Source organism: Mycobacterium sp. DL, assembly GCF_039729195.1.
Lineage (GTDB): Bacteria > Actinomycetota > Actinomycetes > Mycobacteriales > Mycobacteriaceae > Mycobacterium > Mycobacterium hippocampi_A.
This window is the reverse complement of record NZ_CP155796.1, coordinates 972553-1202578: the sequence shown is the minus strand read 5'-3', so window position 1 is coordinate 1202578 and position 230026 is coordinate 972553. Positions and strand designations below refer to the sequence as shown.

Sequence of the window (230026 nt, the reverse complement as noted above, 5' to 3'; positions counted from 1 at the left end):
GAAGACCATGCCGCCGCGGCTGTCGAGGATGTTCTTGCCCTCACCGGGGATGGCCGAGGCGATGCTCGCGAAGATCAGCAGCGACATGCCGTTGCCGACGCCACGCTCGGTGGCCAGCTCGCCCATCCACATCACCAGCGCCGCGCCCGCGGTCATCACGATGACCATGACGGCCAGCGTCGTGAAGTTCAGTCCGTCGCTCTGGCCCTGGATGATGTCGAGCGAGCAGCCCTGCAGCAGCCCGCCGTTGGCGGCGAGCGCCACGATGCTGGTGGCCTGGAGGATGGCCAGCGCGATCGCCAGGTACCGGGTGTACTGCGTGAGTTTCGACTGGCCGGCCTGGCCCTCTTTACGCAGCTGCTCGAATCGCGGGATCACCACACCCAGCAACTGCACGATGATGCTGGCGGTGATGTAGGGCATGATGCCCACCGCGAACACCGAGAGCTGGAGCAGCGCGCCGCCGGAGAACAGGTTGATGAGCGAGTAGATCTGCCCCGACTCACCACCGCTGACCTGTGCGATGCACTGCTGCACGTTGGGGTAGTTCACGCCGGGGGACGGCACCGAGGCGCCGACCCGGTAGAGGACGACGATGCCGAGCGTGAAAAGGATCTTTCGTCTCAGGTCCGGGGTTCTGAACGACGAGATGAAGGCCGAGAGCACTCTTTCCTCCTGCACGGCCGAGTTGACGATCGCGGCGTGCTCTTTGGCTGGCGTGACCAGCGTCGTGGTTGGGTCGTGCGCGCGCAGTCACGAGCAGGCATACGACCTGCGCAAGTCACGCGTCCGAACAGTCTACGAGACTAACAGTTGCATCTTCGCCCGCCCGAATCCTGTCCGGGGAGGCGTACAGTCGGGGTAAGTCATTACCTCACCTAACTAAACGCCTCCAGTGCAAGGGATTCAGCTGTGGCACGCACCGACAACGACACATGGGATCTGGCCTCCAGCGTAGGCGCGACGGCGACGATGGTCGCCGCGGCCCGCGCGGTGGCCTCACGCTCCGACGACGCGGTGATCGACGATCCGTTCGCCGAACCACTGGTTCGCGCGGTCGGCGTCGACTTCTTCACCCGCCTCGCCTCCGGTGAGCTCACACCCGCCGACCTCGAGCGGGACACCGAGGACGGCCGATCACCGGTGGGCATGGGCCGGTTCGCCGACGGGATGGCCGACCGCACCCGGTTCTTCGACGAATTCTTCGCCGATGCTGCCGCCGCCGGTGTCCGGCAGGCCGTGATCCTGGCTTCCGGACTGGACGCCCGCGGGTACCGCCTGTCGTGGCCCGAGGACATGGCGCTCTTCGAGATCGACCAGCCCGAGGTGATCGCGTTCAAGACGACGACGTTGGCCGGGCTCGGCGCACATCCGACCACCGATCTGCGGACGGTCGCCGTTGATCTGCGCCATGACTGGCCCGCAGCGCTGGCAGCCGCGGGCTTCGACACCACCAGGCCGACGGCCTGGATTGCCGAAGGGCTGTTCGGCTACCTGCCACCGGAGGCGCAGGACCGCCTGCTCGACCAGATCGGCGAACTCAGCGCGGCCGGCAGCCGGTTGGCCGCCGAGGGCGTACCCGCCCATCACGACGCCGACCACGACGCGATGCGCCAACAGATGAAGGACGCATCCGACCAATGGCGCAGCCACGGGTTCGACCTCGACTTCTCCGAGCTGGTGTTCCTCGGTGACCGCGCCGACCTCACCGAGTATCTCCGTGAAGGCGGGTGGCGCGTCGAGGCGTTGCCGACCAATGATCTGCTGATCAAGTACGGACTCGCCCCACTCGACGACGGCGAAGGCTTCGCCGACGTCGTTTATGTGACCGCGCTCAAGTAGGAGACCGACGATGGCTCGCTCCGAGGGCGACACCTGGGATCTGGCGTCCAGCGTCGGCGCCACCGCCACGTCGGTGGCCGCATCCCGGGCATTCGCCAGCCGTGGTCCCGACCCCCTGATCGACGACCCGTATGCCGCCACCCTGGTCGAGGCCGTCGGGTTGCCCCACTTCATCGAGGTCGCCCGCGGCGGGACCGACTTCGGGGACGATCCGCTCTTCGGCGCCACGCAGATGCGCGAGCACATCGCGGTGCGCACCCGATACTTCGACGACTTCTTCCTCGAGGCGGCGGCCGCCGGCGTCCGGCAGGCGGTGATCCTGGCCTCCGGTCTCGACACCCGCGCCTACCGGTTGTCCTGGCCGGACGGTGCCGTGGTCTTCGAGATCGATCAACCCAGCGTCATCGAGTTCAAGACCCGGGTCCTGGCCGACGCCGGCGCCGCTGCGGCCGTCGAGCGCCGGACCGTCGGCATCGATCTTCGCGACGACTGGTCGAAAGCGTTGCGGGAGTCCGGTTTCGACCCGAGTGTGCCGACCGCGTGGATCGCCGAGGGACTGCTGATCTACCTGCCCCCGGAAGCCCAGGACCGGTTGCTCGACGACATCACGGCGCTGAGCGCACCGGGCAGCAGGCTGGCCACCGAGCACATGGACCCCAAGGCGCTCACCGGGGACTGGGCCAAGGCGATGACCGCCCGCGCCCGCAGACACGGCAGCGACATCGATCTCGAGGAACTGTTCTACACCGGCCCGCGCACCCCCGCCGGGGATCACCTGCGTTCTCGCGGGTGGCAGGTCACCGTGCTGCCGAACTCCCAGGCGTACGCCGTCAACGGCTTCGAGCCGCCGGCCGATCATCTGATGGCGATGGTCGGCGACTCCGGTTATCTCTCAGCACGACTCGACTAGGAGTGCATGTGGCACGCACCGGTGACGACTCATGGGATCTCGCGTCGAGCGTGGGCGCCACGGCGACGATGGTCGCCGCGGGCCGCGCGTTCGCGTCGCTCGATCCGAAGGGTCTGATCGACGATCCGTTCGCCGCTCCCCTGGTCCGCGCGGTGGGCCTGGACTTCTTCACCACCATGCTCGACGGGGACCTCGACGTGTCACAACTCCCGGGTGGCTCCGCCGACCGGGTGCAGTCGATGATCGACGCGATGGCCGTGCGTACCAGGTTCTTCGACGACCATCTGATGGCCGCCACCGCCGGCGGCGTGCGCCAGGTGGTCATCCTGGCGTCCGGACTTGACTCGCGCGCCTACCGGTTGCCCTGGCCCGACGGCACGGTGGTCTACGAGATCGATCAGCCCGACGTCATCACCCTCAAGACGCAGACACTCAACAACCTCGGCGTCGAACCCACCGCGACACGGCGGACGGTGTCGATCGATCTGCGCGAGGATTGGCCGGCGGCCTTGCGCGACGCCGGATTCGACGCATCCCAACCGACGGCGTGGCTCGCCGAGGGGCTGCTGATCTATCTGCCGCCGGACGCGCAGGACCACCTGTTCGACCTGATCACCCGCCATTCCGCCGCGGGCAGCACGCTGGGCACCGAGTACGCGCCGGGCATCGTCGACTTCGACGCCGAGAAGGCACGCGAGTTGTCCGCGCCGCTGCGGGAGTACGGCCTGAACATCGACATGGGGTCGCTGGTGTACGCGGGTCGCCGCAACGAGGTGACCGACTACCTGCGCCGCAGCGGTTGGCAGGTCACGGGGTCACCCCGCGACGAACTCTTCAGCAAGTTCGGGGTGCCGCTCCCGGCACCGGAAGACGATGACGTGCTCGGCGAGATCGTCTACGTCAGTGCCCACATTCAGCCCACGTGAGCTAGAACCGCCACTCGCCGAGCCACAGCGCGTTCGCGCCGGTGAGCGACCGCTGGGTCTGGTCGAGAACCCCGGACACCGTCGCGACCACCAGGGCCCCCATCGCATCGGGCAGGGATGCGGCGGCCGGCTGCGAAGAAGGCTTGGGCCGCAACATATCCCGGAGTGAAGAGCCGGGCAGATTCTTGACGGTGACTTTCTCGTCGGGATCGATCCCGGCGAGCACCTTGGCCCGGCGGATCGCGGTGCGCAGGCCGCCGAGTTCGTCGACCAGACCGCGCTCGGCGGCGTCGGCGCCGGTCCACACCCGTCCCCGCGCGACCCCGTCGACCTCCTCGACACTCAACTCGCGGCCGTCGGCCACCCGCTTGACGAAGTCGGTGTAGAACAGGTCCGCCTCGGCGACGACATGCGCGTGCTGCTCCTCGGTGAAAGGCGCGTTGACCGACCAGGCGTCGGCGTTGGCGTTGGTACGCACGCCGTCAGACCCGACGCCCAGACGTCCCTTGAGTTCTCGCGCCACCAGCTTGCCGGTGACCACGCCGATCGAGCCGGTGATGGTGCCGGGATTGGCGACGATCTCGTCAGCGGCCATCGACACGTAGTACCCACCGGATGCCGCGACGGCGCCCATCGAGGCGACGACCGGCTTGCCGGCCGCCCTGGCCCGAACGACCTCCCGCCACACGGTCTCCGATCCGGTCACCGATCCGCCGGGACTGTCGACCCGCAGCACGATCGCCGAGACATCCTCGTCGGCGACCGCCTCACGCAGCGCCGCGGCGATGGTGTCACCACCGGCGCTCGGTGAGCCCAGCGGCGACATCTGACGCCCGCGCCCGCTGACGATCGGTCCGGCGAGGGTTACCACGGCGACGGTCTTCCTGCCCTTGATCCCCGGCATCGACACCGACGGTCCCTTGGCCCTGGCGTAGCGGGTCAGGAACAACCGCGGTGGCGCGTCGTCGCCGTCCGCTTCATCAGGGGCCTCCTGCGATGTCGGGACGCTCATCTGCGCGATCCGCGCATAGGCCTCGTCGCGGAACCCGATGCGGTCGACGAGACCTCCGGTGACCGCGTCATCACGCAGCAACGGCGCTTTGTCGGCCAGCGCGTCGAGCGCGGCCGCATCAACACCGCGCGAGGCCGATACCGCTTCCCACACCTGCGCGTGCAGGCTTTCGACCATCCGGGTGTCAGCCTCACGATGGGAGTCGGTGTAGCTGTCCTGGGTGAAAACGTTTGCCGCCGACTTGTATTCACCACGGGCCACGAACTCCGCTTCGAGGCCGGCCTTGGCGAGCGCGTCGCGCAGGAACAGCGCGCTGGTGGCGAATCCGACCAACCCGACGGTGCCCGAGGGCTGCATCCACACCTCGCCGAAGGCCGAGGCGAGGTAATAGGACAGCGTGCCCGGGTAGGTCTCCGCCCACGCCACGGAAGGCTTCTGGGCGGAGAACGCCACGATGGCCTCGCGCAGTTCCTGGACCGGACCGGGCGAGGCGGCCGGGATCTGGATGCGTGCGATCAGGCCCGCGACCCGCGGATCGTCGGTGGCGCGATGGATCGCCTCGATCGCCTCCCGTAGCAGCAGTGGTTTGCCCGCACCGTTGATCAGAACCAGAGGGTCGAACCCGCTGGACTCCTGCGGCATCGCCTGGAGATCGAGTTCGAGGATGCAGCCGTCCGGTACGCCGTGATGGCGGGCGGTGTCGACCTTGCGGGCGAGCGCCCGGACGTCATCGACACCGGGAACGCTGGGAAGGAAGGAGAGCATGCGTTTCAGCGTACCGACGATCTGTACCGTCGAATCCGTGGACATTCTCGTCTCAGCCCCACAGCACCTCTCGATCCCCGACGGCGACGGGCCCTGGCCCGGCGTGGTCGTCATCCACGACGTCGGCGGGCTGTCCCACGACATCCGCCGTGCCTGCGACCGGCTCGCCGCGGCGGGCTTTCTCGCGTTGGCGCCCAACCTGATCGAACCGGGTCGGCAGCTCCGCTGTGTGATGGCGATGGTGCGCGCACTACGCAGCGGGGCTGGTCCGGCAGTCGACGAGATAGTCGGCGCGCGCGATCAGTTGGCGGGTCGCCCGGACTGCACCGGCACCGTGGGTTCGGTCGGATTCTGCATCGGGGGCGGCTTCTGCCTGCTGCTGGCACCCCGGGGCGTATTCGACGCCACCGCACCCAATTACGGCAACTGGCCGCGGTCCGCCGACGATGCCGATGCTCTGCGCCGAAGCTGTCCGGTGGTCGCCAGCTATGGCGCCCGCGACCCGTCTCTGAAAGGCCACAGTGCGCGCCTGGAGTCGATACTGACCGAGGGCGCAGTGCCGCACGATGTCAAGGAATACCCCGACGTCGGGCACTCCTTCATGAACGACTGGCGCGACGCACCCTGGCGCCTGCGGGTGTTCGAGCACATCCCCGGTTTCAGGTTCTCCGAACCGGAGTCAGAGGACGCGTGGTCGCGGATCGTCGAGTTCTTCGACGCTCACCTCAGCGTCCGATGAACCGGGCCTGCTGGGGGCAGTAGACGCCCACCGAGGCGCGCATCAGACCCACTGCCTGTTCGCGGCTGATGCCGCTGTTCTGCAGCGTGGTCACCACACCGCGCACCGCGGGCACCGGGTTGACGCTGGTCACCACCTGGGTCGCGAACATCTCGCAGACCTGCTGGCCCACCGCGGGGAGGTCGGTGCCGGGTTCCACCTCGATGCCCATGGCGTCCACCGCCTGGGTGAATTGTTCGTCGGGGGTCTCGGCAACCGCGGGGGCCGCGGCGGCGAACAGGGAGAATCCTGCGGCGACCATCACTGCGGCGACGGCGCGTAGGTCACGGGTCATTGGGGTTTCTCCTCGATGGGTGTACGCAGAGTCTAATCGCGCCGGGCGCGGTAGGCGTTACCGGCGACAACGCAGGAAACCCCCGCCGAAGCGGGGGTTTCCTGTCCAGACGTGTGCTCAGAGTTCGGTTGCGGTGCCACCTGCGGCGGTGATCTTGTCCCGCGCGCTGCCACTGAACTTGTTGGCGGTGACGTCGACCTTGACGGTCAGTTTGCCGTCGCCGAGGACCTTCACCAGGGTGTTCTTGCGCGCCGCACCGGCGGCCACCAGCTCGTCGACACCGATGGTGCCGCCGTTGGGGAACAGCCTGTTGATGTCGCCGACGTTGACGACGTCGTACTCGGTGCGAAAGCGGTTCTTGAACCCCTTGAGCTTCGGCAGACGCATGTGGATCGGCATCTGGCCGCCCTCGAACGTCGCGGGGACGTTCTTGCGCGCCTTGGTGCCCTTGGTGCCGCGGCCGGCGGTCTTACCCTTGGAACCCTCACCGCGACCCACGCGGGTCTTCGCCGTCTTCGAGCCCGGAGCGGGCCGCAGATCGTGCAACTTGATTGTCATCGTGTTTAGACCTCCTCAACCGTCACGAGGTGGTGGACGGTCTTGATCAGCCCGCGGGTCTGGGAGTTGTCCTCCCGAACCACGGACTGGCGGATCTTGCGCAGACCGAGAGTCCGCAAGGACTCCCGCTGCTTCCAGCGCGCACCGATGGTGCTGCGCACCTGGGTGATCTTGAGTTCTGCCATGGTGGTTAAGCCGTTCCCTCACGCGCTGCGCTGGCGGCCACGGCTTCCGCCTCACGGCGGGCCCGGAGCATGCCTGCGGGCGCTACATCTTCGATCGGCAGGCCGCGGCGGGCCGCGACCTCTTCGGGGCGCTGCAGCTGCTTGAGCGCCGCAACGGTCGCGTGCACGACGTTGATCGCGTTGTCGCTGCCCAGCGACTTGGCCAGGATGTCGTGCACACCCGCGCATTCCAGCACCGCACGGGCGGCGCCGCCGGCGATCACACCGGTACCCGGGCTGGCCGGACGCAGCATCACGACACCCGCTGCGGCCTCACCCTGCACCGGATGCACGATCGTGCCGCCGATGAGCGGGACGCGGAAGAAGCCCTTGCGCGCCTCTTCGACACCCTTGGCGATGGCGGCCGGAACTTCCTTGGCCTTGCCGTATCCGACACCGACCATGCCGGCGCCGTCGCCCACGATCACCAATGCGGTGAAGCTGAACCGACGGCCACCCTTGACCACCTTGGACACGCGGTTGATCGCGACCACGCGCTCGATGAAGTTGCTCTTGTCACCACCGTCGCGGCCTCCACGGCCACCACGGTCGTCACGGCGGCCACGGCCACCACGGTCATCGGAGCGTCCGCCCCTACCTTCGGAGCTCGACGGCCCGCCGGCTCCAACAGCCTGCTCGGCCATCATGCAATCCTTCCGGTCTCTTGGAAAAAGGTCATCAGAACTTCAGCCCGCCCTCGCGCGCCGCGTCGGCCAGCGCCGCGATCCGGCCGCCGTAGGTGTAACCACCGCGGTCGAAGACGACCTCGCTGATACCCGCGGACTTCGCACGCTCGGCGATGAGCTGTCCGACCTTGGTGCTGTGTGCCTTCTTGTCTCCGTCGAGGGCACGCACGTCCGCCTCGATCGAGGACGCCGCGGCCAGCGTGACGCCTTCCAGATCGTCGACCAACTGCACGTGGATGTGGCGTGCCGAGCGGTTGACCATCAGGCGGGGCCGCTCCGCGGTGCCGGACACCTTCTTGCGCAGCCGGGCGTGCCGACGCAGTCGCGACGTCCGCCGTGCCTCGGAGATGTTCTGCCCCACCGGCTTGCGTACGGTGTCTTTGGTCCCCGCTTGGCCATTTGTCTTGGTAGCCATTTACTTACCCGTCTTTCCGACCTTGCGACGGATCTGCTCACCCTCGTAGCGAACGCCCTTGCCCTTGTACGGGTCCGGGCGGCGCAGCCGACGGATGTTCGCCGAGATCTGTCCGACCTTCTGCTTGTCGATACCCGAGATCGAGAACTTGGTGGGCGTCTCCACCGCGAAGGTGATGCCCTCCGGAGCCTCGATGATCACCGGGTGGCTGTAACCCAGCGCGAACTCCAGCGTGTTGCCCTTGGCGACCACGCGGTAGCCGACGCCGAAGATCTCCATCTTGGTGGTGTACCCCTCGGTCACACCCGTGACCAGGTTGGCCACCAGTGTCCGGGAGAGCCCGTGCAGCGAGCGGTTGCGCCGCTCGTCGTCGGGCCGGGCGATCACCACGGCGCCGTCGTCGTCACGGGACACCGAGATGGGCTCGGCGATCGCGAGTTCCAGCGTGCCTTTGGGGCCCTTGACGGACACTTTCTGGCCGTCGATGTTCACGTCCACTCCGGCGGGAATGACAACCGGTTGCTTTCCAATGCGCGACATAGTTTCTCCTCCCCCGCTACCAGACGTACGCGAGGACTTCGCCGCCCACGCCTTGTCGAGAGGCCTGGCGGTCGGTCAGTAGGCCGGAGGACGTGGAGATGATCGCCACGCCGAGGCCACCGAGAACCCGCGGCAGGTTGGTGGACTTCGCGTACACCCGCAGTCCGGGCTTGGACACCCGGCGGAGCCCGGCGATGCTGCGCTCCCGGCTGGGGCCGTACTTGAGTTGGACGACCAACGATTTGCCCACTCGGGCGTCCTCGGTGTGGAAGTCGGTGATGTAGCCCTCCGCCTTGAGGATCTCGGCGATGTTGGCCTTGATCTTGCTGTGCGGCAGGGTCACTTCGTCGTGGTACGCCGAATTGGCGTTGCGCAGACGTGTGAGGAAGTCTGCGATCGGGTCCGTCATGGTCATGACAGCCGGTTCACCTTTCTCGCGGCGGTTCCTCCGAGGTGATTTCGGGAGGCCTACCGCAACCTGTTATTGGAGTTGAAGTTTGGGGGTGAGCTGTCTTACCAGCTGGACTTCTGCACGCCGGGCAGTTCGCCGGCGTGTGCCATCTCGCGAAGGCAGATGCGGCAGAGACCGAACTTGCGGTACACCGCATGCGGGCGGCCGCACCTGTTGCAGCGCGTGTAGCCACGCACCTTGAACTTGGGCTTCTTGTTGGCCTTGTTGACCAGAGCCTTCTTTGCCATCTGCTCAGTTCTCCTTGAACGGGAAGCCCAGGGCCCGCAACAGCGCCCGTCCTTCGTCGTCGTTTGTCGCCGAGGTGACGACGGTGATGTCCATGCCGCGGGGCCGGTCGATGTCGTCGATGTTGATCTCGTGGAACATCGACTGCTCGTTGAGCCCGAAGGTGTAGTTGCCGGTGCCGTCGAACTGCTTGGGGCTCAGGCCCCGGAAGTCGCGGATACGCGGCAGCGCGATCGAGGTCAACCGGTCCAGGAACTCCCACATCCGGTCGCCGCGCAGGGTGACCCGGGCGCCGATCGGCATGCCCTCGCGCAGCTTGAACTGGGCGATGGACTTGCGGGCCTTGCGGATCTCGGGCTTCTGGCCGGTGATCAGGGCGAGGTCGTTGACCGCGCCGTTGATCAGCTTCGCGTCGCGGGCGGCGTCACCGACGCCCATGTTGACGACGACCTTGACGACGCCGGGGATCTGCATGACGTTCGCGTAGCCGAACTCCTTCTGCAGCGACTCGCGGATCTCTTCGCGGTAGCGCTGCTTGAGGCGCGGCAGGGTCTTCTCAGTGGTGGTCATTTCACAGATCCTTGCCATTGCTCTTGGCGATCCGGACGTTCTTGCCGGTCTCGTCGTCCTTGCGGTAGCCAACGCGGGTGGGCGTGCCGTCGGAGTCGATCACCATGACGTTGCTCACGGAGATGGCCGCTTCCTGGGTGACGATGCCGCCCGAGGATGCACCACGCTCGGTGCGCGATTCGGGGGTGTGCTTCTTGATCCGGTTGACGCCCTCGACGAGGACCTTGTTCCGGGTCGGGTAGGCGACCAGCACCTTGCCCTTGGCACCTTTGTCCTTGCCGGAGATCACGAGCACCGTGTCGCCTTTGCGGACCTTCATCTACAACACCTCCGGGGCGAGCGAGACGATCTTCATGAAGCGCTTCTCGCGCAGTTCGCGACCGACCGGTCCGAAGATGCGGGTGCCGCGCGGATCGTTGTCGGGCTTGATGATGACGGCGGCGTTCTCGTCGAACTTGATGTAGCTGCCGTCGGCGCGGCGGCGCTCCTTGACGGTGCGCACGATGACGGCCTTCACGACGTCGCCGCGCTTGACGTTGCCGCCCGGGATTGCGTCCTTGACGGTCGCCACGATGACATCACCGATGCCGGCGTAGCGCCGTCCCGAGCCGCCGAGTACACGGATGCACAAGATCTCCTTGGCGCCCGTGTTGTCGGCGACCTTGAGACGCGATTCCTGCTGAATCACTCGATCTCCTGACCTGGGTTTTCTGTATGCACGCAGGATTACCGACCCTGACGTACGCGGTCTTTGTCACCCAAGAGCACGCAGGGTCATCCGTGAAAGACAACCGAGGTCTGCCCAAGGCAACCCCCATATACTAGGTGAGCTCAGGGAATGCTCCAAATCGCTGCTCAAACCACACAGCGGAACCCGATATGGGTGGTCGCGCTGTCCTGGCTCTGCGGTGACCGGGCCGTCGGCCGGTACCGGTGGCAGTACTCCGGCGCACACAGGTGAGAGCCGCCCTTGAGCGCCTGGTTGACCGACGGGTCCGGGTCCGCCGGAGGGCAGCACGCCGACGCCACACCACCCACCTCGTGGTGGCCGGCAAAACGGGTTGTCGTCCACTCCCACACGTTGCCGATCATGTCGAGCAGGCCGTAGGTGTTCGGCGCGAACGTGCCGACGGGCGAGGTTCCCGACCAGCCCAGCGCACCGTCGTTGCGGTACGGGAAGCTGCCCTGCCAGGTGTTGGCCATCAGCTGCCCGCCGGGAACGGGTTCGTCACCCCAGGGGTAGACGGCCGTCGACCCGCCGCGGGCGGCGAACTCCCACTCCGCTTCCGTCGGCAGCCGCCGACCCGCCCATCGGGCGTATGCGGCCGCGTCGGCGAAACAGACCTGCACCACCGGATGACCGGACTTGTCCGCGATGGAACTGCCGGGGCCGAACGGATGTCGCCAGCTCGCACCGGGGACCCACCGCCACCACTGGCGCCAGTCCCGCAGGTCCACGGGGCCGCCCGTCGACTGGAACACCAGCGCACCCGGAACCAGATCCTCCGGCGCGGCACCGGGAAACAGCGCGGGGTCGGGGGCGACCTCGGCGACCGTCCGGTAGCCGGTGTCGGCGACGAACGCCTCGAACTGGGCGTTGGTCACCGGGTGCCGCTCCACGGCGAACGGCGCGACGGTGACCGTGTGCACCGGCGCCTCTTCGGGATAGAACTGCGTCGACCCCATCCGGAACGCTCCGCCGTCCAACTCGACGAGGTCGGTGAGCATGACGGTCAGGGTAGCCCGATCTCGAAATCGTCGGTCACCAGCGACGCGGCATCCTCGAAACCGGGTGTGCCCGACGGCGCCTCGACGTGGATGGCGATCAGATAGTCCTGCGCGGGCGCGGGGACGTGCACCAGTCGGTCCTCGTACTGCACGGTGTCGGTGCCGTCGGACAGGATCCCCATCAGCTGCTGACCGCTGTAGCCGCACATCTCGCCGGGCAGCAGGCTGACCGTGCTCATGACGGAGTCTTCGGTGAGGTCGTCGGAGTACCGGCGGAACGCGGCCGCGGGTGCCAGTGAGGTCGCGGCGATCGTGACGGTGGCCCGCATGCCGCTCGGCCCCTCGAGTCGAGCGCCCACCGGATCGCCGCCGCCTGAGGACATCGACCAGCCGTCCGGCACGCCCACGGTGGCTGTGGGTGCCGCCGGGTCCGATATCTGGGCCACAGTCCGCACCGGGGGCAGTTCCGCCGGCGCACAGACCGTTCCCGCCGCGCCGGGGGCCATGGTGGGCACGACACCCGGCTCGTCGTCTTGGGGGTCCGGCGGATCTGTTTCGGAGGTAGGCCTCTCGTAGGTCGCGGTGGACGCGCGGCGTTCGCCGTCCGACGTGGGCACTCCCTCGTCGGTGCGGGTGCACGCGGACGTCAGCAGCGTGGCGCACAGCACCAGTGCGAGTACCCCGCGTCGCATCGTGTCAGTCCCTGGCGAAGGCCAGCGCGAGGTTGCGCTCCACGTCCAGGTACGGCGCGCCGGATACGTCGACTCTCACCTGCGCTATGGCGCCGCCGGTGAACGGGAACGGCGCCCGGTACTCCTGCGAAACCGCTTGTCCGAGATTGCGTCCCACGCTCACTCCGCCCCCGGCCAGCCCGAAGATGAACGGGTGCGCCCTCACCTCCGGCAGAGTGGCGACCGCGGAACCGTCGACGTAGAGGGTGGCCTCGCCGAGTGGGGTGTGGCTGCCCTCGACCGTGCCGGTGCGCGCGTAGCCGACACCCAGGATGTGGTTGCCCGGCGACAGGGGGTCGGACGCAACCACCCGCTGTTCCTCTTCGCCGAAGAAGTTGTAGACGAACTGCAGTCGGCCGTCGGCGATGAACAACACGTAGCCGCCGTGCCCGGCACCCTGCTTGAACAACACCCCCTCGACATCCGGACTGTCCACGGTCACCTCGGCGAGCACCGAGAAGGATCGTCCCTGGATCTCCACACACGCCCCCACCGGTACCGGCGCGGTGTTCGGGTAATACAGGTAGCTGGACCGACCGCCGGCCAACGACGGTCGCCAGCGTCCGATCATCTCGAACACCCCGAGATCCGACAACGGCAGACCGTTGTACTTCTCGGCTTCGGCGAACCAGAGCGCCTGTAGTTCGGCGAGTTTCTCCGGGTGCTCGCCGGCCAGGTCGTGGCACTGGCTGCGATCGGCCTCGACGTGGAACAGCTCCCACCGGTCGTCGTCGAAATGGGACCAACCAGAAGGAGCGGCGGGGTGCACGGTGTTGGCGAACCAACCCCGATGCCAGATCCCCCGGGTGCCGAGCATCGTGTAGAACTGCGTCTCCTTGCCGGTCGGCGCAGCCGGATTCTCCAGTGTCACTTTGAAACTCACCCCGTCGAGCGGTTTCTGTGCGACACCCTTGACCAGAGCCGGCGGGGTGATGTCCAGCAGGTCGTACACCGTCGGCGTGATGTCGCAGACGTTGACGTAGTTGTCCCGGACCTCGCCGTGCGCGGCGATTCCGTTGGGCCAGGAGATGATTGCGGCGTCGGCGATCCCGCCCTCGTGGGAGGCGTATCGCTTGTAGAGCTTGTAGGGGGTGTTGAAGGCCATCGCCCAGCCGATCGGGTAATGGCCGTAGGTGGTGGGACCGCCCAACTCGTCGAAGAACCGCATGCTCTCCTCGACGGTGTCGATGTAGCCGTTGAAGAACTTGCCTTCGTTGACAGACCCGTTCGGCCCGCCCTCGCCGCTGGCGCCGTTGTCGGAGATGACGACGATGACGGTGTTGTCCAACTGACCGGATTCGTCGAGATAGTCCAGGATCCGCCCGATCTGGGCATCGGTGTACGACAGGAACCCCGCGAACACCTCGGCCATGCGGGCGAACAGTCGCTTCTCTTCGTCGCCCAGGGAATCCCAGGGCCGCACGGTGTCCTGGTCCGGCCACGGTTCGCCGTTGGGTCCGGTGACGTCCGAATAGGGGTTGACCGCCGACAGTTCGGTGTCGGCGGGCACGATGCCCAGTCGTTTCTGGTTCTCCAGCACGATCTCCCGGTAGCGCTCGTACCCCATGTCGAACGTGCCGGTGTAGCCGTCTGCCCACTCCTTGGACACATGGTGCGGAGCGTGGCCGGCACCGGGACAGACATACGAGAACCACGGCTTGTCAGGGGCGATCATCGTCGAGTCGCGGATGAATTCGATTGTCTTGTCGGCGATGTCCTTGGAGAGGTGGTAACCCTCCTCGGGGGTGGCGGGCGCTTCCACCGGGTGGCCGTCGTGGATCAACTCGGGATACCACTGGTCGGTCTCGCCGCCCATGAACCCGTAGAACCGCTCGAAGCCGCGCGACAACGGCCAGTGCCGTCTGGTCGCTGCGAGGTTGGATTCCTCGATCGGGGTCAGGTGCCACTTGCCCACGCAGTAGGTGTTGTAGCCGTTTTCGGCAAGCACCTCGGAGATCAGCGCGGTGTCATCGGGGATGCGGCCGTTGATGCCGGGAAAGCCCTCGGTGAACTCTTCGACCATCGCCATTCCCACCGTCGTGGCGTTGCGGCCGGTCAGCAGCGACGCCCTGGTCGGTGAGCACAGCGCGGTGGTGTGGAACTGCGAAAGCCGCACGCCACGTTCGGCGATCCGGTTCATGGTCGGCATCTCGACGAGCCCGCCGAAGCAATCCCACGTCGCGATGCCGATGTCATCCCACACGAGGTAGAGGACATTGGGCGCATCGGGCTGCGCCGTCGGGGCGGCGAACGGACCCCAGTCGGGCTCGGAATCGCGGATGTCGAGCTCGATCTTGCCGTTGAAATCCCTGGCCATGGCTCCGGACGCTACACCGATCGTGGTGTAACGGGCGGACCATACAAAAATCCCCGCCGCCGATGTGGCATGCGGGGATTCCTGTGATGTGGCGAAGGGCCTTGGCCTACTTCGCCTTCTCGAGGATCTCGACGAGGCGCCAGCGCTTGGTCGCGGACAACGGCCGCGTCTCCATCAGCGAAACACGGTCGCCGACACCGGCGTCACCGTTCTCGTCGTGCGCCTTGACCTTCGAGGTGGTCCGGATGATCTTGCCGTAGAGCGGGTGGCTCTTACGATCTTCCAGCTCGACCACGATCGTCTTCTGCATCTTGTCGCTCACCACGTAGCCGATCGCCGTCTTGCGGCGGTTGCGTGGCTTCTCGGTCCGCGGCGTCGTGGCCGGGCCCTTTTCTGTTGCTTCAGCCATCAGGAATCCTCACCTCCGGGTCCGGCGGCCAGACCCAATTCACGTTCGCGCAGCACGGTGTAGAGCCGTGCGATCTCCTGCCGCACGACACGCAGCCGGCGGTTGTTGGTGAGCTGGCCCGTCGCCATCTGGAAGCGCAGGTTGAACAGCTCTTCCTTCGACTCGCGCAGCTTGTCGGTCAGTTCGTTGTCGGTGAGCTCGCGCAGTTCGCCCGTCGTTGTTCCGACTGCCATCAGAACTGCTCCTCTCTGGTGACGATGCGTGCCTTGATCGGCAGCTTGTGGATCGCGCGGGTCAGCGCTTCCCTGGCGATCTTCTCGTCCGGGTAGCTCAGCTCGAACAGCACACGGCCGGGCTTGACGTTGGCGACCCACCACTCCGGTGAGCCCTTGCCCGAACCCATGCGGGTCTCGGCGGGCTTCTTGGTCAGCGGGCGGTCCGGGAAGATGTTGATCCACACCTTGCCGCCGCGCTTGATGTGCCGGTTGATGGCGATACGAGCGGACTCGATCTGCCGGTTGGTGATGTAGGCATGGCCCAGGGCCTGGATGCCGTAGTCACCGAAGCTCACCGAGGTCCCGCCGCTGGCGATGCCACGCTGCCGCGGGTGGTGCTGCTTACGGTGCTTGACCTTGCGGGGAATCAACATGACTAACTCTCCGTGCTCTCAACTGCTGCGGGTGCCTCGACGACGGCGGTCTCGGCGACCGGTGCTGCAGCCTCTTCCGAGGTCGCGGCCCGTCCTGCGTCGGTGCTCGTCGCGGTGGTGCCCGACGCGCCGCTGCGGCGCGGCCGGGTGCCCGACGGACGCTCACGACGCGGACGGTCGGCGCCTGCGGGCGCGGCGGCGACGGCCTCACGCTTGCCGCCGACGATATCGCCCTTGTAGATCCACACCTTCACACCGATGCGGCCGAAGGTGGTCTTGGCCTCGTAGAGGCCGTAGTCGATGTCCGCGCGCAGCGTGTGCAGCGGGACGCGACCTTCGCGGTAGAACTCCGAGCGGCTCATCTCGGCGCCGCCGAGGCGACCCGAGCACTGCACCCGGATGCCCTTGACCGACGGCTGACGCATCGCCGACTGGATCGCCTTGCGCATCGCGCGGCGGAACGCCACGCGGTTGCTCAGCTGTTCGGCGACACCCTGGGCCACCAACTGCGCGACCGACTCGGGGTTCTTCACCTCGAGGATGTTGAGCTGGACCTGCTTCTTGGTCAGCTTCTCCAGGTCGGTGCGGATGCGGTCGGCCTCGGTGCCGCGGCGGCCGATCACGATGCCGGGCCGCGCGGTGTGGATGTCGACCCGAACCCGGTCACGGGTCCTTTCGATCTCCACATCGGCGATGCCGGCGCGCTCCAGGCCGGTGGCCAGCAGCTTGCGGATGGCCACATCTTCCTTGATGTAGTCGGCGTACTGCTTGTCGGCGTACCAACGGGACTTCCAGTCGGTGGTGATGCCCAGCCGGAAGCCGTGGGGGTTGATCTTCTGGCCCACTACTCTGAGCCCTCCTTCGCTTCTGCCGAAGCCTTGGTGGTCGATGTGGTCTCGGTGGCCTTCTTCGGCGTGGCCTTGGCAGCGGCGGCCTTGCTGCCCTGCGCGCGCCGCGAGCGGGAGTTGGCCGCCGAGGCGGACGTCCTGGCGCCCTTTTCGCGAGGCGGCCTGCTCTCGACGATCACGGTGATGTGGCAGGAGCGCTTGCGGATCCGGAAGGCGCGACCCTGCGCGCGCGGCCGGATGCGCTTGGCGGTGGGGCCCCCGTCGGCGTACACGGTGGCGACAACGAGCGTGGCCGGATCGAGGCCCTCGTTGTTCTGCGCGTTGGCCGCAGCGCTGGCGATCACCTTGGCGACCGGATCACTGGCGGACTGCGGCGCCCACCGCAGGATGTCGAGGGCTGCCTCGACGCTCTTGCCGCGGACCAGGTCGATCACCCGGCGTGCCTTGGTCGGCGAGATGGGCACAAAACGCGCCACAGCCGTCGCGGACGGATATTCGATCGTGGTACTCATCGCCTCTTGCTCTTCCGGTCATCCTTGATGTGACCCTTGAAGGTGCGGGTGGGAGCGAACTCGCCCAGCTTGTGCCCGACCATCGCCTCGGTGACGAACACCGGGACATGCTTGCGACCGTCGTGGACGGCGAAGGTGTGCCCGATGAAGTCGGGGATGATGGTCGACCGACGGGACCAGGTCTTGATGACCTGCTTGGTGTTCTTCTCGTTCTGGACGTCGACCTTCTTGAGGAGATGGTCGTCGACGAACGGGCCCTTCTTCAGGCTGCGTGGCATCGCTGGGTTCTCCTAGCGCTTGTTCTTGCCGGTGCGCCGGCGTCGGACGATGAGCTTGTCGCTCTGCTTGTTCGGCTTGCGGGTACGGCCTTCCGGCTTGCCCCACGGGCTGACCGGGTGACGACCACCGGAGGTCTTGCCCTCGCCACCGCCGTGCGGGTGGTCGACCGGGTTCATCACGACACCGCGGACGGTGGGACGCTTGCCCTTCCAGCGCATCCGGCCGGCCTTGCCCCAGTTGATGTTCGCCTGCTCGGCGTTGCCGACCTCGCCGACGGTGCCGCGGCAGCGGACGTCGACGCGGCGGATCTCACCGGACGGCATGCGCAACGACGCGTAGGTGCCCTCCTTGCCGAGCAGCTGAATGCTGGCTCCCGCGGAGCGCGCCATCTTGGCGCCACCGCCGGGCCGCAGCTCCACGGCGTGGATGACGGTGCCGGCGGGGATGTTGCGCAGCGGCAGGTTGTTGCCCGGCTTGATGTCGGCGTTGGCGCCCGACTCCACGATGTCGCCCTGCTTGAGACCGTGCGGCGCGATGATGTACCGCTTCTCGCCGTCCAGGAAGTGCAGCAGCGCGATGTTCGCCGTGCGGTTCGGGTCGTACTCGATGTGCGCGACCTTGGCGTTGACGCCGTCCTTGTCGTGGCGACGGAAGTCGATCACCCGGTAAGCGCGCTTGTGCCCGCCGCCCTTGTGCCGCGTCGTGATCCGGCCGTGCGCGTTACGTCCACCCTTGCCGTGCAGCGGCCGCACCAACGACTTCTCCGGATGATCACGAGTGATCTCGGCGAAGTCGGAGACGCTGGAGCCACGGCGGCCCGGGGTCGTCGGCTTGTACTTGCGAATTGCCATGTCTGTTGAGTCCTCTTACGTCCTGCCGGGCGCTAGGCCGGCGCTCCGAACAGGTCGATCGGCTTGCTGCCCGCAGCCAGGGTGACGATCGCGCGCTTGGTGCTCTTGCGCGTGCCGTACCCGGCCCGAGTGCGCTTGCGCTTGCCCTGGCGGTTCATGGTGTTCACCGAGTCGACCTTCACCTTGAAGATCTTCTCGATCGCGATCTTGATCTGGGTCTTGTTCGAGTCGGGGTGAACGACGAACGTGTAGACGTTGTCCTCGATCAGTCCGTACGACTTCTCGGAGATGACCGGGGCCAAGATGATGTCGCGGGGGTCGGTCACGGTAGCCATCAGGCCGAAACCTCCTGATCCTGCTTGGTATTGGCTGAGTTGGCCTCGATGTAGGCGTTCAGTGCCTCCACGCTGAAGATCACGTCGTCGGCGTCGAGCACGTCGTAGGTGTTCAGCTGATCCGGCGAGATCACATGCACGCCAGGCAGATTGCGAACGCTCTTGGCGCCCACCTCATCAGCGCGCCCGATCACGACGAGCACCTTCTTGCTCTCGGTCAGTGTCGCCAGGAACGACTTCGCGCTCTTGGTCGACGGCGTTTGACCGGCCACCAGCTCGGTGATCGCGTGGATGCGTTCGTTACGCGCCCGGTCGGACAACGCGCCACGCAGTGCTGCGGCGATCATCTTCTTCGGGGTGCGCTGGCTGTAGTCACGCGGCTGCGGGCCGTGCACCACGCCACCACCGGCGAACTGCGGCGCGCGGGTCGAACCCTGACGGGCGCGGCCGGTGCCCTTCTGCCGGTACGGCTTCTTGCCACCGCCGGAGACCTCACCACGGGTCTTGGTCGAGTGCGTGCCCTGACGCTTGGCGGCCAACTGCGCGACGACCACCTGGTGCATCAGCGCGATGTTGGGCTCCACGTCGAACAGCTCGGCGGGCAACTCGACGCTGCCGTCCTTCTTGCCTGCCGGCGTCCTCACATCAATCTTCACAGTCATTACTTCTCGCCTCGCTTGATTGCGCTGCGGACAACTACCAGTCCACCGTTGCGACCGGGGATGGCGCCCTTGATCAACAGCACGCCGTTCTCGGCGTCGACCTTGTGCACCTTCAGGTTCTGCGTCGTGATCCGATCGCTACCCATCCGGCCGGACATGCGGGTGCCCTTGAAGACGCGACCCGGGGTGGCGCAGCCACCGATCGAGCCGGGCCGACGGTGCACTGCCTGCGCACCGTGGCTGGCGCCCTGGCCCTTGAAGCCGTGACGCTTCATGGTTCCCGCGAAACCCTTGCCCTTGGAGGTGCCGGTCACGTCGACGTAGTTCCCGTCGGCGAAGATCTCAGCGGTCAGCTCCTGGCCGACCTCGTACTCCGCGGCCGATGCCTCGTCTTCGAGCCGGAACTCGGCGAGATGACGGCGCGGGTTGACCCCGGCGGCCGCGTACTGACCGGTGACCGGCTTGTTCACCTTGCGCGGGCTGATCTCGCCGTAGGCGAGTTGCACGGCGCTGTAGCCGTCGCGCTCGGGGGTGCGGATACGGGTCACCACGTTGGGACCGGCCTTGACGACCGTTACTGGGACGACCTTGTTGTTCTCGTCGAACACCTGCGTCATTCCCAGCTTGGTGCCCAGAATGCCTTTGCGTGCCATGTTCTGGAATCTCCTACTGGATGTTGACGTCGACGCTGGCCGGCAGATCGATGCGCATCAGAGCGTCAACGGTCTTCGGGGTCGGGTCGAGAATGTCGATCAGCCGCTTGTGCGTACGCATCTCGAAGTGCTCCCGCGAGTCCTTGTACTTGTGCGGGGACCGAATGACGCAGTACACGTTCTTCTCGGTCGGCAGCGGTACAGGGCCGACCACGCTGGCGCCCGTCCGGGTGACCGTCTCGACGATCTTGCGCGCCGAGGCGTCAATGGCCTCATGGTCGTAGGCCTTGAGCCTGATGCGGATCTTTTGTCCCGCCACGCTTCTCCTACCTCACTACTAACGGGCCCGAACTCGGGCCTGGCTGTGCCGCCGCTGTTTACCTGTCTGTGGTCCACCGGCCCCCGCGGTCGGGTGTGTCGCCCTCGCGCAGACTCGAAAGAGGCGGAAATCCGTCACGATCGAGGTTGGGACCGGATGCGCCCGTGAAGGCGCTGGTCGCATGCCCGGCCAGGCGAACCCGGCTCAAGGCAACCCGAACAGTATGCCTGACGGACCGAGCCTCCTCCAAATCTTCGGAGGTGACCGGTCGAGGTCCTATCTTACCGACAAGTAAGGTAGGCCGGATGACCGCCTCGACCACCACGTACCGCATGTGGCAGCGATTGGAGAGACTACCAACGGGCAGCCGGCTGTTCTCGGTCGCCGCGATGGCGCGGGTTCCTTACTTCGCCTCGGTGCTGCCCCACGTCAAGCGGATGGAACCCGGTCTGGCGGAGGTCGACGTGCCGAAGTGGTTCTTCGTGCACAACCACCTTTCGACCGTGCACGCGATCGCGTCGTGCAACGCCGCCGAGATGGCGATGGGGATGCTGATGGAGGCGACGGTGCCGACGACGCACCGCTGGATCCCCAAGGCGATGAACGTGCAGTACCTGCAGAAGGCGACGACGTCGCTGCGCGCCACCGCGCGCATCGATGTGCCCGTTTTCGACGCGCTCACCGAGGGCGTCGAACTCGTCGTCCCGGTGAGCGTCACCGACCGCAGCGGCGTCGAGGTCGTGCACGCCGACATCACGACGTGGGTCACTCCTACCTGAGGTTCTCCCAGAACGCGCACTGGTGCACCTGCTCGAAGTCGTCGACCACCCTGGTGGCGTCGGGTTCGAGCGACAACCGCTGCCCGGCCGCCGGATCGTCTCCGACCTCGGGCCAGTCGGGCAGGCCGTCGCCGTTCGGTGTGCCGGTGCTGACGAACGCGCTCCAGTAATCGATCATCTGGTCGGACAGCGCCTGCTGGGCGGGGTCCAGGTCCGGCGCACCACCGATGTCGAACAGATACCGCAGTTCCAACGAGTGACTTGCGCCGACGGGGAAGGGCAGGGTGCGAAACGGCTCCGGGGCGGGCGCCCGCCGGTCGTTGAACTCGTAGGCGTACACCGGCGAGTGCCGTGCGAGGTCGTCACCGATGCGCTCGTCCACACACGCGAAGTCGGCGTCGGTGACAGCGGCCGAGTAGGCCAGCGGCGCGCTGTCGTCGTATCGGTTCAGCGGGTAGCGGTCGGCGACCGCAGCCGCATCGGCACCGAACGCGTCTGCCAGCGCCCGCGGATAGTCCTCGGGCAGCAGTTCGATCCCCCGTAGGTACTCGAGTGCCATGAACAGCGTGAACTCGTCTCGGTTGCTGCCGATCGCGACCGGCACCCGGGCCGCGCCGCCGTCGGCGAAAGCCACCATCGGATCCTGCGGCAGGATCGTCGTGCCGGTGACCGGACCGCTGAGCGCGTCGTCTCCGATCCTGTAGTACCGCACCGGTTCTCGTAGCTCGTTGACGGGCAGCGACCGCAGACACTCGGCGGCGACCGCCGGATCGCCGCACCCGGCGTTGCGCGCGTAGTCGATGCTGATGCGTTCTGCGGCCGGCAGCGCCAGCTGAGCCTGGCACGGACCGCTCTGGATGAGGGCCGCGCCGAACAACCCCTGCGAGTCCGGGGCGACGAGGTGGTCGCACACCGACATGCCGCCCGCGGACTCCCCAGCGACGGTGACCCTGCCGGGGTCGCCGCCGAATGCTTCGATGTTGTCGCGCACCCACCGCAGCGCGGCCTGCTGATCGGCCAGACCGTAGTTGCCCACCTCGCCCGCGGGCCCGAGGGCGGGGTGCGCCAGAAACCCCAGCGCGCCCAATCGGTAGTTGATCGTCACGACGACGATGTCGCCGCGGGCGACCAGACGGCGCGCGTCGTAGGCCGCGGCGGTTCCGGTGACGAACGCGCCGCCGTGGATCCACACCATCACCGGACGCAGCGCCGCCGAGCCGGAATCCGAGGCCGGGGTCCAGACGTGCAGATTGAGGCAGTCCTCGTCGGTCTGGCGGCCCAACTCGATGTCACCCTCGAGAGGCTGCGGGCACCGTGGACCGAACCTGGTCGCATCACGCACCCCATCCCATGCCGGCGCCGGCTCCGGCGGCTGCCAACGCAACGGCCCGACAGGCGGTGCCGCATAAGGGATTCCGGCGAACAGCCGGTGGTCTTCGGCGACCACGCCGCGCACCGTCCCCGCCACGGTCTGCACCAGTGCCGGATCGGAGTGCACGGCCGGCGGATCCTGCACCCCCTGTGTACACCCGGCGATCATCGCCACGGCTACCAACAGGCACCCGATGCGACCGAGTACCGAAGTGGGCGCCACAGGGTCCGAGCCTAATGGTGATCTCACCCGGCCTCCCTTCCGTCACGTGGCGCCCGTCACATAGACTGTCGAGTTGACACCCGTCAAGTCGCTGACAGCCCCGACGAGGAGACCGCATGAGCACACCCACGACGGACGATGCCGCGAAGGTTCTGGCCGATCCGGAGGCCTATGCCGACGACGACCGACTGCACGCGGCGCTGGCCCATCTGCGGGCCAACGAACCCGTCGCGTGGGTGGACAATCCGCCGTACCGGCCGTTCTGGGCGATCACCAGACACGCCGACATCATGGCGATCGAGCGTGACAACGAACTCTTCGTCAGCGGCCCGCGCCCGCTGCTCGCCCCGGCCGACGCCGATGACGTGATGAAGCAGCAGCAGGATGCCGGCATCGGTCTGCGGACGCTCATCCACATGGACGACCCGCACCACCGCGACGTGCGCAAGATCGGCGCCGACTGGTTCCGGCCCAAGGCGATGCGCGACCTCAAGGTGCGCGTCGACGAACTGGCCAAGCGGTACGTCGACCGGATGCGCGACATCGGTCCCGAATGTGACTTCGTCACCGACATCGCGGTCAATTACCCGCTCTACGTGATTCTTTCGCTCCTCGGACTCCCCGAGGACGACTTCCCCCGGATGCTCAAGCTCACCCAGGAGATGTTCGGCGGCGACGACACCGAGCACAAGCGCGGCGAGGGCACCACCGAAGACCTGTTGGCCGTGCTGATGGATTTCTTCGCCTACTTCTCGGCACTGACCGCCTCCCGCCGTGAGCACCCCACCGACGATCTGGCCTCGGCGATCGCCAACGGCACCATCAACGGCGAGCTGATGTCGGACATGGACACCGTCTCCTACTACGTGATCGTCGCCAGCGCGGGCCACGACACCACCAAGGACGCGATCTCGGGTGGACTGCGCGCCCTCATCGACAATCCGGATCAGCTCGCCCGCCTGCAGGACGATCCGAGCCTGATGGGCACCGCGGTCGAGGAGATGATCCGGTGGACGACGCCGGTGAAGGAGTTCATGCGTACCGCGACCGCCGACACCGAGATCCGCGGGGTGCCCATCGCCGAGGGCGAGTCGGTGTACCTGGCGTACGTCTCGGCCAACCGGGACGAAGACGTCTTCGCCGACCCGTTCCGCTTCGATGTGGGCCGCGACCCGAACAAGCATCTGTCGTTCGGGTACGGCGTGCACTTCTGCCTCGGCGCGGCGCTGGCGAGGATGGAGATGAACAGCCTGTTCACCGAGTTGCTGCCCCGACTGGACTCGATCGAGCTGGCGGGCGAGCCCGAGCTGGCGGCCACCACGTTCGTCGGCGGCCTCAAGCATCTCCCTATTCGCTACTCGCTGAGGTGATTTCGGCATCGGGCGGTGCGGCGAAGTTGGCCAGGAAGCCGTCGACCGCGGCGATCGCCACCGCCCGGTAGTCGAAATCGGCCAGGGTGCTGATCCGGCCGAAGGCCAGTGGGCCGATCAGCAGCGCAAACGCCATCGGCCTGTCGACAGGGCGCAACTCGGCAGCGGCCTGCGGCCCGTCGAAGATCGCGTCGAACGGTGCCGAGTACTGTTCGGCGATTCTCTCGCGCAGCGAGAGCACCTCCTGACTGCCCGCGACAGGATGTCCGGCGTTGGGCACCTGCGCGATGTCCGGCCCGAGCGACAGCCACGCCATCGCGGTCAGGGTGGTCGGCACCTCCGCGATCGCCTCGGCCCACTCGACGACGATCGAGATGAGCCGGTCCCGTAGACCGCCGTCGTCCGGCGGCATCGGCGGTGGCGGAATGAGGCTCATGAATGCCGCTGCGACAAGATCATTCGCACTGGGGAAGTGCCGATACAGCGTGGCCCGCGCCACGTTGGCGCTGCGGGTGACGGCGTCGACGGTCACCGCGCCGGGCCCGCCTGTGCGCAGCAGCGCCGTCGCCGCGTCGAGCAGTCGCGCCCGGGATCTGGCCGGCCGCGGGTCGCCTCCCGCCGTACTCATCGTTTCCGCCACCTTCCGCACGGGTACGAGACTGTTAGTCTCAAAAGTATCCCCTGCCGAGAGAGAGACGACATGGTCGACACCCTCGACGGGTCCAGCCAGGATATCGACGCCGACGCCGCCACCCTGTCCCCGCGCAGACGGACGTGGCTGCTCACCATCGCGTGCGCCGACGTCCTCCTGGTCATCGCGTCCATGGTCGCGCTCAACGCCGCACTGCCCGACCTCGCGGTCGAGACGTCGGCGACCCAGACGCAACTGACGTGGGTGATCGACGGCTACACGCTCGCGCTGGCCTGTCTGCTGCTGCTCGCCGGGGCCCTCGGCGACCGTTACGGCCGCCGCGGCGCGCTCCTCGCCGGGCTCGCGATCTTCGGCGTGGCTTCCCTGGCCCCCGTGGTGTGGGACAGTCCGACGCAGATCATCGCTGCACGCGCGGTGGCGGGTTTCGGCGCAGCGTTCATCATGCCTGCGACGCTGTCACTGCTCACCGCGGCGTTTCCGAAGTCCGAACGCAACAAGGCCGTCGGGATCTGGGCGGGCGTTGCGGGTTCCGCGGCGATCGTCGGATTCCTGGGCACCGGGACACTGCTGCACTTCTTCCCGTGGCAGTCCATCTTCTACGCGTTCGGCGCAGCCGCAGTAGTACTGTTCGGGCTCACCTGCACCATCGGGTCGTCGCGTGACGAGAGCGCCGCGCCGGTCGACTGGCTCGGCGGCGGACTCATCGGAGCGGCGATCGCGGTGTTCGCGCTCGGGGTGATCGAGGCCCCCCACCGCGGGTGGACCGACCCCGCCGTGCTGTTCTGCATGGCGGCCGGCGTGGCCATCGCCGCGGTCTTCACGCGGGTCCAGTTGCGGCGAGAGCACCCGCTCCTCGACGTGCGACTCTTCGGCAGACCCGATTTCGCCACCGGCGCCGTCGGCATCACCTTCCTGTTCTTCGCGAACTTCGGATTCTTCTTCGTGGCAATGCAGTTCATGCAGTTGGTGCTCGGGTACAGCCCCATCACGACCGCATTCGCGTTGACACCGCTGGTCTTCCCCGTGCTCATCCTCAGCGCCACCGTGCACCTCTATCTCCCCAGATTCGGCCTGCGGGCGGTGGTGACCGTCGGTTTGTTGATGTTGGCAACCGGGCTGTTCTGCATGCGCACCCTCGAAGCCGAGTCGTCGTACCTGGATCTGGCGTGGCCGCTGCTGATCATGGCCTCGGGTATCGGACTGTGCACGGCGCCGACGACTTCGGCGATCATGGGCGCGGTACCGGACGAGAAGCAAGGTGTGGCCTCCGCGGTCAACGACGCCACCCGTGAGATCGGTGCGGCGCTCGGCATCGCCGTCGCCGGATCGGTTCTCGCTGCGGGCTATCAGCACGCGTTGGCACCGAACGTGGGCGCCTTCCCGGACCAGAGCCGCGAAGCCGCGACCGAATCGCTCGCCTACGCACTGTCCGTCGCCGAACAGATGGGCCCGATGGGCGCACAACTGGCCGCCCTCGCCGAGTCGGCATTCCTGCACGCGATGGACCAGGCGCTGCTGGTGCTCTCCGCGGCGATCCTCGTCGCGGCGGCCTTCGTCGCGGTCTGGTCACCCGGTCGCGACGGTCGGCAGTCCCGCGCGGTCCGCAAGCTCACCGAGCGGCGATGAACTCCGTCGCGCGGTGGCCGGCCATCACGATCGTCGCGTGCGGTCCGCGACTGGTGATGGCGGGCAGGATCGACCCATCGACGACCCACAGTCCGTCGACGCCCAATACCCGACACTGAGCGTCGACCACCGCAGTCGGGTCACCGTCACCGCCCATCCGGGCACTACCGCACAGGTGCTGCGATGTCGACCACGAGGGTTCGGATTCTACTGTGGTACCGGCTAATTCATGCGCGAGCTCGGACCCTCTCCGGAGCAGCTCGACATCTGCGGCCTCGCTGTCGTAGTGATGTTCGATCACCGGGGCGCGGTCGGGATCCGCGGACACGAGCGTGATCCGGCCTCGCGACCGGGGACGCATCAACGTCACCCCGAGGTGCGGCCGGTCGGTCGGGTCATCGCGGCGACCGCTGGTCATCGCTCCGAAACCCGCTGTGTAAGGCCTGATCTCAAGGCCCTCACCAGTCGTCAGCACCGCCTCCAACGGGGGCACGCCATGCGTCGGCGGCCAGCTCACCGGTAGCACCCATTCCGGGTGATCGACGGTACCGACGCCGACGGGCAGATCCACCCCCACGGACACGCCCGCGTGCCTCAGGTCGTCCCCGGGTCCGATTCCCGACAGCATCAGCAGGTGGGCGGAACCGATGGCGCCGGCGGACAGCACGATCCGGTCGGCGGTCAGCACCACGTCTCCGCCGGGCCCGCGGCACTCCAGCGCGGTGGCCCGCCCGGCGTCCACCCGAATCCGGCGCACCTGGGTATCGGCGAGCAGGGTCAGGTTGGGACGCTGCAACGCCGGTTGCAGAAAGGCACCCCCGGGGCCGACGCGGGTGCCGCCCTCGATGTTGAGCGGCACCGCACCGACTCCCGGCCCCAGCGGGACCTCCGGTGTCGACCCGTTGAGATCGTCGATCCAGCCGAACCCCGCCGACTGTGCCGATTCCACGAATGCTGCTGTGCAGCCGTTGAATTCATTGACCCGACGCACGGTGATCGGCCCGGCCGAGCCATGCAGTGGACTGTCGAAGTCCAGGTCGTTCTCGATCGCGATGAAGTGTGGGAGGACCTCGGACCAGGACCAGCCCGGCAGCGCCCATCCGTCGACGTCGGACGGCAGGGCGCGACAGAAGTACCCCCCGTTGATCGCACCCGATCCGCCGACGACGGCGCCGCGCATGATCTGCGCGGACCGTTCGGGTGCGTCGGTCAGCGTCGTCTGATACCGCCGGACCACCGAACTCGCCTCCCCGATCGGAAGGCGCAGACCATCGGTGATCTGGCTGTAGATCCGCGGGTCACCCGGCCCGGGACCCGCTTCCACCACGGTCACCCGGCAACGGTCGTCGGCGGAAAGCCGTTCTGCAAGCACGGATCCCGCACTCCCGGCGCCGACGATCAGGATGTCACTGCGGACGCGAGGAGCAAAACGGTCGCTGTGCAAAGGCGCGTCAGGTCCGGATCTGCGGCTTGAGCGCGCCGGCATGCCGCTCGCGCACCACGCCGCTCCACAGCCCCAAACCGTAGGCGATGTCGTCGAGACGTTTGAGCAGCACATAGGTGAGCACGCCGACCCGCTGGGTCTCGTCGTCGGCGTTGCCGTTTCGGGTGATCCAGTCGAACACGCCGTCGAGCACCGCGGCCACCAACACCACCTGGCGACAGCGTCGTGAAAACACCGCGGCGACCAGCGCGATCGGCCAGTAGTGGCGGCAGATCGCCGACGCCAACTGCAGGGCCGCCGACCACAGCCCGTGCACCGCGACGAGCGCGACCTCGATCGGTTCTGTCTGCACGCTGGACAACGACTTGGCGATGCGGCGCCCGGTGATACCCGCGACGGCGGCGGATCCCAGGTACCCGAGGCTCGAGCCGATTGCCGCCAGCAGCCAGACCACCAACGTCCACCCCGAGATCACCAGTGGCGCCGTCTTGCCGGGATGACGGATCGCCAGCGGTGCCGCCGAGCCGCCGTAGAACGACTTGCGGACGAACCACTTTCGCAGCTCGGTGCGGTGATCGTGGGCCACCGTGGCGATCGGTTCGTACCGAAGCCGCGCGCCCACCTCGTTCAGCCGCCAGCACAGGTCGACGTCCTCACCGGACACCAGTGACTCGTCGAAGCCGCCGACCTCGATCAAGGTTCGACGGCGGCAGATGATAGCGGCGCTCGGAACATAGGACACCGTGCCGAGCGGAACCACCGGGGCCTCGCGCAACCCGAGGTCGAGCGACGACCGCACCGCCTCGTAACGCGCCACCGCGCTGTCGGACGGATGCAACGCGACGATCCGCGGTGCTGCCAGTGCCACCGCAGGATCACAGAAGTGCCCGAGCAGTGCCTCGAGCCAACCGCGGCGGGGCACCACATCGGAGTCGAGGAAGGCGACGAAGTCGGTGTCACACGCCCGCAGTCCGGTGTTACGTGCGGCGGCCGGCCCCTTGTTGCGCGAGTGCCGCAGGATCGTCAGGTCGCAGTGCACGCCGGTGAAGTCGGATTCCAGCACCGGGGTCACGGAACCGTCGTCGACGATCACAACGCGCAGACCACGCAGCGAATAGACCAACCTGTCGAGCCCGGAAGGATTGTCCCGCACCGGAATCACGACGGTGACGTCCCGGTGTGACGGTCCACTGAGCGGTCGCGGATGGGCAACAGTTGCGTCCAGCAGGGTGCGCGCCAATTGAGCGCTGACCGCGTCGTGCACCTCGAGCCTGCCGCCGGCCAGCATGGTCTGCGCGGCCGGGGCCAGCCGGAGCAGGCGGGTGGGCGAACCGCCCAGAAGCGCAGCCCCCTCCCCGAGGACTCGCACCCGTCGATCCACCTGAACCGCGAACCCGTCGGGCAGGCGCGGCCCGGTCACCTCAACATTCCCTGCTGATCGGGCGCCCACCGGATGACCCTCCCCAGACATGCGTCAACCATTTCGGCAAAGATCCTTCTCCCCTCCTCCGCCGTCGCCGTGGTCGGGTCGCCGAGTACCCCCAGCGAACTGACTGCGGCGACTCCCCCACGAAGCATCTCAGGCATCAGTTCGGACAAGGGAGCCCGGTTGCCCGGTACTCGCTGATCCTCCCTCACGACACCCGGTGAAATATGTAGCAATACAGATGTTTCGGTGTGCCCGGCATGCGCGTCGGCGTTGCTGGAGCTGCACGAGCACCACCCCGCGTCCCGCCCTTCGTACCGGAGCGTCCCCACCGCCCGGCGCAGCGCATCGACGTTTCCGCCGTGGCCGTTGACGAACACCAGGCGCGAGGTCCAGCGAGAGGCCGAACGGGCGAACTCCACAAGCAGTTCCGCCAGTACCGGTGTGCCAATCGAGATCGTGCCGGGGAAGCCTTCGTGCTCGCCGCTGGCGCCGTAGCCAACGGCAGGGGCGACCAGCCAGTGGTCGGCACTCCCACCCAGGCGCTCCACGAGCGCAGCGGCGACCGCGGTTGCGATGCGAGTATCGGTGTCCAGAGGCAGATGGGGTCCATGCTGCTCGGTGGAACCTACTGGGACGACCAGCGCGGGCGACGTGTTCTGCAGCTGCCTCGACGTTGAGTCCCCGAGCTTGCTGGGGAATGCCACGCGACGATCGTAGGCCGAATTCATCTGGCGTGCGCCAATTGTTGACGCATGCGTGGCAATTGATTTCCGATCATGGGATGTGGTCCACGATCGGGGAACCACGCCAGCCCCCCGCGCCACGTCTGCACCACAGTCCCGCGCAGCGAGACCACCCGCCGCGCGGCCCGTTCACACTCCGAGCGTGCGGGTGAATCCGTCGGGAATCAGAATGTCCTCGCGCGTCAATTCGTGGATCGAAGATTTGCCGAGACCCATCAGGGCCGAGTCGATACCGCCGTGCATGATGTCCAGAACATTCTCGACACCCGCCTGGCCGTTGGCGGCCAGACCCCACAGATATGCCCTGCCGAGCATGACCGCCCTCGCGCCGAGAGCGACGGCCTTGACCACATCGCTGCCCCGCCGGACTCCGCCATCCAGCAAAACCTCGATCTGATCGCCGACCGCATCGGCAATGGCGGGCAGGCACCGGATCGCCGCCGGGGTGCCATCGAGATTGTTGCCGCCGTGGTTGGACACGGTGATCGCCGAAACGCCCGCATCAACAGCACGTTTGGCGTCGTCGACCCGCACCGTTCCCTTCAGCATGAACTGTCCGCCCCACTGCTGACGCAACCAGGCGACGTCCTCCCAGGTCGGCGGCGGGGTGCCCATCCACTGCCCGTACGCCTCGAAGAACGCCGGGCCGGCCTCACCGCGTCGGCCCTGGTTGGGCACCCGCAGGGCCGGTGGCCGCAGCCCCTTGCCGAAGCTCCACAGCCAGCGCGGCTTGGTGACCACCTCGGGGAACATCCGCACCATGGTGGCGAGGTTCATCGCCTCGGGGATCTTGGGGCTGCCCCAGTCGCGACCGTGCGAGAAACTCCAGTCGGTGGTCAGGATCAGACCCTTGGCGCCCGCGGCCCGGGCCCGCTCCATCCGCTGCAGTATCTCGTCGCGGCTGCCCAGCCAGTAGATCTGGAAGAAGATCTTGTCGTTGACCGCGGTGACCTCTTCCATCGGCTTGCTGGCGAAGGACGACAGGCCCATCGCGGTACCGCGCGCGGCGGCGGCCCGCGCCACGGCCACCTCACCGTCGGGGTCGATGGCCTGCACACCGGTCGGAGAGATGATGACGGGCATCGAAATGTCCTGCCCCATCACCGTTGTCGACATATCCCGCTTCTCGGTGGCGCCGATGACGTGCGGTGCGAAGCCGAGCTCCGCGAACGACTCGACGTTGTCGGAGACCGTCACGCCCTTCTCGCTGGCGGACACCAGCGACAGGTAGGCGGACTTGGGAAGGCGCTTCTTCGCCCGCTGCTGAGCGATGGCGACCGTTTCGAACCAGGTATCGCGTGCCATGGGTTACACAGGACTTTCGTTGCAGAACTTTTTGGGGGGAGCGCTCAGCAGTGTGAGCGGGATGGGACCTGACGGCGTCTTGCGGTTCCCGGTACGGGAGTGGTCGACGCTGGACTTGGGCTTGTCACGCTCGCGAGCCAATGCCGGCTCGCCGTAGCCCTCGACGCACTCCGGGTCCGGGCCGTCGAGCGGAAGACCGGTGAAGAACTTGGCGGCCATGCAGCCTCCGCGGCAGCTGTCGTAATGGCCGCAGCTTCCGCACGCGCCGGCCGACTGCGGCTCACGCAGCTCCCGGAACAGCTCCGAGTTCTGCCAGACGTTCTGGAACCCGTTGTCCGACAACACATTACCGGCAAGGAACGTGTCGTGGATGGCGAACGGGCAGGCGTAGACGTCACCCAGGGGATCGATCAGGCAAACCACCCGGCCCGCTCCGCACAGATTCAACCCGGCCAGCGCACCCGGTTCACCCAGGCCCGACAGGTGGAAGAACGAGTCACCGGTGAGGACCCGCTCGCCGTTGGCCACCAGCCAGTCGTAGAGCTGAACCTGCTGTGCGGGGGTCGGGTGGAGTTCGTCCCACACGTCGGCGCCCCGGCCCGACGGCCGCAGTCGGGTGATGCGCAGCGTCGCGTCGTAGCTGTCGGCCAGGGCCTTGAAATCGTCGAGCTGGCCCACGTTGTGGCGGGTCACCACCACCGAGATCTTGGCGTCGGTGAAGCCGGCCTCCCTGAGGTTCTCCAACGCGCGCGTCGCCATCGCGAAGGATCCCGGACCGCGCACCGCATCGTTGACCTCGGCGGTCGCGCCGTCCAGCGAGATCTGCACGTCGACGTAGTCGCTGGCAGCCAGCTTCGCTGCCACCTCGCGATTGATGCGAACTCCGTTGGTGGAGAACTTGACGCCGACGTGGTGGGCGGTCGCGTAGTCGACGAGCTCCCAGAAGTCCGATCGCACAGTGGGTTCGCCGCCGCCGATGTTCACGTAGAACACCTGCATCCGTTCCAGCTCGTCGATGATGTCCTTGCACTGTTGCGTGGACAGCTCGCGCGGATCGCGCTTGCCCGACGACGACAGGCAGTGCACACACGACAGGTTGCAGGCGTACGTCAGCTCCCACGTCAGGCAGATCGGCGCGTCCAGACCGCGCTCGAACTGATCGACGAGCCGGGGCACGGGTTGCATAGTGGTCATGACATCTCCTCGCGAACCAGCATCTGGGACTGGACCAGTACACCCAGAGCGTGTAGGTAGGGGGCCTGCGCGTCGTCGTCGATTCCCGCGGCGCGGCAGGCGGATCGAGCGTCGGGGTGATCAGCCAGGAGGTTGATCACCTCGACGATCGTCCGGTTCTTCAAGAACGAGAGCTTGCGGGTGCCGAAGTGATACAGCAGCGCGCCGAACGGTTCGGGCCGCACCGCCACCTGAGGGTGCAGCCGCCAGGACAGGTCCGGATCGAAGACACGGTCGGTTTCCACCGTCGACGCAGTCACGGTCAGTAGACCCCGCACATCCCGTCGATCGAGACTTCCTCGACCAAGCTCTCGGTGACCAGCTCTTCGGTCTCCACGTGCTGATTCGGTTCCATTGATCTCGCCTTTCTCCCGATGCGGTCCCCGGTAGGGTCTCGACATTTGTGATGCAGGTCGCAACAATATGGCATCGGGTGCCTAAATGGAAGGGCGGATTCCGGTGGACGCTGGGAAGGGTCGCGTGGGCCGTCGCCGGTCGACGAGCTGGGAGCACATCAGCGACGTCGCGATCGACTTGTTCATGACGCGCGGATTCGACGACGTCAGCGTCGATGACGTGGCGACGGCCGCGGGGATCGCCCGGCGGACCCTGTTCCGCTACTACCCCTCCAAGAACGCACTGCCGTGGGGTGACTTCGACGCACACCTCGGAAACATGCAGGCCCTGTTGGCCGGCCTCGACCCCGGCGTCCCGGTCCGCGACGCGCTCCGCACCGCCCTGTTGGCTTTCAACGAGTTCGACGACCCCGATCGTCACCGCCAGCGGATGCGGTTGATTCTGGAAACCGAGGCCCTGCAGGCATATTCGATGACGATGTACGGCGGCTGGCGAGCCGTGGTGGCCGCTTTCGTGGCCCGCCGCCTGGATGTGTCAGCAGCCGATCTGGTGCCACAGACAGTGGCGTGGACGATGCTCGGGGTGGCGCTGGCCGCCTACGGGCAGTGGCTCGAGGACGAGACGGTGGCACTGCCGGCCGCCCTGAGCGACGCATTCGACCTGCTCGCGCCAGGCTTGACCGGACTCTGAACTCGGGGTGTCGGAGTTCGGGCCTCAAGGGCGACGATAAGGATGTGAGCGCCCAACCGACTGGTCACAACGCGCCGCGGGCACTGCTGGAGCTGTACGACGAAGCCCTGCCGGCGGTGTACGGATATTTCGTCAGGCGCTGCGGTGACCGCGCGACGGCCGAGGACCTCACGTCGGAGACCTTTCTGGCGGCGATGGACACGGCCAGAAGGAAAACACCTCCCCCGTTGACGGTGCCGTGGTTGATCGGAGTGGCACGCCACAAACTGGCCGACCACTACCGCAGGCGCCACGACCGCTTCTTGATACCCGTCGCCGAATTGCCCGAGCCGGTCGACGCCGCCGACGACTGGGACGCCGAACTCGACCGCATCGTCGCCGAACAGGTGCTCTCCCGGCTGCCCGAGCACCACCGCACGGTGCTGGCGTTGCGCTACTTGGACGACTGCTCGGTGCCCGAATGTGCCGAGTTGATAGGTCGCACGGTGCACGCCACCGAGGCGCTGCTGGTGCGGGCGCGACGAGCGTTCCGCGCGCAATACCCAACGCTGGAAGGAGGGACGTCGTGAACAACCACCACGATCCGCTGGACGCGCTGCGCGGCACCGACCTTCCGTCGGAGCCGGACCCTGCCTTCGCCGCGCGACTGCGGGCACGCCTCGAGTCGGCCGCGAGATTGTTTGAACAGCAACCAGATCAAACCCAAGGAGTGATCATGAGCGGAACCGACATCGCCGAGCTCGCCGATATGTCGGCACCCGACTGGCTCGCCGCCGAGCGCACCCTGACCACGCCAGCTCCGCAGCCCTCTGCGCGGCCCGCTGTTACATCCTCTCCGCGGCCCGCCGCGATCCCCTACCTGGCCGTCGCAGACGCCCGCGCCGCGATCACCTGGTACACCGACAACTTCGGTGCCGCCGTGGTCGGGGATCCGATCGAGATGGGCGACGGCCGGATCGGACACGCGGAGTTGGCGATCTCGGGCGGGGTGCTCTACCTCGCCGACGAGTTCCCGGAGATCGGATTGAAAGCACCGTCGCCGCAGGCGGTCTCGGTGAGCCTGATGCTGCCGGTGGCCGATACGGACGTCACGCTCGAGCGGGCCAGGGCGAACGGCGCAGACGTGCAGCGCGAACCGTACGAGAACTACGGCAGCAGGACCGCCGCGATCGTGGACCCGTTCGGGCACCGCTGGATGATCACCGGCCCGATGACCGGTTCGCCCGTCCCCATCCAGCACGGCGACGTCGGATATGTCTCGGTGTGGACGCCCGACGCCCGACGCGCGGCAGCCTTCTACGGGCATGTTCTCGGCTGGACCTACGATGCGGCCACCCAGCAGGTCACCAACACCGGCCAGCGCATCGGTATCTACTCCATCCCGGGAAAGAACACGCTGTTCTGCTGCTACGCGGTGACAGACCTCGCGGGGGCACGGGAGAGCATCCTCAGCGCCGGCGGCACTGTCGATGAGATCGAGCACTTCGACTTCGGAACCGTGCTCGGCGCCACCGATCCGCAGGGGCTCGAATTCGCTGTCTATCAACCGACTCCCGGACAACCCCGCCCGACACTCAACGGCGACGGCCCCGGGGAGTTGTCCTACATCACCTACCAGGTCCCAGACTCGGCCACGTTCAGGGCGTTCTACAGCGGGCTGCTGTTCTGGACGTTCGAGCCGGGACGAGTTGACGACGGGTGGGGGGTGTCCCCGACTCATCCCATGGCCGGTGTTGCGGGCGGCACCGACGCCCCGGTCACCGTGCCGATGTGGACCGTCGAGGACATCAACGACGCCGTGGCGCGGGTCCGCGAGGCGGGCGGGTCGGTGATCGAGGAGCCGTCACAGCAGGCCTACGGCAAGTCGGCGCTGTGTACCGACGACCAGGGCACGCGGTTTTACCTCGGTGAGTTCTGAGGGGCCGAACTGTTCAGTGCGCGTTCGGCTTTGATGCTTGCGGCGTTGTCGGCGGCGCGGGTACGTCGTCGGCGGGGCATCATCGCGGTGCGGCCGGGATGGATTGGTGGGCCGCACGCTGGAGGTGGCAGGTCGGCGGTGGCCAGGGTGTAGGACGGGAAGAACAGTCGGCTGCCGGGTTTTGTGGTGTAAGTCCGCCCGTCGGGGGCAGTCCAGATGACTGTGGCATCGGGGAGTTGCCGGTCCCGCCAGCCGTCGGGCCCGCCCCAGAACGTTTTCATCAAATGATGACTTCTGCACTTGCAGTTCAGGTTCGACGGATGGGTGGGCCCCAGCGGCCACGGCTCGACGTGGTCGATGTCGCAGCGGTCAGCGGGCACGTCGCAGCCCGGGAACCGGCAGAACATGTCACGCACGCGGATGAACTCCGCCAGCCGTGCCGAGGGCCGGTAGTGCGGTTCGGGATCGGGGCCGGGCAGCCACAGCGGGGCGACTTTCGCTCCGCCGCGGAGCGCTTCGGCCAGCACCGCGGTGGGGATCACCCCACGCCCGGGCAACACCGCCAGCCCCGCATCGGTCAATCGCGACGGCATCGAATCGACATCGTCCGCAGGCTCGGACTCGGGCTCGGGTTCAGCGACCGGCATCGCCTCAGGCTCGATATCTTCGTCGGGCTCAGCGTTCTCGGCGTCGTCCGCGAGTGTCGGCTCAGGCTCGGCGTTCTCGGCGTTCTCAGCGGGCTCAGGGTTCTGGGCGGCTGTTGATTGGGCGTGTTCGGCGTTCTGGGCGGCGATCAGTTTGCGGGCAGCGTCCACGGCGGCCTGATCGGCGATCACCCGGATCACCACCGACGAGGACGGCGCTGGTGTGGCTGGGCAGTGTTCGCCGCCGCACCGGCACGTCAACACCGTGTTCCCGTGCCCCAACGCGCCCACCGCATCAGCCCAACGCTCACCGGCGGTGCGCGGATCATCCGGACACACCCCGGCCACCATCGCGGTGATCCGCGCCCGCAACGCCGCCGCATCCGTGGGTGACAACCGCCCCCACACCACGGTGAACTCATTGGTGTCCTCACACGCCCCGATATGGAAATCCCGGGTCCGGATCACCTCCCGGGCACGGCGCACCGCCTCGGGGTCATACCGCTCGATCACCGCGTCGATCGCCCGACCCAACACCACCACCGACAACGGCCCCCACCGCACCGCTTTGTCCGCCAGTTCGGCATCGATGAGGGTGATCAACGCGTGGTCCTCGACCAACTGGGTGCGCCACGTCAACTCCGAAATCACCCGCGCACTGAGCGCCCCGGCACTGAACAGTGCCGCCACCTTCGGCAACCGGTACCGCAACGCCACCGCGATCCGCATCTGCCCCGACGCGCGGCGATGGCCTACCGTCAACGCCGCCGCCACCCGCGCCGCGGTGTGATCCCACGGATCAACAGCCCACCGGCCGCGCTCGTCATCTTCGTCGACACAGCGGTCCACCAACTCCGCGATCGCCGCCAACTTCCGCGCGCCGGCCGCCGCTTCCTCCCGCGCGGCAGCCTCGATCACACCCACCAACGCATCCTCAGCCACGCCGGCGAACATCGAGTCGAACATGTGTTCGATTCTACCCGGCTCCACTGACTCGAACTTTCTGGCAGGGTCGCCGCTTGTGGATAACCGCGGCCCTCTGGTGAGAGGTTGTGGATAAGGATCAATCACGACGGGGTGCCCACGAGGACGACGATGATCTGGAACTCAAGTTGGCTTTGGCCCGGGCCAAAGCACACGCGGCCCAGAATTCCGACGAGAAGCGCTACCCCAGGACGTCGGAGATCGGCGCACCCGCGGCGATCTTCGAGCGGGCCTTCATGACCTTGCCCGGCATCCCGCCACCGACGACGCCGACCACCACACCATCGCGCTCGTAGTAGGCCAGGAACTTGCGGCCGTCATCCTCGACGACATGCACGGTGTCGGTGGCCTCGGGCTCACCCAGGCACTGGATCTTGACGTCGTACTGGTCGCTCCAGAAGTACGGGACCGATACCGCGGCAGGCGCATCGTTACCGAGCAGGGACGGCACCAAGACCCTCGCCTGGTCGGCGACATTGCTCCAATGCTCAACGCGCACTTGACCTTTGACAACGTCCCGCCAGGAAGCGACATCGCCGATTGCCCACACGTGGGGCACGCTCGCGCGGCCGGCGTCGTCGCACACCACACCGTTGTCGATCTCGAGGCCGCTACCGTCGAGCCAGCCGGTGGCCGGGTGGGAACCGATACCGACGATCACGAGGTCGGCTTCCAGTTCCGTGCCGTCGCCCAGCGTGACGCTCTGCACCCGACCGTCGCCGCCGACCTCCGCAACGCCGACGCCGCAGCGGACGTCGACACCCTCGGCCCGGTGCAGTCGTGTCACCAGATCACCGATCGTCTGACCCAGGACCGACGCCAACGGCGACGGCTGGGGCTCCACCAGCACCACGTCGACGCCCAGCTTGCGCAGGCTCGCGGCCACCTCACACCCGATGAAACCCGCACCCACCACGACGGCGCGCCGCGCGGATTCCGCCTCCCGGCGCAACGCGAGGCTCTCGTCGACGTTGCGCAGCACATGGATGCCCGCAAGATCGGGGAAGGACGAAATGCGCCGAGGCACAAGACCCGTCGCAATGATCAGCTCGTCGTAGCTCAGCTCTGTGCCGTCCGCCAGGGTCACCGTCTGGACGGCAGTGTCGACCGAACTCGCGCCGTTGCCCAGCAGCATCGTGATGTTGTTCTCGGCGTAGAACTCAGCCGGTTTGAGCGTGACGTCGTCGGTCTCGGAGCGCAGCACTTCCTTCGACAGCGGCGGCCGGTCGTAGGGCAGGTGGGCTTCGTCGCTGACGATCGTGATGGTGCCGGCGAACTCGGAACGACGCAGTTGTTCGGCGGTTCGGGCGGCGGCCAGCCCGCCGCCGACGATCACGACGCCTCCTGAAGTGGTCACTTGGGTGTTCTACACGATCCGGTCGGGCCGATGTACGCCACCCCGTCAGCCCGGTGATCGCTCGATGAGATTCGACAGCACCACGATGCTCTCGCTGCGCTCGATGTCGGCGCTGGCACGGATCCGCTCCAGCGCCTCCTCGAGGTGCCGCATGTCGCGGGCCAGGACGTGCAGCAGCGCGTCTGACGTGCCGGTGACCGTGGCCGCACTCACCACCTCGGGGATGTCCTGCCAGGCCGCACGCAGCTCGTCAGGGGCGATGGTGCCGTGGCAGTAGACCTGGACGTAGGCCTCGGTGGTCCAGCCGAGCGCGTTGCGGTCGATCACGGTGGTGAATCCCCGGATGACCCCGGTATCGAGCATCCTGTCGACGCGACGCTTCACCGCCGGTGCCGACAGGTTCACCCGCTGCCCGATCTCGGCGAAAGTGGCCCGGGCATGCTCGGCCAGCTCGACCAGAATGCGCTCGTCGGTCTCATCGAGCCGATCCATGACGTCTCCCGCGCAATAGAAGTTCACAAGCAACGCATTGACGCAATGAATCATGCCTTATTACGCAACAGCTGGCGATTGATTGCGCCAGATGCAGTCCATATCGTTGCTTTCATGATGTTCTCCGATGTCGCCGGCGCCCTCGCGACCCCCGCCACCGATGTCACCCGCACCCGAACGGCCCGGCCCCGCCGGTACGTCATGGCGGCCCCGAACTTCTTCGCCGTCGAATACGTCATCAACCCGTGGATGGACACCTCCACCCCTGTCGACGCCTGCCGCGCCGTGGCCCAGTGGGAGGCGTTGCGCCAGACCTACACAGATCTCGGCCACACCGTCGAACTGGTCGAGTCGGTGGCAGGTCTGCCGGACATGGTCTACGCGGCCAACGGCGGACTGGTCGTCAACGGCAGGGCCGTCGTCGCCCGCTTCGCCCATGCCGAACGTGCCGGTGAGTCCATCGCGCACGCCGAATGGATGTCCCGCAACGGGTATCTGCCCTTCGAGACCCGCCACGTCAACGAGGGCCAGGGCGACCTGTTGGTGGTCGGCTCGACGATCCTGGCCGGTCACGGTTTCCGCACGGACCGTCGTGCGCACGACGAGATCGCCGAACACCTCGGAATGCCGGTCGTCGGCCTGGAGCTCGTCGACCCCCGCTTCTATCACCTCGACACCGCGCTCGCGGTCCTCGACGACACCACGATCGCCTATTACCCAACGGCGTTCGCCGAGCGATCCCGCGCGGCGCTGATCGAGCTGTTCCCCGATGCGATCGAGGTGGCCAGCGCCGACGCCTACGTCCTCGGCCTCAACGTCGTCTCCGACGGCCTCAATGTCGTCCTGCCGGCAGCCGCCACCGGTTTCGCCGAGCAACTCCGCCAGCGGGGCTTCCGACCTGTCGGGGTGGACCTCTCGGAGCTCCTCAAGGGTGGCGGATCGGTCAAATGCTGCACCCTGGAGGTACATCCGTGACCATGCTGGAGAACATGACGACCGAGACCGACATGGTGATCGAACTCGATCGCCGCCATGTCGCGCACAACTATTCGCCGCTGCCGGTCGTCGCGGCCGGCGCCGAAGGTGCCTGGATCACCGATGTCGAGGGCCGCCGCTATCTCGATTGCCTCGCGGCGTACTCCGCGGTCAACTTCGGCCACCGCAATCCAGAGGTGACGGCTGCCGCGCACGCCCAGCTGGACACCGTGACGCTGGTGAGCCGCGCCTTCCACTCCGACCGGCTCGCACCGTTCTGCGCCGCCCTCGCCGCACTGTGCGGCAAAGACATGGTGCTGCCGATGAACAGCGGCGCCGAAGCCGTGGAGAGCGGCATCAAGGTCGCACGCAAATGGGGCCACGACGTCAAAGGGGTTCCCGCCGATCAGGGCAACATCGTGGTCGCACGCAACAATTTCCACGGCCGGACCACGACGATCATCAGCTTCTCCGACGACGACACGGCGCGCCGCGGTTTCGGACCGTACACACCGGGATTCCGTTCGGTGCCCTTCGGTCCCGACGACCCGCATGCCGAGGCGATCGCCGACGCCATCGACGACAACACCGTCGCGGTGCTGATCGAGCCGATCCAGGGTGAGGCGGGGATCATCGTGCCGCCCGACGACTACCTGCCGCGGGTGCGGGCGCTGTGCACCGCGCGCAACGTGCTGCTGATCGCCGACGAGATCCAGTCCGGCTTGGCCCGCACCGGAAGGACCTTCGCGTGTGACCACTGGGGCGTCGTGCCCGACGTCTACCTGCTGGGCAAGGCCCTCGGCGGTGGCGTCGTGCCGCTGTCGGCGGTGGTCGCCGATCGCGCAGTTCTGGAGGTGCTGCATCCGGGCGAGCACGGTTCCACCTTCGGTGGGAACCCGTTGGCGGCTGCGATCGGGAGCACCGTTGTCGAGATGCTGGCTCGCGGCGAATTCCAATCCCGCTCAGCTGAACTCGGCACTCACCTGCACGATCGGTTGCGGGGGCTCATCGGCCGCGGGGTGATCGCAGTCCGCGGAAGAGGTCTGTGGGCCGGCGTCGACATCGACCCGGTGCACGGCACCGGCAAGCAGATCAGCCTGAAGCTGGCCGAGCGCGGTGTGCTGGTCAAGGACACCCACGGGTCGACGCTGCGTTTCGCGCCGCCGCTGGTGATAACCGCCGACGAGATCGATTGGGCCGTTGACCGGTTAGCCGACGTTCTGGCCGAAACGGGTTCACACTAGTTCGACACCCGTCCTGCCGACGATCCAGGAGGCGCCATGACTGCCCCACCGTTAGGCCTCACCCAACAGATGCTCCGGCGCCGTCCCGTGATCGACGCACCGGTCGCCCACGGCGCCTCCCAGGGCCTCAAACGCAGCATCGGTACCTTCCAACTGACGATGTTCGGTGTCGGCGCCACCGTCGGCACCGGCATCTTCTTCGTGCTGTCCGAGGCGGTGCCCGAAGCCGGACCGGCGGTGATCGTCTCGTTCATCATCGCCGGCATAGCCGCCGGTCTGTCGGCGATCTGCTACGCGGAGATGGCTTCTGCCGTACCGGTGTCCGGGTCGAGCTACTCCTACGCCTACACCACACTCGGCGAGTTCGTCGCGATGGCCATCGGCGCCTGTCTGCTGCTCGAATACGGCGTGTCGATCTCCGCGGTGGCTGTCGGTTGGAGCGGCTATGTGAACAAGCTGCTGGACAACCTGTTCGGTGTGCAGATCCCCCAGGCGCTGTCGGCCGCCCCGTGGGACGACGCGGCCGGGTTCGTCAACCTGCCCGCCGTCGTTCTGATCGTCATGTGCGCGCTGCTGCTGATCCGTGGCGCCAGCGAGTCGGCTCTGGTCAACACCGTGATGGTGGTGATCAAGCTCGGCGTGCTGCTGCTGTTCGTCGTCATCGCATTCACCGCATACAGTTCCGACCGGTTCGCCGGCTTCTGGGATGCCGGCTTCAACGGGATCACCCTGGCGGCGAGCGGAATCTTCTTCTCCTACATCGGTCTGGACGCCATCTCCACCGCCGGTGACGAGGTCAAGAATCCGCAGAAGACCATGCCCCGTGCCATCCTGGCCGCGCTGGTGATCGTCACCAGCTTCTATGTCCTGGTGGCGTTCGCCGCACTCGGATCGCAGCCCACCGAGGATTTCGGTTCCGAGGAGCAGGCCACCGCAGGCCTGGCGGTGATTCTGGACAACATCACCGGAAGCCTCTGGGCGAGCACCATTCTGGCGGCCGGTGCGGTCATCTCCATCTTCTCGGTCGCGCTGGTCGTGATGTACGGACAGACCCGCATCCTGTTCGCGATGGGTCGCGACGGGCTGCTGCCGTCGATGTTCGCCAAGGTCAATCCCCGTACCATGACGCCGGTCAACAACACCGTAATCGTGGCCACGGTGTGTGCGCTGCTCGCCGGCTTCGTCCCGCTGGGATATCTGCTCGACATGGTGTCCATCGGCACGCTGGTCGCGTTCATCGTCGTCTCCGTCGGCGTCATCGTGCTGCGCGTTCGCGAACCCGATCTGCCGCGCGGCTTCAAGGTGCCGCTGTACCCGGTCACCCCGATCCTGTCGGTGGCCGCGTGCCTGGTGGTGCTGTGGGGCCTGAACTGGTACACGTGGGTGGCGTTCGGCGCCTGGGTCGGTGTCGCCCTGATCTTCTGGATGTTCTGGAGTCGGCACCGCAGCGCTCTCAACACCGTGGCGGTCGGGGAACCGAAGTGACCGTCTTGGCGGGGTATCTCGCCGGGAAGTGCGGACACGCCCCACTCAACCTCGCCGTCGAGGCGGCCCGAACTCTCAACACCTCCCTCACCGTCGTCGCTGTTGTGCCCAGACCCTGGATGACACCGTCCCCCGCCCGCGTTGATGCCGAATTCGCCGCCTACGCCCAGCAATTGGGTTCGGACTCGGAGCGTGAGGCGCGGGAGTACCTGGACACCGTGGCGGCGGGCATCTCGGTCGATTTCCTCCAGATTGCCAGCCGCACCGCGGGTGACGGCCTGCTGGACGCTGTCGAGCGCGTCGACGCCGACGTCCTGGTCGTCGGCTCGTCGTCGAGCGGTGCACTCGGGCAGGTGGTGCTGGGATCGACCACCGACTGGCTGCTGCATGCGTCTCCGGTACCGGTCGCCCTGAGCCCGCGCGGTTATCGCGGATCCCGTACCGGCACGTTGCAACGGATCACCTGCGCCTACTCGGGCACCCCGGAATCGGTGCGGGTGGTCGAGCGCGTCAGCGAACTCGCCACCACTCTGGGGGTGCCGCTGCGCATCGTCAGCTACGCCATCCGGGGACGGACCATGTTCCCACCGCAGGTGGGATTGCACGCCGAGGACTCCCTGCTCGAGACCTGGGCGGCCCAACTTCGGGAGATCACGTCGAAGTTGAAATCGGACGGAATCGTCGGCGAAGACGTTGAGCTACAGGTCATCACGGGCAACGGGTGGGATCAGGCGCTGGACGCCACCGAATGGGAGGACGGCGACGTGCTCGCTCTGGGTACGACATCGCGGCGACGCATCACCGGGGTGTTCCTGGGAGCGCACGGCGCCAAGATCATCCGGCACAGCCCGGTGCCGGTGCTCGTGCTACCCGCCTGAGGTCAGTACTTGGCGGTCCCACGGTCGACGGCGATCTGGGAACCGGAGATCGTCGCCGATCCATCGCTTGCCAGCCAGGCCACCACGTCCGAAACCTCTTCGGGCGTCATGAATTCCTTCAGCCCCTTCTTGCCCTGGTGATTGACAGGGTGGTACGGCATCGGCGAGAAGCTGTGCAGGAAGGCCGGGTACTTTCCGAAGATCTCCATCATGGCGTCGGGTTCGACCATCGGTGTGTCGATGGAGTACGGGTGGATCGAGTTGACCCGGATCCCGAACTCCCCCGCTTCGATCGCCAAGGCGTTGGTGATCGCCACCAGGCCGTGCTTGGAGGCCGCGTAGTGGGCGTTGCCCGGGGTGGCCTTCGTGCCCGCCGACGAGCTGACGATGATGATCGAGCCGCCGTTGCCTGCCTCGATCATCGCGGGCACAGCGGCGCGGATGGTGCGCCACGTGCCGTTGAGGTTGACGTCGATGACGCTGTCCCACTGCTCCTCGGACATCTCGAACATCCGGCCCCAGCTGAGGATGCCCGCGTTCGCGACGACGATGTCGAGTCGGCCGAACTGTTCGATGCCGTCGGCCACCACCTGCTGCTGAGCGGCGAGATCACGGATGTCGACCTCGCGGGCAAGCACTTTGCGCCCGGTGGCTTCGACCAACCGCACCGTTTCCGCCAGATCCTCGGCGGTGGGCATCGGATAGGTGACGGTCGGCGAGACCGGTCCGCAGACGTCGATGGCAATGATGTCGGCGCCGTCGTTGGCCAGTCGGACAGCGTGCGCGCGCCCCTGTCCGCGCGCCGCTCCGGTGATGAACGCGACGCGGCCCTCCAAGCCTGCACCTGTTGTCATGACCGCTCCCTTCGTTGCTGCGAGCCGAGGTCAGGCTAACAGCAGAACTAGAACACGTTCTAGAGACTCACCAATCCAGTGGATCGCGGATGATCGGGCACGTCATGCAGTGCCCACCGCCGCGGCCGCGGCCGAGTTCGGCACCGACGATGGTGATCACCTCGATACCGGCCTTGCTCAGCAGGGAGTTGGTGTGGGTGTTGCGGTCGTAGGCGAACACCACCCCCGGCTCGACGGCGACGAGGTTGTTGCCGCTGTCCCACTGCTGACGTTCCGAGTCGTAGGCGTTGCCGCCTGTTTCGACCACCCTCAGCGCGGGCAGGTTCAGCGACGCGGCGACGACTTCGAGGAACGGCTTGGTCTCCTCGATGACCTCGACGCCGACCTCGTTGTCACCGGGGACGAGTGTGAAAGGCACGATGCCGTTGACGATTTCAGGGTAGATGGTGACGACGTCGCGGTCGGCGAAGGTGAACACGGTGTCCAGGTGCATGGCGGCGCGCAGCTTGGGCATGCCGGCCACGATCACTTTGTCGGCAGCACCCCTGACGAACAGTTCCGCGGCAACCTGGGTGATCGCCTGTCGCGACGTGCGCTCGCTCATCCCGATCAGCACCACGCCGTTGCCGGGGATGAGCACGTCGCCCCCCTCAATGGTGGCCAGCCCCCACGATTCCTCGGGATCACCCCACCACACCGTGGACCCGACGAAGTCGGGATGGAACTCATAGATCGCCTTCATCAAAAGGGTTTCGTCGTGGCGCGCGGGCCAGAACAACGGGTTGAGGGTCAGGCCGCCATAGATCCAGCAGGTGGTGTCCCGGGTGTAGAGCGTGTTCGGCAGCGGGGGCATCAGGTACTCGGTGACACCGTTGTCCTCCCGCGCCAGCGACCGGTATCCCGCACCCAACTCCGCCGGCAGATCCAGGATCGACATCCCGCCGATCAACAACTCGGTCAGTCGGCGCGGCGGTAGCGATTCCAGAAAGCCCCGGGTGTCCTCGACCAGGCCGGGTCCCACCTCGTTCGCCACGATCTTGCGATCCAACAGCCACGCCTTCGCCTCGGCGTTCTCCATTGTCTCGGTGAGCACGTTGTGGAGTTCGACGACCTCGACGTCGCGGTCACGCATCTTGTCCATGAAGTCGAAATGGTCGCGCCGCGCGTTCTGCACCCAGAGCACATCGTCGAAGAGCAGGTCGTCGCAGTTGGTCGGGGTGAGGCGCTCGTGGGCCAGACCTGGCGAGCACACCAGCACCTTCTGCAGCTTGCCCACCTCGGAGTGCACACCGTAGGAGGCGGATGGCGCTGGGGACGCTGCGGCTGTGGTCATGGATCGATCCTCTCGTTAGATCGTGATGGCGCCGGTGACCAGCGACACGATGCCGGCCACCGCCCCGACGACGATGACGCCGAACAACACCGCTTCAGCTCTGGTGAAGACCCGCAGTCCACGTTCCCGGCGGGCGATGACGTACAGCGCAGCACCCGCTGCGTACAGAATGCAGGACAGGAGCAGCTTGTCCAGTCCTGCCGCGTAGATCAGGAACAGGGTGTAGAAGGTCGCGATGCCCGAGACCACGGCGTCGCTCCTCCAGGCCCCGCCGTTCTCGTAGGTTTCCCTGGTCATCGTCAGCTTCACCGCGTAGGCGGCCGCCAGCAGATACGGGATCAGCGACAGGGCCGCGGTCAGGTCGAGCATGAAATCGAGTGCCTCTGCGGTGAACAACAGCAGCACGAGGAGCAGCTGGATCAGGATGCCCGCCAGCACCAGTGCGGCGACCGGCGCACCATTGCTGTTGGTGCGTCCCAGGAACCGCGGCATGTCGTCGGCTTTGGCCGGGATGTAGAGGATTTCGGCGGCCATCAACGTCCAGGCGAGGTACGCGCCCAGCACCGACAACACCACGCCGACCCGGATGAAGATCGATCCCCAATGTCCGACAACAGATTCCAGCACCGAAGCCATCGACGGCTGGTCGACGGCCGCCAGTTCCTGCTGCGGCAGCACCCCGTAGGACAGCAACGTCACCAGGGCGAAAACGCTCAGCACCGAGAGAAACCCGATGACGGTGGCGCGGCCGACGTCTTCGCGTTTCCTGGCGAACCGCGAGTAGACACTGGCGCCCTCGATCCCGAGGAACACGAACACGGTGATCAGCATGGTGCCCTTGGCCTGCTCGAAAACCGAGTTCCAGGAGTAGCTCCCGTCGCCGCCCCACAGGTTGTCGGTGAAGACCTCGGCCTCGAACGCAATGGCCGCGATCACGATGAACACGAAGATCGGCACCACCTTGGCGACGGTGGCGATGCGGTTGATCACCGCCGCCTCTTTGACACCGCGCAGGATCAGATAGCAGAACAACCACACCCCGACCGACGACGCCAACACCGCCACCACGGTGTCGCCGGCGCCGAGTGCGGGGAACAGTGCACTCGTGGTGGTCATGATCACCACCCAGTAGGACGTGTTTCCCGCACACGCCGAGGCCCAGAAGCCGAAGGCGGAGTTGAAGCCGACGTAGTCGCCGAATCCAGCCTTGGCGTAGGCGTAGATACCGGCGTCCAAGTCGGGTTTGCGGTTGGCGAGGCGCTGGAAGACGAACGCCAGCATCAGCATTCCGCTGCCGGCAATGGTCCAGGCGATGATCGCCCCGACGACACCGGTCTCGACTCCGAATCGGCGGGGTAGCAGGAAGACCCCGGAGCCGATCATCGAACCGACCACCATCGCGGTCAGGGTGGGCAGACTGACCTTCGAATCTTTGGTGGTCGCATCGGTGGCAGTCACATCCGACCTCCCGTCGCCGGAGCAGGCGCGCCCCGACCTGGGTGAAAGCTACCAATCGGGAGGCATCGCTGCTCGGTTATCAGATCTCGGCGATGATTTCCTGTCGCTTGGCGGTGTACTCGGCCTCGGAGATCGAACCGGTGGCCCGTAGCGTGTCGAGTCGCTGCAGACGTTCGGAGGTCGTCGGTTCGGCGGGCGGCACGTACGGCGCTGCTGCGGGCACCGGCGGGGGCATGGCCTGCTGTGCGGCCGCGTGCCGCACGATGGTCTGCACCTGTTGGCGGGCAGCAGGATTCGATCGAAGGTCCACCATGTCGTCCATGGCGATGTGGTTCGCCTTGAGCACCTGGAGGATCTCCATAAGCGGCTCGGCCTGGCCGGTGAGGTCGTAGGTCCGGCCGTCCTCGGCCACGCTGAAGGTGGCGGGCATCAGCCCGCTCACCAAAGCGCTTCGCTGCCAATCGATCTGATAGTCGTGGGTCACCGGGTCGACCAGTGCGACGAGCTTGCGGCTGGTGATCATCGGCAGCCGCGACACCGACGCGATCACCTGGTCCTGGGTCGAGAACGGCGTGATGCCGGGGCCGGAGACCTGGAGGTCGAGCTTGACCAACGGCTGATCGTTGATCCGGGAGTTGGTCTCGTGGATACCGACGACCTGCGCCAGAGCCAGCACACCGGAGGTCTCCAGCGCCTGCGTCTTCGCGGCCTTCTTCGAGCGGAAGCCCGTGATCGCCAGCGCAATCAGGACGTCGACCGCGGTGATCAGCAGACCCGTCCAGAACATCCAGCTCAGCAGCGGGTCCGCGCCCGCGGCGAAGTAGATGACCAGGAAGATCGGGCCGACGATGCCGCACAGCAGGACAAAGAGCTGGACACGCACGTATTGCCAGAACGTGGACATGGTCAGATTATGACCACCGCGGCCCGATCAGGCTCAGGATCCGGCGTTGACCTCGATCTGGTTTGCGACCGGGTCCTGGATCTCGACAGGCTCGACGAGCTGGTAGAGGGGCAGCGTCCAGGAGTCGAGCGCGCCGGCGCTGCGCGCATAGCTGGTGTGCACTGCCACCGCCGCCGGGTTCATCGTGTCCTCGGCGTCGGGGTCGTAGTCGCACACCGCGTCACCGAGATCGCACACGCTGATCGTCCTGCTGCCCATGGTCACGGGAAGCGGCGCGGGTGCGTGGGCGAGGATCGGCCAATCCTGGGCGACGCCCTTGCCCGCGCCCAGGACCGATGTGGCCGATCCCAGGTTGATCGTCGGGTCCTGCGGCAGCCGGTCGCCGTCGGCGATCAGCAGCGCCGCAGCCAGTTGCGGGTTCGCGTCCAGGGCATGCAGATTGCGGTGCACCACCATGGCGCCCTGCGAGTAACCGGCCAGCACCACCTGGGATGTCGGGCACTGAGTGACGAACGTGTGGTACTGCGCAGCCAGCGCTGCGGCGCCGGTGTCGACACTGCCCATGAAATCGGCCCAGTCGAGGATGCCGCCGTCCTCGGGGACCTCGACCGCGGGGTACTCGACCGCTTCGGCGGTGATGGTGCGACCGTCCTGCTGCACCAGCTGCGCGAAGTCGCGGTAGGACTTGTGGACAACCCGGCCCATGCCGCCGTCGCCGGCCAGTGCCCCGGCGCGCTCACCGGAACCGGCGGCGCCGATCCAGTGGACGTCAGGGCAGGCGGGCTGCGCGGACGCGGGTCCGGCCAGCCCGACCAGGGCGGCGCCGCCCAGGACGGCGGCGCTTGCGAGTGCGGTGATGGAATTGCTTCGCTTCAACATGTCCTCTTACTTGATCCCCCGGCCAACCCCTCGACAGCCGTCGAGAGATACATCGGCCTGTTCAGCGCACGCGTTACAGCACGCGCGCAGAAACGACAGTGGCGCCCACCCTTTCGGGTGAGCGCCACTGACGTTGGCTGGAACCTAGATCACTTGTTGATCTTGGTGACCCGGCCGGCGCCGACGGTACGGCCGCCCTCGCGAATCGCGAAGCGCAGACCCTCGTCCATGGCGACGGGCTGAATCAGCTTGACGGAGATGTCGGTGTTGTCACCGGGCATCACCATCTCGGTGCCCTCGGGGAGGGTCACGACGCCGGTCACGTCCGTGGTGCGGAAGTAGAACTGCGGACGGTAGTTGTTGAAGAACGGCGTGTGACGGCCGCCTTCGTCCTTGGACAGGATGTAGACGCTGCCGTCGAACTCGGTGTGCGGGGTGGTGGTGCCCGGCTTGATGACGACCTGGCCGCGCTCCACGTCCTCGCGCTTGATGCCGCGCAGCAGCAGACCGACATTGTCGCCGGCCTGACCCTGGTCGAGCAGCTTGCGGAACATCTCCACACCGGTGACCGTGGTCTTGGTGCTGGTCGGCTTGATGCCGACGATCTCGACTTCCTCGTTCACGTTGACCACGCCGCGCTCGACACGACCGGTGACCACGGTGCCGCGGCCGGTGATCGTGAAGACGTCCTCGACGGGCATCAGGAACGGCTTGTCGGTGTCACGCACCGGATCCGGGATCGACTCGTCGACCGCGTCCATCAGATCCTCGACGGACTTGACCCACTCCGGATCGCCCTCGAGCGCCTTGAGCGCCGAGACCTTGACCACGGGGGCTTCCTCGTCGAAGTCCTGGGCGGCCAGCAGTTCGCGGACCTCCAGTTCGACGAGCTCGATGAGCTCCTCGTCGTCGACCATGTCGGCCTTGTTCAGCGCGACCAGGATGTAGGGCACGCCGACCTGACGCGCCAGCAGCACGTGCTCGCGGGTCTGGGGCATGGGGCCGTCAGTGGCGGCGACCACCAGGATTGCGCCGTCCATCTGGGCGGCACCGGTGATCATGTTCTTGATGTAGTCAGCGTGACCGGGGGCGTCGACGTGCGCGTAGTGACGCTTCTCGGTCTGGTACTCCACGTGGGAGATGTTGATCGTGATACCGCGCTGACGCTCCTCAGGCGCATTGTCGATCTGGTCGAATGCGCGCGATTCGTTCAACGCGGGGTACTTGTCGTGCAGAACCTTGGTGATTGCTGCAGTCAGCGTGGTCTTGCCGTGGTCAACGTGACCGATGGTCCCGATGTTGACGTGCGGCTTCGTCCGCTCGAACTTCGCCTTCGCCACTGTGGTGTCCTCCTGGACTGTGTTGGTGCTTCTTCTAAAGCAGTGTTGATGTTTTCAGTTGTGTGGTCCCGCCGGACGACGGGGTCCGGTTTACTGACCCGTCGCCTTCGCGATGATCTCCTTCGACACGGCCGCCGGAACTTCGGCGTACGAATCGAAAACCATGGAGTAGTTCGCCCGGCCCTGGGTCTTCGACCGCAGGTCTCCGACGTAGCCGAACATCTCCGACAGCGGCACATGCGCCTTGACGACGCGAGCGCCGCTGCGCTCCTCCATGGCCTGGATCTGACCACGGCGGGAGTTCAGGTCACCGATCACTTCACCCATGTAATCCTCGGGCGTCGTGACCTCGACGGCCATCACTGGCTCCAGGATGACCGGCTGTGCCTGTGCGGCAGCCTTTTTCATGACCTGGGAGCCGGCGACCTTGAAGGCCATTTCCGAAGAGTCCACCTCGTGGTAGGCGCCGTCGAGCAGCGTCAGCTTGACGTTGACCAACGGGTAACCGGCCAGCACGCCGTACTGCATGGCGTCCTGCGCACCGGCATCCACCGACGGGATGTACTCGCGCGGGATGCGGCCACCGGTGACCTTGTTCTCGAACTCGTAGGTCGCACCATCTTCGCCGGAGAACGGCTCGATGCTGACCAGCACCTTCGCGAACTGGCCGGAGCCACCCGTCTGCTTCTTGTGGGTGAACTCGACCTTCTCGACCGTGCGCTTGATGGTCTCCTTGTAGGCCACCTGCGGCTTGCCGACGTTGGCCTCGACCTTGAACTCGCGGCGCATCCGGTCCACCAGGATGTCCAGGTGCAGCTCGCCCATGCCGCCGATGACGGTCTGGCCGGTCTCCTGGTCCAGGTGCACCTTGAAGGTCGGATCCTCTTCGGCCAACTTCTGGATCGAGAGGCTCAGCTTCTCCTGGTCGCTCTTGGTCTTGGGCTCGATGGCCACCTCGATCACCGGATCGGGGAACGTCATCGACTCCAGCACGACCTGGTCGCTGGAATCCGACAGCGTGTCACCTGTCGTGGTGTCCTTCAGACCGATCACCGCGTAGATGTGGCCGGCCGATGCGGTCTCCACCGGGTTCTCTTTGTTGGAGTGCATCTGGAACAGCTTGCCCAGGCGCTCCTTCTTGCCCTTGGTCGCGTTGACGACCTGCGAGCCGGAGTCGACCTTGCCCGAGTACACCCGGACGTAGGTGAGCTTGCCGAAGAACGGGTGCGTCGCAACCTTGAACGCCAGTGCCGAGAACGGCTCGTCGGTCGACGGCCTGCGCGTGACCAGCTCGTCTTCCTTGCCCGGGACGTGGCCCGTGACGGATTCGACGTCCAGCGGCGAGGGCAGGTAGTCGATCACCGCGTCGAGCATGGGCTGCACGCCCTTGTTCTTGAACGCGCTGCCGCACAGCACCAGGTACGCCTCGGAGTTGATGGTGAGCTTGCGCAGCGCACCCTTGATCTCCTCGATGGACAGCTGCTCGCCGCCGAAGTACTTCTCCAGCAGCGACTCGTCGGTCTCGGCGACCGCTTCGAGCAGCTTGGTGCGGTACTCGTCGGCCTTGTCCTGCAGTTCGGCCGGGATGTCGATGGTCTCGTAGGTCTCACCGAGCTTGGTCTCGCCGCGCCAGACCTTGGCCTTCATCTCGACCAGGTCGACGATGCCCTCGAAGTCGCCTTCGGAGCCGATCGGGAGCTGGATCGGGATGACGTTGGCGCCCAGGCGTTCTTCCATGGTGCGCACCGAGAAGTAGAAGTCCGCGCCGATCTTGTCCATCTTGTTGACGAAACAGATACGGGGAACGTCGTACTTGTCGGCTTGGCGCCACACCTGCTCGGACTGCGGCTCGACACCCTCCTTGCCGTCGAAGACGGCAACGGCACCATCGAGAACCCGCAGCGAACGCTCCACCTCGACGGTGAAGTCGACGTGCCCGGGGGTGTCGATGATGTTGATCTGGTTGTCGTTCCAGAAGCAGGTGGTCGCAGCGGAGGTGATGGTGATGCCCCGCTCCTGCTCCTGCTCCATCCAGTCCATCGTGGCGGCGCCGTCGTGCACCTCACCGATCTTGTAGCTGATACCGGTGTAGTAGAGGATGCGCTCGGTCGTCGTCGTCTTACCGGCATCGATGTGCGCCATGATGCCGATGTTGCGGACCTTGGTCAGGTCAGTCAGCACGTCCTGTGCCACGGCTAGATTCCCACTCTTTCGCTTGCTCGGTTGCTGTCTTCAAAACGCCTGCGGTCACACCGCAGCAGGCGTGAAATCACCAGCGGTAGTGTGCGAAGGCCCGGTTCGCCTCGGCCATCTTGTGGGTGTCCTCACGTCGCTTGACGGCGGCACCCAGGCCATTGCTCGCGTCGAGGATCTCGTTGGCGAGCCGCTCGACCATGGTCTTCTCGCGACGTGCCTTCGAGAAGCTGACCAGCCAGCGCAGCGCCAGCGTGGTCGAACGCTCCGGACGCACCTCGACGGGCACCTGGTAGGTGGCGCCACCGACACGGCGGCTGCGAACCTCGAGGGCCGGCTTGACGTTGTCCAGAGCGCGCTTGAGGGTGACGACCGGATCGGTGCCGGTCTTGTCGCGAGCCTGTTCGAGCGCACCATAAACAATGCGCTCGGCCAGCGATTTCTTCCCGTCCAGCAGAACCTTGTTCACCAGCTGGGTGACCAGTTGCGACCCGTAGACCGGGTCGTTGACCAACGGCCGCTTCGGCGCGGGCCCCTTGCGCGGCATTAGCTCTTCTCCTTCTTGGCGCCGTAACGGCTGCGTGCTTGCTTGCGGTTCTTGACGCCCTGGGTGTCGAGCGAACCGCGGATGATCTTGTAGCGCACACCGGGGAGGTCCTTCACGCGACCGCCGCGCACCAGCACCATCGAGTGCTCCTGCAGGTTGTGGCCCTCGCCCGGGATGTAGGCGGTGACCTCGACCTGGCTGGTCAGCTTCACGCGCGCGACCTTACGAAGCGCGGAGTTCGGCTTCTTCGGGGTCGTGGTGTACACGCGAGTGCACACGCCGCGGCGCTGCGGGCTCCCCTTGAGGGCCGCCGTCTTCACCTTGGCGATCTTGTCGCGGCGACCCTTGCGGACCAGCTGGTTGATGGTTGGCATGTACCGGCTTCCTGTGTAGCTCGTCGTTACTTCTGAAGTTCTCGTGTCCTGCAGTTTTGCCCCGCCGGGTCACCCCGGGGCCGGGCGTGTCGCATGCGGCCGCCGAGGAAAATACCGAGGCTATGCCTGCATTTCCAAACCATGGCGGACATGCGAAGTTGCCCGGCGTGCAGGCATGCTCGTGACTCGCAAGAACCACAAGCGCCTTATCTGCCAGGCACGATCGTCCACGATACCAGTCCGGACCGCGCCGCTCCAAACCCGCCAATCTGGGGATCGTTGCAGGTCAGCGCCACCGTCCGGATGTTCACCGACTTCGCATGCCGGCCGCCAGCCTCATCACCATGTCGGTGAAGACCCTGTCGGTGTCGATTCCGGCCATCACCCCGGTCATCTCCAGGAGGACGAACCCGTGCATCGCCGACCAGAACTCCAGCGCGGCGAAAAACGCCGCCTCGGCGTCCAGGTCGTAGGCGGCCAGCACCGAGATCACAGGTTCTGCCGCGGACCTGGTGGCCTCGGTGAACTCGGGGTCGTCGCCGCCGAGAGGCATCCGGGTGAAGGCGGAGTATCGGCCCGGGTGATGGTGCGCATAGCTGCGGTAGGCGCCGGCCATCACCATGACCGCGTCGTCGGGCGGCCGGCCCTGGCCCACGGTGTTGAGCATGTCGATGATGTCGCCGACCACCCGCATCCGCACCGTCCGGCGCAGGTCATCGAGGCTGTGCACGTGGTTGTACAGCGACGGTCCCTTGGTGCCCAGCTGATTGGCCAGCGCATTGATCGTCAGTGCATCCCAACCTTCACGGTCGAGGAACGTCAGCGCGGCGTTGACGATGGCGTCACGACTCAGCCTCGCCGAACGCGGCGGCCGAGTTGCCATCTCGCCAGTCTCCTTCAGGTCAGTCATATGCCCCTGTCGAAGATCAGCGGGTCAGCGAAACTCTAGCCTCTCGCGATCGCTGCGACCGTTCACTGTCAGTTCACCCGCTGCTGACTCAACGCGGCGAGCTGCTCGATGACCGAGCAGAGATCGGGCAGCGTGGCGGAGTTCAAGGTCTGGATCGACCACGTGATCACATCGCCGCCCTTGGCGACATAGATGCTGCAGGCGGTTTCGTCCCACGCCTTGAAACCCTTGTTGCCGTCCATCGTCAGTTCGGTGAGCGTGCGGCCGGCCAGCTCTTCGAGCTCGCGCTCGGTATCCATGTCGCTGCCGCGGTACCACCACGTCGAGATCCCCATGCCGGCACCGAGTCCGTCGATCCCGGTGTTCTCCTGCCAGAAGCACCCTGAGTCGCTGACCACGGCCGGAACGAAGGACTGCGACCCGGCCGCCTTGTCGACGTCGGCGTCGGTGATCCCGTTGCAGTCCACGCTCTGGAAACCGTCGCCGGAAACCCGAGGTGCCGATTCGCCGCCCGCGGAACCGGGCGGCGCGGACTCTCCGCACCCGGCCAGTGCCACCACCGAAAGGGCGACGAAGGCCCGGGCCACCGATGCCACGACGGCCACGTCACATGTCCGAACGCAGCGTCGCCGACAGGAGCTTCTCGGCGTCCGCGCACGGGTCACCCGTGGGCTGACCACGGAATTGCACCCACCAGCTCAACACGCCCGTCCCCGCCGCGGCGGTGGCCGAGCAGGCAGCGCCGGTGGTGTCCCGACGCGCCGAGAACGCGTCGTGGCGTTCGATGACGATCTCGTTGAGCTCCGCCCCGCGCGCAGTGAGCAACTCACGCTCGCGGTCGAGGTCGCCGGTGTCGAACCAGGAGAACGTGACGTCGATCGTCTCCGCGCCGGATCTGCGGGTCAGGATGTACTGGCACACCGCGCCGCTGTAGGGCCGCGTCACGTCGTCGGCGCCGAGGGTGGCCTGCACCGTGGAGTCGTCGAGCAGCCCGCAGCGGTCGTCGACGTAGCCGTAGCTTCGTTCGGGATCGGGGACCCCGGAATCCGCTCGCTGCGCTGTGCCGCCGACGGTCTGCGAACACGCTGTGGCCATCGTCGCCGTGACGGCCACGATGAGCACCTGTCCGACCCGTCGACGCATCACCGCTCACGCTACCGAGCGCACCCCGCCAAGGCGACTCATACCGAGCGCCGATGCCCATCGGGCGAACACCGCCGAACCGGGCATCACGACGTCGTAGGCTTCGAGTTGTTCGTGGCGACGTGAAGGGATCACCGTGACTTCAATTGGGCGGGTGCTGGGCGCGAGTGTGATGGCTGCGTCAGCGGTGCTGGCGACCGTGGCGCCGGTGGCACAGGCCGAGAACGGCGACACCCACATCACCGGTCAGGGTGTCGTCCGGACCGTCGACTGCCGGAACGCGACGCTGATCGTGGTGGGCACCGGCAATCAGATCAACGCGCTGGGAAGCTGCTGGGCGGTCTCGGTGCAGGGCTCGTCGAACGTGATCATCGCCGACAACGTGGTCAACGACATCACGGTCTACGGCTGGGACCAGACGGTGTTCTACAAGAACGGCGCGCCCATCGTCTGGGATCGCGGCCGTGAGCTGGGAATGACCAATCGGGTCAACAGGGTGGCTGCGTGAGGGCCGCGGACCGGATCGTCGGCTGGGTGGGCGTCGCTGCGGCCTCGGCGACTCTTGGGTTGACCGCGTGCGGATCGAACAGCCAGGACACCTCAGATCCCTCGGCGACGGCGGGGTCTGACGGCGCCCAGGTGGAGATCGGCAACACCATCAACTACGGATCCTTCGGCACCACCGCGGACATCGACTGCGCGGACGGCAAGTCGCTCAACGTCGGCGGATCCAACAACACGCTGACGGTCACCGGCACCTGCGCCAACGTCAACATCGGCGGAGCCGACAACCGGATCACCTTCGAACGGGTCGACAGCGAGCTGTCGGTGGTCGGCTTGAACAACACCGTCACCTATCGCGACGGCGATCCGACCGTCAACGACACCGGCAGCAACAACAGCGTCACCAAGGGCTGAGCTCAGCGCGGGGCGCCGTGGCGGCCCGCGCCCTCGGCGAAACGTGCTGCGCCCTCGAGCGATTCCGCCGCCACCCGCGACATGCTGCCGAACTCGAAGTCCATCGCGTCGGCCTCCGACTGACCCCACTGCGTCATCGCCGAGCGGCGATCCGCACGCAGACACTGCTGGGGCAGCGCGGCCAGTTCAGCCGCCAGCTCCTCGGCTCGCTGCCGCGATTCACCCTGGGGCACAACGCGGTTGGCCAGTCCGATGGCCAGGGCCTCGGCGGCGTCGACGGCGCGGCCGGTCAGTATCAGATCCATCGCGCGGCTGTGCCCGATCAGTCGGGGTAGCCGCACCGTGCCGCCGTCGATCAGGGGGACGCCCCAGCGGCGACAGAACACCCCCATGACGGCGTCCTGTTCGACCACCCGCAGGTCGCACCACAGCGCGAGTTCCAGTCCGCCGGCGACGGCGTGGCCGGCGACCGCGGCGATCACGGGTTTGGACAGCGTCAGCCGACTCGGCCCCATCGGCCCCATTCCGGTGCGGTGTACCGGGTTGCCGTCCGGGGTGCCGATCGCCTTGAGATCAGCTCCGGCACAGAAGGTTCCGTTGTCACCCCACAGGACAGCCACCGAGGCGGTGTCGTCTCGGTCGAACTCCTCGAACGCGGCGCACAGTTCCCGCGCGGCGGCACCGTTGACGGCGTTGCGCGCCGACGGTCGATTCATGATCACCGTCGTCACCGCGCCGGCGCGCTCGGTACGCACGCCACCTGATCCACTCATCGAACCTCCGCGAGTTCCACACCATCACGCCGCGCGACCAGTTCGGCGGCAAAAACTTCGTACGCGTCCCGCAGGGCGGCACCCGGCCAGCCCTTGGGCAACAACTCATCGGGCAGCACCGGGTCGGTCAGCAGGTGCCGCACCATCGAGGCGGCGACGACGAACCGTGCCGGCACGTCACCCGCCCCGGCCATCGCCGCCAGCAGCTCGCGGCCGGCGTCCGCCCACCCCGTCAGATCCCAGAGTCGGGTGGCGAGCTCGACGGGCGCGTCATCGTGCGACCGCAGTAGCCGGACCTGCTCGGTGATCTCGTCGCCGAGATGGACCTCGACGTTGTGGGGACGCATCCACACACCCTCGCGGAGCTCGGCGAAGCGCTTGTCCTGCAGCGTGTTCCGTAGCGCGGCGCGGGTCCGCGGCTCAGTGCCGACGCTGGTGATCACCGCCGTCGTCCAGGTGCCGTCCCACGGCTGCCGGCGTGGGTTGATCGCATCGTCCTGGCGCCGCTGACGTGCCAGCAGGCGGTCCGAGAGCCGGTACCCGTCCGCAGAGCGCACCAGATCCCCCGCCCCGACCATCCGCGTCAGCGCCACCCGCACCGTCGATTCCCTGATCCCGAAATCACTGGTGAGCAGCAGCAGTTCGGCAGCGCTCGCCGAAGCCGGATGTGCGCCGAGAAGCACGCTCAACACCACCGAGCGGGCCGTCATCCGCGACACCCCTAGACCCCAGAGGTGGTGCGACCGTGGTCGCCGAACGGTTCGTCGCGACGGCGAACCGCATCTCGGAAGCCGTGCTCGCGGGCGTCGGCGACGAAGGCGTGACCCTCGGGCGTGTGGCGGGCGACGCCGTCGAACACCGTCGAGACCATGGCGCTGTTGGTCACCCCCTGGTTGTACAGCGCGCTGTTCAACGCCAGCTTGACCATCATCAGCTGGTTGACCGGGACCGCGGCGATCCGCTCGACCAGTCGTTCCGTGCGCTCATCGAGGTCGGCGGGGTCGGGGGCCTCCACCGCGAGACCCCACTCGGCGGCCTGGGCTCCGCTGATGCAATCACCGGTCAGCAGAAGGCGTTTGGCACGCTGGTCGCCGAGTCGGTGCGCCCACAGTCCGGCGGCGGGCACCCCCCACACCCTCGTCGGTGGGTAGCCGATCTTGGCGTCGGAAGCGGCGATGACCTGATCGGCGTGCAGCGCGATGTCGGTGCCGCCGGCCACGCAGTAGCCGTGGATCTTGACCACCGTCGGCTTGTCGGCGTGCATCAGGCTGGCGAACCCGCGCACGAACCGGCTCATCATCTGGTAGTCGATCATCGGGTCCCAGGGCTGGTCAGGCAGGTGGTTGACCGCCTGGGTGCGACCGGACAGCACGGTGTCCCGATACGGGTTGCCGCCGCCCGCCGACGACGAGCCCTCGGCGTAGGCCGACAGGTCGAAGCCCGCGCAGAATCCGGCGCCGCGGCCGGACACCAGGATCACGTGAACGGCTGGGTCGAGGTCGGCACGTTCCACCAACGCCGAGAGCTCCAGCGGGGTGTCGGCGATGATCGCGTTGCCCTTCTCGGGACGGTTGAACGTGATTCGGGCAACCCGGCCGGTGACCTCGTAGGTCATCGTCTTCAGGTTGTCGAAGTCGACGGGTCTGATCGCGTGCGTCATGACTTGATCTCCGCCCGCTCGAGGATCGGCGCCAGATCCAGACCCGTGGGCAGCGTTCCGAACGCCCCGCCCCACGCTTCGCCGAGCCTGCTGGCCAGGAACGCCTCGGCCACGGCGGGATGCCCGTGGCGCACCAGCAACGAACCCTGCAATGCCAGCGAGATGTCCTCGGCGATCTTGCGGGCGCGGTACTGAAGGCTCGCGAGGTCTTCTCCCAGCGTCTCGCGCACCGCGCTGACATGGGCGTCCAGCCGCCGATCCTGGCCGGCTGTGACGTCGAGTTCGTCGAACAGCACTTCGATGCATTCGGGCCGGGTTGCGATGGCGCGCAACGTGTCCAGCGCACTGACGTTGCCCGAGCCCTCCCAGATGCCCATCAGCGGGGCCTCTCGGTAGAGCCTCGGCATTCCCGACTCCTCGACGTAGCCGTTGCCGCCGAGACACTCCATCGCTTCGGCGGCGTGGGGCGTTGCGCGCTTGCACACCCAGTACTTGGCCGCCGCCAGCCCGATCCGCCGGAGCAGCGTCTCGCGGTCGTCGCCGCGCACCGCCCGGTCGGTGGCACCGGCCATTCTCATTGCCAGCATGGTCGCCGCCTCCGCCTCGACGGCCAGATCGGCGAGCACGTTGCGCATCAGCGGCTGGTCGATCAGATACGCGCCGAACGCCTTTCGGTGTTGGGCATGGTGGATCGCCCGCATCAACCCGGTACGCATGCTGGTGGCGCTGCCGAGTGTGCAATCCAGCCTCGTCAGGTTGACCATCTCGATGATGGTCGGAACGCCGCGGCCCTCCTCCCCCACCAACCATGCTGTGGCACCGTCGTATTCGACCTCGCTGGAGGCGTTGGCGTGGTTGCCCAGCTTGTCCTTGAGTCGCTGCAGGAACATCCGGTTGCGGGTGCCGTCGGGCAACACCCGCGGCAGGAAGAGGCAACTCAGACCGCCGGGCGCCTGGGCGAGCACCAGGAAGATGTCGCACATCGGTGCCGACGTGAACCATTTGTGACCGGTCAGCCGGTACGTGCCGTCCCCGTTGGGAGTCGCCTGGGTGGTGCCCGCGCGGACATCCGAGCCGCCCTGCTTCTCGGTCATCGACATCCCCGCAGTGATGCCCGCCTTGGTCGAGGGCACCGCGAGTTTGGGGTCGTACGTGCGACTGGTCAGCAGCGGCTCGTAGAGCGCCGCGAGGTCCGGATTGTGCCGCAGCGCAGGCACCACGGCGTACGTCATCGAGATCGGGCAGACGTGACCGGGCTCCGGCGTCCACACCGACGTCTTCGCCGCGCGGACGACGTGCGCTCCCACTCGGTCGTCGGCCCACGGCGCGGCGTGCAGGCCGTGGCCCACCGCGACGGTCATCAACTCGTGGTAGGCCGGGTCGTATTCGACCTCGTCGATCCGGTGACCATATCGGTCGTGGGTGCGCAGGATCGGCTGGTGGCGATCGGCCAACTCGCCCCATCGCTGGGCGCGCGGACTGCCCGCGAGCGCGCCCAACTGCGCTACGTCGTCGACTCCCCACTCTCCGCCCTCGCGGATCAGCGCCTCGGCCAACACCGGCGATGTGGCCGGGTTGTAGTTCTCCAGCGGGGGGACCTGATTGGTGACGACGTGGGTGCCCGCGGACTCTGCTGCCATGCGACCCACTGTTACATTTATTCGACGGTCACACAAGAACTTGTAACACCGGGGGTGTCGGTCAGCCGGCGTCGCCGCCGGTCGTACCAACCGAGAAGGGTGATCACCACCGCGGCCAGTAACCATCCGAGAAGCAGATCGATCACATAGTGCTCGGCGGTGTAGACCAGCGTGAACGCCATGATCAGCGGATACGCCACCAGAAGCGGGCGCCAGGCGCGGTGCACGCGGTGCCACAGGAAGGCCGCCAGCGCGGCCGACATCCCGGCGTGCAGTGACGGGATCGCGGCGACCAGGTTGACGCTGGCCTGCCCCTGATCAAGAAGCGCAGTGGCCGAGTGCAGGTTCAGGTTGCCCCAACCGCGACCGACGATGCGCTCGATCCAGCCGTTGGCGCCGTCCTGCGTGGTCTGCATGGCACCCAGGACGCCACCGTCGGACGCTTCGCGGGCGGACCTGAACATGCAGCGTGGGCCGGACGGTCCACCCTCGACATCGGCGGCCGTGCATCGCGCAGCAGCCCAGGGTGGCGCCGCCGGCAGCAGCACGTAGATCACCAGTGCGACCAAGTTCATGCCGACGAAAAGCCGGACGAACGCTTTCCACTCATCACGGTCACGTAGCCACAAGATGCCGGCGATCACGTAGGGCAGGATGAAAAACGACATGTAGACGCTGCTGATCACCACCTCCCACCAGGGAGGCTCCGGCTGTTTCAGGTGCTCCTGCAGCCATACGGTCGGCATGGTCCCGAAGAACATCAGGCGATCCATGTCGGCCGGCCAGTGCCACAGCGTGGGCCGCCCGACGAGGTCGGCCGCGCCCCTGCTCAGGTCGTAGGCGATCAACAGGAGCGCGAACGGCAGCCAGTCCCGCACCACGTAGAGAACCCGGCGGCCCTGTCCGATGCTGGCCGCGGCCAGGCCGGTGCAGATGTAGAGCAGCAGAAGTTCGCGGTTGAAGGCGAAACCGTCGGTGACGGTGCGCCAGACCACCACGGTCGCCCAGACCGCGATGGCCGCCCACCGCACGATGCGCAACCACCTGGTGCGCCGATTCGGCGGCGGGAGGTCGGTGTCCTCGACGTGCGTCAACACAATCGACGACTGGTCAATTGTGGACACATCGGCCTTTCGACGCGGGAAGGAGGGGAATTCCCGGGGTCAGCCTAATTAACCCAACGGCCACCCGCCGTTCAAGCCCGGTTCGGCTACCGAAGTGTGATCAACGCTCGAGCGCTAGCCGATGTGCTCCCGCAGGAACGCGATGTCGTCCTTACGGCCCTCGTCGGCGGTCTCGCAGATCACCGGGGCGTCGGCGGCCTTGACGACGGCGGCCAGCAGTTGCGGATCGATCTGGCCGGCGCCGAAGTTGGCGTGGCGGTCCGCGCCCGAACCCGCGGCGTCGCGCGAGTCGTTGCAGTGCACCAGGTCGATCCGGCCGGTGATCGCTTTGATCCGTTCGACGGCGTCGACCAGCGCCTCACCCGCCGCCCACGCGTGGCACGTGTCGAGGCAGAACCCGATACCCATGTCGCCGATGTGATCCCACAGTCGAGCGATCGTGTCGAAGTGCCGGGCCATCGCGTGGTCGCCGCCGGCGGTGTTCTCGAGATAGACGGGTACGTCGGTCTTCAGGCTCGCCAGCGCCTTGACCCAGCGCTCGAACCCGGCGTCCATGTCGTTGTCGTCGGCGTGCCCGCCGTGCACGATGACGGCAGTCGCGTTGATCGCCGACGCCGCGTCGCAGGTGTCCTGGAGGATCTTGCGGGACGGGATCCGCACCCGGTTGTTGGCCGACGCGACGTTGATCAGATACGGCGCGTGCACGTAGATCGGCATCGGCGAGGCCTTCAGCACCTCGGCGTCCTCCCTCGGCGGGGGCTTCTTCCAACTCTGCGGGTTGCCGAGGAAGAACTGCACGACGTCGGCGCCGTCAGCCTGCGCGGCGGCCAGGGGATCGTCACCGTGGACGTGGGAACCTATGAGCACGGCGTCGAGTCTAGTGACGGGGCCGGACACCCCGAGCGCGTAGCCGGGCACAATGCCGGTCATGGATCTCGGGTTCATCGGACTAGGCAACATGGGTCGGCCCATGGCCGCTCGACTCGTCGCCGCCGGGCACCGGGTCGTGGTCTACGACGCCCGGCCCGAGGCGGTGGCGGCTGCGGTCGCCCTCGGCGCGCTCGGCGCGCAGTCGGTCAAGGAGGTCGGCGACCGCGCGGACACCGTGCTGGCCAGCCTCCCCACTCCCGCGGTGTCCGAGCAGGTCGCGACCGGACCTGACGGGGTCATCGGCGGGAGCCGGATCACGCATTACATCGACCTGTCCACGGTGGGAAGCAATGTCGCCGAACACAATCACGGACTGTTCGCCGCACGCAGCATCGCGGCATTCGACGCCCCGGTCAGCGGCGGCGTCGCCGGGGCGGAGAAGGGCACGCTGGCGGTGATGGTCTCCGGCCCACGCAGCGAGTTCGACACGGTCGCCCCCGCGCTCGAGGCAATCGGCCGGCCGATCTTCGTCGGCGAGAAACCGGGCGCCGCTCAGACCATGAAGCTGATGAACAACCTGGTGGCCGCGACGACGTTGGCGGTGACCGCCGAGGTCATGGTGATGGGGGTGAAGGCCGGGCTCGAACCGCAGGCCATCCTCGACGTCCTCAACGCCGGATCCGGGGGCACCCACGCCAGCCGCGACAAGTTCCCCCGCGCAGTGCTGCCCCGTACCTTCGACTACGGCTTCGCGACCGGTCTCATGGTCAAGGACGTCCGGCTCTATCTGCGGGAGGCGGCAATGCTCGAGACCCCGACACCGATCGCCGACGCGGTGGGCGCACTCTGGGAGCAGACCATGGCCGCCCAGGGGGCCGACTCGGACTTCACGTCGGTGGTCAAACCGTACGAGGACGCCGCAGGGGTCATCGTGGAGGGCACCGGCGGCTAGAAGGGGCCGACCGTTCCGGTGCGGTAGCCGACGACTGCATCGTGATTCGGGTGCATGGTCAACCCACCGGGTTCGCCGCCTCGAGCACCCCGTCGGATCCGTCGGATACCTCGCAGATCACGCCGGTATCGGGCCGCGGGCGAGGCGCTTCGGCGCAGGATGGCGACGGCCACCGCGGCGATCACGACGATCACGACGATCACGACGATCACCGCTACGACAACCACCGCGGTCATGCGCGGATTTTACGCCGCGCCGAGGGTGCAGCCAATCGCACGAAAAAGCCCCCGCCTCCCGAACGGGGGGCAGGGGCTCTTTCGGTTTCGACTAGCGGTAGTCGGAGTAGCCGTAATCGTCCAGCGGCACCGCAGCACCGGTCGCCTGGCCGAAATCCGGGCTGTAGTACTGATCCTCGTAGGACGGGATCGTGTACGCCGCAGCCCTGGCCTCTTCGGTCGGCTGAACCTGGATGTTGCGGTAGCGGCTGATGCCGGTACCGGCCGGGATCAGCTTGCCGATGATCACGTTCTCCTTCAGACCGTTGAGCCTGTCGCTGCGGCAGTTGATCGCCGCATCGGTCAGGACACGAGTGGTCTCCTGGAACGACGCCGCAGACAGCCACGAATCGGTGGCCAGCGACGCCTTGGTGATGCCCATCAGCACCGGGCGACCTGCCGCGGGCTCGTTGCCCTCGGCCACCACCCGACGGTTCTCCGACTCGAACTCGCCGCGCTCGGTCAGCGAGCCGGGCAGGAACTCCGTCGCGCCCGAATCGATGATCGTGACGCGCCGCAGCATCTGCCGGACGATGACCTCGATGTGCTTGTCGTGGATCGACACACCCTGAGCGCGGTAGACCTCCTGGACCTCCCGGACGAGGTGGATCTGCACCTCGCGGGGACCCTGGACACGCAGCACCTCGTGCGGGTCGGCCGAGCCTTCCATCAGCTGCTGGCCCACCTCGACGTGGTCACCGTCGGTCAGCAGACGCTCGGAACCGTCGTCGTGCTTGAAGACCTTCAGCCGCTGGCGACGAGTGAGCTTGTCGTACACGACCTCTTCGCCCCCGTCATCGGGAACGATCGTGATCTTGTAGAACTTCTCGCTCTCCTCCAGGCGGATCCGCCCGGAGACGTCGGCGATCGGGGCGCGGTTACGCGGAACGCGGGCCTCGAACAGCTCCTGCACGCGGGGCAGACCACCGACGATGTCCTGCCCGCCGGTCACACCACCCTGGTGGAAGGTACGCATCGTCAGCTGCGTGCCGGGCTCACCGATGGACTGCGCGGCGACGATGCCGACCGCCTCACCGATGTCGACCAGCTTGCCGGTGGCCATCGATCGGCCGTAGCACATCGCACACACACCGGTACCGGTCGCACACGTCAGCACGGAGCGGACCTTCACCTCGGTGATGCCCGCCGCCAACAATGCGTCGATCGCCGGGTCACCGAGGTCGTGGCCACGCTCGACCACGACGTTGCCGTCGGCGTCGACCGCGTCGGTGGCCAGCGTCCGCGCATAGGCGGAGGTCTCGATGTGCTGATCACGAACCAGCGGACCCTCGGACTGCAGTTCGGCCAGCGTGACGTTGATGCCGCGCTCGGTCTCACAGTCGGTCTCGCGCACGATGACGTCCTGGCTCACGTCGACCAGGCGTCGGGTCAGGTAACCCGAGTCGGCGGTACGAAGCGCCGTGTCCGCCAGGCCCTTACGGGCGCCGTGGGTGTTGATGAAGTACTCCAACACCGTCAGACCCTCGCGGAACGAGGACTTGATCGGACGCGGGATGAACTCACCCTTCGGGTTGGTCACCAGGCCCTTCATGCCGGCCAGCGTGCGGGTCTGGGTGAGGTTGCCCGTAGCGCCGGACTTCACGATCGTGATGATCGGGTTGTCCTCGGGGTAGTAATCCTCCAGAGCCTTACCGACCTCTTCGGTGGCGTCCTGCCAGATCTTGACCAACGCTTCGTTGCGCTCCGTGTGGTTCAGAGCGCCACGCTGGTACTTCTTCTCGATCGCGTCCGCTTCCTTCTCGTAGCGGTCGAGGATCTCCTGCTTCTGCGGCGGCACCAGCACGTCGGCCATCGACACCGTGACACCCGAACGGGTGGCCCAGAAGAAGCCGGCGTCCTTGAGCTTGTCGACGGTCTGCGCGACCACGATCATCGGGTAGCGCTCGGCCAGATCGTTGATGATCCGGGCCTGGACCTTCTTGTGCTGCTGCTCGTTGACGAACGGATAGCCCCTCGGCAACAGCTCGTTGAACAGCACCCGGCCCAGCGTCGTGTCGGCAATCCAGGCGTCGCCCGGCTTCCAGCCGTCGGGGAACCGCTCGGCCTCGATCTCGGCGGGCGGACGCAACTGCGTCAACCGCACCCGGATCTTGGCCCGCACCGACAGCACACCGCGGTCCATCGCCATGATGGCTTCGGCCGGCGAGCTGAACACACCGGACTCCGGCTGATCCTTGGCAGCTGCGACGAACTCGCCCAACTCGCTGTCGATCTCGGTGGTCAGGAAGTACAGCCCGGTCACCATGTCCAGACGCGGCATGGCCAACGGACGACCCGACGCGGGCGACAGGATGTTGTTCGAGGACAGCATCAGGATGCGGGCCTCGGCCTGCGCCTCCGCGGACAGCGGAAGGTGCACGGCCATCTGGTCGCCGTCGAAGTCGGCGTTGAACGCCTCACAGACCAGCGGGTGCAGCTGGATGGCCTTACCCTCCACCAGCTGCGGCTCGAAGGCCTGGATACCGAGGCGGTGCAGCGTGGGCGCGCGGTTCAGCAATACCGGGTGCTCGGCGATGACCTCTTCGAGGACATCCCACACCTGGGGACGCTGACGCTCGACCATGCGCTTGGCACTCTTGATGTTCTGCGCGTGGTTCAGGTCGACCAGACGCTTCATCACGAACGGCTTGAACAGCTCGAGTGCCATCAGCTTGGGCAGACCGCACTGGTGCAGCTTGAGCTGCGGGCCGACCACGATGACCGAACGGCCCGAGTAGTCGACGCGCTTGCCGAGCAGGTTCTGACGGAACCGGCCCTGCTTGCCCTTGAGCAGATCGGACAGCGACTTGAGCGGACGGTTACCCGGTCCGGTGACCGGCCGGCCACGACGACCGTTGTCGAACAGCGCGTCAACGGACTCTTGAAGCATGCGCTTCTCGTTGTTGACGATGATCTCGGGCGCGCCCAGATCGATCAGTCGCTTCAATCGGTTGTTGCGGTTGATGACGCGGCGGTACAGGTCGTTGAGGTCGGAGGTCGCGAAGCGGCCACCGTCGAGCTGGACCATCGGACGCAGTTCCGGCGGGATCACCGGCACGGCGTCGAGCACCATGCCCATCGGCGAGTTCCGGTTCGTCTGGAACGCCGCAACCACCTTCAGTCGCTTGAGGGCACGGAGCTTCTTCTGGCCCTTGCCGTTCTTGATGGTGTCGCGCAGGCTCTCGGCCTCGGCGTCGATGTCGAAGTTCTCGATGAGCTTCTTGATCGACTCGGCGCCCATGGCGCCTTCGAAGTACTCGCCGTAGCGGTCCTGCAGCTCGCGGTAGAGCAGCTCGTCGACGATCAGCTGCTTGGGAGCCAGCTTGGTGAACGTCGTCCAGATCTCGTCGAGCCGGTCCAGCTCACGCTGGGTCCGGTCGCGGAGCTGACGCATCTCACGCTCGCCGCCGTCGCGCACCTTGCGCTTGACGTCGGACTTCGCGCCTTCTTCCTCGAGCTCCTTCATGTCGGCCTCGAGCTTCTGCGCCCGGGCCTCCAGGTCGGAGTCGCGCTGATCCTCGACGGCCTTCTTCTCGACGACCATCTCGGCTTCCAGCGTGGAAAGCTCGTTGTGCCGCATCTCGGTGTCGACCGCGGTGATCACGTAGGCGGCGAAGTAGATGATCTTCTCGAGATCCTTCGGCGCCAGATCCAGCAGGTAACCCAAGCGCGACGGAACGCCCTTGAAGTACCAGATGTGCGTGACCGGGGCGGCCAGCTCGATGTGCCCCATCCGCTCACGACGCACCTTGGCGCGAGTGACCTCGACGCCGCAGCGCTCACAGATGATGCCCTTGAAGCGAACACGCTTGTACTTGCCGCAGTAGCACTCCCAGTCGCGAGTAGGTCCGAAGATCTTCTCGCAGAACAGGCCGTCCTTCTCAGGCTTCAGCGTGCGGTAGTTGATGGTCTCCGGCTTCTTGACCTCGCCGAAGGACCAATTACGGATGTCGTCCGCGGTGGCCAGACCGATGCGGAGTTCATCGAAGAAGTTGACGTCTAGCACGTAACTCCCTTTCCCCTTGCGGGATTTGTAGCCAATAACACTTAGGCGAGATCTTCGACGGACGCGGATTCGTTGCGCGACAGGTTGATTCCGAGGTTGGCAGCAGCGCGCTCCAGGTCCTCGTCGTCGCCGTCACGCATCTCGATCGCGGCACCGTCAGAAGACAACACCTCGACGTTGAGGCACAGCGACTGCAGTTCCTTGAGAAGCACCTTGAACGACTCCGGAATGCCCGGCTCGGGGATGTTCTCGCCCTTGACGATCGCCTCGTAGACCTTGACCCGGCCGACGGTGTCGTCGGACTTGATGGTCAAGAGCTCCTGCAGCGTGTACGCCGCGCCGTAGGCCTGCATGGCCCAGCACTCCATCTCACCGAATCGCTGACCACCGAACTGCGCCTTACCACCCAGCGGCTGCTGCGTGATCATCGAGTACGGGCCGGTCGAGCGGGCGTGGATCTTGTCGTCCACCAAGTGGTGCAGCTTCAGGATGTACATGTAGCCGACCGTCACCGGGTACGGGAACGGTTCGCCACTGCGTCCATCGAACAACTGCGACTTGCCCTCGGCGTTGACCATGACGTCGCCGTCGCGGTTGGGAAGCGTCGAGCCCAGCAGGCCCTCCAACTCACCCTCACGCGCGCCGTCGAAGACCGGGGTGGCCACGATGCTGTCGGCCGGTGCCGAGAGCAGGGACTCGGGCAGGTTGCCCGCCCACTCCGGCGTTCCACCGGCCACATCGATGTTCCAGCCGGCTTTCGCCACCCAGCCCAGATGCGTCTCGAGGATCTGGCCGATGTTCATCCGTCGCGGAACACCGTGGGTGTTCAGGATGATGTCCACCGGGGTTCCGTCCGGCATGAACGGCATGTCCTCGACTGCCAGGATCTTGCCGATGACGCCCTTGTTGCCGTGGCGTCCGGCGAGCTTGTCACCGTCGGAGATCTTGCGCTTCTGGGCCACGTAGACGCGGACCAGTTCGTTGACGCCGGCGGGCAGCTCGTCGTCGTCCTCGCGAGAGAACACGCGGATGCCGATGACCTTGCCGGACTCGCCGTGCGGCACCTTCAGGGAGGTGTCGCGGACCTCGCGGGCCTTCTCACCGAAGATGGCACGCAGCAGACGCTCTTCCGGGGTCAGCTCCGTCTCGCCCTTGGGCGTGACCTTGCCGACCAGGATGTCGCCGTCGCGGACCTCGGCGCCGATGCGGACGATGCCGCGCTCGTCGAGATCGGCCAGCACCTCATCGGAGACGTTCGGGATGTCCCGGGTGATCTCCTCGGCGCCCAGCTTGGTGTCGCGGGCGTCGATCTCGTGCTCCTCGATGTGAATCGAGGTGAGCACGTCCTCTTCGACCAGGCGGTTGGAGAGGATGATCGCGTCTTCGTAGTTGTGGCCCTCCCACGGCATGATCGCCACGAGCAGGTTCTTGCCCAGTGCCATCTCACCGTTTTCGGTGCACGGCCCGTCGGCGATGACCTGACCGGCCTCGACACGCTGCCCGGAGTCCACGATCGGACGCTGGTTGGCGCAGGTGCCGTGGTTTGAGCGGGCGAACTTGCGCATCCGGTAGGTGTGCCGGGTGCCGTCGTCGGCCATCACGGTGACGTAGTCGGCCGAAACCTCCTCGATGACGCCGGCCTTGTCGGCCACGACGACATCGCCCGCGTCGATCGCGGCACGCAATTCCATGCCGGTGCCGACCAGCGGGGCCTCACTACGCACCAGCGGAACCGCCTGGCGCTGCATGTTGGCGCCCATCAGGGCACGGTTGGCGTCGTCGTGCTCGAGGAACGGAATCATCGCCGTCGCGACCGACACCATCTGGCGCGGTGAGACGTCCATGTAGTCGACCTCGGAGCTGGACACGTTCTCGACCTCGCCGCCCTTACGGCGAACCAGGATGCGGTCCTCGACGAATCGACCCTGCTCGTCGATCGGCGAGTTGGCCTGCGCCACGACGTGGCGGTCCTCCTCGTCGGCCGTCAGGTACTCGACGTCGTCGGTGACGACCCCGTCCACGACCTTGCGGTACGGCGTCTCGATGAAACCGAACGGGTTGACCCGTGCGTACACCGACAGCGAACCGATCAGACCGATGTTCGGACCTTCGGGGGTCTCGATCGGACACATCCGGCCGTAGTGGCTGGAGTGCACGTCGCGGACCTCGAGGCCGGCGCGCTCACGGGACAGACCGCCGGGGCCCAGCGCCGACAGGCGGCGCTTGTGGGTCAGACCCGACAGCGGGTTGTTCTGATCCATGAACTGCGACAGCTGCGAGGTTCCGAAGAACTCCTTGATCGCCGCCACAACGGGACGGATGTTGATCAGGGTCTGCGGCGTGATCGCCTCGACGTCCTGGGTGGTCATCCGCTCACGAACGACACGCTCCATGCGGGACAGGCCGACGCGGATCTGATTCTGGATCAGCTCACCGACCGTGCGCAGACGGCGGTTGCCGAAGTGGTCGATGTCGTCGGTCTCCACCGGGACCTCGACCCCGCCGGGCACCGTCATCATCTTGTCGCCCTGCTGCAACCGCACCAGGTACTCGATGGTGGCGACGACGTCCTCTTCGGTCAGCGTCGAGCTGGTGATCGGTTCCCCGACGTTCAGCCCGAGCTTCTTGTTGACCTTGTAGCGGCCCACGCGGGCCAGGTCGTAACGCTTCTCCTTGAAGAACAGGTTCTCCAGCAGGGTCTGCGCGGACTCCTTGGTCGGCGGCTCGCCCGGTCGCAGCTTCCGGTAGATGTCCAGAAGCGCCTCGTCGGTGCCTGCGGTGTTGTCCTTCTCCAGCGTGCCCATCATGATCTCGGAGAAGCCGAAGCGCTCCACGATCTGCTCGTTGGACCAGCCGAGTGCCTTCAGCAGTACGGTGACCGGCTGACGCCGCTTGCGGTCGATGCGGACGCCGACGGTGTCGCGCTTGTCGACGTCGAACTCCAGCCAGGCGCCGCGGCCTGGGATCACCTTGACGCTGTGCAGCGTCTTCTCGGTGGACTTGTCGATCGACTCGTCGAAGTACACACCGGGCGAACGGACCAGCTGGCTCACCACGACACGCTCGGTGCCGTTGATGATGAAAGTGCCCTTCTCGGTCATCATCGGGAAGTCGCCCATGAAGACCGTCTGGCTCTTGATCTCGCCGGTGTTGTTGTTGATGAACTCGGCCGTGACGAACAGCGGAGCCGCGTACGTCATGTCCTTGTCTTTGCACTCGTCGACCGGGGCCTTGACCTCGTCGAAGCGTGGATCAGAGAAAGAAAGCGACATCGAGCCCGAGAAGTCCTCGATCGGCGACAGCTCGGTGAGGACCTCTTCGAGGCCACCCACCGGACTGGCGAGACCGCGACCACTGGCGTTGGCACGCCAACGCTCGGAACCGATCAACCACTCGAACGAATCGGTCTGCACGTCGAGTAGCCCCGGAACCTCGAGGGGCTCGCGAAGCTTCGCGAAAGAAATTCGATTTGGTGCTCCGGGAACGGAACTATTGGTGGTAGCTACTTCTGACTCGATCTGGCGGGACCCTGCCAAGATGCATCCTTCCAGCACCTCATGCGACTATCAGGAGCCGGATGGGACCGGACCATTTGTCGCGATATCTGCGTCGGTTCGGCTGGCCGCTCAGGCCCGGAACTCTGACGCACGGCACGCGACTAGATCACTGAGCAGGGCTCAGGCTTGTTCACGATGTCGTAGGCGGGTGAGGTGGGCAGGATGCAGCCAGCGCAACGTCCAACAGTACCGCAGGACGGCATATTCCTCAACATCCGCAAGCAGGGACGGTCAGGCGCTGGCTGGCGGCCCTGATCGCTCTCATCCCTGCATACATTGCTGGCCAATAGATTGGCCCGGTTTCGTCCTTCCGTCAAGAGATAACACGGTGTTTGATGTGGACAATTCGTCCGAGGGCGCAACACAGGTCGCGAAGTTGATGCCGAAGGCGATGTTCGCGAAGAACTGGAACACCTTGTCGATGAACGTCAGCCGCTCGGGCGGCCCCGGCATCACGTAGGCCGTCGCGGTGCCCCTGGGAGTGTCGATCGTGAGCGTGTCGCCCGCGACTCCGTAGTAGGGCGACCCGGGCGTGGGTGCTCCGGCGAACATGTCGTTGACCCAGGCGGCACTGAGGATTTCGGCCGCCTTGACGTTCTCGATCTTCGACCATCCGGTGACCAGGTTGAGCCCGGCCTGGACCAGCGGGTTACCGCCGAGCATCGTGTCGGAGTGCAAGCCACCGATGAGGCGCACGCTGTGGAACTGGCCGGACCGGGCCTGCTCGAGCGCGATGCCAGAGGACCCGTTCATGTTCCAGTAGTAGGCCTTGCCGGCGAGGTTGTAGATGGGCACTTCGTCGGGCAGTTTCTCCAATGCCTCGGGCAGGACCTGACCGAAGCCCACGCCGTCGAGCATCACCACCCCTGCCAGCCGGTCGACCGCGCCGTTGTGGGCCATGTAGCCCGCGGCCCCTGCCGCCAGCCCGCCGCCCGCGGAGTGCCCCATCAGCACCACCCGGTCGACGCCGGCCAGCAGCGAAGGGCTGTACCCCGCCGCTGCCGCGCTGTCGGCCAGAGCGGTGTTGCCGTCGACGAACAGGCCCGCCACCGCCTCGTGCATCTGCGTGCCGCCGACCCAGCAGCCGTCACACGCCAGGAAGTTCGACGTCAGCGACGTGGTGACGACGATGCTGTGGGTGGCTTCCGCCAACCGGGACGCCGTGTAGCTGTAGAACGGTCCGGCAGCCAGGAAGCCGTGCTGCAGGTAGATCAGTCGTGTCGGCGTCGGCCCCTCCGGGACATACCAGTCCGCGGGCACCACATATCCGTCGCCGCAGTCGATCTCCACCTTCGAGCTGCGGACCGTGACCGTGCTGCCCCACGGCAGCAGCGGTGGACCGCCGAACACCCTGATCGCAAACGAATACAGGTTGAAGACGATGGTCCCGACGATGCTGAGCAGCGTCTGCTTGGGCGCTGACACCTCGGCGGTGGTCTCGGCCGCCGCCGACACCACCGTCAGCCGCGCGACGGCCGGGGTCGGCTCGATCACCTCCGCCGCCTCGGCATCGGTATCGGTATCGAGGGCGGTGTCCGCGGCGCCGGCCGACCCGGTCGTCGGTTCGGTGGGATCGGCGAGAACGAGCGCATCCGGCGTCATGTCGAGCGTTTCGGTCACCGGCGTCACCGGCGTCACCGGGGTCACGGGCAAGGTCGTCTCGACCTCGGTCTCGACATCCGTGTCGACATCCGTGTCGACATCCGTGTCGACATCCGTCTCGTCGTTCCGGCCGGTCGAATCGGTTTCCTCGGCTGCGGTCTCCTCGGCTTCGGGTTCCTCGGCGTCGATCTCGTCGGCGTCGATCTCGTCGCCGTCGGTCTCCTCGGCTTCGGCGTCGGTCTGGTCAGCGTCGGCCTCGGCGCCGTCGGTCTCGTCAGCGTCGGTTTCGTCGGTGTCGGGGTCGGTTTCTTCGGCGTCGGTTTTGGTGTCGGATTCGGCCTTGTCGCGTTCGGCGCGGGGGTTGCCGGCTTCCGACGCGTCGGACGTGGATGTCTCACCGCCGGCGCCCGGTTCCGTGGATGCGATCGCCACTCCGGCTCCGCCGAGCATGGCGGCGGCCACACCGGCCGTGACCACGCCTGCGCCCATCCACATCGACACTCGGTCGAACATCGTTGACCCCTATCCAAATCCGGCAAACCGTATCGCGGTCGCTCGACTCAAATGCCGATTTCCGGAATCTGTGCAGTCGCCCCGGGCGACAGATCAGGCGGCGACGGTGTCCGAGCGGTGCGGAATCATCGGCTCGAACCAGCGGGCCGTCTGGAACCACGGGAAGTAGCTGCAGTACATGGTCGTCGGATTGAGCAGGCACGCATACACCTGCTCGTACAGCTTCAGGTCGACCCACTCGGTGGGCAGGATGTGGGCCACCCGTGTCCACCAGCCGTCCACGATGTCGAGGGTGGTGCCCGCGGGACCGTAGAGCTTCGCCGTGTGCGTCCCGGCGAACATGTCGTTGATCCAGCCGGCCGCGAGGATCTCGTTGGCATTGATGTTCATCTGCGTCGAGAAACCGGTCGCAAGGTAGGACATGAACTGCACGATCGGGCTGGCGCTCTGCATGGAATCGGAGTGCGATCCGCCTTCGACCATGACGCCGGTGAACATACCCGGCCGCGCCTCTACGAGCCGGATGTTGGCGTCACCGTAGGTGTTCCAACTATCGGGCTCAGCGGCGAGGTTGTACACCGGGATGGAGTGCGGGATCTTCGCCAGATCCGCGCTCATGTGGTCCAGGAACCCCACGCCGTCGAACATCACCACACCGGCCAGGTCGTCGGCGACACCGGATTCGACCAGGTACCGAGCCGTGCCTGCGACCAGACCGCCGCCGGCCGAATGACCGGCAAGCACGACCCGGGTGGGCAACGTCCCGGCGAATCCCGCCGCTCGGGCGCTCGCATTGAGCACCGAGCGGTCGCCCACGAACAGGTCGGCGACGGCACGGTGGGTGTGCGGCAGCATCAGCGGATAGTCATCGGTGTCGAAGACGTTCCATGTCAGCGTCGGCGCCACGACGATGCTGTTCGTCTTCTCCGCCAGGTATGCCGCAGTTGCGCTGTAGAACGACGCGGTCGCGAGGAAGCCGTGCTGGAAGTAGATCAGCCCGGTCGGGGCCTCGTCGTTGTCGGGGAAATACCAGTCCGCGGGAACGACGACGCCGCTTCCGAGCGTCAGTGTCGACCTCTCGACCCGGACGCTGCTGCCGAACGGGGCGCGCGCCGGCCCGGCAAGGAACTGCATCGTGCTGGTGTACAGGTTGTAGACGAAGGTGCCCATGTCGTTGAAGAAGTCGAGCAGCGCGGGCGGGGCGTCCGCTGCCCACGGGACGGTCTCCGCGGCGGTCCGCATCACCACGGCTCCGGCCTCGCTGGTGAGGTCTGTCTCGATGCTCGCGACGAATGTGCTGGGCTCCTCGGCGTCGGGTCTCCCGACGGCGGCGTCAGCAACTGGCGCGACACTCGGCGCCTCAGGCTCGACCGGCGTCGCCGGTGTCTCGACAACCACCTCCGTCGAACCCTCGGCCGGCGTCGATTCCTCGGACTCGGGTGCACGGTGCTTCCCTCCCGGCGACTCGGTCTCCGCGGAGTCCGAGTCGGGGGCGGCGACTTCGTCTTCAGGGTCTTCGGGGACTTCCGCGTCGTCCGCAGCGTCCTCATCGTCGTCGTCCGGAGCGGCCTCGTCGTCCGGAGCGGCCTCGTCGTCCAGGTCGACCCCGGATTCGGTTTCCCCGTCCACGCCGCTGTCGCTGTCGTCGGCGTCTGCGTCGGCCGCTGCCCTGCTGGGCTTGTCGGCCTCGGATTTGGATCGTGGTCCAGCCTTGGCACTCTCGGAGTCCCCGGACCCCGAGTACCCCTGCGCGCCTGCACTCGACGACGTGCCGTCGTCCGCAAGGGCAACGCCGGCACCGGCCAGCATCGCTGCCGATACACCCCCCGCTAGAACGCCTGCCCCCAACCAGACCCGGTAGCGGTCGACCATACGTCTCCTGTCCCAATATCGCGGAGCGTCGCCGTGCGATCGGCCCGGAAAAGGTTTTACAACGCTGATTTGCGATTCTGGCAAACTGTATAGGCGGGCAGATCAACTTCGCAAGACCAACGAACAAAAAATTGACGGCTGTAGACGAAAATACTGATCGGACTGCTAGTGGCCGGTTTTCAACGATGGCCACGGGACCGATGACACAGGGGTCGACACCAGAGGTTTATTTCTCGGCGAACTCGTCGTGAATTAGCAACGGCAGTCACACCGGCCACACGAATCGGCATTGCTTGCGAAATCACGAATCGATCAGTTGCTGAAATTGCACTGATTCGTCAGGCCGACATCCGGCCCGCATATGGTGCGGCACGCCGTTGACCAGGGAATTGCCGGTCAGCCGCGGAGAACTCGTCCGCGCTGGACCGGCTGTACGGCTGCGCAGCACGAGTCGACGGCGGCGCTCTGTGCGCCGCCGTCGTGCAGGTGTGGTCTAGCGCTCGCCGGCGACCGGAATGCGACCGGTGGGTGCGTCGTCCTCGACGCGACGATGATGCGTGGAGGGCTCGCCGCCGAATTCGTGCGAACTGTACTTGTGCGTGCCTTCGAGGTCGTCGCGGATGGCTTCCTGCGCCGCCGGCGGCAGGGTGCTCATGATCTCGCGGACCCGGGCCTGACGGCGACCCACGGCCTGGCGCTCCGGCATACCCGGGGTGGCCTGGATCTGTGGCGGCACACCTTCGATCTCCTCGACGCCACCGTCGTGGTGTCCGGCGTCGGCCATGGCCTGCTCTTCGGCCATCGTGCCTTCGTCCTTCTCCTCCGACATACCGATCGGGCCGAGGCGCCGACCGTTGAGGAACTGCTTGACGACAGGCTCGTCGCTGGTCAGCAGCACCTCGCGGGGCCCGAACATCACCAGCTTCTTGCGGAAGAGCATGCCCATGTTGTCGGGCACGGTGCGGGCGATGTTGATGTTGTGCGTCACGATCAGGATCGTGCAGTCGATCTGAGCGTTGATGTCGATCAGCAGCTGAGACAGGTAGGCAGTACGCACCGGGTCCAGACCCGAGTCCGGCTCGTCGCAGAGGATGATCTGCGGATCCAGGACCAGGGAGCGGGCCAGGCCGGCACGCTTGCGCATACCGCCGGAGATCTCGCCGGGGAACTTCGTCTCGTCGCCGCCGAGGCCCACCAGATCCAGCTTCTCCATCACGATCTGACGGATTTCGCTTTCCTTCTTCTTGGTGTGCTCACGCAAGGGGAAGGCGGTGTTGTCGTACAGGCTCATCGAGCCGAACAGCGCACCGTCCTGGAACATCACTCCGAACAGCGTGCGGATCTCGTAGAGCTCCTTGGCGGAGCACTCGATGATGTTGGTGCCGTCGACGATGATCTTGCCGCGTTCAGGACGCAGCAGACCGATCAGCGACTTCAGGAACACCGACTTACCGGTACCCGACGGGCCCAGCAGAACGCTGACCTCACCGGCGGGGAGGTCGAAGGTGACGTCCTCCCAGATTCGCTGGGACCCGAAGGACTTCGTGAGTCCCTCGACCTGAATACCAATGCCCACGCGAATTCCTCTCGCCAGTGCTCGACGCCACGCCACATGCTCCCCGCCTGTGGCTTGAGTCACTGTAACCTACCCGCCCACACCACAACACTCGGTCGGTGAACAACCGACGAGACTGGCGAACGGGACCATGTCGTGGCTGGTCAGTTTGCCAGAGCGACGCCGTCACGCCCTTACGGGTTCCTGCAGACAGCACTGTGGGGCCGACCCCAACGGGTCGGCCCCACAGTGATGCAGTTCGGTCTTACTTGACGGTGACCGATGCGCCGGCAGCCTCGAGCTTGCCCTTGGCTTCCTCGGCGGCTTCCTTGGTGACCTTCTCGAGCAGCGGCTTGGGGGCGCTGTCGACCAGATCCTTGGCTTCCTTGAGACCCAGACCCGAAACGATCTCGCGAACGACCTTGATGACGCCGATCTTCTTCTCGCCGGCACCCTCGAGGATGACGTCGAACTCGCTCTGCTCCTCGGCGGCCTCGGCCGGGGCACCGCCGGCGGGGCCGGCAGCCGCGACGGCGACCGGCGCGGCGGCGGTGACGTCGAAGGTCTCCTCGAACTTCTTCACGAACTCCGAGAGCTCCAGCAGCGTCAGTTCCTTGAACGCGTCGAGCAGGTCATCGGTGGAAATCTTGGCCATGATGTGGTCCTTCCTGATTTTTCTTCTTGGCTGGTGGGTGGTGCTGGTCGTAACGCCGCTACGCGGCTTCTTCGGTGCTCTTCTTCTCCTGCAGCGCGGCTGCCAACCGTGCGACCTGCGACGCCGGAGCGTTGAACAGGCCAGCGGCCTTGGAGAGGTTTGCCTTCATCGCGCCGGCCAGCTTGGCCAGCAGCACCTCGCGGGACTCCAGATCGGCGATCTGCTCGACCTCTGCGACGGTCAACGCGCGACCGTCCATGTAGCCGCCCTTGATGACGAGCGCCTTGTTGTCCTTGGCGAACGTCTTGATCGCCTTGGCGGCGTCGACGGCCTCGCCCTGGACAAACGCGATCGCGGTGGGACCGACGAACAGATCGTCGAGCCCCTCGACACCGGCCTCCGCCGCGGCACGCTTGACCAGCGTGTTCTTGGCGACGGTGTACGTGGCGGTGTCGCCGAGCGAACGGCGCAGGTCTTTGAGGTTGGCGACGGACAGTCCGCGGTATTCGGTGACGAGCGTCGCCGTCGCCCCCTTGAACTGCTCGGCGATGTCGGCAACCGCGGTGGCCTTTTCAGCCTTGGCCATGCATGCCTCCTCGTTGATGTGTCATTCCGCCGGGCCGGACCGGAAATGACAAACGCCCCGACACAGACAGGTCGGGGCGCGGAAGCTAGCCTCGTCCTCCTGCGTGGGCCGTCCGGATAATCCGGACCTTCAACCGATTACTCGAGTACTTGCTCTTCGCGCAAGCGCTCATCGGTGACCGACGGTCTTCGGTGGAACCGAGCCAGAATAGCGCGCCGGGCGCCGAACAGCCAAAACGCGGGCGTCGCTCACCGCGCCGAATCCACCAATGATGCCGCGCCGATCAGCCCGGCGTCGCCGCCGAGTTCGGCGGGTACGACCTTGAGGTCACGGATGAAGTCCAAACCCGCATAGCCGGTCAGCGCCTCGCTCAGCGGGTCGAACAACACCGGGCCCGCCTTCGCGACGCCGCCGCCGATGACGACGAGGTCCAAGTCGCAGACTGCGGCCACCGAAGCGATCATCGCCGCCAGCGCATCGGCACCGCGCCGGAACGCCAGCACCGCGACGGGGTCACCGGTGGCGGCGGCTTCGGCGAGCGCTTTCGCGTCGGCGTCCGCGGGTGCCTGCCAGCCGTTCGCGTGCGCCCACTGCGCCAGGTGCGGACCCGAGGCCACCATTTCCACACAGCCACGGCCACCGCATGGGCAGGGGGCGCCACCGGGTTCGACGACGACGTGCCCGACGTGGCCCGCGTTGCCGGTACGACCGTGATAGGGCGCGCCGTCGAGCACCAACCCACCGCCGATGCCGGTCGACACCACCATTCCGAGCATGAACTGTGCGCCGCGCCCGGCGCCGTGCCTCGACTCCGCCATCGCCATGCACAGCCCGTCGCCGCCCAGACGCACCGGCAGGCCGGTGCTTTCCGCGACGCGCGCCACGATCGGGAAGTGCCGCCACGCGGCGATGTTGACCGGGCTGACGGTGCCGCCGGGAAGGTCCACCGGACCCGCCGAGCCGATTCCCACCGCCGTCACTGCCCCGCCGGCATCGGCTCGCATGTCGGTCAGCAGCGACTCGGCCACGCTCCACACGGTCTCGGCATCACCGTCCGGAGTGGGGCGTTGCGCGCGACGGACGAGCGTGCCGTCGGCGTCGACGAGACCGGCGGCGATCTTCGTCCCGCCGATGTCGAGTGCGAGTATTCGATCGGCCATCAGTGCCTGTGGGTGTTGTCGGGTTGCCGGGGATCGCCGGGGTGTTCGTATCCGTCGGCGAGCACCACGACCTCGGCGCACCGTGCATCGAGCCAACGGCGGTACTCGCGGCGCCGGGCCGCTGCCAGCAGATGCCCGGCGATCGCGGACCGCACCTCCTCGAGATCGGCACCGGCGGGGGCGCCACTCCAGCCATCAGTGGTCACCGTGCGGGTGCCAAATCGGAAAGGATTGCGGCAGTGGTAGTCCCGCACCTGAGCATCGCTGACCGTCACGGCCGCGGTGACGCGCGCGAACACGGCGCGGCCCGCGGGTCCGGCCAGCGTGCCCGCCGCCACACTGCCGATCTCCAACCGGGCGACGTCATCGGGCAACGGGTTTGTCTCGGGCGGGATGTCGTGGCCGACGTCGAGCGCTCCCGCCTCAGCGGCCACCACCCGCTCCGCCACCAGCACCTGGGTGATCCAGCGCCGAAACTGTCGAGCCTCACTGGTCCCCACACGCGGCAGCGCATTCGCCCGATCGCCGGCGCGCAGCGCTCGTTCCCGGGCGTCCACGTCGGCGACGGTCACCACGTCGTCGCCCACGGTGGCCGCCAACCGGCCACTCATCGGTACACCCGAACCGGGACTGCCGGCGAGTACACCAACTCCCCCGCGCACGCGACGCGGATCAACGCCCACCACTGCCCCGGTTCCACCCAGACCGGCGGCGCGACGTCGAACACCAGCTCGACGGTGCCCCGCGCCGGGACGACATCACCGATGATGTTGGGCCCCAGCCACTCCCAGGTCCCCCATGGGGAGATCGCGTGCGCTTCCACCGCGAGGTCGGCATGGGCGTCGGTGCCGACGGTGACGCGCAGCTGCGCCACGTCGCCCGCTTTGACGTCGACCCCGACCGGCTCGGTCACCATGCGCAGCAGTGCGTCGTCGTGGCGGCCGAGCGACATCACGCAGACATCCTCGACCGTCTGGTGCCACGAGGCGGGGATCGCGCCGCCGGTGCAAGCCAACTCGGCACGCACCGGATACAGACCGGGCGCTGCGGTCTCAGGGACCGCCACCTCGACGGTGGACTCGAGGTACTCGCCCGGCGGAAGCACGAACGGCAGTTCGGCCATTCCGATCTCCCAGTCAGGCGGTGCCACCAGTCGCACCCTGCCGTGCAGCGCAGTGTCGGTGGCGTCGCTGGCCGCCGTCAGACGCAGCGGAACCACTGCACCGGCCTGGACCTCCATCCGGTGCGGATGCAGGTGAGCCACGGCGGGCAGCCCGCCGAGCGGGGCGGGTCCGCGATTGTGCAGCCAGTACCTGGCGTAGAGCGGCTGGGCGGGCTCGGCGTCGGGGGCCAGGTTCACCTGGTCGGCGTCGAGCACCCGGGGAAGATTCAGTTGTGTTCGCAGCGTGGCGATTTCGTATCCGTGCATCGAGACGGTGTCGGATTCGCCGACAAGCGGTTGCTCGATCAGGTCGAGCCTTTTCGGTGACGAGATGTTGCGCAGCCCGGATTGCACCGTCACCTCGGCGTCGCGGCCCATCGTCTCGACGAGTCGGACGGCGATCCCGTCACCCGCGTCGACGTGGCGAGCGCTGCCACCGGCCGTCGGGTTGCCCACCGGCTTGAGCGCTCCGATGCTGACGACACGTTCCGGTTCGACCGACAGCAGCGACCCCCAGGTCGGCAGTCCGCCGAACGTCGGATCGTGGCGGGCGATGACAGATTGAAGCGTGTGGTTGAATTCCGCGCTGCGGGAGGGCATGTCGATGTCGCGCCAGTCCCCCTCCCCCGCGACTACCGCGTAGTCGAAGGTGTGGGTCCAGTGCTGCAACTGGAAGTTCGAACCGTCGGGGGCGGTGCGCCGGGGCGGGTCGATCCAGATACCCGACGGCCAGCCTGTGCAGGACCGCAGCAGCGACGCGTGCAGGGTCCCGTCGGTGTCGACGGCGAATCCGGGCACACCGCGGTTGATCACCGCGACAGTGCGCGATTCGAATTCCGCCACGCTGCCCATCGCGTCCTGGTCGACCGAGATCTCGGCGTCGGCCAGATCGTCGATCAGCGCCTCGAGCGCGGATGCCACGTCGCCGTCGGCCCCGACCGCCAGCACCGGCAGTGCGGCCGGGTCACGTAGGTCCGCACCTGGCAGCCAGACGTCCCGCAGCGGTCCGGCAGCCGCGATCCACATTCGGGATGCACGGTCTCGCTCTCCGAGTACCGTTGCGGTGAAGGAATTGTCATCCGGAGTACCCACGGTGATCCGCATGTCGGGCAGATTCGAGTCGACCGCGAGGTCGCCGTAGCGTGGCGACTCGGCGGTGCTGAGGGTGGCGGTGACCCCTGCTCGGGCGAGCGCCACCATCAGGTCGCGGATCAGTGCGTCGGTTGCCGGGTCGGCGTGGGCGGGGGCCACCACCTCGGCCACCGAGACGGCCCGTACCTCGCCGCCGCGGAAGCGGACCCGCACCGCGGATGACACACCAAACCAGCCGTAGGCAGGGTTGTCCAGCGTGTACGGGAAGACCGCGGTGTCGACGGCGTCGGCCGAACCCGGTTCGTGCAACAAACCGAACCCACGCCCGATCACGGCGTTGCCGACCTCGCTGACCGGCATGGCCCCCGGCACCGGGCAGGGCCACCGCAGCCGCAGCAGACGGTCCGCGCCGGTGAAGTCGTCGACGGTGGTCCGGCAGTCCACCCGGTCGACATCCCGCCACAGCGTCAGGGTCTGGGTGTAGCGCAGCAGACCGGGGATCTCGCCGGTGACGATCAACCGCTCACCCAACCCGCAGCGGTAGCCGCGCACCGACGTCGCCGGTGTCTGCGCCGACGTGGTGACCGCACCTCTGGGCAGCAGATGCCAGGGCCCCTCCCCTGCGGTGGGGTGGGCGGGGTACTCGTCGTACACGGCGAGCTCATTGCCCACCCGGCCGGCGGCGATGAGTTCGCGCCCCGCCGTGACCATCGAACTCACTCCGCCGCCGCGCGATTCGTCGACCCGAAGTAGGTAGTGCTCGTTGGTGATCTCGTTGCCCGTCAACGGCTCCCATGAGTCGGATCCGCCGCCGGGCGCCATCCGGTAGGAGCGCCAGCCCAGCGACGGCACGTCGCGGGCCAGCCAGGTGATCGAGTGTCCGCCGTGTTCGGACAGCAGTGGGACCTCGTTGCCGTCGGCGTCGAGCAGCCGACCCGGGAACGGCTCATCAAGGTGGAGGGTGACGACATCGGAGCGGCTGTGCCCCAACGGGTTCCACACCACCACCGACGCGTCGACCGCTCGCGAGATCAACGCGAGCGCATGGTCTCTCGCGTCGCTTCCCAGCTGCCAGGCGTCTCGCCAACCGGTGAGCAGGTCCAGGTAGACCTGGTCGGATTCCGATCCGGTGATGGCGTCGTGGTGGGCACCGTAGGCGAGTTGCACCCATGCTTTCGCCAGAGCGGCCTCGGGATAGGTGGCACCGCTCAACAACCCGGCGAACGCTGCGAACCGCTCGGCCTGCAGAACGGCGTCCTCGGCGGCCCGGTTGGCCTGCTTGGTGTCGATGTAGGACACGTCCTTGCCGGTGTAGATCGGGTTCATGTCCCGGGTCTGCGGCGACGGTGTGGTCCCGCGCGTCTGAAGTTCATCGCGCACCGCGGTGAAGAACTCGCTGGGCACCGCGCAGACGAATCGCGGCCAGGTGTAGCGGGAGTTCCAGTCGCGGTGGATATCGGTGACCCATTTGTTCGGCGGGGTGTAGTCGGTGCCGACGGGCAGCAGCACGTTGCGGGTCAGCGCAACCTTCTTCATCTTCGCGAACAACTCGTAGGTGGCGGCCTCGGCCTCCTGTAGCGACGCCGATGAGTCCATCCACCAGCCCGCCGCATAGTGGGCGGGCATGTAGTGGGTCAGAAGACCACGCCCGGACGGCGCCATCCATTCGAATTCGCTGGCGAACTGCATGCGCTCGGCGTCGCCCTCGTGCCCGTTTTCCGAGGCCATCGGGCCCCACTGGTGGTGCGGCCCCCGTGCCCAGGAACTCGACGTCAGGCCCGCATCGGCGGCCATGCCCGGGAACTGCGGATCGTGCCCGAAGACGTCGAGTTGCCACGCGGTCGCCGGGTCGGCACCCATCACGTCACGCTGAAACCCGATGCCGTGCACGAAGTTCCGGATCGCCGTCTCGGGACCGGTGAGGTTGGTGTTGGGCTCGTTGTAGGTGCCGCCCATGATCTCGACACGGCCCTCGGCGATCAGCCTGCGCAGGTCTGCGCGGTCCTGCGGGTGGGTGTCCCAGAACGGTTTGAGGTAGTCGACCTCGGCGAGGACGAACTTGTACTCCGCCTCGCGCCTGGCCATTTCGAGGTGTGCGCTGACCAGTTCGAAACCGTTGGTCTGCCGCGCCTTGCCGGGCGGGTCCTCGGTCCAGACGCTGGTGTAGGCCGCCTGGGTGTTCCACCAGACCGGGTCGTAGTGGAAGTGACTGACCATGAACATGGTCCAACCCGGCTCGGCAACGGTGAAGTCGAAGTCGACAGAGCTCCCGCCTGCGACCGCCCGCGCCGGCCGCCGCTGTCCGACCTCCGGGTCGAGGACGCGGACGGCGACCTCCACCGGCGCCCCACCGGGTTCCGCGACGACCTCGTCGATGCTCTGCAATCCGGGCCCCTCGACGTGCACCGGCGTGGGGGCCGCACCGCCCCGGTGGAACACCCGGACGAGCTGAAGCGGTTCGTGGGCGGGCCCGGTGAACAGTTCCGTCGACTCGGCCGCGAGCACCTCGATGGGCATTCCCCAATCTTCCGCACCGCGCGCACGCGGCCTTGCACTCGACACGCCGGGCGCTACCGGACGGCACGCGCGATCCGTTCGGCGACCACGCGGACCGCGTCGACGACCTCCGGCGGCTCCAGCACCTCGAAGTCGCAACCCGGCAGCGCCAGCCACGGCACCATCCGTTCGGGGTCGTCGGCTCCGGTGGTGACGATACAGGCGTTGGGTCCGTCGGCCTCGATTTCCACCGATGCGGCCGAAAATGTCTGGGCGACAACGTCTTGTGCAGCGAAATAGCGCACCTTCGCAATGTAGGGATAGGGCGCCGACGCGATCGCGCGGCGCACATAGGTGGCCGCGTCCGGGGCGTCGCGCGCAACGAAGGTGCTTCCCTGCGCCCGGACGTCGGACATCCGGTCCAGTCGCAGGCTCCGCCAGTCCTGGCGGTCGCGATCGAAACACAGCAGATACCAGCGGCGCCCGGTCGTCACGAGCTGGTAGGGCTCCAACCGCCGTTGGGTGGCGGTGCCGCGGATGTCGACATACCCGGCAGCCACGTGTTCGTGGTCCCGACTCGCACGGGCGAGCGTCATCAGCACATCCGGATCGACCGGTGTGTCGGTTGCGGCACCCAGCGTCACCGTGGCGTCGTGTACGGCGGACACCTGCGATCGCATCCTCGCGGGCATCACCTGGTCGAGCTTGCTCAGCGCGCGCAGCGCCGACTCACCGATGCCGGCGACACTGCCACCTGCGGCCACGCGCAGGCATACCGCCATCGCGACGGCCTCGTCGGGATCGAGGAGCAGCGGCGGCAGCGCCGCCCCGGCGCCGAGCTGGTAGCCGCCGCCGTGCCCGGTGCTGGCATGCACGGGGTAGCCGAGCTCCCGCAGCCGATCGACGTCGCGGCGGACGCTTCGGGTGGTCACCCGGAGCCTCTCGGCAAGCTCCTGGCCGCTCCACACGCGGCGGGACTGCAACAGGCCCAGCAGTTGCAGCACCCGACCTGTTGTTTCGGACATACCGTCGAGTCTGCCGCACTTTGCGGACAGAAACTGTCCTCAATGGATGCAAGAGTGTGTTCATGAGCAACGCACTCGCTCCCCACCTGGCAGAACAGCTCGACTTCCACTGGCGCACGCAACTGCGACCCCGCCTCGTGGGGCTGACCGACGACGAATACTTCTGGGCACCGGTGCCCGGTTGCTGGACCGTGCATCCCGACGGCCGGATCGACTTCGACTATCCGCCGCCGCAACCCGAGCCGGTCACCACCATCGCCTGGCGGCTGGCGCACGTGATCGTCGGCGTGCTGGCGATGCGGAACCACTCCCACTTCGGCGGCCCACCCGCCGACTACGACTCGTGGGACTACGCCACCGACGCCGGCACCGCCCTCGACCAACTCGACGACGCGTACCGACTGTGGCGAGACGGGGTGCTGGGTCTCGACGACGCAGCCCTCGCCAGACCGTGCGGACCGGCGGAGGGTCCGTACGCCGAGGAGCCGATGACAACTCTCGTGCTGCACATCAACCGCGAAATGATCCACCACGGAGCCGAGATCGCCTTGCTCCGTGACCTCTACACCCACACCCACAAGGAGAACTGACCGATGCCCGCCATGCCCCCTCCCATCGCCGACGAGCGTGCCGGACTCAAGGAGTACGTCGCCGCGCAGCAGTACGCCTTCCACGCGATCGCCTTCGGACTCACCGACGAGCAGGCCCGCTCCGCGCCGTCGGTCAGTGCGTTGTCCATCGGCGGGTTGATCAAGCACGTCACGAACTGTCAGCGGGGATGGATGGAGCGAGTCGCCGCCGCACCCGAGCTCACCGAGAGCGACAAGCGGCCGATGACCGATCAGGCCGCGGATTACCAGGACGAGTTCGTCATGGGCGAGGACGAGACACTCGCCGGCATTCTCGCCGAGTTCGACAAGCAGAACGCCGAGACGCTGCGGCTGATCGAGGCGGCGGACCTCGGCGCGGCGGTACCGATCCCCCAGCACGTGCCGTGGTTTCCGAAGGACGTGGCGGCCTGGTCGGTGCGCTGGGTGATCTTCCACATGATCGAGGAGTTGGCCCGGCATGCCGGCCAGGGTGACATCGTTCGCGAAACCATCGACGGCGCAACTCTTTACGAGCTGCTCGCCGGCCTCGAGGGCTGGCCCGAGACGGACTGGCTCAAGCCCTGGAAGCCGGCAGAAGCCTCCTAGGCCACCCCCAACCCCCGCCGAAACGGTATTCCACGCGCCAAAAACCCACGAAAGACCGCACAGAGCGCAATCTCGGCGAACAGGCGAACAAGGAAAGGGCGAGTCAGCGGAGCACGAACTGCAGCGCGTACTCCACCACGGCATCGAGGTCGTCACCGAGATGCCCGGCCAGCCACTGCTGGGCCAACTCGGCCATCGCGCCGGTGTACATCGCCGCTCCCACCATCGCGGCGATCGGGTCGGTACCCGGATTCAGCCGCCAGCCCTCGGTCAGCACGCCTTCGCGAAGCAGATCCTGCGTCGCCGCCCGCCGTACCGCGAGCGCCGGGTTGGCGCGCGCATCGGTGAACAGCACCCGGCCGCGCCGTGGATCGGCGGAGCTGAAGTCGAGCACCGCGGCGATGCCGGCCCGGGTACGTCCCCGCAGCGAGTCATCCGCCTGGGCCATGGCGTTCCCGACGGCCTCTCCGAGTTCGGCGCTGACCCGGTCGTAGACGGCGCCCAGCAGGTCGTCGGTATCTCCGAAACTCTCGTAGAAGTACCGGGTGTTCAGCCCGCACTCGCGAGATACCGAGCGCACCGACAGCGCGGCCTCACCACCGTCGCCGAAGAGCCTGAATGCAGCGTCGACCAGCTGCGCGCGCCGCTCCGCGCGACGATCGGTCAACGGCACCCCGGCCCACCGCGTCGGTGTTGCCGTCGAGTCGCCTCCAGCGCTGGACATCGACCCAGCCTAAGCCGCGTCGGATCACTTCTGGTCACAACCGTGCCCAAACTGTATTCTGGGTACACCCGTGACCACTCCTGGAGGCCTTGATGTTCCTGCCACATCAGATCGTCGGACAACTGCTGAACAAGCGGTTCGATCAGGACGTGCGGCGACACTTATTCCGCGGCATGGAGTTCGCCGAACCGGTGGGTGACCCCGGCTGGTTCGGGCCGGACAGCGCGGTGTGGCACGTGCACTCCCATATGCACTCCCTGGTGTTCGGCTTGCAGTGCGCCGCCTACATCGAACGCCTCGACCCGTCGATCTACTGGATGGGGGTGCACCATTCGCGGCTCGTCACGCAGGAATCGCGGGAAGCCGCGATGCCGCAGATCGATCCGAAGGGGGCCGCGGTGCGCCTCGGCCACTCGGTTGCGTTCTTCATCGGCACCGCCTACGGCTCGACGGCAACCGCCGAGCGCCTCGCATTGGCGGTCCGGTCGATGCACCACACCATCAAAGGCACCCGACCGGACGGCGCCCGCTACGACGCCGACGATCCCGAATGGTTGCGGTGGAACTATGCGACGGTGGTGTGGGGCATCGCCACCGCGCACCAGCTTTATCATCCACAACCGTTGCGCGGCAAGGATATCGACCGCTACTACGGGGAGTTCGTGCGTGTCGGCCATGCCCTCGGAGGAACAGACCTGCCGACCACCAAGCAGGAGACGCTGGACTGCCTGGAGTCCTACCTGCCCAAACTGGCCCTCACCTACGGCGCCGCGATGGCGACCGGACCCAACCTTCCGTTGGCGCAGAGCGCGCTCAACTGGGCCGTCCGCGACACCATGCCTCGGTGGGCCAAAGGGCTCATCCAGCACCGTGACCCCAACATCATCGAGCGCACCGCGCGTCGCGCGACGGTGTGGTCGATCATCAACGGGATCCACATCGCGTCCGGCCCGGTGCCGGAATTCGAACAGGCGAAAGCCCGCGTCGCCGACGGCGTCGATCCGGCGCTGGCGCCCCACACCGTGCCGACCCACAAGCCGGGCAGTGACCCGGTGCGCACCCGTTCCGAGCTCGAGGACGCCTTCGCCTGATCGCAGCGACTGTGACCGGGGGCACACCTTTTTTCGCGGTCCCCCAGATTTTGAGACACTGCAGCTATGAGCCCTACCCGAAAGACACAGCACCGCGAGGTTGCCAAGCTCGACCGGGTGCCGCTGCCTGTCGAGGCAGCCCGCGTCGGAGCCACCGGATGGCAGGTGACGCGCACCGGCGCGCGCGTGGTCTCCAAGCTCGCCGGCCGGGGGTCACTGCAGCAGAAAATCGTCAAGCAGATCCCGCAGACCTTCGCCGACCTCGGCCCCACCTACGTGAAGTTCGGTCAGATCATCGCATCCAGCCCGGGGGCGTTCGGCGAACCGCTCAGCCGCGAGTTCCGCAGCCTGCTCGACCGGGTGCCGCCCGCCGACTCCGATGCCGTGCACAAGTTGTTCCACGAAGATCTCGGCGACGACCCGAAGAACCTGTTCAAGTCGTTCGACGAGAAGCCGTTCGCCTCGGCGTCGATCGCGCAGGTGCACTACGCCACGCTGCATTCCGGCGAAGAGGTCGTGGTCAAGATCCAGCGACCCGGTATCCGTCGCCGAGTGGCCGCCGATCTGCAGATCCTCAAGCGCGGCGCGCGGCTCGTCGAGTTCGCGAAGCTCGGTCAGCGGCTGTCCGCCCAGGACGTCGTCGCGGACTTCGCCGACAACCTCGCCGAAGAACTCGACTTCCGGCTCGAGGCACAGTCGATGGACGCGTGGCTGGCGCACATGCACGCTTCCCCGCTGGGCAAGAACATCCGGGTGCCACAGGTGTACTGGGATCTGACCAGCGAGCGGGTGCTGACGATGGAACGCATCACCGGTGTACGCATCGACGACGTCGCCGCGATCCGCAAGAAGGGGTTCGACGGCACCGAGCTGGTCAAGGCGCTGCTGTTCAGCCTGTTCGAAGGCGGGCTGCGCCACGGCCTGTTCCACGGCGATCTGCACGCGGGCAACCTCTACGTCGACGACGACGGCAAGATCGTGTTCTTCGACTTCGGGATCATGGGCCGCATCGATCCGCGCACGCGGTGGCTGCTCCGCGAGTTGGTGCACGCGCTGCTGGTGAAGAAGGACCACGCCACGGCGGGCAAGATCGTCGTGATGATGGGCGCCGTCGGCACCGTCAAACCCGAGGCGCAGGCCGCCCAGGACCTGGAGAAGTTCGCCACCCCGCTGACGATGACGTCCCTGGGAGACCTGAGCTACGCCGAGATCGGCAAGCAACTGTCGACGCTGGCCGAGGCGTACGACGTCAAGCTGCCCCGTGAGCTGGTCCTCATCGGCAAGCAGTTCCTCTACGTCGAGCGCTACATGAAGCTGCTGGCTCCGCGCTGGCAGATGATGAGCGATCCGCAGCTCACCGGGTACTTCGCCAACTTCATGGTGGAGATCAGCCGCGAGCACAAGAACTCCGCGCTGGAGGTCTGAGCCAACCGTGGAGGTAAGGGAAGGCAAGGCGGGATTAGGCGGGGATCTCAAGATCCACTACGAGGACATGGGCAACCCCGCCGACCCGGCGGTACTACTGGTCATGGGACTCGGGGCGCAGCTGGTGCTCTGGCGCGAGGAGTTCTGCCGCAAGCTGGTAGACCAGGGTCTGCGGGTGATCCGCTTCGACAACCGTGATGCCGGATTGTCCAGCCATTTCGACGGCCAGCGCACAAAGGGCTCGCAGGTCGGCAACATGCTCCGATCGTTGGTGGGCCTCAAGAGCCCGTCGGTCTACACGCTCGAGGACATGGCCGACGACGCCGCAGGCCTGCTCGACCATCTGGGCATCGACAGGGCGCACGTCGTCGGCGCCTCGATGGGCGGCATGATCGCGCAGGTCTTCGCGGCGCGCCATGCCGCGCGTACCCGGGCCTTGGGGGTGATTTTCTCGTCGAACAACCAGGCGCTACTGCCCCCTCCGGGACCCCAGCAGCTGCTCGCCGTCGTCACCGGCCCGTCGCCCAACTCACCTCGTGAGGTCATCGTCGAGAACTCGATCCGGGTCAGCAGGATCATCGGCAGTCCCGGTTATCCGTCCTCGGACGAGACACTGCGCGCGGACGCAATTGCGCTCTACGACAGGGCTTTCAATCCCCAGGGCATCGCCCGGCAGTTCAATGCGATCACCGGTAGCGGCAGCCTGCTGCACTACGACAAGCAGATCACCGCACCCACGGTCGTCATCCACGGCAGAGCCGACAAGCTGATGCGGCCGTCCGGTGGACGGGCGATTGCGCGCGCGATCACCGGGGCCCGGCTGGTGCTTTTCGAAGGCATGGGTCACGAGCTTCCCGAACCGCTGTGGGACGACATCGTCGACGAGCTGACGACCACCTTCGCCGAGGTGGCCTGACTCACACGTCAAATCGGGCTTCCCGAAATGCACGTAGCATGCCAGACGGGCACATGACCGCCGTTTCAGAAGATCCTCTTCGGGCAGTGCCCTCAAGGAACGTCTGACACCATGGCTTCGACAAAACGCAATCTCAAACCGCATTTCGAAGACGTCCAGGCGCACTACGACTTGTCCGACGAGTTCTTCAGGTTGTTCCTGGATCCGTCGCAGACGTACAGCTGCGCCTACTTCGAGCGCGACGACATGACCCTGGAAGAAGCCCAGCTCGCCAAGGTGGATCTGGCGCTGGGCAAACTCGGCCTGCAGCCGGGGATGACGTTGCTCGACATCGGCTGCGGCTGGGGCTCCACGATGATGCGGGCGGTCGAGAAGTACGACGTCAATGTCATCGGCCTGACACTGAGCGAAAACCAGAAGGCCCATGTGGAGACGGTGTTCGCCGCCTCCGACAGTCCTCGCGACAAGAAGGTCCTTCTGCAGGGCTGGGAGCAGTTCGACCAACCAGTCGACCGCATCGTGTCGATCGGCGCATTCGAGCACTTCGGCCGGGACCGCTGGGACGATTTCTTCGCGATGGCCTACAAGGTGCTCCCGGACGACGGCGTGATGCTGCTGCACACCATCACCGCGCTGACGCTGCCGGACATGGCCGAACGCGGGATGCCGCTCACCATCTCGGTCGCCAAGTTCGTGAAATTCATCCTGACGGAGATCTTCCCGGGCGGATACCTGCCGACCATCGAACTGGTGGGTGAGCATGCAGCAAAGCCAGGGTTCGACCTGACCCGCACGCAGTCGCTGCAGCCGCACTACGCGCGCACGCTGGACCTCTGGGCAGCCGCGCTGGAGGCCAAAAAAGACGAGGCCATCGCCGTGCAGTCCGAAGAGGTCTACGACCGGTACATGCACTACCTGACCGGATGCGCGGACGGATTCCGGATCGGGTACATCGACGTCAATCAGTTCACGCTCGCCAAGTAAGGGGCAGCGCGTCCGGGATTGGGTCGGCGGCCTACCAAAACGCTAGGGTTGACGCTTCAGAGCGCGTGTTTGCAGAAAGTCGAGGCGCGCTTTCGGTACGGTCTCTCCACATCGTCGGCACAGCGGAGCAAGGAAAACATGTCTGATCAATCCACCGGCACCAAGGATATGACGCCTCATTTCGAGGACATCCAGGCTCATTACGACCTGTCCGACGATTTTTTCGGCGTCTTCCAGGATCCGACCCGTAAGTACAGCTGCGCGTTCTTCACCGGACCCAACGTCACGCTGTCCGAGGCACAGATCGCCAACGTCGACCAGCACCTGGACCGCTTGGACCTCAAGCCCGGCATGACGCTGCTCGAGGTCGGCTGCGGCTGGGGCCTGACCCTGCAGCGCGCGATGGAGAAGTACGACGTCAACGTCATCGGCCTGACCCTGAGCAAGAACCAGCAGGCCTACTGCAACCAGCTGCTGAGCAAGGTGAATTCTGATCGCACCTTCGACGTGCGGCTGGAGGGCTGGGAGCAGTTCCACAGCCCCGTCGATCGGATCGTGTCGATCGAGGCGTTCGAGCACTTCGGCAAGGACCGCTGGGACGACTTCTTCAAGACCTGCTACGACATCCTTCCCGAGGACGGCCGGATGACGATCCAGAGCAGCGTCGGTTACCACCCGTACGACCTCGCCGAGCGCGGCAAGAAGCTGACCTTCGAGCTGGCGCGGTTCGTGAAGTTCATGATCACCGAGATCTTCCCGGGTGGCCGGGTGCCCACCACCCAGATGATGGTCGAGCACGGCGAAAAGGCCGGCTTCGTGGTGCCCGAGACGATGTCGCTGCGCAATCACTACATCAAGACGCTGGGCATCTGGTCGAGCCGCCTGGAGGCCGCCAAGGACGAGGCGATCGCCGCCACCGACGAGGAGAACTACAACCGGTACATGAAGTACCTGACCGGCTGCCAGTACTACTTCATCGACGAGGCCATCGACGTCAGCCTGGTCACCTACCTGAAGCAGGGTGCCGCCGCCTGACGCACCGGCGCTCGAAAGCTGTGAAGAATCCCCCGCGAGCCTGATAGCGGGGGATTCTTCACGTCGGCTCAGGCCGCGGCCGCAGTGTCGCTCTCACCGGCGTCGGAGTCCGACGTGGCCTCGTCTTCCGTGGCCTCGTCTTCCGTGGCCTCGTCTTCCGTGGCCTCGTCTTCCGTGACGTCGTCGTCCGTGACGTCCTCCTCGGTGACGTCCTCCTCGGTGACGTCGTCCTCGGCGGCCTTGTCTTCGTCGTCGTCAAGCCTCTTGTCCTCGTCCCCGGGGACCTGATCGTCGGTCACGACGTCGTGCGTGGCGACATCGTCGAGCTCGGCCGCACCACCTGCGGACTCGGTCTCGTCCACCGTCACCGCATCGGCCTCGACACCGTCGCCGCGTTCGTCATCGGCAGTCCGTGCCACGACTCGGTCGGCGTCCTCGCGCGTCGACGGATCTGGCGCCGGACCGAGGTCGTCCTGCTCGGAGATCCGCTGTTGTGTCGCCGCCGCGCCGGTGCCGAAGTTGCCGAGGAACGCCTCGACGCCCTCGGCGGCGGCCACCACGAGGTCGACACCCACCTTGATCCAGTTCTGGAAGATCTTGAACGGCAGGATCGTCGAACCGCGGGACACCCCGGGATCACCGGACCAGTCGAAACCGAGGTCGACCATCACCTTCAGCACCGGCTCGACCAGATCGATGAACGGCTTCGCGAGCGGACCGAGACCTATCGAGTCCGTCAGCGAGCGAACCAGATCCGTCAACGGCAGCGTCGTCGCCGGAATCATGATGTAGGAGTTGCCGTAGCTGTCGGTGCGACAGTTCGCCGGGCTCAGGTCACAGTTCAGCTGCGGCGCCAGCGTGCCGGGGGTGTAGCCGTACGGCAGGACCGCGGACTCGTCCTCGCCGTTGGGCGACAGGTAATACCCGTGCACGGTGTCGAAGGCGGCGACCATGTTGAGGACTGCGAGCAGGTTCCCCCAGTAACGGGGTGCGTAGACCACCGGATCGTACTCGAAACCGATTGTGGTGCTGACGATTCCGGTATCCACCGGCATGCCCGGCTCGAATGACAGGTCGAGGATCGGGATCGGCTCGCCGAGCAGATAGCGCAGCCACGCCAACCGCTGCCACAGGCCGCCGTCGGGATTCTCGATGCCGCCGATCGTGACGACCTTCAACCGGTCCTTCACGTCGTCGGACAGGTTCAGACCCGCGAGGTACTCCATGGTCTGGGCGACGACATCGCCTCCCTGGGAGTAGCCGAAGATGAAGACGTTCTCGGTGGAGGTGTCATCGAGGAACGGGGCCAGCGCGGCGATCAGATTGTCCGTTCCCTCGCCCACGGAGACGTCCCACTTCTCGCAGCGGCCGGCGACGCACCAGTCGGGCAGGAACGACATCGGCCAGAACGACGCCGGGTAGTCGATGCCGACGAGGTCCGGATCGGCGCAGTCGACGGCGTCGGTGCACGCGACGCCGTCGATGTACCAGTTCCATACGTTCTCGCGGTAGTCGCTGACGACATTGGCGTTGGGCGTCCCGGTGCCGGGCACGATCAGCGCGGTGGCGCCGAGTGCCACCGCCCCCATGAAGGCCGACACGATGCCCAGGCACATCGCGGTCAGCAGGGACGTGACGACGAGCACCAGCGCACGGGCCTGATTACGCATGCGCCCACGATCACATATCCCGCCATCTGCAGACCGGCAAACCAGCAAACTCGTCGTGGCAGAAAATCGCCGGCGGCGGCTCAGCAGAAGTGTTTGCCATCAAAAGCAATGAGTTTGCGCAGCCGCGCGGCAGATCGGGGGCGAGCACATCGGACTGGGGTCAGAAATCCGGCGGAAACCGGTCCGCACAACGCTTTCGCCCAGAATTTTCTCCGATGAGACCGCCAACAGACCCGGCGGGTGTTATGTTGCTGCCGGAGTGCTTCTCGGCCACCACATCGAAGTCAGATGGGGGACGCGGCGTCGAACTTCCGGGTTGAGGCAGAACCACCGTTCGTGGGGGGCGGTGGCATCGGCCGAACCGGACGTATGCGGTGACCGAGGAGCGCTCCAAAAACTTTTCAGGACACAAAAATCCCCGCACCGATGGGTGCGGGGATTCTTGTCTGTATCTGGCGGCCTACTCCTCGCCGAAGTTCCGGGTCACCGCCGGGTCCACCGCGATACCCGGTCCGGTGGTGGTCGAGACGACGACCTTCTTCAGGTAGCGCCCCTTCGACGACGACGGCTTGGCGCGCAGGATCTCGTCGAGCGCGGCACCGTAGTTCTCGACCAGCGACTTCTCGTCGAATGACGCCTTGCCGATCACGAAGTGCAGATTGGCCTGCTTGTCGACGCGGAAGTTGATCTTGCCGCCCTTGATGTCCGCCACGGCCTTGGCCACATCCGGGGTGACGGTGCCGGTCTTCGGGTTCGGCATCAGGCCACGCGGGCCGAGGATGCGGGCGATACGACCGACTTTGGCCATCTGGTCCGGCGTCGCGATCGCGGCGTCGAAGTCCAGGAAACCGCCCTGGATCTTCTCGATCAGGTCGTCGCTGCCGACGATGTCAGCGCCCGCGGCTTCGGCGGCCTCGGCCTTGTCACCGACAGCGAACACCGCCACACGAGCGGTCTTACCGGTGCCGTGCGGCAGGTTCACGGTGCCGCGCACCATCTGATCGGCCTTACGCGGATCAACACCGAGACGGATCGCCACCTCGACGGTCGAATCCTGCTTCTTCGACGACGTCTCCTTGGCCAGCTTCGCAGCCTCCAGGGGCGTGTACAGGTGCTCGCGGTCGATCTTCTCGGCGGCCTCGCGGTATGCCTTGCTGTTCTTGCTCATTGGTATCTCCTGTTCAGAAGTTGTGGTTAGCGGGCCGCAGCTGGCCCTCCCACGGGATCATTGAGTCGAGACTGCGCTCACGGCGGTCCACACTCGGACTTTGTCGCCCTCAGTGCAGTCTCAACGGTGGATCACGCCGAATTATTCGACGGTGATCCCCATCGACCGGGCGGTCCCGGCGATGATCTTGGCGGCCTGATCGATGTCGTTGGCGTTCAGGTCTTCCTTCTTGGTCTCGGCGATCTCGCGCACCTGATCCCAGGACACCTTGGCGACCTTGGTCTTGTGCGGCTCGCCGGAGCCCTTCGCCACGCCTGCCGCCTTGAGCAGCAGCTTCGCCGCGGGCGGGGTCTTCAGCGCAAACGTGAAGGTGCGGTCTTCGTAGACCGAGATCTCCACGGGGATGACGTTGCCACGCTGCGACTCGGTCGCGGCGTTGTACGCCTTGCAGAATTCCATGATGTTGACGCCGTGCTGACCGAGCGCGGGACCAACCGGCGGGGCGGGGTTGGCCTGCCCGGCCTGGATCTGCAGCTTGATCAGCCCGACGACCTTTTTCTTCTTCGGGGCCATGCTCTGTGGTGTTCCTTTTCTTTACGTGGGCACGAGTGCCGGTTAGATCTTGGCGACCTGGGTGAAGGTCAGTTCGACGGGTGTCTCGCGGCCGAAGATGGACACCAGCACCTTGAGTTTCTGCTGTTCGGCGTTGACTTCGCTGATCGACGCCGGCAGCGTCGCGAACGGGCCGTCCATGACGGTGACCGACTCGCCGACCTCGAAGTCGACCAGGATCTCCGGACGCTCGAGTCCGCCGGTCTCGGCGGCAGCGGCCGCACCGGATGTGCTCTTGGCCGGCTTCTTGGCTGCGGCGGGCGGCAGCAGGAACTTGACGACGTCGTCGAGCGACAGCGGCGACGGACGCGAGGTGGCTCCGACGAATCCCGTCACGCCGGGGGTGTTACGCACCGCGCCCCAGGACTCGTCGTTGAGCTCCATGCGAACCAGGATGTAGCCGGGCAGCACCTTGCGGTTGACCTGCTTGCGCTGACCGTTCTTGATCTCGGTGACCTCTTCGGTGGGCACCTCGACCTGGAAGATGTAGTCGCCGACGTCGAGGTTCTGCACGCGGGTCTCGAGGTTGGCCTTCACCTTGTTCTCGTAGCCGGCGTAGGAGTGGATGACGTACCACTCGCCCGGCTTGAGGCGCAGTTCCTTCTTGAGCGCGACGGCAGGGTCTTCGTCCTCGTCAGCAACCTCAGCGGAGTCAGCAGCCTCGGCGGAGTCGGCTACCTCAGCGGTCGCAGCGTCCTCGTCGGTCCCCTCGGCTTCCGAAGCGACCTCGGCGTTGGCCTCGTCGACCTCGATGGTGTCGACGGTGTCACCCGAAGGCGTTTCGCCGTCGAAGCTTGTCACGTGTAGTCCTCTCTCAATTTCACTGTCGGTGTTCGCCAACCCACCCGGGTCAGCCGAACACCATCATCACGAGCCGGCCGAGACCCAGGTCGGTGAACCCGATCAACGTCACCATGAAAACCAGGAAGATCAGCACGACGGTCGTGTAGGTGACCATCTGCTTGCGGTTCGGCCAGATGACCTTGCGCAGCTCACCGATGACTTCCTGCAGGTAGTTCAGGATGAAGGCGAACGGGTTGCGCGACGGTCCGTCCTTGGGCTTCTTGGCGGTCTTCTTGGTACCGCCGCCGCCCTTGTCGCCGTCGTCGCCGCCCGAACTGTCCGTATCGGGCGCATCGTCGGTGTCGTCGGCGTCCGTCTCGGGTGCCGCACCGCGACGCGACCGCTTCCCGGTGGGGCGCAGCGGTCGTGTCACAACCGCCGTCTGGCCGCCGGTGTCACCGCTGTCGGTGTTGGCGCCAGTGTCTGCGGAGCCGGCACCTTCGCGCTCGTCGCTCACCGCATGCCTTTCGTTGTTTCCTGTGTGGTCACCTTCCAGTGTCCACACTTGTCGAGTATTCAGTTGCAGGGGCGACAGGACTTGAACCTGCAACCTGCGGTTTTGGAGACCGCTGCTCTGCCAGTTGAGCTACGCCCCTTCATAGCGGGTCAGAGGCCCACACAATTCGCGCGCTCTCCGTTCGATCGATCAAAGCCGACGGACAGCGCGCTCAACTGGGAAAACCCCGAGGACCGATTGTAGCCTTCACCCCGGCGGAGTTACTAATCCGGGGCCACGCCACAGGCGGGTTATTCGACCGTGGCGGTACGGACGACCTGGCCGATCTCCGGATCCCACTTCACCGAGATCGAGTTGTCACCCTCGTGCCCCATCAGCGTGGTGTACGACTCCATCACGACCTCGCCGTCCGGGCGGGCGACCACGTTGCGCGTGGTGACGATGTCGGCGCCGAAGCGCTCGTCGACCGTCTGGACGTACAGCGTGCCCGTCAGTTCGTCGCCGGCCTTGATCGGATTGTGGAACAGGAACTTCTGGTCGACCTGGACGATCTGCATGGTTTCCATGCCGATGTCGTTGTGCTGGAAGAAGTGGTTCTGGATCATCACCGCGAAGATCGCCATGAAGGTCGGCGGAGCGACGATGCTGCTGTGCCCGAGTTCGGTGGCGGCATCCTCGTCATGTGAGGCCGGGTCGAGGGCCTTGACCGCTTTCGCGTACTGACGCACCTGTTCGCGGCCGACGACGTAGGTGTCGGGGTATTGCCAGACCACCCCGCGGATGTCCATCTTGAGAGCCATGGTCGAAGCCGCCTAGGCCAGCGTCGCGATCGCGACGGCGCGGCCGAATATCTTCTTTCCACCGGAGGTCGCGCTCAACGCTATGGTGACCGACTTCTTCTCCGTATCAACGGATTTCACGCGACCGTTGAAGACGATCTCAGCGCCCTTGCCGTCGTTGGGCACCGGCACCACCGCCGTGAACCGCACGTTGTACTCGGTGACGGCGCCGGGGTCGCCCACCCACGACGTGACGTATCCGCCGCCGAGACCCATCGTGAGCATGCCGTGCGCGATCGCGGTGTCCAGGCCGACCTGCTTGGCGATCTCGTCGTCCCAGTGGATCGGGTTGAGGTCACCGGACACCCCGGCGTAGTTGACCAGGTCAGCCCTGGTCAGGGGGATGGTCTTCTCGGGGAGCTGATCGCCGACCTTGACCGAACTGAACTCACGCAGTGCCATCGCTGAAGCCACTCTCTCCGTCTTCTTCGCTACGTCCCGCAAGGGTGGTGTAGGTCTCCTGGACCACGTCGCCGTTCTCGGTGCTGACGATGTTCTTGGTGACAATGATGTCGGTGCCGTGCGCCTTGCGCAGCGAGTCGATCCACACGTCGCAGTACAGCCTGTCGCCGGCCTTGATGGGCTTGGCGAACTTGACTATCTGATCGACCTGGACGATCTGCGCGTCGGAGATGGCGATGCCGACCGCGTCGAACATCGCGACCTGCGCCTGGTAACCGAACACCGAGATGAACGTCAGCGGCGCCAGCAGCGCGTCGTAGCCGAGTTCGGCGGCGGCCTTCTCGTCGAAGAACGCCGCGTCCTCGTTCTTGACGGCGACGGCGTACTCGCGGATCTTCTCGCGGCCGACCACGTAGTGGTCCGGGTAGCGAAAGTGCGACCCGACATAACCGTCCAAGAACGACACGAGTGTTGAACCTACCTAGTCAACCTGAATAACCGTGAATCGACGCACTCGGCCCGCGTCGGATCGCTCAGCGCGACTCTTTGTGAGCCTGGTGCTTGCCGCAGTTCGGGCAGAACTTCTTGATCTCGAGCCGGTCGGGATCGTTGCGACGGTTCTTCTTGGTGATGTAGTTACGGTGCTTGCACACCTCGCATGCCAAAGTGATCTTCGGCCGTACGTCTGTACTGGACGCCACGTCAGGTGCCTCTTCCTAAATCTACGAACTCGGTCTTCCACGTCGTGCTTGTAGCGGTGGGGGGACTCGATCCCCCGACCTCACGATTATGAGTCGTGCGCTCTAACCAGCTGAGCTACACCGCCCCGATGGGCACGGGCCGGCGTACCGCTCCCGAACCACCGAGCCCCCTAACGGAATCGAACCGTTGACCTTTTCCTTACCATGGAAACGCTCTACCGACTGAGCTAAGGGGGCGCTGCTACCTTGCTTTTGGATCTGAGGTCCATCGCCGAGCGATGGGCCTTAAAGAGGGTACATTCTCACCGATTGCGGCGCCAAACCGCTGGTCACTGCTGGACCGCGGACGACCCTGAGCGCGGTCTCCACCTTACCGAGTGCATACGCTGACCGTCATGGCCGATTCAGACCGCCTCTACTTCAAGCAGCTGCTCGCGGGCCGCGACTTCGCGGCCGACGACATGATCGCCCAGCAGATGCGCAACTTCGCCTACCTCATCGGAGACCGGCAGACCGGCGACACCGTGGTGGTGGACCCCGCTTACGCGGCCCGGGACCTGGTCGACGCGCTCGAGGCCGACGGCATGCATCTGTCGGGTGTGCTGGTCACCCATCATCACCCCGATCACATCGGCGGTTCGATGATGGGGTTCGAACTCAAGGGACTGGCCGAACTGCTGGACCGCGCCAGCGTGCCGGTGCACGTCAACACCCATGAGGCGGAATGGGTTTCGCGTGTCACCGGAATCGCACCCAGCGAGCTGACGTCTCATCAGCACGGCGACAGGGTCAGCGTCGGCGACATCGAGATCGAACTGCTCCACACCCCCGGCCACACCCCCGGCAGCCAGTGTTTTCTGCTCGACGGCCGCCTCGTCGCCGGTGACACTCTGTTCCTCGAAGGGTGCGGGCGCACCGACTTCCCCGGCGGCAACGTCGACGAGATGTTCCACAGCCTGCAGGCGCTGGCACAGCTGCCCGGCGATCCGACGGTCTTCCCCGGGCACTGGTACTCGGCGGAGCCGAGCGCGTCGTTGTCCGACGTCCGGCACACCAACTACGTCTACCGCGCGAGCAATCTGGACCAGTGGCGCATGCTGATGGGCGGCTGACCACCCGGCTACCCCGGTTTTCCTCGACCAACGCGCAGGTCATGGGATAATCGGCCGGTGCTCGGCCCCGCGGGCGCTCAACGGAGGACGCACCGCGATGACAACACCGCAAACGCCCGCAGGGTGGTATTCCGACCCCGACGGATCCGGTGGCCAGCGGTACTGGGACGGCCACGCGTGGACCGAACACCGCGCCCCTGCACCGCAGCCTCCCCCACCCCCACCTCTCCCGCCCACGGCTGCGGCTGCGGAACCCGACCATGCCGGCGCTCACCGCGCCCCCGAGGAAGCGCCGGCCGGCGACGGAGACCACCGACGGCTGCTCGTCCGTTACCTGTCGGTGTGCGCGGCCCTGTTGGCGGTGCTGGTCGCGGTCGCGGTCTACGCGGCGTTCTTCGCCGACGACGGTTCGGTGAGCATCGATGCCACCGATGATCCGACGACGTCCGAGACCGCGCCGACGACCACCAGCGAGGGCGGCGGCTGGGGTGACGGACCGCCCGAAACCTCCGCCGAGGCGACCACGGCGGCACCACCGCAGGCCGAGACCGGCGATGTCGTCGACGGAGCCCTGGCGTTCACGGTGCACGGCACCGAGGTCGGATCGACCGTCGCCTCCGCCGACGTTCCGGTCGAGAAGACCGCCGCGGGCGAGTACATCGTCGTTCACATGACGGTGACCAACGTCAGCGATGCGCCGGCGACGTTCCTCGGGACGTTCCAGAAGCTCAACGCGGGTGGCACGGTGTACTCGATCGATGACGAGGCGACGTTCTACACCGGCGGGGCGCTCGCCGAGCTGAACCCAGGGGATCAGGCGGACGTCTCGGTCGCGTTCGACGTGCCGACGGGGACCACACCCGAGTCCATCGAGTTGCACGCGGACCCGATCAGCCCCGGCGTCGAGGTGCCGCTCTCCTAGCTAATGCTGTCGGCCGCGTGGACGACAGCTGCCGATTGCAAGTAATCGCCGCAGAATTCCGAAAACCGACGGCAAAGCGAAGACACCGCACCACGATTCTGGCAAACTCGTCAGACAGCGCTCTCACCCACTCACGTCGGGGGTCTTCGTGAAGAACATCGCGCTGTTTTTCGACCACTCCCGCGACCGCTCCCGGCCGTCGGAGGTCACCAACACATCGGCTCTGCGCGCGCTGATGCGCTCTGACGACAACCAGATCGTCTGGTCGCCCGCGGGCCCTCAGTCGCCCGACCGGTATCACTTCGCCGTCCGACGGCGGCCGTCCGCGGCGCTCGACGTCGCCCGAACGTCGGTGATCGAGGCCTACGAGTTCGTCGTCCAGCGCTGGGTGCCCGGCGATCGGCTCTTCCTGTTCGGCGGAGGCCGCGGCGCCTCCTGCGCGCGAGCACTCACCCGGCTGCTGGGCACGGTCGGAGTCCTGCGAGGACCCGATGTCGGAGGGTGGCCCGCCACAGACTTCACGCAGTACGTGTTGTCGACGTGCGCCATGCCACGGACCCGCCGCACCGCATCGGACTGGCAGCGCCTCGGAACGTTGGTGGCACAGCTCGTCGGGCGCGGCGACATCGCGGTCGACGTCGACTTCCTGGGCCTGTGGGACACCATCGGGGTGCCGGGAGTGCCACCCCCCGACCGGCCTGAACCGCTCACCAACGTCGCCGTCGCGCGTCACGCCGTCGCCATCGACGGCGGCTACGGGCCGTTCGCAGCGCAATCCCTCTGCCCTGCGGCCGGCGGTGTCGAGGAGGTCTGGTTTCGTGGCAGCCACCGTGATGTCGTCGGCGGCCGGGGGGCGTGCGCCGCGCTGTCGGACATCGCCCTGGACTGGGTCCTCGACGGCGCTGTGGCCGCCGGTGCCGTGCTGACGCCGTCGGACCGGCCGGCACCCTGCGCCGTCGACGCCCTTGCCGGCAGCGCGCACCCGGTGGCACTGCGCAGAGTTCCACCAGATGCGGCGGTGCACTCCAGTGTCGAGGGCTATCTGCGGGTGCATCCGTCGTACTGGCGGCGGCTTCCCGCCCGCATCCACTGGGCGGACACGGAGTGGGAGGCCCGCTCCGAACGCCTGGCGTCGGCGCCGTCGACGCCGATGCTGGCGGCCGCCTCCTGAGAAGCCCGGTGCGCGAAGCCAAACCCGGCTGGGTGAGGGGTGCGGCGACGCTGTTAGGTTCGATCCGCCTGACCCGGCGCGACAGGAGGACCCATGACCAGCACCGTTTCCTACGAACTCACGGATTCCGTGGCCACCATCACCCTCGATGACGGCAAGGTCAACGTGCTGGGGCCTGCGATGCAAGGCGCGATCAACGAGGCGCTGGACCGGGCCGAGGCCGACGCGGCCAAAGCGGTCGTCCTCGCGGGTAATTCACGGGTGTTCAGCGGCGGGTTCGATCTGGCGGTGTTCTCCTCCGGGGATGCCGCCGCCGCACTCGGGATGCTCGCCGGCGGCTTCGAACTGTCGGTGCGGACGCTGACGTTCCCGGTGCCGGTGATCATCGCCGCGACCGGCCCCGCGATCGCGATGGGATCGTTCCTGCTGCTCTCCGCCGACCACCGGGTGGGTGCGCCGAAATCACGGTGCCAGGCCATCGAGGTGGCGATCGGCATGACCATCCCGATCTCGGCCATCGAGATCATGCGGATGCGGCTGACGCCGGCGGCGTTCCAGCGTGGCACCGCCCTGGCGTCGACGTTCGTGGGGGACGAGGCGATCGCCGCCGGCTGGCTCGACGAGATCGTCGAAGCCGACCAGGTGCTCGCACGCGCCCAGCAGGTGGCCCAGGAGGCGGCGACGACGCTGAACGCCGGCGCGCATCTGGCCACCAAGCTCAAGGCCCGCGAAGGGGCGCTGAACGCCATCCGCGCCGGGATCGACGGCCTGGCAACAGAATTCACCCTCAGCTAGTCACCCCTCCCCCGCGGAATAGCATTCCCGGTCGCGAAATCGGCCCTGAGCACAGCCCTCGCTTCACACTCAGCGGGCCACGAGGCTGCAATGATGAGCGGGTGACCCACGTCCGCGGCCGGATCTGGCGCGATGGCAAGCCCCAGGACGACTTCGAGTTCTCGTCGATCTCGGAATGCCTCGACGCCGAAGGCACGTTGGTGTGGTGCGACATCTACGACCCCGACCACGCGATTCTCAAGGAACTCGCCGAGGAGTTGCAGCTCAACTCGTGGGCCGTCGAGGACGCCCTCGCCGACGCCGAACGCACCAAGGCCGTGGTCTACAAAACGCACACGTTCTTCACCGTGTACGAGGTGACGGTCAAGAATCCCCCGCCCGCCGACACCGCGGAGTCCACGCTGCAGATCCACCGGATCTCCGGGTTCATCCTGCCGCGCGGGCTGATCACGGTGCGACTCTCGCCGGAGTTCGACATCGACGCGGTGTCCCGGCGCTTCGACGAACTCGGAGGTCAGGAACACGGCGTCGGCTCACTGGTACACGGCCTGCTCGACGTGGTGGTCGACGGCCACTTCGACGCGGTCCAGTGCCTCGACGACGGGATCGAAAGCCTCGAGGACGACCTGTTCGCCGATCAGGTACCGCGAGGTGGACTGCAGCGCAACACCTTCCGGCTGCGCAAGGACCTCGTAGCCTTGCGCCGGGTGGTGCTGCCGATGCGCGAGGTGGTGACGGTGATCCAGCACCGTCGAATGGACGCCAAGACCGCCGTGGAACTCGATCCGGTGTACGCCGACCTCTACGACCATGTGCTGAGGGTCTCGGAATGGACGGAATCGTTGCGCGACATGGTGACAACGGTGTTCGAGACGAACCTGTCGCTGCAGGACGCCCGCTTGAACATCGTGATGAAGAAGCTCACCGGTTGGGCGGCGATCATCGCAGTGCCGACGGCGATCACCGGCTTCTACGGTCAGAACGTGCTGTATCCGGGAATCGAGACGGTGGGCGGCTTCGTGACGAGCACAGCGATCATCGCGGTGCTGGTGATCGTGCTCTTTGTGATGTTCAAGAAGCGGGACTGGCTGTAGCGTCCAACGTTCCGACGATGCCACCGGCAGCCTGGTAGATCACTTTGAAGCCGTTCTGCCGCTCGACCAGCCTGCACGAGTCGTAGTGCGCACTCCATCCCCGATAATGCAGGGTGAATTCACCTATGCCGCAGGTGAATCCGGACACCCTGTCCCACTCCGCCGGAAACCCTGCCGCTGTGAGCCCGGCGACGAGTCCCTGCTGAGCCGCGTCGCGCCAGTGTTCAGCGATGACGCTGCGCCCGGCCGCGACATTGTGCGCGAGCGTGATATCGCCTGCAGCATATACGTTTCGGGCAGAGGTGCGCATGTGTGCGTCGACGACGATGCGACCGTCGCGGGTCTCCAGTCCGGCGGCGGTGGCGAGTCGGATGTCCGGGCGAACACCCGTCGCGGCGACAACGACGTCACCGTCGACGGTCTCGCCGGTTGTCAGGACCACGCCGGTGCTCGCGACCTCACCCACCGTGCTCGCCCCGATGAACCGGACTCCGACATCGGAGAGCATCTTGACCACGCGCTCGCCCACGTCCACCCCGAATCTGCGCTGAAGGGGCACGGCCTCGGGCGCGATGACCGTGGTGTCGAGACCGAGCCCGGCCAGGCACGTCGCCGCCTCACAGCCGATCAGGCCCGCACCGATCACCAACGCGGACCGGGCGTGCCGTGCTGCCATCTTCAATGCCACCGCGTCGGCGAAGGACCGCAGCGGTTGCGCGAGGTCCCAACCGGGGACGTCCAGCGGAACCGACGCCGAACCGGATGCCAGCACCAGATGCCAGTAGGGGTAGCGAACGCCACCGGCGGTGACCACCTCCTGGGCAGCGATGTCGATTCGCTCCACGGTCACACCACGAATGAGATCGATGTCGGTTCGGTCGAACCAGCCGGCGCTGTGCAGATCGAGGTTGGCCTGACGATCGCGCAGATACTCCTTGATCAACAGTGGCTTCGCGTAGGGCAGCGCCGGGTCCGCCGACAGGATGCGCACCGGGATGTGACGGTGTCTGCTGCGGAACGTCTCGGCAGCGCTGACCCCCGCGGGGCCGCTGCCGATGACCAGAAAACCGGGTGCCGCCATGGCGCAGGGGTACCACGCCGGCACACCCCCGAACCGCGGCGCGGGCAATCGTCAGCTTTAGGTCAGATCCGCCTTCGGCCTGCAACCGTTGAGCTGGGGCGTTCCGGTGTGCAAACATCTGCGCATGGAGCCAGAGGGCGATCCCGAAGCGCGTATCCGCGACCTCGAGCGTCCGCTCGCCGATCAGGCGCAGGCCAGCGAGTTGGGGACCCGCCCCTATGAGGCGATTCCGTCGGCGGACGTGCCCGTGCCGCACCATCCGTACAGCCCACAGCCGGAGGCGTACCCCCAGTACGGATCACCTCAGTACGGATCACCTCAGTACGGGTCGCCCTACTACGCCCCTCCGCAGCACGTCGTGCACAAGCGCCCCCAGACGATGCTCTGGCTGATACCGCTGGTGGTGATCGGGATCATCGGTTTCGGCGCCGTCGGGCTCGTCGCGTACGTCAACCTCGCCGGCTCGGGCACCGACTCGCCGACGCGACCACCGTCTCCCGGCATCTCCGGCGGCGGCGGACCCGTCGACGTCCCCGACGTCGACATCGACATCCCCGAGATCGAGGTCCCGTTCGACCCCGGCGGCGAGGTCGTCACCGTCGGAGCGGGCGACACCCTCAGCTTCGGCGGCATCGAGCAGACCAAGACGGTGGTGTGCAATCAGGGCACGGTGAACATCAGCGGCATGACCAACACCATCGACATCCAGGGCAACTGCGCCGGGGTCTCGGTGTCGGGCATGGACAACGTCATCACCGTCGAGAGCGCGCAGAGCATCACCGCGTCGGGCTTCGACAACCAGGTGACCTACCGCGCCGGAGCCCCGGAGATCTCGACCTCGGGCACCGGCAACACCGTCGAACAGGGCTGAGGCCACCCGGCCTGCTCAGGCGGCCGCGGGTGTGCGGTGTCGGTGCCCGCAGATAGGGTCTGCCTGTCAGTGAGGGGAGATGACGATGAGCCACCGCGCACCAGCACCGGGTCTCGCCGGTCAGCGCTGACACCCGATGGCACTTCACCTCCACCGCGCCGACCGCACCGATCTGCTCGCCGACGGCCTCGGCGAGTTGCTCGCCACGCCGCTTCCCGATCCGTTCGCCGAGGAACTCGTCCTGGTCTCCGCCCGCGGGATGGAGCGCTGGCTCAGCCAGCGGCTCTCGCATGTCCTGGGCCGGGGCGCCGCCGACGACGGCGTGTGTGCCGGCGTGACGTTCCGGCATCCGTCGTCGCTGATCGCCGAACTGACCGGGCTGCCGGACGACGACCCGTGGTCACCGGAGGTGATGGTGTGGCCGCTGCTCGACGTCATCGACAGCTCACTCGACGAACCGTGGTGCACCACGCTCGCCACCCACCTCGGCCACTTCGCCGTCGGCGAGGAGAAGGAGCTTCGACAGGGCAGGCGTTACGCCGTCGCCCGCAGGCTCGCCGGCCTGTTCGCCTCCTATGCCCGTCAGCGCCCGCAGCTTCTCGTCGACTGGTTGGGCGGTCGCACCGACGACCTCGAACCGGACCTGCAGTGGCAACCCGAGCTCTATCGCGCCCTCCTCGATCACGTCGACGCCGACCCGCCACACATCCGGCACGCCGAAACCGTTGCCCGACTACAGAACTCCGGCACCGATCTTCCCGACAGGCTGTCGCTGTTCGGCCACACCCGGCTGCCGCTCACCGAGATCGAGTTGCTCGACGCGTTGAGCACCCACCACGATCTGCACCTGTGGCTGCCACATCCCAGCAACGAGCTGTGGCGTTCCCTCGAAGATGTCCGCGGCGTGACCTCCCGCGGCGACGACACGTCCCACCGCTACGCGCGGCATCCGCTGCTCGCCACCCTCGGGCGCGACGTACGCGAACTTCGGCGCACCCTGCCGACGGACACGCAGACCGACGAGTGCCTCGGATCGGCCGATCGTACCGAATCCCTCTTGGGCTGGCTGCAATCCGACATCGCCGCCAATGCGGTCCGGCCGGACGGCCGTCAACCGTCCCCCGATGACCGCTCGGTGCAGGTGCACAGCAGCCACGGTCCGGCCCGGCAGATCGACGTGCTGCGGGAGGTACTGCTGGGCTTGCTGGCCGACGACCCCACGCTGGAACCGCGCGACATTCTGGTGATGTGCCCGGACATCGAGACCTACGCACCCCTGATCGTCGCGGGCTTCGGTCTCGGCGACGTCGTCGAGGGCGCGCACCCCGCGCACCGGCTGCGGGTCAAGCTCGCCGACCGGGCGCTGACCCAGACGAACCCGCTGCTCGGTGTCGCAGCACAGCTGCTGACCCTCGCCGGGGGTCGGGCGACCGCCAGCGAGATCCTCGACCTCGCCGAGTCCGCGCCGGTCCGGTTCCGGTTCGGCTTCAGCGACGACGACCTCGACACCATCGGCGACTGGGTGCGCGAGGCCAACATCCGCTGGGGCTTCGACTCGGCCCACCGCCACCCGTTCGGCGTCGATTTTGTGCAGAACACCTGGCGGTTCGGCATCGACCGGGTTCTGGCCGGGGTCGCGATGTCCGACGACTCGCGCGCCTGGCTCGACACCACGCTGCCGCTCGACGACGTCGGCAGCAATCGGGTTGAGCTGGCCGGCCGGCTCGCCGAGTACATCGAACGGTTGCACGCCGTCAACGAATCACTTTCCGGGGCAAGGCCACTGGGTGACTGGCTGACCGCGCTCGCCGACGGCATCACGGACCTGACGGCCGTCGCCGACGCCGACGCGTGGCAGGCCAGCCAGGTGCAGCGCGAGTTCAGCGGCGTGCGGGCATCCGCCGGACACCATGGCGACACCGTGCTGCGCCTGCCCGACATCCGCGCGCTGCTGGACCGCCACCTCGCCGGACGGCCGACACGGGCCAACTTCCGCACCGGCACGCTGACGGTCTGCACGATGGTGCCGATGCGCTCGGTGCCACACCGGGTGGTGTGCCTGGTCGGCCTCGACGACGGGGTGTTCCCGCGACTGGGCGTCGTCGACGGCGACGACGCGCTGGCCCGTGCCCCGATGACCGGTGAGCGCGACATCCGTTCCGAGGACCGGCAACTGCTGCTCGACGCCATCGGGGCTGCGACCGAGAAGCTGGTCATCACCTACACCGGCTCCAACGAGCAGTCCGGGCAGCGTAGACCTCCCGCGGTACCCCTGATGGAGCTACTGGACGCCCTCGACATCACCACGCCGACGAAGGTGCGGAGTCAGGTCCTGGTGGAACACCCGCTGCAGCCCTTCGATGTTCGTAATGTCACCCCCGGGGCGCTCAACATGCCCGCGGGCCGGCCCTTCACGTTCGACCCCACCGCGCAGACTGCCGCCGAGGTCGCCGCCGGTGCCCGTGCGCAACGCCCTGCTCTGCTCGGGAAGCCGCTGCCGGCGCCGCCACCCGACGATGTCGCACTCGACGACCTGATCGGTTTCTTCCGCGACCCGGTCAAGGGCTTCTTCCGCGCGCTGGACTACACGCTGCCGTGGGACGTCGATGCGATCGACGATGCGATGCCCGTCGAGATCGACGCCCTGCAGGAGTGGAAGATCGGCGACCGCATGCTCGACGACATGCAGCGTGGGATGCACCCGAAGGAGGCGCAGCAGGCCGAGTGGCGGCGCGGTTCGCTGCCGCCGGGTCAACTCGGGTGGCGCAAGGCACTGGAGATCCGTGATCAGGCCGCCGCGCTCGCGGTTGCCGCACACCAGCACCGCGGTACGCCACCGACGGCCTACGACGTCGACATCGACGTCGGCAACGGCAGGCGGGTCACCGGCACCGTCCCCCGCGTGTACAGCGACCGGCTGGTCACGGTCACGTACTCGAAGCTCGATGGGCGGCACCTGCTGGAGTCGTGGATCCAATTGCTGGCGTTGATCTCTCGCTATCCGGAACGGGAATGGTCCGCGGTGTGCATCGGGCGCCCCAGACGCAGTGGCCCACCCTCGGAGCGGACGCTGGGGCCTCCCGAGGTGCTCGCAGTCGACGTGCTCGGTGATCTCGTGGCCATCTACGACGCCGGGCGTCGCGAGCCGATCCCCCTGCCGCTCAAGACTTCCTATGCATGGGCGGAGTGCCGACACACCCGCGGTTTTCCCGAGAAGCAGGCGGGCTACAAATGGAACTCCGGCACGTTCCCGGGTGAGAACGAGCAGCCGGCGCACGTGCGGGTGTGGGGACGGTCGAAGCTCGACGTCCTGCTCCAGCCGGTGCGCCCGGGCGAGGAATCCGACGGTGAGAGCACTCGACTCGGCGCGTACGCCGCGCGGCTGTGGCTGCCGATGCTGCGGGCGGAAGGGGTGCCCACGTGATGCCGACATTCGATCTGCTCGGCCCGCTGCCCGCGCGCAACACCACGACGGTGTTGGAGGCCAGCGCGGGCACCGGCAAGACGTTCGCGTTGGCCGGACTGGTGACGCGGTACCTGGCCGACGGCGTGGCGACGCTCGACGAGATGTTGCTGATCACGTTCAGCAAGGCCGCCAGCCAGGAACTGCGCGAACGCGTTCGCGGGCAGATCCTCGACGCGGTGTCGGCGTTCCACGATCCGACGAGGGCCGGTGACAACGAACTCCTTGCGCATCTGCTCACAGGCACCCCCGAGGAACTGGGCGCCCGCGAACAACGGCTTCGTGACGCCCTCGCCGGCTTCGACGCAGCCACCATCGCGACCACCCACCAGTTCTGTCATCTGGTGCTCAAATCGCTTGGTGTGGCCGGCGACACCGACGCAGGCGTGACACTGGCCGAGAGCCTCGACGATCTGGTGGTCGAGATCGTCGACGATCTCTACCTCGCGCACTTCGGCCGCAGCCACGACGACCCGCCGCTGTCCCGCGGCGACGCACTGGCCCTGGCACGCGCCGTCGTCCAGAATCCGAGCGCCGAACTGCGGCCGGTCAGGCCACCCGAGGGTGGACCCGCCGCCGTCCGGATGGACTTCGCGACGGCGGTGTGCGCAGAGCTGGAGCGCCGCAAGCGCACCCGCGGCATCCTCGGCTACGACGACCTGCTGAGCCGGCTGGCCACCGCGCTCGAGGCCGCCGATTCACCCGCTCGGGCGCGGATGCACCGGCGGTGGTCGATCGTCATGGTCGACGAATTCCAGGACACCGACCCGGTGCAGTGGCAGGTGATCGACAGGGCGTTCAGCGGCCACTCCACGCTGATCCTCATCGGCGACCCGAAGCAGGCCATCTATGCCTTCCGCGGCGGCGACATCACCACCTATCTGCACGCCGCAGCAACCGCAGGAGAACGCCGGACGCTGGGCACCAACTGGCGCAGCGACGCGGTGCTCGTCGACAGCCTGCAGGCCGTGCTCCGCGACGCCGAACTCGGCAACAGCGACATCGTCGTGCGCCCGGTCGAGGCCCACCATCAGGGGCACCGACTGGCCGGCGCCCCGCACAATGATCCGTTCCGGCTGCGGGTGGTGTCCCGCGACACCATCAGGACCCGGCAGGACAAGACAATCACGATCGGCCAACTGCGCGAACACATTCCCCGCGATCTGGCAGCCGACATCGGCGCGCTTCTGACCAGCGGGGCGACGTACGACGGACGCCCGCTGAAGGCCGGCGACATCGCGGTGATCGTCGAGATGCACAAGGACGGGCGGCCGTGTTTCGACGCGCTCACCGAGGCCGGCATCCCGGCCGTCTACACCGGTGATTCGGATGTTTTTCGATCCGATGCCGCTGACGACTGGCTCTGCCTGCTGGAGGCGTTCGACCAGCCACACCGCACCGGCCTGGTCCGGGCGGCAGCCACCACGATGTTCTTCGGCCACACCGCCGAAGACCTTGCGACACAAGGTGATGATTTGACCAACCGGGTCGCCGAGACGATCCGCGGGTGGGCCGACCACGTCCGCGAGCGCGGCATCTCGGCGGTCTACGAGGCCGCGCAACTCGCAGGCATGGGGCGCCGGGTGCTGTCGTGGACCGACGGCGAGCGGCACGTCACCGACCTCGCCCACATGACCCAGGTGCTCCATGACGCCGCCCATCATCAGCACTTCAGCCTGCCTGCGCTGCGCGACTGGCTTCGCACCCAGCGCGAAGAGCGCAGTGGCGCAACCGAACGCAACCGCCGCCTCGACAGCGATGCCGCTGCCGTGCAGATCATGACGGTGTACGCCAGCAAGGGCCTGCAGTACCCGGTGGTGTACCTGCCCTTCGCGTTCAACCGCAACATCCGGACCAATGAGGCGGTGCTGTTCCACGACGGAGCGCGGCGCTGTCTGCACATCGGCGGTGAGACCAGCCCGGACTACTCCGAGGTGACGAAGCTCGGCAGGCGCGAAGCCGCCTCCGACGATGTCCGGCTCACCTATGTCGCGCTGACGCGCGCCCAGTCGCAGGTGGTGGCTTGGTGGGCGCCGTCGTGGGATGAGCCCAACGGCGGGCTGTCACGCCTGCTGCGCGGCCGCGCCCCCGGTGATCCGGTCGTCCCCGATCGCTGTGACCCACCGGTACCGGACGACGCCGACGCGATGGCGGCGCTGCGCGCCTGGTCCGATCGGGGCGGTCCGGTGCTCGAGGATTCGGTGGTGGCATCCGATGCCGGGGTCCGGCCATCCGCGCCTCCCACCGGTCTCGCGGTGCGCACCTTCGATCGTCACATCGATGCGTCGTGGCGGCGCACGTCGTACTCCGGCCTGATCCGCGCCGCGGAGTCGTCCGGTGGGGTGTCCAGCGAGCCCGAAGTGGTGGAGAAGGACGACGAGACCCCCGGCGCGTTGGCCGACAAGCCGGTGCCCGATCCTGCCGACGCGGGCGTGGTGGCGGTCCCCTCGCCGATGGCGGACCTGCCGATGGGTGCAAAGTTCGGCACGCTGGTGCACGCGGTGTTGGAGACGGCGGACCCGTCGGCCTCCGATCTGGCCGCCGAACTCGAGGCGCAGATCCACGAACACTCGGTCTGGTGGCCCGTCGACGTACCGGCAGGGGAACTCGCCGCCGCGCTGGTTCCGATGCACGACACGCCCCTGGGACCGTTGGCTTCGGGCGTGACGCTGCGCGACATCGGATTCCGGGACCGGTTGCGGGAGATGGACTTCGAGTTCCCCCTCGCCGGTGGTGACCTGCGTGCCGACGCGCCGCGGATATCACTGGCCGACGTCGGGAAGCTGTTCGCTCAGCATGTGGCCGCCGACGACCCGCTGGTGTCGTACGCAGATCGGCTGTCGAGCGGAGCGCTGGCCGGGCAGTCGCTGAGGGGTTACCTGACGGGCTCACTCGACGTGGTGCTGCGCGTAGGGCAGCGATACCTCGTGGCCGACTACAAGACCAACTGGCTGGGTGAACCCGAGAAGCCGCTGACATCCGCCGCGTACGGTCAGTCGCGGATGGCGGAGGCGATGTTGCACTCCGACTACCCATTGCAGGCGCTGCTGTACTGCGTTGTGCTGCATCGTTTTCTGCGATGGCGTCAGCCCGGCTACGACCCGCAGGTGCATCTGGGCGGAGTGCTGTACCTGTTCGTGCGCGGAATGTGCGGCGAGCAGACCCCGGTGGTCGACGGACATCCTGCCGGGGTGTTCAGTTGGCAGCCACCGGCATCGTTGATCACCGCCATGTCGGATCTCCTCGCTGCCGGGGCGGTCGCGGCATGATCCTCGAGACGTTCACCGACCTCTTCGAACCAGCCGACATCCACGTCGCGCGACGTCTGACCGCGCTCGCCGGGGAGCCCGACGAAACAGTCGCATTGGCGGTCGCCGTCGCAGTGAGAGCGCTTCGCGGCGGGTCGGTGTGCGTCGATCTGCGCTCGGTCGCAGAACAGGTCGGACGTCCCGAGTTACCCTGGCCGGCGCCCGATGACTGGCTGGCCGCGGTCACCGACAGCCCGATGGTGGTCAAGACGCCGGTGCTGCGACTCTTCGGCGACCTGCTGTATCTCGACAGGTACTGGCTCGAGGAACAGCAGGTGTGTGACGACGTGCTGGCGTTGTTGGCCTCGACGCTGCGCGGCACGGTGCCGAGCCTGGATCGGTTGTTCCCCGCAGGCTGGGAGGAGCAGCGATCGGCGGCCGAAGTCGCGCTGACACAATCACTTACGGTGCTGACCGGAGGGCCCGGCACCGGGAAGACCACCACCGTGGCCCGGTTGCTGGCGCTTCTGGCCGAGCAGGCGTCGCTGGCCGGGCAGCCGCCGCTGCGGATCGCGCTGGCGGCGCCGACCGGCAAGGCCGCCGCGAGACTGCTGGAAGCAGTGCAGTTGGAGGTCGACGCCCTCGATCCGGTCGATCGGGATCGGCTGCCGGAGTTGACGTCCTCGACGCTGCACCGGCTGCTGCGATCGCTGCCGGGCAACTCGTCGCGATTCCGCCATCATCGCGAGAACCGGTTGCCCCACGACGTCATCGTGGTCGACGAGACGTCGATGGTCTCGCTGACGCTGATGGCCCGACTGCTGGAGGCGGTGCGCCCGGACAGCCGCCTACTGCTGGTCGGCGACGCGGATCAGTTGGCCTCGGTGGAAGCCGGTGCTGTACTGGCGGACCTGGTCGACGGGCTCGGCGGGCGCGACGACGTCCGGATCGTGTCACTGCAGACCTCACATCGGTTCGGCGAGTCGATCGGCGCGTTGGCGACCGCCATCCGCGACGGTGACGACGACCGGGTGATCGAGTTGCTCGCGGCCGGTGGCGAGCACATCGAGTGGCTCGACACCGACGAGCCCGGTGAACAGCTACGCACCGTGCTGCTGCCGCACGCACTGCGGCTGCGTGAGGCTGCAGTGCGTGGCGACGGCGCGGCGGGGTTGGCGGCCTTGGGTGAGCACCGGCTGCTGTGCGCCCACCGCCGCGGACTATTCGGCGTACAGCACTGGAACCGGCAGATCGAGCGGTGGCTGACCGACTCGACGGGTGAACCGATCTGGACCGACTGGTACGCCGGGCGGCCGGTGCTGGTGACGGCCAACGACTACGGGCTCGGCCTGTACAACGGGGACACCGGCGTGACGGTGGTACGCGGGACCGGGCTGTGCGCGGTTGTCGGGTCGGGCGCCGGACCGGTGGAGTTCGCGACCGGCCGACTCTCCGACGTCGACACCATGCATGCGATGACCATTCACAAGAGCCAGGGCAGCCAGGCCGACGAGATCACCGTGCTGCTGCCGCAGGAGGAATCGCGGCTTCTGACCCGCGAGCTGTTCTACACCGCTGTGACCCGTGCCAAGCACCGGGTGCGGGTCGTCGGCTCCGAGCCGGCGATCCGGGAGGCGATCTCGCGGCGGGTCGTCCGCGCGTCCGGCCTGGCCCGCCGCCTGCGCTGAGACCCCTTCCCCTGTTCGCCGAGATTGCGTTCTGTGCGGTCTTTCGTGGGTTTTTGGCGCGTGGAATACCGTTTCGGCGGGGGTTGGGGGTGGGTTTCTGCCAGGGGTCGCTCAATTGCTGCCAGGGGAAATGAACACTGCGGGGGCGCGGTTGGACCGGTCAGAAGCAACAAGATCCACACATAGGGAAGAGCAGAACAATGAAGAACACCACCGCCATCACCGCCACCACCGCCGCTGTCGCAGGATTCGCCGCCGCCCTCGTGGGCCTGGCCGCACCGGCCGCCGCCGCCCCCGCCGGAGGCTCCGCCACCGACACCATCAGCTCACTCGAAGCCGACGGGAACCGGGTCATCGTCAACCGCCAGGGCTCCACCGCACTCGACGCTTCCAGCGTCACCTCGGTCCGCCAGGGCCCGGCGATCAACGAGTACGTCTGGGACGCCCAGGGCGACGACCGGATCCTCGAGACCACCGGCCACGTCTACTTCGTCGACGTCAACTGACACCCCCACACAAAGGGGCGCCTCCACCAGGAGGCGCCCCTTTGTCGTGAAGCGTCCGACCCGTGTAACGCCTTCAGCCTGTCGCCACACCCCCGAGTAAGAAGCCGTTCAGACCGCAGAAAGCGCAGGCCCACTCATGAACATCACCACTCTCACCACTGCCGGATTCGCCGGACTCGCAGCCGCGATCGTCGGATTGGCCGCACCCGCAGCAGCGGCCCCCGGGGGAGGCAACGCCGTGGACATGATCGAGATGCTCAAGGCGGACGGCAACTACGTCGTGGTCAACCGAGTCAGCAGCGTTCCAATTGAGGAAGCCGACGTCGTGGCGGTCCGGCCCGGCCCGCAGATGATGCAAGTGGTCGTGAAGATGGACCGCCAGGGAGACAATCGCAACAACACCGACCGGGTCGTGGAGAACACCGGCCGTTTCTACTTCGTCGACATCGGCTGACCACCGCCGCACTGCGAGGGGCATCTCACCAGGGGTGCCCCTGTCGCATGTACCGGAGAGCACCGAACACTCGCTAAGTTGTTGCGTGAGTCGTACACGGTTCACCAGCCAATCCGAGAGATCGTTGCCATATGCGAGTTGACGGGCGGGACATCGCTGTCTCAGGAAGCCTGCTCCAACCGTTGACGCGGCGAACCAACGACATCGTCCGGTTGATGCTGGCCACGGCCTTCCTGGTCGTCGTCATCACCAGTTCGCTGATCACCCGCTACGAGTGGGAGGCGCTGGAGAAATCGCTGTCCGATCTGGTCGGCGTGCTCAGCCCCACGCAGTCCAACGCCGTCTACCTCGTCTACGGCGTGGCGATCCTGGCGCTGCCGTTCATGATTCTCATCGGGCTGATCGTCGCGCGCCAATGGAAGCTGCTGGGCGCCTACGCTGCGGCCGGGATCATCGCCATCCTGTCGCTGTCGATCACCGGCAACGGCATCGCCGCGCCGCAATGGCACTTCGACCTGACCGACCGCCTCGACGGGCTGCTCTCGCAGTTCCTCGACGATCCGCGGTGGATCGCGATGCTCGCGGCGGTGTTGACGGTGTCGGGCCCGTGGCTGCCGGCTCGCTGGCGGCGCTGGTGGTGGGCGTTGCTGCTGGCCTTCGTCCCGATTCATCTGGTGGTCAGCGCGGTCGTGCCGGCCCGGTCACTGCTCGGGCTCGCGGTGGGCTGGTTCGTCGGCGCGCTGGTGGTCCTCGTCGTCGGCACGCCGGCGCTGGAGGTGCCGCTGGACGGCGCGGTGCGGGCCATGACACGACGCGGGTTCCGGGTGTCGGAGCTGAAGGTCGTCCGGCCGGCCGGGCGCGGGCCGCTGGTGCTCACCGCCACCGACGGCAGGGAATCCGACGCTGCCGAAGCCTGCGTCGCGCTCGTCGAACTGTACGGACCCCATCAACGCGGCGGCGGTGCGCTGCGCCAGTTCTGGGGCAAGCTCCGGCTACGCGACAGTGAGACCGCACCCCTGCAGACCTCGATGCGCCGCGCCGTCGAACACCGCGCGCTGATGGCCGTCGCCGTCGGGGACCTCGGGCTGGCCAACACCTCGCCGATCGCGGTGGCCACGCTGGACCGCGGCTGGACCGTCTACGGCCATCGACCGCCCCGGGGTACCCCGATCGACGACTGCGTGGACGAGACACCCGTGACGCGGGTCTGGGATTCCCTCGGAATCCTCCACAGCCAGCAGATCTCCCACGGTGACCTGCGCAGCAAGGAGATCACGGTCGTCGAGGGCACCCCGATGTTCGGCGGCTTCACCTACGCCGAGTACGGCGCCTCGGACGCTCATCTGCACAGCGACATCGCCCAGCTGCTGCTGACCACGACCGACCTCTACGGAGCCGAACCGGCGGTGCGCGCGGCGATCACCGTCTTCGGCAACGAGACCGTGCTGGCGGCATCGCGTCGCCTCACCAAATCAGCTGTCCCGAGCCGGGTCTGGGTGTCGGTGCGCGACGCGGGCACCGCGCTGTCCACCGCCCGCGACGAGGTGAAACGGCAGACCGGGGCCGATCAGATCAAGGCCGAGACCATCACCCGGTTCACCCGCGGCCAGCTGATCCAGATCGTGCTGCTGGTCGCGTTGGTGTATGTCGCGTATCCGTTCATCGCCTCGGTGCCGGTGTTCTTCTCCGAGTTACGCTCGGCGAACTGGTGGTGGGCGCTGGCCGGGTTGGCGGTGTCGGCGCTGAAGTACCTCGGTGCGGGCGCCGCGCTGTGGGCGTGTGCGGACGGATTGGTGAAGTTCCGCAACCTGGCCATCATGCAGGTGGCGAACACGTTCGCCGCGACGACCACACCCGCCGGGGTCGGTGGCCTGGCACTGAGCACGAGGTTCCTGCAGAAGGGCGGACTGGGCGCGCTGCGCGCCACCACCGCTGTGGCTCTTCAGCAGTCGGTGCAGGTCATCACCCATCTCACCCTGCTGATCTTCTTCAGCGCCGCGGTCGGGGTGTCGGCGGACCTGTCACGCTTCGTGCCGAGCGCCACCGTGCTGTACCTGATCGCCGGTGCCGCACTCGGGGTCGTCGGAGTGTTCCTGTTCGTGCCGAAGCTGCGTCACTGGCTGGCCACCGCGGTGCGACCACGCCTCAAGGAGGTCCTCGACGACCTCGGCGAGCTGGCCCGCGAGCCCAAGCGGCTGGCGGTGATCGTACTCGGTTGTGCGGCAACCACTCTCGGGGCCGCACTGGCACTGTGGGCGAGCATCGAAGCATTCGGCGGCGACGTCAGCTTCGTCACCGTCACGATCGTGACGATGGTGGGCGGCACGCTCGCCGCGGCCGCGCCCACACCCGGTGGTGTCGGCGCCGTGGAGGCCGCGCTGATCGGCGGCCTCGCCGCGTTCGGCGTGCCCGCGGCGATCGCGGTGCCGTCGGTGCTGCTGTACCGGATCCTGACCTGCTGGCTGCCGGTGTTCATCGGCTGGCCGATCATGCGGTGGCTCACCCGCAACGACATGATCTAGCGCCCCGCTTCTGCCGCGGAATAGCATTCCGGGCAGTGATCGAGGCCCCGATCGCAACCCGGAACGCTATTCCGCGGCCAGTCAACGGTGTCCGGCGCCGCAGGCGCCAAGCGATACCTGGTGGCTACGGAGAGTAATCTCCCGGAAACCAGCCCGTGGTTTCCTCGTATCAGACTTTGTTTCATACGAGAGATCACGCTGGAGGCGTCACGACAAGCACCGAAGCTCCGACATTCCTGGTGACATCCGGTTTCTGGCAGACCCTGCCGCAGATGCCGTTGGAGCAGTACCCGGGCACCGAGGGCTTCATCGACGACGTCTACGCCAACCCCAACGGGGTGCCGATGTGTTCGGGCTACTTCGAACTCCGCAACACCGACGCCCCTCTGGACTACTACTACGACTACGACGAGATGAAGATCGTGCTCGAAGGCGAGTTCCGCCTGGAGAACGCGGACACCGGCCAGGTGCAGATCGCCAAGGCGAAGGACGCCATCTTCTTCCCGAAGGGTTCTCGCATCCTGTTCTCCACCCCGGACCGGGCACTGGCGTTCTACGTCGGCTACCGGTCGTTCGCACCGTGATCTTCTGCACGACAGCATGATCGAGCGATTCCGAGTCGCTCCGGGATCGGTCACCGCGGTCCGGGTCTTCGGTGGTGATCGACTCGAGATCATCGACCACCACGGCCGCCAGCCCGCTGAACTGACCGTGCTCGCCTCCGACCCCCGCGCTGTCGCCGGCGCACAACCCGACGCGGCGGCGACCGTGCTGCGGCATCTGGTCGCCGGCCCCGACGAAAACGGCTACGCCGCCGGTCGCATCCTGACGCTGCTGTCCCGACATCGGGTGGAGCAGCACGACGCCGTGGCCACCCGACTCTTCGACACGGACTCGGCGGCGGGCACCCGCGTCGGCTTCCCCGTCGACGACGACGCCGTCGTCCTCATCGCCGCGCCGGCATCGCCGATGCGCCTGGCGCAAGCCGACCCGAACCCGCCCTCGGAGGTGGTCGTCGAGGTCCGTCGCGCCGATCCGACTCGGCCCGAACCGCAGGAGCTACCCGCGCCATTGGCGGAACCACTGTGGGACATGCACATCGACGCCTCGACCGCATCGTCGTATGAAGTGCGTGCCGGCCAGTTCATCCAGATCATCGATGTGGCGGGCCGGCAGTGTTCGGACTTCCTGGCCTTCGACGCCCGCGCCCTCGGTGACGGCTCCGAGTTCGGGTTGGACGCCACCACCACCCGGACCATCGGCGGCGGCGCCTACCCGCAACCGGGACTGTTCGGGAAGTTCTTCGACCGTCGCGCGCGCCCCCTCGTCGAGGTGGTTCGCGACACGGTGGGTCGCCATGACACGTTTGCGCTGGCGTGCACCGCCAAGTACTACGCCGACCAGGGTTACCCGGGCCACGTCAACTGCACCGACAACTTCAACGTCGCCCTCGACGGGTTCGGCATCGCCGCCCGCCAGGGATGGCCGGCCCTGAACCTGTTCTACAACACCGCCTTCGACGCGCAGCATCAGTTGATCTCCGACGAACCGTGGTCACGTGCCGGCGACTACGTGTTGTTCCGCGCGTCCACAGACCTGGTCTGCGCATCGTCGGCATGCCCCGACGACATCGATCCGGCCAACGGCTGGCTGCCCACCGACATCCACGTCCGTGTCTACGACTCGACCAGGAGGTTCTCTGTTGCGGTGGGACATCGGCTCACGCCGGAATCGGAGCCGGTGTTGACCAAGCCGACCGCGTTTGCGGCCCGAACCGAGAAGCTGACAGCACAATTCACCGAGTACCGCGGCTACTGGCTGCCCACCGGCTTCGACAACTTCGGCGCGCACCAGGAGTACTGGGCCTGCCGCGAGCGGGTCGCCGTGATGGATCTGTCCGCGCTGCGCAAGTTCGAGGTGCTCGGCCCCGATGCCGAAGCGCTGCTGCAGGCGACGCTCACCCGCAACATCCGTCGGTTGGCCCGCGGTCAGGTCGTGTATTCGGCGATGTGCACCGAAGCCGGCGGTGTCGTCGACGACTGCACCGTGCTTCGTCTGGGTGACAACAACTTCCGGTTCATCGGTGGCGATCCGTACGACGGCGTCTGGCTGCGCACCCAGGCGGACAGGCTCGGCCTCAAGCAGGTCTGGATCAAGGACTCCTCCGATCAGATGCACAACATCGCCGTCCAGGGTCCGGCGAGTCGAGACCTGCTCGCCGACCTGGTGTGGAGTCCACCGGGCCAACCGGCGCTGCGGGATCTGGGCTGGTTCCGCTTCCTGATCGGGCGCCTCGGAGGTCCCGAAGGAGTGCCGCTACTCGTATCGCGTACCGGGTACTCCGGCGAACTCGGCTACGAACTGTGGGTCCACCCCGACGACGCCGAGACGCTGTGGGACCGGGTGTGGAACGCCGGCGCACCGCATGGCCTGGCACCGCTCGGTCTGGATGCACTGGAATTGTTGCGGGTCGAGTCCGGCCTGGTCGCCGCAGGCCATGAGTTCGACGACCAGATAGACCCTTTCGAGGCCGGCATCGGGTTCACCGTCCCGTTGAAGACCAAGGCCGACGACTTCGTCGGCCGGGAGGCGCTGATCGAACGGAAGGCCCATCCGCAGCGCGCACTGGTCGGACTTCGCCTCGACGGCAACGAGGTAGCCGAGCACGGCGACTGTGTGCACATCGGCCGCTCCCAGGTCGGCGTCATCACCAGCGGTGTCCGGTCCCCCATCCTGAGCACGAGTATCGCGTTGTGCCGGATCGCAGTTCAGTACACCGAGCCCGGCACCCAGGTCGAGGTCGGCAAGCTCGACGGCCACCGCAAGCGAATACCCGCCACCGTCAGCACCTTTCCGTTCTACGACCCCGACAAGTCCCGTCCCCGCGCGTGAGCGCACCAAGGAGGAATCCCATGCCTCGCACGGCGATCATCGGCGCAGGACCCTGCGGCCTGGCGGCACTGCACGCGTTCGAACAGTCGCGCCTCGACGGCGTCGACGTCGGCGAGGTGGTGTGTTTCGAGAAGCAGAGCGACTGGGGCGGGTTGTGGAACTACACGTGGCGTACGGGCCTGGATCCTCATGGCGATCCGGTACACGGCAGCATGTACCGCTACCTGTGGTCGAACGGACCCAAGGAGTGTCTGGAGTTCTCCGACTACTCCTTCGACGAGCATTTCGGCGGTCCGATCCCGTCTTTCCCGCCGCGTGAGGTGCTGTTCGACTACATCGTCGGACGCGCCAAGAAGAGCAATGTGCGCCAGTTCGTCGAGTTCGACACCGCGGTGCGCGATGTGGTGTTCGACGATGACGCGTTCGCCGTCACCGTGGAGTCCTGGCAGTCCGGCCGCAGCGCGCTGCGCACCGAGACGTTCGACCATGTCATCGTCGCGACCGGGCACTTCTCCACCCCGAATGTGCCGGAATATCCTGGTTTCGAATCGTTTCCGGGTCGCATCCTGCATTCGCACGATTTCCGGGACGCTGTGGAGTTCGCGGGCAGGGATCTGCTGATCCTCGGTAGCAGCTACTCAGCGGAGGACATCGCACTGCAGTCGCTGAAGTACGGTGCCGGGTCGATCACCATCGCCTACCGCAACACGCCGATGGGATTCGGCTGGCCCGACGGGATCTCCGAAGTGCCTGCGCTGCAGCACCTCGAGGGCCGGACCGCCCATTTTGCCGACGGCAGCACCCGCGAGGTCGACGCCATCATCATGTGCACCGGCTACCAGCATCACTTCCCGTTCATCACCCCCGAGTTGAGGCTGTCGACGACCAACAACCTCTATCCCGAATGCCTTTACAAGGGCGTGGTCTGGACCGCCAACCCGAAGCTGATGTACCTGGGCATGCAGGATCAGTACTACACGTTCAACATGTTCGACGCCCAGGCGTTCCTGGCTCGCGACGTCGCGCTGGGTTTGGTGGACGTGCCCACCGCCGAGGTGATGGACGCCGACATCGCCGACTGGCGGGCGAGATACGCCGAGGTGGCTGATGTCATGGGGCAGATCGACTTCCAGACCGACTACGTACGCGATCTGATGGCGATGACGGACTATCCGGACTTCGACATCGACCTCGTCCGGAAACACTTCGAGGACTGGGAGCACGACAAGGACGCCAGCATCACCGGCTACCGCGACCGCAGCTTCGCCTCACCGTGCACGGGCACCGTCGGGCCGACACCGCACACCACCTGGTGGGACGAACTCGACGACAGTTCGGCGCGCTTCCTGCGGAGATAACCCGCGCCTATGGGTTTAACCCGGGGTCCCGACAGGGCATAGGTGTGAGGCAGCACACACCTGCCACTCCAAGGGGCCCGCGATGACCACTGAGAATCAGCCGGCGCGCACCGACGTCGACAAGGCGTTGATCGGCAGCGCGACCTACCGCAGCCTCGGCGAACAGAAGCTCTCGCCGTCGGAGGAACGCTTCGAGAAGGGCCGCAGGACCGTCGGGCTGTTCCTGGCTCCGCTGGTCACGGTGGCCTTCCTGGTCAGCCCGATCGACATCCCCCGCAATCAGCAGGTGCTGGCCGCGGTGCTGCTGGGCGTCATCGTGCTGTGGATCAGCGAAGCGGTGCCCATCCCCATCGGTGGGCTGCTCGGGGTTGCGGTCGCCGTGTTCCTGGGCGTCGCGCCCGTCGACGACGTCCTCGGCCCGTTCGGATCGTCGACGGTGTTCACCTTCATCGGTGCGTTCATCCTGGCCCAGGCGATGCTCAAACACGGCGTCGCCCGGCGGTTCGCGTTCCGCATCCTGGCGCTGCCGCGGGCGGGCGGGTCGACCACCGGTGTGATCCTGGCCTTCGGCGCGATCACCTGCCTGCTGTCGGCGTTCGTCTCCAACACCGCCACCGTGGCGATGCTGCTCCCCACGGCGCTGGGAATCCTCGCGGTGATCGCCAAGCTGCTGCAGAAGCGCGACATGGTCGAACCCGACTTCGATCCGCTGCGGTTGCGTGTCGGCTCGGCGCTGATGTTGATGCTCGCCTACGGCGCCAGTGTAGGCGGCTTGTTGACCCCGGTGGGCAGCCCGCCGAACCTCATCGGCCGCGGCCTCATCGAGGAGGCCACCGGGGAGCGGATCAGCTTCGGCCAGTGGATCGTGATGGCCGCCCCGATCTGCCTGGCCATGTTCCTCGCGCTGGCATTCATCCTGTTGCGGCTCAACAAGCCCGAGATCAAACGCATCGACGGGGTGTCCGACTACGTCGCCCGCGAGCGCGAGGAGATGGGTCCGCTGAGCCGGGCCGAGAAGAACACTCTGATCGCGTTCGGGGTCACCGTGACGCTGTGGATCGTGCCCGGCATCGTGGCCCTGTTCCTCGGCAACGAGTCCGAGGTCTACATCGCGGTCAGCGACCGGCTCGACGAGGGCATGGTGGCGGTGTTCGGCGCGGCTCTGCTGTTCCTCCTGCCCACCGACTGGCAGAACCGGGAGTTCACGCTGCGCTGGAGTGAAGCCGCCAAGATCGATTGGGGCACAATCGTTCTCTTCGGTTCCGGCATCATCTTCGGCTCGCTGATCGCCGAGACCGGGCTGGCCGAGACGATCGGCACCTCGGTCGACGACGCCCTGGGCCTCACGAGCACGATCGCGATCACGATCTTCGCCGTGTTGTTGGCGATCATCGTGTCCGAGACCACCAGCAACACCGCTTCGGCAGCCGTCGTCGTGCCGATCATCATTCCGGTGGCGGTGGCCGCCGGCATCAATCCGTTCGTGCCCGCGCTCGCGGCGACGTTCGCGGCGTCGTTCGGGTTCATGCTCCCGGTGTCCACACCGCAGAACGCGATCGTCTACGGTTCGGGGGTGGTCCGAATCACGACGATGATCCGATCGGGGATCTCCTTCGACATCCTCGGCGCCTTCCTGATCATCCTGCTGTTGCCGATCCTGATCGGGCTGATGGGTCTTGGCACGTGAGCGGGCAGAAGATCGCCGTCATCCCCGGTGACGGTATCGGCACCGACGTGACCGCCGCAGCGCGCACCGTGCTCGACGCCGTGGCGGCCAAACACGAAATCGACTTGCAATACACCGAATTCGACTGGTCGTGCCAGCGTTACGCCGAGGTCGGTGCGATGATGCCCGACGATGGACTGGACACGCTGCGCGGGTTCGACGCGATCCTGCTGGGCGCGGTCGGCTGGCCCGGCGTCCCCGACCACGTGTCGCTGTGGGGGCTGCTGATCCCGATCCGCAGGGAGTTCCGCCAGTACGTCAACCTGCGCCCGATCCGGCTGTTCCCCGGCGTGGCGGGACCCCTGCGCACGGACGCCGACATCGACTTCGTGGTCGTCCGGGAGAACGTCGAGGGCGAGTACAGCGAGATCGGCGGCCGTCTCAATCGTGGCCTGCCCGATGAGATCGCCGTGCAGGAATCGGTGTTCACTCGCGTCGGGGTGAGCCGGATCGCCGACTATGCCCTCGAATTGGCCAGAACGCGGCGGGGTCACGTCACGTCGGCGACCAAGTCCAACGGCATCGTGCACACGTTGCCGTTCTGGGACGAGGTCGTTGCCGAGCGTGCGGCGCGGTTCCCGGATGTGGAGTTGGCCAGTGAGCACATCGACGCGCTGGCCGCGAAGTTCGTCCTGCACCCGGAGCGGTTCGACGTCGTGGTCGGATCGAACCTGTTCGGCGACATCCTGTCCGATCTCGCGGCCGCGGTCGCAGGATCCATCGGAATCGCCCCGTCGGCCAACCTCGACCCGAGCAAACAGAACCCGTCGATGTTCGAACCGGTTCACGGTTCGGCGCCGGACATCGCGGGTCAGGGGATCGCCAATCCCGTCGGCGCGGTGTGGTCAGCGGCGTTGATGCTGTCGCACCTCGGTCATGCGGCCGCCGCCGACGACGTGATCGCGGCGATGGAATCGACCCTTGCCGAGCCGGAGACCCGCACCCGCGACCTCGGCGGTACCGCATCCACTGAGCAGGTCACCAGCGCGCTGGTCGCCCGGTTGCGCTGAGGCCACGGCCGGGCACGCCGAACGTGCGTTCCTTGTCGTTACAACCCTCGACCAACGACAGGGAACGCACGTTCGCGAGCGAAGAAACGTCAGCAGGCGACGCCGGCGAACACCGCGCCGGTGACCAACGCGATCATCAACGCGACGTTCGGCATACCACTGGACAGCGCGACCACCACACCGGCCACCGCGGCGACCAGGATGGCCATCATCAGGATGGCGAGCGCCCAGTTGACCGTTTCGGACGCGCGCACGGCACGTTGTGGTTCGACTTCGTGCGGGACGAATCCGCCCTCGCTCACTCCGACCATGACCGTCCTCTCTGTGACTGCGCACACAATATAACGTCACAATGGTCTGCATCACACCATTGACGCCAAGGTTGTGACCTGCGAGGAAGTTCGAAAGCTCCACTAACAGAAGTGATTAGGCCCACTAATCGCAATCGGGACGCCGGTAACGTGGTTTCCGGTGACGATCACGAGGCTGGCCGCGCTGACGGCAGTGACGGCGGTGCTGGTGCAGTGCGCCCCGGCCCCGGCGCCGCCTGTGGCGACCTCGACACCCACGGCGGCGACGTCTCCGGTGCCGCCACTGTCACCCGAGACGTTCTCCCGTGTGCCTCCACCACCGCGGCCACCGCAGCCGCAGCCGGCCTCGGTGCACCCGGTCACCGTCGCCGAGCTCGCCACGACATGGCGTCCCGGATGCCCGTTGGCGCCGGAGTCGTTACGGCGCGTCGACCTCGACTACTGGGGCTTCGACGACCGGCCCCACCGCGGCCGACTCGTGGTGCACCAGGACCTGACCGCCGAGGTCATCGACGTTTTCCAGCAGCTCTTCGAGTTGCGCTTTCCCATCGAGCGGATGCGCACCGCCGACCACTACCCCGACGCCGACGACGAGCTGTCGATGCGGGACAACAACACCTCGGCGTTCAACTGCCGCGACATCCCGGGCACCGGCAACTGGTCGCTGCACGCCTACGGCCGGGCCGTCGACATCAACCCCAGGCTCAACCCGTACGTCGATCGCCGGGGCGATTTCCAGCCGGCCAACGCCGGGCCGTGGGTCGACCGCAGCCGCACCGATCCCGGGACGCTGAACGACGGCGACCCGGCCGTGCGCGCCTTCACCGACCGCGGCTGGCGCTGGGGCGGGCACTGGCGCACACCGCTGGACTACCAGCATTTCGAACGCCGATAACCGGTCCGTGACCTCGCAGAGGTGAGCCCCCGCGGAAGGCATCTCGTGTCGTACGGTGAGTCGCCCCACTCCCGGACTGGAGACTGCGCTGCTTCACCGAGTCGCTCTGTTGGCCTTCGCCGCGCCCCGTCGCATCCTCGTCGCCGCGGCGCTGTTGACGGTTGCCCTGGGAGTTTTCGGGCTGCCCGTCGCCAAGGATCTCTCCCCCAGCGGGTTTCAGGACCCGGGCTCCGAATCCGCCCGCGCGGCTATAGTTCTCACTGAGAAGTTCGGTCAGGGTGATGTGCAGATGGTGATTGTCGTCTCCTCACCCGAGGGCGTCGACAGTCCCCGGGCGCGGGCGGCTGGAACCGCCATCGTCGCCGAGCTGGCCGACGATCCGAACGTCGCGGCCGTCTCGTCGGCATGGACGTCCCCGCCTGCGGCCGCGGCGGACCTCGTCGGCAGGGATCGCACCTCCGGGCTCATCGTCGCCGGCATCAACGGCAGCGAAGCCCAGCAGCAGATCACGGCCAAGGAGATCTCCGAGCGGGTCACCCGAGACGACAGCGACGTCAACGGAGTGACGGTCCGTACCGGCGGCACCGCGATGGTCAACGTGCAGATCACCGAGCAGTCCCAACGCGACCTGCTGCTCATGGAGTCGCTGGCGATACCGCTGAGCTTTCTGGTGCTCGTCTGGGTGTTCGGCGGCCTGCTCGCCGCCGCGCTCCCGGTGGCGATCGGCGGCATGGCGATCATCGGCGCGCTGGCCGTGCTGAGGCTGGTCACGTACGCCACCGACGTGTCGATCTTCGCGCTGAACCTGGCCACCGCCATGGGGCTGGCCCTGGCCATCGACTACACGCTGCTGATCCTGAGCCGCTATCGCGATGAGCTGGCCACCGGATCCGACCCGACCGCCGCCCTCACGCGGACCATGGTCACCGCCGGACGCACCGTCATCTTCTCGGCCACCACGGTGGCGCTGTCCATGGCGGCGATGGTGCTGTTCCCGATGCACTTCCTCAAATCGTTCGCCTACGCCGGGGTGGCCACCGTCGGCTTCGCCGCAGCCGCCGCGGTGATCGTGACGCCCGCAGCGATAGTGGTGCTCGGCACCCGCCTCGACTCCCTCGACGTCCGACGGCTGACCCGCAGGATCCTGCGCCGGCCCGACCCCGGTCCGGTCCCGGTCGAGCGGCGTTTCTGGTACCGCTGCGCCAAAGCCGTGATGCGGCGCGCACTTCCGCTCGGCATGGCCGTCGTCGTGCTGCTGCTGGTGCTCGGTGCGCCGTTCCTCGGCGTGCGGTGGGGGTTCCCCGACGACCGGGTGCTGCCGCCGTCGGCGTCGGCGCATCAGGTCGGCGACGACCTTCGCCGCGACTTCGCGGGGACCGCCGGAAACACTGACACCGCCGTGCCGATCGTCATTCCTGACGCCGACGGTCTCACACCGGCCGACCTTTCGGGGTATGCCGCCGAACTCTCCCGCGTGCCCGATGTCCTCGCGGTGTCCGCGCCCACCGGAACGTTCGTCGACGGTGTCCGGGCCGGCCCGCCGTCCGCGCCCGCGGGTCAGAACCAGGGCAGCGCGTTCCTCACCGTCGCGAGCAGTGCACCCCTGTTCTCCGACGCCTCCGAGACACAACTCGACCGACTGCACGATGTCGCCGGACCCGGCGGACGCACCGTCGAGATGACCGGCACCGCCCAGATCAACCGTGACAGCGTCGCAGCGATCACCTCCACGCTGCCACTGGTGCTCGGCGTCATCGCCGTCATCATGTTCGCCCTGCTGTTCCTGCTCTCCGGCAGCGTCGTGGTGCCGCTGAAAGCGTTGGTGCTCAACATGCTGTCGCTCACCGCCGCGTTCGGCGCCCTGGTGTGGATCTTCCAGGACGGCCACCTGGCAGGGCTCGGGACCACACCGACCGGCACACTCGTCGCCAACATGCCCGTGCTGCTGTTCTGCATCGCGTTCGGGTTGTCGATGGACTACGAGGTGTTCCTCGTCGCGCGTATCCGCGAGTTCTGGCTGGAGACAGGACAGTCCGACGAATCGGTGGCGCTCGGCATCGCCTACACCGGACGCATCATCACCGCCGCCGCGCTGATCATGTCCATCTCGTTCGCCGCGCTGATCGCCGCCAACGTGTCGTTCATGCGGATGTTCGGCCTCGGTCTGACGTTGGCGGTGCTCGTCGACGCCACCCTGATCCGGATGGTGCTCGTTCCCGCGTTCATGCACCTGATGGGTGGATCGAACTGGTGGGCGCCGCGCTGGCTCACCCGTGTCCACAACCGCCTCGGCTTCAGCGAAGCGCCGAGGACCCTCCCCCGCAGCGTCAGTCAGACAGAGCAGGTGACCACATGACCGATCCCATCAGCGTCATCGCCGGTGTGCAGGGGGCGCTGCCGCCCCACCGCTACAGCCAGCACGAGATCACCGAGGCCTTCCTCGCCGTCCCGGCGTTCGCCGGTCTCGGCGACGTCGTCCGCGGGCTTCACGACCATGCGAAGGTCAACAGCCGCCACTTCGTGCTCCCGCTGGAGCGTTATCCGTCGCTGACCGACTTCGGCGACGCCAACGACATCTACCTCGAGCACGCCCTGGATCTGGCCTGCGAAGCGCTGACCGCTGCGCTCGACGAAGCAGGTCTGCGCCCCGACGATCTCGACATGATCATGACGACGACGGTCACCGGCGTGGCGGTGCCGTCGCTGGACGCACGCATCGCCAACCGGCTGGGTCTTCGACCTGACGTGCGCCGGGTGCCGCTGTTCGGGCTGGGCTGCGTAGCGGGTGCGGCCGGCATCGCCCGCATGCACGACTACCTGCGCGGCGCCCCCGACCACGTCGCCGCGCTGGTGTCGGTGGAGTTGTGTTCGCTGACCTACCCGGCCGCCGAACCGACGATGGCCAGCCTCGTCGGCAGCGCCCTGTTCGGTGACGGTGCCGCCGCGGTGATCGCCGCAGGTGAGGCCCGCGCCGGCGAGATCAACGCGACCGGACCCGCAGTGCTCGACTCGCGCAGCCGGATGTACCCGGACTCGCTGGACACCATGGGATGGAAGGTCGGGCGCAACGGTTTCCAGCTGATCCTGTCGCCGAACCTGCCCGAGCTCATCGACCGCTACCTCGCCGACGACATGGCAGGCTTCCTCGGCGGGCACGACCTCACCGTCCCCGACATCGACGCATGGGTGTCCCACCCGGGCGGCCCCAAGGTGATCGAGGCGATCACCGCCGCACTCGGTCTCGCCGACGACGCGCTGGAGTTGACGTGGCGTTCGCTGGCCGAGGTGGGCAACCTGTCGTCGTCGTCGGTGCTGCACGTGCTGCGCGACACCCGCGCCAAGAAGCCGACGCCCGGATCTCCGGGGCTGCTGATGGCGATGGGACCCGGCTTCTGCTCCGAACTCGTGCTGCTGCAGTGGCGTTGAGCATGCTCGCCTACACCGTGCTGATCGCCGCCGTCGGGGTCGAGCGGATCGCCGAACTCGTGGTCTCCCAACGGAATCTGAAGTGGAGCAGGGCCCATGGTGGCGTCGAGTTCGGCGCCGGCCACTACCCGGTGATGGTGCTGCTGCACACCGGCTTGCTGGTGGGCTGCCTGGTCGAGGCGGCGCACCGCGAGTTCATCCCGACGTTGGGTTGGTCGATGTTCGCCGTCGTGATCGCCGCCCAGGGATTGCGGTGGTGGTGCATCACCACACTCGGCCGGCAGTGGAACACCCGCGTCATGGTCGTCCCGGACGCCGGGCGAATCACAGGCGGCCCGTACCGGTTCCTCTCGCACCCCAACTACGTCGCCGTCGTCCTCGAGGGCGTCGCGCTGCCGTTGGTGCACAGCGCGTGGATCACCGCAACGGTGTTCACGGTGCTCAATGCTGTGCTGCTGTGGGTGCGGATCTCGGTGGAGGACGAGGCCCTCGAGTCGCTGACATGATCGATCTGGCCGTCGCAGGCGGTGGACCCGCGGGGTTGGCCACCGCGATCCTTGCGGCCCACGCGGGCCTGCAGGTGACGGTGATCGAGCAGCGCACCGGTCCGATCGACAAGGCGTGCGGTGAGGGTCTGATGCCGCACGCGGTGCGCCAACTCGACCTGCTCGGCGTCCGGCCCGCGGGACGGACGTTCCGTGGGGTGTCCTATCTCGATGGCCGTCGTTGTGTCACAGCACAGTTCGGCTCGGGTCCGGGGTTGGGGGTGCGGCGCACGACCCTGCACGAGGCGTTGCAGCGCGAGGCGGAGGCGGCCGGCCTATCGGTGGTGCACGACCGGATCGGTGCGATCGTCCAGGATGAACGATCGGTGACGGTCAACGGGATCCGAGCCCGCTACCTGGCCGCGGCCGACGGCCTGCACTCACCGATCCGGGCCGGCCTCGGCCTGAACCAGCCGGTGGGCAGAACCCGGCGCTGGGGCCTCAAACGCCACTTCGCCGTCGCGCCGTGGAGCGACGTCGTCGAGGTGCACTGGTCCGATCAGCCCGAGGCCGGGGAGGCGTACGTGACACCGGTGGCCGACGACTGCGTGGGCATCGCGATCCTGACCTCACGGCAGGGCCGTTTCGAGCAGCACCTCGCCGCGTTTCCCGCGCTGCGCGAGCGCCTCGACGGCCTTACCTACGAAGCCGACCGGGCGGCCGGACCGCTGCGGCAGAAGTCACGCAGTCGGGTCGCCGGACGGGTGTTGCTGGTCGGTGACGCGGCGGGCTACGTCGACGCCCTCACCGGTGAAGGTCTGGGATTGGCGTTCGCCGCGGCACGGCTACTGGTCGACTGCGTGGCCACCGATCGTCCCGCCGACTACGAGCAGCAGTGGCGCCGGGCAACGCGGCGCTACCGGTTCCTGACCGCCGCGACGCTCCATGCGAGCACGTCGCCGCTGCGGTCACTGATCGTGCCCGCCGCCGACCGCCTCCCACGGCTGTTCACCGGGGTGGTGAATCTGCTCGCCGACTAACGCGCCATCCCGGCATGCCACCGAAATCCGATTCCGCCCTTCGGCTTTCGCCGTGTAGAGAGCCTGATCAGCACAGTCGAGCAACTCGGCGACCGCGGCATCGGGATCCACACCGCGGTATCGGACCTCGCGCGGGTCGACCGTGCACACGCCGATGCTGATCGTGACGACGCCGGACTCCGAGTGCGGATGCGGGATCGCCAGGGCGCGGATCGCCGACGACAGGCCGGTCGCGAACGTGCCCGGATCGTCACACCCTGCCAGCAGGATCGCGAATTCCTCGCCGCCGTAGCGCGCTGCCACGCAGCCGTCCGGATCGGCGAGATGGAGTAGGACGTCGGCGACATCACACAGACACCGGTCACCGGCCTGATGCCCGTAGTGGTCGTTGAATGCCTTGAAGTGGTCGACGTCGACGAACAACGCCGTCAACGGTTGCTCGAGTTGGACCGCGCGCAACCAGATCTCGCGTCCCCGCTGCGTCAGCCCGCGGCGATTCGCCAGCCCGGTCAGCGGATCGGAGTTCGCCATGTCGGTCAGCGATTCCTGCACGGCCCGTTCCAGGGTGACGTCGCGCAGGATCGCCGCCGAGAGCCCCTTGGCGGCGTGCCGACTGTGGACGACGTACCACAGCCACGATCCGTCTTTCGCGCGCACCCGGAACGGCAGCGAGGCCTCGGTCCGGCCGGTGGTCCACCTGTTCATCACCAGGTGGAGGTCGTCGGGGTGCACATGGCTCTGCCACTCGGCCTGCGAGATCCGACCGCTGGGCAGGTCCAGGTTGATCCGTCCGGCGATCGCGTGGTGCAGCACGTCGCCGCGGGAGTCGACGACGATGACCAGGTCCCCCGTCAGCTCGGCCACGAGGTCGTAGACCTCATGGCTGGCGTTGTCCATCGCGGTCAGCCGGTTGCGCTCCTCCAGGGCCGCCGCCACGAGCACCACCATCGCGTAGCCGGCGAGTAGGAACACCTGGGCATACATCATCGCCTGCGTGGGGTCGTCGGTGCCGACGGTGAACGGGCCGTATCCGGCGAACGTGGAACCCAGGATGATCACCGCGCCGATGGCCATCTGCCCGAAGGCCGCCGCGATCCCGGCGTCGATGAGGACCAGCAGGGTGGGCACCCCGGCGAGGAACAGCAGCGCGAAGTTCGACTCGGCGGCCGCCACCAGACACAGCGCGACCATCAGCAGGGAGAAGCCCACCGATGTCGCCACATGGCGCCACGATTGCCGACGCCACAGGTGCCGCCAGCGCAGCAGCACCGGCGCCAGGAACGCGATGCCGACCGCTTCGGCGAGATACCAGATCGCCGCGACGGTGGCCAGCGATCGCAGATCACCGGGACCCTGCTCGTGCACGACGACACTGAGCGCCCCGATGAGCCCGGCGAACACCGGCGCAATCGCCACGCCGTAGATGACGAACCGCCGCCAGCTGCGCAACGAGTCGCTGCGGCCCGTCACCCAGTCCTGGTCGGGCTGCAGCATCCACGCCGCGAACACCACCGCGGTGACCGTGGACAGTGCGGCCAGCTCCGGCCGCTGCCCCAACACCAGCCACGCCGGCCCGTACTGGAAAACGGCGAAGGACACCAGCAGCGCGGGCCAGTGCCGCCGCCGCGCGGTCAGCAGCGCCACCAGCTGCGGTGCCGCCGCCAGCCAGACGACGGTGAACGTGCGACCGTCGACCGAAGCGAGGTAGCGCACCAGATAGGACGTGGCGGCCACCGCAAGCGTCCACCCCACGAGCTGCCACACCGGGGGCAGCAGGTCGGCGGCGGCGACGCGGGCGCGCAGCCGACCCCAGTGACCGGTGGCCCCGGTCAGCTCGGGTCGTTCGCCCCTCACCATCTAGCCAGTCAACCGTGTCAATATTCATCTCGGCAACGCTTTCGCCAGCTAGGTCGGGTTTAGTGGCTAGCGGAGTTCACATTCCGGACGCCTTCAAGAAACACGTGAACGACAGAATGACCCGGCCGCGCAACTACGGCCCGACCGCAGGAGACTCAGTGACCGATGTCGTGAAGCCCGATTCCTCAGAGTCCGCGGAGGTCAACGGCGCGCAGCTGGTGCCGACGGGACAGACCCGCACCGGCATGAGCGCCGACGCGCTGCGGCACGCGGTGTCCGACCACCTGCTGTACTCGATCGCGCGCCCGCCGGCGGTGCTGACACCGGAGCACTACTACCGTGCGCTGTCGCTGGCGGTCCGCGACCGCATGCAGAAGCGCTGGATGGCCACCACCCAGGACTGGCTCGACCTGTCGGCCAAGGTGACGTGTTACCTGTCGGCGGAGTTCCTGATGGGTCCGCAGCTGGGTAACAATCTGCTCAACCTCGGCATCGAGGCCGCCGCGCGCCAGGCGATGGCCGACCTCGGTCAGGACCTCGACGTCATCTTGGACTGCGAGGGGGAACCCGGCCTCGGCAACGGCGGGCTCGGCCGGTTGGCCGCCTGTTACCTCGATTCGCTGGCCACCCTGGAGCGGCCGTCGATCGGCTACGGCATCCGCTACGAGTTCGGCATCTTCCGGCAGGAGATCGCCGACGGCTGGCAGATCGAGAAGACCGACAACTGGCTGGTGCGCGGCAATCCGTGGGAGATCGACAAGCCGGACGCGAGCTACCTGGTGAACTGGGGCGGCCACACCGAGGAGTACGAGGACGTGACCGGCAAGTTCCGGGTGCGGTGGGTGCCGCAGCGGGTGCTGCAGGGCGTCTCCTACGACACCCCGGTGCAGGGTTACGGCGTCAACACCTGCAACACCCTGACGTTGTGGAGCGCGCGGGCGTTGGAGTCCTTCGCGCTGGACGCCTTCAACACCGGCGACTTCTACAAGGCCGTCGACGAGGAGGTGGCCGCCGAGACCGTCTCCAAGGTGCTCTACCCCAACGACGAACCCGACGCCGGCAAGCGACTGCGGCTGCTGCAGCAGTACTTCTTCGTGACCTGTTCGCTGCAGGACATCCTCAACATCCACCTGGAGCGGGCGAGCCTGCCGCTCTCGGCACTGCCGGACAAGTGGGCGATCCAGCTCAACGACACCCACCCGTCGATCGCGGTGGCCGAGTTGATGCGGCTGTTGATCGATGAGTACCAGCTGACCTGGGATCACGCCTGGGATCTGACGGTCCGCACGTTCGGCTACACCAACCACACGCTGCTGCCGGAAGCGCTGGAGACCTGGCCGCTGGCGATGTTCGGTGAGGCCCTGCCACGCCACCTGGAGCTGATCTACGAGATCAACGAGCGGTTCCTCGAGGAGGTGCGGGCGCGGTTCCCCGGCGACGAGGAGCGGGTGGGCCGCATGTCGCTGATCGGCGAGGACGGCGGCAAATGCGTGCGGATGGCGCACTTGGCCACGGTCGGCAGCCATGCCGTCAACGGCGTCGCGGCGCTGCATTCGGAACTGCTGAAGTCCAGTGTCATGAAGGACTTCTACGAGATGTGGCCGCAGAAGTTCGGCAACGTCACCAACGGGGTCACCCCGCGCCGGTTCCTGGCGCTGTCGAACCCGGGCCTGCGCGATCTGCTCGACGAGACGATCGGCCCCGGCTGGTTGACGAACCTGGGGCGCCTGAAGGGGCTGGAATCCTTCGTCGACGACCCCGCTTTCCGGCAGCGCTGGCGAGAGGTGAAGCGCGCCAACAAGTCCCGGCTCGCGGAGTACGTCCATTCGACGACGGGCATCGAGCTGGACCCGATGTGGATGTTCGACGTCCAGGTCAAGCGCATCCACGAATACAAGCGCCAGCACCTGATGGTGCTGCACATCATCACGCTGTATCACCGCCTCAAGCAGAACCCGGGGCTGTCGATCCCGCCGCGGGTGTTCATCTTCGGCGGCAAGGCGGCACCCGGTTACTTCATGGCCAAGCGCATCATCAAGATGATCACCGCCGTCGGCGACACCGTGAACGCCGATCCGGACGTCAACCGCTATCTCAAAGTGGTGTTCCTGCCGAACTTCAACGTCAAGAACGCCCACCTGGTCTATCCCGCCGCCAACCTCAGCGAGCAGATCTCGACGGCAGGCAAGGAGGCGTCGGGCACCGGGAACATGAAGTTCATGATCAACGGCGCGCTGACGATCGGGACCCTCGACGGCGCCAACGTCGAGATCAGGCAGGAGGCGGGCGCGGAGAACTTCTTCCTGTTCGGGCTCACCGAGTCACAGGTGGAGGCCGTCAAGGCCGACGGGTATCGGCCGCTGAGTTTCGTCGAGGGCGATCCCGAGCTGGCGTCGGTGCTGGAGTTGCTGGCGCGCGGCGAGTTCACCCACGGCGACACCGAGGTGCTGCGGCCGATCGTCGACAACTTCCTGCACCACGATTCGTTCCTCGCCCTGGCCGACTACCGGTCCTACGTCAACTGCCAGGACGACGTCTCCCGCGCCTGGCTCGACGGGGACACCTGGTCGCGGATGTCGATCCGCAACACCGCGCGCAGCGGCATGTTCTCCAGCGACCGCGCGATCAAGGAGTACTGCGACGAGATCTGGGGCGTCGGCCCGATGTCGGTCGACCTGTAGCCCCCATCTGGTCGGGTTCCGGCTCCGAATACAGAGCAGTTGCACCCCGACCAGGAGACCTACTTGCGCACATCGAGCCGTCCGACGCCCACGACGAATTCACCGTCGGTGCGGCCGTGGCGGTGGATCATGGCGGTCCTGGCGCTGACGCAGTTGGTCGCACCGCTGGTGGTCAATGCGGTGGCGGGCAACTTCCTGCGCACGGGTGCGACCAACCAGGCGTTGATCACCCCGGCCGGCTACGCGTTCAGCGTGTGGGGCGTCATCACCCTGCTCAGCGCGGTGACGTCGGTCGCGGTGCTGCGGTTCGGGCTGGGTTCGTCGTGGGAGACCAGCCTGCTGATCGATGCGAGCGTGGTGTTCGTCGGCTACAGCGTGTGGCTGGCGGTCGCGGCGCAGGACTGGCTGTGGGCCAGCGTGGTGGTGGCGGCGGTGATGGTGGCCGCGTTGATCCACATCCTGCTGCTGCTGGTCGGCCGGCGCGCTGACCTGACCTGCCCGTCCTGGCTGGCCACCCTGGCGGCCACGACCTTCGGCCTGTACCTCGGATGGCTGGGTGCGGCGGTGTTCGCCAACGTCGCCGCCGCACTGATCGGCTCCGGGGTGTCGGCTGCCGGGGTGTGGTGGCAGTTGGTCATCCTGGTCGCCGCCGCGGTGTTCGCGGTGCTGCTGACGACGGTCCTGCGCGGGACCTGGGGCTACCTCGCCGGCGCGGTGTGGGCGTTGGTGGCGATCACGATCGGCGCCGCGCAGCGCGACAGCGTGGTCGTGTCGGCGACGGCGGGCGCCGCGGCGCTGGTGGTCGTCGCCGCGACCGTGCGAGTTCGCCGCGCGCAACGACCGTGACGGTCGGTCAGCGCGCGTGATTCGAGTAGAGCCGGCACAGCACGCCGAAGTGGTCCGACGGGAAGATCCTCGGCAGCGACGGGGCGATCGGCTCGCGTCCGAGTAGCACGATGTCGTCGGCCTTCCACGCCGGGCCTTTGACCAGCACCCGGTCGAACCTGACGTGGCGGTGCTTGTTCTTCATGTCGTAGCGCATGTGATTGATCGAGGTGTCCTCGGTGAATCCCGGTTCGTCCGGCCGCAGGCTCGGCCACACGTCCTGATACTGCGGATCGAGCTCGTGATTCTCGTCGTCTCGCAGGTTGAAGTCGCCGAGCAGCACGACGTTGCCGTCGCCGCGGAACGCGCGGAACAGCCGGGACAGCTGGCGGGCCCGCAGCTGCCTGGCCTTCTTCCCGCTTTCCAGATGGACGGACACGATCCTCAGGTCGACGCCGTTGACGCTGAGTTCGGCTGTCAGGTACCCGCGGGACAGGTGCGTGGGCAGCCGCGTGTAGGTGCTTCGGCGGATCGGGAGCCGGGACAACATCAGCATGCCGTAGGAGCCGTCGCCGGCCACCGCGGCGCGGCAGTAGTGCTCTCGTATCCAGGGCTGCGCGAGGAACACCTCGAGCGCGGTGCCGGTCACTTCCTGAAAGACCATGATGTCCGGGAGTTCCCGCGACAGCAGCGACGCGATGGCGCGGTAGCGCTGCTCTCGGTGAAGCTCGTTGAACCAGATGTTGAATGTCGCCACCGTCAGCTGCTCGCGTTGCGCGGATCCGCCGTCGTCGACGTCACGCCACCGATCGGTGTCGACGTCGAAGCGGCCGACCGGGACGGCGATACGCCGACGGCGGAACAGGTTCATCATTCGGCCGCGTCGAGTCCGCGTTCGACCGCCCGCAGCAGCGCCAGCGCCGACGCGACGTCGTGCTTGTCCCCCGACGAATCGATCGCGTCGTCGAGCAGTCGCGCCCAGATCGCCCGGAGCCGCGACAGGTTCTCCGCAGCCAACTCGGTGGAGCGCAGTACCGCACCCCGGCTGTCGGTGGGATCGGCCGATCGCCGCACCAGCCCCTTGGTCTCGAGGTCGCGCAGCGCCCGGCTCAGATTGCTCCGCTGCAGTCCGGTCGCGGCCGCGACGACGCTCGGGCCGACATCGGGATGGTGGTCGAGGTACCGCAGCACGGTGATCTCGGTGGCGGAGAGCTCCACGACAGCAGGTTCCGCGGAGGCCCGGGCCCTGACCGCACGCGCCACCGCCATGACGACGTCGGCGAGGTCCGCGAGTTGCTCGGCACGGGGTTGTCGGGTTTGCACCGCACCACCATACCTGATAGTTATATAGTGATAACTATCAATTGATAATTACCTTGGAGACGCCTATGACCGCCGCCGTGGACACCACCACGGGACGCGACGCGACGCCCGCAATCACCGTCGGCCTGCTCGTCACTCTCGCCCTACTCTCGGCGGTGGCACCGTTCGCCACCGATCTCTATCTGCCGGCGTTCCCGGCGATGGTCGACGACCTGCACACCTCGCCGACCAACATCCAGCTGACGCTGACCGCGTTCCTACTCGGCCTGGCCGCCGGGCAGTTGATCTTCGGTCCGCTGTCGGATCGCTACGGCCGGGTCAAACCACTGGTCGTCGGCGCCGTGATCTGCGTGATCGCCAGCCTGGCCACCGTGCTCGCCCCCACGGTCGAGGTGCTCATCGCCGCGCGTCTGGCACAGGGACTCACCGGAGCCGCCGGCATGGTGATCGGCCGCGCGATCATCTCCGACCTCGCGACCGGACGCGACGCCGCCCGCGCCTTCAGCCTGATGATGATCGTCGGCGGGGTCGCCCCGATCGCAGCACCGCTGGCCGGCGGTCTCCTCGTCGAGCCGCTGGGCTGGCGCGGTGCGCTCGCGGTGATCCTGGTACTGGTCATCGCGATGCTCGGCGCCGCGCTTGCGGTGATCCGCGAGACCCACACCGAACAACGCCGCGCCGCGCTGCGCAACCAGAAGACCACCGCCGGTTCACCTTTGAAAGACCTGACCCAGCGCGCCTACCTCGGCAACCTCATCGCCTTCGGTTTCGCGTTCGCGGTGATGATGGCCTACATCTCGGCATCACCGTTCATCTACCAGACCATGATGGGGCTGTCCTCCGCCGAGTACGGAGCGATGTTCGGGGTCAACGCTTTTGGACTCCTCTCGATGAGCGCGCTCAGCGCCCGGCTCACCGCACGCTGCGAGCCCCGCACCGTGGCCGGTGTCGGCCTGGCGGTCATCCTGACCGCAAGCATCTCGGTGCTCGCGATCGCTGTCCTCGGCGCACCCGCGGGTTGGTTGGCGTTGCCTCTGTTCTTCGCGGTCGCGGGCATGGGCCTGATCTTCGGCAACACCACGGCCCTGGCGTTGTCGGCCGCGCCGCGGGCTGCCGGGACGGCCTCGGCCGCGCTCGGTGCCACGCAGTTCCTGCTCGCGGCGGCCGTGTCGCCGTTGGTCAGCCTGGGAGGTGAGCACACCGCGGCGCCGCTGGGCATCGTGATGGTCTGCGCCTCGCTGCTGGCGTGTGCCGGGTTCTCGGTCGCGGGCGCACGGCCGTCGCGCCCCTGACCCCACTTCGCCGGAATTGCATTCCAACAGCCAAATCGCGAGAGACGGCCTGCTGGAACGCAATTCCGGCGATCGAAAACCATTGGAAAGCCACCCGCCTGATGTGTCACCCTCGGCGGATGGTCGATGTCGAGGCGTTCGAGCGGGACGGGTTCGTCAAGGTCGAGCAGGCGGCGCCACGGGCGGTGGCCGACGCGGCCCGCGCGCTGCTGTGGCAGCAGCTCGGTGTGTCACCCGATGATCCGAGCACGTGGACCCGACCGGTGATGTGGGCGTCCGATCTGACGGGTGCGGGACCGTTCGGCGACCTGGTCCGCAGCCCGCGTCTGGCCGAGGCACTGGACGCGGTCTGCGGTGTCGGCGGATGGCAACCGCGCGGATCGTTGGGCAACATCCCGGTGCGATTCCCGGTGTCCCCGCCCGCCGACGACCGCGGCTGGCACATCGACCTGAACACACCGCAGGCGGACGGTTCGTGGGCGGTCAGCCGCAGGCCGCACACCATGCTGCTGCTGACCCTGCTGTCCGACGTGACCATCGACGACGCGCCGACACGGATCCGGGTCGGCTCCCACCGCGACGTCGCCGCCGCGCTGGGTGAGGACGCGCTGGACGCGGTGTCCGCGGGACGTCTCGCCGACGAGGCGAGCTCCGGCCGGCCGGTGGTGCACGCGACGGGCGCACCGGGTGACATGTATGTGGTGCACCCGTTCACCGTGCACGCCGCCGACGAACACCGCGGCAGCACGCCACGATTCATGGCCCAGGCGCCGATCGTGCTGACCTCGCCACTCACTGCGGATCCGGCGCGCTGACGCACCCCGCGCGTCGCTGAACGCGCCCGATCCGCTCAGGTCACAACCCGGTCACTGCCCCGCGCGGCCCCGCGACCGCCCCGCTGACCGCTGTTACGTTCGCGCCCATGGCGCTCTTGAGACAACGGGTCCGCCGCGTCGGCGCACGCCTGGCCGTCGCGGTGATGCTCGCTGCCGGCTTGACGACGATCACCGTCCCGCAGGCGACGGCGTTCTCCCGCGAGGGCCTGCCGATCGAAATGCTCGACGTCCCGTCGCCGGCGATGGGACGCAACATCCGCGTCGAATTGCAAGGTGGCGGGCCACATTCGGTGCTGCTGCTCGACGGTCTGCGCGCGCAGGACGACTTCAACGGCTGGGACATCAACACCGCTGCATTCGAGTGGTTCCACCAGTCCGGCATCTCGGTGATCATGCCCGTCGGCGGACAGTCCAGCTTCTACGCTGACTGGTACCGGCCCGCGAAGAACAACGCGGGCACGGTGACCTACAAGTGGGAGACATTCCTCACCAACGAGCTGCCGACCTGGCTGGCGGCCAACAAAGGCCAGGACCCGTTCGGCAATGCCGTTGTCGGATTGTCGATGTCGGGCAGTGCGGCGCTGACGATGGCCGCGTACTACCCGCGCCAGTACAAATTCGCCGCCTCGCTGTCGGGCTACCTGGCGCCATCGCAGAAGCTGTGGCCGCCGCTCATCGACATCGCGATGCAGGACGCCGGTGGATTCGACTCGTTCGACATGTGGGGCCCATCGGGCTCACCGGCGTGGCGTCGGGCCGACCCCATGCTCAACATCAACCGGCTCGTCGCCAATCGCACTGCGCTGTGGGTGTATTGCGGCAACGGCATAGCGTCCGACCTCGACACCGGCACCGATCTCGGCATCAATGTCAGCGCCGGCTCGCTGGAGACCATCACGCTGAGCACCAACAAGGAGTTCCGCGACAAGTACCTGGCCGCGGGCGGCCGCAACGCCATCTTCAACTTCCCGCCCAACGGAACCCACAGCTGGGGTTACTGGGGTGCGCAGCTGCAGGCGATGAAGCCGGACATCGTGCGCCTGCTGACGACGCCACCACCACCGCCTCCCCCACCTCCACTCCCGCTGCCGCCCCCGCCGCCGCCGCCGCCGCCGCCGGGGTAGCCGGCTACTTGAAGTACGGGTCGAGCAGTGTCGACCACGCGTTGTCGAGTTGCGCCCACTCGTCTTCGCAGCCGTCGGCTCGGCCTTCGGGGAGTTCACCGGCAGCGACCAGATCCGCGTTGGTGTCCGGACTCGAGCCGTAGATCCAGCACTGCAGGTTGAACATCCGCGTCTCGTCCAGCGAGTGCACGTCGGCAAAATCCTCCGCGCTGACCTCACCGCGCTGCACCCCCGACGCACCGAACGTCCGCGCGAAGTCCTTGACCGCCTGCACCGATTCCGGGTCCGGCACACCGTCGTCGCCGGGTTGCAGGAGCACGAACGCGGCGAGTTGATCGGCCACGTCCTCCTCGCGGCCGAGGGCCGGCAACTCGTAGATGTTGATGGCCATGTGGCCGACCTCGTGATAGAACGTCGCGTACTCGGAGTTCAGCGCCGAGGCGACGGGGTCGGGGTCACCGGCCTCGGTGAAGATCTGTTCGGCGAGCGCGGCGTCCTCGTAACACAGGGTGATCGACTGTTCGTCCGAGTCCCAAAAGGCGTTCGCCTCATCACATTGTGAGCCGAGCAGGTCGATGTCGTAGGGCAGTGCCAGGGTTTCGTTGATGTCGTCGGCGAGGTCCTCGAGCAGATCGTTGTCCTGCATCAGCGCGCGCCCGGCGAGCGCATCAGGGGTCTGTGCATCCTCGTAGGTGACGATCATCGCCCCGTCGTCCTCGACATCAGGATCGCTGCTCTGCTCTGCCGCGACCGTGCCCGACGGGGCCGCCTCGGAGGGATCGGGCTGCTGCTCTCGCGCACCGCCGCACCCCGCCAGAACAAGACTCGCCGCCACCAGAGGCCCCACCCAGATCCGCATGCCCCAGACGGTCGCAGATTTCAGCCCCGCAGGAAGCTACTTCGAGTAATCGGTGCTGAGCCAGCGCTGCGGGCGCATCCGGATGACAACCGAGGTCGGGGTGAGGTTCTCGTCGGCGAACTGGCCGCCGGCTTCGTCGCCGAGATAGCGGACCGCGATCGCGCGCACCTGCGCGTCGTCGGCGGGCCCGATGCCGGTGACGTCGCCCTCGGCGGTGACGTACTTGTAGGGCGGCTGCTCGTCCTGCACGGTGATCGCGAAGCGGCCGGCATCACGAATCAGCTTGTGCTTGATGGACTCTGACTCGGTCCACAGCAGCACCTCGCCCCCGGGTCGATAGCCGTACCAGATCGGTACCGCCAGCGGGGCACGGTCGGGCCGCTCGACGGCGATCACGCCGACGTGCACGTCGGCCAGATATCGTTCGCGCTCGTCACTGCTCATCTTCGCCATGCCTACTGCCAACCACTGAGAGCTCGGTCACATTCCCCCGGGTAGGAGCCCACGCAACAGCACCGCCAGCCCGTATTCGAAGGCGTCGTCGGCGCGTTGCGACTTGGGCTCACCGGTGGCCAGCGCAGCCGCCAGTTCCGGTCCGACCTCGGCGCCGGTGTGCCAGGGTTCGTCGGGGGCAGCCACGTCGAGCGCCGAGCCGAGGACAAACGAATCCATCAGCGTGATCGCCCGCAGCGTGTCCGCCGGGTCGAAACCGCCGCGGTGCAGCGTGACGGCGAGCGCGTTGTACATCGTGAACGCCTGCGTGCTGTTGACGGCGTGGGCGGTCATCAGCGGGATCAGCCGCGGGTAGCGCGCGTAGCTGCGCCGGTAGGAGCGCAGGATGTCGGCGACGACGTCGCGCCAGGGCCGGCCTGGGTCGTCGTCGGGGAGTTGGACCTGCGACATCGCGCGTTCCCGCAGCAGTTCGACGATCTCGTCGCGGCCGCTGACGTGGTTGTACAGCGACGACGGTCGCACCCGCAGCGCACGTGCGATTCCCGGGATGGTGAAGCCGCCGGTCGCCATCACCGACTTCAGCGCCGCGTCGGCAATCCGGTCTGTCGACAGCAGCGGTGTGCGTGGTCGTCCCATGCCGCAACTCCCGTCTTGCGCGAGGAAGTGACTCAGTTCACAATAAACGAACCTCATTCGTTTTAGGAGCCGGATGCTCACGCTCACTGCCCCCGCCGCCCCGCCGATGTCGCGGTCGACGGACTCCCAGCGCCCGCCGCTGCGTGTCGGACTGGTTCAGCACCGCTGGCGCCCGGATGCCGCCGAACTCACCCGGGTGCTGCGCGACGGCATCAACCGCGCCGCCGCCGAGGGTGCGACCGCGGTGTTCCTGCCCGAGATCACGCTGTTGCGCTACCCGGCCGATCAGCCTGCCGGGCCCAATCCCGGTGCCCTGGCCGAGGGTCTGGCCGACGGACCGACGTTCGCGCTGGCGGCCGAGGCCGCCGCTGCCCACGGCGTCTTCGTACACGCGTCGCTCTACGAGAGCGCCCCCGACGCCGACGGGCTCGGCTTCAACACCGCGATCCTGGTGTCGCCGGCGGGCGAACTGGTAGCCCGGACCCGCAAGCTGCACATCCCGATCTCGGCCGGCTACTACGAGGACACCTACTTCCGCGCCGGCCCGGCCGACGACCCCTATCCGGTGTACGAACCCGATGGCCTCGGCGCCCGCATCGGGCTGCCGACCTGCTGGGACGAATGGTTTCCCGAGGTGGCGCGCAACTATTCGCTGGGTGGCGCCGAGATCGTCGTGTACCCCACCGCCATCGGCTCCGAGCCGGTGTTCCCGGATTTTGACACCCGCCCGCTGTGGCAGCAGGTCATCGTCGCCAACGGCATCAACAGCGGCCTGTTCATGGTGGTGCCCAACCGCGTCGGCAATGAGGGCTCGGTGACGTTCTACGGGTCGTCGTTCATCTCCGATCCGTACGGGAGGGTGCTGGTGCAGGCCCCGCGTGACGAGGAAGCGGTGCTGGTCGCCGACCTCGATCTCGACCAGCGCCGGGACTGGCTCGAGCTGTTCCCGTTCCTGCTGACCCGCAGACCGGACACCTACGCAGCTCTCACCGAACCCGTTGACACACAACATCCTTACGGTGTCGGACAGCGGGCGACCGCGGTGGTCAAATGAGCGCGACGCTGTACGACGGCGGTGTCGTCTGGACCGGCTCCGAGGAGACCGACGCACTGCTGGTCGTCGACGGTGTGGTGGCCGCACTCGGCGACGAGGCACGTGCCCGCGGCGCCGAGGCCGACCGGGTCGACCTGGGTGGCGGGTTCCTGATGCCGTCCTTCGGCGACGGGCACGCCCACCCCCTCTACGGCGGACTGGAGGCAGTCGGGCCGCCGGTGCGCGGGTGCGGTTCGGTCGACGAGATCCTCTCTGCGGTCAAGAAATACGCCGACGATCACCCCGAGCAGGACTGGATCGTCGGTGCCTCCTACGACGGCAGCCTGGCACCCGGCGGGCTCTTCGACGCACACTGGCTCGACGCAGCGGTGCCCGACCGCCCCGTGGTGCTGCGGGCGTGGGACTACCACACCGTCTGGTGCAACTCCGAGGCCCTGCGCCGGGCGGGAATCACCGCCGACACCCCGGATCCGGCACTCGGCGAGATCCCGCACCGCGACGACGGATCGGTGCTCGGGACGCTGCGGGAGTGGGGCGCCACCGATCTGGTGATGAACGTGATGCCCCCGCTCGACGAGCAGGTGCGCATCGACGCGCTCGGCACCGCCGCCGACTACTACCTGGCCCGCGGTGTGACGTGGGTTCAGGATGCCTGGGTGGAACCCGCCGATGTGGCGACCTATGTCGAGGCGGCGCGGCGCGGAAAGCTGCGGATGCGGTTCAACCTGGCGCTGTACGCCGACCCGCGGCACTTCGACTCTCAGGTAACCCGTTTCGCCGAACAGCGCGCGCTGGTCGAGGCCGCCGCCAACCCGTTGCTCACCGCACAGACGGTGAAGTTCTTCGCCGACGGGGTGGTGGAGAACGAAACCGGTGCGCTGCTGGCGCCGTACTGCTCGGGCCTGCATGAGCACCTGGGCATGCGCAACTGGGAAGGCGACTCGCTGGCCGAGGCTGCGCGACGCGTCGACGGACTCGGACTGCAGATCCACATCCACGCCATCGGCGACGCCGCGGTCCGGCAGGCACTGGATGCCATCGAATACGTTGTCGCACAGAACGGCCCGCGGGACCGGCGACCGGTGATCGCGCACTGCCAGTTGGTCGACGACGCCGACCTGGCCCGGTTCGCCGAACTCGGTGTCATCCCCAACATGCAACCGCTGTGGGCACAGCTTGATGCGTTGATGACAGTGCTGACGATCCCGCGACTGGGCGCCGAGCGGGCCGACAAGCAGTACCCGATCCGCACGCTGGAGCGCTCGGGCGCGCCGCTGAGCTTCGGCTCGGACTGGCCGGTGTCCTCGGGGGCCCCGCTCGACGGGATCGCGGTCGCGGTGTCGCGAAGCACCGAGGACGGTGCGCCCGAAGGCGGCTGGACGCCGCACGAGATCCTGCCCATCGAGGAGGCGCTCAGCGCCTACACCGCCGGCGTCGCGAATCAGGCCTTTGCCGAGAGCAATTGGGGCCGCCTCGGACCGGGCGCCGAAGCCGACATGATCTGGCTGCACCAGGATCCGCGCGCCACACCACCACTGGAGTTGCCGAAGGTCGGCATCCGGGCCACCTACTTGCGCGGGGATCCGGTCTACCGCGCCGACGCAGTGAAGGGACAGTCATGAGCACCTCGGAGTCGTTCGTACCCGACCTCGACGCCCGCGAGGGCCATCTGAAACGCGCGCTGGGCCTGCCGTCGCTCGTGCTGTTCGGCCTGGTGTACATGGTGCCGTTGACGGTGTTCACCACCTACGGCATCGTCACCGAGACCAGCGGTGGCCGGGTGCCGTTGGCCTATGCGGTCACCCTGACCGCGATGGTGTTCACCGCGCTGTCCTACGCCCGGATGTCGCGGGCGATACCGATCGCCGGGTCGGCATACACCTACACACAGCGGACGTTCGGCGCACCTGCCGGCTTCCTGGCCGGATGGTCGCTGCTGCTGGACTACCTGTTCCTGCCGATGCTCAACTACCTTGTCATCGGCCTCTACCTGAACGCGGCGGTGCCCGCACTACCGGAGTGGGCGATCATCATCATCGCGATCGCAATCGTCACGGTGCTCAACATCGTCGGCATCGTGTCGGTGGCCCGGGCGAACTTCCTGATCATCGCGATCCAAGCCGTCTTCATCGTGACGTTCCTGGTGCTCGCCGTGAGGGTGATCTCGGGTTACGGCACCGTCGACCTGCTGGGCCCGTTCACCGGTGACGGCAGTGCCGCGGGGATGAGTCCGGTCCTGGCCGGCGCGGCGATTCTGTGTCTGTCCTTCCTCGGCTTCGACGCGGTCTCGACACTGTCCGAGGAGGCCAAGGACGCCAAACGCACCGTGCCGTACGCGATCATGATCGCGACGGTCGTGTCGGGGACCATCTTCATCGTGCTGTCCTATGTGTCGCACCTGGTGTTCCCGTCCCACGACTTCGCCGATGTCGATTCCGGTTCGCTCGACGTGATGGCCGCCGCAGGCGGGCAGTTCCTCAACACGTTCTTCACCGCCGCCTACGTGGCCGGCTGCGTGGGTTCGGCGTTGACCTCTCAGGCCTCGGTGGCGCGAATCCTGTTCGCGATGGGCCGCGACGGAGTCCTGCCGCGCAAGGTGTTCGGCCATGTGTCGGCCCGGTTCAGCACGCCGGTGTACGCCATCGCAGTGGTCAGCGTGGTGTCGCTGCTGGCCATTGTGATCGACCTCGCCATGCTGGCCTCCCTGGTCAGCTTCGGTGCCCTGGTGGCGTTCTCGGCGGTGAACCTGTCGGTGATCAAACACTTCTTCGTGGACCGGGGGGAGCGCTCCAACGTGCTGCTCAACCTCGTCGCCCCGGCTATCGGGTTCATCCTGACCGTGTGGCTGTGGACCAGCTTGTCCGGGATGACGCTGGTGCTGGGCCTGATCTGGCTGGCGATCGGTGTCCTCTGGCTGGTGGTGGTCACACGCGGATTCCAGCGACCCACCCCGGTTCTCGACCTCAAGGAGTGATTTCGCGGGCGACGGGACGTGCCGGATCCGAACTCCACTCCGACCACGACCCGGCATACAGCGCGGCGTCGATCCCGACGGCCGCAAGCGCGGCGACAGTCACCGCAGCCGTCACCCCGGAGCCGCAGTACGCCGCGACATCCGAGCCGGCGGTGACACCGTGGGAGTCGAACAGTGCGGTGAGCTCGCGCTGCGACAGCCAGGTTCCGTCAGCGGTCAGCAGGCCGGTGCTCGGCACGTTGCGTGCTCCGGGGATGTGGCCGGCCACCGGGTCGACGGGTTCGACCTCGCCGCGGTAGCGCTCCGGCGCGCGGGCGTCGAGCAGCACCCCGATGCCGGGCACGCCCTCGGCGGTCACGGTGGGGCGGGCCCCCACATAGAGGTCGTCATGGGCGACCGTCACATCGCCGGGCACCGGAGTGACCGTGCCCGTGTCGAGTTCACCCGGCCACGCGGACAGCCCGCCGTCGAGGATCCTGACGTCGGAGATCCCCGCGGCCGTGAGCACCCACCACGCACGCGCCGACGCGGCACGGTTCCAGTCGTCGTACACCACCACCGGGACCCCGGTGCGCACCCCCCAGCGCCGCGCGGCCTCCTGCAGCCCGCCCCCGGACGGCAGCGGATGACGGCCACGTCCCGTCGCTGCGTGGTCGGTGAGCTCATCGTCGAGGGACACGTACACCGCCCCGGGCAGATGACCTGCCTCATAGGCCGCGGCACCGTCCGGTTCGGGCAGCGACCACCGCACGTCGAGCAGCGTCACCGGCTCGCCCTCGTCGAGCCTGCGCGCCAACTCGTCGGCGGTGATCAGCACACTGTCGCGACTACCCATCCCGGAATGGTATTCCCGACCGCAACTGCCAGGTTGGCGCAACCACCCCCGGCGCGCCTCGCAGCGAGATTGACACCACGGCTGTGAAGACCTTCATCAAGAGCTGGGACCGCAACCGTGCTGTCAATCTCGGCCAGAGGGCGGCGCAAGCCGTTTCCCTACCCTCACCGCGTCGAAGTCGCCAGCGCAAGAACATCTTCCGCTGACGGTGGACTCGCCGGGTGGTAGGACAGGCACCACGGCGCGACGATCCGGTGGAAGGATTCACCCTCGGTCGCGACATAGAAGTTGCCGGCCCGCAGCCTGCTGATGTCGGGGACCAGACCGCCCTTGGCGCGGGCCATCTCGCGGGCCGCCTCGATCTGGGCCGGTGAGTTGAGCAGGCCGTAGAACTGCGTGGCGGCGTTGCCGGGGATGTTGTGGTTGACACCCTTGGGCGCCTGCGTCGCGAAGACCAAGCCGAGGCCGTATTTGCGAGCCTGCGACGACAGCGCCAAAGTGCTGCGGGTGCAGGCGGTGAATCCCTTGGCCGGTGCGAAGTTCTGGGCTTCGTCCATCACCAGCAGGCCGCCGAGCGGGCGATCTCCTGCCGGATGGCGCTTGATCCAGGCGAACAGCGCCATCTGCAGCTGGTTGACGAAACTCTGCCGCTGCTCGTCCGAGGGCAGACCGATCATGCTGATCACCGACACCCGGGCGCGGTGCCCGTCGGCCGGCGTCAGCAGCACCCCGGGGTCGACGGGGGTTCCGCCGCCGCCGAACATCGGGTCGTTGATCATCGCCGCCCGCAGGTTCTGGGAGAGGTCTCCCGCGATCTGATGCGCCCCCGCGATATCGCTGACGTCCTCGGGCAGGTCGGCGAGCAGGCGGATGAATTCACCCAGGGTCGGTTCCGCCGTTCTGCCGTAGTGCTGCAACGCTTCCCGAAGGACAGCTCGAGAACGGGTGGCCTTCTGCGTCTTTCCCGAGATCAGGGCCCGCGGCTCCAGCGCCTCGCATGCCGACTCGACCGCCTCGGTGAACTCGTCGAAGTCGTCGACGACGCTGGCGAAGTCGGGCAACGGCTGGAACGCCAGCGGGCGGCCGTTGGTGCGGCGCGGCGTCCAGATCTTCACCTCGGTGTTGGTCAGGTAGTCGTCGGCGCGCGCCCCGTCGGATTGCCGCCACCCGGACGGCTGTTGCGGCCACGCCGTCCCCAGCCGCGACAGGTCGTTGTTGGGATCGAGCACGATCGACGACACGCCCCGCAGCGCGCACTCCTCGACCAGACGGCGGATCAGCACCGTCTTCCCTGACCCCGAGCCGGCGAAGATCGCCACATGTTTGCGCAGCGCTGACAGCGGGATCGTCACCGGGTCTTCGGTTTTCAGCTCCATACCGAGTGGGATCTCCGTCGCGGAGAAGGTGTGATCGTCGACGGTCTCGGACACAGGCTCCGGCTCGTCCTCTGTCACGACGACAGACTCGGGCGCGTCGTCGTCGGCAGCCAGAGTTTCGGCCAACAGCGACAGGCCGTGAGCCGGTCTGCGGGCCCGCAACCACGCGGTCAATTCCGGATCGTCATCGTCGATCAGATCGCGCAGCGCCGTCATGGTGCGCACGTCATCGTCGGATAGCGGCAGCGTACGGCCACCCGCCGCGTGGAACGCGTCGATCTCCGCGGCCGTCGTCTTACCGCTCGGCCACGGCGCATTACGCAGCAGGAACAGCTGTCGACGATCCGATCCCGAGCTGAATCCCGTGGCAGTCAGCGCCTTTCGCACTCGGCTCAGTGCGGCGCTGGCGTTGGACGCTGCGATGGCACGGAATGCCCAGTGCCGCTCGTCGTCGGTGTCGCTGTCCAGACTCTCGCGCAGCCGGGCGTGCAGCATGACGTGCGTGCCCGGCGGCGGGTCGGACACGAACATGCTCTCACCGTCGCGCTCGGTGATCCATGCCCGCAACGCCGCCGACAGCAACTCGGGCATCGTGATGTCCTCGCCGTCGTGCGCCACGGCCGCCTCGGGCACCGCCCGCCGCCGGTACTCCGCGAACCGCCGGTCCAAAGCCGCAGAGGCCGAAGCTGTTCCGACGGAGTCCTGAGTTTCCCACGACGGTTGGTCATCGGCACCGAGATGTTCGAGCTCGACGATCTCGCCGTGCTTGAGGCACTCCCGCACGTGGGTATCTGCCCGGATCAGCAGCTGGCGTGGCGTGTAGGACGGCGCCTCCTCGAACGCTACCGGCGCCAGCGGCCAACTCGGGTACGGCGGGGTGAATCCCGCCGACGCATAGCTCGCCGCGAACCTGCGCTCCAGGATGGCGCGTCCGATGTCGGCGCTGGGCAACGGCGTCAGCACGCCCGTCACCCGGAAGCGATCGGCGACGCTGGCCGCAGCGCGGTCCTGGATGTGTTCCCACACCGCGGGCAGACAGGCCACCACCGGCACGGTGCGCCGCGTCGTCTGCCGCAACGACATCAACCCGTGGGCGACCTGTTCGAGTACCCCGTCGCCCGACGTCCCTGCCAGCGATTGGGCCAGCAGCGTGTCGATCTGGTCGACGGCGAGCACCGACGGCCCCGCCAGCGCGACCAGGCGCGAGATGTCGCGGACACACTCCTGCGCCGACGCCGGGGCCGCGCGCAATCCCCACGGTCCGCGCTCTTCGACGCTGAATTCCTCACTGCCCTGCAGGAAGCCTTCACCGATGTCGTGGGCGATGAAGTCGTTGGACCCGAGTAGGACCAGCGCCCGGAGCGTCTGATGACATTGCCGCACGGTCTCTTTCGCAGCAGCCGACAGCGCCTTGATGAAGCGGTAGAGCGTTTCGGCATCCAGGTCGTCGTCACCGATGATGGCCCGGCGATCGGCACGCGACACATGCGCCAGCGACGACAGGTCCCACAGCAGATCCTTCAACTGCGTCTCGCGCTGTGCGCCAGGACGGCCGAGGCTCTCCAGGATGCCGCTGCGCACCGATTGCCAGAAGCTGGCGGCGTCGAGCAGTTCGACGACGAAGAAGAAGCCGCCGTCGGCCTGCACACGCTCGCGGATCTGACCGAGCAGGTGGGTCTTGCCCGACCCCGCCGGGCCTCGGATGACGACGCCGAGCGGGCTGGAGCTCTCGTCGCGCAGCGCGTCGCCGAAGGCATCCATGACGTCGTCGACGGCGTGCTCGTTGAGGCCCGTCACGTGGGTGGCGGCCTGGGGTCGCCACAGGTCGTCGGAGGTCGGCGCCCAGGTCAGCCGCAGCGAGGCGAGCGCATCCCGGTGTCGTGTGTCCATCACGCGTCAATCGCGATCAGATGCTTGGGCCGGTCCCCGATGACGACGGCGGCGGCGCGGTCCTCGGCGGTCAGGACTTTCTGGTCCTCCTGCGGGATCACGCTGACGCCCGGGGCGCGGTGCAGCGCGGCCAGCGCGGCATCGACGTCGGCGCGGGGCACCTGCAGCTCGGCCCGAAGCCGGGTCAGCGAGACCCAGCCGCCGGGACGCGGTGTCAGCCGCCGGTAGGCGTCGCGGATTCGGTCCTCGGTGGAGGAGGGGGTGACACCGAAGACGTCGGCCAGGCTGAGGTCGGCGTGGCTCAGGTAGCGGCCGAGGGCTCCGAGCACGGTGTAGACCGTCTTTGCCGAACCGGTCGAACGGGGCGGCGGGCCTGCGTCGATGAGGTCGCGGCACAGTCGCCAGCCGCGATCGGTGAGCTCGTGGACGAATCTGTTTCCGACACGCTCGGATTCGATCAGCCCGAGCCGATTGAGTTTCTCGCGGCCCGGTTTGTCCAGCGCAGGGCCCAGCACGGCAAGTTCGGGGTTGGGTACCGACCGTGATTCAGCCATCAGCACCAGCAGCACCGCCCGTTCGGTTCCCGTCAGATCCCCCGCCGTCACACTCACGTCTGCCAACTTAACGGGGTGCGGCAGGATTGTTCTGCCATGGTTGATCCCGTCGGTGTTCCCGAAACCTCGAAACGGCGCGCGCTGGTCCGACTCGCGCTGGTCGTCGCGGTTTTGACGGTGCTGTTCTATTTAACAGCAATCCAGCAGGTGATCGACGTCGATTCGGTGCGTCGCCTGATCGAGTCGACGGGCCCGCTGGCGCCGCTGACGTATGTGGTGGTGTCCGCGGTCCTCGGCGCCCTGCTGGTGCCGGGGCCGCTGTTGGCCGCGGGCAGCGGATTCCTGTTCGGGCCGCTGCTCGGCACGTTAGTGACGCTGGGCGCGACCGTCGGGAGTGCGGTCATCTCGGCGTATGCCGGTCGCCGGGCCGGACGGGACAGCGCGCGGGCGCTTCTGGGGCCGCAGCGCTCCGATCGCATCGACGGGATGATCCAGCGCGGCGGGCTGTGGGCCGTCGTCGGTCAGCGATTCGTGCCGGGGATCTCCGACGCGCTGGCCTCGTACACATTCGGCGCTTTCGGAGTTCCGTTGTGGCAGATGGCGGTCGGGGCGTTCATCGGGTCGGCGCCACGGGCGTTCGTGTACACCGCGCTGGGGGCGTCGATCGGGGAGTTCTCGGCGCCGCTGGCCTATACCGCGATCGCGGTGTGGTGCCTGACCGCGGGAGTGGGCGCGTTCGCGGCGCACCGGGGTTGGCGATCGTGGCGGGCCAGCCGCGGCTGAGCTCCCGCGAGTGTGCGCTGACGGTCGTGGATTCGGCCCCGGCCGCGACCCTGGGGGCACCTTGGGCGGCGGTCAACGGCGGTAGCGTGGGCATCCGTGCAGACCCCCGACGACATCGTCCTCACCGACGAATTCCGTCGCGCGCTGGCACTGCTGAACGAGGGTCACAACACCTTCCTCACCGGCAAGGCCGGTACCGGCAAGTCGACGCTGATCCGCCGGTTCATGGCCGACACCGATCGCAACGTCGTGGTGGTCGCACCGACCGGGATCGCCGCGCTCAACGTCGACGGCTACACGATCCACCGACTGTTCGGGTTCCGCACCACCACCGGTTTGCACGAGGTGCGCTCCGGCGACTACCGACCGGGCCGCTTCGCCAAGACCCTCGCATCGCTGGACACGCTGATCATCGACGAGGCGTCGATGGTGCGCGCCGATCTGTTCGACATGCTCGCCGCCGCCCTGCAGCAGTTCGGCCCTCATCCGGGGCAGCCGTTCGGCGGGGTGCAGGTCGTCCTCGTCGGTGACCTGTACCAGCTGCCACCGGTCGTCACCGAGAGCGAAGCGCACTACTTCTCCACGACCTACGAGACCCCGTACTTCTTCTCCGCCCGCAGTTTCCGTCGCGAAGACTTCCCCACCGTCGCGTTGACCACGGTGTTCCGTCAGCTCGGTGACGATCGAATGGCGGCCATCCTCAATGAGATTCGCGAAGGGGTGCTGCTCGGCCACGCCCGAGAGCAGCTCAATGCGCGCACCGATCCCGACTTCGTCCCGCCCGAGGACGAGTTCTGGTTGACGCTGGCTCCCACCAACCGGCTGGTCACGGCACGCAATCGCCAGCATCTGGAGCGGTTGTCCGGCGACGAGATGGTGCACCACGCCAAGACTTCCGGCGATCTGGCGTTGTTCGACCCGCCGGTCGAGGAGACGGTCCGCTTCAAGGTGGGCGCCCAGATCATGATGCTCAACAACGACCAGTCCGATCGCTGGGTGAACGGCACGATCGGCCGCGTGGTCGGCGTCGACCACGACCGCCACGGAGCCGTCGTCGTCGTGGAGTTCCCGGACGGCAGCACCGCCGACGTCACCCCGTTCACCTGGGAGGCGACGCGCCCGGTCGTCGACGGCGGCGCGCTCCGCCGGGAAGTGGTGGGCACCTACACGCAGATGCCGTTCAAGCTGGCGTGGGCGATCACGATCCACAAGAGCCAAGGGCAGACGCTGCACCGACTGGTCGTGGATCTCACCGGTGGCATGTTCTCGTTCGGTCAGCTCTATGTGGCCCTGAGCCGCTGCACCTCGCTGCAGGGTCTGGTCCTCAAACGCCCGGTGCTGCCCAAGGACATGAAGACCGACCGGCGGATCGCCCGGTTCCTGCGCGCTGCGGTGCACGACGACCGCGACCGCCGATACTGTGCGGTCGCCATCCTCACCGTCGGCGACGAGGGACGGTTGTCTCGGCCGCGCCCGGTCGAGCTGGCGGTGGCCTTCGACGACGGAACCGCGGTGGCCACGTTGGTGAACCCGCAACGCGATCTGGCCGATGCACGAAAAGCATTCGGCATCAGCGTGTCCGACGTTCTGCTCGCCCCCACGCTTCGGGAGGCGTGGGCGGTGATCTCGCCGATGTTGGCCGGCTGCACGCCGGTCGGTGTGGGTATCGACGAGACGATGGGTCTGATCGATTTCGAGTTGAAGCGGCTGGGCCACGTCACGCCGATGCCGATGGGCGTCGACATGCCGCGCCGCGCGGTAGCCGCGGCACGGTCAGCCGTGGACGTCGCGGCGGCGACGATGCAGGCCTTCACCGAGTTGGGTGTTCCCGACACCGGATCGTCGGCGTTCGACGAAGCCGACTCCTCCGAGGTCTCGGGGCTGCTGGTCAGCCGCGATCAGCAGACGCCGACACCGAATGCAGACCACCTGCCGGCACTGTCGGCGCTGCTGCGGGTGAGTCGATGCGTCGGCCCGGTGCTGATCGGCGAATCGGCGCGACCACTTCACGGTGAGGATGCGGCGGTCCGGCAGTCGGTCGCCGACCAGCTGCGGGCGGCGGCCACCCGGGTGACGCTCACCGACGAGGTCGTGCAGCGGCTGCGTGCGGTGGAGACGCTGCTCGACGCCGACATCGTCACCGACGACATGCTTCTCGAGCGACATGACATCTACACGATCCTGGTGCCAGGCACGCGCGTCTGTTTCACCGGGACCGCGCAGGACACGACCGGTCGGGTGGTGGAACGTGACGAGATGGAGCGCTTGGCCATCTCGGCCGGGCTCACACCGGTGAAGACCGTGAGCAAGACCCGCTGCGACGTGCTGGTGACGGCGGAGGAGGGAACCCAGTCGGGCAAGGCACGCAAGGCCGGGGAGTACAACAAGCCGGTGGTGTGCGCCGACGAGTTCTTCGCCTGGCTCGCCGCGCGGTGACGCCCCGTCCCCGCGCGGTGACGCCCCGTCCCCGCGGAATAGCGTTCCCGGCTGCGATCGCGGCCCCAACCACAGCCGTGGCTTCACGCTCGGCGCAGAATGGGGAGCGTGCCGTCCCCCGCGTTCGCCTCGGACAACGCCGCCCCGGCGCACCCCAGAGCTCTGGAAGCCCTGCACCGGGCCAACGACGGGTCCGCTCCGGCCTATGGCGCCGACGCCGTCACCCAGCGTGCGACCGACGCGCTCCGGGATGCCTTCGACTCACCCGGGGCCGAGGTGCTGTTCCCGTTCACCGGCACGGCGGCCAACATCATCGCGCTGGCATCGGCGGTGCAGCCGTGGCACGAGATCCTCTGCAGCGACGTCGCACACGTCCTGCTCGACGAGGCCGGCGGACCTGTCCGGCTCTCCGGCGCCCAGCTGACCCGGTTGCCCAGCGATGATGGCCTGATCAGCCCCGACGACCTCGACCGTCGGGTCGCCCGCCGTGGCGCGGTCCATCATTCGCAGCCCCGCATCGTCACGATCACCCAGTCCACCGAGAACGGTCGCGTCTGGCCCGCACAGGCCATCGCGGAGTTCGTCGACCGCGCCCATGCCCTCGACCTGCTGGTCCACGTCGACGGCTCCCGCATCGCCAATGCCATTGCCGCGCTGGGTGTCTCACCTGTCGAGGCGATCGGCGACGCGGACATCGTCACCGTCGGCGGAACCAAGAACGGCATGCTATTCGGCGACGCCCTGCTGGTCCGCCGCCCCGAACAGTTCAGCGGAATCCACTTTGTGCAGAAGCAGATCGGTCACCTTGCAAGCAAGCACCGCTTCGTCGCCGCACAGTTCCTGGGAATGCTGGAGGACGATCTCTGGCTGGAGACCGCGGCACATGCCAATGCGATGGCACGCAGGCTCAGCACCGGCATGACCGACCTCGGCCTCCACCTGGCCTCTCCGGTGGAGGCCAACGAGGTGTTCGTTGAACTCGACGTCGACGTGCACCACGCGATCGCCCGCGACTACCTGGTGCACCAGCCGGACATCGCCGAGCCGGTGGTGCGGTTCGTGTGTTCCTGGTCGACCAGCGACGGCGAGGTCGACGCGGTGCTGGCAGCACTGCGCGGGCTGCTGTAGACGACCGGGCAACTCTCAGTCACGGCTCTTGCGTTCCCGCTTGATGCGATAGAGCTCGTCGTCCGCAGAAGCCATCAGCAGTGCGAAGCCCTCCGCGTCGACGGGTCGGCCGACCGCGGTCCCCGCACTGACCCGGACCGGGCCTGCCGCGGCGAGGTCGCGGGCCAGGTCACGGGCCCGCCGGTCATCGAATCCACTTAACACGACCACGAACTCGTCGCCGCCGAGCCGGCCGATGAGCGCGGATGTGGGCAGCCGTGAGGTCCAGGCGCGTGCGAGTTGGGCCAGTACGCGGTCACCCGCGGCGTGCCCGTCGTGATCGTTGACGGCCTTGAAGTCGTCGACGTCGAGGACGATGACGCCCACCGGTTCCGCTCGTCGCTGCGCGCGAGCGATCAGGTCGGCGGCGTGGCGTTCGACGCCGGCACGATTCCACGCAGAGGTCAGCGGGTCACGCAGCGCGGCATCAAAGAGTGTGGAGTGCAGCACGCCGATGATCTCCGCGGCGGCGATGATGCACACCGCGAACATGAAGTACCACGGCCACGGCGCCGGAGCAGGCGCCACCGCCAGCGCCGCCGCACTGGCCGCCGAAAGCAGCACGGCCACTGCGCGCGCCAGGTGCTGGGCGATGCCACACCCTGATGTAGATGGCGGCGAACATCAGCGGGATCAGCGCCCACACCTGGGCGACGATGAGGTCGTGGTGGATCATCGGCACGATCGGTGCCACACACAGACACACCACCGACACCAGGTAGCGCCAGCGGCGCAGCGGGGTGGGAAGGGCGAATGCCAGGCCGGCCGCGCACAAGAGCACCGCCACCATCTCGCCGCGGGTGACAGACCACTGCTCGGTGGTGAACACCGCCGACGTGTACAGCACCAGCAGCACCCCGAGGAATGCCAGCAGCATTCGACGCTGCAGTGCGGCGGCGAACGTCATGACCTGCCTTCCCTTCGCGTTCGCACCCATCCTCGCAGCAACAGCTGCTGATTTCGTGAATATGGCTCTTGGCAACGGTATTCGCATCCGCTCGCTCCCGTCGGCTGGGATCTGAGGACCTTTGCCAGCAGTGCTCGGTCTCGCCGCGTGCCTATGGTGGATGGGGACACCCAACACAAAGGAGTGACCGGTGACGCGTTACCACCTGCCCGACACGTTCGACCTGACCCGGCTCGGCGAACCCCACGAACACGCCATCACGATCTACGCGGAGACCTCGCCGGCCCCCGACCAGCGCGAGGCCAGCCTGCTGAACGCCAAGAGCGCCGTCGACCGCGCTCTGCGCGCGATCCGGGAGCGAGGCGCCAAGAACGCCGTCGAGCGGAAGCTGCGCGACCGGTGGACCGAGATCGCCGAATCCGACCTGTGGCTGCGGCTGTCGCGGTCGCTGGCGATCTTCATCGCCGACGACGTCCACGAGGTGTACGTGCTGCCCAACGCGCTGCAGAACCAGTCGCAGGTGGGCGCCTACTTCGACATCGGCCAGCTGGTCCGCGCGGTGACCACCCCGCAGGAGGCCTACGCACTGACGCTGTCGACCAACGGGTGGAATCTTTGGCGGGCCACGGCCACCACCCGCGCCGAGGAGTTGCCGTTGATCGGCGAGTACCCCGCGGACGCGGCGGAAGCGACCAACCGCGCGACGATCCGCGACCGCGACCATGTCCGAAGGCTGGTCGGCGACGAGGGCAAGAAGGCACTGCTGGACGTCTACGCCAAGCGGGTCTCCGAAGCGGTGGAATCCGAACTGGGACAGGTGGATCCGTCGGCGAGCCGACCGCTGTTCCTGTTCGCGACCGATCCGTTGCTGGAGCTGTACCGCGCCCGGGACCACAAACGTGAGATCGTCGCGGTCCCCGGCGGGCCGGACACGCTGCGCCCCGACCAGATCGACGACGCGATCCGCGGGTCGCTGTCGTCGCTGAACGCCCAGCGCACCAATGCGCGGGTCGACGACATCGGCGACGGGGTGGCCCGTGGTCTGGTGGCCACCGACCTCGCCGACATCAGCAAGGCCGCCATGGCCGGTGCGGTGTCCACGCTGGTCTATGACTTCACCGTCGACATCCTCGGGCGGCTCAACGACGCCACCGGGATGGTGACCTATGACGACGACGGGTACGACCTGCTGTCGCGGATCGCGGTCGCGGTGCTCGACAGGGGCGGCGAGGTCATCGCGGTGCGACCCGAAGAGATCACGGCCGACATCTGGACCGGGACCGCGGTGGCCGGGCTGCGGTTCGCGCTGTCCTGACCCCGCCTGACGATGAGTCCGGGACGTGCCTACGGTCAGTACCGACATGACCGTCGAACACGTTCTGGATGAAGCGATCGCCGATGGCAAGGTGCCTGGTGCGATAGCGGCGGTGACGGTACCCGGCCGGGCTCCGCTGATCTACGTCGGCGGCGACGATGGCATGGGCACACCACTGAGACGCGACACGATCATGCGGATCGCGTCGATCTCCAAGCCGATCGTCGCCGCGGCTGCGCTGAGCATGCTGGATTCCGGTGAGCTGACCCTGCGTGACCCGATCGTCCGTTGGCTGCCCGAGCTCGCGGATCGACCGGTGCTGCGGGCCGACGACGGCGAGCTGAACGACACGGTTCCCGCTGGGCGGGAGGTCACGGTCGAGGATGTGCTGACGTTTCGCTGCGGCGACGGGATGCTGCCCCGGTTTCCGATGGATGCACCGATCCAGCTGGCGTACGCCGACGCCCGCCTGGGCAGCGACGGCCCGCCCGGCCGGTACGCCCCACCGCCCCCCGAGGAGTGGCTCCGCCGTCTTGCGGCACTGCCCTTGATCGCGCAGCCGGGAGCGCGGTGGCTCTATCAGACGTCGGCCGATCTGCTCGGGGTGTTGCTGGCCCGGGTCGCAGGCAGTCCACTGCCCGAAGTTCTCATCGACCGGGTGTTCGCGCCGGCAGGCTTGGTGGACAAGGCATTCCACGTGCCGACCGACAAGCTGGCGCGCTTTGTGCCGCAGTTGTCACTGACCGAGGGCGGGTTCGAGGTGTTCGACCCGGTGCACGGCATGTGGGCGGCACCGCCCGACTTCCCCTCGGGCTCCTCGGGTTTGGTGTCGACGATCGACGACCTCATGGTGTTCACCGACGCGCTGCGGGACGGCCGACTGATCTCTGCCGAATCGCTGGCGGCGATGACAAGCGATCATCTGAGCCCTGAGCAACGCGACGACGCCGAGGTCTTCCTCAACGGAGCGGGGTGGGGTTACGGCCTGTGCGTCGAACCCGACGGGCGCTATGGCTGGGACGGTGGCCTGGGCACCGGCTGGCGGACCGATCCCCGGACCGGGGTGACCGATCTGCTGCTGACGCAGGTGTTGTGGAACGGCCCGGAAGGTCCCGCGGTTCTCGAGAAGTTCCGCGATGCTGTTCGTCCCGACGAGCCGGCTTGAACTCTGATCAGCTGTTCGGGCTGAGACCCGCCGCCCGGTCGCGAAGCAGTTTGGCCAACCGCTCGGTCTGCCGGGCATCAAATCCGATGTCGCCGCATCGATCCGACCACGGTCGGGCGGCATCGACGATCGCATCGATCATTCGGGCCACAGCCCGGCTCCGAACGCCTAGGCGCTCGCCGGCTTCCACAAAGTGCTGCCGATCGAACCGGTTGGCGCGGCCGTAGAGGTTGAGTGCCATCGGGTCCCGCCAGCCCGTGTACGGCTGTGTTGTCAGCAGGTCGTAAGCCGGTGTCGGCTGCCAGATCCCATCGGGGTTGAAGATCGAGAGGTTCTTGCCGTGCAGATCCCCGTTGCCGATCAGCCACGAGAACACGACGATCCTGAGCAACTCCAGAATTGAGACCGCCCTGGCTCCACCGCCGAGAGCGCACGCATCGGCCAGTGAGCTGATCGCAGTCTCCGCTTTGATGCGGTATTTCGAGGCCGGGTAGAGCCCAGCGACCTGGCAGGCGTCTTCCTGGGCGATTGTGTTGTCTCCCAATCGATCAAAACGTTTGACGAGCAATGCGCTGCGGCCGTTCACATCGTGAAGCAACGACGTAGCGGCGGTGCGGATGCCGCAGGCGTGGGCCATCGTCATGAAGAAGTGCTCGTTCTCGACCAGCAGGGGATACTGCTGGGGATTGAGCTTCAGTATCGCGTGACCGGTGGGTGTCCGGGCCGGTGCCGAGACCATTGCGGCGCTGACCTTCGGCTGAACGCCCGGCATTCCGACCGGATCATTCCGGAGGGAACCGGTCAGCCTGCCGAACACAGCGTGGAAATCGTTGTCGCGCTGGGGGTCGAACATCGGCGGGGGACGGTCTGCAGTCATGCCTGAGGGCAGGACACGGACATTGCCGATGGTGTCCCCGCCGATCGCCAACAGCAACGTGAGGTGGTCGTCGGCCGATGTCTTCGTCGATGACGTCACCACGCCGAGTCGAACACCCTCGGGCAGAAGGCCCGCGAAGAAGGCCGGCACCGCGCCCCCGTTGGTGATGATCGGATATTCGGCGCTTCGTAGCAGCGACCACGCCACTGACTGGTCGCGCAGGCGCCGATCATCAAGTGGCACATCGGAGACATAGTCGAAGCTCACCAAGTCGCTGTCGTCGCGTGCCAACCGAGCGACCAGCTCGTGCCCGAGATACACATCACCTTCGGTGACGGTCCGCAGGTCGGCGTTCGTTACGGTCATTGTGCGCCGAGGCTTACGTCCATGTGCAGGCCCAGGGCTTCGACGATTTCGATCAGAGAGCCGAACTTGACTGCGCCACTTCCACGTTCCACTGCCTGGACGGTAGATCGGGAGACTCCGGCCACATCGGCCAGCGTCTGCTGGGTGAGGCGTAGCGCGATCCGACGATCAGCAACCACCCTTCCTATGCGTGCGATTTCAGGCATAGAGTGGTCCACTTGCGGGTTCGTTCGGCGAGGCCCAGCCATGTCGCTCCTTATGCCTGAAATTGAAGGCATAAGGCATTCTGCATGACGCAGTGCTACAAGTCAACGAACTATGCGTTGGATTCCATGCTTAAAGCCAACGGGACCGACACTAACCGCTCAGCGCCTCCCCCGCTGGTCCGAGGTCGAGGAACACCGTCTCCCCATTCGCGTCGTCGAGTCCGTCATTGTCGGTGACGACGTACAGGTTCTGGTTGCCGGCGATCGCGAAGCCTTCCACCTTCTCCTGAACGAATCCGTTGGTCGCCTGCAGGTCGGGCAACAGGTTGCGGGCCAACGCCTTCGGCAGCACCGGCGGCGCTTCGTCGGCCGATGTCACTCCCGCCTCGGATGGCATCTCGACGCGGTAGATCGCCTTCACCCGCGCGTCGGGCCCGTTGAGCTTGTCACGCTCCAACACCAGCAGGGCGCCGTCGTGGACGGCGATCTCGGACAACCCGATCCAGTCGTCGGCGACGTCGGTGGTGTCCAGCTGGTAACCGAACCATTCCCATGTTCCGCCGTCGGGGGTGTAGCGCCCGATGCGGACCACACCCGCCGGGTCGGTCTCCAACTCGCGCTGCAGTGCCACCCACACCGTGTCCCCGTCGACCGCAACACCCTCCAGGCCTTGGCTTCCCAGTTCGCCGGCGATGTCGGCGGGCAGCAGAACCCGGTCCTCGACGCTGCCGTCGGCGGCGACGTACACCAGTTCGTTGCCGGGCCCCTCTTCGCCTTCCACCGCCAACACGAATCCGCCGTCCGGTCGTGCCGAAACACCCTCGACGTCGAGTGTGACGGGCTCACCGTCTTCGGTGATCCGCAGTTCGGTGTCGATCAGCGCCGGGGTCTGCGAGACGTCGACGCCCAGGACCCGCGCCGGACCGTAGGCGTTGTCGGTGGCGGTGAACAACCGGTTCTCGTCGGCGGGGTCGGCAGTCAACGCACCGAGCGCTCCCCATCCGATCGGCACACCGTCGATGTCGCCGGACACGATCGACGGGAACGGCGTCGGGCCCGCAAACTGATCACCGAATCCGTACACGTTGACCGACGCACGCACCCGAGCCTCGGCGTCGTCGGCCTCCGACGAGATGACCAGCAGGTCACGCTGCGGGATCGGCAGGATGCCCTCAGGCCCCGGCGTGGTCGGCATCAGCTGCCGGAATCGCGGCGACGTGACGTCGCTGACGTCGTAGGCCGCGACGAAGTTGCTGCGCTCCGATGCCACCAACGCCATTGGGCGGCCGCCGATCTCGGTGATCGCCAGCCCTTCCGGCTCCGGCCCCTTCGATTCCGCCCGGCTCTCGATGTGCAGACCGGTGCGCACGGCGAGCTGTTCGAACGAGTTGCCGGCATCCCAGACCACCTCACCGGTGGTGGCGTCGAAGATGCTCCAGCCACGGGTGCCGCCCTTCCAGTCGCCCTCATTGGCGGTGGCAACGTGGTCGTCGCCGATCCAGCCGAGCGCGTCGGGCTCCCTCGGCGTCTCGGGGATCGAGCCGGTCTGGTCGATCGCGCCGTCCTCGGCGGTGTCGATACCGTCGACCGATTGTGTTCCGGCGCTGAAGATCCGAGCGACTTCGCCGGTGCGGCCGTCGAGGACAGCGATCCCGTTGTTCTCCTGCAGCGTCACCGCGACCTGGCCGCGGGAGTTGATGCTGACGTACTCCGGTTCGAGGTCTTCGGGCGTGTCGAGGCCGGCTGCGCGTGCCGTCTCTACGTCGAAGTCGACCCTGCGGGCCGTCCAGGCGGTCGGAGCACCGGTGAGATCGATGAACTGCATGAATCCCGTTGGCGGTTGCGGAAGGTCACCCTCCTCGACACCGGGCGGTGTGAACTCCTCGTCGCGCTGATTCTCCATCGCGATCGCGGCGAACGACCCGTCCGGGCTGATCGCGATCGAGTCCGGTTGACCGCCCAGGTCGATGCTGTGCACCGGGGTGCGATCGGCGACCCGCACGACGTCGACGCGTCCCGACGGGTTGGGGAAGTCACCGCCCGTGGTGTCGACGACGACCAACACGAATTCGCCGACGGCGGCCACCGAGGTGGGCTGGTCGTCGGCGTTGCCGAGATCGGCCAGCGAAAGCGTGCCCAGGCCAACGGGTTTGGCAGGGTCGCGGAGGTCGAGGAACCCGATCCGCTTGGCGGCGGCGTCGGTGTAGATGACGGTGTTGCCGTCCGGGGTGACGGTGGAGATCTCGGCGACGGTCTCTGCCTCGACGGGATCCTCGGTAGGTCTGTTCAGATACACCGGGTAGGTGGCCGCGCGGTGGAAGCGCTCGGCGGCCGGCAGGTTCCAGTCGATCGGCGACGTGGCTCGCGGGGTGTCCGGGGTGGGTTCGCCGGGGGCGTCGTCCTGAGCGTCGGTGGCGCACCCGGCCGCCACCAGTGCCACCACGGTCGCCGCTGCCGCTGCCCGAGCCAGATTCGAGGCCTTCACCCGTCACCCTCTTCAGTTGTGCCGTTGAGTCGAGTGAGCTTGTCGCGGGCAGGTGAGCTGATGGGGATCGGCCGGTGAACGCCCGGCAACGGGTTGGTGACCGGCACCCTGCCTTCGACACCACCCCCGGTTCGGCCCTCGTCGCGAGATTGCACTGACGGTTGTCGGCAAGCCGATGGGCGGTGGCGAGCACAGCCCTGAGCGCGATCTGGGCTTGAGCACCCTTCCAGGCACCCCAACCCGACACCGACGATGTCCCACCGGTGGCCTATCTTGGACCGTCCGAACCGCACACACAGATGAGGAGCCGAGGTGGACGCCGACGACACCGTGCTGTCGGCCCCCGAGCTGCTCGAACTCAACCGTGACGTGCAGGGATCCCGCGCGATGCGGCTGCTCGCGACCGTCAACCTGGGGCTGTACGCGACGTTGATGGAACGCCACCTCAGCGGCGGCGTGGTCCCCGAGACCGAGCTGGTGGTGCAGCTGGAGCGTGACCTCGACGAGCTGGACCATCCCGACGGGCAGTCCGGGCTGGCGCTGATCAAGTCGTGGGCCAGCCAGGGCTGGCTGCACCGCATTGTCGACGAGCGCCGCGATCAGAACGTCTGCTATCTCACCCAGGACGCCCGGCGCGCGCTGGATTTCGTCCGTGGCATGCGGCGCAACGACACCATCGCCACCGGCGGCTCGATCAACGGCATCGCCTCCCGCCTCAAGCAGGTCGCGGTCCGCATCGGCACCGATCCTGCCCGCATCCGCAAGAGCATCGAGGGCGAGATCGCGACGCTGCAGGCCGAACTCGACGAACTGGACGCCGGCGAACGCCCGAACCCGGACCTCACCGACTCCTACGACGAGGCCCGCGCCATCGCCCTGCAGATGGAGCGGATGATCACCGACATCGGCCAGTACGGCACGATGATCGAGCAGGCCACCGCGGCGCTGGACGAGCCGATCGACAGCAACGTCGAGTACCGCGACCGGCAGCGCCAGATGTACACCGACTACCAGGCGGCCTGGGATTCCCAGGGCCGCGACAGCCACCGCGCGTTCCTGCGGATGATCAACGACCCCGACCAGCGCGCCGAGTTCGAGGCCGACGTCGCCGACGTCGCCGAGGCGCTGCCGCTGCTGGACCCGGCGCTGCGCAAGGTGATGGCCGGGTTCTTCGAACTGGTCGGTCACCAGATCGACGAGGTCGAACGGATCCAGCAGCGTTGTGCGCAGCGGGTCAAGCGGTTCACCGCGTTCGGCACGCTGGAGCAGAGCCGGGGCGTGGCCCGTCAACTCAACGAGGCGATCGGCTCGGCACGTGCCCTCCTGAAGACGTCACTGATCGACTCACGCCTCGACATCGACGTGCCGCTGGCCCGGCACGCGATCAGCTCCGTCGGCGCGCTCAGCTTCAAGATCGGCGACTTGTCGAACCCCAAGCCCGCCAAAGCCGCCGAGGGCGAGGTGGACCTGGCCGGCTTCGCCGCGCTGACAACGCAGGTCGACGCACCGGCGATGTCGGAGATGATCAACGCCGCGGTCAGCGCCGGGCCGGTGTCGCTGCCCCAGGTGGTCGGCATGCTGGAGTCCGCGTATCTCGGGCATGTCATCGTGCTGTGGTCCTGGGCGCTCAAACAGCCCGACGCGTCGCCGACGGCCGCCTCGAGCACCGTGCGGTTCCGCTCGTTGGACGGCCTCGACCGCGAGATCGCCGTGCCGGAACTGATGTTCACCGAACCGATCACCACCCTGGCGGGAGCCTCGTGACGTCACCGTCTGCCGAGCGGGAAGCCGACTTCGCCGCATTCTCCGATCTGCCCCAGGTCGACCAGAGCGCCCGCCCTCCTCACCAGCGTCGGCCGCGCTTCGACGGTGACGTCTCCGAACTGCCCGACCGCGCCTGCTGGGCGCTGCAGCACCTGCTGACCCGCCGGTACATCAGCGCCGAAACCGATGCCGACGTCTACCGCTGGGTGCTGGAGTACCGCGATCAGCTGAGCGTGCGGTTGTCCGAACTGGACCTGTTGCTGCGTATCGTCGACGGAACCGATGTGGCGTTCGTGGAGCAAGCCCGCTACGAATCCGCCAAGGGCATCAAGCTGTTACGCCGTGAACCGCTCGGCACCTACGACTCCATCCTGGCGCTGCACCTGGCGCAGATGATGCGCGCCGCCGGCGGGCAGAGCGTGTTGATCAGCCGCGAGGAGATGCACGGCCTGTTCTCCGGCGTGCTCAACGACACCGACCGCGACGCGGTCACGTTCACCGCGCGCGTCGACGCCGCGATCGCCCGGCTGACCGGCCTGGAGATCCTGCGCCGCAGCCGCGACGACGAGGACAGCTACACCATCAGCCCGGTGATCACCGCGATCATGACCGCGTCGGTGATCACCGAGCTGCAGCAGCAGTTCGAGCAGCTGCAGCGCGGCGGCGCCCCGGCCGAGGAGATCCCACTTGACTGAGCAGTTCCACCTGTCGCGGCTGCAGGTCGTCAACTGGGGGGTGTTCGACGGGTACCACTCGATCCCCTTCAGCGTCGGCGGCGCGCTGATCGCCGGCGCCTCGGGAAGCGGTAAATCCTCACTGCTGGATGCCATTTCGCTGGGCTTCCTACCGTTCAACCGACGCAACTTCAACGCCTCCGGCGACAACACCGCCGCGGGGTCGAGCGCCGGCCGGCGCACCGTCGACAAGTACGTGCGCGGCGCGTGGGGGCAGCGCAGCGACGGCGGCACCAGCCGGGTGATGTACCTGCGCGGCGAGGGCACGGCGTGGTCGGCGGTCGCGGTCACCTACGCCGGCGACTCCGGGCGCTCGGTCACCGGTCTGGTGCTCAAATGGCTCACCGGCGAATCCCGATCGGATTCGTCGAGCCGATTTGTCCTCGGTGACGGTGACCTCGACATCGAGGACGTCTGCAACCGCTGGGCCGCAGGCCGTTTCGACACCGGCGTGTTCAAGGAGGATCGGGGCGAGCGAAGCGACGGGAAAAGTCCGGGTTGGCGGTTCACCACCAAGGTGGAGTCGCAGTATCTGGCCCAGCTGTACGCGACCATCGGCATCCGCGCCTCCGACGCGGCCCAGCAGCTGCTCGGCAAGGCGAAGTCGCTGAAAAGCGTGGGCGGGCTGGAACAGTTCGTGCGGGAGTTCATGCTCGACGAGCCCGCCAGCCTCGCCCGGCTTCCCGAAGCGCTCAAGCAGATCGACCCGCTGGTGGAGGCCCGCGAGCTGCTGGCCGTCGCTCAGCGCAAACGCAAGATCCTCGGCGACATCGAGACCATCCAGCACCGCTATGCCTCGGAGTCCTCGGACCTGGGCATCATCGATCTGGTCGACGCCCCGATGGTGCGCGCGTTCACCGATCACGTCCGGCTGGCGCAGTGTCCCCCGCAGATCGCGCAACTGGACACCACGATCGACCAGCTCGACAACGAGTACGAGGACGTCACCCGGTCGCTGAATCTGGCCAAGGCCGAGGCGGATTCGCTCAACGCCCAGATCAGCGGCACCAGTACCAGCATCGGCCCGTTGCAGTCACAGGTCACCGCCGCCGAGACCGAGGCCGAGCAGGTGTCGCGCCGGCGCGCCGGCTACGAGGACCTGCTGACCGCGCAGGGCCTGGACGTGCCGGACACCGCCGACGAGTTCTGGAACCTGCGCGAGGAACTCCTCGGACAGGCCACCGAACTGCTGGCCAAGGTGGAACGCAACCGCGAGGCGTCCACCGACGCCGAGTACGCGCAGAAGTCCGCCCGCATCACCCGCGACGACGCCGCCAAGGAGCTCAAGCGCGTCGAGCATGTGGGGTCGGCGCTGCCGGAGTTCGCGCTGACGATGCGCGACCACATCTGCGCGGCAATCGGAGTCGATGCGACCGAGCTGCCGTATGTCGCCGAGCTGATGGATCTGCGGCCCGAGCAGAACCGGTGGCGGGTCGCGGTGGAGAAGGTGCTGCGCGGTGCAGGTCTGCGGCTTCTGGTCCCCGATCGCCACCACACGAAGGTGCTGCGGTTCGTCAACGAGACCAACATGCACGGCCGGCTGGCGCTGCACCATGTGCGGGTCAAGTCCTACGGCACCGACCCGGTCGAACCGGCGTCGAACACGCTGGCGGCCAAGCTGTTTGCCGTCGACCCCACGCACCCGTGCGCCGCCGAGGCCGTCGACATCGTCTCGGGCGCCGGCGACCACATCTGCGTCGACACCCCCGAGGTGTTCGCGCGGTTCCGCCGGGCAGTCACCGACAGCGGCCTCTACAAGGACTCCGACCGGCTGGCGATCAAGGACGACCGGCGTCCACTCAAGCAGTCCGAGTACCTGTTCCAGGGTGACGTGTCGGCCAAGATCAACGCGTTGACGATGGATCTGGCCGCCGCCGAGGAGGCCTACCAGAAGGCGCGCCGGGTCGCCGACGACATCGCCGCACAGCGTCAGCAGTGGCGCGATCGGGCATCGGCGTGCAAGGCGATCTGCGAGCAGTACCCGCAGTGGAGCCAGATCGACACCGAGACCGCCGACGGGCATGCCGACCGGCTGCGCGAACAGTACGAACTGCTGCTGGCCGAGCATCCCGACATCGAGGCGCTCAACTCCCGCGCCGACGAATGCTGGTCGCAGATACAGAGATTGATGACCCGCCGCGGTGCGGTGCAGACCCGCCGCGACGATCTCGACGGGCGCCGCACGCAGCTGCTGGAGCTGTCCGAACGACTGCAGCCGGCGTTCGTGTCCGAACCCCTGACCGAATTGCTGCAGCGGTACGCCGCACAACTGCCGGTGTCGCTGGAGCTGCTGAGCCCCGAGCCGCACCGGGAGGCGCTGTTCACCGCGATCAAGCGGGAGCGCGATCAGCTGCGGGAGAGCCGACGGCGGTCCTACGACGAATTGGCGCGCATCCTCAACACTTTCGACACCGCGTTCCCGGATGCGATCCCGAACGACTCCGACCAGTTCGACGAGCGGGTGCACGACTATGTGGCGCTGTGCCGGCACATCGACGAACGCGAGCTGCCCGAGGCCTATGAACGGATGATGCGGCTGGTCACCGAGCAGGCTCCGGATGCGATCCTGACGTTGCACCGGGTGGCCGAGCAGGAGGCGCGGCGGATCAGCGAGCAGATCGACCGCGTCAACACAGGTTTGGGCGCGGTGGAGTTCAACCGGGGCACGCGGTTGACGTTGCGGGCCACGCCGCGGGCGTTGGCGGCGGTGTCGGAGCTGACGGAGATCGTGCGGGCCATCTCACGGCGCATCGCCGAGGTCGGGTTGGGCGACAAGCAGGCGATCCTCGACCAGTACGCCGACATCCTGCGGCTGCGCAACCGGTTGGCCTCGACGGCGCCCGAGGACAAGGCGTGGACGCGGGATGCGCTGGATGTCCGCAACCGGTTCACGTTCGACTGCGCGGAGTGGGACGTCAGCAGCGAGGAGTTGATCCGCACGCACAGCAACGCCGGCGACAACTCCGGCGGCGAGCAGGAGAAGCTGATGGCGTTCTGCCTGGCCGGCGCGCTGAGCTTCAACCTGGCGAATCCCGAAAGTGCGGACAACAAGCCGGTTTTCGCGCAGCTGATGCTCGACGAGGCGTTCTCCAAGTCCGATCCGCAGTTCGCCCAGCAGGCGCTGCAGGCGTTCCGCAAGTTCGGGTTCCAGCTGGTCATCGTGGCGACGGTGCAGAACGCCACGACCATCCAGCCCTACATCGACAGCGTGGTGATGGTGTCGAAGACCGAGGCCACGGGCCGCAATGCCCGACCGGTGGCGACGGTGTCCACCCGCACGATCTCGGAGTTCACCACGTTGCGCCAGCAGATGAGGTCGAAGGTCCCGGCGGGCGTGTAGCCCTCCCGTTGACGTGTAGCCCTCACGTTGACGTGTAGGCCCTCACGTTGAGACTGCACCCCCGGCGGAAAAGCGCGAGAAGCGGCCGCCGCCAGCGCAGTCTCGACGGCGTCGTCGGCTCTGGTGATCCGTCCTCCCCCATCCGGGAACACCAGAGACCGACGCGCCACCTCTCAGGCGTCGCTCAACCCCTCAATTGCGCGCGCCCCGCTGATTCCGACCCGACCTCCGAAACCACGCATATCGTACATAAACGTCCGTGTTTTCGAAGAGTGAACAAGTTCTCGAAGCACGCGACCCCAGGGGTTCGCTCCCCGGGCTTATGCGGTACGGGAGCGTCCCACGGACAACACTTTTCCGGCGTGGCCGATCGAATCATGGGTGGTTGCTGCGCGGTGTCGGGCACTCGGCGGAGTGGTCACAGTGCCCTGCAGCTAATTCCTCCACGATCAACCCGCGGGTCAGCTGTTCGCTGAGCGACCTAGTCGAATTGAGTGGTCGAGACAACCGCGGGCGGGGATCACCGCCGGCACTGTGTGCACCGACCTATACTTACCGGCAACCGGGGGTACGACCGAACTGAGCCGACGCTGTTGGCCGCAACGAGAGAGGGAGACCTCCGCATGGCCGAGCGGCTGGCTTCTGGTCGCCACCATCTGACCCGTGACGAGGTAGCCGCCAATCAGAAAAGGCGACTCTTGCAGGCGCTCGCCGAGGTGATGGGCAAGAATGGCTACAGCAACACCACGGTCGACGATTTGATAAAGCACGCGAAGGTATCGAGGTCTACCTTTTACCAGCACTTCGATTCCAAACAGGATTGCTTCATGGCCGGCTATGAACGAATGCAGGGCCTGGTCATCGAGTTCATCCTGACCGCACCTGAAGCCGGAACCCCGATGCAGCGTTTCGCCACCATGCTGCACAAGTACCTCGGGTTCGTGGCCTCGGATCCCGCGACCGCTCGGCTCTACCTGCTCGAGGTCTTCGCGGCGGGCCCAGAGGCCATGCGTCGTCGGCTCGCACTTCAGCAGGACTTCGTCGACGGTGTCGCCAGGGTCTTCAACGCGCGCAGCAAGTCTGATCGTTTCGCCTGCCAGGCGCTCGTCCGGAGCATCTCGACGCTGGTCACCCACGGTCTCGCCGCCGGCGACGCAAAGTCCATCCTCGCTCTGGAGAAGCCGATCCTCGGTTTCGCCGCGCGGGCGTTGGGTGCGGATGCGGCCTGATGCCCACCCCTGAGCCCCCGCCGGGTATGCGGGAGCGCAAGAAGATCCAGACCCGTCTCGCTATCCGCCGAGAGGCGTTCCGACTGTTCGACAAGCAGGGGTACGCCAACACCACCGTCGAGCAGATCGCCGCCGCTGCCGAGGTCTCACCGCGGACTCTGTACCGGCACTTCGGCATCAAGGAAGCACTGCTGGTCTCCGACGATCAGTCGACGCCCATCGTCGACGCGTTCGTCGACGCGCCCGGCGATCTGAGCACCGTCGGCGCCTATCGACACGCGGTCGCTGCGGTGTTCGGCGCCTACTCACCGGAGGAACGCGACGATGCCGTCACCGGCCAGCAAATGCTGTACCAGGTACCGGAGGCGCGGGGTCTGATCTACACCACCTACGTCAAGCTGATCGCCCTGATCGAGGAGGCTCTGGCCCGCCGTGGCGGTGTACCGGGCGACGAAACCGAACGACGGGTGATGGCCGGGGCCATCGTCGGCGTGTTGATCGCCTTCTCGCACAACAACCCGATGCCCGAAGAAGCCATCCTGGAAGCACTTTCGGTGCTCGAATCCAAGATGGCGTAGCGCTCAGGCGCGCACCACGGGCCAGAAGAGCTCGAACAACCGCATCTCCCAGTCGTCTGCCACCCGCCCCGTGCGGGCGCGCTCGGCGATGTGCGCACCGACCACCGCGTCGATGAGCGTTGCGGCGTCGACGTCGGGACGCATCGATCCGTCGGCTTTGTCCGCGTTGATCACCGATTCCAGTTGGGCACGCTGAGCCACGAGGATCTGGCGGAAGAGGTCGGTGAACTCCGGATCCTCGGTGGTGAGCATCGCGGCGAAGCCACCGAACCCGATGCCGTCCTCCACCGCCTTGACTGCCTGCGTGATCACCCAGCGGAGCCGATCAGCGGCCGCGGTCTGCGGTGGCAGCGGTTCTGGTGTCGTCACCTCAGACAGCGCCTGCGACAACATGTCCCGCCGGTCTCGGTGCCGCCGGTAGATCGTGGTCTTGGCGATGCCCGACCGTGCTGCGACCGCCTCGACCGTCACCGCGCGCGGGCCTTTTGTTCGCAGGAGTTCCAGGGTCGCTTCACGGATGCCGTCGTCGACGTCACGGCGCTGCGCCATCCGCTCTCCCCTCACCGATGGAATATCCGCGGTCGGTTTCACGCTACACCCACCGTAGCGCTACGCTACGCGTAGCGTATTGTCGAGAGAGAGGGTCAAAAAGTGTTCAACGCAGTACGACGAATGTCGCGCACGTACGTGGCGTACCTCACCCTGTTGGCGGGGTTCGCGGCGCTGGGGATGTTCGTGTACGCCCTGGCGACGGGGAGTCGCTTCACCGGGGCCGCCGGCGCCGTGTTGGTGACGCTGTTCACCGCGGCCGTCGTCGGGTTCCGCGCCGGCGCACGCGAACTCGCAGCGTCGGATGAAAGTGGCAATCCCACCGACGGCGCAAACATCTGGGCGCAACCGCTACGCAGGGTGCAGATCGACCGGTATCTGCTGAATTACCGCCCCGCACAGGGCCATTCTGCCCAGGAGGACGACGAGACCGACACCGACTATCGGTACGCCGCGTGATCCGTTATCCCGTACCGTATTCCAGCGCCGGCTCCGCGGAGTCCACTCGGCCGTTGCTCGAGATCGTCAGCATGTCGGGCTGCACCAGGTACCGCGCGCCATCGGCGGGATTTCTTGCCTCGAACCCACCACGGGAACGTCTGGCATTCTCCAGTTGCAGGTTCGCGCCGTCACGCAGCCGTTCTCCGCGGTAGGAGTAGTCCCCGGACGAGTCCTCGCAGATCACGGCCAGCGAGCTAGCCGTCCTGATCGCGGCGACGGGCGAGGTCCCCTCCTCGCAGCGCGCCGTGTGGCCGATGAAGCCCTGGCCGTCGGTTCCCGAGACGCCGGCGATCGCGGTCGCTTCGGCCGTCGTGGTCGCCTCGGGCGTGCTGCCCGGATTCGGCGGTGACGGGGCGGCGATCCCGGGCTCGGACCCCCCGCTGTCGGAGCCGGACACCAGAATGGCTGCCAACAGCGCGGCCACCCCGAACAGCAGCACCGTGGCGATCACCAACATCGGAGCGACATGCGACCGGCGGGGCCGCGGTGCGGGAGGCGGCGGCCGCAGGGCCTGCCGAACGGGGCCGGACGCAGCCGGGTTCGGATCCGCGGTCGAGAACTGACGGGTGCTCGGCGGCGGACCCGGCCGCGCCGCCGCAACAGGGGCTCGCGCTGCCGACACCGGCGCATGGGCAGCCGCGGCGACCGCCTTGGCGAGTGCGCCGGCCGACGGGTACCGCTCCGCGGGGTTCTTGGCCATGCCGCGTGCGATCACGTCGTCGAACGCGGGGTTGATGCCGGGCCGCACCGCGCTCGGCCGTGGCGGCGCGGAGAACAGGTGTGCGGCCATCACCTCCCGCAGGTCACCGGATTGGAACGGCGACCGGCCGGTGAGGCATTCGAACACCATGCACGTCAGCGAGTACACGTCCGACGGCGGGCCGCCGCGTACGCCGTTGAGCCGCTCGGGAGCCATGTACGCGCAGGATCCGATGACCAGCCCGGTGCTGGTGACGTTCGCCTCACCGCCGCCCTGAGCGATGCCGAAGTCGACCAGGTAGACAAAATCGTCGGGGGTCAGCAGCACGTTCTCCGGCTTGATGTCGCGATGTACGAGGCCGCTGGCATGGGCGGCGTCCACCGCGGTCGCGACCTGACCGATCAGCGACACCGTGCGCGCCGCCGGCAGCGCACCGGCGACACGCAACTCGTCCTTGAGGCTGGCGCCCTCGACCAGGCGCATGTCGATGTAGAGCACGCCGTCGATCTCGCCGAAGTCGTGCACCGGGATCACGTGGGGGTCCTGCAGTCTCGCGGCGATGCGTGACTCACGCCGGAAGCGCTGCTGGAAGCTCGGGTCGGCGGCCATGTCGGCCCGCAGCAGCTTGATGGCCACGACCCGCTCGCGGACGGTGTCGTAGGCGCGGTAGACCTCGCCCATCCCGCCGACGCCGATCAGCGACTGCAGTTCATAGGGACCAAAGCGGGTGCCCAGACGAGCGACGCCGTTCGGGTTCATCTACGTTGCTCCTCCTCTCGCGACACGCGCAGCGGGTCTCCACGGCCCGATCAGGGTTCCCGCGGGACGTGACTGCTAACCCGTGGCGCGCTCAGCGCTGAACGACACCGTCACCTCGTCGGTGACTTTCATCGCACCCATCATCAACGAGTACGGCTTCAGACCGAAGTCGGAGTGCCTGACCTGGCCTTCGCACGACATCCGCGAGGTGTCGCCGAGATCCTCCACCTGCAGGTCCACGACGTGCGGGCGCGTGGTGCCGTGGATTTCCAGCGTGCCGGTGAGGCGGTAGCCGTCGCCGGCGCGTGTGATGTCGGCGGCGTGAAAGCGGATCTGCGGATACCGGCCGGCGTCGAACACCTTCAGCGCGTTCGATCGCGCCAGCGCCTTCTCCGGGCTCGTCAGGCCCTTGACACCGCCGTCGCCGCGCAGCACCTGCAGAGAGCCGACGTCGGCGACGAACTCGACCTCGGACGGTGCGTCGTCGACCCATTGCACGGTCGCCTCCCAGGTCAGCGACAGCGTCAACCGGTGACCCATCTTCGCCGCCGGGCCCGCGACTCCGGTCGTCACCAGCAACTGACCGTCCGCGGAATCCAGTCTCCACACCGTGGTCGCCATCAGCCGAATGTAGCGCTATCGACCGGGCGCTCCGGTGTGGCGAACCTTACGATTCGGCGACCAGACGCGCCGGACTTTGACGGGTCGCGCATCCCCCGTAAATATGGAGGAAATTCGACAAGACGGAGGTCAGCGGACCAGATGCTCGATATCAGCCCGTGGGTATGGGGTGCGACGATCGGCGTGATCATCGCCCTGCTCGCCCTGGACCTCACCCTGGCGGCCATCCGGCCCCACCGCGTCGGGTTCAAGGAAGCCACCGCATGGTCGGTGTTCTACATCATGGTCGCCGTGTTGTTCGGCGTGTGGTTCACCGCGACCTACGGCGGCACCTTAGGCACCGAGTACTTCGCCGGCTACATCGTCGAGAAGAGCCTGTCGGTCGACAACCTCTTCGTGTTCGTGATCATCATGGCGACGTTCGCGGTGCCCGAAGAGCATCAGCACAAGGTCCTGACGTTCGGCATCATCCTGGCCCTGATCATGCGCGCGATCTTCATCGTGCTGGGAGCGACGTTGCTGTCGCTGTTCTCGTTCATGTTCCTGGTGTTCGGCCTGCTGCTGATCTTCACCGCGATCCAGCTGTTCCGGCATCGCGACGAGGACCCCGACATCGAGAACAACATCATGGTCCGCGCCACGCGCCGCTTCCTGCCCGTCACCGAGGACTACCACGGCGGCAAGCTGGTCACCCGCATCGACGGACGCCGGATGTTCACGCCGCTGGTAGCGGTGCTGATCGCGATCGGCAGCGTGGATCTGCTGTTCGCGCTGGACTCCATCCCCGCCGTCTTCGGCATCACCGCCGAGCCCTACATCGTGTTCACCGCGAACGCCTTTGCGCTGCTGGGCCTGCGGGCACTGTTCTTCCTCGTCAAGGGCCTGCTGGACCGGCTGGTGTACCTGTCGACCGGGTTGTCGATCATCCTGGCGTTCATCGGCGTCAAGCTCGTGCTGCACTGGGGCCACGTCGACGTCAATCCGCAGATCCCCGAGATCGACACCTACGTCAGCCTGGTGGTGATCGTGGTGATCCTCGCGGTCGTCACCGTCGCCAGCCTGCTCAAGACGCGCCGCGACCCGACGGCCAAGGCGCATCCGGGTTCACTGCGCGGTCACCGGGAGGACAACAGCCCGCACTGAGACACCGCGCCGTGCCTTGAGACTGCGACGCTGCGCGCTGAGACTGCAGCCAGGGCGGAGAAAATCGAGTGAGGCCCGCCCTCAGCGCAGTCTCAACGTGGGTGGCGTGGCGCCCCCCAGCGCGTGCAGCACTGTGTCGACCACCCGGTCGAGATACTCCGGCGTGGTGTCCTGACGGCGGCCGCAGATCCGCCAGAAGACGGGTGCGGCCACCAGGTCGAGCGCGTACTCGACGTCGAGGTCCGCGCTCAGCTCCCCGCGCTTCACCGCTTCCCGCATCATCGCGTGCCCGTACTCACGACGGGTCACACCCACCTGCTCGGTGAGCGCGTCGGCGAGGCTGGTGTTGCGCTTGGCCTCGGCCAGCAGATCCGGCAGGATCCGCGCCATCCGAGGGTTGCTCAGCCAATCGTCCACGCTCTGAACAAGGTTGACGACGTCGGTGACCAGGTCCCCCGAGCTGCCGCCCACCACCGCCGGGAGGCTGATCCGCGTCACCGCATCGAGCACCATGTCCTGCTTGGAGGGCCACCGCCGATACAGTGCGGCCTTTCCCGCTCGGGCGCGCCGGGCTACTCCGTCCATCGAGAGCTTGCCGTAGCCGACGTCGGCGAGTTCGTCGAGCACCGCTTCGATGATCCCGTCGGTGACATCGGCCTTCAGTGCGGTCCGGCCGCCGGCGGTCACCTCAGACATTGCGCACCCTGACAAGCGGGCCACTGGACGTCAGCATCATGTCGACATACTATCGCGATACGGAACCGTTCCGTCTCGCAACACTCCCAACGACCGAAAGGGAAGCAATGTCCACCGACAACGAACGTCGCGACCACGCTGACCGAGTGATCGATGACCTGCTCGACAGCTTGCGACGCAGAGACATGCGGGCCTTCGCCGACCAATGGGCACCCGACGGCGTGATGGAGTTCCCGTTCGCCCCACCCGGCTACCCCGTGCTGCGGAGCCGCGACGAGGTCTGGGAGTACGTGAAGGACTACAACGCCAGCATCCGACTCGACGAGATCACCGAGCATCGACGTCTGCACACACTCGACCCCGGCACCGTGATCCTGGAGTTCACCGCCGACGGCGCCGCACTGCGGACCGGCACCGACTATCACATGGACTACATCGCGGTGATCACCATCGGCCCCGACGGCATCGAACACTATCGGGACTACTGGAATTCGCTGGCCGCCGCCATCGCGATGGGCGGGGCCGAGAGCCTGATGGCAGGTTTCACGCAGGATCAGAATGCCTGACGACGGTTGGATTCTCGTCACCGGCGCGACGGGCAACACCGGCAGCCAGGTGGTGGCTCGGCTGCGCAGCCGAGGCCATCCGGTGCGGGCGGCGAGCCGGCGGCCCGACACCGGCGACGGCGATGCCGTGCGCTTCGACTGGGCCGACGACACCACCTTCGCCTCGGCGCTGGCGGATGTGCGCGCCGTTTATCTCGTCGCTCCGGTCGGAGTGGCCGATCCGGCCCCTCTGGTTCGGCCGTTTCTCGAGCAGGCCGCCGCGGGCGGCGTGCGCCGTGTAGTGCAGTTGAGTTCGTCGGCGGTAGCACGCGGGGAACCCGCGCTCGGTGAGATCCATGACGTCGTCGCCGGATTGTTCACCGACTTCACGGTGCTGCGCCCGTCGTGGTTCATGCAGAACTTCGTCGGCAATAGTCCACTGGCCGAAGGCATCCGGCAATCCCGCGAGGTCATGACAGCTACTGGTGACGGCCGCCTCGGATTCATCGACGCCGCCGATATCGCCGCGGTCGCCGTGCAGGCGCTGGTGTCGGTCGAGTCCGTCGGCGACGACCTGGTGCTCACCGGACCCGAGGCACTGTCCTATCCGCAGGCTGCGGCCATCGTGTCGGAGGTGCTCGGCGAGCCGGTCGGACATGTCGACATCACCACCGATGCGCTGGCGAACCGCCTTGTCGCAGCGGGTCTTTCGGCTGATTTCGCGGCGGGACTCGCCGCCCTCGATGAGCGGATCCGCGCCGGCGAACAGGACTTCGTCACCTCCACGGTGTTCGACGTCACCGGTCGCGCACCGACGTCACTGCGCGACTTCCTGACCCACGCGCTGACGCCCGTCGCCGCCCGATGACGGCGCAGGCTCAGGCGGCGTCGACCTTCGAGGCGATCTTCTCGGCGAGCTGAACGGCTTCGTCGCCGGGCGGCGTACGGCAGCCCATCACGTCGATGAGGACGTTCGCTTCGCGGCGCAGCGTGTGCTGACACCCGTATCCCGCCGCACCGATCTGCTGCGATTGCTGGGTGATCTGCGCATCGCTGCGCTCGATGTCCTTGTAGGACCACTGCTGTGTCGGCGCGCCACTGAACGTCACCGTGATGATGTCCCCGGCGCAGGCTGACCACTGGTTGGCGGCCGCGTCCAGGAACGCCTGCGCTTCGGTGCCGGACGGGAAGGCCACCACGCCCTGACCGACCCAGACGGAGTCGTAACCGTCGGCCTTCAACCCTTGAAAGGCCACCGCCGTGTAGCCGCTGTTCTGATAGGCGTCTCCCATCGTGACGTACGAGGCGCCGAGGCACTCGGGCCGCGACAATTCGCCTGTGGTGAGATCCATTTGGGCGACAATGGGATTGGGCTCGATGCTGTCGAGCCCGACCGTCGATGCAACTTCCTCGGGTGTGAGCAGCATCGACCGGGGACTCGCCGACACGGTTGTGTCGTCCGAGGGCGAGTCCGACGGCGCGGCCGCTTCGCTGTCGGAGGATCCGCCGCCCGAGGTCGCCACGATGATCACCACCACCACCGCGATGATCGCCGCGACGGCCACGCCGGCGCCGATGAACAGCCCCTTCTTCGATGTGGGCTGCGGCGGGGCCGGCGGGCGCTGCATCGGCGGCGGCGGGTAGTGGGGCGCCGCCGGTCGCGGAGCCATCGCCGCCAGCAGCGAGTCGACCTCGGTGCGGGTGCGGTAGGTGACGTCGGACCGGTCGCGCAGCCTCTGCAGCAGCGACAGGATGTCCTGGCGCGCCGACGGGTCGTCACCGTCGTCCTCGATGCCGGCCCGCAACTCGGCGACGACGACGGTCTGCTGTTGCGGTGTCAGAGCCGGGCCGGCGATCAGACCGCCCAGCCGCATCAGGTACGCGAACGGCATGGGCGGCTCGTCCGGCAGCGGATCGGGCAGCGGCGCCGACTGGCGACGGGCCGCGTTCAGCGAGGCAACCAACTCGATGCCGGTGTCGATGGTGGGGTTCTGGAAGTCGATGACCTGGGTCGCCGCCAGCGGATTGGTACGCATGCTGTCTATGTGGCCCACCTGGACGGGCACGATCGGCTTTCCGAGCGCCTGGGCGTACTGCAGCTCGAGTTGGCACGCTTTGGACTGGGCCATGTTCTGGGACAAAGCCACGAGGAAGACGTCACAGACCCGAATCCGGTCGAGGATCATCCGCCACCAGGCGTCGCCGCCGCCGAGTTCGCTGTCGTACCAGATCTCCTCGCGCGCCCGCCGCAGCGTGGCCGCCAGTTGCTCCACCCGGGCGCCGTCATGGCTGGAGTAACTGATGAAGACGGCCATCCATCCACCCCTGCCTGCCCATGTATCGCCTGACGCAGACGTTAGCAAAGGATCGCGGTAAATCCCCCGTTCAGACTGCACCCAGCGCGACGAGATGTGAGTGCGGCCCGCCGCCCGCGCAGTCTCAACGCGGTGGACGGCCAGGCTCCGCCGCTACATTGTTCGGGTAACTCGACATCGAGGTGGCCCATGACATCGGCGAGACCACGTGCTGACGCCGTCTCCACGTGGGCGCCGCTGCGCTCGCCGGTGTTCCGTGCGCTGTGGATCGCGCAGTTCGTCTCCAACCTGGGCACCTGGATGCAGATGGTGGGTGCGCAGTGGATGCTCGTCGGCGACCCCCGCGCCGCGGTGCTGGTGCCACTGGTGCAGACCGCGGCCACGCTGCCGGTGATGCTGCTGGCGCTGCCCTCCGGCGTTCTCGCCGATCTGATCGACCGGCGTCGACTGCTCATCGCGACCCAGGGAGCGATGGCCGCGACGGTGGGCGCGCTGGCGACGCTGACCGGCGCCGGCCTGACCACCCCCACCGTGCTGCTGCTGTTGCTGTTCATCATCGGCTGCGGGCAGGCGCTCACCGCGCCGGCGTGGCAGGCCATCCAGCCTGATCTTGTTCCGGCCGAGCAGATTCCGGCGGCTGCGGCACTGGGCAGCATGAGCATGAACGGTGCGCGGGCGATCGGCCCCGCGATCGCCGGTGTGCTGGTGTCGCTGGCCGGGCCGACGCTGGTGTTTGCACTCAACGCCGTGTCCTTCGCCGGGATCGTCCTCGTGCTGGTCATGTGGCGCCGGCCCACCGTCGAGCAGTCCTACCCGTCGGAGCGGGCGCTGGCGGCACTCAGTGCCGGCGGCAGGTTCATCCGCAGCGCGCCGATCGTGCGGCGCATTCTGCTGCGGACGGCGCTGTTCATCGCGCCGGGCAGCGCGCTGTGGGGTCTGCTGCCGGTGATCGCGGATCGCCAGCTGGGGTTGTCGTCGGCGGGTTACGGTCTGCTGCTCGGGGCGCTCGGTGTGGGCGCGGTTCTCGGGGCGTTCGGGTTGTCCCGGTTGCGGGCGCGGTTCAGTCAGAACACGTTGCTTACGGTCGCGGCCGCCGGATTCGCCGGGGCGACCGCGGTGTTGGCGCTGGTGCCCAACTTCGGTGTGGTGCTGGGCGCCTTGGTGATCGGCGGCGCGGCCTGGCTGTTGTGTCTGTCGACGCTCAATGCGTCGATGCAGTTGAGCTTGCCGGCGTGGGTGCGCGCGCGGGGACTGTCGGTGTACCAGCTGATCTTCATGGGTGGCCAGGCGCTGGGGTCGCTGGTGTGGGGTGTGCTCGCGGGTGCGACGACCAGCGTCACCAGCCTGCTGGTCAGCGCAGGCCTGTTGGTGGTGTGCGCGCTGTCGTCGCTCTGGTGGCCGCTGCACGCGCGGACCGGAGACCTCGACCTGACCCCGTCCACGCACTGGCCGGAACCGACTCTTCTCTTCGAGCCCGAACCGCTCGACGGACCCGTGCTGGTGGTGACGTCCTACCGCGTCGATCCGCAGGACGAGGCCGAGTTCCTGGCCGTCATGGCGGTTCTCGGCCGATCCCGGCAGCGCACCGGTGCCGCCCGGTGGCGGTTGTACCGCAGCGTGGAACGGGAGAACACGTTCGTCGAGACGTTCGTCGTCCGGTCGTGGGGCGAGCATCTGCACCAGCACTACGTCCGGCTCACCGGGCAGGATCTGGTGATCGAGCAGGCAGTGGAGAAGTACGTCGACGGCGCGCCCGTCTCCCATCATCTGATCGCGGTGCGCAACCTGCCGTGAGGTGACGCGCCGGCCGGCCACGGGACGGTCCCGGGCCCTATAGCCGAGATTGCACTGAGGGCCGCGGATTCGGCTCTGCACCGTGCTATCACGACCCTGAGTGCAATCTCGCTCACAGGCTCAGCAACGACGGAGCAGCTCACCCAGTTCGACGTCGAAGCGGTCAGCCAGGTCCCACAGGTCATCCACCAGTTGCGGGCAGGAGATGAGGCCGACGTTCAGCTTGTCCCCCACCGACATCACCGTGATGTTCAGGCCGGCACCGTGGAAGATCGGGCCGAGCGGATACAACGCTGTCACCTCGGCGCCGCAGCTGTACAACGTCGACGCCGGACCCGCCACGTTGGAGATGACGACGTTGAGAATCGGGGTGCTGGCCAGCGGGGTCCGGGACAACAGCCCCAGCATCCAGCCGAACATGCCGCGGGAGATGCTCTGCGCCAGGTCCACCAGCAGCGTCGGCCCCAGCGATCCGCTGTGTTCCTTTGCGTGCAGGTCTGATTCGGCGATCGCGCGCAGCCGCTGCGCCGGGTCGTCGATATCAGTGTGCAGGTTGCAGAACATCCCCGACAGCTGGTTGCGGCCCGGGCGGTCTGAACTGTCGTGCACCGAGGCCGGCACCACAGCGATCAGCGGCTTGTCCGGAAGCTCCTCGCGGTCGGCCAGGAAACCGCGCAGTGCGCCCGCGCACAGCGCCATCACCACGTCGTTGACTTTGACCTCGCACAGGTTCTTCACCTTCTTGACGTCCGCCAGGTCCAACTGAACCAGCGCGATGCAGCGCTCCGACGTCAGTTCCGCGTTGAACCGGGTCGCTGGCGCGGAGAACGGCGCCGCCATGGCCGTGCCGTTGACCGCACGGTTAAAAGTCTTGACCACCATCGCCGCGGTCTCGGGGATCACCTTGGTCAACTCCCACGGCCGGGTCGCGAATCGCACCAACCCGTCCGCCGCGATCGCCAGCGGCGACGGGTCGCCGACCCCGTCGACCGGTTCGGGGCGCGGGGCGTCGATCTCGAGATCACACAGCGTGTTGAGCAGGTTGGCTGCCGATACCCCGTCGACCGCGGCGTGGTGCACCTTGAGCATCAGCGCCAACCGGCCGCCGTCGTCGTCCGGAGTGGTGCCGTCGACACCCTCGATCACCCACATCTCCCACAGCGGCTTGCTGCGGTCCAGCGGCTGCGACGCGATGTGCCCGCAGATATCGGCCAGCTCGACGCGGCCACCGGGCGACGGTAGAGCGATGCGTTTCAGGTGCCGGGTCAGGTCGAAGTTGTGGTCCTCCACCCACACCGGATGGTCCAGGTTCAGCTGGCTGTCACCGAGCTTCGCCCGCAGCTCGGGCAGCGCCTGCATCCGCGACCCCAGGTCCTCGCTGAACCGTTCGAAGCTGTAGCCGCCGGGCACCGTCGCGGTGTCCAACTCGACGACCGAGCACACATGGAGCAGCACCCGCGACGATTCGCTGTACAGGAGCCCTGCATCGAGACCGCTCAGCCGTTCCACCCGGCCCAGGTACCCCCGCGGGCCGATAAGCCAAACCCGAGCCCCCTTCGTCGAGGCTGCGCCAGCCCCCTCGTTGAGGCTGCGCTCAGGGCGCCGTTTCGGGCAGAAAGTCCGCCGTCAGCGCAGTCTCAACGGGGCTTGTCGAAGGTGACGACCTTGCCGCGGTTGATCGACACCCAGTCCCTGGCCTCGATGTACGGGCGGAAGGTCTCCGCGATCGCCTGCTGGTCGGCGGCAGTCTTTGGCCGCTGCAACTCGTACAGATGCGGGAACTCCGTCCACGCGACCACGGCGTCCCACAGTCGCACCGCCGCGTCACCCGCCGGCGGGTCGATGAGCACCGGCCCGAACAGGCACTGCCCGTCGGGGAAGAACAGCGTGGGCACCCCGTAGCCGTCCGCGTCGACGACGCGCTGATGGTCGGCCATCACCTCGTCGCCGGTGGTCGGGTCGGCGATCGCCTGGTCGACCAACCCCGGATCGAAGCCGAGTTCCTCCAGAAGGTGCTGCGCGACGGCCTTTTCGTGCGGCTTGTGCCCCTCGACGTGCAGTGCCCGCGCTGCCCGTTCGTACCAGGCGTCGACGTCGGCCATCGACTGGCGACGCAGCAGCGCGCCGATGCGCATCATCGACCAGCCGTAGGACCACTCCCGCTCCCACGGGTGCTTCTTGCCCTCCAGGCGGTTGATCTCCTCGAGGCTGAAGAACCGCCAGTTCACCTCCAGGCCGGTCAGATCGCGCACCTCGCGGATCCACCGCGACGTCTGGTATGCGTACGGGCACATGATGTCGAAGTGGAAGTCAACGGAAACAGGGTGATTCGTCACATCGTGAACCGCAGGTTGCGGGCGGCGCGGTCACCGAGTTGGTCGTCACCAGTCCAGCTGATCGCGCCGGAGTCGATCTGGGCCTGTGGATCGATGCGCCCACAGGCGAGTTGGATGAGCGTTGTGGAGTCGGTGGTCACCGTGACGTCGGGGTGGTCGAGGTGGTCGACTCTCGCGGCCCGTCCGTTGACGGCGACATGCAGCTGACGGGCGAGGGGTCCGGTGAGGTCGAAGGTGAGGCTCTTGCCGTCGGGCAGGCCGACCTTCTTGCCGACGATGTAGCCGATCGAGTTCTCCACCTCGGCCAGGGCGAGCTCCGCCGCGATTCCGGTGTCGTCGGTGGTGCGGCCGAGTGGGGTCGTGATGTCGCGCTCGTGCACCCAGAAGTCGAACACCCGGATGGCCAGGAACCGGCCGTAGGTTCCGGGGCCGACGGGCATCCACGACGGGCGGTTGGCGTCCTCGTCGGTCAGGGCCGCCAGGTCACGACGCCGGAGGTCGTAGATGCCGCGGACCTTGTCCGGGTAGGGGGTGGTGTCGGCGAGGAAATCCCCGGCCTTCTCGAACGACGGCGGAGTTTTGTCATCGTCGGGCAACCAGCCGGCCATGACGGCTTCGATGCTGGTGACGTGGTCGACGACGTCGCGGACGGTCCAGTCCGGGCAGAGAGACTGCGCCTGCCACTCGTCGTCGCTCAGGTCCGCGCAGAGCGCTTCAATCGCGGCGTAGCAGTGCTCCAGGCCGGCGCGGAGCTCATCCACGCTCCTGGTCTCGGGCTGTCCCACAACGTCTCCTTCGGTCGTTCCCCGCTTATGTTTAGCGTTGAGACTGCAGTGGCGGCGCCGAAATCAGCGAAACATCCGCCATCAGCACAGTCTCAACGTGTCGGTGGTCCTTCGTACCGTTACGCCATGGCAGCACGACGGCAACCTCAAGTGGGCGACGGGTCCGTGTTCGTTGCCATTGTCGTCCTGTTGCTGATCGTCGGGCTCATCGTCAAGTACATCTGGTGGGTCGTCGGCGCGGGGGCGCTGGTGGGGCTGTTCTTCGTCGGACGAGCGGTCACGCGGGAGGTGCAGAAGCGTCGGGAACTGGCCGAGGAGCGAGCGGCGGAGCTGCAACGCCGCGCGGACCGCCAGCACCGGTGGATGCTGGCCGGCGATCCGCGCGCCATCTACGGGCAGAAGGGAGCGGACGCGATGCGCAAGGTGGCGCCGGCGCCCGCACTGCCGGATGGCGACGACGGCGAGGAGCTCGAGCCGATCGCAACGATGGCCGAGACGCCCGCCGAGCTGCTGGCGCTGGAGCGGGACAAGCCGCAGGCGTGGCAGTGGGCGCTGTTCACGTCGATTCTGGTGCAGCGGACGACTCCCCTGTTGCCGCGGCTGCGGGACAGCGAGCTCGGCTTCACCCCGGCGGACACCACGAGGGTGTACTCGGGTAGGGAGCTGGCAGGCACGTTACTCGGCCTGATGGACGAATTGCTGACGACAGCAAGTCAATTGGAGAGTTTCATGGGTTCGCCGGCGTTCATGGGGTCGATCGCCGATCCCACCGACGCCGAGGCGGTCAAGCACGTCGCACACCGGGTGATGGACTACCACGAGCGACTTCTCGAGTTGTCGGAACGCTGCCGTGGGCTGTCCGCCTCGGCGCAATACACCGACATTCTCACCGATTGCGCACGGCTGTTTGATGTTCCGCTGCAGAGCTACCGCGTGTTCATCGCCGACATGGTCGACGTGGTCGAGGCGCTGCCGAAGGTGTTACAGCACGCGACGGGCGACGTGCACATGGGTTCGGTGGTGCTGGACCTGGACCTCGACGCCCAGCTCGAATCTCGAATTTTCAAGCGCTTGAGGGCTATCAGTAAGTCATGAGATTTCGTGACTGCCGACGCCAGCGGCGGAACCGCTCCGACGCGGCATCCTGCATAGGAGGTGCGCTGCCGTGGCCCAGCCATTCCACGGGGTCACGCAAACAAATAGTGCAATGCCGTCCCGTCGGTTTTCACTAGACTGCCCTGCATGGGTGTTTTGGGGGTCAACACCGAAGGTCTGCACGCCTTGGCTACTCGGTGCGAGGACCTCGCCGATGAGATAGCCACTTCGGGCGCACCTCAGACCTCCGGGAATACGTGGCAGCCGACTACTGCTGCCATGAACACGGTCAATACCAGTGTCGACGCGACCGCCCAGAGGCTTGCAGGCAGAATGTTGGCTACCTCGGCCAAGCTTTCTCAGACCGCGGGTGATTACACCGTCCAGGACGCCGCATCGGCCCGGGAAATCGGCGCCACGGTGATATAGCAAGTGCCAGCCAGCGTGCCGGTACCGAGCCGGTCTCAGATCCACAATTGGGAAACCGAACAATTGCGGGATTGCGCGGGGTTCTGGAATCGAGTCGCTGAATCGTGGGAAGTCGCGTTCGAACAGGTTCATCGGCTTATCGGATCGCCGGGTGGGACGCCATGGACGGGCAGAGGCGCGGCTGCCGCGCAGGAACGCGCAAGGACGGATCGACTGCGCGTGAATGATTGCATCAAAGGGCTCCGTTTAGCTGCGGCTTACGCAGACAACGCCGCTAGCGAGTTGGAACTCGCGAAGAGGCAGGCACTGATCGCCATTGGCGAAGCAGAGTCGCAAGGTTTCACCGTCAGCGAAGATCTCTCTGTTCACGACACGCAGAGGACTGGGTGGTTCCCTGCCGAGGCGTTCGCGCGGCAGGCCCAGGCGGAGTCGTTTGCGGTTGATATTCGAACCAGGGCAGCAGCTCTGGCGGCGCTCGACACGGAGCGGGCGGCTGATATTACCTCCGCTTCAGTCACTCTCGGCGATCTTGTCTTCGGCGAAAGTACCGCAACCGACCACGTGGTTCAGGCGGTCGATTGGAAGCAGTCGCCAGCCGAGGATCTAGACGGCACCTCGCCGGGCGGATCGCAACCGGCCCGGGGCCTACCACCAGAGGGAGTACAGCCGCCCACCCCAGGCGACCTCGTGCCGGGTCCTGCGAGCCGCCCCAGCGAGGCAGGAAAAGGCGGACAGAGTTTGTGGGATGAAAACGGAGGTGAATGGCGGTATTTCCCGGGCGATAGGTACCACAACCCACATTGGGACTTCAATCCGCACAACGCTCCGAATGCGCCTTGGGACAACGTGCCGATCGGCGACCTTCCGCCTGTGAAAGACAATCAGATCATCACTGGCCTACCGCCTTGGTTGGAGAATCCGGCAGCCCCCGGCATCGTGGGGCCGCCCTTGAATCCTCTGCTTGATCCATTTCCCAGCACCGACATGCCGGCTCCGACCACGCTACCGGGGGCGACTCCAAGTCTTTCGCTCCCGCGCATCGACATCCCTGCACCAACACCTGAGGACATGGCGAACGCCGGCGCGACTGGTACGGGCATTGTTGCCGGCGGCGGCCTCCTCGCGATGCTCTACATGCTGCTGGTTCAGAATTGATCACCAGCATGTTTTATCGGTTTAGTGCACTGGCGCCAGTGCCGGCCCTTGTGGATATCGCTAGAAACTTCGTTGCGGATCTAGCGCTCGCCACAGGACAGGATCTACCGGCTTGGCTGCCGACACTTTCCAGTCCTCCGGAAGGGTGGCTCATTGGACAACCCGACATCGATCAAGCGCCGACGCGAATAGCATTGCATCGAAATTCATCCAGTTTGTCATGGGATGGTTGCGAGATCGTCAACCTCTTCGCGTTTACCGGGTCGCTTCCACATGAGTTCGTGCACGCCAATGTGGCATGCACATTGCAGGCCATTGAGGCCGACAACATAGCCATCGAACCGCTGTCCCTGCCGAGTTCGCCTGGTTATGACGTGTCGGCGGCACTGGCCGTCGGCAATTTCGCGATGAACAAGCGCAGGGTGCGAGGGCGTTACAGCGCTTACCTCGTGCAGGAAGCCGGCGACATTGGCATCCGCGGGCAGATTCGCCGGGGCGCTCTAGTGGAACATCACACCTTCGTCACCGCCGAAGCTGACCACAGAGTCCACCTCGAACTCGTCGGTATGGTTAGGGACCTCTCGGAGGCTCTGCAGTCAGCGCTAGCATAGTGTCAGCCAACTTGGTGTACTCGCGTGGCTACCGTGCGGACTATCGTTGACCTAGACACAGTCAGCCACATCCGCAAGGGGACGCATGAGCATCATCCGTGTCGATCTCGCTCACGAGTTCATGTTCGGCGATGACGTGGTGCTTCTGGCCATGGACGGCGCTGGCGTCACCACCTTCGCTGATGCGCTGAAAAACGCTGTGCAGCAGGGTCAATCGCGCCTGACACACGACGGCGTCACTCACCATTTCTTTGTCCGGAACGGAGAGTCCGTCGTTGAACTAGACGGCGCCAGCGTCGTCTGGAAATTTGACCCTGCCAAGGTAAGCGAAGTCATCGACAATCTGGACTCCCTTTCTGGCAACAATCGTCCCGGTCATCAGTATGTAGATATCTCAAAGCCCGCCGACACCTTGGTGCTCTCGAGAGACGAGTATGTCCGGCAGTGACTGGCGGCGGCTCAGGACCTCGCGCCGATCGTGACGATGGTTGCTGGGTCGCGACCGATGAATCGCAACTGGCACAACGCTTCCCCCTATTGCTGCGCGCTCATCCCGATGCCGAAACCTGGAACTCACCCATGACGTGGTCAATCATCACACGTGTCCGGAGACCCCCGCGCGCGAACCTTGTGCCGCCGGTCCACAACCGGACTGGCCGCATCACCACCATTCCAGTCCGCATGCACCGCAGGTCCAGGTGTGTTGATCGTTTCTCATGCATCCGCGGTAGTCGAACCACGGGAGCCGCCGAGGATTCGACATGTCCGTGTGAATCACCTTCTGCGTCCGACTGACGCGACAACGTGGACACTTCGGATGGCGTTCGAACCTGAAGTCCACCAGGCTCGAGCAGCCCTCGTCGTCCATGTGCTCCGCGCACCGACGGCAGAGAACCCCCGGAAGGTCGGCGGGTAACTCCGGCAGCCACCACTTGTCGCGAACCCAACCGTATGTGTAGCTCGCACGCCGTTCCGTCCTGACCACCGGCGGCGACGAAGCTCGTGCCGGCGCATCGACGGTGTGGATGCGCACGGCGTCGCGGGCGTCATCGCAGGTGAAGTCGATGTCATCCCCACACCCCGTGCACTCGCCTTCTGAGTACAGCAGGATCCGGGCTTGCACCACCGAGGAGTGGCCGAATCGCATGGACTCGTCGACCCGGTAGGCGCTCTCGGTCAACGCCAACTCCATCTGGATCGCCGCGTCGCCCCGGAGCTGCCACGTGGACCGAGGATCGTCCGCAAAATCGCCGATAACTGCCAGCGTCGCCAGATCGACGAGACCGGGCGAACTCATGGGCCAGTTGACCAAGGCCCGGTCGGGCGTTCCGTCGGCGCCGATCCGGCCCAACACGGTCAGGACCGAGGGCGGATCGGTGTTCAGCACGATGGCGACCGGATCGCCCATCTGGGCTTCACCGAATCCGTATCGCCATGGCCGGTAGGGTGAGCGGGAGTCCAGCAGGGAGATCACCGCGTCTTTCCAGGTGCTGCCTTCGACGATGTGCAGACGTTCGGTCAGTGTTTGCGTCACTGTGCCATTATTCCAGAGCACTAAGACAATTCGTGTCCGCAGAAGATTGCTGAGCGAGAATTCAGACTGGCTGGATCTGGAACACGGCAGCCGCATCCCGGCGTAGGGTGCCAACCGTGCACGTCGACGTGATGACCACTCCCCAGCCGCTCCGGGCGATCGGCGACCTCGCCCGACGAACGCAGTCCGCGCACTTCTCCGGGATGCTCTTCACCGAGACAGGCCGAACCGCGTATCTCAACGCCGCGGTCGCCGCGCAGGCAGCGCCGGGACTGGAGCTGTCGACCGGCGTCGCGGTGGCATTCCCGCGCAGCCCGTTCGTGACGGCCGCGACGGCGTGGGAGCTGCAGGAGGCCACCGGCGGGAACTTCCGGCTCGGTCTCGGCACTCAGGTGCGCACCCATGTGGTGCGCCGATACGGCGTGCCGTTCGACCATCCCGGCCCACGCCTGCGGGACTACGTGCTCGCGGTCAAGGCCTGCTTTGCCGCCTTTCGAACCGGCACGCTCGACCATCACGGCGAGTTCTACGACCTGGACTTCATCACCCCGCAGTGGAGCGCCGGGCCGATCGACGCGCCGGATCCGAAGGTTGATGTCGCCGCGGTCAATCCGTGGATGCTGCGGATGGCCGGCGAGGTGGCCGACGGTATTCATGTGCACCCGCTCGGCGAGCCGGGGTACATCACGCGGCATGTCCTCCCGAAACTGGCTGAGGGAGCGGCGAAGTCGGACCGGTCGACGGAGGATATCGCCGTGATCGTGCCGGTGATGACGATCGTCGGCGACACCGACGAGGAACGCCATCGCGAGCGGGAGTTGGTGCGGGCCAGCATGAGCTTCTACGGCAGCACACCGAACTACGCGTTCATCTGGGACGAAGCCGGCTTCGAGGGAACCACGGGGCGGATCCGGGAGAAGCAGAAGGCCGGCGATATCGCCGGCATGGCGGCGCAGATCTCCGACGAGCACATCACGGCGTTCGCAACCGAGTCGACGTGGGACGGTCTCGCCGACGCTTTGATCGAGAGATACGGCGACAAGGCGACGCGGATCGTGCTGTACAACGCGCTGGCCGATGCTGAGCGGATCGAACGCTACGGCGATGTGGCACAGCGCATCACTGAGCGTTGAGACTGCAGCCACGGCGGCGAAACAGTCGAAAAGCCCGCCGCCAGCGCAGTCTCAACGTAGCTACCCGTATGCTACCGGGGTAGCATAGCGGTCATGAAGTTGAGCGTGAGCCTGTCCGACGATGACGTGGCCGTGATCGACGCGTACGTGGAAACCGCGGGACTGTCGTCGCGGTCGGCGGCCATCCAACGCGCCGTTCAGATGCTGCGGTATCCCGCCCTGGAAGAGGACTACGCGCACGCGTGGTCGGAGTGGTCCGGCCACGACGAGGCCTGGGAGAGTGCGAGCGGCGATGGTGTCCGCTAGTGCGGCGCGGTGAGATCTGGCAGGTCGCGCTCGATCCTGTTCGAGGCAGCGAGGCCGACAAGACCGGACCGGCGGTCGTCGTCAGCAATGACCGCGCCAACGCCACCGCGTACCGACTGGGGCGCGGAGTCGTCACGGTGGTCCCGGTGACCAGCAATGTCGAGAACGTCTATCCGTTCCAAGTGGCGCTCGCTGCCGATCTCGACAACGGCCTCCCGGTGGATTCCAAAGCACAAGCCGAGCAGGTCAGATCAGTTGCTGTGCAACGTCTCTCCCGCCGCATCGGAAGAATCTCGCCGGACGAGGGGCGCCTCCTCGACGACGCCCTGCGGCTCCATCTCGGATTGTGAACCGATCCGACCGCTCCGTTGAGACTGCAGCCACGGCGGCGAAATCGTCGAAAAACCCGCCGTCAGCGCAGTCTCAATGCGGCGGAAAGCGGTCTCAAGAATATGAAACCTTGAGGAGTCGCGAATCGAGCCCGCCGACGCCAGGAACGATCTATCTCAGATCACAACACTCGACGAAATGGCTACCAGCCTTGGCGCCACGGGAATTTGCGAGTGACGGGCGGACTTCTCTACCCGTAGCTTGATCGCAGCCACTGCAGATCACTTTCCCAGTCGGCAATCGCTTCTGAGAAGTCGCCCGTCCTGCGACGAGCATTCCGCGCGAAAGCGGCGATTGAGTTGATCATCTTCTGAAGGCGACGAACGCTGTCCGGCTCGCCCCATTGCTTGATGTATTCATTCGCCGCGGGAGATCCAGCCACCAACTCGACCGTCAGAACCTCGGCAAGAATAGTTCTTCTTTCGGATTGAGGGAGCCCGTTTCGACCCACGCGGTACCCCAAAGCCCCGAGCACTCCCGAACTCGGCCAATGGCCGGTATCTAAGTTGACTACAAGCTTCCGATCAGACTTCGGAGCAACGCTCACGGTGTCAGGAAAGTTGACAGTGTTGACAGCAGAGTCGGGTTCGACATAAAAGAATCGTTCGAGAGCTGCGTGGCCAATTATGAAGTTATGCATCAGGTCGGTGATCTCGCCATTCGAGATTTCATACAGATCTACGCCAATAGCCATTGACGCAAGTACCATCTCCTGCGAATAGACCCGCACGCCCTCGCCTTCGGTCCGAGCCCAAAGCGCGTCGACATCCGCCTCTTGCCATTCCTCGCGGCCAAAGATCACCACAGCAGGTGGGGTGCCGTCATTCGAGAGGACATGGACACCGATCCCACACGCGTCCAAGAACTCGTCGAACTCTCCCTCTTCGCACGGCCCGCTGCCCTGCGTAGCCACTCGGTGGCCAAGGATGCCACGACAGACCGTTCGGTTGTGCGGAAGCAGGGGAAGAAGCGATTCCCATAGTAGTTCTGTCTCCACCAGCTACTCCTCTACCTAGGAAACGCGATGACGTTCTCCATTTCAGATCAGTCAGAATCTCAGGACCTGCCTACGCGCGGCACAAGTCGTTCAACGACAACCGTGGAAAAGCCCCGCCCTCAGACCTCTGGAATGTTCAACCGCCGCGCCAGGTCCGGTCCCCCGACAGTCCGGATGAACTCCGGGTCACCACAGACGACGAGTTGGTCGCGGGCGCGCGAGAGCCCGACGTAGAGGCGTTCGCGGGAGCGCTCGAACGCGGCATCCTCGTTGACGACGAGCACGACGGCCCGGCGTTCGAGGCCTTTGAAGCCGAGCACGTGACCATAGAACACTTGATCGGCGTCCCAGAAGCTGTCCCAGTACGCGGAGCTGCCGGCCGCTTGGCGTTCCTTCTGCTCGGGATGCCTTGTGCCGGTGGTGAGTAGCGCAACATCCTCGGGGCGCCAGCCCTGTTCGAGCAGCACCTCGACCTCGTCGTCGCCGACATCCATCGCGTCCTCGCGCGCGCAGGCAACGTACTTCACCGCTGGCCCTTCACCGCCGAGGAACCGCATCGGGTGATCCACCAGCGGCTGGAAGGCGTTCGCGATCTGGCGGGTGTTGCGCAGGTTGTGGTCGAGGATCAGCGGGACCAACGGCACCGGCGGCGACCCGTGCCGGCTGAACACCCGCTGACCTTCATCGGTGAACAGGTAGATGCCGCTGGTCTCCTCGTCTTTCAGCGCGGCCAGCAGCGGATCCCACCAGGAGTCGGCGAAGTCCTGTGCCTCGTCGACGACGATCGCGTCGAACCGGTGCCCGGGCTCGAGTTCTGCAGCGAGCTGGGCCATCTGGAGTGGCAGGTCGTGTTCCCAGAACTTGACGGTCTCGTCGTTACGCAGTGTCTCGTCGGGTCCCTCGGGTGCACCCCAGGTCTTGCCCAAGTCGTGGAACTCGCCGACGTAGGCGGGGTGATGGCGACGGTTCCACGCCGCGGTGATCCGCTCGAGGTAGGACGCCAAGCCGTGGGAGTAGCAGACCAACGCGACACGTTGACCGGCACGGGCCAGCCGACGGGCCTGCTCCATCGCCAGGAACGTCTTGCCGCTGCCGGCGCCGCCGCGGACCTCCACACGGTTCAGCAGCCGGACCGCATCGAGGATGACGGACTGGTGCTCGGTGAGAACGTCTGCGGCGTCTTCGTTTTCGAGGGCGCGGGCGACCACGCTGCGTTGCGGCAGGCCGCGTCCGCTGAGGGCCTCGTTGAGCTGGGCGATGCCGTCCTGGGTGAGCATCGGCCGGTCGAGTTCCTGGGCGAGCAGGATCGCCCGCAGTTTGGCGACCATCGTGGGCAGATCGGTGCGGTCGATGACTTTCCAGCGGGGACACTCGGGCAGCGCAAAGTCCTCGGGGAGGTCGGTGTTGGGCAGCACGACGACGTGGTCCCAGCGCAGCCGATTCTGACTCCAGCGCGGGTCCTTCTCGATGAAGTCCCGCAGCGCGTAGCAGGCTTCGCGGGCCTGGCGCACGGGGTCGATCTTGTGCTCGTGTCCGCCACGCTTCTGCCACCAGGTCTCGCCGTCGTGCCACAGCTCGCCGCCCTTGACCTCGACGCAGATGATGCCGGCGCCCTCGATGGCGACGAAGAAGTCGACCTCGTGGTCCTTGAGGTGGTCGGTGACCCGCTTGCCCGGGATGACGAGATCTCCGGGCTCGAGCTGGTCGATCAGCAGCTGGTACACCCTGCGCTCGGCGCCGTTGGCCAGCCGAGGTGTCTCGGCGACGGTGATGCTCATGCGGACGTCCCCCCGTTCGTCCCTGGGATGGTAGCGAGCGGGACCGACGAATCTGGCCGTTCCCCGACGTTGACACTGCAGCCACGGCGAGGAGTCCGGTGAAAACTCCGCCGCCAGCGCAGCCTCAACACCGTTCGCCGACGCCGCCGAATTGGTGTCATGACGGTCGACCGCAGTCACTTAGGTTGGTAGCTGGTCCAGTCGAGTGAGGAGGCGGTAGTGCTGGTTGATCCTGAGATCTTGAGAGCATTCGCCGGTCAGGTGGACGTGGCATCGGGAGTCATTCGCAGCACCAACGTCGGCCACCGGGTCGGCACGGCCGCCGACGGACTCTCCGGATCCACCACCCAGTGGGCGGCGCGGCTCGTCGGCGGCCACGTCACCGAAAGCGCCGAGGGTCTCGCCGCCGAGCTCGGCGACATCGGTGTCGCAGTCCGCGGGGCGGGCGACGCCTACGAGGTGACAGATTCCGACCTGGCCAGCAGTTTCGAGCGCATCTTCTGACGTGTTGCCGTCCCGCTCACGACTCACCAGCTGGAACCCCGACACGCTGTCGTCCACAGGTCCTGCCGTCACATCTGCCGGCAAGACAGTCGAACGCTCCGTCGATGGGATCAACGCCAATCTCGAAGCCATGGACGAAACCCGGTCCTGGGAGGGCCCGGCCCACACCGCGGCGTCGAAGATGTTCAACCGCGGGCACACCCACGCTACCGAGTTCGGCGACTACACCGCCGCGATCGGAAAGGCCTTATGTGACGGCGCGACGTCGTTGGGCGCCACCCGAACCGCACTGTTGAACAAGGCCGACGAGATCGACTCCGGTGAGCTGCAGGTGACGGACCAGTGGGTGGTGCTGATCAAACCGGCGGCGATGTCGGCGGAGAAGGTCGCCACGCTGATGGAAAAGGTGGCCGCCGAGCAGGTCGTCGTCAACGATCTGCTGCTGGCTGTCGGAGACGCCGACGACGCCGCCGCCGAAAGACTCACTGCCGCCGCGCAACCGTCCGGGTTTGTCGCGCCGAATGCGGACGGTCTGGGCGGAATGATGCTGCCCGGGTTCGATAAACCGGCGGACGAAGTACCCAACCCACGGGATCCGCTGGGACTCGTACAACAGTCGGTGATGCGCGGTGAAGACATGGCCACCACGGTGCGCGACACCAAGGAAGAGATCGTCAACGGAGACGAGTTTCGCAAGACGCTGATCATGCAGGACGGCAGCAAGCACGTCATCTGGGAGTATGGCCCGCCGGAGTATCCGACCGTCAGCCACATGCACTACGACACCGATGGAGACGTCATATCCAGCACGATGTCGTGGACCACGTTCGAGGGGATTCACAACACCGAGATCGAATGGGCCGACGGCACGATCTTCAAGGCCACGGAAACCCCGGACGGTGTCCGCGCGGCCGGCTTCACGTTGCCCGACGGTCGCCACGGGGTGCTTCCGCCGGACAACCCGTTCTTCACCGGGCCGGTGCCGGCCACGATCAGTAGCGCGCTGACGGGGTTGGATGCGCATGTCGGTCGCGGCGGCAGGTTGCCGATGGTGTCGATGGACGCCGCGGAGACCATCGGCAAGGGCGCCAAGTTCGGCGGTCCGGCAGTCAGCATCCTGAGCTCGATCTACTCCGTGGCGGCGGCTGAGACGCCGTATGACCGCTGCGTGACGGGGTTCGCGGGCAGCTTCGGGGTCGTCGGTGAGGTGGGCGGGGCAGCGGGTGGCGGCGCAATTGCAGGCGCAGTGTTTCCCTTCCCGCCGGTACAGGCAGTCATGGTTCCCGCCGGCGCTATAGGCGGCTCCATGGCCATCGGCGGATGGATGGAGTCGCTCGGTGCCAAGGTCGGGGAGCGATTTTGCCAGTAGGGAAACTGCCATCTCCTCCCACCTGGAAGCGACGAGCTTGGCTCACCATCTTCGGCCTTCTGATATTTATCGGTGGCGCCATTCAAGGCCTCGTTCTCACCGCAATTGCCATCAGCCGCAACGACTTACTCGCCGCGGTCGTTGCCAGCGGTTGGACAATGTTCTTTCTGGGCATGCTCGCTGGCATCGCCGTCGGCTGGCTGCGATCGGAGCAACGTGTTGGCGCCATCGAGCAGTCCGGTGTCACGTTCCGCCCGGATCCGCTCGCGCCCTGGCTGCTCGGGTGCAGTTTCCTCGGTGGCGCCTTGGCATCTGGATTCACCCTGCTGTTCCGCAACCGCGATGGTGACGAGCTTCCGTTTTCGTCGGTGGATCGTGTTCGCGAGCCGGGTCTCCTGTTAGTGCTGTTCATCTGTGCGGTGATCGGCCTGGGTGTGCTCATCGTGCGCGGCCGGGGCCACTTTCGACTGACTCCTAACGGGATCGAGAACACCGAGCTTTTCCGCATCGACGCAGCGACTTGGGATGACGTCACCGCGATCACCCCTACCGCGCCGCAGAGACCCCGGCGTGATCCGTTCTCGTTCTATCTCAAAGACACTGAGAGACCGATGGTCGTGAACAACGCGAGCGGATATGCCACCAACAGCGCAGCGCTGTACTGGATGGTTCGGCACTACTGGCTACATCCGGAGAACCGAGGTGAACTCGCCGATGGCCGCGCGCTCGAGCGACTCAGGACCGAAGACTTCGTACCCGAGTAACAGCCCACGACCGAGCCGGGAACCTCCAAGCACGGCGCGGTTGCGCGCGCCGGAGCTACTCGAGTGCGGATCGCACGCCGGTATAGCCGAAGTCGCCCCCTTTCCACAGCAGCGGTTCGCGTAGATCCGTCGCAAGCGCGTACGAGAGGCAATCACCAAAATTCAGCCGGGCAGGGTGCCCGCTTCCCTTGCCGAAATCCGCATAGGCCTGGCGGGCCAGACGAGCCTGGCGCTCAGTGACCGCCTCGACCGCCATCCCGGCTTCGTCGATCAACTCGTCCAACGCTCTGCTCACGACTGGGTCCCGCTGTGAGTCGAGCACGATGCCGCATTCGAGATAACTGGCAGCGGACAGTCGCCGCACATCAGCCGACGCGATCGCTCTGGCGTAGACCGCTGCGTCGCCTTCATCGCGCAGGATTGCGATAATCGCTGACGTATCGGCGATCACGCCGGAAGGCCCTTGTCGTCGTAGAGCATCTCTGCGTGATCGAGCGTCTTGGTCTCCGCAGACACCCTTTGCCCAGTCCGGTGTCCGAGTGCCATGAGGCGTGCCGCGAGGTCATCCTGCTGGAGCTTGGCCAGGCGGTCGTTCACGGCGGTCGCCACCGCTTGGGCCTGCGACTCACCCGTGAGCTTGGCGAGCTGTCGGACAGCGTCGTGGACCGACTCGTCTTTGATGTTCAAAGCCATGTTGGTACCTTTCCACCCTAACGATGGTACCTTGGTATCCGCTGATCACCACCCTCACAGGTCCGCACTCCGCACGTTCGGGCGCATCTCGAAGGGCTGAAGGTCAGTTGTCAGACGCCGCCTTCCTGGTGATCTCCTCGATCGCGGCAAGCGCTTCCGCGGTGAGTTCGTCGCGGATTCCGCTGCGTGCGTGGGCGAATGGGATAAAGGTTGCCAGCAGTTCGGGGGCGTCGAGCACCACAGCCAACGGCACGTCGCCTTCGTAGTCGTCGGTACGGAACAGTCGCTCGATCCGCGGCACGCTCCAGCGCAGCGGGTCGCCGGTGGCGAGCAGCCCTTCGAGCAATCTGCGGTGCTCGCGTCGGTCGAATGTTGCGCCCCGCTCGGAGGCGAAGAAGGCGTCACACAACTCTTCGAGGGATTCGGTGTCCCAGTCGGGCGACTCGCGTTTGTTGCCGCCGGTCGGCAGGTGACGGATCAGCCAGTGCAGGAGAGGACGGCAGCCGGGCCACGTATCCGTCTGGCCCGTAAAGAGGGGGTCCTGCGCCAGTCCATGATCGAGCCAGGCCCGCGCGTCGGCCAGGTCCATGTCGACAAACGTGGTGTCGGGGTCGGTGTTGTGCTCTGAGGCCACGCGGACCACGGTGTCGATCGAATCCGGGATGACGAAGGCATCTTTGACGACGGAGTACAGAGCGTGGTCGACATACGCGGCGCAGGTCAGTTCGTCGCCGGTGGCAAGCTTCGCGCCGATCAGTATTTCGTCGCCGTCACCGAGCACGTGGGTTTTCCGCACCGCCCGATACACGTCGACGTCCGCCAGATCTGCGATCCACGGTGGCATGACGTCCTGCCGGGCGGCGACCTCCCGGCGGCATCGCTGTTGTGCATCGCTGGCATCGAGGAGTTCGCCCAGTACGGCAAGCAGGGCGGTCGTCTCGCGGACGTGGACGCCGACCAAACTGTCCAGCAGGCGCGCGAGGTCGACCGTCTCCCGCTTCGGGCGCGACGGCAGCCACGCCAGCGGGTCGGGTTTGGTCGCTTCGATGAGCATGCTCACCATGCCGAGTAGCTCGAGCGGGGGGCCGGCCAACGCCCTACGCACCTCGTCGATCAACGGCGTTTCGTCAGGCGTCTCCGGCTCGCGCGCTCTGATCCGCTGTGCATCACGACGCGCCTGCTTGGCCTTTCGACGCTTGCGTGCCTCGTTCACGGAGCGGACGTTACCCGCGACGGCCGACAGGTCGGAGCGGTCGGGCAGCGTGTCAGACCGTCCCCATAGAGTGCGATCACACCTATCCACCTGGGGAGGAGACGGATATGGCATCCAAGCCCACGGCGCCGTCGCGCCGGATCGACATCGTGCCGGCGCGGCCGCGCCCGATGCTCCCGGTCGCGGTAGTCGTCACCCAACGCGGCGAAACCATGTTCCGGTACTCCGCGGCGGGGGCCGACGAGCAACACTGGAGCGGCACAGTCGGGGCCGAGTCCATCGACACCGCTTTACTCGACGTCATCAGCGGCATCCGGGCGGCATCCGACTCGGAACGGTTTCTGTTTCTGCTGCAGGTGCCGACGCGCAGCATGCTGTGGGCGCTGCGCGACGAGATCGCGCTGCTGATGCCCGGGGTCTGGATCGAACGGCCGAGGCTCTCCGACGAGAAGCTGGTACGGCAAGCCTTTGCGGGGCTGCGTGAATCCAGACAGGTTGCGGCGCAGGCAGAGCCGGTATGCGTTGCGACGGACGGCTCGGTGCGGGGCAAGTTCACCGGCTACGGGTGGCTCGCGTCGACGGGTGAGTACGGCCTGCAGGGATTTCGGCATTCGACGAAGTTGATCGGCCCGAAGGTGGTGTTGGTCGCGGAGTTGCGCGCGATCGGGGCGGCGGTGCAGAAACTGCGCGGGCGTAACATCACAGTCTTCAGTGACAGCAAGCTCGCGGTGGCGATGGTGAAGCGCTGGATGGCCGGTGAGGATGTGCTCCCGGAGGGATACTCGGCCTTCCGCACCAGCGGCAAGACGCCGGGACTCGTTCGGGCGCAGCGGATGATCCAGGAGGACCGCGCGCGGATCACACCGGTGTGGGTGAAGGGCCACCGAGGTGAGCCCCTCAATGAGGGCGCCGACGCCCTGGCGCGCCTTGCTTCGCGATATGCGTTGGGCGACAGCACCCTCGACGGCCCCGAGTATCACCGCCGCGCGCAGGGTCTCGCCGAGACATTCGCACGGGAGTTCAACAGCAAGCAGACGGCTTAGGACCGCCAGGCAGGATCACCGGCGTGGCGCGTCGAAACGGATGAAGGGGCGTCCGCGCTCGGAGCCGACCCGGCTCTGCACCCCGTAGACCTGTGCGATCAGCTGCTCGGTGAGAACCGTCGCGGGCGCACCGGCGGCCACCACCCGCCCCGCGTCCAGCACCACCAACTGGTCGCAGAACATCGCGGCCAGGTTCAGGTCGTGCAGCGCGACGATCGCAGTTACGTCGAGATGCCCTACCAGCGCCAGGATCTCGAGTTGGTGCGCGATGTCGAGATGGTTGGTCGGCTCGTCGAGCAGCAGTTCGGTGGGACGCTGCGCAAGAGCCCGCGCGATCTGGACACGTTGCCTCTCTCCGCCGGAGAGGCTGTGCCACAGTCGATCCCCCATGTCGGAGAGTCCTGTCGCTGCCAACGCATCGTGCACCGCGACGTCCGCGTCGGGGTCGGCGCCGAACACCCGCCGGTGCGGCAGTCGCCCCAGCCGGACCACCTCGGCGACGCGGATGTCCAACTCGGTGTCGGCATGCTGGCCGACCATCGCCACCGCCCGGGCCACCTCCTTGCGCCGGACGCTGCCCAGCAACGAGCCGTGCAACTCCACCCGTCCGAAGTCGGGATGATCGAGTCCGGCCAGCAGCCGTAGCAGCGATGACTTGCCAGATCCGTTGGGCCCCAACAGTCCGAGCACACAGCCCGGTTCGGGATGCACGGACACGCGGTCGAGCACCACCTTGCCCGACCGTGTCCAGGTCACATCGATCGCGCGAAGCGTCATGCTGCGACACCTCGACGGCGGAACAGGATCAGCGCGAACGCCGGCACACCGATGAGTGCGGTGACGACCCCGGTCGGCAGTTCCTGCGGTTGGAACACCGTCCGCGCCAGCGCGTCGACCCACACCATGAAGATCGCGCCCAGCAGCGCGACGGTCGGTAGCAACCTGGTGTGGCCGGGCCCGACGAGGAACCGCGCGGCGTGCGGCAGCACCAGGCCGACGAAGCCGATCGCACCCGCCGCGGCGACCACCGTCGCCGTCATCAGCGCGGTGAGCACCAGCAGCACCGCACGGGTGCGGTGCACCGACACCCCGAGCGTCGCCGCGGTGTCCTGCCCGAACGCGAACGCATCCATCGTCGACGCCATCAGCAGGCAGCACACCAGGCCGAAACCCACCACCGCTGCACACAACCACACATCGGTCCACGACGCGCCCGACAGCGACCCGAGCAGCCAGAACAGCACACCGCGGGTCTGCTCGGCGTTGGCCGACGACAGCACCACAAACGACGTCAGCGCCGAGAACAGTTGCGTGCCGGCTACTCCCGCGAGCACCACGCGGTCGGTGCCGCCGCCGGCGAAGTAGGCCAGGGTCAGCACCAGCGCGAAGGACACCACCGCGCCGACGAATGCGCCGCCGGACAGTGTCAGCGCGCCGCCCCCGACCCCGAGCACCGCGACGAGCACTGCCCCGGTCGACGCTCCCGAGGACACCCCGAGTACAAACGGATCCGCCAGCGGGTTGCGCAGCAGCGACTGCAGGATCGCACCGCAGAGCGCCAGTCCGGCGCCGCACAGCGCCGCCAGCAGAGCACGTGGAAGCCGCAGCTGCCAGACGATGCCGTCCTGCAGTCGTGATACTCCCGACGCGGGACCGCCGAGGTGGTGGACGACCACGGCGTAGACGTCGGGCACCGAGATCGACGCCGGCCCGATGGTGATCGCCACCGCCGCCGACAGGATCAGCAGCACCAGGCTGGCCGCCCACAGCGCAGGCAGCAGCCAGGGTCGGGTTCTCACTGCGGGGCCGAGAGCCCGAACTCGGTCAGCCCGTCGGCGACCTTCTCGACGCCGTCGACGGTGCGGATGGACGGGTTGAGATCGGCGCCGCTGACGACGATGTAACGCTTGTCGCGGACGGCGCTGAGCTGGCTGGTCACCGGATTCGATTCCAGGAAAGCGATTTTCGATCCGAGGGCGTCGCCCTCGATCGTGCGCCGGCTCAGGTCGGCCAGCACCAGCACGTCGGGATCGCGTTCGGCGACGGTCTCCCAGCTGACCTGCGGCCACTCGTCCTGCGTGTCGTCGAAGACGTTGCGCAGCCCGGTCTCTGCGGCGATGATTCCCGGCGATCCGCAGCAGCCGGCCATGTACGGGGTGCGAGTGTCGGAGAACCAGAACGCCGCGTCGACGTCGGTGACCACCGGTTGCACGGCATCCAGACGCTGTTGCAACGCGCCGACGAGCTGATCTCCACGGTCCGATACGTCGAAAATGGCTGCCAGTTCGTTGATTTCCTTGTAGATCAGGTCCATTGTGAGCGGGTCGGTGCGGGCGCCGTCCTCGCTGGAGCTGACCTTGCCCTCGCAGTCGCTGGGCGCCATATACGTCGGCACACCGAGCTGTTCGAACTGGCCGTTGTCGGCGACCCCACCCGGTCCGAGCGTGCCGACGAACGACGCGGTGACCAGGTCGGGATCCACGTCCAGCACGGTCTCGAATGAGGGCTTGTTCTCCGCCAGGCGGGGCACCGCCTCGTTGGCGGCCGCCAGGTTGTCCCGGACCGGGTCGGTCCACGTCGCGGTGCCGGCCATCCTGTCGGCCAACCCCAGGGACAGCAGGATCTCGGTGGAGCTTTGGTTCAGTGACACCACCCGCTGCGGCGGAGCCTCGACGATGGTGTCGCGGCCGCAGTTCTGCACCGTCAGTGGGTAATCGGCTGCAGTCGTGGTGGTTTCGGGTGCGGGCTCGGTGCTGCAGCCCACCATAACCATGACTGCGGCCAAAGCCACAAGTAAGCGGATCATCCTCGAACCTCCAGGCCCGCAGCCAGCTTCTCGATTGCGTCGATCTCGCGGATCCCCGGGTCCAGTTCCGAGCCGGTGAGCACCACATAGCGCTGCTGCTGCACCGCATCCATGTTTCGGGTGATCGGATTGGTTTCGAGGAACTCCTTTTTGGTGTCCAACGAATCACCCTCGATGCGCTTGCGGCTCAGGTCCGCCAGCACCAGCACGTCGGGGTTGCGGTCGGCCACCGCCTCCCAGCTGACCTCCGGCCAGTCCTGTTGCGAATCGGCGAATACGTTTGATGCGTCGACGATCTCGGCGTACATCCCGGGAGCCGAGCAGCAGCCCGCCATGTAGGGGGTTTTGACGCCGGAGAACCAGAACGCGACCGTCGGCTGCGGTCCGTCGACATTCTCGGGGATCACCTTGTCAAGGCGCTGCTGCAGTTCGGTGACCAGGTCGGCGCCGCGGTCCTGGACGTCGAAAATCTGCGCCAGATCGGTGATCTCCTGGAACAGCGTGTCGGTGCGCAGGGGTTCGGTGCGGGTGACGTCTTCACCGTTGACCTCGGCGCCGACGCATACCGACGGCGACTGGTAGGTCGGGATACCGAGATCGGCGAACCGGCTTCGCTCGGCGACGGCGGCGGGGGTGAAGGTGTGCGCGCTGGCCGAGGTGACGAGGTCGGGTTCGGCGTCGAGCACCACCTCCAGGGAGGGGTCGTTGTCGGCCAGTCGCGGCACGGTGTCATTGGCGGCCGCCAGGTTCGGTAGCACCGGGTCGAACCAGGTGGAGGTGCCGACCATGCGGTCAGCCAGGCCCAGCGACAGCAGGATCTCGGTGGAGGCCTGGTACAGCGACACGGCGCGCTGCGGTGGGCCGTCAAACGTCACCTCTACGCCGCAGTTGGTGAGGGTCAGCGGATAGCTGGTGCGGCCGGGATCAGCAGGGGCTGCCGCGCCCGCGACCGGCGGAATATCTTCGGCGCGTCCGCATCCGACGACGACAAAGACAAGAACCACCAACGTGGCGACGGAGCGCACAGCGCACTTCCTTCGGTGTCAGGCTCATTTCGCGGAGCCACTCGACATTTCGTGAGGAAGCCGGCGGTCGGACTCAGGCCCTGTGGAGGCCCATACCGTTGCGCGTCAGCCCTGGATTCACACCAGATTCCCGACTCCCTCGCCTGGCACTGTAGCAAGTGCTGCAATTGGCGGCCCTCGACGGGGACGTCGGCCGCTGCGTCTGTGAAGCGAGTCCGTTCGACGCCTCGTGGCCACATCGACCTCAGGGTCGTGAACTGGCATCGAGTCGCCGCGATCGACAGCCGTCACGTAGATCTCGGCCATAGGGCCCGCAAAGGATGACGCACACGCCCGGCGCTTTCTTCAACCTGGCACGGTAGGCAACTGCGGACCTGTCCCGCCTAGGTCAGTAGCGAACTGGCGGAAGCCACTGTGGCCAGGGAGCTTTCGCAGGCATTGGTACCTCTATAGCTGACGCACGGTAGCTCGTCTCATGCTGCCTCTGCACGCAGTAGATCGCACGCGGCGACGAAGCGCGACCACTCGGCCGTCGTGGGGCGGACCGCAGCGTCGGACACCGCGTCGTCGCTGACCACGAACCCGGGCGCCGTGGGCGCAAAGAGTTCCGCGAGTTTGACGACCTGCCCTGCCGGGCTGTCCTCGAAGCTCTCGTGTACCCGCTCGCCGATCCGCACCTCGGCGCTGTCTACGCCGGCGACCACGTCCAGTGCAGGTACCCGAAGATCGCCGCCACACCGCCCGACGTGTTCCTCGAAGCGGTCTTCCCAAATCTCCGCCTGCCAACCGTTCCACACCTCCGGAAGTGCTGCGAAGAATCCCATTGTATCGGCTGTCTGCCACGCCCCCAATGTCTTTCGGGGCACATCGATGTGGATGCCGCCCTCCGGGATCTTGCCGAGCATGATGCGGCCGACACCCCGACCGGGCAACCTGTTCAACAGCTCCGGTCCGTGCCACCCCTTGCTGAGGTGCCACCACAACGGCCAGAATCGCAGCTTCCCCTCGGCGTCGATCACTGAGACGAGGTGGCACATCTGATTCCGTTGCCGGGCAAGCTTCAGCGTCGGCTTCCTGTCCCACGGCGACTGACGCAGCTCTGCTCCGACATAGCCTGCCAGCTCAGCAGTTCCGTCGTATGCCCAGCAGATCTCGTAGCCCGACCAGACCGTGGCGAGCACCCTCATCAGCGCGCGGCGCGTGTTCATCTCCACCATCAATGATTCACCGAAGAACAGCACGCGGTGACGGTCCAGATCCACCACCGCGCCGCCGTCGGCCCACCCCGGGTCGCACCACGCATCCTTCTCGCATTGCCGAAGCGAGGCCGCGTACCGCAACGCGAGGCCGGGTCCGCCGATCAACGCGTCGAGCATGCGGCAGCCGCCCCAATGTGAGTAGTACAGCTGCCAATCCTGATCTTTGACGATGACGAAGTTCGCCCTGTTTCCCATGTCGCCCCGATCTGTGATGACGCGGATCGCGCGCCGATGTCAGTCGAGTGTCGGTCGCGGGTTCGACGAACGGACGCGTGAATGCAGCTGCACGGCGTCAACTGTGGATAACGCGCAGACTTGTGATGAATGAGCGTGGATACGCATCACCGACGCCATCGCGGGCATTCGTTTGTCGGCGGGGTCCACCAGACTCCGAAGTGATCGCTGTTGCGCGTAACCTGCACTTACCTGAGTTCGATCCGAAAGGAGGTGTCCGGTGTCCGACCTTGCGCACCTGCCTCCCGGTTTGCTCAGCCTCGAGCAATGGGATGCGCTCGAGCTCGACCCGACGCGACGGTGGGAACTCAGTGAGGGAACCCTGACCATGTCGCCGCGGCCGCAGCTATGGCATCAACGCATTTCAAAGCGGCTCACTCGCCTCCTCGACGATCATCTGCCAGAGGGCCTCGAAGCACTGCCCGAGATCGAGGTGATCACGAGAGCATCGTTCCCGCCGAGTGTCCGCGACCCCGACATCGTCGTCATACCGGAGCGCGTAGTCGAGCGGCGCGCCGCCCGGGTCGCGGCAGCCGATGTCTTGCTCGTCGTCGAGATCGTCTCGCCGGGTTCGCGAGGGACCGATCACGTCATGAAGCTCGACGAATATGCCAAGGCGGGCATCGAGCACTACTGGATCGTCGACCCCGACGCGCCGTCTGACGAACGATTCCTCGCCTACCGCCTCGACGGCGAAATCTATCGACGAGTCAATGCACTCGACGGCGGCAGGGTTCGGGTGAGCGAACCAGCCGAGATGGATTTCGCGCTCGAGGAGTTGACGGGCCGCTGAGGTATCCGTATCGGCCGCCGACATGGCGTGAGCCCGCTGGTCGGATTCAGGTCGCGGGGGTGTTCGGCAGAACGAACCGCGAGAAAATTGGTGTCTGATCGCCCCCTCGGTGGCCGTTAGGCTCGATGCCGACGACGGCGCAGCCACTGGGGAATTCGATGGATCACCTGAGAGTAGATGCTGACCATGCGTACAACACATCACGTGCCGTAGGCAACGACGCCGAGGAACTTCGCGAGGAGTTGGCGCGACTGGAACGCCACTGGGACAACTTGTCTCGGGGATGGACTGGTCTAGCTTCATCCGCGTATTCGGCTATGTGGGCGGAGTGGCTCGGAGGCGCGAGCACGTTGGTCGATGCACTCGCCGAGAGGTCGCACACCCTCGGTCTCGCTGCCGTCCGCTACTCCGAGCAGGACGCTGAATCAGCGGTAGGAATCGACTCCGTACCGATGGATCTGGGGATCTGATGCGCTACCGAGTCGAGCTCGAGGAATTGTTGGACTTCGTGGCTCGCCTGCAGTCCTTCGACGAACGGGCAGAGGCGCTCGCACGTCACATCGATGCGCAGATCGCCGACCTCCACACCACCTGGTCCGGTGAGGGCTCCGCTGCGCACCGCGCCCGGCATGACGAGTGGATGGCGGGTGCCACACAGATGCGTGAGGCGCTCACACAGCTGCGAGCCGCGGCGCACAACGCCCACCTCAACTACCGCGACGCCGGGCAGCTCAACGTGGCCATGCTGACGTGACTGCCCAAGACGTCGACGTCGCCACCTACTACGCGGTGGGCAGAGGGTTGTTCGACAAGGCGGGCAAGCTCTACGACGCATTCAACGTCAACGTCGCCGCCCTCGGGGCCACCGGATCGATGGCGGGCACCGACGACTCGGGTACCGCATGGGCGGCGTCGTACGACGAACGAGTGGGCGAATTGCTCGGTGCTGTCAATGATCTGGTCACGGCGATGGAGAACTATGGCGGCGTGGTCATTCAGGCCGGTCACAATCACGCGGTAGCCGAACACAACGCCACGCCCGGCAGTCAGGGTTCCGCGCCGACGAAGCCACCGGAACCCCCAAGTACGGCCGGCGTCCTCTCGGTTCCGCCCTCTGCGGGTGGGCCGGGCAGTGGGCTGGTCGACACCGTCGGGTTGATGGCGCAGGTGGGTGTGCCAGTACCTGACGGTGACACGGACAAAGTGGCGACGGCCGCAGGTGCGTGGGATCGGCTCGCCACGGTGTATCAGACGACGACGATCGCTGAGGCGCTCGAGGTAGACGCCCGCAGCTTCCGGGATACCCGGTCACCAGAGGTCGAGTACATCGTGCGAGACCTCGAAGAACTCCGCGACGCGACGACGTCGGTGTTGGATGGCTGCGCCGAGCTGGCGCGGTCCTGCAGGGACTACAGGTCCGCGCTCGACGATCTGCGTACGCAACTCGGGAGCATCCTGGAGGATCTGGCGGTCGAACTGGCGGCGACAGCGGCGATCGGAATCGCCGCGTCGTTCGTCTCGTTCGGCGCCGGTGCCGTCGCGGCGACAGCCAAGGCTGCCCAGTCGATCACGAAGTTCGCCCGCATCATCGGCGAAGCTGTTAGTGCGTGGAAGATTTCGAAGAACATCGGCAAGGGCGTCCAGAGGGCGCAGGACATCGTCGGGTTGCGCCAGAAGCTGCAGCGCATCAAAAGCCTCGGGCGGAGGCAAAAGCCGGAGGAGAAGCCGACTCGTCCGAATGTCTCGATTCCAGAGACAGCGCCAAGGTCGATGACTGGCTACACCAAACACGCCGAAGACCAAATTTCAGGACGCGATGGCGGGATCGGAGTACGCAGAGAAGCATTGGAGGATGCATTCACTGAGCCCGTGCGCGACGTAGAGCGCCTGGTAGACGGCCAGGGCCGAGTGAGCTACCGATACACCGGCGAAGATGCGACCGTTGTTGTCAACGAACAAGGCAAAGTAGTGACTGGTTGGGCGAACAACAGCACTGGAACAGCAGGGGGTGGAGCAGGTGGATAGTCACTTCGATTTTCTCAGCGCGGACCAGGGCGAATTACTCAGTGAGATTCTCGCTCGTCGGAATCCTCGCTTGTTCGAGAGCATTCGCCACGCAGGGATAGTGACCCGGCCGGAGGCAGAGCAGATCATGTCCGTCCTAAGTGACGAGCTCGCAGACAACCTTGACGACGACTGGGAGCCCACCGAACACGGACGAGCGATCAGCGCGGCCCTCGCACAGTTCAATGCAGCCCGGGTCAGCGAATGGCCGTGACAGTTGGGCGGCGGAGCGCGTACCGCCTCATCGGGTGGCGACGGAAATAGGGACGTGCCGGCCGGGCTGCGTTGAGTGCCCTGACGGCCTGGACAGGACTGCTGAACGCGCCCTGTCAGCGACTGGAGGCCAGAACACCGTCGGGAACCGCCAGGGTGTGGATGGTCCGCTGCGAACGGAAAAACTGGCTTGCGAACGATCCGGTGTTGTACGGCAGGTCGTACTTCGCGCACAATTCCCGTACGCGGACGCTGACCTCAGCGAGGCGGTTGCTCGGCAGGTCCGGAAACAGGTGGTGTTCGATCTGATAGCACAGGTGACCGCCTGAAAGTGCCAGCAGCGGAGACGCTTTGAAGTTCGCAGCCCCGAGCATCTGCCGCAGATACCACTCGCCTTTGGTCTCACCGTCGAGCACCGCCGGGTCGAACGTCTCGGCGCCGTCGGGGATGTGCCCGCAGATGATGTTCACGTACACCCACATGTTCCGAAGCAGGTTCGCAGTGACGTTGGCCGCCAGAGTTCGACGCCACCGTCGCAAGCTCAGTGCCGGGAGCAACACGTAATCCTTGCTCAACTGACGGGCGACCTTGCCGAAGAACCGGCGTTCCTCCGCAGCCCTGCCCGCCGGTGTGTCGACCCGGTCCCGCTCCGAGCGCAGACCGTGCAGGGCGATGCCCCATTCGAAGGTCGCTGCCAGCAACAGGTTTCGCAGCGGTGTCCACAGGTGGGGATGGCGCCATGGTTGGTCGGGGGTCACCCGCAGCAGGCGGTAGCCGATGTCCTCGTCCATGCCGAGCACGTTGCTGAAGATGTGATGCCGGTAGTTGTGCGAATACCGCCACTGCGCGGACAGCCCCGCCATGTCCCACTCCCAACTGGTGGAGTGGATCTCGGGGTCGTTCATCCAGTCCCACTGGCCGTGCGAGATGTTGTGGCCGAGTTCCATGTTCTCGATGGATTTCGCGTACGCCAACGAGGCGGTTCCCAGCCACCAACCGGCCCTCGACCGACTGCGCGCGATCACCAGACGCGCCCCGACATCAAGCACTCGCTGGAAGATGATTGTGCGACGGATGTATGCCGCGTCCTTGGTCCCGAGCGACTCCTCGACGTCACGGCGAATCGTGTCGAGTTCGTCGGCGATCGCTTCGATGTCTTGCGTGCTCAGGTGCGTGTACGTGGAGACATCGGCGATCGCCATCAGGGGAGTCCTCGGGTGGGTGCGTCAGATCGGCGCAGTCCAGCCACCGTCGGTGTCGAGACACCAGCCTACGGGCACGGACCTCACAGCGGGCATCCAGGTTCGCCGCGCAGTCGGAACTGCGACGCCCGCGGACGGCTCACCTGCACCGGAACGACGTCGGGCACGACCTCGGCGGCCGGCGGCACGAGCTGGTGGTTGCCGCCTTCGTGACGAAGTGACTAGGAGGGGGCTGCGACGAACCGCGCATCAACGGTCGCCGACACGCTGATGTCTTTCGGTACGAGCTCGACGTCGGGGCCGCCGCCTGATGACGCCGGCGCCGCGTGTAAGAAACCCATCCCGTCGCCACCCTGAGAATGTGCTTCGGCACCGAGCATCCCCGCGTCGGCGATCGCGATGGGACGGACCTTTCCGAGCTCGAGGGCGTCGGCGTACAGCTGCGCGCGGGCTGCCGCATCCTGAACGGCTTGGGTACGGACTCTCGTCACCAGTTCGTCCCGGCTTTTGGTGGTGAGCGCCCACTCCACGTACCTGAGTTCGAATCCTTCGGTGCCGGTGACATGCCCTCCCACCCACTGCGACAGTGCGGTGAAGTCGCGGAACCTCACCTCGACGCTGACGCTCGCATCATGGATGACCGGGAGCTCGTCACCATCCTCGTTTCTGGGCCGATGCGACCAGGTCCGCAACTGTGCCGCTGACCACCGGGTGACGGCGCCGTCGTCGCCGTCCTCGAGCCGGAGGATCGATTCCTTCACGACCTCGAGGTCACGCGCCACCTGGTCGTAGACCCAGTCCTTCTCGGGACCGTGATAGCTGATGGAGGCGTGCACGGTCCCCCGCTCGGGCGGCTGGAAGGCGGAGAACGAACCCCGGACTGTGATCTCAGTGGACATCCGGGCCACGCTAGTGGGAGGCCCCGACACCCCTCGAAGTGCGCGGGGCAGGCCGTTCAGACTGCGCTGGCGGCGACGAAGTGCGAGTGGCACCCGCCGCCGCTGCAGTCTCGACGTCGGAGAATGGTGTCGCCGACCCAGCCGCCATGATGCATATTCCGAGTTTCGCACCCGACCACGCTCCTGATCGAAATAGCGATCAATTGTTCGGAGGCCAGCTATGATCGCTAAATGGATCACAACGTGTCGCTCGTCTACGACACCGCCGAGTTCGGCGCCCGCATTCGCATGCTTCGGCATCAGAAGGGACTGCGCCAGGACGAACTCGCCGACCGCATCGGCGTCACACGGATGACCATCTCCCGCCTCGAACGGGGCGAGGCCGTCAACGTCGACACCGCACTGCGGGCGCTGTCGGAGTGCGGTCACGCGATCGCCGTTGTCCCGAAATTCACGCGCGTAGCGGTCGTCGATGCCCAGTAGGTCGCTCGAGGTGTGGCTGCACGGTGTGCACATCGCGCGGCTGAGCGAGCCAAGCCGCTTTCGATTCCGCTTGGACTTCACCGAGGATGCATTTGATGCGTTCGGCGAAGGCAGCCGTGTCCTCTCGCTCGCCGTGCCGATCTCCGGTCACCCTGTCGAGGACGGCAAGCGACCCAGCTCCGGGCTACCGGTGTCAGCCTTCATCGAAGGGCTTCTGCCCGAGGGGAATCTGCGCGAGCACATCGGCACCGAGGCAGGAGTGCCCGTCACCGACAGCATGGAACTCCTGCGCCGAGTCGGCGCCGAATGCGCGGGGGCGGTGCAGATCCTCGACGCCGGACAGCGCCCCGGACCGGGTCGCGTCCGTCGGCTCACCGACGAGGAGGTGACCCGCCTGATCGCCGACCTTCCGACCTATCACCTACCCGACGGCGCAACGCCCCAAGCGTCCCTTGCCGGTATCCAGGACAAGGTCTTGTTGACCGCACTCGATGGCGGCGGGTGGGGATGGCCAGAGCAGGGGGCGGTGTCGACGCACATCATCAAGCCAGAAGCCCTGATCGGGGCGCTGCCGAACCTCATCCAGACCGAGGATTGGGCGTTGCGGGTGGCGACGGCCGCCGGCCTGAGCGCTGCGAAATCCCAACTCGCGAAATTTGATGCGCGCGAGGCGATCATCGTCACCCGCTACGACCGCAGCCCATCCGGCGAGCGTCAGCATCAGGAGGACTTCTGCCAGGCGCTCGCTATCAGCCCACGCGCGAAGTACGAGAGCACTCCGGAGTTCAACCGGTACGGCTCCCGACTCAAGCGAGTGGCTCGCCTTGCAGCTGCGCGCGCTCCAGATCCCGACGCGTTTCGCGCCACGCTGTTGCAGGCAGTCACGTTCAACATCGTGATCGGCAACGGCGACGCGCATTCGAAGAACTACTCGCTGATGATCGATCGCAGTGGGCGGGTTACCTTGGCACCGATCTACGACGTAGCACCAACGGCCTACCTCGATCCCAAATACAAGGGGACGGGCCACGTCATCAACGGCAAGACCACGATCGACCGGGTCGACGTCGCGGATCTTGCTGCCGAAGGAGCCTCCTGGGGCATGTCGGTGCGCCGCGCCACCGCAATTGTGGAGTCCTGCATAGAAAGTACGCACAGTGCCATCGACTCGGTCGCGTTGCCGCCGGGTGCCGAGCACGTGAAGACCAACCTCGAAGCGATGTGGGTGCGACGTGCATGGCCACAGGGGAACGCTGACGGACACTGAGCCGCGCGACAGCGGTGAGAGGCGGCGTTGACACTGCGCTGACGGCGAAGAAGTTCGAGTAGCGCGCACCGCCAGAGCAGTCTCAACGTCAGCTACGCCGCCGGAACAGTTCGGCCGGTCGCCCCCTGGTGCCGGCGGCCATCTCCCCTGTAGGGACCAATTGGGGTTCCATGGTGCGGCGGAACTTGTCTCGCTGTATCGGTCGCCCCGCGATCGCCTCGTGTGCCAGCCGCAGTTCCAGCATCGTGAACTCGTCGTCGAGCAGGCGGTCAGGATCGGGGCTCTTGTCGTAGCGGGACCGAAGGTGCCCGACCGCGAGTTCGATGATCTTGCGGTGGTCGTAGGGCAGTTGGCCCGGAGAGTCCACCGGCGCGAGCCGGGTGGAATCGACGTGGCGAGACGCCAGGCGGTCGACCCGTATGACGTCGATGTGGGCGACCGACAGGACCCACCCGCGATCGTCGCGGTCAGGGTCGTCGAACACGTGCAACTGGCGGGGCTGCAACCCGTCCACACCGGCCTTCTCACGAAGCGAGCGGTCAACTGCTTTGGCCAGCGTCTCCCCCTCATGCAGAAACGTGCCCGGCAGACCCCAGCCCCTGCCGTTGTTGCGACGCACCTCGAGAACCACCAAGCCACGGTCGCCGTCGAGCGTGAGTAGCGCGGTGTCGACGGCGACCGACGGCCGCGGATAGTCGGCGAGGGTCTTTCCGCTGCTGTCTCGATACGTTCGCTCGGTCATGTCGGGACCATATGCTACCTTTACTGTATTAGATCAGTTATGCGCGAATTAAGCGCAAGGGTCCCCCACCCCTCCACCGACGTGCGGCCGCTGCAGACGGCAGCCCCGGGGTCACGGCCACCGAAACAGATGATCAAAAGAAGGAGACAATATTGAACGCAAACCACGGATACGACATCATCGGCGACATTCACGGGTGCGCCACTCCGCTGGAAGGTCTACTCACCCAGCTCGGCTACCGGCCTGATGGTCCGAATGGCGCATACCGGCATCCGGAGCGCACCGTGATCTTCGTCGGCGACTTGATCGACCGAGGAGACGACCAACTGCGTGTCCTCGAGGTCGCCAAGGCGATGACCGACGCCGGAACCGCCCAGATCGTGATGGGCAATCACGAGTTCAATGCACTCGCCTACGCCACCGAGTGGCCCGTCGGAAGTGGCAGATTTCTGCGAAAGCACAGCGACAAGAACACCTCTCAGCATCGGGTGTTCCTCGAGCGGGTGTCCGGCGCCGAACGTCAGAAGTATCTCGACTGGTTCATGACCCTGCCACTGTGGCTGGACCTTGGAGACCTTCGAATCATCCACGCCTGCTGGCACACCGAGTCGATGACCATCGTGAAGGACGCGCTCGGTGGCGACCGCTTCTCCTCGGTCGACCAACTCGTCCGAGCGAGCACAAAGGGCGACCCGCTCTACGAGGCCGTCGAAATCCTGCTGAAGGGTCCCGAAGTCAGCCTGACCGAACACGGTCAGCCCCCGTATCGCGACAAGGACGGCCACGACCGCCCACGCGCCAGAGTGCGTTGGTGGAATGAGAGCGCGTCGACACTGCGCGACGTCGCACTGATTGAAGGCAACTTCACCACTGCCGACGGCTCGCCCTACCCCCCGCTGCCGGATATCGAGGTCAATGCCGCCGCACGCTCCTACGTCTACGACGGGTCAGTGCCAGTGTTCTTCGGCCACTACTGGCGAAGCGGCGAACCCAGCTATCTGGTCGACTGGACAGCACGCGCGGCATGCCTGGACTTCAGCGCCGTGAAACGCGGGGCACTGACCGCGTATCGGTGGTCGGGCGAGAGCGAAGTGCGCGCCGAGAACTTCGTGCAACTCGCCTGACCCAGGCAGCCTGTCAGGGCCCTCGGCTAGTCTGGACACAGCTCACGAGCGGACGACTGTTCGGGTACCTGGCCCGTCGTCCCGGCAACCGCGCGACCACCGCACGGTGCCCCAGGGGAAGAGCGGGCACGCGATGCGTGCAAGCGGTGGACGTCCGACGGTGGCGTCGCCAGGAACGGCGAATGATGACACAGCCCGAACTGAGCGCAGCCGATGCGGCTCTGCGCGAACGCATTACCGAACTGTCAGTGCACATCCCGTGCGGCGGGATCCGCGGTCCGCTGCAGCGACGAAGTCCGTCGCGTCCGGATCGGCCGGTGCGCTGGCAGTCCTGCCAGGACGAAGACTCCCCCGAGAAGTGGGAGGGCGCCGACGTCTCACGCGACCACGACCTGTGCATCATCTGCTTCCGGGCGACAGCCGGCGGCCGCAGCCGCTGGTCATGGCGGGCATGCGAGGACTGCCGCTCGGTCAACACCGCGATCCAGACGGTGTGGGGATTCCGGCCCTTCGCTCTGGGGCGGCACAGTCTGATGAACGGGATCGGTGTCCGCGGCGGCGCGCCACCTGAACTGGAGCAGGAGCAGATCGCGCGGCTGGCCGAGTTCGCGCAGGGCGATGGTCGTCTGCGTGACTGGCGAGAGAATGAGTTTGGTCGACTGGCAGGCAGATTCGATTCGCAGGCAGATGTTCCACTGCGGGTGTGGCAGCAGGCATGGCCGCCCAGTCGAGTCGCTTCGCGGGATGCCTTTGCCTGCCTGATCGGTCCGGAGTATCCGCTGGCTCTGCCGCACTAGAGCACAATCAGGGCGGTTCTGTCGGGTTCGGGGTGTACAGTAATCGTATTAGCTCAGATTCACGCTAACTATCTCAGGGGGCGCTATGGCTTCACGGAATGACCGCATCGAGGGAGTGCTGCTGGCGACGGCGGCAGGAGACGCGCTCGGCGCACCGTACGAGTTCCAGCCACCGCGCGGACCGGAACTCGACGTCGTGATGACTGGAGGCGGTCCGTGGGCGGCCGGCGAGTGGACCGACGACACCGCCATGGCCGTGGCGATCGCCGAAGTGGCGGCGACCGGTGCGGATCTGCGGGATGAGGCGGCGCAGGACGCCATCGTCGCGCGCTGGCACGAATGGTCGCTCGGCGCCAAGGACGTCGGCATCCAGACACGCTCCGTGCTCAGCTCGGCGGCCACCGGCGGTGCGATCACCGCAGCACGGACGCGCGCTGCGTCCGCGGCGCTGCACGAGGACACCGGCCGCACCGCAGGCAACGGGTCGCTGATGCGCACCGCCCCGGTTGCGTTGGCCTACCTCGACGACGAGGACGCGATGGTCCAGGCGGCGCGCAGCATCAGCGAGCTCACCCATTTTGATCCCGATGCCGGCGATGCGTGTGTGCTGTGGTGCAGTGCGATCCGCCACGCGGTGCTCACCGGCGAGCTCGACGTCCGAATTGGTCTGGGCCACATCGACTCCGAACGAAGCGCGTTGTGGTCGGCGCGTCTGGATGCCGCCGAGGCGGCGCGCCCCGCGGACTTCCCGAACAACGGCTGGGTGGTTTCCGCGCTGCAAGCGGCTTGGTCCGCCATCACGACGACACCTAAGCCGACCGATGATCCTGCCGCGGGGACGTTCCGGGCGGACCATCTGCGCTTGGCGCTCGACGCGGCGGTGAGGGCGGGGTTCGACACCGATACGGTCGCGGCGATCGCGGGCGGACTGCTGGGGGCGGCGCATGGCTCCTCTGCGGTCCCCCTGGAGTGGCGCGAGCTGCTGCACGGCTGGCCGGATCTGACCGCCAGGAACCTGGTTGGCCTCGCCGGGGCGATCGGACGCCGTGGGCGGCCGGACAGCTTCGACTTCCGCTATCAGGGTTACCGGACCGGAGCGCTCGCCGCGCACCCGTACGACGAGAAGGTTCTGCTCGGCGGTATCGGTGCGCTGCGTGACCTGCCCGACGGTGTGGATGCGGTGGTGTCGTTGTGTCGGATCGGCGACAACGACGTTCGCACCGACATCCCGCACGTTGAGGTGCGGTTGATCGATCGCGAGGATGCCGACGAGAACCCGCACCTGGACTTCGTACTGCTGGAGGCGGTTCGGACTGTGGAGCGGCTACGGAGCGCGGGCCGGACTGTGCTGCTGCACTGCGTCGAGGCTCAAAGTCGCACGCCCACGGTAGCGGCGTTGTATGGGGTGAGACTGCGAGGGGTCGACACCGATGAGGCACTCGAAGTGGTGACGGCGGCACTGCCGAATGCCTTGCCCAATTCCGCATTTCGAGAGGCATTGCGGCGGTGAGATACCGACACGTGCGCAGGAGTTGCGCGATGACCAACCGGAATGTTCTGCACTAGGCGCCAAGGTCTGAGGTGTTGTCGATATTGATTGCGAGCAGTGCTTCGGCTGCCCGCTGCATCGCTTCGCCTTTGAGTACCGAGGTGCCGGGCGCTTTGTGGCGGGTGCCGACTGTAGAGGTCCACTGCTCGACGCCGCCCATTTCGTCCAATGCAGCCAGAAACTCTGTAAGTCCGTCGGTATAGGCGTCCGCGCCTTCCCGTGTCCTGTATGCGGCGTATTTCTTGAGCACGGGGACGACAATCGCTCCATAGCCGTTCCTCAACGACTGCACTGAGTCGATCAGGCAAAGCGCCAGGGAGTCGGGGTAGCCGCGAGGCTCGGGGGCCAATTCATTGTGCCGTGGAACTCCGAGCGACTCATCGACTGCGAGCAAGAGGAGATTGCGGTCGCCCTCAAAAGTGGACGTGTCCATGCGGTCGACCGTATCGCAGGAATCCGACATGGATGACGCAGACGCGAATCGCGACATGCCGCAGTCGTCACACGACGGGATCGATACCGGCGATGGGGAGTTCTCTGGCTGTCCGTTCGGCCCGCGCTCTCAGCTGCTTCAAGACCGGATAAAACGGGTTATGGCCGTTGCCTTGCAGGTTGAGCGGGACGTCCAGGGTTGCGATGAGCTGATCTTCCAAAAGCCATGGTTCTGGATGGACCACCCAGGAGACCAACGCGTTGTCAGCCATCCATCGGGACAACTTCTTTTCGCCAACGGCGCCGAACGTTCGGCGGGTGCCTGAGCCGACACGACGTAGTTGTATGGCGAGGTCGTCCTCTAAGAGTATGCCGAGAGTCTTTCGAAGGGTCGAACCTTCTGCATTGCCGGTGTAGTGGTACCGAATCCGATGCCAAAGACTTTGCCTGCTCGGAGGCTTCCCGTTGGTCGGCGGTCGGCTCGGACTAATGCCGGTATAGAGCAGCGTCAATCCGTCCCGCTTCACACAACGGGAGGTGTCAATGGGTCCAGGAATGCTGCGGAACCACCATCCGTAGACGCCAGGCGATTTCGGGATGGGGCAGGGGCGACTGATGACTTCGTCACGTGTATGGCAGCGCGTCGTCAGCGGAGTCTCGGGCGTGTTCTGCATCGCGGAGGTCATCGTTTCATTTTGCTGCGGAGAGAGTAAAGAAAATAGTGGCACGGCTGACACTAAGGGCGGCCGCTACGGTCGCGCTTTGCTTACCAACGACAATTTTTCTGTTCCGCGCGTTACCTTATCGCCATGCGCTGGTATGCCCGTCCCGAAAACGCCGCCCACGTACTCAGGGTCGCGCCTCGGCTCGCGTCGTGGGACAAAGCAGACCATCCAGATCAAGTTCAACTTCGGGAGTATCTGGATGACACCGAAGCGCTCCTCGCAGAATCCAGAGTCGATGGCCCGTGGGCGCTTCGCCTCGACGTCGGACTGCCGGTCGGTCGGGACTTGCTCAACATGGCGGACCTCGACAACTACGCCCAGCCCCTTGCGGATCGCCTGAAGGATCGCAACCTCGTGTCGGTATGGTGCACTAAACGCCACAGTATGCAATCCTTCGCGCGGATCGAACCTGCTCAAGAAGTATTCCCACCATCGACGGCAGTGTTGATAGCTCGCGCTACCTCCGCCCCTGGTTATAAACAGCAGATTCATGCCGCAGTCGTAGGCGCAGCACAACTGCCCCCCGGACCCGTCAAGCTCGAACTCTCCTTCGTCGTCGGTCCAGGCAGAAACTGGCTCAACCTCTGGAAAGAGACAATCGATGCGTTAGACCCGCTTCTCGGCCGTACATATCCGGACCGCGCCTGGAATCCGCTCGACGGCAGGATCACCGAACTCGGCCTGCACGTCAGCGTCGCCCCTTCCGCCGGCTACGAGATCGAGGTCGGCATCGCTGCCACGCAAGTAGCGAAAGTGAAACTGCCAGCGGCCGACGGTCCGCTGAACATGAGCGACCTGCCAGCGACAGACGATCTGCTAGCGATGGATGAACGCAAGATTGTCTACCGCACCTATGGCATCTGCGTATCCAAATGGGAGTTGCAAGACGGAACGCCCATAGGTTGGGGTGTCTTTTTTCCTCACTGGCACAAGACAATGCTGATGTCGACAGATGAAGCCAGAGTGCTGCGGGACGCCCTCAACTTTGTCCTGGACGAGCGGAGGATTGGACAACCAAACGGAACTCCATCAGAGATCCCGTGACTCCCCGATCACGCCAGTCGGTGTCGGCGCATCGTTCACTTCGATGCTCACTCACCCTATGTAGGCGAGTGGTGTACTGCGACTTGTCGGCGGCACCTGAATACTGACCACTGCGCGGCAAGTGACGACAACTGATCAGTTTTCGGTTGCCGTTGACAGACCGAGACCTTCCTCAGTGCTTGTTCAAATCGAATCCAACCCGATAGAGGAACCAATCTGTCTTCACACCAGTTTCTCCGCCTGGAGCTGAACAAGATCGGCAAGCTCATCGTCGGGTTGCCCGGTGATGATGACCAGGTGAGCACCGGGGCGCCCAACCTTTTCTGCGAGAGCTTTCAACGCCTTCATTTACTTGGAGGCATAGGCTACGGGCCCTGATCGGTTTCTTCGGCCTTCAGCTCGACGCCTACCAAGTCTGGGGTCTATGTATCGACTGCGAGCAGATCCCCTCCAGCGCTTGCTTGACTCTCGTTGGCATCGTCCGCTAAGCAAGCACAGGCCGATGTTCTGTCACCAGAGCAACTGCGCGACGGTTAGATTCGTACGAAAGTGCTTGCTTTGAGCAAATCAACCTTGTCAAGCCGGGGCATACGCTCGGAAGTGTGCTTGGTCAGCTTGCGTGGAGGACGCAAGCCACCAAGCGGAAGGGACAATCAATGAAGATCGTATTTCTGCACGGGATCGGTGACGGCGACCCCAACTACCTGTGGCTCGACGGACTGAACCGAGGCCTCGCTCAAGCCGGCCACGACCCCGTCGACCGTGAGCAGGTGATTGCGCCTCGCTACTCCTCGTACCTCAAGACTGAAGGACGATCAGGCAAACTCCCGCCCGTAACCTACAAGCCGAAAGACGAGCCCTCCTCGCGTCAGGAATTCGAACGCAGGCAGGCGCGCGTACAGCGTTTGCTTCGCATTCAGCACGGTGTCCGAACCTTCGGGTTCAATCTCATCCCCGGACCCGTGTGGGACCTCGTGCCCGAGCTCGTGTTCGGTCATGTACCGGTCATGGACCTCGATCAGGTCCGTCGGTACGTCCGAGACGACAAGGTCCGAGCCGACGTCATGAACCACATCATCGACCATCTGCCCTCCTACGGTGACATCATCCTCATCGCCCATAGCCTCGGCTCAGTCATTGCTATTGATCTTCTCGATCATCTGCCAGAGAACCTTCACGTCCGCCGGTTCATCACCATCGGGAGCCCGGCGAACATCCGCGCACTTCACGAGGGCAGTGAACGGCTCTTGAAGAAGTTCCCGTACTCGCGGGTCGACGATTGGTCGAACTTCCTCAACGTTCGGGACATCGTGACGGGAGGGCGCGGTCTAGCCAGTACATTCCCGGGAGCCCAGGACTTCCTACTCACCACGATCAGCGGCCACGACGCCGCAACATACCTAGGGGAAAGCTCTGTATCGGCGTTGGTCGCCGCCATCCTCTATCCCACGAAAGAGGTGGCAAGGGTGTCTGCCGACATCGCTGTACGGATGGGAGACGGCGAGGCGTCCCTGCTGCTAATGCAGCACTTTGCCGAAGCCGTGGCCAACAACATCAAAGACGAAGCTCTGGGGTCTCGCTACCGTGCCGCACTGCGTATCTTGCGCGACGACGTCGCGGCGCAGTTGCTACAGCAGGAAGCTGCGGCACAACTCCTCGCCCCCGAGATGGTGCAACTCTCCAATGGATCGTTACCGCCGTTGCCGCACCGCTGGGAAATCCACGAAGCAGTCGCAGAGCTGGTGGTGCTCGCTCTCACGAATCCGGTGACGCCGTACGAGATCGACGCGGGTGCCGCCATCCCACTCGCGCTAGAACACATTGCAGTGGAACTCGGGTTCACCCGTCGCATCGGTAAAGCAGTCGCCGCGGCCATCGATGACGTTCAGCGATGCGTCTCCCCTAAGGGCGGAGTGCCGTGGGGTCGTGTACTCACAGCGGCGGCAGGGGTGGCTCTCCTCGCCGCCGGACCCGTGGGCCTAGCTGTGGCTGCTCCCGCAGGCGTGTTCGGAGCTGCGGCCGTAACGAGCAGCCTCGCTGCCTTCGGTCCCGGCGGGATGATGGGCGGACTGGCGATGCTCGGCGGCCTTGCAGGCACTGGTGCTGCGGCGGCGACGGCCGCGGCTGTCTCAGTACCGGGCGGCCAGGCGACGGGCCCCAATCTGGAAAGCCTGATGATGCGGGTCGCCACAGAGCACGCACGCAAGAAGCTCGGTCTCCCGCACGACCCGATTCTTTGGTACCAACTCACAGACTTCGAGAGCCAGATCTCCGCGGCTCTGAACAGATTGCGGCCTTTCAATGATCCCAAGTCGCAGAGACTGACTCAACTGTCTGGTGCACAAACGGCAATCAATCTTCTGCTTCGTTTCATGATCCAGAACGGTCTGTCGCCGGCGGAAATCACCGACGGCGAGCCCAAGCAACTAGAGCGTTGACGATCGTCGATCGGCCAGCATCGCTGTCCTCGCCAACTCTCAGCGAGTAACCAGGTCGGCTGTCATGTTGAATGTGCGAGGGACTCGCCTCTCGCCAGCGGGCGCTTCACCAGAATCGCCCCCGATTATGAAGCATCGAGGCGATTCTAGCTCGGCAACTGCAGAGCGAACTCCAGCTTCTGCGGCTGATCATCACGGACCCAAACGGGATACCGAGCTTCGTAGATCCCCTTGGCGACACCGACGAACCAGATCAACGGCAGCTCGAGATCGAAAGCCGCACGGATTGCTCGGTTCTCGTGGTGTTTAGGATCATCCCCTCGATACTTGTATAGGAGCAAGCCGTCGTTGGACACACGGTCATCGTATGGTTTCGCTTGGCCCGGCGGCGTATAGGTCGTCCGTATCGACAGGGCAGCGTGAAAACCTGCTGGTTTACGGATTCCTCGCTGGCGGTCCATCAGGGGTACGCGCAGACCCTCGAACTCGAAGTCCGCCAATTCGCCGTACGGAATCCGCCGATGGCCCTTTTCGGCTCGTGCAGCCAGCCACGCCATGGCTGCGTCCCGGAATCGCCGCTCTTCATCGATTTCCACAGCAAGTCCCTTCCACGCATAGAACACCATATCGGCGCTCGGTCCGCCTGATCTTCGCGACGAGACCGGTCCTCACAGGCGGAGTGTCGCAGTGATCCGGGCGACGGCCTCGTCTAGGGCTTCGTGTTCCCAAACGCGCAGGACAGTCCAGCCGATTTCCTCCAGCGCTCGAGTGTTACGTCGATCGCGTTCGACGTTCGCCGCCAACTTCATACGCCACCACTCAGCATTGTTGACCGGCGAAGTCGCATGTTCAGGACAGCCGTGCCAAAAACACCCGTCGATGAACACGACGATCTTTCGTCGGGTGAACACGATGTCTCCGCGACAACGCAGGATCGGCTCGGGTCGAAAATCGACCCGATAACGGTAGCCGAGCTCATGCAGGGCCCGACGGACCTGTAGCTCAAGCGAAGTGTCTCTTCGGCGCTGACGTTGCATTCGGACACGCGTCGACTCATTTAGCGGCTCAGGACTTTTCGAGGACACAGATGTGTTCGTCTAGTGCCTGGATGAAGCCGGGACGGCTCTTCAAACTGCTCGCCTTGAGTCGGGCGACGAAGCCCTTCGTAGCACCGAGGCTCAGGGGCTGATCACCGTATTGGGCAAGAGTCGTCGACAGGGAGAGCCTGGACTGGATTGACAATGGCCGCTCACTCAAGCTCCATGCCTCGCGCTCGTCCCCCACTCCGGCAGCAGCCGAAGGCCACCGCTGCACCTCGGCGAGCCCACGTCGCGGGACGTCGACCGGGGTTCCCGGCTCCAACAAGCGGCTCCCGATCCACTTCGCAACAGGCACTGTGACGGCGTTTCCGACCAATTTCCAGCGCACGCCTTCGGGCCCCGCACCGGCTGTCCAATCAGATGCGAAGCCCTGTAGACGTTCGCCGGCGACGACAGTTGGCCGCACGATCGCCGTCCCCGCCTCGTGATCGAGCAGCCAGACGCCGGGCGGCGATGCGATGCACAGCTTCGACCCACCTTTGAGCGTCGGAGTCACGCCGTCGCCCCAGCCGATGCCGCGATTGCCTTCTGTCCAAGAGAAACCATGAGCACGGTGGCTTCGGACGTCGGGGCGAGGGGAGCGATCGTCGGCGAAGAGCACGGTCCGTGGGTCGTGACTCCGGGAGGCGACGAGGAACGTACGGCGACGTCGCTGTCTGACGCCGAAGTACTGCGAATCGACGGTTCGGTACGCCCAGTTCCACTTACGACGTTCGAACCACTCAGTGATGTGGCGAATGGGAGCACCGCCGTGCAAGCTGAGCATGTTCGGCACATTCTCGAGTACCACCCACTTCGGCGGGTTGCCCGCGATGAGTCTGAAGACTTCTCGGATCAAACCTGACTCCGAGCCGTCGATTCCCGCCGTTCGCCCAACCTGGCTCAGATCCGTGCAGGGAAATCCTGCTGTGAGGACGTCGCAATTAGGCAGCGAACGGAGCTCGCGGATGTCGCCTACCAACTCGGACTGAAATCGACGCTGCAAGATCCGCACCGCGGGGTCCCAATTTTCGCACGAGAGGTCAGTGACGATTCCGGCCTTGGCAAGCCCGAGCTCGAATCCGCCGATACCTGAGAACAGCCCTACTGCGCGCATACCAAGATCCTCGAGTATTTCTTACCGCTAGTCCACTACCACGCCAGGTCGATCAGCACGCCATGCTTGTGCAGGTTCTGCAGGTGTTCGCGCACGCTGACGGCAACGAGCGAGTCCCTACTCAGCATCCCGCATTCAAGACTGCGCTTCGCGCCGGCTGTCGAGAAATTGGCACTCGTCACGAACGCAGCGCTGTCGTCAACCGTGATCAGCTTCGAGTGCTGAATTGCCCACTCGCCGCCCTCTGGCTCGGCCAGTGTCCACGTCCGTGCACCGTCGAGGGCCTTGCAGATCATGGCCGCGTGATCCGCGCGCTCCTTGACGTCGACTACCACAGTCACGGAGACCCCACGGTCAAGCGCATTGCGCAGAGCAAGCAGATGCGGCGAATCCTTGCCTGCCGAATACGTCGCCGCGTACACGAACGCCGTTGCGCCGTTGATCATGTCCAGTGCTGCGAGAGTGGTGTGACCGCCTGACCCGGGGACCGATGGCGACGTCCATACCGCCACCGGCCGTTCCACCTGCGGCACTGCTGCGATTCCATCGAGCACTGCAGCCACCCGGAGCAAGTCACCGTCGGTCCGGAGCAGCTGTCTCAACAGCCGCTGAACCTCGGAGCGATGACCTGGATACGCCCGCTTGGCCGCGAGGTGCGGCAGCTTCAGTTGGCGAAGAGCGGCGGCGACCGACCTCGCCTCGTCGCCGCTGAGCAACTCGCCCAGCCGCCCGACCTCCACCCTGCTCATCAGAGAATCGAAAGCCCTTCGAGTAGAGCCGGTGTCCGGACATCCTCGTCAGTCATCAAGCCAAGAAGCAGACGGCGATCAAGAAATCGGTTCGTTCGCTCGCAGCTGGTCTCGCTGAGGAAAAGACAGAAATGGCATGCGGCGCCGTGCAGGAACTCCTCTTTACCCCTCGGAGCACGATGCGAACAGATCGGGTCCGACGAGCATCGCTGCCCGCGCCGGACCGCGTCCGCAACCAGCCGTTCGAGTTTCGCTGGCTTCGCGAGCTCAACCAGACCTCCGAGCGTGCCTTCGCCGTCAGAAGCAGTTGTGCTGATGAGCAGTCCGGCCGCCGCCGGATGCTTATCATCTGCCGGCCACGCGTAGATTCGCTCGGTCAAGCTTGCGCTGCCGTATCCGCTCGACATCGCAGCCTGGCGAATGAGTAGATGCGACAACGTGTGAATCGCCCAATAGCGCGGGGCAGGAAACCGGGAGTCTGGATCGATGTCATCGGCCGTCTTGCTCGTCCGGCGTTGAAAGTTCAGTCGATGCGCTTTGCGAAATGTCTGCCAGACTGGCCGAGCAAGAACTTGTTGCTCCCACGAAGCGATTACTGATTCGTCGAACTGCAAGAAGACCCCTTCGCCCCTGTCCTCTGTGGCGGGCACCCATGTCGGCTTGCCGCTGGCGCAAAGGGGGGCGACACGCGCAGTCGCATCATCGATGCGATCGAGTGCGTCGATCCTCGTGAAACCGATGAATGAATTGACCTTCTTCAGCTTCTCGACTGCGACCACCGCCGAAACAACTGGTTGTAACGGCTCTGGCACGTCGCGACGAACTGCCCGGAAGTCGCGTGAGCCGCTCATCTGTGTGTATTTCGGCTCGTCGGTGAGCACTGCCCACTCAGGCGCAAGAATGGTACGTGGATCCGATTGATTTCCCGATGTGTCTTCGCTAGTCGGGACAGCAGATCCGCGCGCGATTTGCACTGCCTCCCAGACCAATTCATCAACGACGCCATCGATTACTTCGGTCTTCAGTGCCATTGCCGCATACTTCCGAAACATCTTCATCTCGGCGACGCCTTGTAGGTCATCGAGGTCCGCTTTCGGCAGCGTTCGCAACAATAAGGCAAGATCCGCCGCAGACGCGGCCTGTTCTGTCGGCAACGCGAGCAAGCCAATGGTGGAGGCGAACCACTGGTTGGCTGCGCCGAGCATCAACAGTCGCCCTCGCTGGTCGCAGTTGTAGAAGGCGTCAAGGTGTGGGTGCCGGCCCCGGCACATCGGAAGCTTCTCGGATGCTCTGGGTCCGACGGCTTCGAGCATGCCGCGGCTCTGCTGACACGCCAGACAATGGATCTGCACGTCCGGGCCGATGTTGCTCTTCCATTCCCTCATCCGGAGACTGGGGAACTTGTCACCCGAAGGACATGAACCTCCTCGGTGAACCCAAGCGTCGTAAGGGAACTCATCGAGGTGACCGTTAACACAAGCGATCATGTATCGTGCCGGGAGGGCAACGGCTTTGAACCCTTTCTTCTTTCCCTCGAAACCCTTGCATTTCTCGTGCGAGAACTCGGCGCGATCCGGCCGGTACCTCACGACATTGCTGTAGGCGAATCGCTCGTGAGACACAGGCGCCAGCAAGCCGCATCCCGTGCAGCGCAGCCATTGCGGGAAGATCCGGCACGGAATTCCGAGATCGATGGCCGACCCGGCCGCCCATCCTTTCTCTTCCGGTGCCCACGGTGGTTTGCGCAGCTCAGCGACCTGGCTACCCAGATGATTACGCGTGAGCGCCAGCAGACGAGGTTCGGCGATCGTCTCGGCTCCGCCCGGTCGGCGCGCGTATACCCGCTCCCACGCATCGAGACCCGACGGCATCACCGCGAAATGCGGCAAGTCGACTGTTGCTCCAATGCCATTCGTGTACAGCATGGCGGATGGCCGTATGGATCCCACTCGCGCGAAGTTCTTCGACGTCTTGGCTTCGACATCCGCGATCGGGTCCAGTATCTCGATGCCCGCGGCTATGGGCTCGACGTTCTCGAGTATGCCGGCGTCGGCGAGCGATTCGGTCACTTCTTGCTTTCGGCTGGAACGTTCCACTTCGGGTAACTTGGCTTTTCTCTGAATGCGAGGTTCTCCGCCATGGGACTGACTAAGAGGTTCAGCTCCGGCTGCACCTCGCGCATCGAGTTCGCGACAACGAATATCTGGTCGGCTGGCTTCATCAGGGTCGATTCCGGGCTGATCAACAAGGGCCACGCCGTGGCATTCTTTGGAACACGCTCATAGAACAACGCGCCCTGAGTCTCTTCGGCCTTGCCGTACCAACGGTCTCGTCGCTGTATCAATTTGAGCCGAAGCTTGTCCGCCGCGGCCGCATCCTCGACAGCCGGGACAGCCCGGGATGTGAGCTGCTCGACGAGCTCGGCCACCTTGTTCATCGATCCGAGTATCGCGCCGGCTCCCGCTTCCGGCGAAAGACCGGCGTCCATCCGCGCCTGGGTCACCCGCGCAACACTCACGAGCACACCCATGAGACCGCGCTCCATCGCGGTATCCGAATAGGGCGTGACGCTCAACGCCTCGACTTGCGCGTAGAAGGTCTCATGGTAGTGGCGGAACTGCTCGAAGTGGGCCATGTCCCGTGGCCTAGACCAATTGGCCAATGACACAACAAGACCAGGCTTCGATGCGTCGCGACCGACGCGGGAGGATGCCTGGATGTATTCAGCTGTGTTCTTCGGCTGACCGACAACGAGCATGAGACCCAGTCTGGGAACATCGACACCCACTTGAAGCATCGACGTCGCTAGAACGAAGTCGAATGGCTTCGTACCCCATTCAGGCTCCGGCTTGCCGGCCTTGCGAGCGGCATCGCGATCTTCGAAAAACTTCTTCCGACCCTGGGTGCTCCATCGCTCGGTGAACGGCAGCGACAGTTTGTCGAGGTTCACCGAAATATCCTCCGACGAGATCCGTGAGGTCAGTTCGCCGATTTCGAGTCGCTCGAAGTCATTGGTTCGACGTGGGAATGGCTCGGTGTTGCCAGTAACGCGGGTTGTGACGTCGTCATCGAGGTAGCGGCGCATACCTGCGAGCTCTCGGGTAGCCGAGAAGTAAGCGACAGTCGTCATGTATGGGTCGGCAGCAACACCGGCCTCATCGAGCAGCTTCTGTCCGGCGAGGAGCATCACTTCGGCGAGCCGAATCTCGGCTAGAGTCAACCTGATTCCGTGGGCGCAAACGCCAAGATACTTGCGGCCGGGTGCGTCGTCACCGACTGGAACTTCTTTCGAGAAGTAGGTGTCCCGGACGTCCAGAACCGGTGGCGGGAACATGTCGACACCCCGCCCGTAGAGCGCCTGTACTTGCTGTTCCGCGTTACGGACGGTGGCGGTAGATGCGACGATCAATGGTCGGATCGTCGCACCGTCGCGCTGATATGAGCACAGCACATCAATGGCGTTTTCGAAGACACCAACGGAGGTTCCCAGAGCGCCGGTGATCAGGTGAAGTTCATCTTGGATGATCAGATCCGGCGGGCGCAGTCGATCAACAAGTTGCACCGCAACTTTCGGATAGTCCCGCCGGCCACCTTTGACGGCGTTGTGCGAAGCACCTTTGCCACACAGTCCGCCGCTGTCCGGGTACCGGTATCCGTGGCGAGGGCACCACTCGTTCACGTAGCCGAACAGGCTCGCAGCTGGTCCTTCACGCGCCAGCCGTGCGAACTTGTCCACTGTTGCAAGTAGGAATGTCGGCGGATGTCGGTATATTTCGTCGTCAACAGTGAGAATCGGTAGCGGCCCATCGGCATCGCCGTCACTGCTGAACGGGCATTCGCCGCGACGCTCTCCGCAATAGACTTCGACGCGTTCCGCAGTACGGTCGACTTGAAGGTCTCGCTTCGGATCGATCCTAGTACCACACCATGGACAGCGCTGCAACTGTAGGACTGTCAAGCCAAAGGGCTTGCTGTTGCCGGACTTGACTTCTTCTACTTGCGTCTTCGCCTCTTCGAAGCGTTTCGGGCTGACTGCGGTCCCGACCCAGAGCCCGATGGTGAACGGCTTCTCACCCCAGGTGGACGGATCCTCCTGTCGAATCAGCTCGGCCGCGCAGACGAGCGCGGTTGCGCGCTGGAACTGCTGCGAAGTGAGCAGACGCAGGGTGTAGCGCATGAGAACGGCAACCCCGTCGCCGCCATCGAGCGCACCGTCGTCGGCATCAACCTTGCCCTGCAGGCGGCGAATCGCGAAGGTGTAGGCGGCCAGACCAAGATATGCCTCGGTCTTACCACCGCCAGTGGGGAAGAACAGCAGCTCGACGTTGGCCGCATCACCGCTGCGAAAAGGGTGTGCCGAATCCGTTAGGGCTGGGATCTGTAGCAGGACGAACGCGAGCTGAAACGGCCGCCAAGAAGATGCCTCATCGCCTTTGGCTTCGATCCCGCTCAGCGCATCATCAATTGTCTCGGAGTCATCGGCGGCCCGTCGCATGGCGACCTGGCTACGGATGCGCTGATCGCGCATCGCTCGATTCATGAATCGAAAGGCTTGCATCGCTTGCGGCTCGGAACTCAGATACCTCACGCCTTCCCGCAACCGACCAGCGGCAAGCTCTGCCTCAGCGATCGCGTTCCCTGCCGCGTCCTGTAGGTGCTCAGGAAGCTGCACGGCGATGGCTCGCTGCTGGTCTAGCCACTCGGTATAGCCATCGATCAGCGGCGCGAACGCATCGGCGACTTGGTCGGATGACAGCTCCGCCAGCTCACGCATTGAAGTGACGGCCGTACCAGCCGAACCGGGTCTGGTTTGCGGGACGTCAGCGGTCGGCAGCCAGGTAGTTTCAACGCTGACAGCAATCCGAATACCGTTGCCGTTCGCGTCGGTTGGCTCATTCCAGGTCACGGACGTGGTACGTCCGACGGCGAATTCAAGCCGGTGGCGGTACTGAAGATCTAGGCGCTGACGCTCTTCATCGGTTTCTTCGTAACCTGGCTGCAGCACATCGCGCGTGGGCAGGAAGACAGGTTCGCCGCTGTTGGCCTCAACTTTGAGCTTCGTCTGAAAAAGCCAGTCACCAGGCGGCGCGTTCATATCTGTAACATTGTCGTTGGACAGCGCCAGCTCGACGATCACGCGGTCAACACGGGGGAAGAGCTCGACCCGGAGTGACACAAATTCATCGAGTTGAATCGGTTCCAGCGATGTGTGGCTGCTGTAGCCACGAACGTCGATCTCCGCGACCTTCTCGACCGGGATTCGACGTGACCATTGAATCTTCCGACCGTCGTTATCTTCCTTCCCAAAGGTCTCATAACGGCCCCATGACGCTCTGACGGCGAGTACGCCGCAGTCAATGGGGACTTGGAACCGCAGACCCATCGAAGATGGGTGCGTCAGAGAGCCTTTAGCACCTTCGTCTCTCTCTTCTTCTTCCTGCGCGCCGCCCGGGCTCTCATCGGTGACTACCGGCACGCCACGTTGATCGGCATGCCTTACGTCGGTGTCGGTCACCGCGACGCCGGTCTCGTTCGGGTCACTCGACCCGTGATCTGTGGTTACTGACCGAGACGGATCAACCGTTACCGGCGCGAGCGCACCGACCGCGTACGCCCCGCGAGGCGTGCCCTTAATTTCCTCCTCATCGCCATCGCGCGGGCCAAGGAGTTCACGCTCGATGAGCTTCAGAAGGCCGGCGCGCACAATTGTCGACGGACTGATGGTCACGTGAATAAATCTTCCTGTCCCGCTGCCACTGCTCGTTTCTCAGTAGCTTCAGCGCGACGGTGATTCTCTTCGAGCAATCTGTCTAGCACCGTCGTTCTGACATCTGGCGATATGGTAAATCTCTCGACCTGGCGGTAACTGTGAAATCCATATGTGATGGGAATATCTTCCCACCCGTACGCCTCCAACACAGCAGCGTCGATCTCGACATGAATCTGACGCAAACGGTCTACCTCTTCATCGTCAAGCAACTCACGACTATTAATAAGATTGTATAGCTGAGTTAGCCCGACTTGTCGCCTGCGCATTGTTGCGGCGCGGTCAGCATCAAGTCGCTTGCCAAGAGATTCCAGCTTGTCATTCGGAGACGGTCGCGGAAAGGTTTCAAATACGTCGCTAGGCGTATATCTGGTCCCATTGTGGCCGAGTGAAGATCCATATTTTACGGCCCAAATCTGATGAGGGGTTGACGACAGGATCGCCTGTTGCGCGTATGAGTCAGTGGCGAAAACCACCAGACCTTCACTAGGTATGCAGTGGGCCGACACGCGGCTCGGCACGACCGCAACCGAATGCCGTGTCATTACGATGATTTCGTCGAGGCCAGCCACTGCGTTACGCAATGCAGGCCGCTTTTCTGCGTACTGCCACCACCTGCTTGGGAGTGGTCGCCTTAAGACATACGAACCATCAGCTTTCGTCCGTTGCCGCTCGGGTTTGACGACCGCTTCAACTCGACCGAACGGTAGAACATATCGTCGGGCAGCGGCCTCGTCTCGGTCGAAGAAATCGATTGCCCAACGAGACGGAGAGACGTCCGGCCGTGTGTTGACGTCGTCGCCATTCAAGTAGGGGAATAGCACCTCTGCGTTGAATCTGTCCGCGGCAATCCACTGCCGGGCTTCCTCTGGGTCAACGATGAATCCTTGGCCATAAGGCTTGAAGCCTTCGAATGTCACTCCGCGGTTCTCGGCTAGACGTGCCGGGTGGCCGCCGACTTGTCCAACCGGTTCGAGCAGTGTCGAGATACGCTCCACGAGAATACCGTCGGCATAAAACAAGACATTGGCGGCGATCGGACCCCTCGTTCCCCAGACTGCTGCGAACTCGAGATTCGCGCTCTTGGACGGCCATGGCCGGCTCTGGACTGCGCGCGTAATAGTGAATCCTCCCCCAGCCATATGATCTAGCCCAACCTCGCGTGTGTCTCCTTGCGCAACAGTCCTGGTCGCAATTAGCCCAAGCACACCATGCTCGCTCACCAGCGCATTCGCTCTGAGAAAGAAGTACGCTACGAGATCCGTTCG

The 230026-nt window shown here is 66.4% G+C and carries 221 protein-coding genes, 3 tRNA genes and 2 riboswitches (2 of these 226 running past the window's edge); of the genes, 93 read left to right on the top strand and 131 right to left on the bottom strand.

The window, feature by feature from the left end; genetic code table 11:
- On the bottom strand, positions 1-666 hold the start of the coding sequence (secY, locus tag ABDC78_RS05820; protein WP_178358794.1) for a preprotein translocase subunit SecY. Its footprint begins 672 nt before the window's first position; the window shows 666 of its 1338 coding nt (coding positions 1-666); the start codon lies at positions 664-666; the stop codon falls past the left edge of the window.
- Between the two features lie 246 nt (positions 667-912).
- Between secY and ABDC78_RS05815 the strand changes: the two genes are divergently transcribed.
- The 3 genes from ABDC78_RS05815 to ABDC78_RS05805 are packed head-to-tail and all read left to right on the top strand — an operon-like array spanning position 913 to position 3678.
- On the top strand, positions 913-1842 hold the full coding sequence (locus ABDC78_RS05815) for an SAM-dependent methyltransferase (RefSeq protein WP_178358793.1): 930 nt from the start codon (positions 913-915) through the stop codon (positions 1840-1842).
- Positions 1843-1852: 10 nt separating this feature from the next.
- Positions 1853-2752 (top strand): class I SAM-dependent methyltransferase, encoded by a 900-nt coding sequence (locus tag ABDC78_RS05810; RefSeq protein ID WP_178358792.1) that lies wholly within the window; start codon positions 1853-1855, stop codon positions 2750-2752.
- 8 nt (positions 2753-2760) lie between these two features.
- Complete coding sequence (locus tag ABDC78_RS05805; protein WP_178358791.1) at positions 2761-3678, top strand: class I SAM-dependent methyltransferase; 918 nt, start codon at positions 2761-2763, stop codon at positions 3676-3678.
- A 1-nt stretch (position 3679) separates the two neighbouring features.
- On the opposite strand, the gene sppA is transcribed toward ABDC78_RS05805, so the two are convergent.
- Positions 3680-5455: a signal peptide peptidase SppA gene (gene sppA, locus ABDC78_RS05800; protein ID WP_178358790.1), complete on the bottom strand. Its 1776-nt coding sequence runs from the start codon at positions 5453-5455 to the stop codon at positions 3680-3682.
- Between the two features lie 37 nt (positions 5456-5492).
- Here sppA and ABDC78_RS05795 point away from each other — a divergent pair, with 37 nt between their 5' ends.
- The gene (locus tag ABDC78_RS05795) at positions 5493-6194 is read left to right on the top strand and encodes a dienelactone hydrolase family protein (protein WP_347133341.1); all 702 of its coding nucleotides are present in this window, start codon (positions 5493-5495) and stop codon (positions 6192-6194) included.
- On the opposite strand, the gene ABDC78_RS05790 is transcribed toward ABDC78_RS05795, so the two are convergent.
- The 25 genes from ABDC78_RS05790 to rpsJ all read right to left on the bottom strand — a co-directional run bounded on the left by ABDC78_RS05790 (position 6181) and on the right by rpsJ (position 20511).
- Positions 6181-6528: a DUF732 domain-containing protein gene (locus ABDC78_RS05790; protein WP_178358788.1), complete on the bottom strand. Its 348-nt coding sequence runs from the start codon at positions 6526-6528 to the stop codon at positions 6181-6183. The two genes, ABDC78_RS05795 and ABDC78_RS05790, sit on opposite strands and share 14 nt — an antisense overlap.
- A gap of 117 nt (positions 6529-6645) precedes the next feature.
- Positions 6646-7086, bottom strand: a complete 441-nt coding sequence (gene rplO, locus ABDC78_RS05785) for a 50S ribosomal protein L15 (protein WP_178358787.1) — start codon at positions 7084-7086, stop codon at positions 6646-6648.
- 5 nt (positions 7087-7091) lie between these two features.
- Positions 7092-7271 (bottom strand): 50S ribosomal protein L30, encoded by a 180-nt coding sequence (rpmD, locus tag ABDC78_RS05780; protein WP_159230598.1) that lies wholly within the window; start codon positions 7269-7271, stop codon positions 7092-7094.
- Positions 7272-7276: 5 nt separating this feature from the next.
- Positions 7277-7954, bottom strand: coding sequence for a 30S ribosomal protein S5 (gene rpsE / locus ABDC78_RS05775; protein ID WP_178358786.1), 678 nt, complete (start codon positions 7952-7954; stop codon positions 7277-7279).
- A gap of 34 nt (positions 7955-7988) precedes the next feature.
- On the bottom strand, positions 7989-8357 hold the full coding sequence (gene rplR / locus ABDC78_RS05770) for a 50S ribosomal protein L18 (protein WP_178358981.1): 369 nt from the start codon (positions 8355-8357) through the stop codon (positions 7989-7991).
- Between the two features lie 54 nt (positions 8358-8411).
- Complete coding sequence (rplF, locus tag ABDC78_RS05765; protein ID WP_178358785.1) at positions 8412-8951, bottom strand: 50S ribosomal protein L6; 540 nt, start codon at positions 8949-8951, stop codon at positions 8412-8414.
- Between the two features lie 16 nt (positions 8952-8967).
- Positions 8968-9366, bottom strand: coding sequence for a 30S ribosomal protein S8 (rpsH, locus tag ABDC78_RS05760; protein ID WP_178358784.1), 399 nt, complete (start codon positions 9364-9366; stop codon positions 8968-8970).
- Between the two features lie 98 nt (positions 9367-9464).
- Positions 9465-9650: a type Z 30S ribosomal protein S14 gene (locus tag ABDC78_RS05755; protein WP_006245130.1), complete on the bottom strand. Its 186-nt coding sequence runs from the start codon at positions 9648-9650 to the stop codon at positions 9465-9467.
- Between the two features lie 4 nt (positions 9651-9654).
- On the bottom strand, positions 9655-10218 hold the full coding sequence (gene rplE / locus ABDC78_RS05750) for a 50S ribosomal protein L5 (protein ID WP_178358783.1): 564 nt from the start codon (positions 10216-10218) through the stop codon (positions 9655-9657).
- Between the two features lies 1 nt (position 10219).
- Entirely contained in the window at positions 10220-10537 is a 318-nt protein-coding gene (rplX, locus tag ABDC78_RS05745) for a 50S ribosomal protein L24 (protein WP_178358782.1), read from the bottom strand.
- Positions 10538-10906, bottom strand: coding sequence for a 50S ribosomal protein L14 (gene rplN, locus ABDC78_RS05740; RefSeq protein ID WP_137148880.1), 369 nt, complete (start codon positions 10904-10906; stop codon positions 10538-10540).
- Positions 10907-11073: 167 nt separating this feature from the next.
- Entirely contained in the window at positions 11074-11946 is an 873-nt protein-coding gene (locus ABDC78_RS05735) for a formylglycine-generating enzyme family protein (protein ID WP_178358781.1), read from the bottom strand.
- A 5-nt stretch (positions 11947-11951) separates the two neighbouring features.
- On the bottom strand, positions 11952-12638 hold the full coding sequence (locus ABDC78_RS05730; RefSeq protein WP_178358780.1) for a hypothetical protein: 687 nt from the start codon (positions 12636-12638) through the stop codon (positions 11952-11954).
- A gap of 4 nt (positions 12639-12642) precedes the next feature.
- Positions 12643-14994: an arylsulfatase gene (locus tag ABDC78_RS05725; RefSeq protein ID WP_178358779.1), complete on the bottom strand. Its 2352-nt coding sequence runs from the start codon at positions 14992-14994 to the stop codon at positions 12643-12645.
- Positions 14995-15100: 106 nt separating this feature from the next.
- Positions 15101-15403 (bottom strand): 30S ribosomal protein S17, encoded by a 303-nt coding sequence (rpsQ, locus tag ABDC78_RS05720; protein WP_178358778.1) that lies wholly within the window; start codon positions 15401-15403, stop codon positions 15101-15103.
- Positions 15403-15636 (bottom strand): 50S ribosomal protein L29, encoded by a 234-nt coding sequence (rpmC, locus tag ABDC78_RS05715; protein WP_178358777.1) that lies wholly within the window; start codon positions 15634-15636, stop codon positions 15403-15405. The genes rpsQ and rpmC overlap by 1 nt, the downstream gene beginning before the upstream one ends.
- A complete protein-coding gene (gene rplP, locus ABDC78_RS05710) occupies positions 15636-16052 on the bottom strand; it encodes a 50S ribosomal protein L16 (protein WP_178358776.1) in 417 nt (138 codons plus the stop codon). The genes rpmC and rplP overlap by 1 nt, the downstream gene beginning before the upstream one ends.
- Before the next feature lie 2 nt (positions 16053-16054).
- The gene (gene rpsC, locus ABDC78_RS05705; RefSeq protein WP_178358775.1) at positions 16055-16897 is read right to left on the bottom strand and encodes a 30S ribosomal protein S3; all 843 of its coding nucleotides are present in this window, start codon (positions 16895-16897) and stop codon (positions 16055-16057) included.
- On the bottom strand, positions 16897-17412 hold the full coding sequence (gene rplV, locus ABDC78_RS05700) for a 50S ribosomal protein L22 (RefSeq protein WP_178358774.1): 516 nt from the start codon (positions 17410-17412) through the stop codon (positions 16897-16899). The genes rpsC and rplV overlap by 1 nt, the downstream gene beginning before the upstream one ends.
- Positions 17409-17690, bottom strand: a complete 282-nt coding sequence (gene rpsS, locus ABDC78_RS05695; RefSeq protein ID WP_003892827.1) for a 30S ribosomal protein S19 — start codon at positions 17688-17690, stop codon at positions 17409-17411. The genes rplV and rpsS overlap by 4 nt, the downstream gene beginning before the upstream one ends.
- Before the next feature lie 12 nt (positions 17691-17702).
- Entirely contained in the window at positions 17703-18542 is an 840-nt protein-coding gene (gene rplB, locus ABDC78_RS05690) for a 50S ribosomal protein L2 (protein WP_178358773.1), read from the bottom strand.
- Between the two features lie 32 nt (positions 18543-18574).
- Positions 18575-18877: a 50S ribosomal protein L23 gene (gene rplW / locus ABDC78_RS05685; protein WP_178358772.1), complete on the bottom strand. Its 303-nt coding sequence runs from the start codon at positions 18875-18877 to the stop codon at positions 18575-18577.
- Positions 18877-19539: a 50S ribosomal protein L4 gene (gene rplD, locus ABDC78_RS05680; protein ID WP_178358771.1), complete on the bottom strand. Its 663-nt coding sequence runs from the start codon at positions 19537-19539 to the stop codon at positions 18877-18879. The genes rplW and rplD overlap by 1 nt, the downstream gene beginning before the upstream one ends.
- Positions 19539-20192: a 50S ribosomal protein L3 gene (gene rplC / locus ABDC78_RS05675; protein ID WP_178358770.1), complete on the bottom strand. Its 654-nt coding sequence runs from the start codon at positions 20190-20192 to the stop codon at positions 19539-19541. Before rplC ends, rplD begins: the two co-directional genes overlap by 1 nt.
- Before the next feature lie 13 nt (positions 20193-20205).
- Positions 20206-20511: a 30S ribosomal protein S10 gene (gene rpsJ, locus ABDC78_RS05670; RefSeq protein ID WP_003883485.1), complete on the bottom strand. Its 306-nt coding sequence runs from the start codon at positions 20509-20511 to the stop codon at positions 20206-20208.
- A 305-nt stretch (positions 20512-20816) separates the two neighbouring features.
- Here rpsJ and ABDC78_RS05665 point away from each other — a divergent pair, with 305 nt between their 5' ends.
- Complete coding sequence (locus ABDC78_RS05665; RefSeq protein WP_178358769.1) at positions 20817-21290, top strand: hotdog fold domain-containing protein; 474 nt, start codon at positions 20817-20819, stop codon at positions 21288-21290.
- Here ABDC78_RS05665 and ABDC78_RS05660 read toward each other — a convergent pair.
- Positions 21283-22830 carry a carboxylesterase family protein gene (locus ABDC78_RS05660; RefSeq protein ID WP_178358980.1) on the bottom strand — a complete coding sequence of 516 codons (1548 nt, stop codon included), beginning with the start codon at positions 22828-22830 and terminating at the stop codon, positions 21283-21285. The genes ABDC78_RS05665 and ABDC78_RS05660 overlap by 8 nt on opposite strands.
- Positions 22831-23000: 170 nt before the next feature.
- Between ABDC78_RS05660 and ABDC78_RS05655 the strand changes: the two genes are divergently transcribed.
- Positions 23001-24254, top strand: a complete 1254-nt coding sequence (locus ABDC78_RS05655) for a cytochrome P450 (protein ID WP_178358768.1) — start codon at positions 23001-23003, stop codon at positions 24252-24254.
- Here ABDC78_RS05655 and ABDC78_RS05650 read toward each other — a convergent pair.
- Positions 24232-24882 (bottom strand): TetR/AcrR family transcriptional regulator, encoded by a 651-nt coding sequence (locus ABDC78_RS05650; protein ID WP_178358767.1) that lies wholly within the window; start codon positions 24880-24882, stop codon positions 24232-24234. The two genes, ABDC78_RS05655 and ABDC78_RS05650, sit on opposite strands and share 23 nt — an antisense overlap.
- Positions 24883-24954: 72 nt before the next feature.
- Here ABDC78_RS05650 and ABDC78_RS05645 point away from each other — a divergent pair, with 72 nt between their 5' ends.
- Positions 24955-26532 carry an MFS transporter gene (locus ABDC78_RS05645; RefSeq protein ID WP_178358766.1) on the top strand — a complete coding sequence of 526 codons (1578 nt, stop codon included), beginning with the start codon at positions 24955-24957 and terminating at the stop codon, positions 26530-26532.
- Here ABDC78_RS05645 and mftG read toward each other — a convergent pair.
- The 7 genes from mftG to mftA form a co-directional block, all read right to left on the bottom strand.
- Positions 26516-27937 (bottom strand): mycofactocin system GMC family oxidoreductase MftG, encoded by a 1422-nt coding sequence (gene mftG / locus ABDC78_RS05640; RefSeq protein ID WP_347133477.1) that lies wholly within the window; start codon positions 27935-27937, stop codon positions 26516-26518. The genes ABDC78_RS05645 and mftG overlap by 17 nt on opposite strands.
- Before the next feature lie 46 nt (positions 27938-27983).
- A complete protein-coding gene (gene mftF, locus ABDC78_RS05635) occupies positions 27984-29396 on the bottom strand; it encodes a mycofactocin biosynthesis glycosyltransferase MftF (RefSeq protein WP_178358764.1) in 1413 nt (470 codons plus the stop codon).
- Positions 29393-30133 (bottom strand): mycofactocin biosynthesis peptidyl-dipeptidase MftE, encoded by a 741-nt coding sequence (gene mftE, locus ABDC78_RS05630; protein ID WP_178358763.1) that lies wholly within the window; start codon positions 30131-30133, stop codon positions 29393-29395. The genes mftF and mftE overlap by 4 nt, the downstream gene beginning before the upstream one ends.
- 144 nt (positions 30134-30277) lie before the next feature.
- Positions 30278-31453 carry a pre-mycofactocin synthase MftD gene (mftD, locus tag ABDC78_RS05625; RefSeq protein ID WP_178358762.1) on the bottom strand — a complete coding sequence of 392 codons (1176 nt, stop codon included), beginning with the start codon at positions 31451-31453 and terminating at the stop codon, positions 30278-30280.
- A gap of 3 nt (positions 31454-31456) precedes the next feature.
- Positions 31457-32647 carry a mycofactocin radical SAM maturase gene (gene mftC, locus ABDC78_RS05620; RefSeq protein WP_178358761.1) on the bottom strand — a complete coding sequence of 397 codons (1191 nt, stop codon included), beginning with the start codon at positions 32645-32647 and terminating at the stop codon, positions 31457-31459.
- Entirely contained in the window at positions 32644-32946 is a 303-nt protein-coding gene (mftB, locus tag ABDC78_RS05615; RefSeq protein ID WP_347133340.1) for a mycofactocin biosynthesis chaperone MftB, read from the bottom strand. The genes mftC and mftB overlap by 4 nt, the downstream gene beginning before the upstream one ends.
- 2 nt (positions 32947-32948) lie before the next feature.
- Positions 32949-33041, bottom strand: a complete 93-nt coding sequence (gene mftA / locus ABDC78_RS05610) for a mycofactocin precursor MftA (protein WP_178358759.1) — start codon at positions 33039-33041, stop codon at positions 32949-32951.
- Between the two features lie 86 nt (positions 33042-33127).
- Here mftA and mftR point away from each other — a divergent pair, with 86 nt between their 5' ends.
- Genes mftR through ABDC78_RS05595 form a run of 3 tightly spaced genes read left to right on the top strand, consistent with a single transcriptional unit; the run spans position 33128 to position 35651 of the window.
- Positions 33128-33733 carry a mycofactocin system transcriptional regulator gene (gene mftR / locus ABDC78_RS05605; protein WP_178358758.1) on the top strand — a complete coding sequence of 202 codons (606 nt, stop codon included), beginning with the start codon at positions 33128-33130 and terminating at the stop codon, positions 33731-33733.
- Positions 33734-33777: 44 nt separating this feature from the next.
- Positions 33778-34302, top strand: a complete 525-nt coding sequence (locus ABDC78_RS05600; protein WP_178358757.1) for a sigma-70 family RNA polymerase sigma factor — start codon at positions 33778-33780, stop codon at positions 34300-34302.
- Positions 34299-35651 carry a VOC family protein gene (locus tag ABDC78_RS05595; RefSeq protein ID WP_347133339.1) on the top strand — a complete coding sequence of 451 codons (1353 nt, stop codon included), beginning with the start codon at positions 34299-34301 and terminating at the stop codon, positions 35649-35651. The genes ABDC78_RS05600 and ABDC78_RS05595 overlap by 4 nt, the downstream gene beginning before the upstream one ends.
- Here ABDC78_RS05595 and ABDC78_RS05590 read toward each other — a convergent pair.
- From ABDC78_RS05590 to ABDC78_RS05580, 3 genes are all read right to left on the bottom strand, one after another.
- Positions 35633-37261: an HNH endonuclease signature motif containing protein gene (locus ABDC78_RS05590; protein ID WP_178358755.1), complete on the bottom strand. Its 1629-nt coding sequence runs from the start codon at positions 37259-37261 to the stop codon at positions 35633-35635. The genes ABDC78_RS05595 and ABDC78_RS05590 overlap by 19 nt on opposite strands.
- 199 nt (positions 37262-37460) lie before the next feature.
- On the bottom strand, positions 37461-38636 hold the full coding sequence (locus tag ABDC78_RS05585) for an FAD/NAD(P)-binding oxidoreductase (RefSeq protein ID WP_178358754.1): 1176 nt from the start codon (positions 38634-38636) through the stop codon (positions 37461-37463).
- Between the two features lie 45 nt (positions 38637-38681).
- A complete protein-coding gene (locus ABDC78_RS05580) occupies positions 38682-39128 on the bottom strand; it encodes an Lrp/AsnC family transcriptional regulator (protein WP_178358753.1) in 447 nt (148 codons plus the stop codon).
- A gap of 114 nt (positions 39129-39242) precedes the next feature.
- Between ABDC78_RS05580 and ddaH the strand changes: the two genes are divergently transcribed.
- The 4 genes from ddaH to ABDC78_RS05560 are packed head-to-tail and all read left to right on the top strand — an operon-like array spanning position 39243 to position 43710.
- Entirely contained in the window at positions 39243-40103 is an 861-nt protein-coding gene (gene ddaH, locus ABDC78_RS05575; protein WP_178358752.1) for a dimethylargininase, read from the top strand.
- 2 nt (positions 40104-40105) lie between these two features.
- Complete coding sequence (gene rocD, locus ABDC78_RS05570) at positions 40106-41347, top strand: ornithine--oxo-acid transaminase (RefSeq protein ID WP_347133476.1); 1242 nt, start codon at positions 40106-40108, stop codon at positions 41345-41347.
- Positions 41348-41383: 36 nt separating this feature from the next.
- A complete protein-coding gene (locus ABDC78_RS05565; protein ID WP_178358750.1) occupies positions 41384-42832 on the top strand; it encodes an amino acid permease in 1449 nt (482 codons plus the stop codon).
- A complete protein-coding gene (locus ABDC78_RS05560; protein ID WP_178358749.1) occupies positions 42829-43710 on the top strand; it encodes a universal stress protein in 882 nt (293 codons plus the stop codon). Before ABDC78_RS05565 ends, ABDC78_RS05560 begins: the two co-directional genes overlap by 4 nt.
- A gap of 2 nt (positions 43711-43712) precedes the next feature.
- On the opposite strand, the gene ABDC78_RS05555 is transcribed toward ABDC78_RS05560, so the two are convergent.
- The 13 genes from ABDC78_RS05555 to ABDC78_RS05495 all read right to left on the bottom strand — a co-directional run bounded on the left by ABDC78_RS05555 (position 43713) and on the right by ABDC78_RS05495 (position 55780).
- Complete coding sequence (locus tag ABDC78_RS05555) at positions 43713-44564, bottom strand: mycofactocin-coupled SDR family oxidoreductase (protein ID WP_178358748.1); 852 nt, start codon at positions 44562-44564, stop codon at positions 43713-43715.
- A 67-nt stretch (positions 44565-44631) separates the two neighbouring features.
- Entirely contained in the window at positions 44632-45897 is a 1266-nt protein-coding gene (locus tag ABDC78_RS05550) for an arginine deiminase (protein ID WP_178358747.1), read from the bottom strand.
- Positions 45898-45912: 15 nt separating this feature from the next.
- Positions 45913-47295: a basic amino acid/polyamine antiporter gene (locus ABDC78_RS05545; RefSeq protein WP_218620710.1), complete on the bottom strand. Its 1383-nt coding sequence runs from the start codon at positions 47293-47295 to the stop codon at positions 45913-45915.
- 139 nt (positions 47296-47434) lie between these two features.
- Entirely contained in the window at positions 47435-48259 is an 825-nt protein-coding gene (locus ABDC78_RS05540; RefSeq protein WP_178358745.1) for an SHOCT domain-containing protein, read from the bottom strand.
- 33 nt (positions 48260-48292) lie between these two features.
- On the bottom strand, positions 48293-49138 hold the full coding sequence (locus tag ABDC78_RS05535; protein ID WP_178358744.1) for a cutinase family protein: 846 nt from the start codon (positions 49136-49138) through the stop codon (positions 48293-48295).
- A gap of 149 nt (positions 49139-49287) precedes the next feature.
- Entirely contained in the window at positions 49288-50478 is a 1191-nt protein-coding gene (gene tuf, locus ABDC78_RS05530) for an elongation factor Tu (RefSeq protein ID WP_178358743.1), read from the bottom strand.
- 90 nt (positions 50479-50568) lie between these two features.
- Entirely contained in the window at positions 50569-52620 is a 2052-nt protein-coding gene (fusA, locus tag ABDC78_RS05525) for an elongation factor G (RefSeq protein WP_218620709.1), read from the bottom strand.
- A 127-nt stretch (positions 52621-52747) separates the two neighbouring features.
- On the bottom strand, positions 52748-53218 hold the full coding sequence (rpsG, locus tag ABDC78_RS05520) for a 30S ribosomal protein S7 (protein ID WP_057166992.1): 471 nt from the start codon (positions 53216-53218) through the stop codon (positions 52748-52750).
- Positions 53218-53592, bottom strand: coding sequence for a 30S ribosomal protein S12 (gene rpsL, locus ABDC78_RS05515; RefSeq protein WP_011558401.1), 375 nt, complete (start codon positions 53590-53592; stop codon positions 53218-53220). Before rpsL ends, rpsG begins: the two co-directional genes overlap by 1 nt.
- A 307-nt stretch (positions 53593-53899) precedes the next feature.
- The gene (locus tag ABDC78_RS05510; RefSeq protein ID WP_178358741.1) at positions 53900-54475 is read right to left on the bottom strand and encodes a TetR/AcrR family transcriptional regulator; all 576 of its coding nucleotides are present in this window, start codon (positions 54473-54475) and stop codon (positions 53900-53902) included.
- 95 nt (positions 54476-54570) lie between these two features.
- Positions 54571-55098 (bottom strand): DUF3558 domain-containing protein, encoded by a 528-nt coding sequence (locus tag ABDC78_RS05505; protein ID WP_347133338.1) that lies wholly within the window; start codon positions 55096-55098, stop codon positions 54571-54573.
- Between the two features lie 10 nt (positions 55099-55108).
- On the bottom strand, positions 55109-55645 hold the full coding sequence (locus ABDC78_RS05500; RefSeq protein WP_178358740.1) for a DUF3558 domain-containing protein: 537 nt from the start codon (positions 55643-55645) through the stop codon (positions 55109-55111).
- A 6-nt stretch (positions 55646-55651) separates the two neighbouring features.
- A complete protein-coding gene (locus ABDC78_RS05495; protein ID WP_256736053.1) occupies positions 55652-55780 on the bottom strand; it encodes a hypothetical protein in 129 nt (42 codons plus the stop codon).
- Positions 55781-55817: 37 nt separating this feature from the next.
- Here ABDC78_RS05495 and ABDC78_RS05490 point away from each other — a divergent pair, with 37 nt between their 5' ends.
- Both ABDC78_RS05490 and ABDC78_RS05485 read left to right on the top strand, forming a co-directional pair.
- Entirely contained in the window at positions 55818-56153 is a 336-nt protein-coding gene (locus ABDC78_RS05490) for a DUF3060 domain-containing protein (protein ID WP_178358978.1), read from the top strand.
- Positions 56150-56563: a DUF3060 domain-containing protein gene (locus tag ABDC78_RS05485; RefSeq protein ID WP_178358739.1), complete on the top strand. Its 414-nt coding sequence runs from the start codon at positions 56150-56152 to the stop codon at positions 56561-56563. The genes ABDC78_RS05490 and ABDC78_RS05485 overlap by 4 nt, the downstream gene beginning before the upstream one ends.
- Before the next feature lie 2 nt (positions 56564-56565).
- Here the strand turns inward: ABDC78_RS05485 and ABDC78_RS05480 are convergent, their stop codons facing one another.
- From ABDC78_RS05480 to ABDC78_RS05455, 6 genes are all read right to left on the bottom strand, one after another.
- On the bottom strand, positions 56566-57336 hold the full coding sequence (locus tag ABDC78_RS05480; protein WP_178358738.1) for a crotonase/enoyl-CoA hydratase family protein: 771 nt from the start codon (positions 57334-57336) through the stop codon (positions 56566-56568).
- Positions 57333-58055, bottom strand: a complete 723-nt coding sequence (locus ABDC78_RS05475) for a PaaX family transcriptional regulator C-terminal domain-containing protein (RefSeq protein WP_178358737.1) — start codon at positions 58053-58055, stop codon at positions 57333-57335. Before ABDC78_RS05475 ends, ABDC78_RS05480 begins: the two co-directional genes overlap by 4 nt.
- Before the next feature lie 2 nt (positions 58056-58057).
- Positions 58058-58996, bottom strand: a complete 939-nt coding sequence (locus ABDC78_RS05470; protein WP_178358736.1) for a crotonase/enoyl-CoA hydratase family protein — start codon at positions 58994-58996, stop codon at positions 58058-58060.
- Entirely contained in the window at positions 58993-60636 is a 1644-nt protein-coding gene (locus ABDC78_RS05465; protein ID WP_178358735.1) for an acyl-CoA dehydrogenase family protein, read from the bottom strand. Before ABDC78_RS05465 ends, ABDC78_RS05470 begins: the two co-directional genes overlap by 4 nt.
- Before the next feature lie 17 nt (positions 60637-60653).
- Positions 60654-61760 (bottom strand): phosphatase PAP2 family protein, encoded by a 1107-nt coding sequence (locus ABDC78_RS05460; RefSeq protein ID WP_178358734.1) that lies wholly within the window; start codon positions 61758-61760, stop codon positions 60654-60656.
- 114 nt (positions 61761-61874) lie between these two features.
- A complete protein-coding gene (locus ABDC78_RS05455; protein ID WP_178358977.1) occupies positions 61875-62627 on the bottom strand; it encodes a deoxyribonuclease IV in 753 nt (250 codons plus the stop codon).
- 61 nt (positions 62628-62688) lie between these two features.
- Here ABDC78_RS05455 and ABDC78_RS05450 point away from each other — a divergent pair, with 61 nt between their 5' ends.
- On the top strand, positions 62689-63582 hold the full coding sequence (locus tag ABDC78_RS05450; protein ID WP_178358733.1) for an NAD(P)-dependent oxidoreductase: 894 nt from the start codon (positions 62689-62691) through the stop codon (positions 63580-63582).
- Here ABDC78_RS05450 and ABDC78_RS05445 read toward each other — a convergent pair.
- From ABDC78_RS05445 to ABDC78_RS05390, 12 genes are all read right to left on the bottom strand, one after another.
- Positions 63579-63818 carry a hypothetical protein gene (locus tag ABDC78_RS05445; RefSeq protein ID WP_178358732.1) on the bottom strand — a complete coding sequence of 80 codons (240 nt, stop codon included), beginning with the start codon at positions 63816-63818 and terminating at the stop codon, positions 63579-63581. The genes ABDC78_RS05450 and ABDC78_RS05445 overlap by 4 nt on opposite strands.
- Positions 63819-63909: 91 nt before the next feature.
- The gene (locus ABDC78_RS05440; RefSeq protein WP_178358731.1) at positions 63910-67863 is read right to left on the bottom strand and encodes a DNA-directed RNA polymerase subunit beta'; all 3954 of its coding nucleotides are present in this window, start codon (positions 67861-67863) and stop codon (positions 63910-63912) included.
- A 41-nt stretch (positions 67864-67904) separates the two neighbouring features.
- Positions 67905-71417 carry a DNA-directed RNA polymerase subunit beta gene (locus ABDC78_RS05435; protein WP_178358730.1) on the bottom strand — a complete coding sequence of 1171 codons (3513 nt, stop codon included), beginning with the start codon at positions 71415-71417 and terminating at the stop codon, positions 67905-67907.
- A 264-nt stretch (positions 71418-71681) separates the two neighbouring features.
- Positions 71682-73535, bottom strand: a complete 1854-nt coding sequence (locus ABDC78_RS05430) for a hypothetical protein (protein ID WP_178358729.1) — start codon at positions 73533-73535, stop codon at positions 71682-71684.
- Between the two features lie 93 nt (positions 73536-73628).
- Entirely contained in the window at positions 73629-75407 is a 1779-nt protein-coding gene (locus ABDC78_RS05425; protein ID WP_347133337.1) for an alpha/beta hydrolase, read from the bottom strand.
- Positions 75408-75900: 493 nt separating this feature from the next.
- The gene (locus ABDC78_RS05420) at positions 75901-76983 is read right to left on the bottom strand and encodes an ATP-binding cassette domain-containing protein (protein ID WP_178358727.1); all 1083 of its coding nucleotides are present in this window, start codon (positions 76981-76983) and stop codon (positions 75901-75903) included.
- A gap of 244 nt (positions 76984-77227) precedes the next feature.
- Positions 77228-77617, bottom strand: coding sequence for a 50S ribosomal protein L7/L12 (gene rplL / locus ABDC78_RS05415; protein WP_178358726.1), 390 nt, complete (start codon positions 77615-77617; stop codon positions 77228-77230).
- 58 nt (positions 77618-77675) lie between these two features.
- Entirely contained in the window at positions 77676-78203 is a 528-nt protein-coding gene (gene rplJ / locus ABDC78_RS05410) for a 50S ribosomal protein L10 (protein ID WP_178358725.1), read from the bottom strand.
- Between the two features lie 248 nt (positions 78204-78451).
- The gene (locus ABDC78_RS05405; protein ID WP_178358724.1) at positions 78452-79363 is read right to left on the bottom strand and encodes an ROK family protein; all 912 of its coding nucleotides are present in this window, start codon (positions 79361-79363) and stop codon (positions 78452-78454) included.
- Positions 79363-79974 (bottom strand): malonyl CoA-ACP transacylase, encoded by a 612-nt coding sequence (locus ABDC78_RS05400; RefSeq protein WP_178358723.1) that lies wholly within the window; start codon positions 79972-79974, stop codon positions 79363-79365. The genes ABDC78_RS05405 and ABDC78_RS05400 overlap by 1 nt, the downstream gene beginning before the upstream one ends.
- Positions 79971-84128, bottom strand: a complete 4158-nt coding sequence (locus tag ABDC78_RS05395) for an NEW3 domain-containing protein (protein WP_178358976.1) — start codon at positions 84126-84128, stop codon at positions 79971-79973. Before ABDC78_RS05395 ends, ABDC78_RS05400 begins: the two co-directional genes overlap by 4 nt.
- 59 nt (positions 84129-84187) lie before the next feature.
- Positions 84188-85138: a YafY family protein gene (locus ABDC78_RS05390; protein ID WP_178358722.1), complete on the bottom strand. Its 951-nt coding sequence runs from the start codon at positions 85136-85138 to the stop codon at positions 84188-84190.
- Between the two features lie 62 nt (positions 85139-85200).
- Between ABDC78_RS05390 and ABDC78_RS05385 the strand changes: the two genes are divergently transcribed.
- Together ABDC78_RS05385 and ABDC78_RS05380 are read left to right on the top strand one after the other, a co-directional pair.
- Positions 85201-85728, top strand: a complete 528-nt coding sequence (locus tag ABDC78_RS05385; RefSeq protein ID WP_178358721.1) for a DinB family protein — start codon at positions 85201-85203, stop codon at positions 85726-85728.
- Positions 85729-85731: 3 nt separating this feature from the next.
- Positions 85732-86334 (top strand): DinB family protein, encoded by a 603-nt coding sequence (locus tag ABDC78_RS05380; protein WP_178358720.1) that lies wholly within the window; start codon positions 85732-85734, stop codon positions 86332-86334.
- Positions 86335-86437: 103 nt separating this feature from the next.
- Here the strand turns inward: ABDC78_RS05380 and ABDC78_RS05375 are convergent, their stop codons facing one another.
- Positions 86438-87058 carry a TetR/AcrR family transcriptional regulator gene (locus ABDC78_RS05375; protein WP_178358719.1) on the bottom strand — a complete coding sequence of 207 codons (621 nt, stop codon included), beginning with the start codon at positions 87056-87058 and terminating at the stop codon, positions 86438-86440.
- A 92-nt stretch (positions 87059-87150) separates the two neighbouring features.
- On the opposite strand from ABDC78_RS05375, the gene ABDC78_RS05370 reads away from it, so the two are divergent.
- From ABDC78_RS05370 to ABDC78_RS05350, 5 genes are all read left to right on the top strand, one after another.
- Positions 87151-88149: an oxygenase MpaB family protein gene (locus ABDC78_RS05370; protein ID WP_178358718.1), complete on the top strand. Its 999-nt coding sequence runs from the start codon at positions 87151-87153 to the stop codon at positions 88147-88149.
- A gap of 66 nt (positions 88150-88215) precedes the next feature.
- The gene (locus ABDC78_RS05365) at positions 88216-89574 is read left to right on the top strand and encodes an AarF/ABC1/UbiB kinase family protein (RefSeq protein WP_178358717.1); all 1359 of its coding nucleotides are present in this window, start codon (positions 88216-88218) and stop codon (positions 89572-89574) included.
- Positions 89575-89581: 7 nt separating this feature from the next.
- Positions 89582-90490 carry an alpha/beta fold hydrolase gene (locus tag ABDC78_RS05360; RefSeq protein WP_178358716.1) on the top strand — a complete coding sequence of 303 codons (909 nt, stop codon included), beginning with the start codon at positions 89582-89584 and terminating at the stop codon, positions 90488-90490.
- A 111-nt stretch (positions 90491-90601) separates the two neighbouring features.
- Positions 90602-91474: a cyclopropane mycolic acid synthase family methyltransferase gene (locus ABDC78_RS05355; protein ID WP_178358715.1), complete on the top strand. Its 873-nt coding sequence runs from the start codon at positions 90602-90604 to the stop codon at positions 91472-91474.
- A gap of 138 nt (positions 91475-91612) precedes the next feature.
- Positions 91613-92509, top strand: a complete 897-nt coding sequence (locus tag ABDC78_RS05350; protein WP_178358714.1) for a cyclopropane mycolic acid synthase family methyltransferase — start codon at positions 91613-91615, stop codon at positions 92507-92509.
- A 68-nt stretch (positions 92510-92577) separates the two neighbouring features.
- On the opposite strand, the gene ABDC78_RS05345 is transcribed toward ABDC78_RS05350, so the two are convergent.
- From ABDC78_RS05345 to ABDC78_RS05290, 12 genes are all read right to left on the bottom strand, one after another.
- Entirely contained in the window at positions 92578-94179 is a 1602-nt protein-coding gene (locus tag ABDC78_RS05345) for a PE-PPE domain-containing protein (protein ID WP_178358713.1), read from the bottom strand.
- A gap of 460 nt (positions 94180-94639) precedes the next feature.
- Positions 94640-95347, bottom strand: a complete 708-nt coding sequence (rplA, locus tag ABDC78_RS05340; protein ID WP_178358712.1) for a 50S ribosomal protein L1 — start codon at positions 95345-95347, stop codon at positions 94640-94642.
- 141 nt (positions 95348-95488) lie between these two features.
- Entirely contained in the window at positions 95489-95920 is a 432-nt protein-coding gene (gene rplK, locus ABDC78_RS05335) for a 50S ribosomal protein L11 (protein ID WP_178358711.1), read from the bottom strand.
- Positions 95921-95962: 42 nt separating this feature from the next.
- Positions 95963-96760, bottom strand: coding sequence for a transcription termination/antitermination protein NusG (gene nusG / locus ABDC78_RS05330; protein ID WP_178358710.1), 798 nt, complete (start codon positions 96758-96760; stop codon positions 95963-95965).
- A 49-nt stretch (positions 96761-96809) separates the two neighbouring features.
- Complete coding sequence (secE, locus tag ABDC78_RS05325; protein ID WP_178358975.1) at positions 96810-97259, bottom strand: preprotein translocase subunit SecE; 450 nt, start codon at positions 97257-97259, stop codon at positions 96810-96812.
- A 66-nt stretch (positions 97260-97325) separates the two neighbouring features.
- A tRNA-Trp gene (locus ABDC78_RS05320) sits at positions 97326-97398 on the bottom strand.
- Positions 97399-97549: 151 nt separating this feature from the next.
- Positions 97550-98059 carry a (3R)-hydroxyacyl-ACP dehydratase subunit HadC gene (gene hadC, locus ABDC78_RS05315; RefSeq protein WP_178358709.1) on the bottom strand — a complete coding sequence of 170 codons (510 nt, stop codon included), beginning with the start codon at positions 98057-98059 and terminating at the stop codon, positions 97550-97552.
- Between the two features lie 12 nt (positions 98060-98071).
- A complete protein-coding gene (hadB, locus tag ABDC78_RS05310) occupies positions 98072-98500 on the bottom strand; it encodes a (3R)-hydroxyacyl-ACP dehydratase subunit HadB (RefSeq protein ID WP_178358974.1) in 429 nt (142 codons plus the stop codon).
- Positions 98487-98966: a (3R)-hydroxyacyl-ACP dehydratase subunit HadA gene (hadA, locus tag ABDC78_RS05305; RefSeq protein WP_178358708.1), complete on the bottom strand. Its 480-nt coding sequence runs from the start codon at positions 98964-98966 to the stop codon at positions 98487-98489. Before hadA ends, hadB begins: the two co-directional genes overlap by 14 nt.
- A 67-nt stretch (positions 98967-99033) precedes the next feature.
- Positions 99034-99201: a 50S ribosomal protein L33 gene (gene rpmG, locus ABDC78_RS05300; RefSeq protein WP_003929651.1), complete on the bottom strand. Its 168-nt coding sequence runs from the start codon at positions 99199-99201 to the stop codon at positions 99034-99036.
- Between the two features lie 51 nt (positions 99202-99252).
- Positions 99253-99326: transfer RNA gene (locus ABDC78_RS05295), tRNA-Met, on the bottom strand.
- 39 nt (positions 99327-99365) lie between these two features.
- Positions 99366-99438 (bottom strand) — tRNA-Thr (locus ABDC78_RS05290).
- A gap of 158 nt (positions 99439-99596) precedes the next feature.
- On the opposite strand from ABDC78_RS05290, the gene ABDC78_RS05285 reads away from it, so the two are divergent.
- From ABDC78_RS05285 to ABDC78_RS05265, 5 genes are all read left to right on the top strand, one after another.
- A complete protein-coding gene (locus ABDC78_RS05285) occupies positions 99597-100313 on the top strand; it encodes an MBL fold metallo-hydrolase (RefSeq protein ID WP_178358707.1) in 717 nt (238 codons plus the stop codon).
- A gap of 97 nt (positions 100314-100410) precedes the next feature.
- Positions 100411-101235, top strand: a complete 825-nt coding sequence (locus ABDC78_RS05280) for a DUF4352 domain-containing protein (protein ID WP_347133336.1) — start codon at positions 100411-100413, stop codon at positions 101233-101235.
- 148 nt (positions 101236-101383) lie between these two features.
- Positions 101384-102406: a DUF2235 domain-containing protein gene (locus tag ABDC78_RS05275; RefSeq protein ID WP_178357839.1), complete on the top strand. Its 1023-nt coding sequence runs from the start codon at positions 101384-101386 to the stop codon at positions 102404-102406.
- A gap of 93 nt (positions 102407-102499) precedes the next feature.
- On the top strand, positions 102500-103201 hold the full coding sequence (locus ABDC78_RS05270) for a crotonase/enoyl-CoA hydratase family protein (protein WP_178357838.1): 702 nt from the start codon (positions 102500-102502) through the stop codon (positions 103199-103201).
- A 101-nt stretch (positions 103202-103302) separates the two neighbouring features.
- Positions 103303-104295, top strand: a complete 993-nt coding sequence (locus ABDC78_RS05265) for a magnesium transporter CorA family protein (protein ID WP_178357837.1) — start codon at positions 103303-103305, stop codon at positions 104293-104295.
- On the opposite strand, the gene ABDC78_RS05260 is transcribed toward ABDC78_RS05265, so the two are convergent.
- Complete coding sequence (locus ABDC78_RS05260) at positions 104273-105376, bottom strand: FAD-dependent oxidoreductase (RefSeq protein WP_178357836.1); 1104 nt, start codon at positions 105374-105376, stop codon at positions 104273-104275. The two genes, ABDC78_RS05265 and ABDC78_RS05260, sit on opposite strands and share 23 nt — an antisense overlap.
- Before the next feature lie 124 nt (positions 105377-105500).
- Here ABDC78_RS05260 and ABDC78_RS05255 point away from each other — a divergent pair, with 124 nt between their 5' ends.
- The 12 genes from ABDC78_RS05255 (at position 105501) to ABDC78_RS05200 (ending at position 125114) form a co-directional block, all read left to right on the top strand.
- Complete coding sequence (locus tag ABDC78_RS05255; protein WP_178357835.1) at positions 105501-106247, top strand: DUF3060 domain-containing protein; 747 nt, start codon at positions 105501-105503, stop codon at positions 106245-106247.
- Positions 106248-106383: 136 nt separating this feature from the next.
- Positions 106384-109671, top strand: coding sequence for an exodeoxyribonuclease V subunit gamma (recC, locus tag ABDC78_RS05250; RefSeq protein ID WP_178357834.1), 3288 nt, complete (start codon positions 106384-106386; stop codon positions 109669-109671).
- Positions 109671-112979: an exodeoxyribonuclease V subunit beta gene (gene recB, locus ABDC78_RS05245; RefSeq protein WP_178357833.1), complete on the top strand. Its 3309-nt coding sequence runs from the start codon at positions 109671-109673 to the stop codon at positions 112977-112979. The genes recC and recB overlap by 1 nt, the downstream gene beginning before the upstream one ends.
- Positions 112976-114646 (top strand): exodeoxyribonuclease V subunit alpha, encoded by a 1671-nt coding sequence (recD, locus tag ABDC78_RS05240; protein WP_178357832.1) that lies wholly within the window; start codon positions 112976-112978, stop codon positions 114644-114646. The genes recB and recD overlap by 4 nt, the downstream gene beginning before the upstream one ends.
- 200 nt (positions 114647-114846) lie before the next feature.
- Positions 114847-115152, top strand: coding sequence for a hypothetical protein (locus tag ABDC78_RS05235; protein WP_178357831.1), 306 nt, complete (start codon positions 114847-114849; stop codon positions 115150-115152).
- A 136-nt stretch (positions 115153-115288) separates the two neighbouring features.
- Positions 115289-115606 carry a hypothetical protein gene (locus tag ABDC78_RS05230; protein WP_178357830.1) on the top strand — a complete coding sequence of 106 codons (318 nt, stop codon included), beginning with the start codon at positions 115289-115291 and terminating at the stop codon, positions 115604-115606.
- Between the two features lie 131 nt (positions 115607-115737).
- Complete coding sequence (locus ABDC78_RS05225) at positions 115738-118128, top strand: lysylphosphatidylglycerol synthase transmembrane domain-containing protein (RefSeq protein ID WP_178357829.1); 2391 nt, start codon at positions 115738-115740, stop codon at positions 118126-118128.
- A 236-nt stretch (positions 118129-118364) separates the two neighbouring features.
- Positions 118365-118712: an ethanolamine utilization protein gene (locus tag ABDC78_RS05220; protein WP_256735935.1), complete on the top strand. Its 348-nt coding sequence runs from the start codon at positions 118365-118367 to the stop codon at positions 118710-118712.
- A gap of 16 nt (positions 118713-118728) precedes the next feature.
- The gene (locus ABDC78_RS05215; protein WP_178357827.1) at positions 118729-121020 is read left to right on the top strand and encodes an aminomethyltransferase family protein; all 2292 of its coding nucleotides are present in this window, start codon (positions 118729-118731) and stop codon (positions 121018-121020) included.
- A gap of 20 nt (positions 121021-121040) precedes the next feature.
- Positions 121041-122378 (top strand): NAD(P)/FAD-dependent oxidoreductase, encoded by a 1338-nt coding sequence (locus ABDC78_RS05210; protein WP_178357826.1) that lies wholly within the window; start codon positions 121041-121043, stop codon positions 122376-122378.
- An 82-nt stretch (positions 122379-122460) separates the two neighbouring features.
- Entirely contained in the window at positions 122461-124065 is a 1605-nt protein-coding gene (locus ABDC78_RS05205) for a DASS family sodium-coupled anion symporter (RefSeq protein ID WP_178357825.1), read from the top strand.
- Entirely contained in the window at positions 124062-125114 is a 1053-nt protein-coding gene (locus ABDC78_RS05200) for a tartrate dehydrogenase (RefSeq protein WP_178357824.1), read from the top strand. Before ABDC78_RS05205 ends, ABDC78_RS05200 begins: the two co-directional genes overlap by 4 nt.
- An 89-nt stretch (positions 125115-125203) precedes the next feature.
- On the opposite strand, the gene ABDC78_RS05195 is transcribed toward ABDC78_RS05200, so the two are convergent.
- On the bottom strand, positions 125204-125425 hold the full coding sequence (locus tag ABDC78_RS05195; protein WP_178357823.1) for a hypothetical protein: 222 nt from the start codon (positions 125423-125425) through the stop codon (positions 125204-125206).
- A gap of 166 nt (positions 125426-125591) precedes the next feature.
- On the opposite strand from ABDC78_RS05195, the gene ABDC78_RS05190 reads away from it, so the two are divergent.
- The 5 genes from ABDC78_RS05190 (at position 125592) to ABDC78_RS05170 (ending at position 131271) form a co-directional block, all read left to right on the top strand.
- The gene (locus ABDC78_RS05190) at positions 125592-126320 is read left to right on the top strand and encodes a M15 family metallopeptidase (protein ID WP_178357846.1); all 729 of its coding nucleotides are present in this window, start codon (positions 125592-125594) and stop codon (positions 126318-126320) included.
- An 88-nt stretch (positions 126321-126408) separates the two neighbouring features.
- Positions 126409-128676 carry an MMPL family transporter gene (locus ABDC78_RS05185; RefSeq protein WP_178357845.1) on the top strand — a complete coding sequence of 756 codons (2268 nt, stop codon included), beginning with the start codon at positions 126409-126411 and terminating at the stop codon, positions 128674-128676.
- Between the two features lie 8 nt (positions 128677-128684).
- On the top strand, positions 128685-129746 hold the full coding sequence (locus tag ABDC78_RS05180) for a 3-oxoacyl-[acyl-carrier-protein] synthase III C-terminal domain-containing protein (protein ID WP_178357843.1): 1062 nt from the start codon (positions 128685-128687) through the stop codon (positions 129744-129746).
- Between the two features lie 2 nt (positions 129747-129748).
- The gene (locus ABDC78_RS05175; protein WP_178357844.1) at positions 129749-130252 is read left to right on the top strand and encodes an isoprenylcysteine carboxyl methyltransferase family protein; all 504 of its coding nucleotides are present in this window, start codon (positions 129749-129751) and stop codon (positions 130250-130252) included.
- Positions 130249-131271 carry an NAD(P)/FAD-dependent oxidoreductase gene (locus ABDC78_RS05170; protein WP_178357822.1) on the top strand — a complete coding sequence of 341 codons (1023 nt, stop codon included), beginning with the start codon at positions 130249-130251 and terminating at the stop codon, positions 131269-131271. Before ABDC78_RS05175 ends, ABDC78_RS05170 begins: the two co-directional genes overlap by 4 nt.
- On the opposite strand, the gene ABDC78_RS05165 is transcribed toward ABDC78_RS05170, so the two are convergent.
- Positions 131200-133128 (bottom strand): sensor domain-containing diguanylate cyclase, encoded by a 1929-nt coding sequence (locus ABDC78_RS05165; RefSeq protein WP_178357821.1) that lies wholly within the window; start codon positions 133126-133128, stop codon positions 131200-131202. The genes ABDC78_RS05170 and ABDC78_RS05165 overlap by 72 nt on opposite strands.
- 158 nt (positions 133129-133286) lie before the next feature.
- Here ABDC78_RS05165 and ABDC78_RS05160 point away from each other — a divergent pair, with 158 nt between their 5' ends.
- Positions 133287-135809 (top strand): glycogen/starch/alpha-glucan phosphorylase, encoded by a 2523-nt coding sequence (locus ABDC78_RS05160; RefSeq protein WP_178357820.1) that lies wholly within the window; start codon positions 133287-133289, stop codon positions 135807-135809.
- A gap of 63 nt (positions 135810-135872) precedes the next feature.
- The gene (locus ABDC78_RS05155; protein WP_218620480.1) at positions 135873-136655 is read left to right on the top strand and encodes a hypothetical protein; all 783 of its coding nucleotides are present in this window, start codon (positions 135873-135875) and stop codon (positions 136653-136655) included.
- A 7-nt stretch (positions 136656-136662) separates the two neighbouring features.
- On the opposite strand, the gene ABDC78_RS05150 is transcribed toward ABDC78_RS05155, so the two are convergent.
- Both ABDC78_RS05150 and ABDC78_RS05145 read right to left on the bottom strand, forming a co-directional pair.
- Positions 136663-137508, bottom strand: coding sequence for an endonuclease/exonuclease/phosphatase family protein (locus ABDC78_RS05150; RefSeq protein ID WP_347133335.1), 846 nt, complete (start codon positions 137506-137508; stop codon positions 136663-136665).
- Positions 137505-137957 (bottom strand): MarR family winged helix-turn-helix transcriptional regulator, encoded by a 453-nt coding sequence (locus tag ABDC78_RS05145; RefSeq protein WP_178357819.1) that lies wholly within the window; start codon positions 137955-137957, stop codon positions 137505-137507. The genes ABDC78_RS05150 and ABDC78_RS05145 overlap by 4 nt, the downstream gene beginning before the upstream one ends.
- Positions 137958-138022: 65 nt before the next feature.
- Here ABDC78_RS05145 and ABDC78_RS05140 point away from each other — a divergent pair, with 65 nt between their 5' ends.
- From ABDC78_RS05140 to ABDC78_RS05130, 3 genes are all read left to right on the top strand, one after another.
- Positions 138023-139249 carry a multidrug effflux MFS transporter gene (locus ABDC78_RS05140; RefSeq protein ID WP_178357818.1) on the top strand — a complete coding sequence of 409 codons (1227 nt, stop codon included), beginning with the start codon at positions 138023-138025 and terminating at the stop codon, positions 139247-139249.
- A 119-nt stretch (positions 139250-139368) separates the two neighbouring features.
- A complete protein-coding gene (locus tag ABDC78_RS05135) occupies positions 139369-140064 on the top strand; it encodes a phytanoyl-CoA dioxygenase family protein (protein WP_178357817.1) in 696 nt (231 codons plus the stop codon).
- Between the two features lie 107 nt (positions 140065-140171).
- On the top strand, positions 140172-141209 hold the full coding sequence (locus ABDC78_RS05130; RefSeq protein ID WP_347133334.1) for an alpha/beta hydrolase family protein: 1038 nt from the start codon (positions 140172-140174) through the stop codon (positions 141207-141209).
- A gap of 4 nt (positions 141210-141213) precedes the next feature.
- Here ABDC78_RS05130 and ABDC78_RS05125 read toward each other — a convergent pair whose 3' ends face one another.
- From ABDC78_RS05125 to ABDC78_RS05115, 3 genes are read right to left on the bottom strand one after another with little or no spacing between them, the layout of a single operon-like run.
- Positions 141214-142068: a DUF4344 domain-containing metallopeptidase gene (locus ABDC78_RS05125; protein WP_178358620.1), complete on the bottom strand. Its 855-nt coding sequence runs from the start codon at positions 142066-142068 to the stop codon at positions 141214-141216.
- 36 nt (positions 142069-142104) lie between these two features.
- Entirely contained in the window at positions 142105-142521 is a 417-nt protein-coding gene (locus tag ABDC78_RS05120; RefSeq protein WP_178358621.1) for a pyridoxamine 5'-phosphate oxidase family protein, read from the bottom strand.
- 27 nt (positions 142522-142548) lie between these two features.
- Positions 142549-143157, bottom strand: coding sequence for a TetR/AcrR family transcriptional regulator (locus ABDC78_RS05115; RefSeq protein ID WP_178358622.1), 609 nt, complete (start codon positions 143155-143157; stop codon positions 142549-142551).
- Positions 143158-143230: 73 nt separating this feature from the next.
- Between ABDC78_RS05115 and ABDC78_RS05110 the strand changes: the two genes are divergently transcribed.
- Genes ABDC78_RS05110 through ABDC78_RS05100 form a run of 3 tightly spaced genes read left to right on the top strand, consistent with a single transcriptional unit; the run spans position 143231 to position 147185 of the window.
- Positions 143231-144211, top strand: a complete 981-nt coding sequence (locus tag ABDC78_RS05110) for a nitrilase-related carbon-nitrogen hydrolase (RefSeq protein ID WP_178358623.1) — start codon at positions 143231-143233, stop codon at positions 144209-144211.
- Positions 144208-145833 carry an amidohydrolase gene (locus ABDC78_RS05105; protein WP_178358624.1) on the top strand — a complete coding sequence of 542 codons (1626 nt, stop codon included), beginning with the start codon at positions 144208-144210 and terminating at the stop codon, positions 145831-145833. The genes ABDC78_RS05110 and ABDC78_RS05105 overlap by 4 nt, the downstream gene beginning before the upstream one ends.
- On the top strand, positions 145830-147185 hold the full coding sequence (locus tag ABDC78_RS05100) for an amino acid permease (protein ID WP_178358625.1): 1356 nt from the start codon (positions 145830-145832) through the stop codon (positions 147183-147185). Before ABDC78_RS05105 ends, ABDC78_RS05100 begins: the two co-directional genes overlap by 4 nt.
- Here the strand turns inward: ABDC78_RS05100 and ABDC78_RS05095 are convergent.
- The 3 genes from ABDC78_RS05095 to ABDC78_RS05085 all read right to left on the bottom strand — a co-directional run bounded on the left by ABDC78_RS05095 (position 147175) and on the right by ABDC78_RS05085 (position 151897).
- Positions 147175-148020 (bottom strand): sulfurtransferase, encoded by an 846-nt coding sequence (locus tag ABDC78_RS05095; protein WP_178358626.1) that lies wholly within the window; start codon positions 148018-148020, stop codon positions 147175-147177. The two genes, ABDC78_RS05100 and ABDC78_RS05095, sit on opposite strands and share 11 nt — an antisense overlap.
- 164 nt (positions 148021-148184) lie before the next feature.
- Positions 148185-151286, bottom strand: coding sequence for a DUF87 domain-containing protein (locus tag ABDC78_RS05090; protein WP_178358627.1), 3102 nt, complete (start codon positions 151284-151286; stop codon positions 148185-148187).
- The gene (locus ABDC78_RS05085; protein ID WP_178358628.1) at positions 151286-151897 is read right to left on the bottom strand and encodes a hypothetical protein; all 612 of its coding nucleotides are present in this window, start codon (positions 151895-151897) and stop codon (positions 151286-151288) included. Before ABDC78_RS05085 ends, ABDC78_RS05090 begins: the two co-directional genes overlap by 1 nt.
- Before the next feature lie 39 nt (positions 151898-151936).
- On the opposite strand from ABDC78_RS05085, the gene ABDC78_RS05080 reads away from it, so the two are divergent.
- From ABDC78_RS05080 to ABDC78_RS05070, 3 genes are all read left to right on the top strand, one after another.
- Entirely contained in the window at positions 151937-152623 is a 687-nt protein-coding gene (locus ABDC78_RS05080) for a TVP38/TMEM64 family protein (RefSeq protein WP_178358629.1), read from the top strand.
- 96 nt (positions 152624-152719) lie between these two features.
- The gene (locus ABDC78_RS05075; RefSeq protein WP_347133333.1) at positions 152720-155059 is read left to right on the top strand and encodes an AAA family ATPase; all 2340 of its coding nucleotides are present in this window, start codon (positions 152720-152722) and stop codon (positions 155057-155059) included.
- A gap of 99 nt (positions 155060-155158) precedes the next feature.
- The gene (locus tag ABDC78_RS05070) at positions 155159-156187 is read left to right on the top strand and encodes a beta-eliminating lyase-related protein (protein ID WP_178358630.1); all 1029 of its coding nucleotides are present in this window, start codon (positions 155159-155161) and stop codon (positions 156185-156187) included.
- A gap of 15 nt (positions 156188-156202) precedes the next feature.
- Here ABDC78_RS05070 and ABDC78_RS05065 read toward each other — a convergent pair whose 3' ends face one another.
- Both ABDC78_RS05065 and ABDC78_RS05060 read right to left on the bottom strand, forming a co-directional pair.
- Positions 156203-156718, bottom strand: a complete 516-nt coding sequence (locus tag ABDC78_RS05065) for a GGDEF domain-containing protein (RefSeq protein WP_256736035.1) — start codon at positions 156716-156718, stop codon at positions 156203-156205.
- Positions 156654-157133: a hypothetical protein gene (locus ABDC78_RS05060; RefSeq protein ID WP_347133332.1), complete on the bottom strand. Its 480-nt coding sequence runs from the start codon at positions 157131-157133 to the stop codon at positions 156654-156656. The genes ABDC78_RS05065 and ABDC78_RS05060 overlap by 65 nt, the downstream gene beginning before the upstream one ends.
- A gap of 190 nt (positions 157134-157323) precedes the next feature.
- Here ABDC78_RS05060 and ABDC78_RS05055 point away from each other — a divergent pair, with 190 nt between their 5' ends.
- A complete protein-coding gene (locus ABDC78_RS05055) occupies positions 157324-158448 on the top strand; it encodes a hypothetical protein (protein WP_178358633.1) in 1125 nt (374 codons plus the stop codon).
- A 46-nt stretch (positions 158449-158494) separates the two neighbouring features.
- The gene (locus tag ABDC78_RS05050; RefSeq protein ID WP_178358634.1) at positions 158495-159613 is read left to right on the top strand and encodes a serine hydrolase domain-containing protein; all 1119 of its coding nucleotides are present in this window, start codon (positions 158495-158497) and stop codon (positions 159611-159613) included.
- 7 nt (positions 159614-159620) lie between these two features.
- On the opposite strand, the gene ABDC78_RS05045 is transcribed toward ABDC78_RS05050, so the two are convergent.
- The 3 genes from ABDC78_RS05045 to ABDC78_RS05035 all read right to left on the bottom strand — a co-directional run bounded on the left by ABDC78_RS05045 (position 159621) and on the right by ABDC78_RS05035 (position 163547).
- Positions 159621-160856 carry a type II toxin-antitoxin system HipA family toxin gene (locus tag ABDC78_RS05045; protein ID WP_178358635.1) on the bottom strand — a complete coding sequence of 412 codons (1236 nt, stop codon included), beginning with the start codon at positions 160854-160856 and terminating at the stop codon, positions 159621-159623.
- Positions 160853-161062 (bottom strand): helix-turn-helix domain-containing protein, encoded by a 210-nt coding sequence (locus ABDC78_RS05040; protein ID WP_178358636.1) that lies wholly within the window; start codon positions 161060-161062, stop codon positions 160853-160855. The genes ABDC78_RS05045 and ABDC78_RS05040 overlap by 4 nt, the downstream gene beginning before the upstream one ends.
- A 151-nt stretch (positions 161063-161213) precedes the next feature.
- The gene (locus ABDC78_RS05035; RefSeq protein ID WP_178358637.1) at positions 161214-163547 is read right to left on the bottom strand and encodes an esterase-like activity of phytase family protein; all 2334 of its coding nucleotides are present in this window, start codon (positions 163545-163547) and stop codon (positions 161214-161216) included.
- A gap of 312 nt (positions 163548-163859) precedes the next feature.
- Between ABDC78_RS05035 and ABDC78_RS05030 the strand changes: the two genes are divergently transcribed.
- The 5 genes from ABDC78_RS05030 to ABDC78_RS05010 all read left to right on the top strand — a co-directional run bounded on the left by ABDC78_RS05030 (position 163860) and on the right by ABDC78_RS05010 (position 171192).
- Positions 163860-165311, top strand: a complete 1452-nt coding sequence (locus tag ABDC78_RS05030) for a DUF3375 domain-containing protein (protein WP_178358638.1) — start codon at positions 163860-163862, stop codon at positions 165309-165311.
- Positions 165308-166006: a DUF4194 domain-containing protein gene (locus tag ABDC78_RS05025; RefSeq protein ID WP_178358639.1), complete on the top strand. Its 699-nt coding sequence runs from the start codon at positions 165308-165310 to the stop codon at positions 166004-166006. The genes ABDC78_RS05030 and ABDC78_RS05025 overlap by 4 nt, the downstream gene beginning before the upstream one ends.
- Positions 165999-169385 (top strand): SbcC/MukB-like Walker B domain-containing protein, encoded by a 3387-nt coding sequence (locus ABDC78_RS05020; RefSeq protein WP_178358640.1) that lies wholly within the window; start codon positions 165999-166001, stop codon positions 169383-169385. Before ABDC78_RS05025 ends, ABDC78_RS05020 begins: the two co-directional genes overlap by 8 nt.
- A 623-nt stretch (positions 169386-170008) precedes the next feature.
- Complete coding sequence (locus tag ABDC78_RS05015; RefSeq protein WP_178358641.1) at positions 170009-170614, top strand: TetR/AcrR family transcriptional regulator; 606 nt, start codon at positions 170009-170011, stop codon at positions 170612-170614.
- Positions 170614-171192 (top strand): TetR/AcrR family transcriptional regulator, encoded by a 579-nt coding sequence (locus ABDC78_RS05010; protein WP_178358642.1) that lies wholly within the window; start codon positions 170614-170616, stop codon positions 171190-171192. The genes ABDC78_RS05015 and ABDC78_RS05010 overlap by 1 nt, the downstream gene beginning before the upstream one ends.
- Before the next feature lie 3 nt (positions 171193-171195).
- On the opposite strand, the gene ABDC78_RS05005 is transcribed toward ABDC78_RS05010, so the two are convergent.
- Positions 171196-171741, bottom strand: a complete 546-nt coding sequence (locus ABDC78_RS05005) for a helix-turn-helix domain-containing protein (protein ID WP_178358643.1) — start codon at positions 171739-171741, stop codon at positions 171196-171198.
- A gap of 123 nt (positions 171742-171864) precedes the next feature.
- Between ABDC78_RS05005 and ABDC78_RS05000 the strand changes: the two genes are divergently transcribed.
- Complete coding sequence (locus tag ABDC78_RS05000) at positions 171865-172200, top strand: hypothetical protein (protein WP_178358644.1); 336 nt, start codon at positions 171865-171867, stop codon at positions 172198-172200.
- Between the two features lie 4 nt (positions 172201-172204).
- Here ABDC78_RS05000 and ABDC78_RS04995 read toward each other — a convergent pair whose 3' ends face one another.
- Positions 172205-173701 (bottom strand): serine/threonine-protein kinase, encoded by a 1497-nt coding sequence (locus tag ABDC78_RS04995; protein ID WP_178358645.1) that lies wholly within the window; start codon positions 173699-173701, stop codon positions 172205-172207.
- Positions 173702-173776: 75 nt separating this feature from the next.
- On the bottom strand, positions 173777-174322 hold the full coding sequence (locus tag ABDC78_RS04990; protein WP_178358646.1) for a YceI family protein: 546 nt from the start codon (positions 174320-174322) through the stop codon (positions 173777-173779).
- Positions 174323-174463: 141 nt separating this feature from the next.
- On the opposite strand from ABDC78_RS04990, the gene ABDC78_RS04985 reads away from it, so the two are divergent.
- Positions 174464-175465 carry a TerC/Alx family metal homeostasis membrane protein gene (locus tag ABDC78_RS04985; protein ID WP_178358647.1) on the top strand — a complete coding sequence of 334 codons (1002 nt, stop codon included), beginning with the start codon at positions 174464-174466 and terminating at the stop codon, positions 175463-175465.
- An 81-nt stretch (positions 175466-175546) separates the two neighbouring features.
- Here ABDC78_RS04985 and ABDC78_RS04980 read toward each other — a convergent pair whose 3' ends face one another.
- Positions 175547-176161 carry a TetR-like C-terminal domain-containing protein gene (locus tag ABDC78_RS04980; RefSeq protein WP_178358648.1) on the bottom strand — a complete coding sequence of 205 codons (615 nt, stop codon included), beginning with the start codon at positions 176159-176161 and terminating at the stop codon, positions 175547-175549.
- A gap of 107 nt (positions 176162-176268) precedes the next feature.
- Here ABDC78_RS04980 and ABDC78_RS04975 point away from each other — a divergent pair, with 107 nt between their 5' ends.
- Together ABDC78_RS04975 and ABDC78_RS04970 are read left to right on the top strand one after the other, a co-directional pair.
- Positions 176269-176727: a nuclear transport factor 2 family protein gene (locus ABDC78_RS04975; protein WP_178358649.1), complete on the top strand. Its 459-nt coding sequence runs from the start codon at positions 176269-176271 to the stop codon at positions 176725-176727.
- Complete coding sequence (locus ABDC78_RS04970) at positions 176720-177574, top strand: NAD(P)H-binding protein (RefSeq protein ID WP_178358650.1); 855 nt, start codon at positions 176720-176722, stop codon at positions 177572-177574. Before ABDC78_RS04975 ends, ABDC78_RS04970 begins: the two co-directional genes overlap by 8 nt.
- 10 nt (positions 177575-177584) lie before the next feature.
- Here ABDC78_RS04970 and ABDC78_RS04965 read toward each other — a convergent pair whose 3' ends face one another.
- Entirely contained in the window at positions 177585-179021 is a 1437-nt protein-coding gene (locus ABDC78_RS04965) for a sensor domain-containing protein (protein ID WP_178358651.1), read from the bottom strand.
- 189 nt (positions 179022-179210) lie between these two features.
- On the opposite strand from ABDC78_RS04965, the gene ABDC78_RS04960 reads away from it, so the two are divergent.
- Positions 179211-180815, top strand: coding sequence for an MFS transporter (locus tag ABDC78_RS04960; RefSeq protein ID WP_178358652.1), 1605 nt, complete (start codon positions 179211-179213; stop codon positions 180813-180815).
- A 120-nt stretch (positions 180816-180935) separates the two neighbouring features.
- Here the strand turns inward: ABDC78_RS04960 and ABDC78_RS04955 are convergent, their stop codons facing one another.
- From ABDC78_RS04955 to ABDC78_RS04945, 3 genes are all read right to left on the bottom strand, one after another.
- Positions 180936-182324, bottom strand: coding sequence for a wax ester/triacylglycerol synthase family O-acyltransferase (locus ABDC78_RS04955; protein WP_178358653.1), 1389 nt, complete (start codon positions 182322-182324; stop codon positions 180936-180938).
- Between the two features lie 128 nt (positions 182325-182452).
- Entirely contained in the window at positions 182453-183151 is a 699-nt protein-coding gene (locus ABDC78_RS04950) for a DsbA family protein (RefSeq protein ID WP_178358654.1), read from the bottom strand.
- On the bottom strand, positions 183148-183936 hold the full coding sequence (locus ABDC78_RS04945; RefSeq protein WP_178358655.1) for a maleylpyruvate isomerase family mycothiol-dependent enzyme: 789 nt from the start codon (positions 183934-183936) through the stop codon (positions 183148-183150). The genes ABDC78_RS04950 and ABDC78_RS04945 overlap by 4 nt, the downstream gene beginning before the upstream one ends.
- Before the next feature lie 126 nt (positions 183937-184062).
- Here ABDC78_RS04945 and ABDC78_RS04940 point away from each other — a divergent pair, with 126 nt between their 5' ends.
- The 5 genes from ABDC78_RS04940 (at position 184063) to ABDC78_RS04920 (ending at position 187674) form a co-directional block, all read left to right on the top strand.
- Positions 184063-185031 (top strand): hypothetical protein, encoded by a 969-nt coding sequence (locus ABDC78_RS04940; RefSeq protein WP_178358656.1) that lies wholly within the window; start codon positions 184063-184065, stop codon positions 185029-185031.
- Positions 185032-185178: 147 nt separating this feature from the next.
- Positions 185179-185460: a type VII secretion target gene (locus tag ABDC78_RS04935; protein WP_178358657.1), complete on the top strand. Its 282-nt coding sequence runs from the start codon at positions 185179-185181 to the stop codon at positions 185458-185460.
- Between the two features lie 219 nt (positions 185461-185679).
- Complete coding sequence (locus ABDC78_RS04930) at positions 185680-186615, top strand: hypothetical protein (RefSeq protein WP_256736036.1); 936 nt, start codon at positions 185680-185682, stop codon at positions 186613-186615.
- On the top strand, positions 186612-187226 hold the full coding sequence (locus ABDC78_RS04925) for a hypothetical protein (RefSeq protein WP_178358658.1): 615 nt from the start codon (positions 186612-186614) through the stop codon (positions 187224-187226). The genes ABDC78_RS04930 and ABDC78_RS04925 overlap by 4 nt, the downstream gene beginning before the upstream one ends.
- A gap of 85 nt (positions 187227-187311) precedes the next feature.
- Positions 187312-187674, top strand: coding sequence for a hypothetical protein (locus ABDC78_RS04920; protein WP_178358659.1), 363 nt, complete (start codon positions 187312-187314; stop codon positions 187672-187674).
- Between the two features lie 213 nt (positions 187675-187887).
- On the opposite strand, the gene ABDC78_RS04915 is transcribed toward ABDC78_RS04920, so the two are convergent.
- Positions 187888-188760, bottom strand: coding sequence for a hypothetical protein (locus ABDC78_RS04915; protein ID WP_178358660.1), 873 nt, complete (start codon positions 188758-188760; stop codon positions 187888-187890).
- A 116-nt stretch (positions 188761-188876) separates the two neighbouring features.
- On the opposite strand from ABDC78_RS04915, the gene ABDC78_RS04910 reads away from it, so the two are divergent.
- The 3 genes from ABDC78_RS04910 to ABDC78_RS04900 all read left to right on the top strand — a co-directional run bounded on the left by ABDC78_RS04910 (position 188877) and on the right by ABDC78_RS04900 (position 190549).
- A complete protein-coding gene (locus tag ABDC78_RS04910) occupies positions 188877-189893 on the top strand; it encodes a TIGR03617 family F420-dependent LLM class oxidoreductase (protein WP_178358661.1) in 1017 nt (338 codons plus the stop codon).
- 93 nt (positions 189894-189986) lie between these two features.
- Positions 189987-190199 carry a ribbon-helix-helix domain-containing protein gene (locus tag ABDC78_RS04905; RefSeq protein WP_178358662.1) on the top strand — a complete coding sequence of 71 codons (213 nt, stop codon included), beginning with the start codon at positions 189987-189989 and terminating at the stop codon, positions 190197-190199.
- Positions 190199-190549: a type II toxin-antitoxin system PemK/MazF family toxin gene (locus tag ABDC78_RS04900; RefSeq protein WP_178358663.1), complete on the top strand. Its 351-nt coding sequence runs from the start codon at positions 190199-190201 to the stop codon at positions 190547-190549. The genes ABDC78_RS04905 and ABDC78_RS04900 overlap by 1 nt, the downstream gene beginning before the upstream one ends.
- 230 nt (positions 190550-190779) lie before the next feature.
- On the opposite strand, the gene ABDC78_RS04895 is transcribed toward ABDC78_RS04900, so the two are convergent.
- Positions 190780-191586 carry a hypothetical protein gene (locus ABDC78_RS04895; RefSeq protein WP_178358664.1) on the bottom strand — a complete coding sequence of 269 codons (807 nt, stop codon included), beginning with the start codon at positions 191584-191586 and terminating at the stop codon, positions 190780-190782.
- Between the two features lie 119 nt (positions 191587-191705).
- Positions 191706-193364, bottom strand: a complete 1659-nt coding sequence (locus ABDC78_RS04890; RefSeq protein WP_178358665.1) for an NERD domain-containing protein — start codon at positions 193362-193364, stop codon at positions 191706-191708.
- A gap of 219 nt (positions 193365-193583) precedes the next feature.
- Between ABDC78_RS04890 and ABDC78_RS04885 the strand changes: the two genes are divergently transcribed.
- The 3 genes from ABDC78_RS04885 (at position 193584) to ABDC78_RS04875 (ending at position 196001) form a co-directional block, all read left to right on the top strand.
- On the top strand, positions 193584-193868 hold the full coding sequence (locus ABDC78_RS04885) for a type VII secretion target (RefSeq protein ID WP_178358666.1): 285 nt from the start codon (positions 193584-193586) through the stop codon (positions 193866-193868).
- Positions 193869-193998: 130 nt separating this feature from the next.
- A complete protein-coding gene (locus ABDC78_RS04880) occupies positions 193999-195237 on the top strand; it encodes a hypothetical protein (protein WP_178358667.1) in 1239 nt (412 codons plus the stop codon).
- Positions 195189-196001: a hypothetical protein gene (locus ABDC78_RS04875; protein WP_178358668.1), complete on the top strand. Its 813-nt coding sequence runs from the start codon at positions 195189-195191 to the stop codon at positions 195999-196001. Before ABDC78_RS04880 ends, ABDC78_RS04875 begins: the two co-directional genes overlap by 49 nt.
- Before the next feature lie 55 nt (positions 196002-196056).
- On the opposite strand, the gene ABDC78_RS04870 is transcribed toward ABDC78_RS04875, so the two are convergent.
- From ABDC78_RS04870 to ABDC78_RS04860, 3 genes are all read right to left on the bottom strand, one after another.
- Complete coding sequence (locus ABDC78_RS04870; protein ID WP_178358669.1) at positions 196057-196452, bottom strand: type II toxin-antitoxin system VapC family toxin; 396 nt, start codon at positions 196450-196452, stop codon at positions 196057-196059.
- Complete coding sequence (locus tag ABDC78_RS04865) at positions 196449-196694, bottom strand: type II toxin-antitoxin system VapB family antitoxin (RefSeq protein ID WP_178358670.1); 246 nt, start codon at positions 196692-196694, stop codon at positions 196449-196451. The genes ABDC78_RS04870 and ABDC78_RS04865 overlap by 4 nt, the downstream gene beginning before the upstream one ends.
- 103 nt (positions 196695-196797) lie before the next feature.
- Entirely contained in the window at positions 196798-197907 is a 1110-nt protein-coding gene (locus ABDC78_RS04860) for a hypothetical protein (RefSeq protein WP_178358671.1), read from the bottom strand.
- Positions 197908-198014: 107 nt separating this feature from the next.
- On the opposite strand from ABDC78_RS04860, the gene ABDC78_RS04855 reads away from it, so the two are divergent.
- Complete coding sequence (locus tag ABDC78_RS04855; protein ID WP_178358672.1) at positions 198015-198950, top strand: RNase H family protein; 936 nt, start codon at positions 198015-198017, stop codon at positions 198948-198950.
- 15 nt (positions 198951-198965) lie between these two features.
- Here ABDC78_RS04855 and ABDC78_RS04850 read toward each other — a convergent pair whose 3' ends face one another.
- The 5 genes from ABDC78_RS04850 to ABDC78_RS04830 form a co-directional block, all read right to left on the bottom strand.
- Entirely contained in the window at positions 198966-199727 is a 762-nt protein-coding gene (locus tag ABDC78_RS04850; protein ID WP_178358673.1) for an ABC transporter ATP-binding protein, read from the bottom strand.
- Positions 199724-200749 carry an iron chelate uptake ABC transporter family permease subunit gene (locus ABDC78_RS04845; protein WP_347133331.1) on the bottom strand — a complete coding sequence of 342 codons (1026 nt, stop codon included), beginning with the start codon at positions 200747-200749 and terminating at the stop codon, positions 199724-199726. Before ABDC78_RS04845 ends, ABDC78_RS04850 begins: the two co-directional genes overlap by 4 nt.
- Positions 200746-201756 (bottom strand): ABC transporter substrate-binding protein, encoded by a 1011-nt coding sequence (locus ABDC78_RS04840; RefSeq protein ID WP_178358674.1) that lies wholly within the window; start codon positions 201754-201756, stop codon positions 200746-200748. The genes ABDC78_RS04845 and ABDC78_RS04840 overlap by 4 nt, the downstream gene beginning before the upstream one ends.
- Positions 201753-202781 (bottom strand): ABC transporter substrate-binding protein, encoded by a 1029-nt coding sequence (locus ABDC78_RS04835; protein WP_178358675.1) that lies wholly within the window; start codon positions 202779-202781, stop codon positions 201753-201755. Before ABDC78_RS04835 ends, ABDC78_RS04840 begins: the two co-directional genes overlap by 4 nt.
- Before the next feature lie 40 nt (positions 202782-202821).
- Positions 202822-202962, bottom strand: a riboswitch (cobalamin riboswitch).
- Positions 202963-203254: 292 nt separating this feature from the next.
- The gene (locus ABDC78_RS04830; protein ID WP_256736038.1) at positions 203255-204235 is read right to left on the bottom strand and encodes a hypothetical protein; all 981 of its coding nucleotides are present in this window, start codon (positions 204233-204235) and stop codon (positions 203255-203257) included.
- Positions 204236-204494: 259 nt separating this feature from the next.
- On the opposite strand from ABDC78_RS04830, the gene ABDC78_RS04825 reads away from it, so the two are divergent.
- The 5 genes from ABDC78_RS04825 to ABDC78_RS04805 all read left to right on the top strand — a co-directional run bounded on the left by ABDC78_RS04825 (position 204495) and on the right by ABDC78_RS04805 (position 207345).
- Positions 204495-205067: a Uma2 family endonuclease gene (locus ABDC78_RS04825; RefSeq protein ID WP_178358676.1), complete on the top strand. Its 573-nt coding sequence runs from the start codon at positions 204495-204497 to the stop codon at positions 205065-205067.
- A 125-nt stretch (positions 205068-205192) separates the two neighbouring features.
- Complete coding sequence (locus ABDC78_RS04820; RefSeq protein WP_347133330.1) at positions 205193-205537, top strand: WXG100 family type VII secretion target; 345 nt, start codon at positions 205193-205195, stop codon at positions 205535-205537.
- Positions 205537-205821: a WXG100 family type VII secretion target gene (locus tag ABDC78_RS04815; RefSeq protein WP_178358678.1), complete on the top strand. Its 285-nt coding sequence runs from the start codon at positions 205537-205539 to the stop codon at positions 205819-205821. The genes ABDC78_RS04820 and ABDC78_RS04815 overlap by 1 nt, the downstream gene beginning before the upstream one ends.
- Positions 205818-207092, top strand: a complete 1275-nt coding sequence (locus ABDC78_RS04810) for a hypothetical protein (RefSeq protein WP_347133329.1) — start codon at positions 205818-205820, stop codon at positions 207090-207092. The genes ABDC78_RS04815 and ABDC78_RS04810 overlap by 4 nt, the downstream gene beginning before the upstream one ends.
- Positions 207093-207219: 127 nt before the next feature.
- Positions 207220-207345 (top strand): hypothetical protein, encoded by a 126-nt coding sequence (locus ABDC78_RS04805; RefSeq protein WP_256736039.1) that lies wholly within the window; start codon positions 207220-207222, stop codon positions 207343-207345.
- A gap of 115 nt (positions 207346-207460) precedes the next feature.
- On the opposite strand, the gene ABDC78_RS04800 is transcribed toward ABDC78_RS04805, so the two are convergent.
- Both ABDC78_RS04800 and ABDC78_RS04795 read right to left on the bottom strand, forming a co-directional pair.
- On the bottom strand, positions 207461-208546 hold the full coding sequence (locus ABDC78_RS04800; RefSeq protein ID WP_178358679.1) for an acyl-CoA desaturase: 1086 nt from the start codon (positions 208544-208546) through the stop codon (positions 207461-207463).
- 221 nt (positions 208547-208767) lie between these two features.
- Positions 208768-209445, bottom strand: coding sequence for an SIMPL domain-containing protein (locus ABDC78_RS04795; protein WP_178358680.1), 678 nt, complete (start codon positions 209443-209445; stop codon positions 208768-208770).
- A gap of 231 nt (positions 209446-209676) precedes the next feature.
- Between ABDC78_RS04795 and ABDC78_RS04790 the strand changes: the two genes are divergently transcribed.
- Both ABDC78_RS04790 and ABDC78_RS04785 read left to right on the top strand, forming a co-directional pair.
- Entirely contained in the window at positions 209677-209928 is a 252-nt protein-coding gene (locus ABDC78_RS04790) for a helix-turn-helix transcriptional regulator (RefSeq protein ID WP_178358681.1), read from the top strand.
- On the top strand, positions 209918-211195 hold the full coding sequence (locus ABDC78_RS04785) for a HipA domain-containing protein (protein ID WP_178358682.1): 1278 nt from the start codon (positions 209918-209920) through the stop codon (positions 211193-211195). The genes ABDC78_RS04790 and ABDC78_RS04785 overlap by 11 nt, the downstream gene beginning before the upstream one ends.
- Before the next feature lie 88 nt (positions 211196-211283).
- On the opposite strand, the gene ABDC78_RS04780 is transcribed toward ABDC78_RS04785, so the two are convergent.
- On the bottom strand, positions 211284-211937 hold the full coding sequence (locus ABDC78_RS04780) for an NUDIX domain-containing protein (protein ID WP_178358683.1): 654 nt from the start codon (positions 211935-211937) through the stop codon (positions 211284-211286).
- Between the two features lie 152 nt (positions 211938-212089).
- On the opposite strand from ABDC78_RS04780, the gene ABDC78_RS04775 reads away from it, so the two are divergent.
- From ABDC78_RS04775 to ABDC78_RS04765, 3 genes are all read left to right on the top strand, one after another.
- On the top strand, positions 212090-213061 hold the full coding sequence (locus ABDC78_RS04775) for a metallophosphoesterase (RefSeq protein ID WP_218620665.1): 972 nt from the start codon (positions 212090-212092) through the stop codon (positions 213059-213061).
- A gap of 40 nt (positions 213062-213101) precedes the next feature.
- Positions 213102-213213: riboswitch (SAM riboswitch) on the top strand.
- A 30-nt stretch (positions 213214-213243) separates the two neighbouring features.
- Positions 213244-213858, top strand: a complete 615-nt coding sequence (locus ABDC78_RS04770; protein ID WP_178358684.1) for a hypothetical protein — start codon at positions 213244-213246, stop codon at positions 213856-213858.
- Between the two features lie 85 nt (positions 213859-213943).
- Positions 213944-215368 (top strand): ADP-ribosylglycohydrolase family protein, encoded by a 1425-nt coding sequence (locus ABDC78_RS04765; protein WP_178358685.1) that lies wholly within the window; start codon positions 213944-213946, stop codon positions 215366-215368.
- Positions 215369-215420: 52 nt separating this feature from the next.
- Here the strand turns inward: ABDC78_RS04765 and ABDC78_RS04760 are convergent, their stop codons facing one another.
- Both ABDC78_RS04760 and ABDC78_RS04755 read right to left on the bottom strand, forming a co-directional pair.
- Positions 215421-215840, bottom strand: coding sequence for a hypothetical protein (locus ABDC78_RS04760; protein WP_178358686.1), 420 nt, complete (start codon positions 215838-215840; stop codon positions 215421-215423).
- A gap of 67 nt (positions 215841-215907) precedes the next feature.
- On the bottom strand, positions 215908-216525 hold the full coding sequence (locus ABDC78_RS04755; RefSeq protein WP_256736041.1) for a GIY-YIG nuclease family protein: 618 nt from the start codon (positions 216523-216525) through the stop codon (positions 215908-215910).
- A 123-nt stretch (positions 216526-216648) separates the two neighbouring features.
- Between ABDC78_RS04755 and ABDC78_RS04750 the strand changes: the two genes are divergently transcribed.
- Entirely contained in the window at positions 216649-217608 is a 960-nt protein-coding gene (locus ABDC78_RS04750; RefSeq protein WP_178358687.1) for a hypothetical protein, read from the top strand.
- A gap of 222 nt (positions 217609-217830) precedes the next feature.
- Here the strand turns inward: ABDC78_RS04750 and ABDC78_RS04745 are convergent, their stop codons facing one another.
- Positions 217831-217956 carry a hypothetical protein gene (locus tag ABDC78_RS04745; protein WP_256736042.1) on the bottom strand — a complete coding sequence of 42 codons (126 nt, stop codon included), beginning with the start codon at positions 217954-217956 and terminating at the stop codon, positions 217831-217833.
- A gap of 308 nt (positions 217957-218264) precedes the next feature.
- On the opposite strand from ABDC78_RS04745, the gene ABDC78_RS04740 reads away from it, so the two are divergent.
- Entirely contained in the window at positions 218265-220046 is a 1782-nt protein-coding gene (locus ABDC78_RS04740; protein ID WP_178358688.1) for a hypothetical protein, read from the top strand.
- A 146-nt stretch (positions 220047-220192) separates the two neighbouring features.
- Here ABDC78_RS04740 and ABDC78_RS04735 read toward each other — a convergent pair whose 3' ends face one another.
- The 7 genes from ABDC78_RS04735 to ABDC78_RS04705 form a co-directional block, all read right to left on the bottom strand.
- Positions 220193-220642, bottom strand: a complete 450-nt coding sequence (locus tag ABDC78_RS04735; RefSeq protein WP_178358689.1) for a hypothetical protein — start codon at positions 220640-220642, stop codon at positions 220193-220195.
- A gap of 72 nt (positions 220643-220714) precedes the next feature.
- Entirely contained in the window at positions 220715-221083 is a 369-nt protein-coding gene (locus ABDC78_RS04730; RefSeq protein WP_178358690.1) for a very short patch repair endonuclease, read from the bottom strand.
- Between the two features lie 28 nt (positions 221084-221111).
- Positions 221112-222242 carry a DNA (cytosine-5-)-methyltransferase gene (gene dcm / locus ABDC78_RS04725; RefSeq protein WP_178358691.1) on the bottom strand — a complete coding sequence of 377 codons (1131 nt, stop codon included), beginning with the start codon at positions 222240-222242 and terminating at the stop codon, positions 221112-221114.
- Between the two features lie 35 nt (positions 222243-222277).
- Positions 222278-222991, bottom strand: coding sequence for a DISARM system phospholipase D-like protein DrmC (gene drmC, locus ABDC78_RS04720; RefSeq protein WP_178358692.1), 714 nt, complete (start codon positions 222989-222991; stop codon positions 222278-222280).
- The gene (locus ABDC78_RS04715; protein ID WP_347133328.1) at positions 222991-225087 is read right to left on the bottom strand and encodes a DUF1998 domain-containing protein; all 2097 of its coding nucleotides are present in this window, start codon (positions 225085-225087) and stop codon (positions 222991-222993) included. The genes drmC and ABDC78_RS04715 overlap by 1 nt, the downstream gene beginning before the upstream one ends.
- The gene (drmA, locus tag ABDC78_RS04710) at positions 225057-228719 is read right to left on the bottom strand and encodes a DISARM system helicase DrmA (RefSeq protein ID WP_178358693.1); all 3663 of its coding nucleotides are present in this window, start codon (positions 228717-228719) and stop codon (positions 225057-225059) included. The genes ABDC78_RS04715 and drmA overlap by 31 nt, the downstream gene beginning before the upstream one ends.
- Positions 228716-230026: the 3' end of a DNA methyltransferase gene (locus tag ABDC78_RS04705; RefSeq protein WP_178358694.1), read on the bottom strand. 2730 nt of this gene lie beyond the right edge of the window; only the last 1311 of its 4041 coding nucleotides appear in the window; the start codon falls outside the window, past its right edge; its stop codon occupies positions 228716-228718. The genes drmA and ABDC78_RS04705 overlap by 4 nt, the downstream gene beginning before the upstream one ends.

Coding starts and splice junctions, on each gene's coding strand:
- ABDC78_RS05810 (WP_178358792.1), top strand. CDS start 1,853: ATGGCTCGCTCCGAGGGCGACACCTGGGATCTGGCGTCCAGCGTCGGC.
- sppA (WP_178358790.1), bottom strand. CDS start 5,455: ATGCTCTCCTTCCTTCCCAGCGTTCCCGGTGTCGATGACGTCCGGGCG.
- ABDC78_RS05790 (WP_178358788.1), bottom strand. CDS start 6,528: ATGACCCGTGACCTACGCGCCGTCGCCGCAGTGATGGTCGCCGCAGGA.
- rplO (WP_178358787.1), bottom strand. CDS start 7,086: ATGACAATCAAGTTGCACGATCTGCGGCCCGCTCCGGGCTCGAAGACG.
- rpmD (WP_159230598.1), bottom strand. CDS start 7,271: ATGGCAGAACTCAAGATCACCCAGGTGCGCAGCACCATCGGTGCGCGC.
- rpsE (WP_178358786.1), bottom strand. CDS start 7,954: ATGGCCGAGCAGGCTGTTGGAGCCGGCGGGCCGTCGAGCTCCGAAGGT.
- rplF (WP_178358785.1), bottom strand. CDS start 8,951: ATGTCGCGCATTGGAAAGCAACCGGTTGTCATTCCCGCCGGAGTGGAC.
- rpsH (WP_178358784.1), bottom strand. CDS start 9,366: ATGACCATGACGGACCCGATCGCAGACTTCCTCACACGTCTGCGCAAC.
- ABDC78_RS05755 (WP_006245130.1), bottom strand. CDS start 9,650: ATGGCAAAGAAGGCTCTGGTCAACAAGGCCAACAAGAAGCCCAAGTTC.
- rplE (WP_178358783.1), bottom strand. CDS start 10,218: ATGACCACCACTGAGAAGACCCTGCCGCGCCTCAAGCAGCGCTACCGC.
- rplX (WP_178358782.1), bottom strand. CDS start 10,537: ATGAAGGTCCGCAAAGGCGACACGGTGCTCGTGATCTCCGGCAAGGAC.
- ABDC78_RS05735 (WP_178358781.1), bottom strand. CDS start 11,946: ATGCTCACCGACCTCGTCGAGTTGGACGGCGGAGCGTTCCGGATGGGG.
- ABDC78_RS05730 (WP_178358780.1), bottom strand. CDS start 12,638: ATGCGACGCGGGGTACTCGCACTGGTGCTGTGCGCCACGCTGCTGACG.
- ABDC78_RS05725 (WP_178358779.1), bottom strand. CDS start 14,994: ATGGCCAGGGATTTCAACGGCAAGATCGAGCTCGACATCCGCGATTCC.
- rpsQ (WP_178358778.1), bottom strand. CDS start 15,403: ATGGCTGAAGCAACAGAAAAGGGCCCGGCCACGACGCCGCGGACCGAG.
- rpmC (WP_178358777.1), bottom strand. CDS start 15,636: ATGGCAGTCGGAACAACGACGGGCGAACTGCGCGAGCTCACCGACAAC.
- rplP (WP_178358776.1), bottom strand. CDS start 16,052: ATGTTGATTCCCCGCAAGGTCAAGCACCGTAAGCAGCACCACCCGCGG.
- rplV (WP_178358774.1), bottom strand. CDS start 17,412: ATGAGTACCACGATCGAATATCCGTCCGCGACGGCTGTGGCGCGTTTT.
- rpsS (WP_003892827.1), bottom strand. CDS start 17,690: ATGCCACGCAGCCTGAAGAAGGGCCCGTTCGTCGACGACCATCTCCTC.
- rplB (WP_178358773.1), bottom strand. CDS start 18,542: ATGGCAATTCGCAAGTACAAGCCGACGACCCCGGGCCGCCGTGGCTCC.
- rplW (WP_178358772.1), bottom strand. CDS start 18,877: ATGGCTACCGTGACCGACCCCCGCGACATCATCTTGGCCCCGGTCATC.
- rplD (WP_178358771.1), bottom strand. CDS start 19,539: ATGACTGTGAAGATTGATGTGAGGACGCCGGCAGGCAAGAAGGACGGC.
- rplC (WP_178358770.1), bottom strand. CDS start 20,192: ATGGCACGCAAAGGCATTCTGGGCACCAAGCTGGGAATGACGCAGGTG.
- ABDC78_RS05665 (WP_178358769.1), top strand. CDS start 20,817: ATGACCGCCTCGACCACCACGTACCGCATGTGGCAGCGATTGGAGAGA.
- ABDC78_RS05660 (WP_178358980.1), bottom strand. CDS start 22,830: ATGATCGCCGGGTGTACACAGGGGGTGCAGGATCCGCCGGCCGTGCAC.
- ABDC78_RS05655 (WP_178358768.1), top strand. CDS start 23,001: ATGAGCACACCCACGACGGACGATGCCGCGAAGGTTCTGGCCGATCCG.
- ABDC78_RS05650 (WP_178358767.1), bottom strand. CDS start 24,882: ATGAGTACGGCGGGAGGCGACCCGCGGCCGGCCAGATCCCGGGCGCGA.
- ABDC78_RS05645 (WP_178358766.1), top strand. CDS start 24,955: ATGGTCGACACCCTCGACGGGTCCAGCCAGGATATCGACGCCGACGCC.
- mftE (WP_178358763.1), bottom strand. CDS start 30,133: ATGAATTCGGCCTACGATCGTCGCGTGGCATTCCCCAGCAAGCTCGGG.
- mftD (WP_178358762.1), bottom strand. CDS start 31,453: ATGGCACGCGATACCTGGTTCGAAACGGTCGCCATCGCTCAGCAGCGG.
- mftC (WP_178358761.1), bottom strand. CDS start 32,647: ATGACCACTATGCAACCCGTGCCCCGGCTCGTCGATCAGTTCGAGCGC.
- mftA (WP_178358759.1), bottom strand. CDS start 33,041: ATGGAACCGAATCAGCACGTGGAGACCGAAGAGCTGGTCACCGAGAGC.
- mftR (WP_178358758.1), top strand. CDS start 33,128: ATGGAAGGGCGGATTCCGGTGGACGCTGGGAAGGGTCGCGTGGGCCGT.
- ABDC78_RS05590 (WP_178358755.1), bottom strand. CDS start 37,261: ATGTTCGACTCGATGTTCGCCGGCGTGGCTGAGGATGCGTTGGTGGGT.
- ABDC78_RS05580 (WP_178358753.1), bottom strand. CDS start 39,128: ATGGATCGGCTCGATGAGACCGACGAGCGCATTCTGGTCGAGCTGGCC.
- ddaH (WP_178358752.1), top strand. CDS start 39,243: ATGATGTTCTCCGATGTCGCCGGCGCCCTCGCGACCCCCGCCACCGAT.
- rocD (WP_347133476.1), top strand. CDS start 40,106: ATGCTGGAGAACATGACGACCGAGACCGACATGGTGATCGAACTCGAT.
- ABDC78_RS05565 (WP_178358750.1), top strand. CDS start 41,384: ATGACTGCCCCACCGTTAGGCCTCACCCAACAGATGCTCCGGCGCCGT.
- ABDC78_RS05555 (WP_178358748.1), bottom strand. CDS start 44,564: ATGACAACAGGTGCAGGCTTGGAGGGCCGCGTCGCGTTCATCACCGGA.
- ABDC78_RS05550 (WP_178358747.1), bottom strand. CDS start 45,897: ATGACCACAGCCGCAGCGTCCCCAGCGCCATCCGCCTCCTACGGTGTG.
- ABDC78_RS05545 (WP_218620710.1), bottom strand. CDS start 47,295: ATGGTGGTCGGTTCGATGATCGGCTCCGGGGTCTTCCTGCTACCCCGC.
- ABDC78_RS05540 (WP_178358745.1), bottom strand. CDS start 48,259: ATGTCCACGTTCTGGCAATACGTGCGTGTCCAGCTCTTTGTCCTGCTG.
- ABDC78_RS05535 (WP_178358744.1), bottom strand. CDS start 49,138: ATGTTGAAGCGAAGCAATTCCATCACCGCACTCGCAAGCGCCGCCGTC.
- fusA (WP_218620709.1), bottom strand. CDS start 52,620: ATGGCGCACATCGATGCCGGTAAGACGACGACGACCGAGCGCATCCTC.
- rpsG (WP_057166992.1), bottom strand. CDS start 53,218: ATGCCGCGCAAGGGGCCCGCGCCGAAGCGGCCGTTGGTCAACGACCCG.
- rpsL (WP_011558401.1), bottom strand. CDS start 53,592: ATGCCAACCATCAACCAGCTGGTCCGCAAGGGTCGCCGCGACAAGATC.
- ABDC78_RS05510 (WP_178358741.1), bottom strand. CDS start 54,475: ATGGCAACTCGGCCGCCGCGTTCGGCGAGGCTGAGTCGTGACGCCATC.
- ABDC78_RS05500 (WP_178358740.1), bottom strand. CDS start 55,645: ATGCGTCGACGGGTCGGACAGGTGCTCATCGTGGCCGTCACGGCGACG.
- ABDC78_RS05490 (WP_178358978.1), top strand. CDS start 55,818: ATGGCTGCGTCAGCGGTGCTGGCGACCGTGGCGCCGGTGGCACAGGCC.
- ABDC78_RS05480 (WP_178358738.1), bottom strand. CDS start 57,336: ATGAGTGGATCAGGTGGCGTGCGTACCGAGCGCGCCGGCGCGGTGACG.
- ABDC78_RS05470 (WP_178358736.1), bottom strand. CDS start 58,996: ATGACGCACGCGATCAGACCCGTCGACTTCGACAACCTGAAGACGATG.
- ABDC78_RS05465 (WP_178358735.1), bottom strand. CDS start 60,636: ATGGCAGCAGAGTCCGCGGGCACCCACGTCGTCACCAATCAGGTCCCC.
- ABDC78_RS05450 (WP_178358733.1), top strand. CDS start 62,689: ATGGATCTCGGGTTCATCGGACTAGGCAACATGGGTCGGCCCATGGCC.
- ABDC78_RS05445 (WP_178358732.1), bottom strand. CDS start 63,818: ATGACCGCGGTGGTTGTCGTAGCGGTGATCGTCGTGATCGTCGTGATC.
- ABDC78_RS05430 (WP_178358729.1), bottom strand. CDS start 73,535: ATGTTCGACCGAGTGTCGATGTGGATGGGCGCAGGCGTGGTCACGGCC.
- ABDC78_RS05425 (WP_347133337.1), bottom strand. CDS start 75,407: ATGGTCGACCGCTACCGGGTCTGGTTGGGGGCAGGCGTTCTAGCGGGG.
- rplL (WP_178358726.1), bottom strand. CDS start 77,617: ATGGCCAAGATTTCCACCGATGACCTGCTCGACGCGTTCAAGGAACTG.
- rplJ (WP_178358725.1), bottom strand. CDS start 78,203: ATGGCCAAGGCTGAAAAGGCCACCGCGGTTGCCGACATCGCCGAGCAG.
- ABDC78_RS05405 (WP_178358724.1), bottom strand. CDS start 79,363: ATGGCCGATCGAATACTCGCACTCGACATCGGCGGGACGAAGATCGCC.
- ABDC78_RS05400 (WP_178358723.1), bottom strand. CDS start 79,974: ATGAGTGGCCGGTTGGCGGCCACCGTGGGCGACGACGTGGTGACCGTC.
- ABDC78_RS05390 (WP_178358722.1), bottom strand. CDS start 85,138: ATGTCCGAAACAACAGGTCGGGTGCTGCAACTGCTGGGCCTGTTGCAG.
- ABDC78_RS05385 (WP_178358721.1), top strand. CDS start 85,201: ATGAGCAACGCACTCGCTCCCCACCTGGCAGAACAGCTCGACTTCCAC.
- ABDC78_RS05380 (WP_178358720.1), top strand. CDS start 85,732: ATGCCCGCCATGCCCCCTCCCATCGCCGACGAGCGTGCCGGACTCAAG.
- ABDC78_RS05375 (WP_178358719.1), bottom strand. CDS start 87,058: ATGTCCAGCGCTGGAGGCGACTCGACGGCAACACCGACGCGGTGGGCC.
- ABDC78_RS05370 (WP_178358718.1), top strand. CDS start 87,151: ATGTTCCTGCCACATCAGATCGTCGGACAACTGCTGAACAAGCGGTTC.
- ABDC78_RS05365 (WP_178358717.1), top strand. CDS start 88,216: ATGAGCCCTACCCGAAAGACACAGCACCGCGAGGTTGCCAAGCTCGAC.
- ABDC78_RS05355 (WP_178358715.1), top strand. CDS start 90,602: ATGGCTTCGACAAAACGCAATCTCAAACCGCATTTCGAAGACGTCCAG.
- ABDC78_RS05350 (WP_178358714.1), top strand. CDS start 91,613: ATGTCTGATCAATCCACCGGCACCAAGGATATGACGCCTCATTTCGAG.
- ABDC78_RS05345 (WP_178358713.1), bottom strand. CDS start 94,179: ATGCGTAATCAGGCCCGTGCGCTGGTGCTCGTCGTCACGTCCCTGCTG.
- rplA (WP_178358712.1), bottom strand. CDS start 95,347: ATGAGCAAGAACAGCAAGGCATACCGCGAGGCCGCCGAGAAGATCGAC.
- rplK (WP_178358711.1), bottom strand. CDS start 95,920: ATGGCCCCGAAGAAGAAAAAGGTCGTCGGGCTGATCAAGCTGCAGATC.
- hadC (WP_178358709.1), bottom strand. CDS start 98,059: ATGGCTCTCAAGATGGACATCCGCGGGGTGGTCTGGCAATACCCCGAC.
- hadB (WP_178358974.1), bottom strand. CDS start 98,500: ATGGCACTGCGTGAGTTCAGTTCGGTCAAGGTCGGCGATCAGCTCCCC.
- ABDC78_RS05285 (WP_178358707.1), top strand. CDS start 99,597: ATGGCCGATTCAGACCGCCTCTACTTCAAGCAGCTGCTCGCGGGCCGC.
- ABDC78_RS05280 (WP_347133336.1), top strand. CDS start 100,411: ATGACAACACCGCAAACGCCCGCAGGGTGGTATTCCGACCCCGACGGA.
- ABDC78_RS05270 (WP_178357838.1), top strand. CDS start 102,500: ATGACCAGCACCGTTTCCTACGAACTCACGGATTCCGTGGCCACCATC.
- ABDC78_RS05260 (WP_178357836.1), bottom strand. CDS start 105,376: ATGGCGGCACCCGGTTTTCTGGTCATCGGCAGCGGCCCCGCGGGGGTC.
- ABDC78_RS05255 (WP_178357835.1), top strand. CDS start 105,501: ATGGAGCCAGAGGGCGATCCCGAAGCGCGTATCCGCGACCTCGAGCGT.
- recC (WP_178357834.1), top strand. CDS start 106,384: ATGGCACTTCACCTCCACCGCGCCGACCGCACCGATCTGCTCGCCGAC.
- recB (WP_178357833.1), top strand. CDS start 109,671: ATGCCGACATTCGATCTGCTCGGCCCGCTGCCCGCGCGCAACACCACG.
- recD (WP_178357832.1), top strand. CDS start 112,976: ATGATCCTCGAGACGTTCACCGACCTCTTCGAACCAGCCGACATCCAC.
- ABDC78_RS05235 (WP_178357831.1), top strand. CDS start 114,847: ATGAAGAACACCACCGCCATCACCGCCACCACCGCCGCTGTCGCAGGA.
- ABDC78_RS05230 (WP_178357830.1), top strand. CDS start 115,289: ATGAACATCACCACTCTCACCACTGCCGGATTCGCCGGACTCGCAGCC.
- ABDC78_RS05225 (WP_178357829.1), top strand. CDS start 115,738: ATGCGAGTTGACGGGCGGGACATCGCTGTCTCAGGAAGCCTGCTCCAA.
- ABDC78_RS05215 (WP_178357827.1), top strand. CDS start 118,729: ATGATCGAGCGATTCCGAGTCGCTCCGGGATCGGTCACCGCGGTCCGG.
- ABDC78_RS05210 (WP_178357826.1), top strand. CDS start 121,041: ATGCCTCGCACGGCGATCATCGGCGCAGGACCCTGCGGCCTGGCGGCA.
- ABDC78_RS05205 (WP_178357825.1), top strand. CDS start 122,461: ATGACCACTGAGAATCAGCCGGCGCGCACCGACGTCGACAAGGCGTTG.
- ABDC78_RS05195 (WP_178357823.1), bottom strand. CDS start 125,425: ATGGTCGGAGTGAGCGAGGGCGGATTCGTCCCGCACGAAGTCGAACCA.
- ABDC78_RS05175 (WP_178357844.1), top strand. CDS start 129,749: ATGCTCGCCTACACCGTGCTGATCGCCGCCGTCGGGGTCGAGCGGATC.
- ABDC78_RS05170 (WP_178357822.1), top strand. CDS start 130,249: ATGATCGATCTGGCCGTCGCAGGCGGTGGACCCGCGGGGTTGGCCACC.
- ABDC78_RS05165 (WP_178357821.1), bottom strand. CDS start 133,128: ATGGTGAGGGGCGAACGACCCGAGCTGACCGGGGCCACCGGTCACTGG.
- ABDC78_RS05150 (WP_347133335.1), bottom strand. CDS start 137,508: ATGATGAACCTGTTCCGCCGTCGGCGTATCGCCGTCCCGGTCGGCCGC.
- ABDC78_RS05140 (WP_178357818.1), top strand. CDS start 138,023: ATGACCGCCGCCGTGGACACCACCACGGGACGCGACGCGACGCCCGCA.
- ABDC78_RS05135 (WP_178357817.1), top strand. CDS start 139,369: ATGGTCGATGTCGAGGCGTTCGAGCGGGACGGGTTCGTCAAGGTCGAG.
- ABDC78_RS05130 (WP_347133334.1), top strand. CDS start 140,172: ATGGCGCTCTTGAGACAACGGGTCCGCCGCGTCGGCGCACGCCTGGCC.
- ABDC78_RS05125 (WP_178358620.1), bottom strand. CDS start 142,068: ATGCGGATCTGGGTGGGGCCTCTGGTGGCGGCGAGTCTTGTTCTGGCG.
- ABDC78_RS05120 (WP_178358621.1), bottom strand. CDS start 142,521: ATGGCGAAGATGAGCAGTGACGAGCGCGAACGATATCTGGCCGACGTG.
- ABDC78_RS05115 (WP_178358622.1), bottom strand. CDS start 143,157: ATGGGACGACCACGCACACCGCTGCTGTCGACAGACCGGATTGCCGAC.
- ABDC78_RS05110 (WP_178358623.1), top strand. CDS start 143,231: ATGCTCACGCTCACTGCCCCCGCCGCCCCGCCGATGTCGCGGTCGACG.
- ABDC78_RS05105 (WP_178358624.1), top strand. CDS start 144,208: ATGAGCGCGACGCTGTACGACGGCGGTGTCGTCTGGACCGGCTCCGAG.
- ABDC78_RS05100 (WP_178358625.1), top strand. CDS start 145,830: ATGAGCACCTCGGAGTCGTTCGTACCCGACCTCGACGCCCGCGAGGGC.
- ABDC78_RS05095 (WP_178358626.1), bottom strand. CDS start 148,020: ATGGGTAGTCGCGACAGTGTGCTGATCACCGCCGACGAGTTGGCGCGC.
- ABDC78_RS05090 (WP_178358627.1), bottom strand. CDS start 151,286: ATGGACACACGACACCGGGATGCGCTCGCCTCGCTGCGGCTGACCTGG.
- ABDC78_RS05080 (WP_178358629.1), top strand. CDS start 151,937: ATGGTTGATCCCGTCGGTGTTCCCGAAACCTCGAAACGGCGCGCGCTG.
- ABDC78_RS05070 (WP_178358630.1), top strand. CDS start 155,159: ATGGGGAGCGTGCCGTCCCCCGCGTTCGCCTCGGACAACGCCGCCCCG.
- ABDC78_RS05065 (WP_256736035.1), bottom strand. CDS start 156,718: ATGTTCGCGGTGTGCATCATCGCCGCCGCGGAGATCATCGGCGTGCTG.
- ABDC78_RS05060 (WP_347133332.1), bottom strand. CDS start 157,133: ATGACGTTCGCCGCCGCACTGCAGCGTCGAATGCTGCTGGCATTCCTC.
- ABDC78_RS05050 (WP_178358634.1), top strand. CDS start 158,495: ATGACCGTCGAACACGTTCTGGATGAAGCGATCGCCGATGGCAAGGTG.
- ABDC78_RS05045 (WP_178358635.1), bottom strand. CDS start 160,856: ATGACCGTAACGAACGCCGACCTGCGGACCGTCACCGAAGGTGATGTG.
- ABDC78_RS05040 (WP_178358636.1), bottom strand. CDS start 161,062: ATGCCTGAAATCGCACGCATAGGAAGGGTGGTTGCTGATCGTCGGATC.
- ABDC78_RS05015 (WP_178358641.1), top strand. CDS start 170,009: ATGGCCGAGCGGCTGGCTTCTGGTCGCCACCATCTGACCCGTGACGAG.
- ABDC78_RS05010 (WP_178358642.1), top strand. CDS start 170,614: ATGCCCACCCCTGAGCCCCCGCCGGGTATGCGGGAGCGCAAGAAGATC.
- ABDC78_RS05005 (WP_178358643.1), bottom strand. CDS start 171,741: ATGGCGCAGCGCCGTGACGTCGACGACGGCATCCGTGAAGCGACCCTG.
- ABDC78_RS05000 (WP_178358644.1), top strand. CDS start 171,865: ATGTCGCGCACGTACGTGGCGTACCTCACCCTGTTGGCGGGGTTCGCG.
- ABDC78_RS04995 (WP_178358645.1), bottom strand. CDS start 173,701: ATGAACCCGAACGGCGTCGCTCGTCTGGGCACCCGCTTTGGTCCCTAT.
- ABDC78_RS04990 (WP_178358646.1), bottom strand. CDS start 174,322: ATGGCGACCACGGTGTGGAGACTGGATTCCGCGGACGGTCAGTTGCTG.
- ABDC78_RS04985 (WP_178358647.1), top strand. CDS start 174,464: ATGCTCGATATCAGCCCGTGGGTATGGGGTGCGACGATCGGCGTGATC.
- ABDC78_RS04980 (WP_178358648.1), bottom strand. CDS start 176,161: ATGTCTGAGGTGACCGCCGGCGGCCGGACCGCACTGAAGGCCGATGTC.
- ABDC78_RS04975 (WP_178358649.1), top strand. CDS start 176,269: ATGTCCACCGACAACGAACGTCGCGACCACGCTGACCGAGTGATCGAT.
- ABDC78_RS04970 (WP_178358650.1), top strand. CDS start 176,720: ATGCCTGACGACGGTTGGATTCTCGTCACCGGCGCGACGGGCAACACC.
- ABDC78_RS04965 (WP_178358651.1), bottom strand. CDS start 179,021: ATGGCCGTCTTCATCAGTTACTCCAGCCATGACGGCGCCCGGGTGGAG.
- ABDC78_RS04960 (WP_178358652.1), top strand. CDS start 179,211: ATGACATCGGCGAGACCACGTGCTGACGCCGTCTCCACGTGGGCGCCG.
- ABDC78_RS04940 (WP_178358656.1), top strand. CDS start 184,063: ATGGCAGCACGACGGCAACCTCAAGTGGGCGACGGGTCCGTGTTCGTT.
- ABDC78_RS04935 (WP_178358657.1), top strand. CDS start 185,179: ATGGGTGTTTTGGGGGTCAACACCGAAGGTCTGCACGCCTTGGCTACT.
- ABDC78_RS04920 (WP_178358659.1), top strand. CDS start 187,312: ATGAGCATCATCCGTGTCGATCTCGCTCACGAGTTCATGTTCGGCGAT.
- ABDC78_RS04905 (WP_178358662.1), top strand. CDS start 189,987: ATGAAGTTGAGCGTGAGCCTGTCCGACGATGACGTGGCCGTGATCGAC.
- ABDC78_RS04890 (WP_178358665.1), bottom strand. CDS start 193,364: ATGAGCATCACCGTCGCCGAGACACCTCGGCTGGCCAACGGCGCCGAG.
- ABDC78_RS04880 (WP_178358667.1), top strand. CDS start 193,999: ATGGACGAAACCCGGTCCTGGGAGGGCCCGGCCCACACCGCGGCGTCG.
- ABDC78_RS04875 (WP_178358668.1), top strand. CDS start 195,189: ATGGATGGAGTCGCTCGGTGCCAAGGTCGGGGAGCGATTTTGCCAGTA.
- ABDC78_RS04865 (WP_178358670.1), bottom strand. CDS start 196,694: ATGGCTTTGAACATCAAAGACGAGTCGGTCCACGACGCTGTCCGACAG.
- ABDC78_RS04855 (WP_178358672.1), top strand. CDS start 198,015: ATGGCATCCAAGCCCACGGCGCCGTCGCGCCGGATCGACATCGTGCCG.
- ABDC78_RS04850 (WP_178358673.1), bottom strand. CDS start 199,727: ATGACGCTTCGCGCGATCGATGTGACCTGGACACGGTCGGGCAAGGTG.
- ABDC78_RS04840 (WP_178358674.1), bottom strand. CDS start 201,756: ATGATCCGCTTACTTGTGGCTTTGGCCGCAGTCATGGTTATGGTGGGC.
- ABDC78_RS04830 (WP_256736038.1), bottom strand. CDS start 204,235: ATGGGAAACAGGGCGAACTTCGTCATCGTCAAAGATCAGGATTGGCAG.
- ABDC78_RS04820 (WP_347133330.1), top strand. CDS start 205,193: ATGCCGACGACGGCGCAGCCACTGGGGAATTCGATGGATCACCTGAGA.
- ABDC78_RS04815 (WP_178358678.1), top strand. CDS start 205,537: ATGCGCTACCGAGTCGAGCTCGAGGAATTGTTGGACTTCGTGGCTCGC.
- ABDC78_RS04805 (WP_256736039.1), top strand. CDS start 207,220: ATGTCCGTCCTAAGTGACGAGCTCGCAGACAACCTTGACGACGACTGG.
- ABDC78_RS04800 (WP_178358679.1), bottom strand. CDS start 208,546: ATGGCGATCGCCGATGTCTCCACGTACACGCACCTGAGCACGCAAGAC.
- ABDC78_RS04795 (WP_178358680.1), bottom strand. CDS start 209,445: ATGTCCACTGAGATCACAGTCCGGGGTTCGTTCTCCGCCTTCCAGCCG.
- ABDC78_RS04790 (WP_178358681.1), top strand. CDS start 209,677: ATGGATCACAACGTGTCGCTCGTCTACGACACCGCCGAGTTCGGCGCC.
- ABDC78_RS04785 (WP_178358682.1), top strand. CDS start 209,918: ATGCCCAGTAGGTCGCTCGAGGTGTGGCTGCACGGTGTGCACATCGCG.
- ABDC78_RS04780 (WP_178358683.1), bottom strand. CDS start 211,937: ATGACCGAGCGAACGTATCGAGACAGCAGCGGAAAGACCCTCGCCGAC.
- ABDC78_RS04770 (WP_178358684.1), top strand. CDS start 213,244: ATGATGACACAGCCCGAACTGAGCGCAGCCGATGCGGCTCTGCGCGAA.
- ABDC78_RS04765 (WP_178358685.1), top strand. CDS start 213,944: ATGGCTTCACGGAATGACCGCATCGAGGGAGTGCTGCTGGCGACGGCG.
- ABDC78_RS04760 (WP_178358686.1), bottom strand. CDS start 215,840: ATGGACACGTCCACTTTTGAGGGCGACCGCAATCTCCTCTTGCTCGCA.
- ABDC78_RS04755 (WP_256736041.1), bottom strand. CDS start 216,525: ATGACCTCCGCGATGCAGAACACGCCCGAGACTCCGCTGACGACGCGC.
- ABDC78_RS04750 (WP_178358687.1), top strand. CDS start 216,649: ATGCGCTGGTATGCCCGTCCCGAAAACGCCGCCCACGTACTCAGGGTC.
- ABDC78_RS04745 (WP_256736042.1), bottom strand. CDS start 217,956: ATGAAGGCGTTGAAAGCTCTCGCAGAAAAGGTTGGGCGCCCCGGTGCT.
- ABDC78_RS04740 (WP_178358688.1), top strand. CDS start 218,265: ATGAAGATCGTATTTCTGCACGGGATCGGTGACGGCGACCCCAACTAC.
- ABDC78_RS04730 (WP_178358690.1), bottom strand. CDS start 221,083: ATGCAACGTCAGCGCCGAAGAGACACTTCGCTTGAGCTACAGGTCCGT.
- dcm (WP_178358691.1), bottom strand. CDS start 222,242: ATGCGCGCAGTAGGGCTGTTCTCAGGTATCGGCGGATTCGAGCTCGGG.
- drmC (WP_178358692.1), bottom strand. CDS start 222,991: ATGAGCAGGGTGGAGGTCGGGCGGCTGGGCGAGTTGCTCAGCGGCGAC.